Raw genomic sequence first — 227,934 nt, forward strand, 5'->3', positions numbered from 1 at the left:
CTCCATCCTGCTTATTGGTGACGGCAATGCCCGTGCGGAAGCGGGGAAGCGTCTCGGCGCTGGCGGCATCGGCAAGTTTGAAGAAGAAATCCCGGTCGGGCAGCATGCGAAACCTCATCGCCTGGAATGGTGCTCTGAATTCTGTGGGCAATGCATAAACTGGAATCACATCCGCCGTCCACTCATACGGATGACGGAGTCATGGTTTCCAAATTTTCAGCATAAGCCTAAAAAATATGCAAATAATAAAGTGATTGACAATTGTGCAATTACTGCGTAGCGTGACCCTGCAGTCTTTGACTGTAAATACCCTCCTTGGGTGTTTCCTCCCTAGACTTGACCGCGCTCAGGCGCGGTTTTTTTTGTCCCGCACGCGGCGGGACGATTCAGGGAAAATATTGAAATGGCGGATAATGGGGTGTTATTCGGCAGCGAGAGAAGTCTCGATCGCGTATTCGGAAACGAAGACGCCAAGCTGACGCATGAAGATTTCCAGCGATGCCTGAATGGCGGGAAAATCGGCCTTTTTCAAAAGCGTCTTTTCATCCACGTAAAGCGCGCGGTTGACCTCGATCTGGAGCGCATGCAGGGAGCGGATCGGCCGGCCATAATGTTCGGTAATGAAGCCGCCGGCGTAGGGTTTGTTGCAGACTGCGACGAAACCCAGTTCCTCCAGAAAATGCAGGGCGGCGCGGGATACTTCCTGGGAGGCGCTGGTCCCGTAACGATCGCCTATGATCACGTCTGGTCTGAGATTGGAGCCGGCGACACGGATATTGCCCGGCATGGAATGGCAATCGATCAATACCGCCATTCCGAAATTGGCGTGGGTGCGTGAGAGCAGGCGGCGCAGGCAGGCATGATAGGGCTTGTAGATCGTCTCGATCCGCGAGAGCGCCTCGTCGACGGGCAGGCGGTGGGCATAGATATCCATATTCTCGGCGACGATGCGCGGCACGGTTCCGAGACCGCCTGCGACCCGCATAGAGCCGATATTCGCGTAAGGCGGAAGCGTGCCTTCGAACATGCGAGGATCGAGCTCGTAAGGTTCGCGATTGACGTCCAGATAGGCACGCGGGAAATTCGCCTTCAGCAGCGGCGCGCCGATCTCGGGTGCGGCGGCGAACAGCTCGTCGACGAAGTGATCTTCGGAACGGCGGATCTCATGCGAATCGAGACGTGCCGATTCCAGAAAGGATATGGGATAGCAGCGGCCGCTATGCGGAGAATTATAGACAAATGGCAGGGTCTGAACGGCAGGTTCCGTTACTTCGAACAGCTCATATTCACCCGTTACCCAGTCCATTCAGTGCCATTTACCATGTCGCAAACAATCGGGATGTTCATGTTGCCAGTTACGGTGCGGCAAGTCCATACTATCGCCCAAGCAGCGCTATACCGATTCACGTGTTCACAGGATATTTACCGTGAAAATCCTATAATCGGGCTAGGGTATTCCAAACATTGAGCAGTTACGGTCACTTATGATGAATCAGAAAATTCTTCTCGCTGAAGACGACAACGATATGCGCCGCTTTCTCGTCAAGGCGCTGGAAAAAGCCGGTTATAAGGTTTCTTCCTTCGACAATGGCGCCAGCGCCTATGACCGGCTTCGCGAAGAGCCTTTTTCGCTTCTGCTGACCGATATCGTCATGCCCGAAATGGACGGCATCGAGCTTGCGCGGCGCGCGACCGAACTCGATCCGGACCTCAAGGTCATGTTCATCACCGGCTTCGCAGCCGTTGCGCTCAACGCCGATTCGAAGGCTCCGAAGGATGCCAAGGTGCTTTCCAAGCCGTTCCATCTGCGCGATCTGGTGGATGAGGTCAACAAACTCCTTGTGGCGTAAGGCCTCTCAAAAAACCTTCACAAAACCGAAAAAAAGCAGTTGACGCATGAACCGGTTTTGTGGTCTATCCGCCGCCACGGAGGGCGTGTAGCTCAGCGGGAGAGCACTACGTTGACATCGTAGGGGTCACAGGTTCAATCCCTGTCACGCCCACCATCCGATTACCTGATTTATCAGGCGTTTGCGAGGTTGACGACATAACCCGCACTTCCTTCCTTATCGATTGCCCAAACTGTGCCCACGAAATCGCCTCTTGGCGTTCGGCATGGCGTCGGGGTGATGATGTCCATACACGTCACGAATCGTTTTCTCTGACGTGCCAGTGAAGCCCGCGACTTCCCAGATCGGAATGCCGCGCTGCATCGCCCAGGTGATGTATGTGTGCTTGAGGACGTGGGGCGTAACATCGTCGTCGAGGCCAGCCAGAACCCGCGCCCGCTCGAAACCCTTGCGCTCTTTCTGGATCAGTCGCCCGTGATACTCGACAGGGCCATTCACCGTGAGTCCGCGCCACCGCTCAAGATGAGGCGCGAGGTTTTCCGCGATAGGAACGGCGGGGCGGCGCTTATTGGTTTCCTTCTGGCCTTGACCGCGCCGATACATCACGCCGCCGGCGAGATCGAACCAGCCGCCCTTTGTGTTCGCTCTCCAGCGCATGGCAAGGATGGCCTCATGTCTGGTGGCCGTGTAGAGGCCGATCAGGATGAAGCGGGCGACATGATAGGAAGGGCGGAACATTCGCCCCCATTTGACCGGCTTGCGTGTTTTTACGTCACAGGCGGTCACCGTGAAGCCGAGAGCGCCGCCGATCAATGCTGCCACCTCCGAGCGAGTTAGCCAGCGCTGGCGCGCCTCGGCCTTCTCAGGGAATGTCAGATCGATGTCGACGGAGAGTTTTTTCTCTCTGCGGCAAAAGCGCAGCGCCGCTTGCAATGTCTCCAGCTCGCGACGGGCAGTCGTCGGTTGAACCTTTCGGCGGCCGATCTTCCCAGAAGCGCGGCCAGCCACGTACTGGCGGCATGCGGAGGCGTCCAGCCAATCACACATGCGATTCCCGAAGAATTCGAGAAGCGGCGTCATGTGATAACCGACAAGCTCCGGATGCGCGTGCGTGACAGCTTTTTCGGCTCCGTAATAGGCCAGTACGTCCGCGACTGCTACTTCATGAGGTTCGCCAGTCCGCCATTCCGGCTTGTGCTTGTCGGCTAAGTAGTTGGCGAGGGCTTTTTCAGCGCCTGGGCGATCAAGTTCGCCGCAGCCTGTGCTGATTTCAGGCTGTCCGCTGTCGAGGATGACCCAGATTGACGGCCTGCCCTTGCGGCGGCGGAGGTAGAGCCGTGGCCCCTTGGATTTTCGCGGCATCTTGCCCTCATATCTGCAATGTCGTTCAGTGTGACGTAGATTTTCCCGGCGATGATTTCACGCGCGAGATTGCCGCGCCGAATTTCCCGGCGCAGGCTGTTTTCCGTTATTGACCCATCAGGAAAAGCTATCTTGGCGGCCTCAGCCAGCCGCAATGGATCATTTGGCGCCGGGCTGATTGTCATCGAGGTATCCCGCTTGCTTCATCTGGTCGCGAAAGTCGAACAGCTTCGACGACAGATTGTTGGCTAATGTCTCAAGTGCTCGACAGCGTCGAGCGGTGTCTTCAACTTGAAATGTCAGATAGCGGCGTTCATCGGCAGAGATGAGGAAGTTTCCGTCGAAACGCTCATCGTTCAGAAGCTTCCCAGCCTCACATCCTCGAAAGGCTTGTTCGACAGAATTTTCCAAGATCGTTGCCGACGTGGCGGCATTGTAGGCGTCGCCCTCTAGGAATTCACTGTCGGTGATGATCTGCCAAAAGCGGTCCACGGCGACACTTGCGCCGCCAGCAATTTTCTGATTAACCTTTATACGCATTGAATGACCTTTACGGGTTAGGAAAAGCCCACGCTGGTTCTCAGGCCGTAGCGTGGGCTTTTCGCATTTCAGATTGCGCATAAGCGCGGCTCAGTTGGAAAACAATTTCAGCGTTCATTGACCGATTATTGCTGTCGGCCTCGCACCGAATTTTGTCACGCATACCTTCAGGCAGACGGAGTGGAAATTGATCGCTATCGCGGCCAGTCTTCATTTTTGCGACTCCAATAGGACTACGGTGATATTACTATTACGGTAGTCCTATTGACGTCAAGCGGATAATATCACAGTGGTCCTATGGAGGTGAGAACATGAAACAATCGACCGGTAGAGGATCTGACCAATTCAATCTGCGCTTCCCCGACGGGATGCGTGATCGCATCGCCCATGAGGCAGATAAAGCTGGTCGTTCAATGAATGCGGAAATCATCGCGCGCTTAAGTTTCACTCTCGACGGAAACCTTGGCGACAGGGAGAAACTGAACGCTGAAATCGATCGTTACCAAAAGATGATTCGTGAATACATTCACCAAATCATCGGGCTGGTGACGACCAAGAATGCGCTAGCTCTTCTCAACGAGCACGGCGAAGTTGCCAGGAAACAGAACCTCATTTTCCTCGAAGCGCTCTGCCAAATGATCATCAGCGAACAACACGCACCTGAGAACTTGAAAGGCTTCGCTAGCAAAACGCTGGCATCGATTGAATACCACAATGAAACGGACGATTTGAAACAGGTTCTTCGGTCCGATATGCCCAGCACAGAAGACGAGGTTCAGGCTATAATCCGCGATGTGATGGAGAACGCTGAAGAGCACACTAAGGATGATGAATGGGCTCAGGCTGTCGGCAATAACGGGTTTTACACAACGGTCGATATTTCTCAGCGGGATCCGACGAAAATTCCTGACGCACCTGAGGATACAGCCGTTAAGAATAAAAAGCCGGGTCCCCATGAGTAGAGCCCGCATGTATACGAAATCCGAAATTGCTGACGCCGCGTCCGCTGCAGCAACGTACAACGTCCGCGTCATCATGCACCCCTCAGGAGAAATAGAGTTCTCGCCCAAAAGCTTTGCTGTTGTTGATCGTGAAGACGCCGGCGAAAAAGCATGGAGGGAGTGGGAGAACGGTAGAAAACCGAGTAAGCGAGGGCGATGACATCTAGTAGTGGAAACATTGGTCGTGACCGTCGCGACGCTCGGTGGAAGGCTTTTATTGAGGCAATCAATGAAGAGGCCAATGCCGGGACGGACCGAGGCCTAGTTCTGGTCTGTGGCTCTATGATCGACGAGGCACTGGGCGAGTTGCTGGAAACGTTCCTGATCGATCACAAGGACGCCAGAGAGCTATTGAATGGCGCCAATAAGCCGCTTAAAGGCCTATCAAATCGCATCAACATCGCATTTGCGTTGGGTCTACTTCGTACCGTAGATCGGACTGCGTTACATGTGATCCGTGACATCAGAAACGAAGCGGCGCATGAAATCACATTCCGCCTCTCAAATACAAAACACCTGTCACGCCTCGAGGCTGCCTACAAGGAAGCTAACATCCATGACCAAGATGACCATTTGAGAGCGCGGTTAATCCATGTTGTGTTGTGGTCGATCAGCGGCCTCGACGTTGCTGCTCAAATTTTTGAGAAAGAGCGGCGAGTTGTTCCCGGCATCTATCTCTTGCCGGGACAAGGGTGAACTGAGGGAAGAAGCAGATGGGAGATAAAGAGGGTCAAGGCGATAGTCCGGAAGCTATCTTCTACGACATGCTTTCTGACGCGAAATACCGAGATCGATTGAAAGCGCATAACGAAGCGCTTTACAGGCATTATCTCACTCAGGAAGAGTGGGCGCATAAGGGTCACACCGATTACGCAAAATGGCTTTTTGCGTCACTCCTAGCGGTGCATGGCGGCGCAATTTATGCCCTTAGCTCTCTGCGATCATCTGTTTCCGCGACAAAGAGCGAATTCCTTATACACGCCGCCTCGCAAAATCTTGCAGCGATTTTTCTCACGCTTGTCGCAGGCCTGTTTGCGTGGGTAAACCTGCAACTCCAAGAAAGCTACTGTAAGGAAGTGGCAGATCCTAAGCTCCTGTATCGTCACGACCCGTTTCCTGATCCCAGCAAATGGATTAACCGCACACTCTACCTGTCCGCAATATTTGGGATGATATCGGGGGTTCTGTTTGCCACGAGCGCAGCGACAGCAATTTTCGGACTTTATCGAATTAGACCGTTGCCTGTAGTTTGGTGAGATTGGCGGTTATGCTGGGGAAATTCCCCACCTAATCAGATCGCCAACTTGGCGACCTAAAATCAAGTTGCCAAGTTGGCGACTTGCGGTAATCGCAGCACATTGGACAGCCCGTCACCAGGCCGCCGCCTGACAAGCAAGTCGCTCGCCTTTTCCGCCTTAATGACCGCAGTGCGCACCGTTGACTTACCGACACCCGCCATTCGCGCCACTTCGCTGTGAGAAAGCTCGCAGCGCCGGTTCTCGCGTATCTGGGCGCGGATGACATCGAGGGCGCGGGTTTCGCCTTTTGTGTATTTCATGGCTTCACTTCTGTCCTCTACCAGCCGCTTCCACTCTGTTTACTTATCTCTAGTGGGAAGGTTCGACCAACAACTACTCCGGCCAAACGACCGACTCCACGGCGGAAATCGTATTGGCGGCGATGACGCTCGCAGTCAGCTCACCTAACAGTGTTTGGCACGCAACGATATGTGCCTTGCCGGCTCGCCCAACCTGCTGAATTTGAACGACGTCATGCATCTCCCACGCCCAGGTCCCGGATTGATCGCAAACCCAAAAAGGAGTAGCCCAGTCACTAGCGACGCCGGGCAGAATGCTGTCGGTCACAGAACCCATCAGGTTGATTTGAGCCTTCATGTCGCTTGGATATGTGTGTAAGGCTCCCAGCGCGTCGGACTTAAATCCACCTGTGATGGCCGCTTGGCAAGCGGATCGCAAAGCCTCAATACGGCCCTCTTTAAAGACGCTGATGTCAACCGGAATAGGCGATGAGAAGATCCACTTTCCGTCCTGTCCGCGCGTTCCAGTATCGCCAACTGACGGTTTTTTCTGGGGATCAACGGGGACGACAGTAAACACATCCGCGATTCGATCGCCTGTTTCCTTGAGGGCGCAAACCACCCCCGAATTGTTGAGTACTGCAAACATAATTATCCCCTAACTATGGTTTGAATAGCCATTGTGGCCGTCATGTTCCCTGTTCCGCCGGTTCGACCTGCATAGCTCAGGGTGCGCCACCCTTCGGCAGGTGTATAAGATCCGGTAGAAATGAGCGCCTGATTGTAGCCGGCGACCGAAGCCTGCATGCCACTATCGGATGCGAACCCTTGAATGCCGTCGAGTGTAAGTGAAATATTGGCGCCCCCGCCTACCGTATCGTTCCTCGCGTACCCGTTAACGATGCTGAAAAGCGCTTCGTCCCCCCACGCAAGAAAAGAGCATGATATTGGCCCACCCATATCAATGTATCCGGCTGAAGAGGTGCTATTTGTCCCTGAACCGCCGGTGACATTTAACTGCCGCCGATTGAACCAATTAATGCAGCCCCGATAACTGGTCGTATCAGCGAAATTGGATGTTGCATTGGTTCGGATTTTCCCCACAAGCGTTCTCGTCGGATCGCCGGACTTTATTTCGACGCCAGTCGAAACGTCAGCCGCATGCCCTACCGCAGACGCCTCAAGTGTTAGCGAAGCGCCAGCCAGAAATGCGTAGACATTATAGACCGTGTTTGCAGCCAAACCTGCATTGCTTAAGGTGACCCCAGCTGATGGAATTTTCACCGGCGTTCCGTTGATCACGAGAGAGTTGCCCGAGAAAGGCGAAAGCAGCAGAGACGTTGCCGATTGGACGGAAAGGCGGCACTGCCCGAAATTCACGGGTATCTCCGAAAGAGACAGATCAGCGAGCCGCCATGCCGCGGCATCAAAGATAAGAGTTGCTACCGCTCCGGCAGTCAATGCACCGCGAGCGAGAGGAGCCCCAAATTTGGTTTGAAGCGGGGCAGCGCCGAGGCCATTTACATCCAAGGTCGCAGCATCGGTGTTCGTCACGGTGACTACCAGACGGATCGACATACCTGTCGTCAGGGCCGATGGCGCTGGCGAAAGTGTTGCAGTGATGGCGTTAGCAGTTCCACCGGCCACAGCGAAACTAACCTTACCTGTCTGGACCGCCTGCGCCAGCTGGTTTGCGTCTGAAGGAACAAGGCTAGACTTGAGAAGGAAGTCAACAATCTCTCTCTGTGGCTTCTCGATCGCCTTTGCAGGGACGGCAGAACCGCGCACGGCACCTGGCACGTCTTTGTCAACATAAGGCGCATCCGGATCAGTCGATCCGTATGGAGGATAATACTTCATTGCAGGGTTTCCTTCCGGTTCTCTTGCTGTGTACGGATTTCGATTTCATAGTAGTAAGCCGTGGAAAAATAAGAGATAATTGAGCCTTGCGAGCCTTGACTCTGTAACGACCACCGGACGCGGCAGAGAGGTTCGCTTTTCGTTATCGGCCTGGCTCTTCAGCCTCTAGGAATCACCGCGCCCTGATTGCTTTCGCCTCCGGCTTGCCGGCGGCAATTGGGTCAAGCGACGCCCTTATTGAAATAAGTGGCGCGGAAGTCGAACGGGGCGCAACCGAAGTCCAGGATGCAGCGGAACTCCATACCGAGGACGTTCCAACCTTCACGGGTTGCAAGGCTTGGGCCATCCACTCCGTCTAGATAACCGTGCTGGAGCGCCGGGCGCTGTTGTGGATCCGCGAACAACCACCAGCCAACGCCGTCGTAACGGTTTTCGACGGCAACGCGGATTTTTCCGGAGAACGGGTTCACATCGTCGCTGGTCGTCGCCTTCAACTCGGCAGCAATCCTTTCCGCCACCGTTTCCAATTTCGGCCCGACCACGAGGACGGCAGGCACAACGCCTGCTGTTCCGGTCCCGTTGACATTCTTCTGCAAACGCATAGCGGCGCGGGCAGAGCTCAGTGTAGAAACGGATGGTTCGCCGTAATCGGTCGCAAGATTTCCGTGATCTGCGTGATAGAGCGTCTTCCCATCGGACATGACCGCACCACCGAAGTTGTTTGCCGCCAGCAACTGATAGAAGAGATCGCCTTCAGTCTCGGTAGAAGCCTCCGCGAAAGCGCGGACAAAATCGGCGAAAGCGCTGAGATCGTCATTGATGATCGCATTTCGGGAAAGTGCGAAGAGCTTTCCGTAGGTCGATATCTGGAGACCATGGGTATCCTCACTCAGCGTACCGTAAGTAATTTCTCCAGACTCGGTGACTTTTTCGAGCTTTGGAGCTTCGCCGGGGCGAATGAACGTCTGCTGGCGGAAGTCGGCAACGTTCCGTTTCACCGAAAGCGCCTTCAGCGGCGATGGCAAACTGTTGTAGCGATCCAGCAGATACCGCTGGCCCGCTCCGAGTAGCAAGCCCGGGAAATCCGAAGTCGTGTGCATGCCGGTGAGCATTGTCGCACGGGCAGCACCCCGAGCCGATGAATGCATTGTCATGCGCTCAGCCAAAGCGGTGTCGCTCATGTTGGATATGCGCTCGCCATAGGCCGAGAAGTAGCGACGGCCGATCTCCAGAAGAGAGCAATTCATGTACGGATTATTGCCCCCGCCATCGATTGGAGCGCCGAGGCGAGCCGCAAGCGCGTCTACAATCTGCTGGTTATCTTCGAGCTTGAGAGAATGCATGGCATCGTTGGGAAGGTGTCCGTGGATCGTCGGGCCAGCTTTCTCTGCCATCATGTTGATGATGATGTCGCGGGCTTTATTGCCGTCGCCATTGGCATCCATCATCACTTTTTCGGTTTCTTCCATCGTCAGCTTTGCGGCGCGGCAACGGGAGAAAATATCCTGCGTCGTCTCTTTGGCGCTGGTCGTCGTGCTCATAACGGGCTCCTTTGTAGCGGTTGCCAATATGTCGAGATTGCCGGGAGCCGCCACGGCGCGGTGTGCGAATAGGTTTGCGGGGGCATTCTTGAACAGGGAGTATTTGAAGGCGGGAGCGGCCATTTCCTCCCCGCTTTCCTCGGCTTCCTCAGCGAAACCGAGGGACCGCGCGACGGAGCCGCGCATCCATGTTTCGTCCGCCATCATCCGGAGAATTTCTCGCATCGGGCGCCCGGAACGTCTGGCGTAGATTTCTGCGGCAGAGGCGGCGATCTGGTCGAGTGTCAGAGCGGCCTTGCGATGATCTTCTGAGGTGCCGATAGTGATGGTCCCCGGATTGTGGATCATCATCATTGCGCCAGGTCGCATAACGACATAATCACCGGCCATGGCGATCAGCGAGGCCGCTGAGGCGGCGAGTGCGTCCACGAAAACCGAAACCTTGCCATCATGGGCCTTGAGCGCGTTGTAGATCGCGATCCCCTGAAACGCGATCCCGCCACCAGAGTTGAGGCGCACCACGATATCGCCGGACAAATCCGCGAGCGCTTCAATCACCTGCTCGTCAGTGAAGCCGGTGGAAACGATGCCATCCTCGTCCCACGTCCAGTCACCGCCGACCGTGCCGTAGAGGTGTAACTCTCCGTTTTTGATGAGGCGGTTCGTCATGGGCTTACTCCGCCTGCCAAAGACGTTCAGTTTTCCAATCGATACCCTCGTCCGCCGCACGCGCCTCGATGGCGACGGCGACAGAGGCCGGCGACGTGAGGAACACGTTGACAACCTCGTCCGGGTAATCGGTCGCTATTTTCAGGGCTATCTTGCCCATCGTGTCCGCGACGTTGAACCCGCCAGCGGTAAGAGACACGTAACCGATGAACTGCAGCTCCCGCCCCTCGCGCTTGAGCCGTACAGCGTCAGGAAGTAGACCGAGGACGGAACCAACGATCTTTGAGGCCACAAAAAAAGGCATAGCCCTATGAACCACGCCACCGCCAGCGGCGAGTTGCGCGGCACAAGCAACCGCCAGAACGTCAAGTTCATCGTAGCGGGCGTGTGAGGAGGGGCGTCCATCGTCACGGAGAGTGATCGGAAGATTATCAACCCCCGTTTCGGGATCGACGCGGGCAGCTTCCTTGAAATGCTCAAGCTGGATACCTGCCAGCAGACAAAGTGTTTTTCGGTTGTACAACATCATCATCTCCAATCGGGTGTTTCTACCCACAAAAATAAGCGAGTCGTTTTGTGTGTCAATACCCCCATTTTTCTGTTGCCGGAATCTCTTAATCAGGGTCCCGGACATCAACGTCGAACGGCCCATCCCCAACGGAGGCGGCCAGGTCGTAAAGCCGAGTTGCAACGCCCCTTCGAAGTTCGGCTGATTTCTCCCGCAGCGCCCGCCGCAGTGCGGCTTCGCCTTTGCCGCTGGCCTCCATCAAATCCGGAACCCAGTTCATCGGAGCGCCTAATTCGCGGATAATATCGCCAGAAATTTTAAGAAGCGCCGCTTCCAAGCCGTGCTCGCCTCGGATCGGAACAAGGTTTCCGAGGCGTTCAGCCAGGTCGAGTTCCTTCAGTCGCGCTTCGTAACCTGCCCTCTCCGCCTGCGCGTCCCTAAGCTTTTTGCTCCCCGCGCCGGCGGCGATGTCCGCTTTGGTTTCTGCCGCCTGTTCGCGGAAGACGTTCCCGGTTTCGCCAACGGCGCGGTCATACGAGACCAAATCAACCTCGCGGAATTTCCCGTTCTGGCGAACCACGATCAGGCCGGCGGCTTCCAGCTTTTGGACGCGCTGCGAGATAGCTTGTTTCGACACTCCCTTGCGCTCCGCCAGATCCTTGATCGAAATCCAGATGGCGCTTTCTTCGTTTTCCATTCTGCTAAGCTCCTGTTCAGTCAAGGCAATTGTCAATCGGTCAAGTTGGTCAAGTCGAGTTTTGGAGGTCGTAACTAGCGGACTTTCGGGGTCGTCCCGGCCCGCATGGGTAGGGGATCGAGGGAGGACCCGAGAGGGGGGAGGGGCGACGGGTGTCATCACGTCACCCGTCCGGCTTTCGCATCTGGGACACGCGCTCGACTACCACGGCGATGCCGCCGCCTTGGCGCTTCACTTCCGCAACGATGGCTTCCTGCTGGATCTCGGCTGTCATGCGCTCATCGATGACGCCGCGCATGGTCTCGCTCAATGCTGCTATCGCATCCTCAAGCCGATGCCTCGCAGCTTCCTGCGCTGCTACAACCGATGGTAGTTGAGGTTTCGGGCGATGGGCTTTCCTCAGACTGTCTCTCAGAAGCCCTTGAACTCTATCCGCTGACACAGGTCTGACGGGTCTTGGCGATGAAAGAGGCTCACCCCTTCCACTTGCTCCGTCGCTATCAGTTAGTTCCTTGATTGAGTTCCTTGATTTAGTTAGGGTGCACGGATTTGCACTATCTAAGTGCACGGATTTGCACTTAGTAGGTGCAGCATTTTGCACTATCTCGTCGCCTATTTCTTCTTCTTGGAATGCCTTGACGATCTCATTGAAGGCGTCCCATTTTGGCTGATATCGCGACCGGAAACCGTTCCCGCCATGCCTGACCTTTACAACCAAACCGAGCCTGTGAAGCTCGTTTGTGGCGTTGACAACGGTCCTCTTGCTGGCTCCTGATTTGCTCATCAATCGCTCTGTGCCGGGGTCGCACTGACCCGTTTTGATGTTGAAATGGCCTATGATGATCGCTGCGATCTTCTTGGCATCGCCAGACAAACCCGACGCCAAGCAAATGGCGCGGTACGCAATAGGCAGGTCGTTCTTGCCGGGAAGCTCAGGCTTATCGTTCATCGATACGTCAGTTTGTGCGCTGCGTGGGCAGCGTCCGTTGCTTCGATGATAGTGAGACTGAACTTTCGCCGTAGCGCGACCAGGACGTTACCTGCGACAGTCGAGCGATTGAGATACAGCCACATCGCCGCCTCTCTGACACGCGGCTGATACTCATCGAGTAGCCTTATCAGATCGTCCGAGGGGGTATTTTGCCCGCCCAAACTATGCCCACGATATACGTGATCAGAAAGAGAACATGCACCAGATTTGTCAAATCTCGTATCCTGCGCTACAAGGGTGTCCGCAGGTTTCAACATGGTTGACATCGTAGGGGTCACAGGTTCAATCCCTGTCACGCCCACCATCCGAATTTATAAAAAGGGTTTCTGAGCAATCAGAAACCCTTTTTTCATTCCTGATCCAGCCATAGCCTGGACTTCTGTCCACGAGTAATCCCCGTCACCGGTTGCACATTTTGCCATTCTCGTCGGCCAGAGTCCCACGGATGCGCCTCATTGCGTCTCGTGGTGATTCGCAATAAATTTCACAAGCGAAAATAAAATTCAAAGCCGTTGACGCGCCCGGTTTTTCCCGCTATCTCAAGTGACATGCAATAAATTACAGATCTCAAAATTTATTGCGGACTAGGTCATTGTCCTTGGGAGGGGAATATGTTGGCTTTTCTGAAATCGACCGCTGCCGCGGGTGTTCTGGCCGCCACGATGAGCGCTGCCGCAACATCACCGGCCACCGCTGCAGGGAAATTCGCCTGCGAGCCGGGTGAGACCTATGTGATGAACGTCATGGTTTCCAGCCACCCCTATTGGGTGCCGGTCTTCGAGGGGTTCAAGCAGGCTGCCAAGGCGCTTGGCTGCGAGGCCGTCTTCACCGGTACGCCGGAATATGACATTACCAAGCAGATCGCGTCCTTCGAACAGGAGTTGGTGAAGAAGCCGAAAGGCATTCTGCTGCATCCGATGCAGGCTGATCCCTTTATCGAGCCAATCAACAAGGCGATCGCCTCGGGTGTTTCCGTGACGACCTTTGCAGCGGATTCTCCGAAGTCAAAGCGCACCGCCTATATTACCTCGGACAATGTGGCCGAGGCGAAATTTGCAGCCGACGAAATCGTCAAGAAGCTCGGTGAAAAAGGTGAATATGCCGTTCTCGAAAATCCGGGCCAAAGCAACCACGATCTGCGGGTTAAAGCCCTCATCGACTATATGGGGCGCACCTATCCGCAAATGAAGCTCGTCGGCCGCCAGGCGACAAACCAAGATGCGAACGTCGCCTATCAGGCGACAGCCGCCCTGCTGCAAGCCAATCCAAATCTCGGTGCATTATGGATTCCCGAAGCCGGTTCCGCCGAAGGTGCGACAACTGCCGTTCTGGAAGCGAAAAAGAAGGTCCTGATCCTGCATGCGGATATCACGCCCGCGACGCTGGAGCATATCAAGCAGGGCAATATCTACATGTCCATCAATCCCAACCAGGGGGTTCAGGGCTTCATGGGTTTCATGAATACGTTCCTCGGCGCCCATTCGGACCTGATCGACCCGTTCAACGACTATAAGGTGTCCGGCTTCAACCCGATGCAGGTGCCTTCGATGGACAATGGCTTTGCGGTCATCACCAAGGCGAATGCCGCTTCCTTCGATCTCAACGAATACATGAAAGGGCGCTGACGCGTCGCTCGGGATCCGGCGAGGTTTGCGCCTCGCCGGCCATATGGGAAGAAGGTTTGGGAGGGCGTTATGAGTGAGGTCATCCTCAGCATGACGAATATTCACAAGGCATTCGGGCCTGTGAAGGCGTTGCGGAGTGCCGCGCTTGAACTGCGGCGCGGCGAAATTCACGCGCTCGCCGGTGAAAACGGTGCCGGAAAGTCGACGCTGATGCATATCATCGACGGCATTCTGCAGCCGGATGGTGGGGAAATCCTACTGGATGGCAAACCGGTTCGTATATCCTCGCCCAATGCGGCGAACCGGCTGGGCATCGGTTTTGTGCATCAGGAAATCGCGCTCTGCCCGGAGATTTCGGTCGCCGAAAACATGTACATGTCGGAAACCGGCCAAAGCCGCTCGTGGTTCGTGAATTATCGCGATCTGGAACGACGGGCGGCAACGGTGCTGCGGGAGATCGGTGACATCGATCCCGCCCGCCGGGCCGGTGACCTGTCGATTTCACAGCAGCAGATCGTTGAGATCGCCAAGGCGCTGACGCTCGATTGCCGTATCCTGATCCTCGACGAGCCGACGGCGGCGCTCACCGAGACCGAAGCCCAGACGCTGTTCAGGATCATGCACCGGCTGGCGGCGCGCGGCATCGCCATCATTTATATCTCCCACCGCATGGCGGAGATTTTCGAACATTGCGACCGTATAACTGTCATGCGCGACGGTTGCCATATCAGGACGGAGAATATTGCCGATATTTCGCCGGAAGAGGTGGTCAACAGCATGGTGGGGCGGGTGCTCGACAAGCTGTATCCGCCGAAACTGACGGACGATGAAAAATCGGAGGAGGTCATTCTTTCGGTCCGGGGATTGAACGAAGGAAAGCGTGTTTTCGATGTCGATTTCGACCTGCGCCGCGGCGAAATCTTAGGCTTTGCCGGACTGATCGGTGCGGGCCGCAGCGAGATTGCGCGCGCGGTCTGCCGGCTGGAAGGAAAGCCGAAAGGCGACGTCGCGCTGCGCGGTCGGCCGCTGAAGCTTAGGGATTATCGCGACAGCATCCGCGAGGGGATTGTCTATCTCTCGGAGGATCGCAAGGGCGACGGATTGTTCCTGAACATGTCCATCGCTTCCAATATCTCGGCGCTCGATATCGGCAGAATATCGAACGGCATGGGCCTCATCGAACGGCGCAGGGAGATGAAGCGCGCCGATGAGCTGGGACGCCGGCTGAAACTACGGGCAAACAGCGTCGGTGATGCCGTCTCAACCTTGAGCGGCGGCAACCAGCAAAAGGTGGCGCTGGCGAAGATGCTGTCGGTGGAACCCGAAGTCATCTTTCTGGATGAGCCGACTCGCGGGGTAGATGTGGGCGCGAAGGCGGAAATCCACCGCCAGATCCGGGAACTGGCGCGTGAAGGAGTTGGCGTCGTCGTCATCTCCTCTGAACTGCCTGAGCTCATCGGCGTCAGCGATCGTGTGCTTGTCGTGCGCGAGGGCCGCATCACCGGCGAGGTCGAGGGGGACGACATGACGGAGGAAAAGATCATGCAACTCGGATCGATCAATATCACGCAAAATGCGGCGGAAGCCTGAGGGAGCGGGAAAATGGCAACATCGGAAACACCTTCAAGCCTTGCCCAGACGGCGGTTCGCCGCACGGTGTGGTGGGAGCCGGCGATCAAGGCCCGCGAAACCGGGCTGATCGTCATCATTCTCGCGCTTTTTGCCGTGATGTCCTTCATATCGCCCTACTTCCTGACGGTGGACAATCTGCGGGCCATGGCCATGGTCTTCGCCATCGAAAGCATCGTCGTGGTCGGCATGACGATCCTGCTGATCTCTGGTGGCATCGATCTTTCCGTGGGTTCCGTCACCGCGCTTGCGATGGTGGCTGCCGGCTGGCTCTTCCTCAATGGTGTCGATCCCTGGGTCGCGGCGGGTCTCGCTATCTGCCTCACGACACTGGTCGGCATGGTCATGGGATTTCTGACCACGGTCGTCGGTCTGCATCATTTCATCGTGTCGCTGGGTGTCATGGTCATTGCGCGCGGTGTTTGCCTGCTCGCAACCGGCGGGCGGCCGCTCGGGCTCTATTCCCTGCCGCCGGAATTCAAGTTCATCGGCCAGGGCGCGCTGGGCGGTATTCCGCTGGTCCTCATCATCTTCGCGGTTGTAGTCGTCGCCTTCGACCTGCTGCTACGGCGCACGACAGCCTTCCGCAAGGTGTTCTATACCGGCAGCAATCCCAAGGCCGCGGCCTATTCCGGTATTCGCGTCGGCCGGGTCGTGTTTGCCACCACCACGCTTTGCTCGATGCTGTGCGGTGTGGCGGGCGTTATCTACATGGCCCGTTTCGGGTCCGCCCAGCCGAGCTTTGGCGTCGGCATGGAGCTCAATGTCATTGCAGCGGCGGTGATCGGCGGCGCGAGCCTGTCCGGCGGCTCGGGCACTATTCTGGGTGCAATCCTCGGTGCGATCCTTTTGTCTGTCGTTTCCAGTTCGCTTGCCTTGCTTAACGTGTCTGTCTACTGGCAGGACATCATCAGGGGAAGCATATTGCTGGCTGCGGTCCTGTTCGACCACTATCTGGTCAGGCGCCGCCGTTGAGCGTCCTTCGCTCGCCCGAGGGTAACTGGAGAAAGACGATCATGCTGGATATCAAGGACGATTTCGATCAACAGAGACAGATGTATTCCGTCCTGGTGCTGCATTTCATCGAGGGGGTGAAGCAGTCGGAGATCGCCGAGCGGCTCAATCTTTCCCATACCAAAGTGAACCGCATGATTGCGGCCGGCCGCAAGGCGGGCATGGTGAAGATCACCATTGCCAGTCCCTATCAGCGGCTGGTGGATCTCGAAACCGAGATCAGCCGCCGTTTTGGCCTCACGCAGGCGGTGGTGACGCCGACGGTCTCCGACAATCCGGAAACGGTGCTGCAGATGGTCGGTCGGGTAGCTGCCAACCATTTGCTGGAGACAATCCGGGATGGTGACGTGATCGCGATTACCGGCGGCAAGGCGGTCAGCGCCGTCGTCGATAATCTGGAGGCGGAGCGGCGCTTCGATGTGCGGGTGGTGCCGCTGACCGGTGGCGTACAGGGCAAGCACTATACAGACGTCAATCATCTCGCCACGCAGCTTGCGGAAAAGCTTGGTGGCAGTGCCTCGCTTCTGCATGCGCCGTTATTCGCGGAGGACGAGGAACAGCGCGATCTGCTGATGAATGTCGCGTCGATCCGCGAAGTCTTCGATCTGGCACGGCAGGCGCAGGTCGCGCTGGTCGGCATCGGTTCCGTGGAGGCTCCGGGCTCCGGTTATTACGATCTTCTGCCGGATGCCGCCCGTGGCGGGCAGGCGCTGGTGGATGTTGGCATTGCCGGTGAATTTCTCGCGCATCTCACCATGGCGGATGGGCAGCTGGCACGGATCGATCTCAATTCGCGCGTGGTGGCGTTGGACCCCGGGCAGCTCGCTCGGTGCCCGAATATCATCGGCGTGGCGGCCGGTGCCATCAAGGCCGGGCCGGTGGCGGCCACGCTTGCCGGCCGTTATCTGACCTCGCTTGTCGTGGATGAGGCGATCGCCGGTTATTTATTGAATCAAGAGGAAGGGGAAACGTCGTGACGGAGAACGCAATATTGACCCGGACGATCGGCGGCAGCGGCATCAGCGCATCCGCCGTGGGGTTGGGCACCTGGGCCATTGGCGGCTGGATGTGGGGCGGCACCGATGAGCGGCAATCCATCGCCGCCATCCATGCCTCCATCGATGCAGGCATTTCTCTGATCGATACTGCGCCAGCCTATGGAATGGGGCTTGCGGAAACCATCGTCGGCAAGGCGATTGCGGGGAAGCGCGATAAGGTGGTGCTGGTCACCAAATGCGGGCTGGTCTGGCATGTGAACGAGGGCGCCTATTTCTTCCATCAGGATGGCAAACCCGTTCACCGTTATCTCGGCGCTGCTTCGATCCGTTACGAGGTCGAAGAAAGCCTGAAGCGGCTCGGGACCGACTATATCGATCAGTATGTCACCCACTGGCAGGACGCCACGACGCCGATTGCCGAGACGGTTGAGGCTTTGGTGCGGCTGAAGGAGGAGGGGAAAATCCGTTCCATCGGCGCAAGCAACGTCTCGCCCGCCGATCTCGAGGCCTATATCGCCACCGGCGCGCTGGATGCCATTCAGGAAGAATATTCCATGGTGAAGCGTGATATCGAGGGGACGCTTCTGCCGCTTTGCCGGAAGAATTCTGTCTCCGTCCTCAGCTATTCGTCACTGGCACTCGGTCTGCTGTCGGGCAAGGTCGGGCCGGAACGGGTGTTTGCAGAGGATGATCAGCGCCATGGCAATCCCCGTTTCAGCCAGGCGAACCGCCAGAAGATCGCGCGATTGATGGCGGTACTGGAGCCGGTGGCGGCCACGCATGGAGCTTCGGTCGCGCAGGTGGTGATTGCCTGGACGATTGCCCAGCCGGGCATAACGTTCTCGCTGTGCGGCGCGCGCGATCCGGCACAGGCGGTGGAAAACGCCGCGGCCGCCCGCCTGCGGCTGACAGAGAGTGAACTGGCCCTCATCAGTGCCGGTGTCAGCGAGCATCTCGTCGGACTCGATAGCTAAAACAACGAGGTAAGGCGGGGTTGTCGGCGAATAGCACATAATTTTCGCCTCCCGTCTTTCCCGTCGCTCAAACGATCAACACCATTGGGACGCTGGTCATTAGCCAGCGAACGGTATTCCTATGCCCAGTTTTCGCGAGGACGCTCTCAGCCGCATCCGTCAAGACGGTGATTTCGACGCCGTCGTCATCGGTGGCGGCATCAACGGCATCGCGGCCTATCGCGATCTCGCCTTGCAGGGGCTGCGGGTGCTCCTGGTCGAGCGTAATGATTTTTCCTCCGGCTGCAGTGCAGCGCCTTCGCGCATGATCCATGGTGGCCTGCGTTATCTCGAGAATGGCGAATTCGGCCTCGTCGCAGAATCCTTGCGTGAGCGCGATGCTCTTTTGACACTTGCGCCACATATGGTGCAGCCGCTGCCGACGACGATCCCGATTTTTTCGCTGTTCAGCGGCCTGTTCAATGCGGCGGCGACATTTTTCGGTTCCGGCGGCAAGCCCGCCAGCCGTGGAGCGATCGCCATCAAAGCGGGCCTCACCCTCTATGACTTCGTCACCCGGAAGAACCGCATCCTGCCGCGCCATGAGTTTCGCGGTGCCGGCAAGACGCTGAAGCGCTGGCCGGGCCTCACACCTGAGATCAGATATTCCGCCACCTATTACGATGCATGGATAAGCCAGCCGGAGCGACTTGCCCTGGAACTGCTGATCGATACCTCCGCCGATGCGCCGCAAAGCATCGCGCTCAACTATGCGGAGCTTATTCGCAATGGTGATGAATATCGTCTCCGGGCAGAGGAAACGGACGATGCGCTGCCCATCCGGCCGCGCATCATCGTCAATGCCACGGGGGCATGGATAGACGAAACGATCGGCACGCTTTCCGCCGCGCCGGCCACGGAAAAGCAAAAACCAACCGTTTCCGGCACCAAGGGGTCACATCTGATCATCGCCAATGATGCGCTCCTCAAAGCGCTTGATGGCCACATGATTTTCTTTGAAAATGCGGATAACCGCGTCTGCATCCTCTTTCCTTATCTCGGCCGGGTTCTCGCGGGGTCAACCGATATCAAGGTGGATCGTCCCGAGCGGGTGCGATGCGAGCCCGAGGAGCGGGATTATATTCTCGAGGCGATCGCGCAGGTGTTTCCGGACATTACCATCGATCGCTCGGATATTGTCTTCAGTTTCAGCGGTATACGCCCGCTGCCGCGCAGCGACGCCGCTTTTACCGGGAGAATTTCCCGCAGCCATTTCATTCACCGTGTCGCCGGCGATCCGCCGCAGCTTTGCATGATCGGTGGCAAGTGGACGACCTTCAGGGCTTTCGGCGAACAGGTAAGCGATGAGGTCCTGACGTACCTCGGGCGCAAGCGGCTGACCGGAACTATGGATCGTCCGATCGGCGGCGGCAGGAATTTCCCCGCCGGTGCCGGACGTCTCTCGGCTTTGCTGGCGGAACAGTTTTCAATCGGCCGGCGCCGGGCGGAGCATCTGGCCTTGGCTTATGGCTCCCGCGCCTTCCAAGCGATGGGTTTTTGCCGAGGGCGAGCGGATGACGCGCCGCTTTCGGAAAAATCGCCGATGACGGCCGCGGAAATCCTTTGGCTGATCCGCTGCGAACATGTGCGACACCTGACGGACCTCATTTTGCGACGCACGACGCTCGCTATCACCGGCCTCATCGACGCGGACTTGATCGAGGGCATTCTCGGTGTTGCCGCGCGCGAAATGGGCTGGTCATCCACCCAGGCCGTATTGGAGCGGCAGCGGCTCATCCATGAGCTGGAGACTTTTTACGGGGTCACCCCGGCAATGCTTCAAAACAGATGTAAGGAGAATGCATGATGATGCGGATTTCAAAAAAGGCACGCATGAACCGGCTGTTCCGCAATGGTGGTTGCCTCGATGTGGCCATCGATCACGGAGTTTGCAACGAGCCGAGCTTTCTTGTCGGGCTGGAGGATATGGCGCAGACGGTCGACAAGCTGGTGGAAGCCCGTCCCGATGCGATCCAGATGACCTATGGGCAGGCGGATCTGCTGCAGCAGAGGCCGGAGCGCGACAAGCCGGCCCTCGTCATGCGTATCGATATGGGTAATCCCTATAATTCCACCCGTCACAAAACCATGTGGTCGCAGCTTCAGAATTATCATGATCCGATCATCGGTGCACTGGAAATGGACGCCGCCTGTGTCGTCGTGAACCTTTTCATGCTGCCGGAGGAACCGGAACTGTTTCGCCAATGTGTCGAGAATATCAGCCGGGTGCGGGCCGACTGCCATCGTTTCGGTATGCCGCTGATGATCGAGCCACTGGTGATGCTGCCCAACGATATCAGGGGCGGATATCAGGTGGATGGCGACGCCGAGAAGATCGTCACGCTGGTACGCCTTGCCTCGGAAATGGGAGCCGATATCATCAAGGCCGATCCGACCAGCAATCCGCAGGATTTCCATAGGGTGATCGAGGCGGCACGCTGCCCGGTGCTGGTGCGGGGCGGAGGGCGTGAGGACTTGCGCAATGTGCTGGCAAAATCGGCGGCCTTGATGGCCGAAGGTGCGAACGGGATGGTCTATGGCCGCAACATTTACCAGCACGACAATCCCAAGGCCGTGGTGGCGGCTTTGATGGCCATCATCCATCAGGGTGCGAGCGGCGAAGAGGCATGGGGCATCTATAATCGTGGCTGAGAAAAATCTTATATTGGGTCTCGATGTCGGCAACACGGTCATCAAGGCTGTGTTGTTCGACACGGCGGGACGGCAGATCGCCCATCACGCCATCGACGGGCATTCGACATACCCGCAGCCCGGCTATGTCGAGCGCGATCTAGAGGAATTGTGGCGCAACGGCTGTGAGGCGATCCGCCAGCTTCTGGAAAAATCAGCGGTCGATCCAGCCAGCATCGCCGGTGTGGGCTGCGCCGGCCATGGCAATGGTCTCTACCTTCTGGATAAAGAACGGCAACCGCTGCTAGGCATCCAGTCGCTCGATAGCCGCGCCGCCGATATGGCGGCCGAGCTTGACCGGAAAAGCGGAGGCCTGTTGCAGGCGCGTTGCCTGCAGCGGCCGTGGCCCGCGCAGACGCCCACCCTTCTCGCCTGGGTGAAACGCCATGCGCCCGATCTCTACGAGCAGACCGGCACGGTGCTGTTCTGCAAGGACTTCGTCAATTTCCGCCTGACGGGCTGCCTTGCCAATGATATTTCCGACCTCAGCGGTGCGGGGCTGCTTGCCCTGCCGGACGTTCTGCTCGACCGCGAACTTCTGTCACTCTACGGCCTCGAAGATGCTTTCGCGTTCTTTCCGCGTCTCGTGGAATCGGCCGATATTGTCGGCCAGGTAACGCGGGAGGCTGCTGGTCTGACCGGGCTTTCCGAAGGCACGCCTGTCATTGGCGGTTTTTTCGATGTCGTTTCCAGCGCCATGGGTTCGGGCGTCATCAATGCAGGCGAGGCCTCCGTCATCGCAGGCACCTGGAGCATCAACCAGGTATTTGCAGACAAACCGGTCATCAGCCCGGATGTTTTCATGGTCACTACGTTTGGCCGCGACCGTTATGTGAATATTGAATCCAGCGCCACTTCCGCCGCCAATCTGGAATGGTATGTGCATCGCCTCCGCGCCGACCATGGCGACCATGCTTTCGAGCGCTGCAACGAGCTGGTCGGTTCCGTGACGCCACGGGCTGATGACCCGTTCTTTCACCCCTTCATCTTTGGCTCACGGCTCGGACCGGAGTTTCGTGGCGGGTTTTATGGTATCGCCGGCTGGCATGGCGAAGGTCACATGGTGCGTGCCCTGTTCGAGGGTGTGTGTTTCGAGCATCGCCGCCACATCGGGGTTCTGCGAGACGCGGGGCTTCCGGTGGAAAGCGCCGTCATGTCCGGCGGAGGCTCCCGCAGCCGGCACTGGCCGCAGATCATGGCGGATGTGCTGGAGATTCCCCTCCGCGTCGCCGAGGCGCGGGAAACGGGCGCGCTCGGTGCGGCGATTGGCGCCGCCGTAGCGACGGGGCTCTACTCGAATTACGAGGAGGCCGTTGCCGCGATGACGCGGGTTCAAAATGCCTATCAGCCCGATGCTGAACGAGTATCGCACTACAGGCGGCGCTACGGTCTCTATCAGGAATTGACCGGACAGTTGCGGAGCTTCTGGAGCGCTTTGCGGTCGCCGCAGTGATGCTTGGGGCAGATCATTCGGGGCGTGTCCGGACAAAGCGTTGTTCCAGAACCTCGCTTCCCCATTGGCTGCCCGGATATTCCTCGGTGCAGGTGAAACCATGGCTTTCGTAAAGATGCCGTGCGGCAAGAAGGCCGTTGAATGTCCATAGATGGGTTTCGGTAAAACCCGCCTGGTCGGCGAAGGCGAGGGCGGTTGCGAGTAGCCTGCGTCCGACACCGCCGCCGCGTATGCCGTCAGCAACGATGAACCAGCGCAGATGCGCAATGTTCTCTCCAAGATCTTCGCCGTCGATGGCGATCGAGCCGATGATCTCTTGTCCGCGCATCGCGACCCAGATCGCATTTTTCGGGTTTTCAAGCCGGTTGCAGAAAGCGGCGAGGCCTTCGGCCACGACGGATTCGAAACGCTGGCCAAAGCCGGATGTCCGGGCGTAATAAAGTGCATGCATCTGGGTGATGCGGGCAATGATGCCAAGCCTGTATCCTTGGGTGATGTCGATGGTGGAAGCCGGCGTGCCGGCCCTTGCTCCCAGCGCTCCGGCGTAAAGACGAAGCCCTTCGAGAATGGTGTGAGCATCCGCAGACGTCAGTTGGGCCAAAGCCCCCGATACCTGACGGTTCGCAAAGCCATTGATGGCGCTGACCTTCTCCTCGCCCTGTCCCGTGAGACTTAATCGCTTTATGCGGCTGTCTAAATCGTCCGTCTGCTCGACGATGTCGCCCGACACAATGAGCTTGCGCAGCATGCGGCTGACGCTCGATTTCTCGAGCTGCAACAGCTTTCCGATATCCTTTGCCGTGATGCCGGGGCATGCCTCGATCTCGATCAAGGCATGAACTGCCGAGGGCGGCAAATCGGTGCCGGCAAAATCACCCCCCATGAAACCAAGCTCGCGGACAAGCTGGCGCGAGGTGGAGCGGATGTCGTTTATGGAGGGAAATTGTTCGGGCACGGTCGATCCATTACAGTTGCATCATGCAACTATAATCACATTTCCCTTGGCTTGCCAAGCTAGCGGCTGTCGCAAAAAGTTGGCTTTCTGCCTGGAAGTGGGCAATCTGCTACCCAGGGCACCGACGATGGTGAGGGAACCGCCCTTGTCCGTAATTGTATATCGTGCGGTGGAATTCACCCGCGGCGTTTGCGGGTATTGATTATCCGGCTATGGAGCACGCATGCCTGATACGCCTCGATTTTTCCGCTATGCGGTTTTGGCCGCCATGTTTCCGGTCGCGGTTCTGGGCCTCTTGGCAACACCGAACGAATATCGGGACATCGGTATTGAGGCCATCGATTGCGATGGGCCGATATCCGTTCTGATTGCTGCCGTGCCGGCACTTGTGGTCTATGCGATCATCGGCTGGATGTTCGTTTCCGGGGTCAGGCGTCATCGCTCGCTCGTCGCGGCCGTTTTCTGCGGGCTTGTCTGCCTGGCGCTGGCCTGGAATATAGGCATCGCGCTGTGGGAGAATCACAGGAACGCCGTGGAAACGGTGTGCGGTTCCAGCGCTGGATTATGACAGAACACCGCCCGTTGCCGTTAGGTGTGCTTAGCGGAAGCGAAGATTTCGCCGCGTGAGCTGATCGACGGTGGTGCAGCCCATCAGCTTCATGCCGCGCTCGATTTCGATGCGCATTGTTTCGAGCGCACGTTCCACACCCGGCTGCCCGGCGGCGGCAAGCGGGAAAAGGTAATAGCGACCGAGGCCCACGGCTTTTGCACCCAGGGATAGCGCCTTCAGAACGTGGGTGCCGCGTTGCACGCCGCCATCCATCATCACGTCGATCCGGTCGCCGACGGCATCGACGATTTCAGCCAGCTGGTCGAAGGCGCTGCGGGAGCCATCGAGCTGGCGGCCGCCGTGATTGGAAAGCACAATGCCGCTGCAGCCGATCTCGGCCGCACGGCGGGCGTCGTCCACGGACATGATCCCCTTCAGGCAGAATGGCCCGCCCCATTCGCGCACCATCTGCTCCACATCGTCCCAGTTCATCGAAGGGTCGAGCATCTCGGTGAAGTAACGGCTGATGGACAGGGCGCCGCCATCAATTTTGATATGGTCGTCAAGCTGCGGCAGGCTGAAGCGTTCATGTGTCAGGTAATTGATGCCCCAGGCGGGCTTCATGGCAAATTGCGCGATGCCGGAAAGATTGAGCTTGAAGGGAATGGCAAAACCGGTGCGCTTGTCACGTTCGCGGTTCCCGCCGGTGATGCTGTCCACCGTCAGCATCATCGTCTCGACACCGGCGCTTTTCGCCCGGGCCATCATATCGCGGTTGAGGCCTCGATCTTTGTGGAAGTAGAATTGATAGACCTGCGGGCCGCCGCTGATGCGGCGCGCTTCTTCGAGACTAGTGGTACCAAGCGATGAGACGCCGAACATGGTGCCGAATTTTCCGGCGGCAGCCGCGACCGCCTTCTCGCCCTGATGGTGAAAGAGACGTTGCAGAGCGGTTGGGGAGCAATAGACCGGCATCGCCAGCTTCTGCCCCATGACGGTGACCGACATATCCACATCGGCCACACCCTGCAGCACATCGGGAACCAGATCGCAGTTTTCGAACGCGGCCGTGTTTCGACGATAGGTCACCTCGTCATCGGCAGCGCCGTCTATGTAGTTGAAGATCGGTCCGGGAAGGCGCTGTTTGGCCATGCGGCGGAAATCGTGGAAATTATAACAGTCTTTGAGTTGCATCTGTCGCTCGGCCGCTCAGTTTGAAAGCTCGGAAAAGTTGGATTGAAACCTATACCGGGCATCGGGGCCCGGCAATTCTATCACCAGCGATTTTACCACTCTCAGATGCGAAACTGCGCCAGCTGGCTACCCCGTGGAGACGGCGTGCAGGGCTTTGCCGGTAGCGGCAAAACTCTCGATATTGCCGATCGTCGTGTCCGCGATGTTCTTGAGCGCTTCCTGTGTGAAGAAACCCTGATGGCCGGTGACAAGAACATTGGGAAAAGTCAGCAGTCGCGCGAAGACATCGTCGCGCAGCACGTCATTGGAAAGATCCTCGAAAAAGAGATCGGCTTCCTCTTCATAGACATCGATGCCAAGAGAGCCGATCGTACCGTCCTTCAAACCTGTAATCGCCGCCCGGGCGTCGATGATGGCGCCGCGGCTGGTATTGATGAGCATCACGCCCTTTTTCAACAGGGGCAGAGTCTCCCTGCGAATGAGGTGCCGGGTTTCTGGCGTCAGCGGGCACATCAGCGCGACAATATCAGATGTCCGGAACAACTCCTCCCGCGTCCCGTAGATCATCCCCAAAGTCTCGCAATCGGGATTGGGACGGAGATCGTGGCCGATGAGACGGCAGCCGAAGCCGGCCGCAATGCGTGCGAAAATCGTACCGATCTTGCCCGTGCCGACGATGCCCACCGTCTTGCCATGGAGATCGAAGCCGAGCAGGCCATCGAGGGCGAAGTTTCCTTCGCGGACGCGGTTATAGGCCCGGTGGATCTTGCGGTTAAGCGACAGGATGAGCGCCATCGTATGTTCGGCGACTGCATAGGGAGAATAGGCCGGCACGCGGGCAATGGTGAGACCAAGCTTGTCGGCAGCGGCGAGATCGACCTGATTGAACCCGGCGCAACGCAGAGCAACCAGCCGCACGCCCATCCCCGCAAGTTTCTCAAGAACCGGCCGTGACAGATCGTCATTAACGAAGGCGCAGACGGCCATCGCCTCTTCGGCCAAAGCGACAGTTTCAGGTGACAGTCGGGCCTCGCAATAGTGTATCCGCATGCCCGGCCCGGCGGCTTCGTCAAGAAACTGCCTGTCATAGGGCTTGGCGCTGTAGACCACGATCCGCATCTGTCTCTCCAGTTTCGAAACGAAAGCTGCCGTTACAGGCCGATGTGTCCGGCAGGAACCTCAGCTGCGAAGGCCTGGCGCCTCCTGCCCGGTGCTTTCGACATATTCGGTATATCCGCCGCCATATTGATGGATACCATCAGGTGTCAATTCCAGTACGCGGTTTGAAAGCGCGGCCAGGAAATGGCGATCATGCGAAACGAACAGCATCGTGCCTTCATATTCCGACAGGGCCTTGATCAGCATTTCCTTGGTGTCGAGATCGAGATGGTTGGTAGGCTCGTCCAGCACGAGGAAATTCGGCGGATCGAACAGCATGGCCGCCATGACGAGACGGGCTTTTTCACCGCCGGAAAGAACGCGGCAGCGTTTCTCCACGTCGTCACCCGAAAAACCGAAACATCCGGAAAGAGCGCGCAGCGGCGCTTGGCCCGCCTTCGGAAAACGCTCCTCCAGCCATTCCAGAATGGTGCTGTCACCATCAAGAACATCCATCGCGTGCTGGGCGAAATAACCGAGCTTGACGCTGGCGCCGAGGGTAACATTGCCGGAATCCGGCTCGGTCGCGCCGGTCACCAGTTTCAGCAAGGTCGATTTTCCCGCACCATTGACGCCCATGATGCACCAGCGCTCCTTGCGGCGCACCATGAAGTCCAGTTCGCCGTAGATCGTGCGGCTGCCATAGGCCTTGTTGACCTTCTTCAACGCCACGACATCCTCGCCTGAGCGAGGAGCGGGTGCGAATTCGAAAGCCACCGTCTGCCGCCGTTTGGGTGGCTCGACGCGATCGATCTTCTCAAGTTTCTTGACGCGGCTCTGGACCTGTGAGGCGTGTGAGGCCCGCGCCTTGAAGCGCTCGATGAACTTGATTTCCTTGGCGAGCATGGCCTGCTGGCGCTCGAACTGTGCCTGCTGCTGCTTTTCGTTCTGCGCGCGCTGCTGTTCGTAAAAGCCGTAATCACCGGAATAGGTGGTGAGGTTGCCAGCATCGATCTCGATGATCTTGGTGACGATACGGTTCATGAATTCGCGGTCGTGCGAGGTCATGAGCAGGGCGCCGTCATAATTCTTCAGGAAGTCTTCAAGCCAAATCAGGCTTTCAAGATCGAGATGGTTCGACGGTTCGTCGAGCAGCATCACATCCGGCCGCATCAGAAGAATGCGGGCAAGCGCCACGCGCATCTTCCAGCCGCCGGACAGTTTCGAAACATCGCCGTCCATCATTTCCTGGCTGAAGCTCAAGCCATCCAGCACCTCGCGGGCGCGGCCTTCCAGCGCGTAACCATCGAGCTCCTCGTACCGTGCCTGCACTTCGCCGTAACGCTCGATGATCGCGTCCATCTCGTCCATCCGGTCGGGATCTGACATGGCGGCTTCCAGTTCACGAAGTTCCGCTGCCACCTCGCTGACCGGGCCTGCACCCTCCATGACTTCGGCGACGGCGGAGCGGCCGGACATTTCACCGACATCCTGATTGAAATAACCGACCGTCATGCCCTTTTCGACGACGACCTGTCCCTCATCGGGCTGGTCTTCGCCTGTTATCATCCGGAACAGCGTGGTCTTGCCGGCGCCGTTCGGCCCGACAAGGCCGATCTTTTCACCACGATTGAGCGCGGCAGAGGCCTCGATATAGAGAATGCGGTGACTGTTCGACTTGCTGATATTTTCGATGCGGATCATGACAGGGCCTTGGGAATGGGAGCGGCCCTCCTATGCCACGAGCCGCTGCCGCTGTCACCTGCCGTGCTTGTCCTGCCAGCCATGCAGGGAGGGCAACCTTCGCTTCGACGCCAGACAGTCGAGATGAAGGTCTACTCCAGCGTTTACCGTCAGTTGGTGAGTGTGGCTATGCTGCCGGCGGCCTTGCGGGCGATTTCACCAAAGGCGGTCACGATCTGCTCCATATTCTCGGGCGCGTAATAATTATCGACGCTGGAAGCGCAATATTGCAGCAGCGACTTGCCCTTGTCCGGCGCCATGAAGGCAACGGTGAAAATCTTGATACCGTCTTTCTTGGCGGTCTCACAGGTGGTGCGCACGGACTGGTCGATGCTGGAATTCCACGCGGCGCTGTTCCCCGTCATTTCACCATCGGTCATGAGAACGATGTAGCGCTCGAAGGATTCATTGCCCTTGTCTTTGTGTGCTTTCGCTTCATCGGAATTGGATTTTTTAAGCGCGTTATATGCGGCGGTCAGGCTGCTACGAGCATCCGTACCGCCGGTGGGGAATTCCGGAATCTGTTTGTCGACATAGCTGACAACACTGCTCGTCCCCCAGCTAATAGACTGAGCCGCATAGGTCTCATGTGTGTAGACCGAGGCGCCCGTGCGAACGAGTTCGGAGCCGCCGTTGGCAGTATAAGTCGGATCAGCCTTGTTCAAGGTTGCGACGAGGAAGCCGACGGCGGTCTTGAGCGATGTGGCCTTATTGACATAGCAGGGCGACGTCTTGGCTAGGTTGGGATACTTGCCCCAATTATCAGCGATATAGTTCTGGCAAGAGGTCTTGGTCTTATCAACCGTATCCGTCTTGAAGGACATCGAACCGGAACGATCAAGAGCCAGATACATGGAGATCGGTGCGCCTTTGTTGACGGTGCTCTTTGCGGTGCCCGTTACGGAAAGATCGAGTGTTTTTGCGCCAATGAACCCGAGCAGCGGATTGAGCTGTATGCGGTGGTTGATCGTAGTTTCAACAGTATAGGTCTTGCCGCGGGCATTTTCCGTCTTCGTGATATTGGTCGGAGAATTCTGCTCCAGGACCTTTTTCTCTTCCTCGGTCAGGTTCTTTTCCATCTGGGCTGCGATGAAGTTCTTGGCGATTTCCTTGATCTGCTCATCCGTCAGATCGCCCATTTTCAAACGGGCCTCGGTCGCTGCCGCCAGCGCCGCGGAATCCGCCGTATTCTGCATATCCGCTTTCACCTGCATGACACTTGCAAGCTCCATGCCGGCACCCGCGACGCCCAACAATACCGGCAGCAGAATGGCTGTCATCATTCCGAAATTGCCGCTGGTATCGGCAAGAAAACGGTACTTCTTTTTTTGATCTGCGGACGCGGTCATGGCGGGCTCTCGGATTAGAATATTCTACTGAGTGCAAGAAACCCGTAAGCGATGTAAAATCCGCTAACGCAATCGGTTAAATTTTATACAGTATTCAAATTGACGCAGTTTTCGAAGTATTTTCAAGAAATGTATTGCAGGGTCGTCGTAACAATACACATCGTGCCGTTATTGGACGGGGATGACGTCGACGGCCTGTTTTATCTGCTGGTTACCGTAACTCTTCAAGACGCCGATGACAGGAGCGACATCGGAATAATCCCGGCCATAACCGACGACGATGTGGTCGCTTCCTGCAACAATATCGTTGGTAGGATCGAGTTCCAGATAACCGGTTGCCTCGCCGCACCAGATACGGACCCAGGCATGCATGGCGTCCGCACCTTCCAGCCGCTCCTTGCCCGGTGGGGGGATGGTGCGCAGGAAGCCGCTCACATAACCAGCGGGAATGCCGAGGCTGCGTAGCGCCGTGATCATGATGTGCGAAAAGTCCTGACACACGCCGCGCTTCAGCTTGAAGGCTTCGGATGGCGTCGTATCCACGGTCGTCGCTTCGCCATCATAGGTGAAGTCCCTGTGGATGCGTCTGCACGTCGCCAGTGCGATTTCGCGAATGGTCATTCCCGGCTTCAGCAAGTCCCGGGCGTATGCAGAAATTGCCGCGTCCGTGCCTATTCTGGGGCTGGCGCCCATGAAATGATGCGGAGACTGGAAATCAAGCGACCAGACATCGGCAAGTTCCTGCGGCAAGCGGGAGAGCTCTGGCGAAAAATCGGCCGTCAGCGCTTGCGCTTCCACCATCACGCGGGCCTGCATGCGGATGTCGAGCTTTTCATGCGGCGCGCGCAGATGCACGGAGGTGGCCGATTGGTGGAAGAAATCCTCGAAGGCGACACGTTCTTCCGGCGCGGGCGAAACATCGATGGAACCGGCAACAAGCCGCTGCCGGCCGGGAATGGAGAGCGGCAGAACGCGGATGATGTGCCGCGCGCCGTGGGCCGGCGTGTCGTAAGTGTAACCCATATGCAGGGAAAGATCATAGAGCATAGGATTATCCAAGATACGTCCGGGCCAGAACATCGGAGAGATGTTCCATGTCGGTTTCGAGCTGGCGATAGATCGCGCCGTTCATGTTTTCCGGTGTCATCACGGCGAGCCCGGAATGCAGACGCATCGCCTCGCGATAGAAAGGCGACATCTGGCCGTTGACGAAAGCATTCGGAAGCTGCTCCACCTCGGTGCGGATCTCGTTCAGCTGAAACAGGATCGAGCGAGGATTGAGGGGATCGAGCGCCAGGAGATCGGTCACGGTCAGGCCCGCCGTATTGACGTTATAGCGGCGGCGATGGGTCATGACGCTGTCGCCGATTTCGAGCAGCATGTCATAGGAACCGTCAGGGGCCTCCGGCCCGGTCATATGGCCGAGAAGCCGCGTCATATGCAGGCCGCGTTCGAGATAACGGCCGATTGACAGAAAACGCCAGCCGGTGAAGCGATACATATTTTCGTGGACGAGGCCGGCAAAGCCCGCAAGCTTGCGTAAAAGGATCGTCATGGCGTGGGTGGCATCATCGCCCGGCGCCACCTTGGCGTGGAAACGGCGGGCGGTCTTGGCAAGATCGTTCAGCGCCAGCCATCCGTCAGGGGAAAAGCGGTCGCGAATGTTGCTGGCGGAATAAAGCGCGCTGTTGATGTTGTTCAGCAGGCTCTCCGGCACGGCATCGTTCATCTCCACGTCAAGCGCTTCGAGATAACCCGTCACATGGGCAAGCAGCGGCTGGCGTGGATCGGCGGATTCCGCATACCGTCCGTGCCAAGCACGCAGAATGCGCAGCGCGCCTTCCGAACGTTCGATGTAACGCCCGAGCCAGAAGAGATTGTCGGCAGCCCTGCTTGGCAGACTGCCCGGCATGTTACGGATGAAACTTTCTTCGGCTGGCAGAAGCGTGGTGCGCTCAACCGGTTTGTCGCTGACGATCCAGACATCGGCCGCGCTGCCGCCCGATTGCATGGCGATCGCCGATACGTCGTCGCCGCTGCCGATTCGGGCGAAGCCGCCCGGCATGATCTGCCAACCGTCCTGGGTACGGGCGGCAAACACGCGAAGGCTCATCGGACGCGGCACGAGCTTGTTGTCAATATAGGCCGGCGTGGTTGAAAGCTTCACTACTTCCTGGCCCACCAGCCTGTGACCATCGGAAGCAAGCCAGTCGCTGATCGATTCCTTTGCAGTTTCTCTCAGGGAAGAGCCGAGCACGGACTGGCCGTTGTCGTCGAAGAAGGGAAGCCTGGAATAGGCAGGGCCGATGACCATGCCTTCAATATTGCCGGCAACGTGGCGGCGTTCGCTTTCCTGCCCGCACCACCAGGTGGCGATGGAGGGCAGCTTCAGTTCTTCGCCTAAAATGTGGCGGCAGATGCGTGGCATGAAGGCGAGCAACGCCCGCGTTTCAAGAATGCCGCTGCCGAGCGCATTGACGATGGTGAGCGCCTCATTGCGCAGCGCCTGCACCATGCCCGGCGTGCCGATGTGGGAGTGCTGGTTGAGTTCCAGAGGGTCGGAATAGGAGGCGTCGAGACGTCGCCACAGCACGCCGATCGGTTTCAGTCCGGCTACCGTTCTGACCATGACGCGGCCGTTGACGACGGTGAGATCCTCGCCCTCCAGCAACATGAAGCCGAGATAACGGGCGATATAGGCGTGTTCGAAATAGGTCTCGTTGGCCGGACCGGGCGTCAGCACGGCGATCCGGTCGTCGGGATGTTTCCTGTGCGCCTGCAATGCGTCGCGGAAAGCGCCGAAAAACGAGGCGAGGCGGTGGACATGGGTTTCCGCATAGATATCGGACAGCGCGCGAGTGGTCGCCACCCGGTTTTCAAGCGCGAAGCCCGCGCCCGACGGTGCCTGTGTTCGGTCGGCCAGCACCCACCAGTTGCCGTCAGGTCCTCGGCCGATTTCAAACGAGCAGAAATGCAGATAATGGCCGCTTGCCGGCTTCACGCCGACCATTGGCCTCAGATATTCGGGATTGGAGGCGATCAGTGCCGGCGGCACGTAACCTTCCTTCACCAGCCGGTTCTCGCCGTAAAAATCGGCGACCATGGCTTCGAGAAGATCAGCGCGCTGTTTCAGTCCTTCGGAAAGAACCGCCCACTCCCGGTCGTCGATCAGGACGGGGATATGGGAGATCGGCCAGTTTCTTTCGCTGCTGCCCTTGCCGTAATCGCGATAGAACACGCCCGCATCGCGCAGATAACGGTCGGTTCGGGCAAAACGCTCATGCAGTTCCCGCTCCGACATACGCGACAGGGCATCGAGCAAGGTCTTCCAGACCGGTCTCACCTTGCCATTGGTATCGAGCATTTCGTCGGCAACACCCGGCAGCGGGGAATATTCAAGCCCGTGCGGTGACGCACTTGTTTCCGTCTTGCGATCCGTTGCCGGGGCTTTGGACAATTTACACTCCGTAAGGCCGGCGCAGATCGAGCGTCAGCGGAAATTCTGGCGACACGGTTTCCGCCTGCAGCGGATATTGCCCTGCCCTGTGCCCCCATGGTTCGAAACGGGCGAGGCGGCGTGCCTCGGCCTCATTGCCGTTGACGGGAAACGTCTCGTAATTGCGCCCGCCCGGATGAGCAACATGATAGATGCATCCGCCGATCGATCGCCTCGACCATGTATCATAAATGTCAAAGGTCAAGGGTGAATTGACGGGCAGGACGGGATGCAGGCCAGAAGAGGGCTGCCACGCCTTGAAGCGCACGCCGGCCACCGAGACACTGCGGTTTTCCGTCGGCGTGAGCGGCACGGCACGACCGTTGCAAGCGACGGTGTAACGGGAAGGGTTGGAGGTTTCCAACCGCACCTGCAGGCGCTCGACGGAGCTGTCGACATAACGCACGGTGCCGCCGATGGCGCCCTGCTCGCCCATCACATGCCAGGGCTCAAGCGCCTGGCGCAGTTCCAGTTTCGCACCCTCATATTCCACCTCACCGAAGAAGGGGAACCGGAATTCCTGCTGGGCGGTGAACCATTCCGGTCTCACGTCAAAGCCGTTTTCCCTGAGGTCGGCAAGCACATCCAGGAAATCCGCCCAGATATAATGGGGCAGCATGAAACGGTCCGCGAGTGCGGTTCCCCAGCGCACGAATTTGCCGGCGGCCGGATTTTTCCAGAAGCGGGCGATAAGTGCGCGCACCAGCAATTGCTGGGCGAGCGACATGCGCGCATTTGGCGGCATTTCAAAGCCCCGGAACTCCACCAGCCCGAGGCGGCCGGTCGGCCCGTCAGGGGAAAACAGCTTGTCGATGCAGATTTCAGCGCGGTGGGTGTTACCCGTCACATCCGTCAGCAGGTTGCGGAACAGGCGGTCGACCAGCCATGGCAAAGGCGGAACGCCGTCACCGGGCGCCGGTACCTGCGCCAGCGCGATTTCCAGCTCGTAGAGGCTGTCGTGACGCGCTTCGTCGATGCGCGGCGCCTGACTCGTCGGGCCGATGAACAGGCCGGAGAAGAGATATGAGAGCGACGGATGCCGCTGCCAATGCAGCACGAGGCTTTTCAGAAGATCGGGCCGACGCAGGAAGGGGCTGTCATTGGGGCTTGCCCCGCCAACCACGACATGGTTGCCGCCGCCGGTGCCGGTATGGCGGCCGTCGATCATGAATTTGTCGGCGCCGAGACGCGACTGGCGCGCCTCCTCATAGACTGCGGTGGTGATGTCGACACAATCCTTCCAGCTCGAAGCGGGGTGGATGTTGACCTCGATGACACCGGGATCTGGCGCGACGCGGATGACATTGATACGCTCGTCATGCGGCGGCGCATAACCTTCGATATGGACCGGCAGTCCAAGCTCGGCGGCAGCCGCCTCCGCTGCCGCGATCAGTTCAAGATAATCCTCGATGCGCTCGACCGGCGGCATGAAAACGCAGAGCCGGCCATCGCGCGGTTCAACGGAGAGTGCAGTGCGCACCGCGCCGCCGATTTCACCGAGCGTCTGTTCGATGCGCTCTTGCGCGGACCCTTCGCTCGCATGAAAGGAGGCTTCGGGCATGGCGCGACCCGACGGTGTGAAGACATCGGGAAGCGGCCCCCTCGGAATTGAAGGGTCTGCCTCGTGAATATAGGGATAGGCGGAAGGCGACACATAGGGCAGGGTGCCGAGCGGTAGGCGGTAACCGACCGGGCTGTCGCCCGGAACAAGAAAAATCTTGCCCCGCCGCGTTTTCCATTTCTCGCTGATCCAGCGGTTGCCCGCGGCGCGCGCATTCCACGCCTGTACCGGCAGAATGTAGCCGGTGGGCGTCGTCAAACCGCGTTCGAACACGCGGGCAATGCGGTTGCGCTCTTCCGGATCCTTCAGTCTGGAATTGGATGGATCGACATTGTCGGGCAGGCTGCCTTCCTTGATGATCCATTCGGCGGGATCCTCATAGGCCGGCAGCACCAGATCCGCATCTATGCCGAGCTGCGTGGCAATACCGCCCAACAGCTTTTGCGCATCCTCGGCCTGGACGCTGGTATTCGCACCTTCCTCGGCAATCAGCGCAGGGTTCCGCCAGATCGGCAGGCCGTCCTTTCGCCAATAAAGCGAGAAGGTCCAGCGCGGTAGGCTTTCGCCCGGATACCATTTGCCCTGTCCGTAATGCAGAAAACCGCCGGGGGCGAAACGCTCGCGCAGGCGACGGATCAATGTATCCGCCTTTTCGCGTTTCGTCGGTCCGACCGCGCCGGTGTTCCATTCATCGGATTCGAAATCATCGATGGAAACGAAAGTCGGTTCGCCGCCCATGGTCAGGCGGACGTCCTGAGCGTTCAGAACGCCGTCGACCGCTTCACCGAGGGCGTTGAGCTCCTCCCAGCTTTCATCCGAAAAGGGTTTGGTGATACGCGGTGTCTCGGCAACACGCCGGACCTGCATGTCGAAGGCGAATTCGGTATTGGCATGGCCGAAATAACCGCCGGAAATCGGTGCGGCATTGCGATAATGCGGCGTCGCGGCCAGCGGAATATGGCTTTCACCTGTCAGAAGCCCGGAGGTCGGATCAAGTCCGATCCAGCCGGCACCGGGCATATAGACCTCGGCCCAGGCGTGCAGATCGGTAAAATCAACCTCGGTGCCCGAGGGGCCGTCGAGCGCCTTGAGGTCAGGCGTCAGCTGAATCAGGTATCCGGACACGAAACGGGCGGCAAGACCGAGATGCCGCAGCACTTGCACCAGCAGCCAGCTGGTATCGCGGCAGGAACCCTTGCCGGAAGCAAGCGTCTCCTCCGGTGTCTGGACGCCCGGTTCCATGCGTATGACGTAACCGATTTCCTGCTGCAGACGGGCATTGAGACCAACAACCATATCCACCGTCGGCTGCTCCGGCGTCCGGTCGACCGTGGCCATGAAGGCGGCGAGCAGAGGGCCGGTCGGCTCCGGTTTCATGTATATGGAGAGATCATCGCGCAATTCCTGCGGATAATCGAAGGGCCATTTTGTCGCCTCTTCCTCCACGAAGAAGTCGAATGGATTATAAACCGTCATATCGGCGACAAGATCGACCTCGATCTTAAATTCCGTTGCGGGCTCGGGAAAAACGAACCGGGCGAGGTAATTGCCGTAGGGATCCTGCTGAAGGTTCACGAAGTGATTGGAGGGTGAAACCTTGAGCGAATGGCTGATGACGCGGGTTCTGGAGTGAGAGGCGGGCTTTAATCTGATGATTTGCGGTCCAAGGCGAACCGGATTGTCATATTTATAATGCGTCAGATGATAGATGCTCGCTTTGATCGCCATTAATCTGCCTTGCCCGGTTTTTCCGGTTTATGCGGTTGTCCGCCCCTCTGAAATTATCGGGATTTTGTGCAATGCAGGAAAAGAAAGCAAGGATCATTTCCGGCAGTAATTGCATTGTGGGCCGAGGCCGTAATGTCTGCCGCAGGAATAATGCCCCGGCCTTCTCAATCGTCGCCGCGGAGATTTCACCGGGATTGTGGACAAGGTCGAACGGCGTGTTATTGCTTGGCATCGCAAGGCGCAGAATCGCGACCCGCTTTCTTTGCCGATTGACTTTCGGAATGGAATGAATGGCAACAACGGTGACCGACGACCAGCGCAAGAGCGCGGCGAACCTTTCGGGTTTCGATCTCGATTTTCCCGCACAGTTGCGGATGATGGGGCGTGCCTTCTGGACGTCGCCGGTGCGTACCCGGCTGATCCTGCTGTCGATCGCGCTGCTTACGGTGATATTGCTCACGGCCTATGGGCAAATCAGGCTCAACGAGTGGAATGCGCCGTTTTACAACGCGCTGGAGCGGCGCGATCTCGATGCCTTCATTCATCAGCTCGAAGTTTTCGCCATCATCGCCGGGCTGCTGCTTCTCCTTAATGTCATCCAGACATGGCTCAACCAGATGACGGCGCTGAACATGCGCGAGGGTCTTGCCAAGGATATGGTCGATCAATGGCTGAAACCGGGTCGCGCCGCGCGTCTTGCCGGTTTTGGCGCGATTTCGATCAATCCCGATCAGCGCCTGCATGACGACGTCCGCAATCTCGCGGAAAGCAGTACGGCGCTTTCGATCGGCCTCGTCAATGCAACGATCCTGCTTGTCAGCTTCATCGGCGTCCTCTGGTCGCTCTCGGCCGGTTTTACCATCACCATCAGCGGCGACACATACGCGATCCCCGGCTATATGGTCTGGGCGGCGATCCTTTACGCCGGGTCCGCCTCGCTACTCAGCAACCTCGTTGGTTACCGGCTGGTCGGACTGAATGCGGAGCGTTATTCCAAAGAGGCAGAGCTGCGCTTTTCCCTGATGCGGGCCAGCGAAAATCTCGCCGCGATTGCACTTGCGCGGGGCGAAAAGAATGAAAGGCGGCGGATCGGCATCGATATCGATGCGGTGCTCGGCGTCATTCGCGGGCTCGCCATGGCGTTGACGCATCTCACATGGGTATCGGCGGGTTATGGCTGGCTGGCGGTGGTGGCACCGATCCTGATTGCGGCGCCGGTCTATTTTTCCGGCAACCTCACCTTCGGCGGGCTGATGATGGCTGTCGGTGCCTTCAATCAGGTCAATACGGCGTTACGCTGGTATATCGATAATTTTGGCCCTATCGCCAGCTGGAAGGCGACATTGCAGCGCGTTTCAGTGTTCCGTAACGCACTTATCCAGATGGACAGCGTGGAGCAGCACGGCCTCACGATCGACCTGCAGCGCAGTGCGGCGAATGAAAAGATCCGCCTGCAATCGGTCATCATCTGCCGCGATGCGGGCGGGCAGGATGTGGAGCGCGGATTCCGGCTGCGGGAAAACGAGGTCGGGATCGGGGCGGGCGAACGGCTGATGATCAACGGCGAACAGGGCGTAAACCGGCGGCTGCTATTTGCCGCCATGGCGGGTCTATGGCCGTGGGGGCAGGGCAGAATCGAAATGCCGGAACAATCCGATACCCTTTTCATTGCCCAGCACGGCTATCTGCCGGCGGGTTCGCTGCGGGAAATCCTAGCCTATCCGCGTGGGCCCCAGCGGTTCACCGATGCCGATTATCTCGCGGCGCTCACCGCATGCGGGCTGGAAGAAATGACCTCCCGTCTCGACGAAAGCATCCGCTGGGACAAGAAACTGGATTCGGACGAGCAGGCGAGCATCCGCATTGCTAATGCCCTGCTTCTGAAGCCGAAATTCGTCGTGATCGACGATTTGCTGGAAGGTCTGGAAAAACAGACGCAGGATAATTTGGCGGAGGTACTAAACCGGATGGAAGGCGTTGGGATCATCTATATCGGCCGGTCGGAGACTTTTCTTTCAGTCCTTGCTCCAGCTGTGGCCCATCTTGACCACGCCTTACCGAAGGAAACTGGCCCGAAGCAAGAGAGCACGTCGCAATAGGTCTGAGGCCACGGGCTTCGCTCGGCTCATGGCTGTGGATCAGAGCCGCAAATGCCATTTTTCAGAGTTCAGGCGTGGCTGTTTGGCGAGGCTTATCGCGGTTGTCGGTTCCATCTGCGGCCGTAGCGCAAGGGTGCCGGTCGCCAGGCTGATGGCGACGATGCCGGCGACCACCAGGACAATTCGGTCGTAGCGCTGCTCTATCGCGTTATTTCCACTCCAGTCATAGGCCATTTGCACGCCCCCGCGTTTTTTGGAATCGTGCCCCATCATGGTTAACCGAAGCTTACGATTGCTCTGTTATTCCTTGCTGTTTTGGAAGGGCAGCCGCGACAAATCGGCTATTGGCTGATAAGGCCGGGTTGTTTAAGTCCGGCAGCGGGAGGTTTGTGAAAGGAATTCGAGAGATGGACCAGCAACCGCCCGCCGATATGGAACTCACGCTTAGAACGCTTGCCATGCCCGCCGATGCCAATCCGGCCGGCGATATTTTCGGCGGCTGGGTCATGTCGCAGATGGACCTTGCGGCCTTCGTCCGCGCCAATGATGTGGCCGGCGGCCGCACTGTCACCGTGGCGGTCCATGAAATCGTCTTCAAGAAGCCGGTCAAGATCGGCGATACGCTCTGTGTCTACACGCGGATCGAAAAGATCGGCCGTACATCCATCACGCTCAAGATCGAGGCCTGGACCCGTAGGCATTATCAGGATTCTCGCGACAAGGTCACGGAGGCCGTCTTCATCATGGTTGCCGTGGATGAGAATGGCGAGCCACGCCCGGTGGGCAAGGAGGCGTGAGCCGCACGCCGGGTTGTCTCAAGGCAAAGTCCCAAGCGCCTGCTAAAAGACTAAATAGCATGGCGCTTTGGCCTTCTCGTCATTCGATAATCGCCGGCCCAATACTTTAGAAATATCCAATTTATTTATCAATTTTTGCGATCAAGATATGGAGTAGGACGGGGATCAGGCTTTGACCATTCCAGGTGTAGTTATTGTCGGTGGCGCTCATGGCACGCTTGCCCTTGCCCGCAGCCTCGGTGCCCTGAATGTGCCCGTCTATTATCTTACCCATGATTCCCCGCTGGCGGGCTGGTCGCGCTTCGTGCGGGAAACAATCCGCTGGGCTGGCCCGCATGATGACGGGGCGATGGCGTTTCTGCGTGAAACCGCTGATAAACGGGGCTTGAAGGGTTGCCTGCTGGTGCCTTCGGGCGATGGTGAGGTTCAGCTTGTTTCGCAGCACCGCGAGGAGCTTTCGGCGTTTTACAAAATCATTCTGCCTGAGTGGACAAGCTTGCAATGGCTGTGTGAAAAACCGCTGCTTTATAGACGTGCGGCAGAACTCGGCGTCAGCTTCCCCCGAACCTACGCGCTGACGTCGGCAACCGATATTGACGGGCTGGATGTGATGTTTCCCGTCATTCTCAAGCCGAATATGGGTGGCGGCAATACTTCGATCGCCCGGGCGAAAGTTATCCGTGCTGACGACAGAGAGGGGCTGAAAACCGCTTTCGCCGATGCGAGTGGAGAGATCGGTCCCGACAATGTCGTCGTGCAGGAACTCATTCCGGGCGGAGGAGAGAGCCAGTTTTCCTATGCGGCCCTGTGGCTGAACGGGGAACCTGTCGCCGAATTTACCGCGAGGCGCGCAAGGCAATATCCCGTCGATTTCGGTTATACCAGCACCTGTGTTGAGGTCGTCGATAACCGGCAAGCGATTGAGGCTGCCCGGAAAATATTGAAGTCGGCCGGCCACAGCGGACTGGTCGAGGTGGAGTTCAAACTCGACGGCCGGGATGGAGAGCTGAAACTTCTCGATGTCAATCCACGCCCGTGGTCGTGGTTCGGCCTCTGCTCGGCCGCCGGCATCGATCTTGGCGGGCTGCTGTGGCGGGTGGCCAATGACATGCCCAACGGGCCGGCGGTCACTGCACGGCAGGGCGCTTCCTGGTCCTATCTTGTCCGCGATGCCGTTGCCGCTTTCACGTTGGCACGAAGAGGGCAGACGAGCCTTCGCGATTATCTCATGTCTCTCGGCAAAATACGCAGCTGGGCCGCTTTTGCACCGAACGATCCCCTGCCGGGCCTGATCGATCTGCCGCTGACGGCCTTGCGGGTGCTGAAAAAACGTATCCTTCCGGGTCTGGCATCAGGGCAATCGGCAAGTGCGATCTTTCCGCCGGTCAAACGCCTGATGAAATATGGGGTCATAAGGGCGGGGCTGGAGGTGAGTTCTCTTCCGGCTCTCCGCTCGGCATTTCCTTCCCTTGCCGGGCGGGGTGTGATTTTCACGCTTCACCATGTGCGTCCGGGGCATGCGGCTTCTGCCTTTGCGCCCAATGTGCAATTGACCGTGACGCCGGAATTTCTGGAAGAGGCGATACAGGCCGCGCTCGAATCCGGCCTCGTGCCAGTCCATCTGCATGATCTGCCGGCTCTGCTTGCCGACAGCAGCGAAGGCCGGTCGTTTTGTGCCTTCACGCTCGATGACGGCTATCGCAACAATGCCGAACATGCCGCGCCGATCTTCCGAAAATACGCCGTTCCCTACACGATTTTCATCACGCCGGGTTTTGTCGAACGGAGCCGAAGCCTGTGGTGGGAAACCGCGGCGGCTCTGACGCAGAAAGCCGCGTCGTTCGAGTTCGATTTCGGCGCAGGGCCGGAGCAGGTGGAATGCGCTACGCCATCGCAGAAGGTGGAGGCGTTCGCCCGGCTCGAAAACTTCGTCCAGGAATCCGCGGAAGATGAAGCGGTGGAAAAGATCGATCGCCTCGCGAGACAGCACGGCATCGATCCCATCGCGATCGTGGACGACCTCGTCATGGATGCTGCCGAACTCAGGAGGCTTTCGGACGATCCGCTGGTGCATTTTGGCGCACATACCATGACGCATGTGAATATGCGCAAGATCGATGCGGCACGCCTTGCCCATGAGATCGAGGAATCGACGCGTGTGGTGGAAGCCTATGTCGGCCAGCGGCCGCAATCCTTCTCTTATCCCTATGGCTGGGTCAGGGCCGTCGGAGAGCGCGAAGCGAAAGCAGTATCGGAGGCGGGTTTCTCCGTGGCGGTCACCACACAGGCCGGTGTTCTCGGTCCTCAAAGCCTCGAAAAACCGGCACAGCTGCCGCGCGTTTCGTTGAATGGGCGCTTTCAAAAAAAGCGCTTCGTCAAGGCGCTCATCTCGGGCCTGCCTTTCCGGTTCATCTAACGGCGATCTCTGCTTTTCTTCTCTCGACCGTCCCGCGGCAGTGCGAGATTGTGGTCAAGCTTTGCCATGTGGGCAGCTGGCGACATCGCTGAAGCCGAACGCCAGCAGGCGACCTATGCCAATTTCCGCACCGATCTCTACGCTCTCGGCTTCGCACCCGCCATGGTCAAGCGCGCGCTCTACCTGCAAGACCCCTCCGTCGGCGCCAGCCGCAAGCCGGCCCTTCTGCCGGATCAGGAACAGGATGAAAAGATCATCGAAATCCTGCGGCGCTATAAGCGGCTGTGAAAGCGACGCGAGAACACGGCGCCACCCGAAAAATGTTCACTAAACAGCCAGACGCCCAAGCCTTCTTTCGGACCTCGTGCATGACGAATAATTTGTGACACAAACACGAAATTCCGCTTGTCAGTCCGGCCTTTGATGTTTAAGAGGAGCGCGCAACGCAAGCGTTCGCGCATGCGGAGAGGTGGCAGAGTGGTCGAATGCACCGCACTCGAAATGCGGCATACCTGCAAGGGTATCGTGGGTTCGAATCCCACCCTCTCCGCCATTGAGCCCAAGCTCCTTTAGATTGTCATGCATTATCATAGAATTGACTAGGCGTTATGATTTGCCGGCGTGGCAATAAGCCGTACGCGGCTTGACCTCTGTGGCATCGCCGATGCTTTCCCGAACACGGCCGCTGTCATTCGTGTGCGGTCATAAACTTCAATATTCCATCTAACGGCGAGCCGGTTTGAGTCCTCGGGAGGCGCGGTGATGGGATGGTCAGCGGCAGCGCGGTCACGACAACCGGTATGATCAGCGCTGACCAAGCCGCGCCATAGCCAAAACGGTCGACCAGGAGCCCGAAAAGATAGGGTCCAATTGCCATGACGGCCAAACAGATCGTGGACGCGAAGGCGATTGTCGATGCGATCGAACCTTTTGGTGCGCTCTCGGCGATCTGCAGGAGGTAGAGCGGAAACCAGCCGATCCCGAATATCCCCAAGATGACAAGCACGAGGAGGATAACCGCTGGTGGCGTGCCGATCGGGAGAAGCGCGAGGAGCGTGGCGGCGCCGGCAGCAATGACGGACACCAGTCCGAACGATTGACCACGAAGACCGGGTCGGTAACGATCGCTGAGCCAGGGGAGGAGAATGCGGCCGGGAATTCCCGCAAGCTGTGTTGCTGCAAACATGGACGATGCGACAAAGAGACCAAGCCCCAGTCCGTCCGCCATGAAGCCGATGACGTGTGCGGTTAGGGTGAACTGAAATGCCGACATGGCAATACCAAGCCGCAATACGGGCCAGAAGCTGCGATCCTGTCCCACGATGCGGGCAAGTTTTAACAAGGGAAGCGGACGCTCTGTTTTTGCCGCTACATCGCCTCCTTCACGATACAGCCCCCAGAAGAGCGCAGCGCCGGCGATGGAGACTCCAGCGCACAGCCATGCCGCCGCATGCCACCCGTAACGAACTGCCATGAACGGCAGGAGGGCTGCTGCAATCATCGTTCCGAAGGGAACCGCGGCCTGCCGAAACCCGGTGGCTATTCCACGTTTGGCGGGAGGGAACCAGCGCATGATCGCCCGCGTGCCGCCCGGTTGGACAGCAGCGTAGGTGCCCCCCAGAAATGCCATGCAAACGAGCAGCGCGGGCAGGCTGTTTGCCAATGTCGCCGCGCAGGCCATGGCGATTGCCATGCCCAGCATGGCAATGCCGACGATACGACGCTCGCCGTGAATGTCGATGGCACGGCCGAGCGTGAACATCGTCGCAATCTGGACGCCGTTCATGACCGTGACGGCAAGCGACGCGGATGCGAGGGAAACGCCAAATGCTTCTCGCCAGAAGGGTACGAGAATGTAAATTCCCTGCGATACGAATGAGCCTGCGGTCTGCGTTCCGACCGCCACAGCAAGCACTGCCCATATGCGGGGATCGGCGACAGGGGCAGCGCTAGGCGAGGACGAAGAAATCTGTGACACGAAAAGCTCCTACTAAGAGTGTCGTGCAATATCCGTCCTGAAGCGTCGATAGAATTAGGGGCTTGCAAGTTTCAGCGATAACAGTTTGTTATGAATGCCATGCGCTCATTGGATCCCGAGGCCGTCGAGGCTTTTCTTCTCGTTGCCGAACTGCAATCGTTCACACAGGTGGCAGGCGTGATGAATACGTCGCAAGCGGCGATATCATTGCGCCTACGCCGCCTCGAAGACATGCTGGGACATCGTCTGGTCGAACGGACACCGCGCCGCGTGCGGTTGACGGCGGCAGGCGAACGCTTTCTGGAACCCGCGCGCGCCTATGTCTCTGCTGGCCGCCGTGCACTTGATGTCTTCGGTCAGGAGCCGACGCGGCTGGCGATCGGTGTCACACATCATCTGATCGGGGCCGACCTGCCGCGGATACTTCGGATGGTCAGTGAGCGCGTGACAAGCGTTACACTTCATCTTCGCACCGCCGGCACGAGAAACCTGCTTGAACTGTATGATGCCGGAGAGCTCGATGCGATCGTCGTATTGCGGCATGATGATATCCGCAGGGATGGAGAAACGCTGTTTCAGGAAAGCTTTGGCTGGTATTGCGCTGCGGATTTCGATCTTCGTTCAGACGTTCCCGTGCCCCTCGTGCTTCAACCCGAGCCCTGCAATTTACGAGCCATGGCTCTTCGGGCGCTGGAGAGCGCGGATAGCGCCTGGCGCGAAGTGTTCGTCGGGACCGGGGCAACGGCGGTGGGAGCCGCTGTCGAAGCAGGGATTGGTATCGGGCTTCTGGCGCAAAGCGCTGCTCCCGCCGGTGTAAGGCAGGTCAGGAACCATGCGCTCCCGGAGCTTCCGAAACTGGATGTCGTGATGATTTCCACGGTCACTGGCGACCATGCGAACGCCGTGCTTCGACGGATTACAGGGGCATTTCGCCCCTCCTGAAGCGGCGGGCGTTTTAAGGCCCGAATCGCAAGGATCAGTCGAAACGGCTCCGATTGAAACACAAAGACATCTTCGTGTTCTCATTCAAAATCGCCATGCAGAGACTTCTCGAAGTCCACACTGCTATCCGTTCCGCTTGGTGACGGATAGGAGAACCGACCGAACTCGTTGTATCTCTGGCTCCTCCAGAAACGAAGCGTGTCGGGTGTTTTTGCGTCGGCGTGAAGATAGGAGGTGATGTAGCCCAGTTCGCGTGCCCTGGTCTCCAGAGCTGAGACTACCGACGACCCCAGTCCCTTCCGCCGGGCGCCTGGCTCCAGATAGACCCGGACGATCTGACACACCCTTTCCGCGTCGCGGTAGCGATCTCGCAGGCGTTCTCTCGTGGGTGGCTTTTTTCCCAGACCGTAGAGACCTCCAGCAGCGATGATGCGTCCTGCATCATCCCGGACGAGAAGGAAACCTCCGCGCTCCCCGTTCGAAAACCAGTTTTCGGGTGTGGCACTCAACAGCGAGTCCAGATCGGAGTGCCAGGCGGGCGTGTAACCGATGCCGTAGAATTCATTGATCATCCGTAGACAGAAAGCTCGGGCTTCCGCTTTTACTGTATGTGCGGCGTCATCTGCGAGCCAGCCCGACGATGAGTTATCAATATGCATACAGGTGCTTCCTCCGGCTAGGGCCGCGAACCGATCAAAATCGGCAAGCCCGGTTATAGCAATGCCGATAAGGCACCGACTCGTCAGGCCAATGTTTTTCGCGAGGTCTCGAGAAACCCGGCGATAAAATCAACAGTGTCGTCACCATCTCTTAAACCGAGATGGATGCTTTTCTGGATGCCGCTTTGACCGATGCGGACGGAGCGGACCCCCAGTGCTGCCGCTTCCCGTCGCACCAGCCAATCGGGAATGGCACTGACCCCGCGGCCTGCCGCTACAAGCTGCAGCATCATTTCCGTCGTCTCGATATTTCGGTGATGGCGCAAGCGGCAATTGACCGGCACCAGGAATTGCGTGAACACATCCAGCCGCTCCGGCGGTACCGGATAGGTAAACAGCGTCTCATCCAGCAGATCCGCAGGTTGGGCATGGCGTTTCAGCGCCAGCGGATGATCGACTGGCACCGCAAGCACGAGTTCGTAATCGAACACCGGCAAATAGTGAATCCCGGGCATCTCGATAGGATCCGGTGTGATCAGTATATCGATCTCATATCCAGTCAGCGCCGCCACGCCGCCGAAAGCGAACGAGGTCGTTAGTTCCAAGCCTACATCTGGCCATTCCATGAGATAGGGTTTTGTGACGCTCATCAGCCACTGGTGGCATGGATGGCATTCCATGCCGATCTTGAGCGAACCTCGTTGTCCGTGGCGATAATCCGACAGAACATTCTCAGCTCTCTCGATCTGGGGCAGAACGCGTTGCGCTAGTGTCAGGATATAGCGGCCCGCATCGGTGAGACGAAGGTTGCGGCCATCCTTTTCCCACATCGCCACGCCGTACCGATCTTCCAGCTTGCGGATCGTGTGACTGAGAGCAGACTGGGAGACATTCAGCCGCTCCGCCGCGGCCGTGAGGCTGCCCATGCGGTCGACTTCTCGCAGGATCGAAAGATGTTGCCTGTCCAACATGGTTATGCCCCTTCCTTCTCAGGGGAAATGATTTCGGCCGGGTCGTAAACGGGAACCGGCCGGTGGTCCTTGTCGACCGCCAGGGAACGGCGTCCGGCCTTGAGTGGTCTCGCCGCGGTTTCGATGATGTGCCCGATGTGTGCGGGTTGCCTGAAATCGATGCGTTCCCAGGACGCGGTTACGAAAAATGTTCGCCAGAAGCAAGTTGCCGCAATGAAGGCGACGCGATCCATAAGAGCGAGGCCCGTTCCCCCAAAGAGAGTGCCGTGATGGTTGGTATCTCCGGGAAAGACGATATCGATGAGACTGGTTATCGAGCCGCGCTGGGCAGGCTTTTTTATCGTTGCGGTCTCTGTCATCGGCGCTGCCATCAGGTTGTGGCAGGGCGGGACATGACGCAGAGGCAAAGGCACGGGAATGCCTGTCGCGAAAGCGGCACTCCGGGACACCCCGCCCGTGGACGTTATCGATCGCGGCAGGTCTCCTGGCTCGCGGGTCATAGCTTTGGTCCGTCTTCCCGAGGCAGGCCTCAGTGACGTGATGGACTTTCGCTCGTCGCTTACAGTTGCGGGGGCAGCTTCGGATTCAGGCTGTGTTTAAAGCCTTTACCGAATTCCCTCTTAGCTCCGGACCTTCGTCCGCAGAACCACGATGGCTAATCAATGTCGCATGTCGTTGAACTGGTCAAGACATCTATCACTCGAATGTAATCGAAGAGCTGAGGGGTGCGAAACAGATGACATCCAGTCCAGCGACACGTCCAACCATGAACATGGCTCATGCTTCAATGAAATAAAACCATTTTTACTAGCTCAAATTCTCGGGCACATATCACATACTTCTCAATTATGGTCAGCATAAACGGTGACTATCTGAGGATATGGAAAGCAATATTCGATGTATCCTGAAATATAGTTCAAAAAATTCGATGGTTATATCGGTGACTAGGGAGTCGGGTCGCGATGAGCAGAGATTTTAATTTTGATCTCAAGAGAGTTTATTTCAACGAGGATTATCATCCTTCAGAAAATACGCGCATTACGACCAATTTTGCCAATCTCGCTCGAGGGAAGAACCGGAAAGAGAACCTGCGCAACGCCCTGAGGATGATCGACAATCGTTTCAACGCTCTGGCGTATTGGGATAATCCTGAAGGCGATCGTTATTCTGTGGAGCTCGAAATCATATCCGTCGAAATGAATATTGGTGCTGAAGGCAAGAATGATGCTTTCCCACTGATTGAAATCCTGAAAACGAACGTCTTCGATCGAAAAACCAACGAGCGCATTGACGGCATTGTCGGCAATAATTTCTCCTCTTATATCCGGGATTACGACTTCAGCGTGGTGCTGCCGGAGCACAACAGAAACCGGGCCCAATTCAGCACGCCAGAAAAATTTGGCGATCTGCACGGAAACCTGTTCAAGTGTTTCCTGGAGTCGGCCGCTTACAAGGAGAATTTCAGCAAGCCGCCAGTCATATGCCTGAGCGCATCAAGCAGCAGAACCTATCATCGGACTGACAACCGGCATCCCGTGTTGGGTGTCGAATACCAGCAGAATGAATTCTCTTCGACTGACCAATACTTCAAAAAAATGGGGTTGCGGGTCCGCTACTTCATGCCTCTGAATAGCGTCGCTCCACTGGCTTTTTATTTTGTCAGTGATTTGCTCGGTGATTACACCAATCTCGAGCTTATCAGCACCGTCAGCACGATGGAGACTTTTCAAAAAATCTACCGGCCCGAGATTTATAACGCCAATTCTGTGGCGGGCGCGCGTTATCAGCCAGACCTGAACCACCAGGATTATTCACTCACTCGAATTGTCTATGATCGGGAAGAACGTAGCCGGCTAGCTATCGAGCAGGGCAGGTTTGCCGAGCAGCATTTCATCAGGCCGTACAAGACCATTCTCGAGAAATGGTCTGCCGATTGCGTCCATTGACAAACAAAACACAAGGTAATCTATCATGAAAACACTGTTGCCCACATCAACCGCCGGCAGCCTGCCGAAACCCTCCTGGCTTGCACAACCTGAAAAGCTCTGGTCACCCTGGAAATTGCAGGATGAGGAACTGATTGAGGGCAAACGTGATGCCCTGCGGTTGTCCCTCAATGATCAACAACAGGCAGGCATCGATATCGTCAGTGACGGTGAACAGACACGACAACATTTTGTCACGACGTTTATCGAGCATCTCAGTGGCGTCGATTTTGAGAAACGTGAGACCGTCAGAATTCGCAATCGCTACGATGCCAGTGTGCCGACGGTCGTTGGCGCAGTGTCTCGCGAAAAGCCTGTTTTTGTCGAGGACGCCAAATTTTTGCGTCAGCAAACCAAACAGCCAATCAAATGGGCCCTGCCAGGTCCCATGACCATGATCGATACGCTCTATGATAGCCATTATAGAAGTCGCGAAAAACTGGCCTGGGAATTCGCCAAGATCCTAAATCAGGAAGCAAGAGAACTGGAAGCTGCTGGTGTCGACATCATCCAGTTCGACGAACCGGCATTTAATGTCTTCTTTGACGAGGTGAATGACTGGGGCGTTGCGACGCTTGAAAAGGCAATCGAAGGGCTCAAGTGCGAGACCGCCGTCCATATTTGCTATGGATACGGCATCAAGGCCAATACGGACTGGAAAAAGACTCTGGGGTCGGAGTGGCGACAATATGAAGAAGCTTTCCCAAAACTGCAGAAGTCCAACATCGATCTGATCTCGCTGGAGTGCCACAACTCCCGTGTTCCGATGGATCTCATTGAGCTCATTCGCGGTAAAAAGGTGATGGTTGGCGCCATTGACGTGGCAACCAATACTGTCGAGACCCCGGAGGAAGTCGCGAATACCTTGCGAAAAGCGCTTCAGTTTGTAGATGCCGACAAGCTCTATCCTTGCACCAATTGCGGCATGGCGCCCCTCTCGCGTCAGGTAGCAAGAGGCAAGCTCAATGCCCTGGGTGCAGGGGCGGAAATCATCCGAAGGGAGCTTTCGGCCTGATACTGATAATGTGACGCGAGGAAGAGTGACCTCGATCGCAGGTCTCCGATGGTTTTGAGATTTATCGACATGGTCTAACGGTCCCGCAGTCGAGGAGAACTGGCCGATATGAACATGGTGCTCCACCGCTTTGACATCGTGGACAACGCCAGCCATCATGCCGGTCCCCTTCTATGGAATGAGTAACAAGTCGGAAGACTGGGAATGCCGGCGAGTACGGGGTCATATCCGCCATTGCCTCCCGCGGCGGAGGCGCTATCATGGCCGTGTTGTAAGATGGTAAGCTTTGGGAGGAGCGATACGTGAGACGGATGTGGCCAGACGAATTTGCCTTTCTGCTGGACGATGCGGAAGAGGTTGACCTTCATATTCCACCGGTAGCACATGACGATGGTTCGCCAGGAAAAGCGATATCCAGAAGGGCTTTGAAAGCCCGTATCAGTCAGCAGGATTTTGAGAAGATCTGGCCTCTCGCAGAGGTTCGTTATCGGTTGAACGGCAGGCTTGCCGGCAGGGCGATTACGCTGATCGCCAACAACCCCCATTACCAGAAATGGCATCCCTCGGATGGCGGCAGTGTCGAGAGCGTGTCCGATAGCGGTCAGAAACACACGACGCCCTATGTGATCGTGCACTTTCTTCTTGATGATGTTCGCGAACCTGCCGAAGCCTGAAATCCGCAGAGCCGTTTCTTGCCGATGATGATGGAACATGCCGCGCAGCCCAGATAGTTGCGCGGCGTGTTCTATATAAGGCCCTCGCCGACGTCGGATGCCGCATCGTTCGGAAGTCTGTTTTTTCCTTCTTTCCCGCCGTTAGGCTCGGAGCATCGCGGGATTGATGCCGACTGCGTATTTTAAACGGGCGCCGGAGCTCTGGGGTGCAGCTGCTTGCTGCCAACGCTGGTTGCGACGTCAGATGCGGCGCGCCTTGATCGTGTTCATCACGAAGCTTGTCTCAATGGTGTCGACGCATTTCAGCTTCGCGATCTTTTCCTTGATGAAACGCTCGTAATCATCCAGCCCGCCGCACATGATCTTGAGCATGTAGTCCCTCGAACCCGTGACCAGATGACATTCGAGAACCTCCGTCCAGTCAAGAACGGCCGTCTCAAACATCCGGATCTCGTCATCGTGCTGGCGGCTAAGGCGGACGGATGCGAGGGCCGTCATGGTCCACCCCTCAAATGCCGGGTCGATGATTGCGGCGTACCCTTTGATAATGCCCATTTCCTCCAGGCGTCGAAGCCGCCGCAAACATGCCGATGCAGACAGCCCCACTCGCTCGGCGAGTTCGTTATTTGTGATTCTCGCGTCAGCTGACAATTCCTTGAGTATCCGCCTGTCGATCGGATCTGCAATTTTCTGCGACATAAACGTTCATTCCCCGCAATATCTTGCTTCAAGAGACATTTTCACGCTTCACAATGCAAGATATTTTGGTTCAATCGTGTGTAATCTGCAAATAGTTCAACGCCAGCTGAGGGATCATCGGAAATGACCGCGCCGCATCCGTCCAAAACCCATATCGGCAATCACGCCCTCCATCCTGAAACCCAGATGCTCAATTACGGTTATGATCCGGAATTGTCGGAGGGGGCCGTGAAGCCCCCGGTTTTCCTGACGTCCACCTTCGTCTTCAAATCGGCAGAAGACGGCCGTGACTTCTTCGACTATGTTTCCGGCCGCAAGGAGCCACCCGAGGGCAAGGGCGCAGGTCTCGTCTACTCCCGTTTCAACCATCCCAATAGTGAGATCGTCGAGGATCGCCTTGCCGTTTACGAACGCACGGAGAGTTGTGCGCTTTTTTCATCCGGCATGTCCGCCATTTCCACAACGCTTTTCGCCTTCGTCCGGCCCGGCGACACCGTGCTCCATTCCCAGCCGCTGTATGGCGGCACCGAGACGCTGCTGGCAAAGACCTTCCATAATTTTGGCGTGTCGGCGGTGGGGTTTGCTGACGGTGTCAGCGAGACATCGGTGATGGCTGCGGCAGAGACCGCGATGGCGAAGGGCCGGGTGTCAGTCATCCTCATCGAAACGCCGGCTAACCCGACAAACAGCATTGTCGATGTGGCGATGATGAGCCGTGTCGCTGATCTGATCGGCGAAAAGCAAGGGCAAAGGCCAATCATCGCCTGCGACAACACCCTCCTCGGTCCGGTTTTCCAGCAACCCATCGAGCATGGCGCCGATATTTCGCTTTATTCGCTCACGAAATACGTTGGTGGGCACTCCGACCTTATCGCCGGGGCAGCGCTTGGGCGGAAGGACGTCATGAAACAGGTAAAGGCGCTGCGCGGAGCGATCGGCACGCAGCTCGATCCGCACTCCTGCTGGATGCTCGGGCGTTCTCTGGAGACGCTGCAAATCCGGATGGAACGGGCAAACAGCAACGCAAAAGTCGTGGCGGAATTTCTGAAAGCGCATCCAAAGGTGGAGAAAATTCACTACCTGCCGTTCAGTGATCCGGCATCGGCGGTTGGCAAAGTGTTTGCCGCTCAATGCTCCGGTGCGGGATCGACGTTCTCATTTGACATTGTTGGCGGGCAGCCGGCGTCTTTCAAATTCCTCAATGCGTTGAACATATTCAAACTCGCCGTAAGCCTCGGCGGCACGGAATCTCTTGCGTCTCACCCAGCAACGATGACCCACTCGGGCGTTCCGGCCGATGTCCGCCAGCGCATTGGTGTCCTTGATTCAACGATCAGGCTGTCAATCGGCATCGAACATCCCGATGATCTTATTGCCGACCTGACCCTTGCTCTGGACATGTCCTGACGGCGGCATTGAGCGCGCCGGTCATGGCCGTCTGGAAACGGTTGCCATCCGCCTGAAAAATCGGACGGCAACCGTTTAGCTTGCGCAAGATGTCATTGCTTTGCCGCTGTCGTCTGCGCAGAGGATTGGGCCTCTTTCAGCGCCAGTTTCGCCATGGCCAAAATTGCGTCGCGGGTTTTAGCTGCGGCGATAAAGCGGCCGTTGTGGCAGAAGCTCGCACCTTCGACGCCACAAACGTCTTCCAGCTCTTTGCCCGTCAGGCCGGCCCACGCCGCCGGCAGGTCGGCTCGCAGTTCAAAGCCTTCATCCGCGCGGCGGATGCCGGTGATGCACCAGTCATTGTCCCGTGGATGGACGACAAAGAGCAGGTGGTCGGCGCCGGCCTTTACGATGGCAGGCCTGAATGGCATTCCCATCGGCAGTTCGAGGATATGCCCTTCGCCAGCATCCGCGATGGCCTTCCGCACCAGCCCCTCGGCTCGCAACTTGGCAGCGCTGGTGCCCAGTTGCGCCTCTACGACGCTGCGGGCAATCGCCAGTGCCGCCATAAAACTGCGATCGTCCGCTTCGGGGTCTGTGTCGTCAAAGACAGGCTTCAACGTCTCCAGCAGGACGGGTAGGGTGAGTCCGGCAAGGGGGCCGGCAACGGAGGGGCTGAGGGCGCCGTTGTCGACCAGATCGACCGGCAATACAAATCCGGCATCAAAAGACGCGTGCAGAGTTTCGACATGGTCCTCAGGAATGCCCGACGCCGCAAGGTAATCCCGCCCAAAATGCTTCCAGATCAGGCCGAACGAACTGTAGGGCTGACCGTCTTCGCGCAGCGGCGCGCCACGCTGATGGTGATCAAAAATGCCTTTTGCCGCGTCATAAGCGCCGCCCACATCGTAGATGATGCGGTCTGCACCAGGTGTTAGCCATTCAGCTGCTCTGCTGCGGACGAGCCGGGCCCGCGGAAAGAGCCGTGTCAACACGACGCTGGACAGCAGTTCGTCGGCGTGGAAGCCGCCGGAATGGGTGACGAGGAAATCGGGGGTCATGTCAGGGTATACCTTGTTGCGTGCCGAAGGTCCGGCGGGGACCGGACACCTGATACCCTCTGGTGGATAGCATCTCAAGCGGGCCGTGCCGCCTTGGCATGCTTGCGGTAGAAAAAGCGGCATTTTTGGGTGAGAGAACGCAGTTTGCCCGCCGTGACCGCGAGAAATCTGAATTTCTCGCAGGATCACAGGCAGGCATTCGATGTTGTCATTGCATGGGCGATAATCGGCTGAGGGAACGGCTTTCGTAGGAAGAGCCGACGATCAGCGGCGCGGCTGCACCAATACCAGGGCAAGCGTGGCAGCAGCCAGAACCGCGGTTAGAGACAACGGGGCGGTGGCGCCATAATAATCAACAATGTAACCACCAAAGACTGCACCGATACTGATGGCGACCTGAAAAGACACCACCATCAGGCTGCCGGCCGCTTCGAGAGCATCGGGCGCGCTGCGCGACAGGTTCGTCGGCAGGACCACCGGCGCCATGCCAAAGGCAAAACCCCACAGCGCGACGAGAGCAAAGGCGGCACTCATATGTGCGCCCCAGAAAACCAGAAAGAGTGCCGCAAATCCCATCAGGGCGGCAGTGACCGCGAGTGCCAGACGGATGCTGTTGTCAGCCATCCGACCGCCGGCGACATTGCCGAGCACCGAGGCAACGCCGAACCCGAGCAAGGCGAGTGCGATCGGCTTGGTATCGAGATGCGTGACCTGTTCGAGGAAAGGACGGACATAGACGGAACCGGCGAAATGACCCGTCATCAGCAGCAGGATGGCAAGCATCCCCAGCTGAATGCTACGCCGCCGCGTCAGCCGGAAAACATCGGCAAGACTGTTGCTTGTGCTCGCCGGCAGCGTCGGCAGGCTCAGGATCTGCAGCAGCATGGCAATGGCGGCGAGTCCCGCCGTCATCGACATGGCGAAACGCCATCCAAGCCAGTCGCTGATCAACGCCCCCATGGAGGGCGCCGCTATCGTAGCGAGCGAGACGCCAAGGGTGACGATTGCCATCCCGCGACCGGTGGCGTTCGCGCCAACGAGCCGCGCCACAACCGCGACCGAGAGCGCCCAGAAACCGCTCAGCGCGATGCCAAGTCCTGCTCGGCCCACCAGCAACAGCCAGAAATCGGTTGCAAATGATGCAAGGATATTGGAGCCGATTGCCAGAGCACTAAGACCGACAAGCACGGTTTTGCGGTTGAGTTTGCCGATGAGAACGTTGCTGAAAAGGGCCGTCACGGCGCCCACGGAGGCGGTGGCCGTGACGACCTGCCCCGCGGTGCCCTCGGTAATTCCCAGATCGCGCGCCATGGGCGTCAACAGGCCCGCAGGCAGGAATTCCGCCGATACGAGCGCAAAGCTGGTGGCCGCCATCGAAAGAACCGCGAACCATGTCGCTGCGGTCCATGCCGGCTGCTCGGCGGCCTCCAGCGCGATCTCTGTCTCGTCGAACTGTGATGTTGTGTCCGTCATGGTGTCTCTCCTTGAATTGGGAGAGTTTTAGACGAATTTATCTGGATGATATGTATCTAAAAGTCCGAATTTCATGTCTATTTCTCCGAAATTTGTGCGCTGCACATTTTTCGTCAGGCGCCATGGACATTTTCGTGGCGTGAAGACTGTTTTTGGCACTCCCATGGCGCGCCGCTTGCCGGGACGCCTCGAAAAGAAGTCGGGAAGATCTGGTGGAGTATTCAGCGAAAGATAGAGGATGCGGTGGTCGCTTTCAGTGAGGGCTTTCCATCGCATCCGATCTCCGCAGCATCTCCTGCACTTCCGCCACCATGTCGTTCAGTGGACGGTCGTCGCGGTAAAACGGCGTCGTTGTCCGTACACGGTGGTAGAGCGCATCGGTGCCGGGTGCACGGCCATGGTCGTCGGTCTGCATATCGTAAGCCTGTGCCGCACACATGATCTCGACCGCCAGAATGGTTTCCAGATTGTCGATAATCGAAAGCGCCTTGTCGGCTGCGGCGGTGGCATGTGTCAATATATCCTCCTGCAATGCGGAGGTGATGCCGCCATCGAGGCTGGCGGGGGCGGCGAGGCGGCGGTTTTCCGCGGTAAGCGCTGTCGCCGTATATTGCATGATCATGAAGCCAGAGCAGACGCCGTCACCATCCGCGAGAAAAGCGGGCAGGTTGCTGACAAGCGGATTAACGAGCCGGTCGATGCGACGCTCGGAAATCGCCGCAAGTTCGGCTACGGCCGTCGCCAGCCCATCCATGGCAAGCCCAAGTGCCGCGCCGACGGCATGGGCCTGGGAATGGACCTCGGGCGCCTGCGGTGTCCCGGCGACGACCGGGTTGTCGGTGACGCTTGCGAGCTCGCGGTTCACGACGTCAGCACTCTGCGCCACGCTGTCGCGCACGGCGCCATGCACCTGCGGCACAGCGCGCAGGCTGAGCGGATCCTGTGTACGGGAACCGGCCGACCGGGCGAGAAGCGGGCTTGCCGCCAAAAGCTGGCGCAGGTTTTCGCCGACGGTCTGGATGCCGGGCGAGACGCGCAGCGCCAGCGGCCCCGCGGCGAAGGAATCTGCCTGCGCGCCAAGGTTTTCATAGCTCATGGCCGCTGCCACATCTGCCCAGTCAAGGAGACGGGTGGTGCGGGCAAGCGCGAGGCTGGCAAGGCCGGTGGCGCAGGGTGTGCCGTTGACGAGGCTGAGGCCCTCTTTCGCCCGCAGAACCATGGGTTCCAGGCCGAGTGCTTTGAGTCCCTGACGGCTGCTTATCAATTCGCCCCGGTGGCGGACCCGACCCTCGCCGATCAGCACAAGACCTATGGCCGCAGCATGGGTGAGGTAACCCACCGAACCCTTCGAGGGAATGACGGGGAGAATATCGCCATTCAGTAGGGCCAGCAGGGTTTTCACCGTCTCCACCTGCACGCCGGAATAACCATGTGCGAAGTTGTTGATCTGGGCGGCCATGATGGCGCGTGTTTCTTCGCGTCCCAGCGGTTCGCCGACGCCGCAGGAATGGCTGAGCAGGATGTTGCGGGAGAGGGCCTGCTGCTGGGGAATATCCACGATCACGTCGCAGAGCGCACCCACACCGGTATTGATGCCATAACCGCGCACGCGTTTTTCGACGAGCGCATCGACGATGGCGCGCGCCTGTTCAATGCGTTGCCAGGCATCGTCTGACAGCGAAAGCGTCGCGCCCTTTGCGACAGCGGCGATCTGCTGCCAGGTGAGGGGGCGATCGATGGTGACCGCATCAGCCATGCTGGCTTTCTCCCACCGCACCCGCGCGGCGCTCCACGAAACGGGCGACGTAGTCGTTTGCGGGGCTATTGAGGATTTGATCCGGGGTCCCGACCTGAACCAGCTTGCCATCCTTCAGGATCGCGATCTGCGCACCGATGCGAAGCGCCTCGTCGAGATCGTGGGTAATGAAAACGATGGTCTTGTGCAGGTTTTTTTCAAGCTGCAGCAACTGATCCTGCATGTCGGCGCGGATCAACGGGTCGAGTGCCGAAAAGGCCTCATCCATCAAGATGACGTCGGTATCGGCCGCGAGTGCCCGCGCAAGACCGACACGTTGTTTCATACCGCCCGAAAGCTGGTGCGGAAATTTGTCCTCATAGCCGGAAAGTCCAACGGTCTCGATCCATTTCATGCCGATGGGCCGCGCCTCCGCCTTGGTCAGCCCGCGCACGCGCTGGCCATAAACGACGTTCTGCAAGACGGTGCGATGCGGCATCAGGCCGAAATTCTGGAACACCATGCTGACCCGACGATTGCGGAAATCCCTCAGCTCCTTCGCCTTGAGGGCGAGGACATTGTCTCCGCCGACGAGAATTTCGCCGCTTGTCGGTTCGATCAGACGGTTGATGTGGCGCACCAGTGTCGACTTGCCGGAGCCGGAAAGACCCATGATAACGAAAATACGGCCGGCTTCGATGTCGAGGCTGACATTGTCGAGGCCGACACTGCATCCCGTCTTCGCCAGGATTTCGCTTTTTTCCGCGCCCTGCTGGGCCATGGCCAGCGCAGGTTTCCAGTTGCCGCCGAATATCTTGGACACGTTGCGGATATGAATATCAGTCATTGCCCATTTCCTTCCGGCGTGATCGGCCAAAACCCTGGGTGATGCGATCGAGCACGATTGCGAGAATAACGATTCCGAGACCCGCTTCGAGGCCCTTGCCGACATCCAGCGTCTGGATACCGTTCAACACCTGCTCGCCGAGGCCGCGCGCGCCGATCATCGAGGCGACGACGACCATGGAAAGCGCCATCATGATCGTCTGGTTGAGACCTGCCATGATGGTCGGCGTGGCAAGCGGCAATTCGACACCGAAAAGGATCTGTTTCGGGCTGCCACCGAAGGCGGTCGCCGCTTCCACCACTTCCCGGTCCACTTGCCGGATACCGAGATCGGTCAGGCGGATCAGCGGCGGCACGGCGTAAATGATGGTGGCAAGCACGGCGGGAACCTTGCCGAGGCCGAACAGCATGATGGCGGGGATGAGATAGACGAAGCTCGGCATGGTCTGCATGACATCGAGAATGGGCAGCGTGATGCGTCGCGCCCATTCGCTTTTCGCAAGCAGGATGCCCATGGGTACACCGATAACGATGGAGATGAGGCTCGCAATCAGCATCAGCGCCAGTGTCTGCATCGTCAGGTCCCAAAGACCGAGCGCGCCGACGATGAACAGCATGACGGCGACCATGATGACCAGCGAAATCTTTTTCGCGGCAAACCAGGCGAGCACCAGAAAGACCAGAAAAATGACCCACCACGGCAGCCCGCGCAGAGCCCATTCCACGAAGAGGATCGCCTGCAGAATCGTCTGCGAGATCGCCTTGAAAACGTAGCCGTAGTTCACCACCAGCGAGCGCACGATCTCATTGATCGGGCCGCGGATGGAAATATGGAAAACTTCAGGAAACATCGGTGTAGTCCTTGCGCATGCCGGTCCCGGCTCTCGGAACTGGCCCCTGTCCTGACGGGAAAATGCGCGCCGGAAGCCCGGCGCGCCTGTCATCCTTACTTGACGGCGGCTTCGATACGCGCCTTGGCGTCAGCAGAAACCCAGCTGCTCCAGATATCGGCCTTGGTCTGGAGGAAGGTCTTGGCGGCGGCTGTGGCGTCGACCTGCTTGTCCGTCATATAGGCGAGGCTGGCGTTGATTTCCGTCAGCGGGAAAGTCGCCTTTTCAAGGATCGTGATGATTTCCGGCGCGTCCTTCGCAAAGGTGCTGTTCACGCCATAGGCCACCTCGACGGAGGGGAAGGCGCAGCCGGTGTCGCGTTTTCCATCAGCGCTTGTCAGCTCTTTCCAGCAGGACTCGGTATAGGCGGGCTCCTGCAGCTGGATGAGCTTGTATTTGCCCATGATCGCCGTCGGGCTCCAATAATAGAAAAGCATCGGCTCACCCTGGAGGTAGCCGGCGGCGATTGCGGCATCGAGCGCGGTTCCGGTGCCGGGGCGGAAGTTCACATAATTGCCATCGAGCTTGTAGGCCTGAAGCTTGGCAGTGTTGACCCCTTCACAGGTCCAGCCCGACGGGCAGTTGAGGAAGCGGCCCTTGGTCGGCTCTTCCGGATCCCTAAACAATTCGACGATCTTCGGATCGGAAAGCTGGTCGACACTCTTCAAATCCGGGGCCTTCGCTGCAATACCTTTGGCGGGGTCGCCCTTGACCAGATATTCCGGCACGAACCAGCCTTCGGCCGCACCAACGAAGGTCTTGCCGACCGACTTCACCTGGCCAGCTTCGGCGGCCTTGTTCCAGACATCGGAGCGGCCGATCCATTCTTCGGCGAAGATCTGGACGTCGTTATTGGCGGTCGCCTGTTCCAGCGTCACCGAATTGCCAGGAATGGAATCGACCTTGCAATCATAGCCCTTGGACAGGATCTCTTTCATGACCTCGGTTATGAAGGCACCGCTTTCCCAGTCGATACCCGCGAAGGTGATGGTCTTTCCGGCGCTGCAATAGCCTTCCGCCCTGGCGGCGCCGACGTATGCTCCCATGACGAGCGCGGTCGTGGCCAGCGCGATTTTCAGTTTTGAATTCAGCATTGCATTCCCCTTTTGGTTTGATGATTGGCAATTTGCTGGCATGCGTTTTTTAAGGTTTAGCCGGGCGCTCCGACCTGACGATTGTCGCGGAGGCCGGTCAGCATCGAATCAATGGGAAATTCGACGCTTGCATTGAGGTGACTTGTTGAAAGTTCACTATACAACTTTGCGGTATTCGCGTGATGTAGGCGTTTTTGAAAATGTCGCATCTGCCCTGCATGCGGCTGGCCTGCTTTGGAAACAACGATCTTTCGGCCGGATCGGCCCCGCTCAGCCTTCTGTGCCGCGCTGGCTTTTCCAGTATGGCTCGTGCAAAGGCGTTGGATGGGCGCGCGGCTATCCTCCGGGCCGTCAGTGGCTGACTTGTGGCTGCTAGAGATCGAGTCTTCGCTCGCCATTATCTTCCTCTCAAGTTGTATATGTAACTTCACACATTTGCGAAAGACAAGCAAGATAGGATGTGATAATTTTGTGCTTGTGGGGATTCTGGCTGCGTTTTGTGCAACCGCCCGATTTTTAGGAGTTTTAATGCTGCCCGTCATCGAAAGCGAGTTTCTTGTCTCGGGCGATCGCTCCTCCCTGCCGCTGTACGAGCGTGTGAAAGAACAGATCAAAGAAAAGATCGCCAGCGGTGAATGGGTGACGAACCACAGGATACCTTCGGAAAACGAGATGGTCGACATGCTGGGTGTCAGCCGCATGACGGCAAACCGTGCTTTGCGGGAGCTGGCAACCGAGGGGGTAATTGTTCGCGTCCAGGGGCGTGGATCCTTCGTCGCCCCGAAAAAGCGAAGCGCCGGCATGATGGGTGTGCGCAACATCGCCGACGAGATCAAGGAGCGCGGGTCGACACATCGGCCGAGCCTGATACTCGCCCAGACGGAAGTTTGCGGCCCCGATCTCGCAACGGCGCTGGAGATCGGTGTGGGAACGAAGGTCTTTCATTCCATCATCGTCCACCACGAGGACGACGTGCCGATCCAATTGGAAGACCGCTTCGTCAATGCCGAGATTGCGCCGGATTATCTGATGCAGGATTTCACGACGCTCACGCCCAATGCCTATCTGACGGCGGCGGCACCCATTTCCCGGACGGAGCAATTCATCGAGGCCGCATCACCCCAGCCCTGGGAATGCAAATTGATGGCCATCAGCCGAAATGAGCCTTGCCTTCTCGTGCGCCGTCGAACCTGGTCGTCAAGCCGCGCGGTGACGTCGGTCCGGTTGCTTTATCCCGGTTCGCGATACCGGCTCGAAAGCCAGGAATAGTCTCCGGTCTTCCGCGATGCTTTAGTCAGTTTCGACCATCAGACCAGCAGCCCGCGCATGATCAGCTCCAGATGGATGGTCAGCACGGCGCTTTTGTCCAGGCTGCGTCTGTCGTCGAAGATCAGCCGGAACACCAATGTTCCGACCATGGGCGACATGACCACCTTGGCGAGTTCAGGGGGATTGGCCCTGAATCGTTTCTTCGCCACGCCCTCATCCAGGATTGTTTCGATGCGTGCGAAGACCGGCGCCATCAGCGTGTCGTGATGCTGGTCGATGAGTTCAGGGAATTTCGCGCCTTCGGCGACGATCAGGCGGAACAGTTCACGCATTTTCCGGTTATCGACCAAGGCGTCGAACAGGAATTCGAGCAGCGAGCGAAGTTCCTCCACGGGGTCATCGGATTGATGCGTATAGGCCTTGAAGGCCTCCTGAAACGGCAACGAGGCATGTCTGACCATCGCCTCGAACAGCGCCTCCTTGGTCTCGAAATAGACGTAGACCGTGCCTTTCGTAACCCCCACTCGTTCCGCAATGTCCTCCACCCGCGTCGCTGTGAAACCTCTTTTGGTGAATTCTTCGAATGCGGCGTCGAGAATTTGCAGCGGACGTTGTATCTTCTGTTCAGCGCGTGTCAGTTTTGTTTTCGCCATGGCCCCCGGGTCCTTCTTTATTTTTCGGCGCGTGCCCTTCTGTCCGTCGCGAGTGGCAGAAATGAGTGTTGATTGCCTATAGCACCGGCGCGAAAACCGGAACGGATTTTGTGAAGGCGCATGCATACTTCAAGATGCCGGAACATTGCCGATGCGCCCGCAGGGATGTGCCGGACGAACGAGGGAACGATCATACAGGGAGCTGGCCAGATATCCCGGACAGATTCCCGATCAGCGGCACGAGAATTTCATTGACTATTCGGTTAGTCAAATATTATAGAGCGAGGCGAAGATCAAGAGGTCACCATGAAAACCATCCTTATCGCGGCGGCGCTCGGCGGCATTTTCGCCCTGTCGTCCTGCAGTAATGAAGAACCGCCCGCCGAAAAGCCGCTGCGCACCGTCGATGTAGTGGCGGCTGAGAAAAAGCCAGTCGATCGTGGTAGCGTCATAACCGGCGAAGTGCGCGCAAGGGTCCAGACGGACCTGTCGTTCCGGGTCAGCGGCAAGATCGTCGAGCGGCTGGTGGATGTGGGTGCGCGGGTGAAAACCGGCCAATTGCTCGCCCGTATCGACCCCGAAGAGCAGAAGGCCGACATTGATGTCGCCCTGGCCAATCTGCAATCCGCCGAAGCGCAGCAGACACAGGCGCAGCTGACGTTCGACCGCCAGCAGAACCTTTTCAAGACGCAGGTGACTTCGCGCTCTGCTGTCGACAAGGCTCAGGAAACGCTGCTTACCACGCAAGGGGCGGTGAGATCGGCGCAGGCGCAACTCGATACGGCGCGGGATGCGCTGTCCTACACCGAGCTCAAAGCCGATGCGGATGGTGTTATCACCGCGCGCAATGTCGAAGTTGGCCAGGTGGCGCAGGCCGCCCAGCTTGTTTTTACGCTCGCGCATGACGGGCCGCGTGACGCGGTCTTTGATGTCTACGAATCCCTCTTTCTCGAGCGCGACATCGACAATCTCGTCAATGTCAGCCTCCTGTCGAATCCTGCCCAAACCCTCGCGGCGCCCGTGCGTGAGATTTCCCCGACGATCGATCCGGATAATGGAACGATCCGGGTCAAGGTCGGTCTGAACGGCGACATGACAATGCCGCTTGGCGCGCCCGTATCCGGCCATTTCCGCTTCCGGCAGGTGGATGCGATCGAGCTTCCGTGGTCGGCGATGACCTCTAAGGATGGCGTCCCCGCTGTCTGGCTTGTCGATCCGCGATCGTCGGAAGTCGCCATGCGCCCGGTTCAGGTCGCCGATTACGAGACCGGTCAATTCGTCGTCACGGAAGGGCTCAATCCGGGTGATCTCGTCGTCACCGTCGGGACCAAATTTCTCCGCACCGGTGAAAAGGTCGCCTATGAAAAGGGGCAGGCACAATAATGTTCAGGATAAACAGAAGCTTGTTTTTGTTGCTGCCCGCAGTCGCGCTCTCATCCTGTCAGGAAAAGCAGGAAGCGGCCGCTGAAGCGCCGCGTCCGGTCCTGTCAGTTGTCGTTGAAGAAAAGTCGGCCGACGCATTGCGGCTGACGGGCACGGTGGAATCCCGCATTCAGACCAATCTCGGCTTTCGCGTCCTCGGCCGCATCATCGCCCGTAACGTCGATGTGGCTGATCTGGTCAAGAAAGGCGATGTGGTGGCCTCGATCGATCCGCTGGCGCTGGAACTGTCGGTGAAAAGCGCCCAGTCCGATCTTTCCAATGCCGAGGCGCAACTCGCCAATGCGGTGACGACCGAACAGCGCCAGCGTGTGCTGGCCGAAGCCCGCAGTGGCACGGAAGCGGCACTGGAAGAGGCCGAGCAGGCTACACGCACGGCCAATGCCTCCGTTGCCAAGGCCCGCGCCAATCTTGACAAGGCCGAGGAGCAACTGGGTTATGCGCAACTGCGCGCCGAATTCGACGGCGTGGTAACGGCGACGTCCGGCGAAATCGGCCAGGTCGTTTCCGCTGGTCAGACGGTGGTGACCATCGCCCGACCGGAAGTGCGCGACGTGGTGGTGGATGTTCCGCAATTTGCGGCGCAGCGGCTTGAAATCGGCTCGACCTTCGAGATTGCCCTGCAACTCGATCCAAAAATCCATACGACAGGCGTCGTGCGCGAGATCGCGCCGGAAGCCGAAACAGCAACGCGCACACGCCGCACGAAGATCAGTCTGCAGGATGCGCCGCCAGCATTCAGACTGGGGTCCGTCGTCACGGCTTCGGCACTTGCGGCATCCGAACCGCAGATCATGCTTCCTTCATCAGCGCTGCTGAAAACCGACAATGGCTGGGGTGTCTGGATCGTCAATACCGATACCGCAACGGTGACGTTCCGCCCGGTCACGATAGAAGGCGAGCCCGCCGAGGGCGGCAGCGTGCGCATGACCAGCGGCGTCAAGCCCGGCGAGCGCGTTGCCAGCGCCGGTGTGCACAAGCTTAAGGATGGACAAGCCATCAGGATCGATCAGGAGGTCCGTCAGTGAAGAAATTCAATCTTTCCGACTGGGCGCTCGAACACCGTTCGCTCGTCTGGTACTTCATGCTGGTCTTCGTTCTCGCCGGCGTTTTCTCCTATCTCAACCTCGGTCGCGAGGAAGATCCGAATTTCACCATCAAGACCATGGTGATCAGCGCGCAATGGCCGGGTGCTTCCGCCGAGGAAGTGGCCCGCCAGGTAACCGACAGGATCGAGAAAAAGCTCGAGGAACTCGACAATCTCGATCATCTGCGCAGCCAGACGGTGGCTGGCCGCACAACGATTTTCGTGGAACTGGTGCCGGAAACCAAGGCGCGCAATGTCGAGCCCACCTGGGTGCGGGTGCGCAACATGATCGGTGACATCAAGGGAGAGTTTCCCTCTGGTGTCGTCGGCCCCTTCTTCAATGACCGCTTCGGCGATGTCTATGGCAATATCTATGCCTTCACCAGTGACGGTCTCAGCCAGCGGCAATTGCGCGATCTGGTGGAGGATGCCCGTGCGAAGGTGCTGACCGTTGACGATATCGGCAAGGTCGATGTCATCGGCGCGCAGGATGAGGCAATCTATCTGGAGTTTTCCACGCGCCAGATCGCGGCTCTCGGCATCGACCAGCAGTCGATCATCAAGACGCTGCAATCCCAGAACGCCGTCACGCAATCCGGTTTCGTCAATGCCGGGCCGGAGCGGGTGGCTCTGCGCGTCAGTGGTCAGTTCACGTCGGAAGACAGCCTGCGGTCCATCAATCTGCGGGTCAACAACCGCTTCTTCCCGCTGACGGAAGTGGCGACGATCCGGCGCGGTTATGTCGATCCGCCATCCTCGCTGTTCCGGTTTAACGGCCAGCCGGCCATCGGCCTTGCGATCGGCATGAAAACCGGTGCGAACCTGCTGCATTTTGGCGAGGCGCTGGATGCGCAGATGAAGCGCGTGGTGGCAGACCTGCCGGTTGGTGTGGATGTTCACCGCGTGTCTGATCAGCCAGCCGTGGTCGACGAAGCGGTCTCGGGCTTTACCTCGGCGCTTTTCGAGGCCATCGCTATCGTTCTCGTCATCAGCTTCATCAGCCTTGGCCTCAGGGCCGGCATGGTGGTTGCCGTCTCCATTCCGCTCGTGCTGGCAATTACCTTTGTCTACATGGAATATACCGGCATTTCGCTGCAGCGCATCTCTTTGGGTGCGCTCATCATCGCGCTCGGACTTCTCGTTGATGATGCGATGATCGCGGTCGAGATGATGGTCGCGCGGCTGGAGGTCGGAGATGATCTCAGGAAAGCGGCGACCTATGTTTACACGTCCACCGCTTTTCCGATGCTCACCGGTACGCTGGTCACCGTCGCCGGTTTCATTCCCGTTGGTCTCAATAACAGTGCCGCCGGGGAGTTCACCTTCACGCTGTTTGTGGTGATCGCCGTTTCGCTGATCGTGTCATGGATCGTCGCGGTGCTGTTTACGCCATTGCTCGGGGTGACGATCCTGCCGAAGACGATGAAGTCTCATCATGAAAAGAAGGGCCGATTTGCCTCCGCCTTTTCCTGGCTTCTCGGCCGGGCGCTGCGCTGGCGCTGGGTGACGATAGTTGCCACGGTTGCGTTGTTTGCCCTGTCCATTGGCGGCATGAGCCTGGTGCAGCAACAGTTCTTCCCCTCATCCGACCGCGTCGAGCTTATCGTCGACTGGAACCTGCCGCAGAACAGCTCGATTGCCGAAACCAACCGACAGATGGCCAAGTTCGAACAGGATATGCTGGCCAAGAATCCGGATGTCGATCACTGGACAAGCTATGTGGGTGAGGGCGCGCCGCGTTTCATCTTGTCCTTCGATGTGCAGACGCCCGATGTCACCTTCGGCCAGACGGTCATCGTCACCAAGGGGCTGGATGTTCGCGACAAGGTGCGCGCCGAGTTGCAGGACTATCTGAACAAAACTTTTATCGGCACCGACGCCTTCGTGAAATTGCTCGATATCGGCCCTCCCGTCGGGAAACCGGTTCAATATCGCCTGAGCGGTCCCGATATCCAGAAGGTCCGCGAACTCGGACAGGAATTGTCGGGCATCGTTGGCGAACATCAGCTGTTGTCCAACCTGGTTATGGACTGGAACGAGCCGACGCGGGTGGTCAAGGTCGACGTTCTCCAGGACAAGGCCCGCCAGCTCGGTGTTTCCTCGGAAGATATTGCCAATGCCATGAACAGCATTGTCGAGGGCTCCACCGTTACCCAGGTTCGGGATGACATCTATCTCGTCAATGTGGTGGCGCGGGCGCAGCTGGCGGAGCGCGGTTCCATTGAGACATTGCAGAACCTGCAACTGCCGGCGACGAACGGCAAAGCCGTGCCCCTCTCTGCGATTGCCAATTTCCGCTACGAGTTGGAGCAGCCGACCATCTGGCGTCGGGACCGGATTCCGACTGTCACCGTCAAGGCCGCTATTACCGGCCCCACGCAGCCTGCGACGATTGTGGAGCAGCTGAAGCCGAAACTCGAGGCTTTCGAAAAAATGCTGCCCGTGGGTTACAAGCTGGAAACGGGTGGCTCGGTCGAATCCAGCGCGGATTCACAAGCGCCGATCGTTGCGGTGGTGCCTTTGATGCTGTTTGCAATGGCGACGATCCTGATGGTTCAGCTCCAAAGTTTCAGCCGTCTGTTCCTGGTCTTCGCCGTGGCGCCGACGGCTTTGATCGGCGTCGTTGTGGCGCTGCTTTTCTCCAATGCGCCGATGGGCTTTGTCGCCATTCTTGGCGTGCTGGCGTTGATCGGCATCCTCATCCGCAACTCGGTGATCCTCGTGGTGCAAATCGAGCATCTGAGAAGCGAAGGCATCTCGGCCTGGCGGGCCGTCATCGAGGCGACCGAGCACCGCATGCGGCCGATCATGCTGACGGCGGCGGCAGCCACACTTGCCCTCATCCCCATCTCCCGGGAGATTTTCTGGGGGCCGATGGCTTATGCCATGATGGGCGGTATCGTGGTGGGCACTGCGCTGACACTGCTTTTCCTGCCGGCCCTCTATGTCGCGTGGTTCCGTATTCCGCGTGAGGATGACAAGCCGGAAGGACACGACGTCACGGCCTGATATTCGAAACGGGGTGAGGGCGTCGTTTCCTCATCCCATAAAAATATTCGCCCTCGTTGTTCCCATGGGCAGGATAGTGTTAGGAAGGTCGGCTTAGCCGCGAGAGCGGCGGCCGTCCTTTCGATTCCGGACGGTCGTATCTCGCGTATCGAATCCGTATGTCGCCGATATTGCGGATCATGTTGGGGTGCCGGAGGGTTGGAAGATGGGCGGGTTGTCGGATTGGCTAACGGAAGCACAGCCGATCAATCGCAAGAATGCCGCGGAAGCGGTGTTCGAAGATATCCGGTCCGCCATCACCTCGGGGCAGCTTGAGGTCGGTACCCGGCTTCCTGCCGAGTCCCACCTGGCGGTGCGATATGGCGTCAGCCGGCCCATCATTCGTGAGGCGTTGCGCTCGCTTCAGACCCTGGGCCTGACGCAGACCCGCACCGGCAGCGGCACCTATGTGATGACGCTGACGCCGCCTTCCGAATTGAGTTACGGCGCCTATTCCGCCCGCGATCTGATCGAGGCCCGGCCTTTCATCGAGGTTCCGGCCGCCGGCTGGGCGGCATTGAGGCGCACGGATGCGCAATTGGCCGCCCTGCTGGAACTCTGCGATCGCATGGACGCCGAAGAGAGGCCGCATCCCTGGGTTTTGCTCGACGGACAATTTCACTGCGCCATCGCCGAAGCTTCGGCCAATGGACTATTCGCCAAGGTCGTGGCTGATGCCCGCGAGGCGCTTTCCCAGCAGTCCGAGATGGTCAATCTGATGGCGGGCCGCCGTGTAGCCTCGAATTTCGAGCACCGCCGGATCGTCGAGGCAATCCGGCGGAATTCCGCACCCGAGGCGCGTGAGGCGATGGAGATTCACCTCGGCCAGGTGAAGCAGGTGGTGACGACCATCATCGGCGAAGATCGGCTTCGCCAGCCGTAACGGCGGGCAGGTTGGCAAGATGCCGTGGGCTCAGCGCCTGCTGCAGTTGCGCATCCGTGAGATAGCCGCGTTCCAGAACCACCTGCGGCACGGTGCGGCCGCTGGCAAGCGCCTCCTTCGCCACTTCCGTCGCTGCATAATAACCGATCAGCGGATTGAGCGCGGTGGCGAGACCGATCGATTCTTCCACACGCTGCGCCATGATGGCGGGATTTGCGACGATGCCGTCAACGCAGCGTTCCGCCAGTGTGCGGCAGGCGGCGCTGAGCTGGCTGATGCTCTGCGACAATGCCCGCACGATGATAGGTTCAAAAGCGTTCAATTGCAGCTGCCCGGCTTCGGCCGCCATGGTGATGGTGATGTCGTTGCCGATCACCGCATAGGCGACCTGGTTTACCACTTCGGGAATGACCGGGTTGATCTTGCCAGGCATGATGCTGGAACCCGCCTGGACGGAGGGCAGGGTGATCTCGCCGATCCCGGCGCGGGGGCCGGAGGAGAGCAGGCGAAGGTCGTTGCAGGTCTTCGACAGCTTGACGGCAACGCGTTTCAGCACACCGGAAAGGTGCACGAAGGCGCCGGGATCCTGTGTGGCTTCGATCAGGTCTGCTGCCGTGACGAGCGGTCGCCCCGTCAGCTGCGCCAAGTGCCGGCAGGCAAGTTCGGCGTAACCGCGCGGTGCATTAAGGCCGGTGCCGATGGCGGTAGCGCCGAGATTGATCTCGTGCAGCAATGCGGCGGATTCGATCAGGCGGGCCTGATCTTCGCCGAGCATCACCACAAAAGTGCGGAATTCCTGACCGAGCGTCATCGGTACGGCGTCCTGCAGCTGGGTACGGCCGATCTTGATGAAGCCGGCAAACTCCTGCGCCTTGCGGTCGAAGGCATCTTTCAGCACGCCCATTGATGCCGCGAGATCGTCGATTGATTCAATCAGGCCGACATTGACGGCCGTCGGATAGGCATCGTTGGTTGACTGGCTGAGATTGACATGATCATTCGGGTGAAGACGGGTATAATCGCCTTTTTCGTGGCCAAGCAGTTCAAGCGCCCGGTTAGCGATGACCTCATTGGCATTCATGTTGGTTGAAGTGCCGGCCCCGCCCTGAATTTCATCCACCACGAATTGCTCGTGGAGCGCGCCGGCGCGGATTTCACGGCAGGCCTCAGCGATGGCCTCCATCCGCTCCTGATCGAGCAGGCCGAGTTCGTGATTTGCACGCGCGGCCGCCTCCTTCACATAGGCTAAACCCCTGATGAGATAAGGATTATGGCCAATGGTCACCCCGGTAATCTTGAAGTTTTCCACCGCACGCGCGGTGTGCACCCCCCAATAGACATTTCCCGGAATTTCCTTCGACCCGAGCAAATCATGCTCCCTGCGCGTCACGCCCACTGTGTCCTCCACTGGCTTTAAGCGTTGCAAAATCTGTAAAGCTGTCTTACAGATTTTGTGACCATATTCCCAAGGAGGGGGAAGGTCAATATTGCCCTCTGGCTCTTGACGAAAGCCAGTCTCTGCAATTAAGAGGGCAAAAATCTGTCATGCAGCTTTACAAGATGCACGCATTCGCTGGCCATATTTCCAGCCCTTGGGACGACGCCAGTTCCACTTTGATTTCCGGCTTATTGCCGATTACAAGCGTTTTATCGGGAGGATAAATCCATGCATTCTGGAAAAACGGCACCCGCCGAACGTGAGGTCTTCGTTGAAGAGGATCTCGGTTACCATAAAGCCCTGAAGCCGCGCCAGATTCAGATGATCGCCATTGGCGGCGCCATCGGCACGGGCCTCTTTCTGGGTGCGGGTGGGCGTCTCGCGCAGGCTGGTCCGGCGTTGGTTTTCGTTTATGCGCTCTGCGGCTTCTTCGCGTTTCTGGTGCTGCGCGCGCTCGGCGAGCTTATCATGCATCGCCCGAGCTCAGGCTCCTTCGTGTCCTACGCCCGCGAGTTCTATGGCGAGAAGATGGCCTTTGCGGCCGGATGGATGTATTGGCTGAACTGGGCCATGACCTCGGTGGCCGATGTCACCGCCGTTGCGCTTTATATGAATTTCTTCAAGCAATACGTACCGTGGCTTGCGGGCATCGATCAGTGGGTATTCGCGATGACGGCGCTAGTGGTCGTGCTGGCGATGAACATGCTGTCGGTGAAGGTGTTCGGCGAACTGGAGTTCTGGTTCAGCCTGATCAAGGTGCTGGCGCTCGCGATCTTCCTCGTCGTCGGCGTTTATTTCGTCATTTTCGGTACGCCTATCGAAGGCCACGTTACCGGCTTCAGCATCATTACTGACAATGGCGGCTTCTTCCCGAATGGCATTCTTCCAGCCTTCGTCATTATCCAGGGTGTGGTCTTTGCCTATGCGTCGATCGAGTTGATCGGCACGGCAGCAGGCGAAACCGAAGACCCGCGCAAGGTCATGCCGCGCGCCATCCGCGCCGTCGTCCTGCGTCTCGTTGTGTTTTATGTCGGCTCGGTGCTGTTGTTCACGCTGCTCCTGCCCTACACGGCCTACAAGGCCGGTGAGAGCCCGTTCGTGACCTTCTTCGGTTCCATCGGCGTGCAGGGTGCGGACGTCATCATGAACCTTGTTGTTCTGACCGCAGTCTTGTCCTCGCTCAATGCCGGGCTCTATTCCACAGGTCGCATCCTTCACTCCATGGCTGTCTCCGGCTCGGCCCCGGCAGCGCTGGCGAAGATGAACAAGAATGGCGTGCCTTATGGTGGCATCGCGGTTACTGCCGTCGTTACCGTGTTCGGCGTCGCGCTCAACGCCGTTGTCCCCGCCGCCGCGTTCGAAATTGCGCTCAACCTGTCAGCGCTCGGCATTATCTGCGCCTGGGCCGTCATCGTGCTTTGCCAGCTCAAACTCTGGCAGCTTTCTCAGCGTGGCGAGCTTGCACGTCCGGATTTCCGCATGTTCGGCGCGCCCTATACCGGCATCCTCACGCTCATCTTCTTGTTCGGTGTCCTTGTGCTGATGGCGTTTGACTATCCTGTCGGCTCCTGGACCATCGCCTCGCTGATTGTCATCATTCCTGCACTGGTGATCGGCTGGTACCTCCTGCGTGATCGTATCCACCGTCTTGCAGGCGATCAGGCAGGCACAGGAGCGTCGCATTGATCGGGCACGGATCAATTCCACTGGTGGCGGTGATCGCCACCGGTGGTACCATTGCGAGCAGGCGCGGCGCCGATGGCGCCAGCACCCCCAGCCTTTCCGGCGAGGACCTGCTGGCGCTGGTTCCCCACGTCAATGCACGACTGAAGCCTGTCGACCTGATGTCGAAGGATTCCTCCAGCCTGACGCTCGCCGACATGCAACACATCAGCAATGCCGTTGGCATCGAACTTAGCGACCCCGCCGTGGCGGGCGTCGTTGTTCTGCATGGAACCGATGCGATGGAAGAATCGTCGCTGCTGGTCCATGTGCAGCACACCCTTGCCAAGCCCGTTGTCTTCACCGGCGCGCAATTTACGGCAGACCACGGGCAAGCGGATGGACCGGCCAACCTGGCCCGGGCCATAGAAACAGCGCTCGATCAACGGAATGCCGAAAAGGGCGTGCTCCTTTCCTTCGGTGGTCGCTGTCTGCCGGCCTGGGGGCTTTACAAGCTGAGTGCGGATGCGGCGGATGCCTTCCGTTCCGCACGACCGCTAGTCCAGGCCGCAGCACCAAAGCTTGCCGCTCCCGTCGCGGATATCAGGGTCGATGTCGTCGCCATCCATCCCGGCTGTGACGCGACCCATATCGATGCCAGCCTGCAGGCGGGCGCAAAGGGTATCGTGCTTGCTGCACTCGGTTCCGGCAACGCCAATCCGCTTATTGCTGAAGCGGTGAAGCGCTGCGCAGATCGCGGTGTTCCGGTCGTGGTTTCCAGCCGTGTACCTGAAGGCCTGCTGGTTGCAAGTTATGGCGGCGGCGGCGGCGGCCACGATCTCGTCGCGGCGGGTGCCGTGCATTCCTCTACGCTTCGTCCCGGCCAGGCCCGCATTCTGCTGGCCGCGCTGCTGGCCAGCGAAAGTGCGCCCGAAGGTATTGTTTCTGCTTTCGCCTAACCGCTCTTTCATGAAGACGTGGCTCGTTGCCCGCTGCGGTCGGCTTCGAAAATTCCTATAGGATTCCTATTTTATTCCCTATGCGGCCGTCTCGAACCTTTATGCGGTTCGGGTGCATCTTCTGTGCGGGAAGGGATGGTGTTCCCTTTCCAGCCAGAAAGATTGAAAAGCGACGTCCCACATGGCGGCGCTTTTCTTCCTGTCCGGCTCCTCAGAAAAAAAGGGAGTCCCATCAATGATGGATCTTGTTCTTATCGGCGCAGCCACGGTGTTTTTCGCCATCTGCTTTGCCTATACGCGCGCCTGTGACCGGCTTTAGGCGGAGGCTGCGATGACATTCGACTATATCTTCAGCGGCGCCGTCACGGTCTTTATCGCCGCTTACCTCACCTACGCTCTCATTCGCCCCGAACGCTTCTGATCGAAGCGGCGGCTATTGAAAGTTAAAGTACCATGACCCTCAATGGATGGTTTCAGGTCCTGCTTTTCTGCGGGATCATTTTTGCACTTGTGAAGCCGCTCGGCTTTTACATGGCGCGTGTCTTTAATGGCGAGCGGACGCTTCTGTCACCGGTTCTCGCGCCCGTCGAGCGCGGCCTTTATGCTGTTGCTGGAACAAGCGAGCGTGAGGAGCAGCACTGGACGACCTACGCATTCTCCATGCTTCTCTTCAACCTTCTCGGTTTTGCCCTGCTTTATGCGCTGATGCGCTTTCAGGCGGTGCTACCCTATAATCCGCAGGCGATGCCGGCCGTGGGGCCGGAACTGTCCTTCAACACGGCAGTCAGCTTCGTCACCAACACGAACTGGCAGAACTATGGTGGCGAAAGCACCATGTCCTATCTGACCCAGATGGCCGGTTTTACAGTGCAGAACTTCGTTTCCGCCGCAACCGGCATGGCAATCGCCATCGGCCTGATCCGCGCTTTTTCGCGGGCATCCGGCAAGGCGATCGGTAATTTCTGGGTGGATATGGTCCGCTCCACGCTTTACGTGCTGCTGCCGCTCTGCATCGTGCTGACGCTGGTTTACGTCTGGCTTGGCGTGCCGCAAACGCTCGGCGCCTATGTCACGGCGCAGACGCTGGAAGGCGCGCAGCAGACGATTGCCGTTGGCCCCGTGGCGTCGCAGCTGGCGATCAAGATGCTGGGCACCAATGGCGGCGGTTTTTTCAACGCCAATTCCGCGCATCCCTTCGAGAACCCAGACGCCATTTCCAACATGATCCAGATGGTGTCGATATTCGCGATCGGCGCAGCCTTTACCAATGTTTTCGGTCGCATGGTCGGCAATCAGCGCCAGGGCTGGGCAATCCTCGCCGCCATGGGTGTGCTGTTCATCGCCGGCGTTGCCGTCACCTATTGGGCGGAAGCGGCCGGAAACCCGCTGATGCACGGCTTTGGTCTTGCCGGCGGTAACATGGAGGGCAAGGAGGTACGCTTCGGCGTGGCGCTCTCGTCGCTCTTTGCGGTGATTACCACCGCGGCATCCTGTGGCGCGGTCAATGCCATGCATGGCAGCTTCACGGCGCTGGGTGGTCTTATCCCGCTTATCAATATGCAGCTGGGCGAAGTGATCATCGGTGGCGTGGGCGCGGGTTTCTACGGCATTCTGCTCTTCATCGTCATTGCCATCTTCGTGGCGGGGCTGATGGTCGGACGGACGCCGGAATATCTCGGCAAGAAGATCGAGGCCAAGGAAATGAAGATGGCGGTTCTGGCCATTCTCTGCCTGCCGCTCGCCATGCTCATTTTTACGGCCATTGCCACCGTCCTGCCTTCGGCCGTGGCGTCGATAGGAACGGCAGGTCCGCACGGCTTTTCTGAAATCCTCTACGCCTATACGTCGGCGGCCGCCAATAATGGCTCGGCTTTCGGGGGGCTTAGCGGCAATACCAGCTGGTACAATATTACGCTTGGCTTTGGCATGTTGATGGGCCGCTTTCTGGTGATCATTCCAGCTCTGGCCATTGCCGGCTCATTGGTTGCGAAGAAGACGGTTCCGGCCTCGGCCGGCACCTTCCCCACGGATGGACCGCTCTTCGTTGGCCTGCTTGTTGGTACCATCCTGGTTGTCGGCGGCCTTACCTTCCTGCCAGCACTCGCCCTTGGCCCCGTTGCCGAACATCTGGTGATGGCGGCAGGCCAGCTCTTCTGAGGTGATGCCATGACTGACGACATGTCCCGACGCGACCGCGTCCCCGCTCGCAACGGCGCTCCCGTTAAAGGGAGCGCCACGCCCGGCGGCTGGTGCGCCTCCAATCTCATTCTTGCGATGATGGCGGCTCTGTTCGCCGCCGTTGTCGCGCTCGAAGTTATCACGGGCTGATCGACCCTCATCGGTCGCCCTGTTTCAAACACTGGAGCCTCTTCATGAGCCAGTCCAAACAAGCGAGCATCCTTGATTCTCGCATTCTCGTGCCGGCCATTGCCGACGCATTCAAAAAGCTCAACCCGCGCACGCTTGCGCGTAATCCGGTCATGTTCGTGGTGGCGACGGTGTCGGTGCTGACGACGGTGCTGTTTATCCGCGATCTCGTCGCCGGCGGCGCTAATCTCGCCTTTTCCTTCCAGATCAATCTCTGGCTCTGGTTCACGGTGCTATTTGCCAATTTCGCCGAAGCCGTCGCCGAAGGGCGCGGAAAGGCGCAGGCGGATTCGCTGCGCCGGACGCGTACCGAAACCCAGGCGAAGCTGCTGAGCGGTGACGACCGCAGTCAATATAAGATGGTGGCCGGCACCAGTCTGAAGGTTAACGATGTCGTTCTCGTCGAGGCAGGCGATATCATTCCCTCTGACGGCGAGGTTATTGAAGGCGTTGCCTCCGTCAATGAGGCCGCCATCACGGGCGAATCCGCGCCCGTGATCCGCGAATCCGGCGGTGATCGTTCAGCCGTTACCGGCGGCACGCAGGTGTTGTCGGACTGGATCCGCGTTCGCATCACCGCTGCTGCCGGCTCTACCTTCCTTGACCGGATGATTTCGCTGGTCGAAGGCGCCGAGCGCCAGAAGACACCGAACGAGATCGCGCTCAACATCCTGCTTGCGGGCATGACGCTGATCTTCGTTCTGGCCACCGCGACCATTCCAAGTTTCGCGGCCTATGCCGGCGGTTCCATCCCGATCATCGTGCTGGTGGCTCTGTTCGTGACACTCATCCCGACCACCATCGGTGCGCTTCTCTCCGCCATCGGCATTGCCGGCATGGATAGACTGGTGCGTTTCAACGTTCTCGCCATGTCCGGCCGTGCCGTCGAGGCGGCGGGTGACGTCGATACGCTGCTGCTGGACAAGACCGGCACCATCACGCTTGGCAACCGGCAGGCGACCGAATTCCGCCCTATCCCCGGCGTTTCCGAACAGGAGCTTGCCGATGCCGCGCAGCTCGCCTCGCTCGCCGACGAAACCCCGGAAGGCCGCTCCATCGTGGTGCTGGCCAAGGAAAAATACGGTATCCGTGCCCGCGACATGCAGAAGCTGCACGCGAGCTTCGTGCCCTTCACCGCCCAGACCCGCATGAGCGGCGTGGATTTCGAAGGCGCCTCCATTCGCAAGGGCGCGGTTGATGCGGTTCTTGCTTATGTCGATGGCGGCACTCTGCAACATGGCAATTCGGCGCTAGCCCTCAAAACCGAAACGGATGCCACGCGGGCAATCCGCACGATAGCGGAAGATATCGCCAAGGCTGGCGGCACGCCGCTTGCCGTGGTGCGCGACGGCAAGCTGCTCGGCGTCGTGCAACTGAAGGATATCGTCAAGGGTGGCATTCGCGAGCGTTTCGCGGAGCTTCGCCGCATGGGCATCCGTACTGTCATGATCACTGGCGACAATCCGATGACGGCTGCCGCCATCGCAGCGGAAGCCGGTGTCGACGATTTCCTCGCCCAGGCGACGCCGGAAAACAAGTTGGAGCTCATTCGCGAGGAGCAAGCCAAGGGCAAGCTCGTTGCCATGTGCGGTGATGGCACGAACGATGCGCCGGCGCTGGCGCAGGCCGATGTCGGCGTCGCCATGAACACCGGCACGGTGGCAGCGCGCGAGGCCGGCAACATGGTCGATCTCGACAGCGACCCGACCAAGCTCATCGAGATCGTCGAAATCGGCAAGCAATTGCTGATGACGCGCGGTGCGTTGACCACCTTCTCCATTGCCAACGATATCGCCAAATATTTCGCCATCATCCCGGCGATGTTTCTGGCGCTCTATCCGCAGCTTGGCGTTCTCAACGTGATGGGGCTTGCGACGCCGCAGAGCGCCATCTTGTCGGCGATCATCTTCAACGCGCTCATCATCATCGCGCTCATCCCGCTCTCGCTGAAGGGCGTCAAATATCGGCCGATCGGCGCGGGCGCGCTGCTGTCGCGCAATCTGGTCATTTATGGGCTCGGCGGCATCATCGTTCCCTTCATCGGCATCAAGCTCATCGACCTTACCATTACGGCGCTCGGTCTCGCCTGAGGAGTAAAGACAATGTTCAGACAGTTTCGCCCCGCACTGGTGCTGATCCTCGCCACCACGGCCATTACCGGCCTTGCCTATCCGCTGGGCATGACAGGTCTGGCGCAGGCGCTCTTTCCCGTTCAGGCCAATGGCAGCTTGATCGAGAAGGACGGCAAGGTGGTCGGCTCGCAATTGATCGGTCAAGCCTTCACCGGCGAGACCTATTTTCATGGACGGCCCTCCGCTGCCGGTGACGGATATAATGCGGCCTCATCCTCCGGTTCCAATCTCGGCCCGACGAGCGCCAAGCTCATCGACCGGGTGAAGAAGGATTATGAGGTTGCAAAAGCCGAAAACCCGTCGGCGGAAGTTCCCGCCGATCTGGTGACGGCATCGGGCAGCGGCCTTGATCCGCACGTTTCGCCAGAGGCCGCCTATTTCCAGGTGCCGCGCGTCGCCAAGGCAAGGGGAATGGAGGAGGCCACGTTGCGTGCCCTCGTCGAGCATCATGTCGAAGCGCCGGAACTCGGCTTCATGGGTGAGCCCGTTGTAAATATACTGGAGCTCAATATGGCACTTGACGCAGCCGGCTCATAAACTGAAATGGCTATGGCTTCTCCGGAAGCCATAGCCTCGACCACTGGTGGTTAAATGCCTGACGATATCAGCGATATGCCGAGCCGACCGTCGCCCGATGCGCTGCTGGAAAATGCCCGGCGCGAGGCAAGAGGCCGGCTGAAGATTTTTTTAGGGGCCGCACCCGGCGTCGGCAAGACCTATGAGATGCTGATGTCCGGCCGGGCGAAGCTCGCGGATGGTGTCGATACCCTTATCGGCGTCGTGGAAACCCACGGACGCAAGGAAACCGAGGCGCTGGTCGAAGGGCTGGATGTGATCCCCCGCAAGCGCATCGACTACCGCGGTCAGGTGCTGGAAGAGATGGATATCGACGCCATTCTCGCCCGTCGCCCCGCTCTGGTGCTGGTCGATGAACTTGCCCATACCAATGCAGCCGGCAGCCGCCATCCCAAGCGCTACATGGACGTTCAGGAAATCCTTGCGCAGGGCATCGACGTCTATACCACGCTCAACATCCAGCATGTCGAAAGCCTGAATGATGTGGTGGCGCAGATCACCCGCATCCGTGTGCGCGAAACCGTGCCGGACAGCATCATCGACCGTGCCGACGATGTCGAAATCATCGATATTACCCCCGATGACCTGATCAAGCGGCTGCAGGACGGTAAGGTCTACCTGCCGCGTACGGCCCGACGCGCCATCGAAAACTATTTCTCCCGCGGCAACCTGACGGCGCTGCGCGAACTCGCACTTCGACGTACGGCACAGCGGGTGGACGAGCAATTGCTCAACCATATGCAGTCCCATGCCATTTCCGGACCCTGGGCGGCGGGAGACCGGGTTCTGGTCTGCCTCGACCATGGCGGCAATGGCCCGGGTCTCGTGCGTTATGCCCGAAGGCAGGCGGACCGATTGCGCGCGCCCTGGACCGCGCTACATCTCGACACGCCGCGTTCGCAGCAATTGTCGGAGGCGGAGAAGGACCGGCTGGCGGGCACCATGCGGCTTGCGCAGCAGCTTGGCGGCGAAACGGTGACCCTGCCGGCGCTTGACCTCACACGTGAGATCATCGCTTACGCCAATGCCAATAATTTTACCCACATCATCATCGGTCGTCCGCGAAAATCGTGGTGGCAACGGATTTTTCAGCGCTCGCTGACGCATGATTTGATCGACCACGCCGGCGATATCAGCGTGCACGTCATTTCCGGCGACAAGAACGAAGAAAAGCCGGGTCAGGCCGTAAAGCTCGCACCGGCGCGATCCCGCCAATCTTTCCGGTCGTATCTCAACAGTACCCTGTTCGTCGGACTGGCGATCGTGGTCGGCATCGTGCTCGACCAGACGCTCGATCTTCAAAATCTTGCGCTTGTTTTCCTGATGGCCGTTCTGGCTGCTGCGGTGCGCGGCGGTCTGGGGCCAGCGCTTTATGCCTCCCTGCTCGGTGCGGTCGCGTTCAACTTCTTCTTTCTGGAGCCGCGTTATACGCTGACGGTGAGTTCCCCTGATAGCCTCGTCGCCCTGCTGTTTTATTTCGGCGTGGCGCTCGTCGCGTCCAATCTCACCGTCGCGGTGCAGCGGCAGGCGGCGTCTGCGCGCTCTAGAGCGCGGACCACCGAAGATCTCTATCTGTTTGCGAAAAAACTGGCCGGCACGGGAACGCTCGACGATGTCTTGTGGGCAACCGCATATCAGATGGCGTCGATGCTGAAGGTAAGGGTCGTCCTGCTCATGCCGGAAAACGGCGCCATTGCCGTCAAGGCGGGTTATCCGCCTGACGATACATTGGTGGATGCCGATATCGCCGCCGCGCAATGGGCCTGGGAACACAACAAGGCGGCGGGTCGTGGTGCAGATACTTTGCCGGGTGCCAAAAGGCTCTATCTTCCGCTTCGTACCGGCAGCGGTGCGGTAGGTGTCGTGGGCCTGGATGATGACCGAAGCGGACCGCTGTTGACGCCGGAACAGCAGCGGCTTTTTGACGCGCTGGCCGATCAGGCCGCGCTCGCGATAGAACGTCTTCAGCTCGCCTCGGATGTCGACCGGGCAAGGCTGGCGGCTGAAACCGACCGCCTGCGCACCGCACTTCTGACCTCCATCTCCCACGACCTTAAAACTCCACTTGCTGCCATTCTGGGCTCGGCCGGAACGCTCAAGGATTTTGCCGATGACATTCCGCCCGATGCGCGCGGCGAACTGCTGTCAACGATTGTCGAGGAATCCGAACGGCTTAACCGTTTCATCTCCAATCTTCTCGATATGACTAGGATCGGATCGGGGGCGATGGAGCCGAATTACGGGCTGCATTTCCTCGGCGACATGGTCGGAACGGCGCTGTCGCGCGCGGCGAAGATCGTCGCCCGGCATGAGGTCGTTCTCGATATCCCCTCCGACCTGCCGATGCTGAAGGTCGATCCCGTGCTTTTCGAACAGGTGCTGTTCAACCTCATCGACAATGCGGCCAAATACGCTTCCGAACACACCACCATTGCGATACGCGGCTGGCGGCAGGGAAAGAATATCTTCCTGTCGGTCACTGATGAGGGGCCGGGCATTCCGCCCGATGATATCGAGCGGGTCTTCGACAGTTTTTACCGGGTACGCAAGATTGACCATGTGCAGGCGGGAACGGGGCTCGGTCTGTCCATCTGCAAGGGGTTTATCGAGGCGATGGGTGGCACGATCCGGGCGGAAAACAGATCGGGCCGCAGTGGCGCACAATTTACCATAGGCCTGCCCGTTGCCGTCGATACGCCTGTGCTGGATCATGATTAAGGTGCTATTGCCGGTAAGAGATGGTCGAGCATCCTGCCATGCCGCTGAAGGAGATTCGGAATGACCAATTCCGCCGTTCGTATTCTGATCGTCGATGACGAGCCGCCGATCCGAAAGCTCCTGCGAGTGGGCCTCTCGACGCAGGGATATGCGGTGAGCGAGGCAATGAATGCGAAAGTGGCGATGGAATTGGTCCGGGAAGATAAGCCGGATCTCGTCGTGCTTGATCTCGGACTGCCGGATTTGTCGGGGCATGACCTTCTGGAGAAATGGCGCAGCGAAGGTCTGGCGCTGCCGGTCATCATCCTCTCCAGCCGAACGGATGAGGCAGGTATCGTCAGGGCGCTGGAACTGGGGGCGGACGATTACATCAGCAAGCCTTTCGGCATGAACGAACTTGTCGCCCGCATCCGCGTCGCGCTGCGCCATCGCCTGCAGAGCCAGGGCGAAAGGCCGGTGTTTCAGACCGGTGATCTGTCTGTCGATCTTGTCCGGCGCATCGTCAGGGTGGAGGGTCGCGAGGTGAAACTCTCTCCCAAGGAGTACGATATTCTGCGGGTCCTGGTGCAGCACGCTGGCAAGGTGCTGACACACCGTTTTCTGCTGGAGCATGTGTGGGACGAACTGACCGACGTGCAATATTTGCGGGTCTATGTGCGCCAGCTGCGCCAGAAGATCGAAAAAATCCCGGATCAGCCGCGATATATCCTGACGGAAACCGGGGTCGGTTACCGGTTGCAGGAGGTTTGAGGGCGCCCAGAAGCGACGCCCTCCGATCGTTGTCAGACGGCGGCGCAGATTGACAGGAACTCGTCCACATCGGCTTCGGTCGTCGCAAAGCTGGTGACCATGCGGATCAGAACTTCGTCCTTGCCAACTTTTTCCGGCATGTCGCGCGGTTCCAGCCAGTCATAGAATTTCGCGCCTTTTTCCGTCGCCGCTTCCGCGGCTGCCTTCGTCAAAATGGCGAAAACTTCGTTGGCTTGTGTCGGCCAGGCAAGGCGCGCGCTGTTGAGCGAGCCGAACCCGGTGCGCAGCCGATTGGCCATGGCGTTGGCGTGGCCGGCGAGACCGAGCCACAGATCGTCCTGCAGATAGGCTTCGAATTGCGCGGCGATGAAACGCGACTTCGAGAAAAGCTGGGCGGTGCGCTTGCGCAGGAAGGAGAAATCCCGGGAGAGCGAAGGATCGAAAAACACGATCGCTTCCGCGCACCAGCAGCCATTTTTTGTGCCGCCGAAAGACAGGACGTCGACGCCACGTTTCCAGGTCATTTCGGCCGGCGTGGTGCCGAGCGCGGCAAGCGCGTTGGCAAAGCGCGCGCCATCCATATGCAGCGGCAGGCCGTTTTCCTTGGCGATCTTCGATATCGCGTCAATTTCGTCAAGCGTGTAGACGGTGCCGGCCTCGGTCGCCTGCGTCATGGTGATGGCCGCGGCGCGCCCATGGTGCACGGCATCCTGCGGATAACGCGCGATACGCTCGATCAGGTTTTCCGGCAGCATCTTGCCGTTCGGCCCCTCGACGGCGACCATGCGCATGCCGGAAAAGAAATCCGGGGCGCCGCATTCATCCTCGATCACATGCGCTTCCGAATGACAGAAGGTCAGGCCGCCGGCACGGGCGATGCTGGCCAGCGAAAGCGAATTGGCCGCAGTACCGGTGGCGACGAAAAACACCGCGACCTCGCGTTCGAAGATTTCGTTGAAGCGTTTTTCGATGGAGAGATCGAGTTCGCTCGTGCCGTAAGCGGCGGCAAAGCGTGTGGATTCCCGAGACAGCCGTTCATTGACGGCCGGATGGGCGCCAGCCCAATTGTCTGAAGCAAAAAACATCTCTGAAGGCTTTCCGATGGCTGGGGGTCTGTATTGGGCTGCGTTAAGCGATGATGATGGCAAAGTTCTAGGACCTAAGATCGCGATTGGCAAATCGGGCAATGAAAGCAATGGTAAGGCGGCTCTTTCGATAAGAAAGTTTCGCACAATAGGTCAGTATCGAAACTTCGCTGCAAACAGGGGTGCTCACTAATTGGATTCGGACCCTTGCTAAATTCCCTCGTTTCTGCCAAAATCAGCGGGAATTGAGACAGTCTTGCTGTCCTAAATTTGATCCAGCCGGCCTGAATGTGGATTTTGCGGAAGCAGCAATCCGTATCGAGCCGGATCTTCGCATGAAACCGTGCAAGTAATTTTGCAGGAGGGACAAAAATGACGAACAAGCCGCAGGCGGATATCGCTGCCGCAACCCTGACCACTGACTGTCCCACCGCGGCTGCGGCCGCACCCGTTTCTGCGAAAGCGCGTTTCGCGGGCGGCTTGCCGGAAAAGCAGGGTCTTTACGATCCCGCCAATGAACATGACGCCTGCGGCGTTGGCTTCGTCGCCCATATGAAGGGCGTCAAGTCGCACCAGATCGTCAGCGATGGCCTGTTCATTCTCGAAAACCTCACGCATCGCGGTGCTGTCGGCGCAGACCCGTTGATGGGCGATGGCGCGGGTATTCTGGTGCAGATTCCCGATCGTTTCTTCCGCGAGGAAATGGCGGCACAGGGCGTGACCTTGCCGAAGGCTGGCGAATACGCCGTTGGCCACATCTTCATGCCGCGCGATCCTTCGCGCATCGAGCATTACAAGCAGGTCATCGTCGACGTCATCGGCGAAGAGGGGCAGCAGTTCCTCGGCTTCCGCGACGTGCCCGTCGACAATTCCTCGCTGTCGAAGGCGCCCGATATTGCTGCCACCGAACCGCACCATGTTCAGGTCTTCATCGGCGCTGGTCGCGATGCTGCGACCAATCATGACTTCGAGCGCAAGCTGTTCCTGATCCGCAAGGTGCTGTCCAACCGCATCTATGATGAAGGCGGCGGCAAGGAAACCCAGGATTTCTACCCGGTTTCGCTGTCATCCTCGACCATTGTCTATAAGGGCATGTTCCTCGCCTATCAGGTTGGCGCTTATTACAAGGACCTTTCGGATCCGCGTTTCGAATCCGCCGTTGCCCTCGTGCATCAGCGTTTCTCGACCAACACTTTCCCGTCCTGGAAGCTGGCGCACCCTTACCGCATGGTTGCCCATAACGGCGAAATCAACACGCTGCGCGGCAACGTCAACTGGATGGCGGCGCGTCAGGCGTCCGTTTCGTCCGCGCTGTTCGGCGACGACATTTCCAAGCTCTGGCCGATTTCCTATGAAGGCCAGTCGGATACCGCCTGTTTCGACAACGCACTCGAATTCCTCGTGCGCGGCGGTTACTCCATGGCCCATGCCGTGATGATGCTGATCCCCGAAGCCTGGTCGGGCAACCTGTCTATGTCGGCGGAGCGCAAGGCGTTTTACGAATATCATGCCGCGCTGATGGAGCCCTGGGATGGCCCCGCTGCCGTCGCCTTCACCGATGGCAAGCAGATCGGCGCGACACTCGACCGCAACGGCCTGCGTCCGGCGCGTTATCTCGTCACCGATGACGACCGCGTCATCATGGCGTCGGAAGCCGGCACGTTGCCGGTGCCGGAAGAGCGCATCATCAAGAAATGGCGTTTGCAGCCGGGCAAGATGCTGCTGATCGATATGGAAAAGGGCGCGATCATTTCCGACGAGGATGTGAAGCACGAGCTTGCCGCCAAGCATCCCTATCGCACCTGGCTCGACCGCACCCAGCTCATTCTTGAGGATCTGAAGCCCGTGGAGCCGCGCGCGCTGCGCCGCGACGTGTCCCTGCTCGACCGTCAGCAGGCCTTCGGTTACACCAGCGAAGATACGAAGCTCCTGATGTCACCGATGGCGACGACCGGTCAGGAAGCTATCGGCTCGATGGGCACCGATACGCCGATTTCGGCCATGTCGGACAAGTCGAAGCTGCTTTACACCTATTTCAAGCAGAACTTCGCGCAGGTCACCAACCCGCCGATCGATCCGATCCGCGAGGAACTCGTCATGAGCCTCGTGTCCTTCATCGGTCCGCGCCCCAACCTTCTCGATCACGAAGGAGCGGCCCGCGCCAAGCGTCTGGAAGTGCGCCAGCCGATCCTGACGAATGGCGATCTGGAAAAGATCCGCTCCATCGGTCACACGGAAGACCGTTTTGACACCAAGACGCTGGACTTTACCTATGATGTGGAGCGTGGCGCGGAAGGCATGCCCGAGATGCTCGACCGCCTGTGCGAGCGGGCGGAATCCGCCGTGCGCGGCGGTTACAACATCATCGTTCTGTCCGACCGCCAGCTTGGCCCGGATCGCATCGCGATCCCCGCACTTCTGGCGACGGCCGCCGTGCACCATCACCTGATCCGTAAGGGTCTTCGCACCTCGGTCGGTCTCGTCGTGGAAACCGGCGAGCCGCGCGAAGTTCACCATTTCTGCCTGCTTGCCGGTTATGGTGCTGAGGCGATCAACCCCTATCTCGCCTTCGATACGTTGCTCGACATGCACAAGCACGGCGCCTTCCCGAAGGAAGTATCGGATGACGAAGTCGTCTATCGCTACATCAAGGCGGTGGGTAAGGGCATTCTCAAGGTCATGTCCAAGATGGGCATTTCCACCTATCAGTCCTATTGCGGCGCGCAGATTTTTGACGCCGTTGGCCTGTCTTCGGAATTCGTCGAGAAATATTTCTTTGGCACTGCCACCTCGATCGAAGGTGTTGGTCTCACCGAGATCGCCGAAGAAACCGTTACGCGACACACGGCGGCATTCGGCAAGGACCCGATCCTTGCCAACACGCTCGATATCGGCGGTGAATATGCCTATCGCATGCGCGGTGAAAGCCACGCCTGGACACCGGATGCCGTCGCCTCGCTGCAGCATGCCGTCCGTGGCAACAGCCAGGATCGCTACCGCGAATTCGCCGGCATGGTGAATGAGACGGCGCTGCGGATGAACACCATCAGAGGCCTGTTCAACATCAAGTCGGCGGAAGCGCTTGGTCGCAAGCCGGTTTCCATCGATGAAGTGGAATCGGCAGCCGATATCGTGAAGCGCTTCTCAACGGGCGCCATGTCCTTCGGTTCGATCAGCCGCGAAGCGCATACGACGCTTGCGATTGCCATGAACCAGATCGGTGGCAAGTCCAACACCGGTGAGGGCGGCGAAGAATCCGACCGTTATCTGCCGCTGCTCAATGGCAAGCCGAACCCGGAACGCTCGGCCATCAAGCAGATTGCCTCAGGCCGTTTCGGTGTGACGACGGAATATCTCGTCAATGCCGATATGCTGCAAATCAAGGTAGCGCAGGGTGCAAAGCCCGGCGAAGGCGGACAGCTGCCCGGCCACAAGGTGGATGCGACCGTTGCCAAGACCCGTCACTCTACGCCGGGCGTCGGCCTCATTTCGCCGCCGCCGCATCATGATATCTACTCGATCGAAGATCTGGCGCAGCTGATCTACGACCTGAAGAACGTTAACCCGGAAGCTGATGTTTCGGTGAAGCTGGTGTCGGAAGTCGGCGTCGGCACGGTTGCGGCGGGTGTTGCCAAGGCACGTGCCGACCATATCACCGTCTCTGGTTTTGATGGCGGCACGGGTGCATCGCCGCTGACGTCGCTCAAGCATGCGGGTTCGCCATGGGAAATCGGCCTTGCCGAAACCCAGCAAACACTGGTGCTGAACGGTCTTCGCTCACGCGTTGCACTGCAAGTGGATGGCGGTCTGAAGACCGGCCGTGACGTCATCATTGGCGCGCTGCTTGGTGCGGACGAATTCGGTTTTGCCACTGCGCCGTTGATTGCGGCGGGCTGCATCATGATGCGCAAGTGTCACCTCAACACTTGTCCCGTGGGCGTTGCCACGCAGGACCCGGTTCTGCGCAAGCGCTTCAAGGGTACGCCGGAACACGTCATCAACTATTTCTTCTTCGTCGCCGAAGAAGTGCGCGAAATCCTCGCCTCGCTTGGCGTTACCAAGCTGGACGAGATCATCGGTGCTTCCGAACTGCTTGAAAAGGATGAGATGCTGGCGCACTGGAAGGCCAAGGGGCTGGATTTCAGCCGCATCTTCCACAAGGTCGAAGCTCCGAAGGAAGCGACCTTCTGGACCGAACGCCAGAAGCATCCGATCGACGATATTCTCGACCGCAAGCTGATCGAGAAGTCGCTGCCGTCGCTGGAAAACCGCGAACCCGTGGTTTTCGAAGTACCTATCAAGAACGTCGACCGTTCCGCCGGTGCCATGCTTTCGGGCGCGCTTGCCAAGCGCTGGGGTCACAAGGGTCTGAAGGACGATACGATCCACGTGACGCTGCGCGGCACGGCGGGCCAGTCCTTCGGCGCGTTCCTGGCTCGAGGCATCACCTTCGATCTGGTGGGAGACGGTAACGACTATGTCGGCAAGGGTCTTTCAGGTGGCCGCATCATCGTGCGCCCGCCGGAAAACACCCGCATTGTCGCGGAAAACTCGATCATCGTCGGAAACACGGTTCTCTATGGTGCGATTACCGGCGAGTGCTATTTCCGCGGTGTTGCGGGTGAGCGCTTTGCAGTGCGCAATTCCGGCGCGGTCGCGGTTGTCGAAGGCGTGGGCGATCACGGTTGTGAATACATGACCGGCGGCATTGTCGTGGTTCTCGGCGAGACGGGCCGCAACTTTGCGGCCGGCATGTCCGGTGGCGTGGCTTATGTTCTCGACGAGAAGGGTGATTTTGCCACCCGCTGCAACATGGCCATGGTCGAGCTGGAACCGGTTCCAGAAGAAGACGACATGCTGGAAAAGCTGCACCATCACGGCGGCGACCTCATGCACAAGGGACGTGTGGACGTTTCCGAGGACATGACGCGCCACGACGAGGAGCGCCTTTACCAGCTGATCTCGAACCACTTCCACTACACGAATTCGTCGCGCGCCAAGGATATACTCGACCGCTGGAGCGAGTTCCGTCCGAAATTCCGCAAGGTCATGCCGGTCGAATACCGTCGTGCGCTGGAGGATATGGAACGGATGAAAATGGGCGTTGCGGCGGAATAATCCGCCGCGTGAGAACACTACACCAACTGGTCTCGCTGATAACAGCGATCGCCGTTCCCACGGTGATCTACTGGACGAGCGGCGAGACCGGATTTGAGTTCATCGTATTGGGAGCGGTTATTGGTTTCGCTTACTGGTACTGGGGCCCGACAGGCGCTCCGCTTTGATGTGAGGACATAAACGTGGGCAAGGTAACAGGCTTTCTGGAAATCGACCGGCAGGTGGGCAAGTATCAGCCCGCATCGGATCGTATCCGCCATTTCCGCGAATTCACCATTCCGATGTCGGATGCCGAGGTGCAGAAGCAGGCGGCGCGCTGCATGGATTGCGGCATTCCCTACTGCCATGGCCCGACCGGCTGTCCCGTGCACAACCAGATCCCGGACTGGAACGATCTGGTTTATAACAACAATTGGGAAGAGGCGATCCGCAACCTCCATTCCACCAACAACTTCCCGGAGTTCACCGGCCGCGTCTGTCCCGCACCTTGCGAGGAGGCGTGCACGCTGAATCTCGAAGATACGCCGGTCGCCATCAAGACGGTCGAGCAGGCCATCGCCGACAAGGCCTATGAACTGGGCTTCATCGTGCCGAAGCCGGCGACGATCCATACCGGCAAAAAGGTCGCCATCATCGGCTCCGGCCCTTCGGGCATGGCGGCGGCACAGCAGCTTGGCCGCGCCGGTCACGAGGTGCATGTCTATGAGCGGGAATCCAAGCCTGGCGGCCTGCTGCGTTACGGTATCCCTGATTTCAAGATGGAAAAGAACTTCATTGATCGGCGTGTCGAGCAGATCAAGGGCGAAGGCGTTACCTTCCATTGCGGCGTTAATGTCGGCGTCGACGTGACCGTTGAATCGCTGCTGGCCGACCACGACGCGGTTCTCTACTGCGGTGGCTCGGAAACCCCGCGTCCAGCCGGCATTGGTGGGGCGGACCTGCATGGTGTGCATGATGCCATGCCATATCTCGTGCAGCAGAACCGTCGCGTTGGCCGTGAAAACATCGATAGCATCGGCTGGCCGGCCGATCCGATCCTCGCTGGCGGCAAGCATGTTGTCGTCGTCGGCGGCGGTGATACGGCATCGGACTGCGTGGGTACGGCGTTCCGCCAGGGCGCGGTGAAGGTCACACAGCTCGACATCCGCCCGATGCCGCCGGAAAAGGAAGACAAGCTTGCCGTCTGGCCCTTCTGGGCGACCAAGATGCGCACGTCCTCCTCCCAGGCGGAAGGCGCGGTACGCGAGTTCCAGGTCGCCACGCTTGAATTCGTTGGCGAAGACGGTGTGCTGACCGGCGTGAAGTGCTGCCAGGTGGATGAACGCCGCAAGCCGATCGCCGGCACCGAGTTCATCATCAAGGCCGACCTCGCCTTCATTGCAATTGGTTTCTCCGGTCCCTTCACCGATAGCGTGCTGAAGGAAATGGACGGCAAGTTGACGCTCAATACGGATCGTCGTGGTTCCACCAATGTTGTCGCCGACGAGACGGACTACAGGACCTCGGTCGACAAGCTCTGGGCCGCCGGCGACGTCCGCCGCGGTCAGTCGCTGGTAGTCTGGGCCATTCGCGAAGGCCGCCAGGCGGCGCGGGCGATCGATGAGGCGCTAATGGGCGCTACCGTTCTGCCACGCTGAACTGGCTCCTATGAAATCGAAGAGGCCTGTCGCCGCTGCGGCAGGCCTTTTCTTTGGCGATAGAATGGGCGCGTCTTATCAGCAGTGAGGCAGCGTGATCCGGAAGCAGGCGCCGCCGCTTCCGGAGTCGGCGCTGGTGATTTCTCCATCGCGATAGCGCACGATTTCCTGGACAAGATTAAGCCCAAGGCCGGTGCCCCTGTCTTTTGGCTGCAAACGATGGAAGGCGTCAAAGACAAGCTCGACGATAATATGGAGCCCATGGAGTGCGGCAAAAAGTATGATCGCAAGTAACACGCGATCACCCCGCATTCCTGCAAAGCTCGGTCGATACTGTCATTGATGGGCTGCCTCTACATTACAGCCGGGAGGGCTCGGCTTGGTGTGATGGCGCTTACTGTTTCGCCGGTGTGGTGTCCGTGACCACGCGATAGTCATCGATGCGGCCTGCAGGCGCATCGGCCATCTCGCCGCGTTTGGTCAGCCTCTCGCGTGGCGATTCCACGACGGAAACGCGAGCCGGCGCGGCAGAGGGAAGGACATCGCCAAGCAATTTGTCGCCGCCATCAAGAGCGGGATCGGTGAGGCTGATCGGCTGGGTGCGCACTTGGCCGGCGTCGATGCCGAGTGCGGGCAGGGAGGTCAGGGCAGGCAGATTGCTGCCATCGAGCTTGACGAGATCCGGCCCTGCGCCATCAAGGTGACGGCGCACGAACTTTTCGACGTAAAAGGCGAGCTTGCGTTTGCCAGCCTGTGTCATGCCGATGCCATCGGCTTCACGAAGGCGGGCCTGCTGGCCGTTCATGTCATAGCCGGTGACGACGAATTTTCCGGCCTCATCCACGAAGCCATCCCAGACATCCACGAATTCGCCGCCATATTTTTCGACATGGTTACGATAAAGCCGGTTGAAGCCGACCAGATCAGTCGAGAGCGATGGCGACTGGAAGGCGGGCAGGCCGACCCAGAGTACAGGAACCTTTGGGCGTCCTGCGAGCGTCAGTAGCTCGTCGATGCGTCGTTCATATTCCTTGAACCAGACGTCGGTGCCGAATTTTTCCTTGATATCGCCGATCTGCATCTGCTGGCGATCGTTCGAACCCATCATGATGACGATGGTTGCCGGATTTGTCTCGGTAATGAATTGCGGCAGGGTCTTGAACCAGTCGTAATAATCGGTGCGTACAAGACCTGAAGAGCCGTTGGCGCGGACATCGACGGCGATTGCCGGCGAGCTGGCAAAAGCATTGACCAGCTCTTCGCCCATGCCACCGGCAAGGAAGTCGCCGATGACCAGAACGCGTCTCGCATTTTCAAGCTTGGCAGCAGGTTCCGGTTTTGCGGTTCGCATCTGAACCACCGAGGGCGCTTTCCGTGCCGGCTGCGGACGGGTGACAGATCTTTCCCGCGGAGCCGCCGGAAAATCCCGGCGGTTGCGGGGCTGATAGTCGCGGTCGAAGCTGCCATCGCGGCCCACAGGCTTGCCGAACAGCATTTCGAAAAGGGTACGCCGCTGTTCCTGTGCGAAAGTCTCGGAAGGAACGAGCGGCACACAGAGGACAGCGGAAAAAACGATGGCGCAGAAACGCCAACCCGTCTTTCCGTTTCTCGCCGCAGAGTTCCTACTCATAACATCAACCTTTCCGGATGCATCGGCGGCGTCCGTGACGTCGCCGAATGCCGCCGGCACATTATCAATTGCGCAGGGCTCTCAGCAATCGCTGCGACGGCTCGCCGTCATTTTGCATGCCCATGCGGGACTGGATGGCGCTAATGGCGGCTTTCGAGCCGGAACCGAAATTGCCGTCGATCTCGCCATCGTAATAACCGAGTTCCTTCATGCGGGTCTGAAGTTCGAATTTTTCCCGGATATCCAGCGTGCCGTCCGGGCGCGGCCATTTCTGCTGCATGCCGCCGTAACCGGCGATCTCATCCGCGAGCAGGCCAACGGCCAAGGCATAACTATCGGAGGCGTTGTATTTCTTGATGGTGAAGAAGTTCTTCATCATCAGGAAGCCGGGGCCATTTGCACCGCCTTGCAATTTCAGCATGGCGCGATCGGAACCGCGGGTGAAGGTCTTGCCGTTGGGGCGGGTGAAGCCGAGCTTCGACCATTCCGCAATGGACTTTGTCTGCCCTTCATAGCGGGCGCCACCACGCGGCACGGCGGTTTCGTAACCCCAGGTCCGGCCGGGCTCCCAGCCGTTCTTGGCCAGAAGATTGGCCGCCGTCGCCAGTGCGTCCGGAACGGAATGCCAGATGTCGCGCTTGCCATTACCATCCGCATCGACCGCATAGAGCAGGTAGCTCGTGGGAATGAACTGCGTGTGGCCCATCGCGCCTGCCCAGGAGCCCGTCAGCTGCTTGGGCGTGACATCGCCGGCCTGCAGAATCTTGAGTGCTGCGATCAGCTGCGTGCGCGCGAATTTGGCGCGTTTGGGATCGGAATAGGCGAGTGTCGCAAGAGCCTGCGGGATGTTGTGCAGCCGCTCCGGCTTTTCGAGAACCGCGCCGTAATTGGATTCCATCGACCAGATGGCGAGAATGATGTGCTTGTCGACGTCGAAGTTGCGCTCGATCCAGTTGAGCGTCGTCGCATGTTTCATCTTCATTTCGCGGCCGATCCGTACCGTGTACGGATTGACGCGGGAATCGAGATAATCCCAAATCTGGGTGGTGAATTCGGGCTGGAAGGTCGCCTTGCGCAACGCGTCCGGGTCCGGCTCGCTGACGCCGGCAAAGGCCTTCTGGTAGGTCGCCTTGCTAATGCCTTCTTTGGCGGCTGTTGCGTAGAATTGGTTGATCCACTGCTTGAACCCTTGATCGGCCCGGGCCGAGACGGGGGAAAGCGAGATCGCCAGTCCTGCAAACATCATGCAACCGAATTTGCGGACATTTGAAAGGGTCTTTGTCATCGTCAGTCTTTCGTTCTCTCGAATATCATTTCGATTGCGAAAACGCATCGGGCGTCGTCATGGATAACAAAAGAATGTCAACAAATTCTTTACCATTAATAGATGGTAGCGTCACCCTTTACAAAACGTTGTTATTTTTGAAATAACAACAGTGTGCGGGGATTGTGATCAAGTTTTATCTCTCAGGAGGGATATGTGGTAGAACATAAGAAAATTCGGAAGGCCGTATTTCCGGTCGCGGGTCTCGGTACACGTTTCCTGCCCGCCACCAAGGCAGTTCCGAAAGAAATGCTCACCGTCGTCGACAAGCCGGTCATTCAGTACGTCGTTGATGAGGCGGCGGAAGCAGGCATCGAGCATTTTGTATTTGTTACCGGCCGCGGCAAGGCGGTGATCGAAGATTATTTTGATATTCAATTTGAACTTGAACAGATGCTGCGCGAGCGGAACAAGAATGCCGAGCTGACATTGCTGGCTGGCCTTCTGCCCAAGGCGGGCACGGCAAGCTTCACGCGCCAGCAGGTGCCGCTCGGTCTTGGCCATGCGGTTTGGTGTGCGCGTGATATCGTGGGCGACGAGCCCTTTGCCGTGCTTTTGCCTGACATGATCATGCATTCGCAGAAAAGCTGCCTGAAGGGCATGGTCGAACTTTATGACCAGACCCAGGGCAACGTCATCGCGGTGCAGGAATGCGCTCCCGACCAGACGCATAAATACGGCATCGTCGGCGTGGGTGAAACCGTGGGCGAAGGTTTCAAGATCACTGAAATGGTCGAGAAGCCCGCCAAGGGAACGGCACCGTCGAATTTCTATATTAACGGTCGCTATATCCTCCAGCCCGAGATTTTCGATATTCTCGAAAATCAGGAGCGTGGCGCCGGCAATGAAATCCAGTTGACGGACGGCATGCTGACGCTTGCCAAGTCGCAGGAGTTTGCAGGTTATCATTTCCGCGGCCAGACTTTTGATTGCGGCGCCAAGGATGGTTTCATCCTGGCGAACGTCGCCTTCGCTTTGGAACGCGGTGATATCCGTCCGGCAATCGAGGGGCCGATCAAGTCTCTGATCGGCGGTCTGAAATAATTGACCGAAATACACCAGAAAATCCCGGCCTTCCCGCCGGGATTTTTCTTTTGGGGCTCATTATCGTTTCAGGACAAGTCCCGCGCCGACACGAAATTCATTGCTGTCGTAAACCGGGGTCCACTGGTAGCTGACGTCTGCGGTCAGGTCGAGATAGCGGTTCAGCCCCCAGGTCAGGCCGGCACCTGCAGTATATTCCACAGCATTCTCGGTGTTAGAGGAGGGAAATGTGCGATGCACGACCTGCCCCGTCAAACGCGCGACCAGGTTGTTTCGCAACTCATGGGTCAGGCCTGCATCCAGCCGATAGGAAATCCAGCCACCCTGCGGACCGCCGGCAAAGTCCTCTATCGTCGTGCGCAGTCCGAGATTAACATTCGTGCCGCGCTGCGGAGACCAGTTGAGTTTGCCATCCAGCGTCAAGGCGCCGATCGCAGCCAGGCGATCATCGTCATATTGCTTGCGCAGATAGCCGATCGCTGCCTCGCCACGGGTCTTTTCGCCGAGATCGACTTCTGCGCCGATTTTCGCTCCATAGGCATTGGAGGAGCGGGCATAGCCTGAATTGTCGAGGTGGCGGTCATATTTGGTCGTCCCCACATTCAGTTCGAGGAAGGGGATCAAGGCTGGGGACAGTTCATAACCGATGCGCCCACGCAGGTTCGCGCCCATTTGGTCGCGGTCACTAAGGCTGATCGGCTGGCCGTCAAGGCCCTTTGCATCCGTATAGACGGTACGTGAGAGATCGAGCGCGGCAAGCCCGCGCAGCTTTCCGAAATCCCGCTCTATCGATGCCCCGGCGGTAAATCGATGCTCGCCGCCCTGCACGGCAGCGCCTGTCAGGGCATTGGGGTCCGTGGTGCTTTCACGGCTGAATTCATAACCCGCCTTGAGATTGGCGGTTGTTTCGCCACTGAGATCGAGGCGCAGATTGGCCTCGATATTGGCTCGGGGTTCTTCGCCATTCTTGTCGCCGCCGAAGTTTCTCTCCCAGGCGCCATCGCCCGTCACCGTCAGCGCGTGCCGGGACCAGTCGCTGGTGAGTGTGCCGCGTATGCCCGTCGTCAAATAGTTACGTCTGGAAGGGCCGCCCGTATTTGTCTGCTTTTCCGTATTCACGGTCTGGCTGATCGACGGCCGGAGCACGAATGTACCGAGCCGGATGCCGGGCGTCTGTCCTGGTTCGGTTGCTATCCGCGGGTTTTCCCCGCCATCCATTGTCGGTGCATAGGGGTTCTCGGCCTCGGCATAGGGTTGGCCGGCTTCGTCCGGTTGTTCGTAGATGGGGTCGCCTGGATTGCTGGACGGGCGCCACAGTTGCGGTGGAGGCGCAGGTGTGGCCTGAGTTGTGCCTGTGCCTGTGCCTGTGCCTGTGCCTGCCGCGTCGCCCGTCGCCGGCGTGGTTGAAGCGGTGCCGTCGGCAGCGGAAGCGGCGCCCGGCACCATTGGTGTGGCTGTCGCTGCGTTCTGCGCGAAGGCGCTTCCCTGCGGGTAGAAAATCGTACAGGCAAGCAGCAGGGATGCTGCTTTCCGCGACGTCGACAGACGTATGGCGGTGCCCTTCACATTCATTCCTTTTCACCCGGCGAGTTTGGCCGATGCCGGATCGAAAGCCCACCAAGGCATCTCTTCAGGCCCGATGATCGGCAGGCTGACGAAATGACGTGAAGAAACCAGGGACCAGACAGGCGACGCAAGTTTTAACATCGGTTTAACAATAGGTTTTTTATGGTTAACAGTTGATAAAGATCGGCGGGGATTTCGGCGTCTCGGCGTGGATGGGAATCGGCAGCGCCTGTCGAGCGAACGGCAACCCGATTACGCCGATCCGGACTGCTGCGCGGGATCGCGCAACTTCAAAATATTTCTAATATGTGAAGATTAAAACGTTTCAATTTGGCACGTAATTGTCCTATAATTACGCAGGGCGATCATAAATCGTTCAACAATTATATCGAATTTCATTTTATGTGACAGCATCGTTTCATGAATCGTGTTTTGAACATCCGGCAAGTCGGTTTTTATTGTTGGGATATTACCAATGACCGTTTCTATTTAGATGAAGTATGTGCTGAACTCTTCGGAATTCCATTAAGACAGGCGATGCAGGGCATCAGCATTTTTCAGATGCTCGAAAAGGTGGATCTGGATCATCGAAATCGCGTGATCGAAACGGCGTTAATTACCCTGAAGGCTGCGAGTTTTTATGATCAGGAATATGCCGTGCGCCGCAGCGACGGCTCGGTTTCATGGGTAAGGACGCTGGGGCGATATCTAGTCGATGAGGAAAACATCCCGTTCAAGCGACTTGGAACGATTGAGGAGATTTCTCCGCCGGATAGACGTCATTGACGATATGTCTTCTTGCCGAAACCTCCAAGAGTGGACTTATTCCGGCTGAGAGAGTAACAGTCGGCCATGATTACGCGCGCCGTCAAATTGGTCGAAGACAATGCCATCGAATCCGCTCTGCGGACTATTTCGATGGAGCGGGCTGGCCTTGCCGCCCTTGAGGATGCTCTCAGAAATGGTCTTTCCGACCCATTCTGCAAGGCAATCGAGACCATCGGCCAGTCGAATGGCCGTCTCATCATCACTGGGGTCGGTAAAAGCGGCCACATAGGCGCAAAGCTTGCCGCTACTTTCGCGTCCACGGGAACGCCTGCCTTTTTCGTGCATGCGGCGGAGGCCAACCACGGCGATCTGGGCATGATTGGCGGCGATGATGTGGTGCTGGCGATTTCCAAGGGTGGTGAAAGCGCGGAATTGCGCAGCATCATCAATTATTCCCGCCGTTTCTCCATTCCGCTGATCGCACTCACCTGTTCGGAAAAATCATCGCTGGCGCAAGCCTCCGATATCGTGTTGCTGGTGCCCAATGAGCAGGAGGCCTGTCCGCTTGGGCTAGCACCCACCACCTCCACCTTGATGCAACTCGCACTTGGTGATGCCCTTGCCGTTGCGCTGCTGGAAGCGCGTAATTTCACCGCGGGTGACTTCAAGGTTTTCCATCCCGGCGGCAAGCTGGGGGCGAGCCTGACGCTGGTCAGCGACATCATGCATACGGGCGATCGTGTGCCACTGGTCAACAAGGGAACGGCAATGCCCGAAGCGGTGGGCGTTCTGTCCCGCAAGCATTTCGGTTGTGTTGGTGTTCTTGACGAGGATGGCCGTCTGTGCGGCATCGTCACCGAGGGCGACTTGGCGCGCAACCTGTCGCGCAACCTCGCCGAACTGGTGGTCGACGACATCATGACCCGCAGCCCGAAAACAGTCAAAAAGTCGGTGCTGGCGACCAGTGCCTTAGCGACGCTGGAGAAATTCCATATCGGCGCGCTGATCGTTGTCGATGACAACAACCGGCCGATAGGATTAGTGCATTTCCACGATCTCCTGAGGATCGGCGTCGCCTGAGGCCTTCCGCGGAATTGGATGGCGTCTGGAAGCGCGCCGTCAACGCCGCCGACCAGCGCAGAGCTTACGGGTCTATCGGCTCGATTGTCAGCGTGCGACCGCGCGCTGACGCAATCCTGACACGGGTTCCGGCCGGCAGGTCCTCGCCATTAACCGGCCACCATGTATCATCAAGTCTTATCCGCCCGCGTCCCTCGACGATCGGTTCCTGCAGGGTTGCTGTGCGGCCGACAAGGCTGGCCTCCCGCTGGTTCAGGAATGGTTCGTCGCTCACCGCACGGTTTCGGCCGAAATATCTCCGTCCAAGCAGGGCAAACACCACGGAAAGCGCGGCAAACAGCACCAGTTGCAATTGCCATGCCCAGAATGCCGTCTCCCAGAAAAACAGCGAAAAAGCCCCGATGACCAGCGCGGCAAGGCCGATCCAGATCAGGAACACGCCGGGTGCGATGAGTTCGGCGGCGAGCAGCACGAAGCCGACGATCCACCAGCTCCAGGGGCCCAGCTCAGTGGCAAGCCGTTGCAACATCGTCACTTCTCCGATGAAGAGCCGAAGGGATTACCAGGAATGGAAACATTGATGCTCTGACCGGGAGACCGGGTCGGCGGCACGGAGCGGGATGATGCCGGGGCGGCAGGCGCGCTCGGTGCGTCACCCTTGTCGCCGAACACTTCTCTCGCAATCGTGCCGATGCCGCCGAGAGAGCCGATCAACGCCGAGGCTTCCATCGGCATCAGCACGATCTTGGAATTCTTGGCGGTGCCGATCTCTGCAAGCGCTTCGGTGTATTTCTGGGCGACGAAATAGTTGATGGCGTGGACATTGCCGGCGGCGATGGCTTCCGAGACCATGCGGGTGGCGTTGGCTTCGGCCTCCGCCAAACGTTCGCGGGCTTCGGCATCGCGGAATGCCGCTTCGCGCTGACCTTCCGCCTCCAGAATGGCGGATTGTTTTGCACCTTCCGCGCGCAAAATCTGTGCGTTGCGGGCACCCTCTGCCTCAAGCACCTGCGCGCGTTTTTCGCGCTCCGCCTTCATCTGTCGCGCCATGGAATCGACGAGGTCCTTCGGCGGCGCGATGTCCTTGATCTCGATGCGGGTGACCTTGATACCCCATGGTCCCACCGCCTCGTCCACCACGCGCAGCAGGCGATCATTGATGGCATCGCGGTTCGACAGCAGCTCGTCGAGGTCCATCGAGCCCATCACCGAGCGTATGTTGGTCATGGTGAGATTTTCGATCGCCATTTGCAGATTGGAGATCTGATAAGCTGCCTGGGCGGCATTGAGTACCTGATAAAAGGTGACGGCATCGGCTGAGACGCTGGCATTGTCGCGGGTAATGACTTCCTGCGTCGGTATGTGGAGCACCTGCTCCATCACATTCATTTTCGAGCCGATGCTTTCAAAGAACGGCACAATGAGGTTCAGGCCGGGCTCAAGCGTGCGGGTGTAACGCCCGAAGCGTTCAACGGTGTAACGATGCCCCTGCGGCACGGTCTTGATGCCGGCAAACAGCACCAGAATAACCAGAACAACCGCCGCTATGACGACGATGTCGAAACCGCCCAATGCAATCATCACTTTCCTCCTGAGATCAGAACCGTCCGGGGTTTACCATGTCATCGTTATGGCAAGATTACACCCAGCCTTGCAACTCCCGTCTTACAACTTTTTCGAGAACATTCATGCCCTCGGCGCTGTCATTGAGACACGGAATATGGGTGAATTTCTCACCGCCATTATGCAGGAATATCTCACCGGCCTCACCGGCAATTTCTTCCAGCGTCTCGAGACAATCCGATACGAAGCCGGGATTCATGACGGCGATACGTTTCACGCCTTCGGAGGCCAGCTTCTCCACGGTCTTGTCGGTATAGGGCTGCAACCATTCCTCCGGCCCGAAGCGCGACTGGAAGGTAATCATGAAGTTCTTTTCGGTCCGCCCCAGTGCCTCCCGCAGCAGCCGTGCGGTTTTCTGGCAATGACAATAATAGGGATCACCCTTTTTGAAATAGGATTGCGGAATGCCATGGAAGGAGGTGATCAGCATCTCCGGCTCCCAGTCCAGCGTCGCCAGATGGTTTTTGACCGAGGCCGCGAGCGCTTCGATATAAGCGGGATCGTCATGATAGGGCGGCACGGTGCGGATCGCGGGTTGCCAGCGCAGCTTCATAAGATGCTCGAAAGCCTTGTCGTTCACGGTTGCGGTGGTCGACGCGGCATATTGCGGATAAAGCGGGAAAAGCAGGATTTTTTCGCAGCCCTGCGCCTTCAGGGCATCGATCTTGGATGCGATCGAAGGCTGGCCGTAACGCATGGCCCAGTCGACCACGACATTAGGCAAATCTTTCAGCGCCTCGGCCATCAACTCGCCCTGGCTGCGTGTATAGGTGCGCAGATAGCTTTCATTGCGCTCGCGGTTCCAGATTTCCTCATAGGCCTTACCCACCTTCTGCGGGCGCTTGTTGAGGACAATGCCGTAAAGGATCGGATACCAGTAGAGACGGGACCATTCGATAACGCGCTTGTCGCTCAAAAACTCCGCAAGATAACGGCGCATCGGCCAATAATCCGTGCCGTCAGGCGTGCCGAGATTGACGAGCAGGACGCCCACCTTGCCAAAAGTCACGCGGGGATGGTTTGCGGGGAGTGGGGATAGTTCTGTCGCCATGAATGATACCCTGAAACTCTGACTGGTTATGTGAGGAGCGGCCCCGCCTCGAATAAAGGCCTGAACACTCCATCTTCTGTTTATCTACCCGAACGCAAACCGTGACGAGGTTTGGTCGGAAATGCCCGAGCTATACGCTCGCACCATCATTTTGTTCATCGTGTTCTAGACGAAATTCTTCAGGATTAAACCATCGACGGAGGCAATTTCGGGGGCAGGCGCAGCCACAGGCCGACTTTTGACAAACCGTGATCTGCAGGTATCTGTTTTAAAAGGAAAAATAAGAAACCGGCCCCGTTGTCCGGAGCCGGCATCGCATATGCGGCAAATTGCCCTGTTCCTTGCCGTCCGCCTTATTGAGCCGGCAGTTCCAGCTCTTCGCCGATCTCGATGTGGTTCGGACGCTTCAACGTGTTTGCCTTGGCAATTCTGCTCCAGAGAGCGCCGTCACCATATTTCTCCGCTGCGATCTTCCAAAGGGAGTCGCCTTTTTCAACGACGTATTTGCTGGCGGCGGCTGCAGTTGCAGGTGCTGCCGGTGCTGTAGCCGCGGGTGCCGGTGCGGCGCCGGTTGCCGCGGCGGGCGCGGGCGCAGTGGGGGCAGGTGCTGCTGGGGGTGCGGGCTGTTTTGCGGGCGCCACGTAATCCGCAGGGGTTACGTCGATGATGCGGCCGTCCGTATGGGGCTTGTAGGGGCTGTTGGCGCTGATATAGGCAGCAACAGCGTCTTCAAGGCTCGGGCCGAAGTCATAGGGATTAATCGCCTTGGTTGCAAAGACCTTGTAGCCGTCTCCGCCCGAGCGCATGTAATTGTTGGAGACGACACCATAGGTCTTGTTCGGGTCCAGCGGCACGAAGCTGTCGCCTTCCCTGACTTCGACGGAAACAACTCGGCTACCAGGCGCTTTGGACCGATCGAACGAATATTTGAGGCCGGCAACCTGCGCAAAACGTCCAGCGCCTTCTTCGATCTGGCCCGCGCCATTCTCAAGCGCTGCGACCAGATCCGAACCCTTTAGCTGAAAAGTAGCAATGGAATTCTGGAACGGCAGAACCGTCAGGACTTCACCCATCGTTACGGTTCCCGCGTCGATGGAAGCGCGCAAGCCACCGCCGTTCTGGATGGCGATGGTAATGCCCTGATCCTTGACGCGATCCAGCAGCGCGTCAGAGACGAGATTACCCATCGTGCATTCCTTGGCGCGGCAAACTTCACGCGAACCATCGATGGCGCTTTCTGACGAGCCAATTTCCTTTTTCTTCATCTCCTCGAGTGGACCGGCGAGTTCCGTGACGCGTTTGCTGAATGCATCGTCGGGCGTGACTGAAGCATCCAGGAGCTTAGGTGCGCCTTCAGCCGACTTGACGACACCGTTGTCGTCAAAGGTCACGGTAAGGTCACCAAGATATTTCGAGTATGCGTAAGCCGTAACGATTGGAACATCGACGCCGGACGGGTTCTTGACAAGCGTGGGATAGGGACCGGCGGCCTTGGGGTCGGTGCTGGAAAGCAGTGTGTGGCTATGACCGCCCACGATGACGTCGATGCCGTCCACCGCCTGTGCTATTTCCTGATCTCGGACGTAACCGACGTGCGAAAGCAGCACGATCTTGTTGATACCCTGGTCCTGAATTTCCTTCACGGCGCCTTTCAGGTAGGCGACCTCGTCTTCAAAGCTGATCTTGTCGCCCGGCGACGAGGTTTCGTTGGTGTCGGTTGCAAGCACCGAAACCACGGCGACCTTCTGGCCGCCCAGATCCTTGATGACGTAACCTTTATACTTATCGGCCAGAATGGAATCGGCGGCCGCCTTGGTGTTTCCGGAAATGATGGGGAACTTCAGCGCATTGATAAATTTCAGCAGCTCTTCTGGACCGTCATCGAATTCATGATTACCGATTGCCATGGCATCGAAGCCGATGCCATTCATGAATTCGGCAACGGGTCCGCTCTTGTAGCGCGTATAGAATAGCGAGCCCTGGAACTGATCACCGGCATCGAGAACGAGGAGGTTGGCGCTGCTCCCGAGTTCTCCACGGCGCGCATCGATCGCGCTCTTTACACGGGCGATACCGCCAAAGCATTCCTTCTTTTCCGTTTCGGCAGGTGAGCAGGTCGAATCGAATTTGTTGATTGCCTCGATACGGGAGTGAAGGTCGTTGATGTGAAGAATATTAAGTTTGTAGTCTGCCAGAGCCGCTCCAGCTGAAAGCGTTATTGCGGAAACGCTCAGCATGCACAGTCCCAAAATTTTCTTCATGGTCCTTCTCTCCTGTTCCAAACGGAAGTCCGGGCCGGCTGATCATTCTCCGACCCTGCTCATTCTTTAATCCGAAAACATGTCAGTCATTCGAAAACCGGATGTTTTCATTTAGCTGCAGCCGCCGCAAGCGAAATTATGACAGGTGCGCAATAAACAAAAACGCACGCCGGAGGCGTGCGTTTCAGAGGGTTATACCGTTGAAAAGGCAGTATTATCAGCCCTGCCGTGTCAGTGAGAACTGGCTGTTGCTGTCCGTCGTGCAGTTCAATTGTGACGGGGAGACGAGCGCGCAGTTGACGCGCGACTGGGTGTTGCGCACCAGCGACGTCATGTTGATTTCATAGAGCGTCGGCGAAATCGTGACATAGGTGCCGGAGGCCAGAAGCGTGTTGGTGTCGGTCGAACGGGTGGAGAAGGCGCCGTTCTGGAACGTCGATACGATGCCGTTGCGGTCGATCCAGCGGCCGTCGACAGCCGGGCCGCGGGAAAGCGAAGGCGCCATCGAGGTCTGCTGCGAGGGTCCCGGTGCGACGCATGAAGACACCGCGATGGCGGCCGAAAGCAAAGCAGCGCTTGTCTTGAAGTTCATGAGCCTGTTCTCCTGCGATTCGATGAAACTTTCTGTGCTTCGACCATGCCGTGAAGCGTCCTTTATTTCAAGGCAACGTTGTTCGCTCTCCCGGGTTCCCAACGCGGTTCAGGAAAGCCTTGGCGTGGCAAATATGAGACTCTGCCGCATCAGCGCACGAGGATGTTGCGGAACTGCCAGGGATCGGACGTATCGATATTGTCGGGGAACAGTCCCGGGCGGCCGTCGATGGGCGTCCAGTCGGTATAATGTCCCTCGACGGGACCGAGATAGGGTCGCTGCACTTCAAGGCAACGGCGATAGTCCATCTCATCCGCCTCAACGATGCCGGCCTCAGGGTTTTCGATCGCCCAGACCATGCCGGAAAGAACCGCCGAACTGACCTGCAATCCAGTAGCATTCTGGCTGGGGGCAAGCGAGCGCGCCTCCTGAAGGGTAAGCCGCGAACCATACCAGTAGGCGTTCCTGTCGTGGCCATAGAGTAGGACGCCCAATTCGTCCGCGCCGTCAACGAGTTCGTCTTCGCCAAGCACATGCTGGATCGGCTGAGGGTTGCCGCCATTGCCAAAAAGTTCGTGCAAGGACAGGATGGCGTCGTTGCATGGGTGATAAGCGTAGTGACAGGTCGGCCGATAGGTCACGTCACCATCCTCGTTGCGGACCGTGAAATAATCCGAAATCGAGATCGCCTCATTGTGGGTGACGAGAAACCCATATTGTGCTCCGAGCCCGGGGCACCATGTGCGCACGCGCGTATTCGCGCCGGGCTGATCGAGATAGATCGCCGCCTTGCTTCCCTTCTTCTGCTTTTTTGCGTTTTTCGGCATCCAGTTTTCGTGCGTTCCCCAGCCGAGTTCGGCCGGCTGAAAACCTTCAGAAATAAAACCTTCCACCGACCATGTGTTCCAGAAAGCGCCGAAGGGTTTAGGCTCTTTTGCCCGCTGGGTATCGCGCTCCGCCACATGCACTCCCTTGACGCCCAGCTGCTTCATCAGCTTCGCCCATCCTTCCCGGTCTTGCGGTTGTGGCTCTTCGATGTCGAGGCCGGTATCCTTCGCAAGATTGATGAGAGCCTGCTTTACGAACCAGGACACCATGCCGGGGTTGGCGCCGCAGGTGGACACCGCGGTCGTGCCGCCGGGCCTGCGCGCCCGTTCCTTGAGCATGGTCTCGCGCAGCGAATAATTGGTTCTGGCGCCGTTGTCGGCATCGGCGTCGAAATAGAAGCCGGGCCATGGCTCCACCACGGTGTCGATATATAGCATGCCGTGTTTGCGGCAGATCCGCATCAGATCGACAGAGGCGGCATCGACCGAAAGATTGACGCAGAAGCCCTGCCCTTGCACGCCCTTCAGAAGCGGCTTGAGAACTTCCTTGTAGTTCGCCTTGGTCAGATGCGTCTTGATATGACGGATATTTTTCTCCGCCAGAAACGCAGCGATGTCCTCGCGCGGATCGATGACGACGAGCCGGGTCCTGTCGAAATTGAAATGACGCTCGATCAACGGAAGAGTGCCGCGCCCAATGGAGCCGAAGCCGATCATGATGATGGGGCCGTCAATATCACCGTAAATCGGGTAGTTTGCGTCCGTCATTCGTCAATTTTCCTTTTTCAGCCAATAAGTAAGCTAGATCATAAAAGCGTGCCACAATAAAGGGCAGGTGGATGACGGACATATGACGATAACGATGGTGCGACGAGCGAATGCGTTGTTTCCACCATTTCTGCTTCTTCGCATTTTAGAGAGTGTGTTTATAATTAAGTTCTTCTTTTCGTTTGTGCGCAGAAAGGTTTGGGGGGCCTTGGGCGGATGACGAAACGGGAATTTTTCGCCATCGCAGGAGAGTTGCCTGTTGAATGATCTTTTAGAGCGTGTCGCAGCTCTTCAGAGTGCCACTCCCGTTCTCATTGCCCTTTACGATTCCGAAGACCGGTTGCGCCATGCCAATCCATCGTTTCGGGAAAGTTTTCAGCTTGCCGCCGGTGATTTGCCAACATGGGCCGATATCATGCGGCTGAACCACCGGCTGCGCACCGGTGTCGTCATCCGCAACAATGATTTTGAAGCATGGCTGCTCTCGGCACAGTCCCGGCGCGGCAAGCTGCCCTATCGCGCCTTTGAAATGGACCTCTACGATGGCCGCTGGTTCTGGATGACGGAGACGGTGCAGCAGGATGGCTGGATGCTGTGCGTCGCAAGCGACGTTACCGAATTGCGTCAGGGTTACAGGACGCTGCGACAGGACAGGGATTTGGCGGTGCGCGCCTCGCAGACGGATGAATTGACCGGGACTGCAAACCGCCGCTTCGTTTTCGCCAAGCTGGCTCTGCAGGTGGAGCAGGTAACCAAGGGGTTTGAGGCGCCCTTTTGCCTGTGCACGCTCGACATCGACTTTTTCAAGCAGATCAATGATCGCTTCGGCCATAAATGTGGTGATGCGGTATTGCGTGATTTTGTCGCCATCGCTCACTCCGTCATCCGGCGGGTGGATTGCTTCGGCAGGATCGGGGGTGAGGAATTCATGCTCATCCTGCCGCGCAGTTCAATTGCCGAGGGCCAGGAGATTGTTGAGCGGCTGCTGCAGAAGGTGCGCCTTTCCAGACCGCTTTTGGAGTTCCCGGATTTTTCCTATAGCTGTTCGGCGGGAATGACGGCTTTTCGGATGATGGAAAGCGCCGACGATGTTTTCATGCGCGCCGATCAGGCTCTTTATGCAGCCAAGGAAAAAGGCCGCGACCGGCTTCTGGCGGTGACGGTCTAAACCAGCTCCGCTGCAATCAACCCATGCAGCGAATTGCCGACGAAGAGCTTACGGCCGACAATATCATCCGGTATCAACGCCTGTCCGCGCGCCTTGCGTTCGCGGATCAGATCAGCGCGCAGCACACCCGGCAGAATGCCACTGTCGAGCGGCGGCGTCAGCAGGTGCCCGTCGGGTGTTTCGACGAAAATGCTGGTCGATGATCCCTCGCACAACTCGCCGCGCTCGTTGAGCAGCAACACCTCATCTGCCTCCTCCGCTGAAAATTCGGCGCGGGCGGCATCATAGGGCTCGCGTCGCGACGACTTGTGGCGATAGAAGGTATCGGAGGAATCGAGCGTGGTGTTGCTGGCAATGCGGACGCGCCAAACGGCACTTTCCCGCAGCGGATGGAATTCCGTCGTCTGGATATCCAGTTCGCCCTTGTAGTTCATGACCAGCCTGACGCAGAGCGGCTTTTCACCGCCCACCTGCTTTTCCAGCATCTGAACCGCGTTGACGGGCGCGCGAAAACCCAGCGCATCGGCGGAGCGCAATAGACGGCGCATATGCTGATCGATGCGCTGAAAGCCCGTTTGCGGTTCCCAGCGCAGGGTTTCCTTCAAGGTCAGATCAGCGGGTTTGCGTTTCATGGCCTGTGCTCTTCGCCTGGATTGTTCACCGATTAATATCAACCGGCAAGCTTGTCCGAAATAGGATAGCTTTGCCGGCGGAAGATATTAAGCCTGTTTCCGGTCCAGCTCTTCCAGCTCGTCGATCAGTCCTTCGATCATCGAAAGCCCCTTATCCCAGAATGAAGGATCGGTTGCATCGAGGCCGAAGGGTTTCAGAAGCTCCGAATGATGCTTGGTGCCGCCTGCTTTCAGAAGCTCGAAATATTTTTCCTGAAAACCCGTCTCGGCCTTCTGGTAAACCGCGTAGAGCGAATTCACCAGGCAATCGCCGAAGGCATAAGCATAAACATAGAAGGGCGAGTGGATGAAATGGGGGATGTAGGTCCACCATGTCTCGTAACCTTCGGAAATCCGGATGGCCGGACCGAGGCTTTCGGCCTGGACCGAGAGCCACAATTCGCCAATCTGTTCCGAGGTCAGCTCGCCTTCTTTGCGGGCGGTGTGCAGCTTGCGCTCGAATTCGTAAAAGGCGATCTGGCGCACGACCGTATTGATCATGTCCTCGACCTTGCGGGCGAGCATGGCCTTGCGCTCCCGGACATCTTTTGTGTCATCGAGCAGCTTGCGGAAGGTCAGCATTTCCCCGAAGACGGAAGCGGTTTCGGCAAGCGTCAGCGGCGTTGAGCACATCAGTGCGCCCTGCTGGCCCGCCAGAACCTGGTGCACGCCATGGCCAAGCTCATGGGCGAGCGTCATCACGTCGCGCGGTTTGCCGAGATAGTTGACGAGCACGTAAGGATGCGCTGAGGGCACTGTCGGATGGGCGAAAGCGCCGGGCGCCTTGCCGGGGCGGGCAGGGGCGTCGATCCACTCTTCATCGAAGAATCGGCGCGCGATATCGGCCATTTCAGGGGCGAAATTGCCATAGGCAGAAAGCACGGTATCCTTGGCCTCATCCCAGGGGATGATCGTATTCGACGTATCTGGAAGCGGCGCATTGCGATCCCAATAATTCATCTGTTCCATGCCGAGCCATTTCGCCTTCATGGCGTAATAACGGTGCGAAAGGCGCGGATAGGCGTTCTTGACCGCTGCCGCCAGGGCATCGACCACCTCCCGCTCGACACGGTTTGCGAGATGACGGCTATCTGCAATATCTTCGAACTTGCGCCAGCGGTCGGAAATATCCTTGTCCTTGGCAAGCGTGTTGGTGATGAGGGTGAAGACCCGCAGATTGTCCTTGAAGGTGGCGCTCAAGGCTTTCGCCGCCTTCCTGCGGGTTTCCGGCTCTGGTTCCTGCAGCATGTTCAGCGTCACTTCCAGCGGAAGGCTCGCACCATCAATGTCAAAACGCAGGTCGGCCATCGTTTCGTCGAACAGGCGGTTGAAGGCTGCCGCGCTGGTCATCGATTTTTCAAGGAAGAGCTGCTCCAGCTGATCGTCGAGCTGATGCGGCTTGTCCTTGCGCAAATCCACGAGCCACGGGCGATAGTGGCCCGCCGCGGCGTCGTTCGCCATGCAGGCGTCCATCGTGGCGTCGTCGATGCGGTTGAGTTCAAGCGTGAAAAACAGGAGATGTGCGGAAATATCCGTCAGTTTTGCCTGAGCGTCGCCGTAAAGCTTGCCGTTCGCCGGGTTCGAGGTGTCGGAAAAATAAGTAAGCCCGGCAAAGGAGCCGATACGGCCGATAAGATCGTCCAGCGCCTCATAGTCCTTCAGCGCAGCGCCGATGCCCTCTTCGCCCGTCGCCTTTGCGGCTGCTTCGAGCTTGCCCTTCCATTTCCCCTCGAAAGCCGCCGCCATCGACGCCGCCTTCTCGAGATCGCCCTTATATTCCGCCGATTCCCCTGATGGATAGAGATCCGACAATTTCCAGCCGGGCAGATCGCCAAGTGCTGGGCCGGAGGTTTCGGCAAGGGAGAACAGGGATTGTGGGGTAGCGCGGTTGAGGGTCATCCGACGTGTCCTTCTGATTATGCGTGCGAAGCATATGGGGACCTTGTTTCCCGCGGCAATGGATAAAATGCAAGCAATTCTCAAAACTGGATGTTCAAATCTCCCGTGCCAGAGTGCGGCATAAGGGACCGCATGAAGCAGGTCCATAAACCGGAAACCGGAGCTAAAAATGACCGCGCATGTTCTCGTGATAGACGATGATCCTGTCCAGCGCCGCCTGCTCAAAAATGCGGTGGAACGTTATGGGCATCTGGCCTTGCTTGCCGAAAACGGCAAGGCGGGGCTGGAACTGCTCAAGCAATATAGTGGCGAGATCAACGTCATTGTCCTCGATCTGATGATGCCGGAAATGGACGGGCTTGCCTTTCTAAAGGCAGTCGGCGAACTCGGCACGGATGTCCCGGTCATCGTACAGACGGGGCAGGGTGGCATCGATACTGTCGTGCAGGCCATGCGCGCCGGCGCTTTCGATTTCGTCGTGAAGCCGGTTTCGCCGGAAAGAATCGGCGCCGCCATCTCCAATGCGCTCAAGCTCGACAGGAGAGAGGCCAAGGCCCGCACGGGCAGGCGCGGACGGAGCAATGCAGTGAATTTTACCGATATCGTTTCCGCAAGCCCCGCCATGCTGAGGGTCATCGAACTCGCGCAGCGCGCCGCTCAGTCCAGCATTCCCGTGGTGCTGGAAGGCGAATCCGGCGTCGGCAAGGAAATGGTCGCCCGTGCCATCCAGTCGGCCGGCGACCGGGCGAACAAGCCGTTCATCACTGTCAATTGCGGTGCTATCCCCCATAATCTCGTGGAAAGCATTCTTTTCGGCCACGAGAAGGGCGCCTTCACCGGCGCTACGGAAAAACACGTCGGCAAGTTCATGGAGGCGGATGGCGGCACGCTGTTCCTCGATGAAATCGGCGATCTGCCGCTCGACGTGCAGGTGAAGCTGCTGCGCGCCGTCCAGCAGGGTGAAATCGAAACGGTCGGCTCGGCGCGCGTGCAGAAGGTCAATGTGCGGCTGATTTCCGCCACCAACAAGAACCTCATCGAAGAGGTGAAGGAAGGCCGCTTCCGCGAGGACCTTTATTATCGCCTCAACGTCTTTCCGATCACCATTCCGGCGCTGCGTCGCCGCAAGGAAGATATTCCCCATCTGGCGCGGGTTTTTGCCGAGCGCTTTTCTGCCGAACAGAAGTTGACCAACCCCGTCGGTCTCGATGCCAGCGCGCTGGCGCTGCTGACGGCCTATGACTGGCCGGGCAATATCCGCCAGTTGGAAAATGCCGTTTTCCGCGCCGTGGTTCTGTCGCAGGGTGAGGAATTGTCGGATTCCGATTTTCCGCAGATCGCATTGCAACTGCCGGAGTTTTCGAACGGCGATAATGAGGACGATATCATCCGCTCGCCATCCGGGTCGTCTTTGAAGCTGGCGGCCTATTCGCCGCCGCCTGCTGCCGAGAGCCACGCCGTGATCGAGGAGCCGTCGGATATTTCCACCACGATTTATCGGGGTGGAAACCTGATCTCCAGCATGGACGATTCGGGTAATATCCGGAAACTGGCCGAGATCGAAGAGGAACTCATCCGTTTCGCCCTTCGTTTTTATCGCGGTCAGATGAGCCAGGTCGCCAGAAAACTCGGCATTGGCCGCTCCACACTTTATCGCAAGCTGAAGGATTATGGCATCGATCCGGATGATCCGCTTCGAGACGCCGCGTGAGGTCGCAAACCGCTTATTCCAGGGTAGATAGCAAAATTCGTTAACTTCTGAGCAAGGATATCCGCTTACCGTCTATAAACCTCTTGTTAGTGGCTGATTCACTATATAGAGGAAGGTTGCATGTGTGTGGCAATTTTGCCATCGTGTCACCGTATTTGACGTTCATTTGAGGCAATGTGACAGAAATTGTCTTCCAGGCGGGGATCGAATTGCCATATCTGCATCGGAATAACGCGCTTTCGACCAGGATCGCGCGCGGCTTGATCAAGGATATATGCACGAAGCTGTCGGCGCGCGCTGTCACCTTTGCCTGCCTGATGCTCGCCGCTATGCCTTTCGTAGGTGTTTCGGCGACGGAAGCCGCCGCCGAGACGCGCAGCCTCAAGCTGTATTATATCCACACACGCGAGAAGGCGGTCATCACCTTCAAGCGCAATGGAAAATACGACCAGAAGGGCCTGCAGGAGCTGAACCGATTCCTGCGCGACTGGCGTCGCAACCAGCCGACGCGCATGGACCCTCGCCTTTTCGATCTCGTATGGGAAGTTTATCGCCGCAGTGGCGCAACCGATTACATCAACGTCGTGTCGGCCTTCCGCTCGCCTGAGACCAATGGCCTGCTGCGCACGCGCACCAAGGGTGTTGCGGAAAAAAGCCAGCATATGCTCGGCAAGGCCATGGATTTTTACATTCCCGGCGTGAAGCTTTCCACCCTGCGCGAAATCGGCATGCAGATGCAGATCGGTGGCGTTGGCTTCTATCCAACCTCCGGCTCTCCTTTCGTGCACATGGATGTCGGCGGTGTTCGCGCTTGGCCGCGCATGAGCCGCCAGGAACTCGTGCGCATCTTCCCGAAGGGCAATACGTTGCATCTTCCTGCCGATGGCAAGCCGCTTCCCGGTTACGAGCAGGCGCTTGCTGACTACAAGAAGCGCGTCAATTCCTCTTCCATTCAGGTTGCTTCCAGCGCCGGTGCCGGCCCTGCCTCTTCAGGCGGCGGCAAGCGCAAGACCCTGTTGCAAGCTCTCTTTGGCGGCGGCGACGAGGATGAAGATCCCGATAGCATCGCAACGCCGGAGCCCGCAGAACGCCCGGCTGTTGCTCGCCCGGCTCCGCAACAGGCGGCTCCCGAGCCTGAACCCACCATCGCCGTTGCTTCGGCGCAGCCCCTTCCCGGTGTGAACGACGCACCATTGCCGACGGCGCGGCCGGCATTCGGTAACCAGCCGCCTGCCAATGCAGGGCTTGCGACCGCGCTTTATTCTCCGGCCCGCAATGCCGCGCAGGATGCCCTGCAGGCTGCCACCACGCCGACGCCGACCTCTGCTCCGGCAGAGCGCCAGCAATTTGCGGATCTGGCTGAAGTTTCCATTCCTGTGCCAACACTTCTCGGCCCGCGCGGCATGAAGGGTGATGCGGAAGGTTCGATCCTCACGGCTTCCGCTGATGGGGCTACACCAGCCGCAACCGGCGAACTCGCCTCTGTTCCAGTTCCAGCCAATCGCCCGGCCGTGGCTGAAGCCCTACTTGCGGCTGCCAATGCCGATGCTGAAGGTGAAGACGATATGGCCGAGGCGCAACAGGATACGCTTTCGCCGACCGTGGTTGCCGCTCTAGAACAGAGCGGCCAGGCTGCCCGGTCACAGGTCCAGTCGGCCTCCATGCCGACGGCAGCTCCCTTCCCGGCCGCCGTGAACCACAAGGTTACCGTTGCGCCCGCCGAAACGGCCAAGGCCGCGCCGCAGCCCGGTTTTGGGGATGCTTTTGACCTGAAGCCTGCCGTCAATGGTGGCCTCAGCGCCGGTCTTCCCACCAAGGGTTCGCGCCCGAGCAAGCAGGATGCAGCCGTTTCCGAGCAGGCCATGGTCGGCGGCGGACGCCTGACGCAGGATCTTATTTCGGATTGGGCGCTGAACCAGAACAAGGGCACGACCGGGCGCTCGGTGAAGGCGCCGCGCGTTATCGCCAATCGTATGCTCAGCAACGAGATGTCGGCTTCCGCCACCTCGGCGAGCTTCAAGCCGGGTGCGGTGGCCATCGAATCCAGCCGTTTCAGCACGCCGGTGAAGATGCACTGAGCCAGTTTTATCTGACGGCCGAAAGGCCAATAAAAAACCCGCCGGAGACGGCGGGTTTTTTTCATGCGTATGTCGCGAGGCGTCAGACGCCGCTCTGGCCGTCAGAGCCGATATAGGCGATGCGCACCATGTTGGTTGCGCCGGGGGTGCCGAGCGGCACGCCAGCGGAAATGATGATGCGATCGCCTGGCTTACCGAAACCTTCGGAAACAACGATGCGACAAGCGCGGTTCACCATGTCGTCCAGGTCGCTGGCATCGCCGGTGACGACGCAGTGCAGGCCCCAGACGACCGAGAGGCGGCGTGCGGTCTGGATGATCGGCGACAGCGCAATAATCGGAACCTGCGGCCGTTCACGCGCGGCGCGCAAGCCGGTCGTGCCCGAGGACGTGTAGGTGACGATTGCCGCAAGCTTCAGCGTTTCGGCGATCTGGCGGGCGGCAAGCGAAATGGCGTCGGCGCCAGTTGCCTCCGGCTGGGGACGCTGTGCGTAGATGATGTTGGAGTAATAGGGGTCCTGTTCCACGGTGCTGGCAATGGAGGCCATGGTCGATACGGCTTCGATCGGATAATCGCCCGAAGCGGATTCAGCCGAGAGCATGATGGCATCGGCGCCTTCAAAGACGGCCGTTGCAACGTCCGACACTTCCGCACGGGTAGGAACCGGAGCCGTGATCATCGATTCCAGCATCTGGGTCGCGACGACAACGGGCTTGCCGGCGCGGCGGCAGGCGCGGGTCAGCTGCTTCTGGATGCCCGGAACAGATTCCAACGGCATTTCTACACCAAGATCGCCGCGCGCGACCATCAATGCATCAGAAAGCTCAATGATTTCTTCGATGCGCTCGATAGCCTGGGGCTTTTCGATCTTGGACATCAGGCCAACACGGCCACGCGAAATCTTGCGGACTTCGGCCAGGTCTTCCGGACGCTGAACGAAGGAAAGGGCGACCCAGTCCACTTCGTTGGTCTCGAGAACGGCATCGAGATCGACGCGGTCCTTGTCGGTGAGAACGCCGACACCCAGCAGCGTGTCGGGCAGGCTGATGCCCTTGCGATCGGAAATGCGGGTGCCGGAAACAACCGTGGTGACGATGCTCTTGCCGTCGCTCTTTTCAGCGCGCAGATGCAGTTTGCCGTCATCGATCAGCAGGCGGTGGCCGGGCTTGACCGCTTCGAGAATTTCAGGATGTGGCAGGAAAACGCGGGTGTTGTCGCCGGGGGTGTCGTTGTTATCAAGCGTAAAGGTCTGACCCGGCACCAGATCGACCTTGGTCTCGGCGAATTTTCCGACGCGCAGCTTGGGACCCTGCAGGTCGGCCAGAATGCCGATGGGACGGCCATTGCGGCTTTCGACGGAGCGAATACGCTGAATAAGCGTCCGCATCACGTCGTGGCTCGCATGGCTCATGTTAATGCGGAAGAGATCGGCGCCGGCCAGATGCAGCTTTTCGATCATGGCCTCTTCGGAAGAGGCCGGCCCGAGAGTTGCAAGAATTTTGACTTTGCGGTTACGCTTCATCAGTTTTGATTTCCCTGTGTGCCTGGCGTGTCGGAAAGCTGGACCATCCAGCTGCCCTGTCTGCCCGTGTCATATTCCTTGAAACCCATTCTCTGGAAGCTGCGGGCATAACAATCGTCCACGCCGTTGATCTTAAACTCGTTTTCCGCCACGCACATGTTGACGTCACCGGTCCAGCGGCCGCCGTGAGCGGCATCTTCGGCATAGAGATAATAATAACGTGACTGCAGCTCACCCTCGATCAGCGTTGCGCAGGTCGAGGAGGGGACCTGCCACCAGCCTTCGCTGACCCAGCCATCCTTTGCGCGGTAGCCGATGGCGACCCCTACAAGGTTCTGCGTGCTGTTACACACGCGGAAATCCGCATGTGCAGGCGCTGCTATCATGAACGGGGTCAGAAACAATGCCGCTGCGGAAAAAAGACGGGCGATATGCCTGAAGTGGCGAGGAAGAGCGAGAGATGACTGAGTCACGGCTTCCATCCGGATTCCATGGTTATAATGAACACACTTCTTGGCGTGGCCGCCAAAGAAAGTCAACGCGAGTTTAATCGATTATATTGTTCGTGGGATCGTGAGTGCGGTAAGGTTGATGGCTGTTCTGCCGCCTGAACTTGCGCCCGGCCTCAAGCCATGCCATCAAGTTTCTCTCCTCAATCCTGCCCCAGAAAATCATCGATGAACGACTTCATACCCTATGAAATCATAGAAGGCGATTATGACAAAGGCATGGTTCTTCTGGCGGACCATGCCATGAACCTCCTGCCGGCACACTACGGCAATCTTGGCCTTCCGCAAACCGCTTTTCATCGTCACATCGCATTTGATATCGGTATAGAGGGACTTACGCGCTCACTCGCCGCCCGCCTTGGCGTGCCGGCCGTGCTCGGGCGGTTCTCTCGCCTGCTGATCGACCCGAATCGCGGTGAGGACGATCCCACTCTCATCATGAAGATTTCGGACGGGGCGATCATTCCTGGCAACCATCCCATTTCCGACGAGGAGTGGCAGAGACGGATCGAGGTCTTCCATAGGCCCTATCACAATGCCGTTGACCGTGTGTTGACCGGTGTGGCGAAAGCGTCTGAAGAGGCGCCGCTCGTGCTGTCGCTGCATTCTTACACGCCGTTCTGGAAGGAAACACCCCGCCCATGGCATGCGGCAGTTCTGTGGGACACGGATCACCGTGCTGTCGATCCGCTTCTGGCGCATCTGCGCGCCACGGGCGATATCCTCGTTGGCGATAACGAACCCTACGACGGGGCGCTCAAAGGCGACACCATGTATCGCCATTGCATGATGAAGGGCATCCCGCATGCACTTCTCGAGGTTCGGCAGGATCTGATCGGGAATGAAGAGGGGATCGCCGAATGGTCGGACCGGCTCGCTCCCATTTTCGCCGCAATGAACGACGATCCCGTTTTGCATGAATATCAGCTGTTCGCCTCTCGCACCGGCCCCTATTGAGCCTGGAGTTTTGCCATGACGACTGAGAACGACAATGCGCAGATCGAGTTTGAGGCCGCTGCCTTCCGGCGTCTCGTCCAGCACCTGCGTGAGCGCCACGATGTGCAGAATATCGACCTGATGAATCTCGCGGGCTTCTGCCGCAACTGCCTTTCCAACTGGTACCGTGAAGCGGCCGAAGAAGCAGGTGTTCCGCTCAGCAAGGATCAATCACGGGAAATCGTCTACGGCATGCCTTATGAAGATTGGAAAGAGAAATACCAGGGCGAAGCGAGTGGCGACCAGAAAGCCGCTTTCGAGCAGAACCGGCCCAAGGAATAAGTCCTCACCGACGGAATCGACTTGACGGAACGCCTTTCAATGGGCAGTTCACAGGACTGAATTTTGCTGCCCGCTGGCAGCGACCGGCGAGGGCCCTCGTCCGGATCAATGAACAGGGCTCGCATGCGAGCCGCCAATAAAGGATGATGTAATGGACGAAACGAGCACCACCGAAACTGTCGCCGCCGCTGAACTGCGCCAGTTCATTGAGCGCGTTGAGCGCCTTGAAGAAGAAAAAGCCGCCATTCAAGGGGACATCAAGGATGTCATGGGTGAGGCGAAGGGCCGTGGCTACGACACCAAGGCGATCCGCACGATCATCCGCCTGCGCAAGAAGGATGCCAATGAGCGCATCGAAGAAGAAACCATTCTTCAGACCTATATGGCTGCGCTTGGCATGGAATGATCGGCTGAAAACGTCTCAATGAAAAATCGCCGCTTCTGCGGCGATTTTTGTTTGACCTGCCGTCTACATCAGCCGCGCGTTCCAGCCAGCTTTTCTGAAAGGTCGATGGATTCTTTGCGGGCGTCCTTGTCCGCAGGATAAAGCGCCAGATAACGCTCCCAGGCTTTTAGCGCCAGCTCGTCGCGGCCGGAGGCTTCGAGGATGTTGGCGAGGCTTGCGAGGGCCGGGAAATAGCGCGGCTCTTTTTCCAGCGTCAGGTTGATATCCGCCATCGCCTTGCGGGTATCGCCATCGGCGAAATGGACCATGGCGCGGCGATAGGGCGCCTGCACATAGTCAGGATCGAGCAAAACGACCTGGTCGAGAAAATCATAAGCGGCGGCGTTGCGCTTTTCGTCCGCGGCTTCGCCTGCCCATTGCATCAGCAGATTGATGGTCGCGCTGCCGGAATCATTCCATTCGGCGGCGATCTGGTTAGCGATGCTGCGCGCCTTCACTGCATTTCGCTCTTTTTTCAGCGATGCGAAAAGAGTGTCGATGGTCTTGGCCGGTGACGGCGCGGGTTCCGCGAGAGCAGGCGGTTTTCCGTCTGCCGCATAAGCAAACACAGCCATTCCCGGAAATGGGAGGCTTGAAAACAGGAAGCCCTGAGCGAGAATGAGAGCTGTGCAAAAACGATTTGGGCGCATGGGTTAAAGCTTAACCCGGCTGCGCCCAATATCAAATGCAAACTTCTGCACTGTCAACAAAGTGATCCGCGAAACATCGCGAACCGCAGTCGCGGTTAATCAGCCCTGACGAGCCTTGAAGCGCGGGTTCTGCTTGTTGATGATGTAGACGCGGCCCTTGCGGCGAACCAGGCGGTTATCGCGATGACGGGCCTTAAGCGCTTTAAGCGAATTCTTGATCTTCATTTTACTGGTCCGCAGTTTTGCACGGATTTTGCCGTGCTATTCAAACAATCAAAAGCGCGCAACGGGGCGCGCTCTTTTCGGTTGGCAGGCAGATACCTGTTTGAGCCCTGCCTGTCAACACTTGCCCGTGTCTTTGCCTTAAAAGACTAGGCTTTTCCTGTGTGCAGAAGCTGCGTCACATGGCCCATCTTGCGGCCCGGCCTTGCTTCCGTCTTGCCGTAGAGATGCACGAGACAGTCTTTTTTCGACAGCCATTCCGGCACATCGTTGATGTCATCGCCGATCAGGTTGGTCATCACGCAATCCGAATGGCGAGCCGTCCTGCCGGGGGTGAGGCCCGATACCGCCCGGATATGCTGCTCGAACTGCGAGATTACGCAGGCGGCCTCCGTCCAATGGCCGGTATTATGGACGCGCGGCGCCATTTCATTCGCAACCAGCGATCCGTCCGGCAGGACGAAGAATTCGATGCCGATAACGCCGACGTAATCGAGCGCTGCGAGAAGCTTCTCAGCCGATTGTACCGCAACAGCCTTTGCGGCATCCGAGAGTGCTGCCGGAACGGTCGATGTGTGCAGGATGCCGTTCAGATGGACGTTCTCGGCCGGATCGTAACAGGTGACGGTGCCGTCCTGAAAACGGGCGGCAATAACGGAAATCTCCCGCTCGAAGGCGACAAAGCTTTCGAGGATTAGTGGCACGCCGCCGAGCGCCGCAAAGGCGCCTGCGAGGTCTTCGCCACCCCGGAAGAGACGCTGGCCCTTGCCGTCATAACCCATGCGACGGGTTTTCAGCACACCTTTGCCGCCGAAGGCGGCCAACGCGGCTTCCAGCCCTTCCTGGCTGTCCACGGCGCGGAAATCGGCAGTTGGAATACCGCAATCGTTGAGAAAGCGCTTTTCCGTCAAGCGATCCTGCGATGCGCTTAGCGCCTGTGCGGGCGGGTAGACGGGCACGGAGACGCTAAGTTTTTCGGCCGCCGCGACAGGCACGTTTTCGAATTCGTAGGTCACGACATCACAGCGGCTTGCGAGTTCCGCAAGCGCCTTTTCGTCATCGTAAGCCGCAACGATCTGGTCATTGCAGGCTTGCGCCGCCGGACAATCGGCCTGCGGCTCCAGCACGATGGTACGGTGGTTGAGACGGGCGGCGGCCATCGCCAGCATGCGCCCGAGCTGCCCGCCACCGATGATGCCGATGGTCAGGTTGGTCGTCTTTGCCATCACTTTTTTCGTCACTGGGCGCTGTCCATGGGATATTCCGCGACGGCAGCCGACTGGCGCGCGCGCCAGGCATCCAGCCGGTCGGCCAGATCCTCATCGCTGAGCGCGAGGACGGCAGCGGCCAGAAGAGCGGCGTTGATGGCGCCAGCCTTGCCGATGGCGAGCGTGCCGACGGGAATGCCGGCGGGCATCTGCACGATGGAATAGAGACTGTCCTGACCGGACATGGTCTTGGACTGAACCGGAACGCCAAAGACAGGAAGCGGCGTCATTGAGGCTGTCATGCCTGGCAGGTGGGCAGCACCGCCCGCACCGGCGATGATGACCTTGAAGCCTTCGTCCTTCGCGCCATTGGCGAAGTCATAAAGCCGGTCCGGGGTGCGGTGGGCGGAAATGATACGGGCTTCGTATTCGATATCGAGCGCATCCAGCGTATCGGCGGCGTTCTTCATGGTCTCCCAGTCGGACTGGCTGCCCATGATGATGGCGACGGGGGGCGTTTCTGCTGTCACGTAATCTCTCCGGCTCAGGCGATGATATCGGGAATGACCTGGTCTTCAAGCTGGGTCATCTTGTCCTTGACGGCCAGCTTCTTCTTTTTCATGCGCTGTATTCTCAGCGCATCACAGCTGGTCTGGATCATCGCGTTGATCGCCGCGTCATAATCCTCATGCTCCTGGCGCAGCCGCGCCAGCGTGAGCCTGATGTCCGCCTGGTCCTGATCGGGCATCTCGTCATCCCCATTTTATGCCAGCCGGATCGGCTCCGGCGCGTATCTGATCGTTCACGAGCCTCTATCATCAAATCGCGGTAACGGGAAGTTATCCCTTGCGACCAAATTGCCCACTTATTGCCTTCATTTCGCCTTCGACAAGCGGCGCGATCCGTGTCACATTGCCGTCGTAAACCTGAAACTCCAGCGATGGAGAGCTGGAGGTAGGTTCAAAAAGGAAGGACGTGCCGCATGACCATTCAGGCTCATATTGCATCGCTCGAAAAGAAACACGGTGCTCTGGAGGAGGAGCTCGAAAGTATTCTTGCTTCCCCGTCGTCTGACGATAGAGAGATCGCGGACCTTAAACGTCGAAAACTGCGCCTGAAGGATGAACTACAGAGGCTCAAGGCCTCCACAAGACATTAATTCATGCCGGATCACCGGCCCTCGATGAATGAAGGGTCGGTGGTCTGAGCCTTTAAGCTCTGGCAGCGAAAACCTGTTGCCAGAGCTTTTTATTGCCCGGTTTTAGAATGGCAGCCCGTCCCAAAGCAGTTTCAGCGCCGCTATCAGCGCCATCGCATACATCAGCGGATAAAACACAGCGGGTTTCAGATATTTCACCACCCTGGCGCCAGCAAGTGTCGCCAGCATCGCCACTGGCAGCAAGCTCGCCGATGTTTTGAGGTTGGTGGCGTCCAGCGCGCCGAGCGCAAAATAAGGAATGAGCTTGATCGCATTCATGATGGCGAAGAAGCGCACGCTCATGCCGGTATAGGTCTTCGGATCGAGCTTCAGCGGCAGAACATAAATCTGGAAAGGCGGGCCGCCCGCGTGGGCGACGAAGCTTGCATAACCCGAGAGGCTGGACCAGAGCGTGGCGGCAGCCGGTCTTTGCGGTTTGGCCGGGATCTCCTGGCCATTGCGGCTTTTGTAGCTCTCATAGAAGTAGCGCAGCACGAACAGGATCGTGACCGAGGCGACGACAAGACGCATGGCATCAGCGGAGATGAGACTTGAGGTGGCCCAGCCGAGCGCGATGCCCGCGATGGCGCCGGGCAGCATGATGAGCAGCGTTTCCCGATGATTGTGATGCCGCCAAGCCCAGAGCGCCACAAGATCCATAACGATCAGGATCGGCAGGAAGATCGCTGCCGCCTGCACGGGTGAAACGGCAAGCGCCATCAGCGGCACACCCATCAGCGCCAGCGCGCCGCCAAGCCCCCCCTTCGAAAGGCCAACAAGCACGACTGCGGGAATGGCGACGAGATAAAAATGAAAATCGGTCAGCATGGATGTATGGTTGATCCTTTCGCCGGTCCGGTTTATCGGATTTGTCATATGAAAACGAGTGCAGATCGCGTCATAAGCGTTCTCTGCCTGAAATGGACGAAACGATGAGCATTGTTGAAGACCGTTGCCGCCTTGTCCTGATCGTTCCGCAAGCGGACGATGCGCAAAAGCAGGCGACAGAGGTGGAAGAAGCATTGCGGGGCGGCGATGTCGCTTCGGTCATCATTCCACAATACGGCCTGGATGACGCCGCCTTTCAAAAACGCGCGGAACTGATTGTACCCGTCGTCCAGAAGGCGGGGGCGGCAGCGCTTGTCGCCGGTGACAGCCGGGTCGCCGGTCGGGTAAAGGCGGATGGTCTGCATGTGGTGGGTAATGCAGAGGCGCTTGCCGAGGCGGTGGAAAAATTCACGCCGAAGCTGATTGTTGGCGGCGGCAATGCGGACGACCGCCACAAGGCGCTGGAGCAGGGTGAGTGTAATCCGGACTATGTGTTCTTTGGAAAGCTGGAAGGCGATATCAAGCCGGAGGCGCATCCCAAAAATCTGGCGCTTGGCGAGTGGTGGGCATCGATGATCGAAATTCCGGCCATCGTCATGGGCGGCACGGATCCGTCTTCGGTGATTGCCGTGGCCGAAACCGGTGTGGAGTTCGTGGCAATGCGCAGCGGCGTTTTCGACAATGCATCCGGCGCTGCCCAGGCGGTTTCTGAAATCAACGCTTTGCTTGACGAAAAAGCGCCACGGTTTGGCGGTTGATACAGGCGATGTTCATGCGCTCGGTTCCTCTCTGTTTTTCCGTTTCGCTGCTGACGCTCGCTTTTGGCGCGCCCGTGGGTATAGCCCTTGCCCAGTCGGGACCGCAGGGCGAAAACAACGCCCTGTCCCGCCAACTGGAGAATGAGGCCCAACCTGCCCGCCAGGGTAGGGTGCAATCGGAAGAACAGAAGGATCTCGAGCCGTCTTCCGGCGTCAACGTCTATCAGCGCATGGGCGCAGATTTGCCGGCCCTGCCGCCGGAAAAGGAATTCAAGGGTCGGGTGGACGAAGCCTATGGCCATTTTCAGCGCGGTGAATATGTGCAGGCGCTCGACAAGGCGCTGAGCCGCGCGCAGAACGGCGATGCGTCCGCGCAGACGCTGGTGGCCGAAATGATGTCGCGTGGTCTGGGCATTGCCCGCGATGAGAAGACCGCCGCTTTCTGGTATCAGCAGGCGGCTGAAGGCGGCGATCCCGTCGCCATGTTCAAATTTGCGCTGATCCTGATGGAAGGCAAATTCGTTACCCGCGACAAGACGAAAGCTGACGATTTCATGCGCCGTGCTGCGGAAGCCGGCAACGCCTCCGCGCAATTCAACTGGGGCCAGATTCTGGTTTCGGAAAATCCCGGCGCCAAGGGGCTTTTGATGGCCCTGCCGTTCTATGAAAAATCCGCCGAACAAGGCATTGCGGACGCCCAATATGCGGTGTCGCAGATTTATTGGTCGGTGAAAGATGTCCCCGCTGAAAAGAAAGCCAAGGCGCGGGACTGGCTGATGCGGGCGGCAAAGGCTGGATATGACACTGCCCAGGTCGATCTCGGCATCTGGCTGGTCAATGGTTTTGGCGGTGAGCGCAATCTGGATGAGGGTTTCCGCTGGCTTTATGGCGCTGCACAACGCGGCAACGTCGTGGCCCAGAACAAGGTGGCGCATCTCTACGTCCAAGCGCTCGGCACCCGCCCGGATCCGGTGGAGGCGGCCAAGTGGTATGTGCTTTCCCGCCGCGCCGGTTTGAAGGATCCGAGGCTGGAGGATTTCTATCTCGGCATCACCGATGAGCAGCAGAAAAAGGCGATCGATGCGGCAAATCGTTTCCGCCCGACGTGATGCGGCCGTCTTTCCTCCGCTGCTGACATCCTCATTCGGGCTTTTTGCCTTGAATTTCCGCGCGTTTTGTGGTCTTGAACCGCAAACTTTCAATTCAAGAAAATAATGACGTGCCTGCCTGACAAGCTTCGGGCGGTTCGCAAGCTTTCCAGGAAACAACATCGATGGCCCGTTCAGCCCTTCTCAATGTCATGGTTCAGGCCGCCATCAAGGCGGGTAAGTCTTTGTCGCGTGACTTCGGTGAAGTGCAGAACCTTCAGGTTTCGGTCAAGGGGCCGAGCGACTTCGTCTCGCAGGCGGACCTCAAGGCCGAGAAGATCGTGCGGGATGAGCTTATGAAAGCCCGCCCGACCTATGACTTTCTGGGCGAGGAAGGCGGCGAGGAAAAGGGTAGCGACGGCGCGCATCGCTGGATTGTCGATCCGCTTGATGGCACCACCAACTTCCTGCACGGCATTCCGCATTTTGCAGTTTCCATCGCGCTGGAGCGTAACGGCGAAGTTGTCGCCGGCGTGATCTTCAATCCGGCCACCGACGAACTCTACACCGCCGAGCGCGGCGGCGGCGCGTTTCTCAACGATCGCCGCATCCGCGTTGCCGCGCGCAAGGCGCTGACGGATTGCGTCATCGGCTGCGGCGTGCCGCATCTTGGCCGTGGCAATCACGGCAAATTCCTGGTTGAGCTTCGTCACGTCATGGGTGAGGCGGCAGGCATTCGTCGTATGGGTGCGGCATCGCTCGATCTCGCCTATGTCGCCGCCGGTCGTCTCGACGGTTATTGGGAAGCCGATCTTTCGCCATGGGACATGGCAGCCGGTTTGGTGCTGATTCGTGAAGCCGGCGGCTTTGCATCCGACGCAACAGGCGGCACGGATATCTTCGGCAGCGGCAGCGTTGCTGCCGGTAACGAATATATCCACAAGGCACTTGTCGAGGTCGCCAACCGGCCGGTACCGGGTCGCTGATGCGTTTTTCGGCTGATACCTGCCGTTTTCAGCAAGTTTTAGACGCCTGGTGAATACTCGCCGGGCGTTTCTGTTTTCAGATGCCGGCTTCTCATTCGGTTTCCTGAAATGCCTGTGACAAAAGACCGGCTTTTCGCTTCAAATCGTCGCAATTTTCAAATAGCTTCCGCTTGATACGTGACCAGAGGGAATGCGAACGTTATGGCGGATTCGGAGCTGCTCGATCTTGGTGTCGAGAAACCGGTGACCACGCGGCAATACAGCAACAAGCTGTCCAGCCCTACACCTTTTCTCTGGACGATGGTTCTGTTTCTGATCCTCGTCGGTTTTCTGGCGGCCATTCTCTATCGGCAGGCACACACCGCCTTCATGACCAATCCGGGGCTTAACGGCTTCATTCTCGGCGTGCTCGTCATCGGCATCATTCTGGTGTTTACCCAGACCATGAGCCTGCGTTCGGAAGTCCGTTGGTTCAACGCCTTTCGCGCCGCCGGCAGCGTCGAAAAGGTCGGCCGTGCGCCAAAACTGCTGGCGCCGATGAGCACGCTTATCGGCAAGCGCGGCGAAGTCCGGCTTTCCGCTGTCACCCAGCGTACCATCCTCGATTCCATCGCAACGCGCCTTGATGAAACACGCGATACGTCGCGTTATCTCGTCGGCCTTCTGGTTTTTCTCGGCCTGCTTGGCACATTCTGGGGCCTGATCGGCACCATCGGCGCAATCAGCAACGTCATCCAGTCGCTCGATCCGAGCGCAGGCGACAGCAACGATATTCTGAGTTCGCTCAAAGCCGGTCTCACCGCGCCGCTGGCGGGCATGGGAACGGCGTTCTCCTCCTCGCTGCTCGGTCTTTCAGGCTCGCTGATTCTCGGTTTCCTCGACCTGCAGGCCGGCCGCGCCCAGAACCGCTTTTATACCCAACTCGAAAACTGGCTGTCCTCAGTAACCGACACCTCGGAGGAGGGGCCTCGGGAGCTCAAGGCCGTTGAGCCGGGCGCCGTGGTCAGCACCGAACGTTCGTTGGCGGCCATGACCAGCCTTGCCGAAGGCATTCAGGGTCTCGTCAAGAACATGCGCAGCGAACAGCAGATGCTGCGTGACTGGATCGAGGCGCAGCAGGAGGAATCGAAATCGCTCCGCCGCACGCTTGACCGGCTGTCGGCGCGGATCGACGGCGACACGAAATCCCCCGGACGAACCCGCCACGATAACGGGAGCGAGTAGCCATGGCGCTTGCGCGCAACCGCCGCCGCGACAGGGGTGTGGATTATTGGCCGGGTTTCGTCGATGCGCTGTCGACGCTGCTGATGGCCATCATGTTTTTGCTGACGGTTTTCGTGCTCGCGCAATTCGTGCTGTCACGGGAAATTACCGGCAAGGACGAGGTGTTGACGCGCCTCAACAGCCAGATCGCCGAATTGACCGAGCTCCTGGCGATGGAAAAGGGCAACAAGCAGGATATTGAGGACGCGCTGGCGAGCCTGCAATCCACACTTGCCGCATCTGAAAACGAGCGTTCGCGCCTGCAGTCACTTCTCGATGCGGGTTCGGGCAACAATGCCAGCGCCAATGCCCGGATCGGCAGCCTGACCGGAGAGCTGGACGAGCAGCGGCAGGCCAACTCCCGCGCCTCCGCGCAAATCGAATTGCTGAACCAGCAGATCGCGGCGCTGCGGGCGCAGATCGCTTCGGTCGAAGCCGCCCTGCAGGCATCGGAGGCGAAGGATGCCTCTTCTCAAGTCAAGATCGCCGATCTCGGCCGTCGCCTCAATGTTGCGCTGGCGCAGCGGGTGCAGGAGTTGAACCGCTATCGCTCCGATTTCTTTGGTCGGCTGCGTGAAATTCTGTCCGACCGTGAAAACATCCGCATCGTCGGCGACCGTTTCGTCTTCCAGTCGGAGGTGCTGTTTCCATCAGGCGGCAACGACCTCAACCCGGAAGGGCAGGCGGAAATGGCGAAGCTCGCAACCGCACTGCTCGATCTCGCCAGAGAAATTCCAGCCGAGATCAACTGGGTGCTGCGCGTCGACGGCCACACGGATAATGTCCAGCTTTCCGGTTCCGGCCGCTACCGCGACAACTGGGAGCTTTCCTCCGCCCGCGCGACATCGGTGGTGAAATTCCTGATTTCCAAGGGCGTACCGGCAAACCGGCTGGTTGCGGCCGGTTTCGGCGAGTACCAGCCGATTGCCGAAGGCGACTCACCGGAAGCGCGCCAGCAGAACCGTCGTATCGAACTTAAGCTGACCGAGCGCTGAATCTCGGTCCTCATCATGGACGTTGCCTTCTGGCGAAAGTAAATTTACGTTCGCGTAAAAGTAATTCCGTCATATCTGGGAGGGGCTGATGGAACGCTATGATGTGATTGTCGTCGGCGCGGGTCTTGCAGGGCTGGTCGCGGCCACGGAGGCGGCCGAGCGCGGTTTCAGCGTCTGTGTTGTGGATCAGGAAGGGGAGCAAAATCTCGGCGGCCAGGCCTTCTGGTCGCTGGGCGGGCTATTTTTCGTCGATAGTCCCGAGCAGCGTCGGATGCGGGTGCGCGACAGTCTCGATCTTGCCCGGCAGGATTGGTTCGGTTCGGCCGGTTTCGATCGCCCCGAGGATCATTGGCCGCGCCGCTGGGCGGAGGCCTATCTCGATTTCGCCGTCGGTGAAAAACGCGAATGGTTGCACCGCATGGGCATGCGCTGGTTTCCCGTGGTCGGCTGGGCCGAGCGCGGCGGCGCTTTGGCGGATGGTCACGGCAATTCCGTTCCGCGTTTTCATGTCACATGGGGCACCGGTCCCGGAGTGCTGGCGCCCTTCGTCAGGAAAGCGCAGGACATGGCGGCGAACGGTCGATTGACCTTCCGCTTTCGCCATCAGGTCGACCGCCTGGAAAAGACCGACGGCCGCATCACTGGCATTTCCGGCGTCGTGCTTACCGCTGATCCAGTTCTTCGTGGTCAAAAAAGCAGCCGCAATACCGAGGGCGACTTCCACTTTTCGGCCTCCGCGGTCGTCGTCAGTTCCGGCGGCATCGGCGGCAATCAGGAACTGGTACGGCGCAACTGGTCGGTGGAACGGTTGGGCGCGCCGCCGGAAAATATGGTCTGTGGTGTGCCTGCCCATGTGGATGGCCGCATGATCGGTATTACCGAGATGGCGGGTGGAACCGTCATCAATCGGGACCGCATGTGGCACTATACCGAGGGCGTGAAGAATCACGATCCCATCTGGCCGAACCACGGTATCCGTATTCTGCCAGGCCCCTCATCCTTCTGGTGCGATGCGGATGGCAACCGGCTTGATGCTCCCGCCATGCCGGGCTTCGATACGCTCGGCACGCTGAAGATGCTGGGCGAACGTGGCAGCAGCCACAGCTGGTTCATTCTGACCAAGGCGATCATCAAGAAGGAATTCGCGCTCTCAGGCTCCGAGCAAAATCCTGATCTGACGGGCAAGGATGTACGGCTGCTGCTGAAGCGGTTGGGCAAGGAGCCGCCCGGCCCGGTACGGGCGTTCATGGAGCGCGGCGAAGACTTTGTCGTTCGCGACACGCTGGAGGAGCTGGTGGCGGGAATGAATGCTATCGGCGGCAATCGCCTCAACATCGATCATATACGCCGGCAGATAGAAGCGCGTGACCGCGAAATCGAAAACGGCTTCAGCAAGGATGCGCAGGTAACGGCAATCCACGGCGCGCGCCGTTATCTTGGTGACCGGCTGATGCGGACGGCGAAACCGCACCGTCTGCTCGATCGGGCGATGGGGCCGTTGATTGCCGTGCGACTGCATGTGCTGACGCGCAAGACGCTGGGCGGCCTGCATACCGATCTAGAGGCGCGGGTGCTGGATGCCGTTGGCCAACCGGTGCCGGGCCTCTATGCCGCCGGTGAGGTCGCCGGTTTCGGTGGTGGCGGCATGCATGGTTATAATGCGCTGGAGGGCACATTCCTTGGCGGCTGCCTGTTTTCAGGCCGCGTTGCGGGGCGCAAGGTGTTGGCCTAGATCAGGCCTGGGCGCGCAATTCATCCGGCCCGGTCTGGAATTGCAGCCGGGCGAGGCGGGCATAAAGGCCGTTCTGGCGAATGAGGCTCTGATGCGTGCCTTCCTCGATGATACGGCCTTCATCCATCACCAGAATGCGGTCGGCCTTCAGCACGGTGGCGAGACGATGGGCGATAACGATGGTGGTGCGGGTCTTCATCAGCTCATCAAGCGCCTTCTGCACCAGCGTTTCACTCTCCGCATCGAGTGCCGAGGTCGCTTCATCAAGCAACAGGATCGGTGCATCACGTAGAATGGCGCGGGCTATGGCGATGCGCTGACGCTGGCCGCCGGAAAGCGTCACACCGCGCTCGCCCACCTGCGTATCGTAACCATCGCCCAGCCGCTCGATGAAACCGTCCGCCTGTGCGGCTATGGCAGCGGCGCGGACCTCCTCGCGTGTCGCTTCGGGGCGGCCAAAGGCAATATTGTCGTGGATGGAGGAGGCGAAAATAGCGACATCCTGTGGCACGATCGAGAGCCGCGCGCGTAGATCCGCAAGGCTGACGTTGCGAATATCCACGCCATCGATGGTGATACGGCCCTGCTGCGGATCGTAAAACCGCATCAGCAGCGAAAAGACCGTGCTTTTGCCGGCACCTGAAGGGCCGACGATGGCGACGGTCTCGCCGGCGGCGATCTTGAAGGAAAGACCGGAGACAATCGGCCGCCCTGTCGCGAGCGGATAGACGAAATCGACATTGTCGAATTCCGCTTCGCCTCGCGGCGGTTGCGGCATGGCAACGGGCGCTGCGGGCTCTGCGACGGGTGAGCGTTCGTTCAGTAGCTCGGAAAGCCTTTCGGCCGCTCCACCCGCCTGCGAGAGTTCACCCCAGACTTCGGAAAGCTGTCCGAGACCGCTTGCTGCAATGACCGAATAGAGAACGAACTGGCCAAGCGTACCCGCGGTCATGCTGCCGGACAGAACGTTCTGCGCGCCATACCAGAGAATGCCGACAACGCTGCCGAAGACGAGGGCGATGGCGACCGCGGTCAGGATGGAACGGGCACCGATTGCCGCGCGCGCGCCTTGATAAGCTGCTTCAACGGAGGCGCCGTAACGGTCATTTGCCAGCGTTTCGGCATTGAAGGATTGCACGGTGCGGCTTGCCGCGATCGTTTCCGAAGCATAGGCCGCCGAATTGGCCAATGTATCCTGCGTGGTGCGGGAGCGGGCGCGAACCGAGCGCCCGAAGGCGATCAAAGGAAAAACGATGAAGGGAATGGCAAGCAGGGCAAGGCCGGAAAGACCGGGGCTGGTATAGATCATCATCGCGACCGCGCCACAACACATGATGATGTTGCGCAGCGCGACAGACGCAGAGGAACCGAAGGCGGAACGGATCTGCACCGTATCGGCAGTCAGCCGCGAGGTCAGTTCGCCGGATCGATTGCTATCGAAAAACTGCTGCGACAGGGTGGTGAGGTGAGCGAAGACATCGCGGCGCAGATCGGCAACGACCCTTTCGCCAATTATCATCACGTAATAATAACGCATGGCGCTGGCGAGCGCGAGGACAACGGCAATCGCCAGAAGCATGGCAAAATAGCTGTTGATCATGCCTCCATCCGGCGTCTGGAATCCGTGATCGATGATGCGGCGAACGGCGAGCGGCAGGGCGAGTGTCATGGCGGAGGAAAGCACGAGCGCAAAAAGGGCGGCTGCCATCATGCCGCGATAGCGCCGGAGATAGGGAAACAGGCCAAGAAGCGGCTTCAGGCTTCTTTGTTTCGCCGCTTTCTGCTCGTCAATGTCTGCCACGTCCTCTATGCTCCTCATTCCCTGCCGTTTTTGGGCCTTTTGCGGGTGAATTTCCGGTGTGCGGTAAAATTCCCGCCCCTTTAGCCATATCCTTTCACAGGGGAATAGCAGGCTCTTGTTATCTGGGCGACCTTCATGTATAGGCTCCGCATCGAATTGGGAAGCCATAGCCCATCTGGTTTATGGCTTCATTTATTGAAATGGCTCAGTTGACGCAATTGCGGCAAATGGACCGCACGTCACTTAACCAGGAAGATTGTCATGAAGGCTGATATCCATCCCGCTTATCACACGATCAAGGTCGTCATGACCGATGGCACCGAATACGAAACCCGTTCTACCTGGGGTTCGGAAGGCGCAGTCATGAACCTTGAAATCGACCCCAAGTCCCATCCAGCGTGGACGGGCGGCAACCAGCAGCTTATGGACCGCGGCGGTCGCGTTTCCAAGTTCAACAAGCGTTTCGGCGGCCTCGGCCTCTGATCCTTTGTGGACGGATAGTTTTAAAAAGCCCGGTTCTACCGGGCTTTTTTGTTGCCCGCTTTTAGCGTCGGTACTTGTGGTGACAGAGGCAAAAACAAAAAAGCAGGCCGATAAGCCTGCTTTTCAAACTGTCTTGACACCGTCGTCTTTTCTCAGTTGATCGAGAAAGCCGTGCGCAGAAGGTTCAGTTGCGCCTGCACGCTGTTTTCATTGTCCGGCACCTTGGTGGCTTCTGCCGGGCGATAGATTTCGCGGTCGAGCAGGGCAACGCGGTTCTGGAGGCGCAGCGACCGTTCGATGAGGTCGCGGAAGGATTCCGGCAGGTCGTTCCAGCCGGGCGCGTTCCGGTCGACATTGAAGCTGTCGAGCCTCACCTTGTTCTTTTCGCTCAGAACCTGATCACGGGTCATCTCGCCATTGTTGACGGCCCGTTGCAGCAGCAGCCAGGATGCCATCTGCATCAGGCGGGTGGTGAGGCGCATCGATTCCGCTGCGTAAAGGACGGAGGCCATGCGTGGCAGAACCTTCGAAGCGGTGCGGCCGGCGCCATCGAGATAGCTTGCCGTTTCCTCGACCAAGGTCATGCCTTCGGTATAGAGGGTCTTGAACTGGTTGGACGCAGCCGCGCGACCCGCAAAGCTTATGGTATTTAAAACCTGTTCGGACATTTTCTTAAATCCCTGCTCACGCACCACACTGTCAGGCAACGACGACCGGGAATATTTTGTTCCGGCCTTTAGTGTTTTCAGGATGGTATCTTTACCTGAAATGCGCAAGGCAATTATTAAAGAAGGGTTAATACCCACAGTTTTACGAATTGCGGGGACCAGCAAAAAAAGAGCCGCGAAAGCGGCTCTCAAGGTAAAACAGGGAGAAAAATCAGACCAATTCGCCGTATGGAGAAGATGCCTGAGGTCCAGAAGAACTGGACATGTATAGTAATCTCTCAGAAAGCTTAATTTTTGGTTAATGGTAAACGAAAGACTGCGCCAGAATCGTTAATCTGGTTAGCTTTTGTGCCCGAAGTCTGTCAGTTGGGATATTGCTGCATGTTCTTTTAGGTCGTCCGTCAGGAGCGAAACAGGTTCTCCGCCGCCAGCCTGCCGGCGGACTTCCTTTTTTTCTCCTCTTCAAGCCGGCCGATTTCTGCCTGCAGGAGTTCAATGCGGTTGCTTAACTCGTCCACCGAAAGAAGGCTGAGGTCGCTGCCGATCTCGTGTGCCACGGGCTTTTGCGGGCGATCATCATCAAAGAGACTCATATGCCTGCTCCTTTTTCCACATAGTCGCCGTCCTCGCCTGGATATTGCGGCGCGCGCGGATCAAGCGCAATACTTTCCGGCGTCACGAGCGGCGAGGGCGTTGTTGGCATCATCGTCGAGAAATTGTCCTTTTCGTCCGTCGACAGGGCGGCACGCTGCCGGCTTCTGATGATCGCATAGGCCGTTATCAGCAGATGGGCGACGGCCGTTACGAAGAAGAGCGCATAGGGGCCGGAATAGGTCATGACCGCGCCGCCAAGCGTCGGGCCGATGATGGTGCCGATGCCGTAAAGCAGCAGCAGACCACCGGAGACCTTGACGAAGTCCTCCGATGCCGCGAAGTCGTTGGCATGGGCCACGGCGATGGGATAAAGCGCGTTGGCGGCCGCGCCATAAACGGCGATCATGGGAATGAGCACATAGACATTGTGCGGCTGCACGGTCGCGACGGCCAAGCCGGCAACGGCACCAAGACCGGCCAGTCCGGCAAGCACGTAACGGCGGTCTATCCGGTCCGAAAGTCGGCCCGACGGAAATTGTGCGAGCGCACCAACGAAGATCGTGACAGAGACCATGATGGCGATCATCGTCGGGTCGAGGCCCGCTCGGGCGCCGAAGACGGCGCCAAGGGTGCCGTAAGCGCCGTTGGCGATGCCGATCATCAGGATGCCGACGAAAGAGACCGGTGAATTGCGGTAGAGCGCGGGTAGATCCAGTTTTACCTTCTGTAACGGCTGAGGACTGGCCGCCTTGGAAAGCGTGGCCGGCAGAATGGCGATGCAATAGATAATGCCGCAGATCATGAACAGCGAGGTATTGCTGATGTCGCCCATCGGCACGATCATCTGCCCCGCCACGACGCCGAGCAGAGTGATAGCGATATAGAGCGAAAAGATCATGCCGCGACTCTCATTGGTGGCGCGCTCGTTCAGCCAGCTCTCGATGATCATCGAGGTGCCGGCCGTGCAGAAGCCGGTCAATGCACGCAGGGCAATCCACCAGACATCATCGACAATGAGGCCGGTCATCAGCACCGTCAGGCAGATCAATGCGACGAAGGAGCCAAAAGCCCGCACGTGCCCTGCACGACGCACAATGGCGGGCGCAACAAAACAGCCGATGACGAAGCCGGCTGCCCAGGAGGTGCCAAGAAGGCCCAGGGTTTCGTTGGAGTAACCTTCGGCCGAACCGCGTACTGGCAATACTAGGCCCTGAAGACCGTTACCAAGAAAAAGAAACAGAGTGCTGGATAAAAGAGCGAATACGGGTAGAAGATTTCTGCTCATGAAGTCACTCTCATGCGTTCGGACGGACGGTCGGACAGGCCAGTGAACGGGGTTACCCGAATGAGTTGCACTCTTCTGGTGAACGGTAAAAATGTCCAGCCTGTGACGATGCAGAAATAAAGAAAAGGCTCAATAAATGACAAAGGCAATCGGCCTTTTTTTACTGCTGGCGATGGTGGTGCAAATCATCCGGCCTCTGGGCCTGCCGGGCCTCAAGAAAAGAGGCGATTGCTGGAAGATTGCGGTTGCCGCCTTTGTCATCTGGTCAGTGACGCTGCTTCTGCGCCCGTAACGAAAAAGCCGCCCCACAGGGCGGCTTTATTTGACTAATGCCGTAGCGAAAGCCTTAGGCTGCCTTTTCGAGTTCCTGTTTCCAGTTGCCCTTGGCGGCAAGGCTGTTCATGGCGGCGCGGTGCGTGAAGGCACGCTGGCCAGCGGCGACATTCTCCTGCTTGCCGCCCCAGGTCTTGAGAGCGGTATCCTGGAGGGCGCGGCCATACGAATAGGTCAGCGACCACGGCAGGTCGTAACCGGAGTTCATGGCGGAGAGATGCGCCGTTGCCTCTTCGGAGGACTGGCCGCCGGAAAGGAAGGCAATGCCCGGAACGGCGGAAGGCACGGTTGCCTTCAGAACCTTCACGGTCTTTTCCGCAACTTCCTCGACCGAAGCCTTGCGGGCCTTCTTGCCATCGATGATCATGTTCGGCTTGAGGATCATGCCTTCGAGGTTCACGCGGGCGTCGAACAGATCCGCGAAGACGGTCTGCAGAACCCATTGCGTGACTTCCGCGCAGCGGTCGATGTCATGCGTGCCCGGCTCGCCGTCCATCAGTACTTCAGGCTCCACGATCGGTACGATATCCGCCTGCTGGCAGAGAGCGGCATAACGGGCGAGCGACTGGGAGTTTGCCTTGATCGAACCCCAGCTCGGACGTTGTTCACCGATGGTGATGACGCCGCGCCACTTGGCGAAACGGGCGCCGGCCTCGTGATATTTGCGCAGACGCTCGTACAGGCCGTCGAGGCCTTCGGTGATGAATTCATGCGGGTGGAAAGCCATCGGCTTCGCACCGATATCCACCTTGATGCCTGGCAGGCTGCCGGCAGCCTTGATGATGTCAACGAAAGGCGTGCCGTCGGCGGCCTTCTGGAACAGGGTCTCTTCGTAAAGGATGACGCCGGAGATGTATTTCTTCATGGCGTCGTCGGAGCGGAACAGCATTTCGCGATAGTCGCGGCGGGCGGTCTCGGTGGACTCCAGATTGATGCTGTCGAAACGCTTTTTGATCGTTCCCGTGGATTCGTCGGCGGCGAGCAGGCCCTTGCCGTCGGCGACCATTTTGATTGCGATGTCTTCGAGACGTTCGGTCATTTGCTATTCTCCCAAGGCACAATAAATTTCCGATAACAGAAGTTCCAGGGCAGGGAAATGGCACGCTAACTCATTGAAACGATTGAAATGGTTTCAATCGTTTGAAACTTTTCCTCCCGCGTGCACTTACCAAAATACAAGGCCGGACAAGCATGGCTTGTCCGGCCTTGTGTCAGGCAAGTAGGGTAAGTTTACTTGGCGGCGGCAAGGATGGCAACGCCCGGCAATTCCTTGCCTTCCATCCATTCGAGGAAGGCGCCGCCTGCCGTCGAGATATAGGTGAAATCATCAGAGACACCGGCATGGTTGAGCGCCGCGACGGTATCGCCGCCGCCGGCGACGGAGACGAGTTTACCGGATTTCGTGCATTCGGCGGCGTGTTTTGCCGCAGCCACGGTTGCCGCATCGAAGGGCTCGATTTCGAACGCGCCGAGCGGGCCGTTCCAGACCAGCGTTTCCGCCCGCGAAATCCAGGCCTTGATGCTTTCAACCGACTTCGGTCCGACATCGAGAACCATGGCATCGGCGGGAATGGCGTTGATATCGACGGTTTCGTTGGCGGCGCCCGCCTTGAATTCGCGTGCAACGACGCCATCCTCCGGCAGCACTATGGCGCATCCGGATGTCGCCGCTTCGATCATGATCTGCTTTGCGGTCTCGGCAAGATCATGCTCGCAGAGCGATTTTCCAACATTTGTACCGCGGGCGGCCAGGAAGGTGTTGGCCATGCCGCCGCCGATGACAAGGGCATCGACTTTCTTCACCAGGTTCATAAGGAGATCGATCTTGCTCGATACCTTGGCGCCGCCGACGATGGCGACCACAGGGCGAACTGGCTGACCCAAGCCTTTTTCCAGCGCCTCAAGTTCGGCCTGCATGGTGCGCCCGGCATAGGCGGGCAGGTGGCGTGCGAGACCTTCGGTGGAGGCATGGGCGCGGTGGGCGGCGGAGAAGGCGTCGTTGACATAGATGTCGCCGTTAGCTGCCAGTGCCTCGACGAAAGCGGGATCGTTCTTTTCTTCGCCCTTGTGGAAGCGCGTGTTTTCCAGAAGCAGGATATCGCCGTCATTCAGTTTCGCAACGGCATCCGCCGCCGGCGCACCGATGCAGTCGGTGGCGAAGGAAACGGCGTGATCCAGCACTTCCTCGACGGCCGGGACAATCTGGGAAAGCGACATCTCAGCGACAGGTTCGCCCTTCGGGCGGCCGAAATGAGCCAGCAGAATGACTTTTGCGCCTTTTGCGGCGAGTTCCAGGATGGTCGGTGCAACGCGTTCGATACGGGTTGCGTCCGTCACCTTGCCATCCGCGACCGGCACGTTGAGATCAACGCGGACGAGAACGCGCTTTCCGGCAATGTCTTTAAGGTCGTCGATGGTCTTGAAAGCGGGCATGGGTCAATCCTGATTGGTTGCGAGTTCGGGAGGGACCATACTATGCCTGATTGACGACGCAAGCGGGTCACGCCTCATTTTCTGCCACCGCCTTCGCAGGTGCGGAAACGGTCTCGTCGGCAGCGGCGGAACGCAATTGACGCCGTTGTGCCAGATGCGCGCGCGCCCGGCGGAGGATTTCCGAAAAGCTGATGAAGATCGGCAGGCCGATGGCCGGTTCGACAGGTTCTAGCGAGATGCCGACGCCTGTGATTGCCTCATGTTCGTCCAGTGCCCGAACGATGAGGACGATGGAGCCCAGACGTACGCGATCGGCATAATCCGCCTTGCCTGAAAGACGCGCCTCGATGAGTTCGGCAATGGTCATGGCGTGTTCAGCCGGGGAAATGATACCGGGGCCATAGGCAGCGTCGAGTTCCGTTGCCCGACGGGCGGGCGAGATTGCGAAGGTGCCGAAGAAATCGGCGTCGTCATCCGCGACCGGCAGCGCGCTGGCAAACAGCCGGTCGATCAGCCTGATATAGCCGGGTGCGATAAACAGATAGACGAGATCGTTTTCGCGCAGGCGTCCGGCATATTGATAACGGATCGACTTGCCGTCGCGCACCACCAGCGACGGCATCGCCCAGCGGGGAATGCGCTCGCCCTGCATGATGGCGCTGCCTTTGGCGACCCGGTAGGAGATCAATTCGTGATTGGCGGTGCCGGGAAGATCGACCTCCAGCTTGTCCACCTCGCCCATGCGCGGCGGCACAATCAACCCAAGCCTTGTCGCCACCGGCTTGATTGTCCAGCCCTGCAGCAGGAGCGACACGAGCACGATGATGAAGGCGGCGTTGAAGTAGATCTGCGCATCGTCCAGCCCGCCAAGAATGGGCATGATGGCAAGCAGGATGGAAACCGCACCACGCAGGCCGACCCACGCCACGAAGGAGGTTTCCTGCTGGGTGTAGTTGAAGGGCATCAGGCTTAGCCACACCGCAAGCGGCCGGGCGACGAAGATAAGGAAAAGTGCAAGCAGCACGGCCGGAATGGCGATTGCCGGAAATTGCGATGGCGTCGCGAGCAGGCCGAGCATCAGGAACATGATGATCTGGGCGAGCCAGGTAAGTCCTTCGTGGAAACGGCGAATGGTTTCTTTGGCGAAGATTTTGCGGTTGCCGGCAACGATGCCCGCCACATAAACCGCGAGAAAACCGCTGCCGCCAATTGCGCCGGTGAAGGAGAAGACGAGCAGGGCCAGCGCCAGCACGAAGATCGGCGCCAGCCCGCGATCGGCGGCGAAGCGATTGACGACGGTGGCGATCATGACACCGCCCAGCAGGCCGAAGATCAGGCCAAGTCCCATTTCTTCAACGAAGAGCAACAGGAAGCCACTGTCGATCCCGGCCAGGCCCTGACCCTTGGCGATGATCTCCACCAGCGCGACGGTGAGGAAAATGGCCATCGGATCGTTGGTGCCGGATTCCACCTCCAGTGTCGAACGCACCTGATCGCGGATATGGATGCCGCCAATGCGCAGCAGGAAGAACACCGCTGCCGCATCCGTGGAGGCGACGATGGCGCCAAGCAGCAGGCCCTCCAGCCAGGAAAGCCCAAGCAGCAAGGCGGCCGCCCCGGCGAAGAACACGGAAGTGAGAATGACGCCGACGGTGGCGAGTGCGACAGCGGGTGCCGCTGAAAGCCGGAAAGATTGTAGCGAAGTGCCAAAACCGGAATCGAAAAGGATAATGGCAAGCACAAGCGAGCCAAGCATATAGGCGAGGGGGTTGTTGGTGAATTCAATGCCGAGTCCGTCCACACCGGCAGCAAGACCAATCACAAGGAAGAGCAGCAGCAGCGGTGCGCCGAAGCGGTAAGCGATGAGGCTTGAGAAAGCGGCGACGAGGACAAGAACAGTTCCCACCAGCAACAGCAGATAAAATGATTCCACGTCCACCGCCTCTTTCACGCCGCGCTGGCCGCCGCAATGATTGCTCTGCACGTTCGCAGTCAATGCGCCACGGGTTGCGGTCAGTCAGCGCTTGATCGGCGGCGTTGAAAGGTGACGCAAGGCGGGGTGTATCGAATGATACGGCAGGGCCGAAGTGCATTGCGCACGACCGTTATCCCTGTGCTTCTTGTCCGTTTCAAAATGGACCACACAAAGGCAGGAAATTGAAAACTTGGCTGCACTTGATAGGAAAATCGAAAATAAAAAATCCGGCGAGATTGCTCCCGCCGGACCTGCATCCATTAATGCGTCTTCGTTAGATGGTCTTCGCGAAAGCGACGGCCGTGTCCGACATGCGGTTGGAGAAGCCCCACTCGTTGTCGTACCAGGACAGAACGCGTACGAAATTGCCTTCCATGACCTTGGTCTGGTCGTTGGCGAAGATCGACGAATGGCTGTCGTGGTTGAAGTCGCGGGAAACCAGCGGCTCGTCCGTGTAGCCGAGGATGCCCTTCAGCTTGCCGTCGGCAGCGGATTTGATCGCTTCGTTGATTTCCGCAACCGTGGTGGCGCGCTTGGCAATGAACTTGAAGTCCACGACCGAAACGTTCGGGGTCGGAACGCGGATCGACGTGCCGTCCAGCTTGCCCTTGAGGTGCGGCAGAACGAGGCCAACGGCCTTGGCAGCGCCGGTCGACGTCGGGATCATGGAAAGGGCTGCGGCGCGGGCGCGGTACAGATCCTTGTGCATGGTGTCCAGCGTCGGCTGGTCGCCCGTGTAGGAGTGGATCGTGGTCATGAAGCCATGATCGATGCCAACGACGTCATCGAGAACCTTTACGACCGGCACGAGGCAGTTGGTGGTGCAGGAGGCGTTGGAAATGACCAGGTGATCCTTGGTCAGCTGGTCGTCGTTGACGCCGAAGACGACCGTGAGGTCAGCGCCGTCAGCAGGTGCCGAGACGATGACGCGCTTGGCGCCGGCCGTCAGGTGGGCAGCGGCCTTGTCGCGGGCGGTGAAGATACCGGTGCATTCAAGCGCGATGTCGACGCCGAGTTCCTTGTGCGGCAGCGTTGCCGGATCGCGAACGGCCGTGACCTTGATCGGCTTGCCGCCGCCAACGATGATCGTGTCGCCTTCGACCTTTACCTCGGCAGGGAACTTGCCGTGGATCGAATCGTAGCGCAGCAGGTGGGCGTTGGTTTCAACCGGGCCGAGGTCGTTGATGGCAACAACTTCGATATCGGTGCGGCCGGATTCGACGATGGCGCGCAGAACATTGCGGCCGATGCGGCCGAAGCCGTTAATGGCAACTTTAACAGTCATTTACAGTCTCCCGAACAAAAATGGGCGTGGTCTTTGCTGAGTGGTAAGGGCTTTTGAAGCCCTTACGCAAGTTTTGCCTCGACTGCGGCGACAACGGCTTCCGCCGTGATGCCGAAGTGCTTGAAGAGATCCTTTGCCGGGGCCGACGCGCCGAAGGAATGCATGCCGACGAATGCGCCATCGTTACCGATGAAGTAATCCCAGCCCTGGCGAATGGCGGCTTCGACCGCGATCTTCACCGGAGCCTTGCCGATGATGGCGTTGCGATAGGTCTCCGGCTGTTCCTTGAAGAGTTCGAAGCAGGGAACGGAAACGACGCGGGCGGACACGCCCTTGTCCTTCAGCGTTGCGGCGGCCTTCAGGGCCACTTCGACTTCTGAACCGGAAGCGAAGATCGAAACCTTGGCGTCGCTGGCGGATACGAGTTCGTAGGCACCGTAAGCAGAGAGGTTCTTTTCTTCATATTCCTTGCGCGAAGGAGCGAGGTTTTGGCGGGTGAGGGCCAGGGCAGACGGACGATGCTTCTGTTCCAGCGCCAGCTGCCAGCATTCCGCCGTCTCGGTTTCATCCGCCGGGCGGAAGACGAGCAGGTTCGGAATGGCGCGAAGCGCAGCGATCTGCTCGACCGGCTGGTGGGTCGGGCCGTCTTCGCCAACGCCGATGGAGTCATGCGTCAGAACGTGGACGACGCGGATGCCCATGAGGGCAGCCAGACGGATCGATGGACGGCAATAATCCGAGAAGATCAGGAAGCCGCCGGCATAGGGAATGAGACCGCCATGGAGTGCGATACCGTTCATGGCTGCTGCCATGCCGTGTTCGCGGATGCCGTAGTGCAGGTAACGGCCGGAAAAATCCGTCGGGGTGATGGACTTCATCTGGCTGGTCTTGGTGTTGTTGGACGGCGTCAGGTCGGCAGAGCCGCCAATCATTTCCGGCAGGATGCCGTTGATGACTTCAAGCGAGTCTTCCGAGGCCTTGCGGGTCGCAACGGTCGGGTTGTTTTCGATGATCTTCTTCTTGAAGGCGTCAATGGAGCTGTCGAAGTTGCCGGGCAGGTCGCCGGCGAAACGGCGCTTGAACTCGGCCTTTTTGCCAGCTTCAGCGGCTTCGAGACGGGCTTCCCAGTCCTGGCGGGTCTTGGTGGAGCGCAGGCCGGCCAGACGCCATGCGTCGAGCACGTCTTCCGGGATGACGAAGGCTTCGGCTTCCCAGTTCAGGCTCTTGCGCGCAGCGGCGATTTCTTCCGCGCCGAGCGGGTTGCCGTGCACCTTGTGGGTGCCCTGCTTGTTCGGCGCGCCGAAACCGATGACGGTCTTGCAGGCGATGAAGGTCGGGCGGTCGGACTTGTGTGCGGCCTCGATTGCGGCGGCAATCGCATCCGGATCATGGCCATCGACGCGAATGGTGTTCCAGTGAACGGCCTGGAAGCGGGCGATCTGGTCGGTGCTGTCGGAAAGACCAACTTCACCGTCGATGGTGATGTTGTTGTCATCCCAGAACAGAACGAGCTTGTTGAGCTTCAGATGGCCGGCAAGCGCGATGGCTTCGTGGCTGATGCCTTCCATGAGGCAGCCGTCGCCGCACAGCACATAGGTAAAGTGGCTCTGCAGGTCGGAACCGAACTCTTCTTCCAGCTTGCGTTCGGCGATCGCCATGCCGACGGCGTTGGCGATGCCCTGGCCGAGCGGACCGGTGGTGGTTTCAATGCCGGTGGCATGACCGTATTCGGGATGGCCGGCGGTCTTGGAGCCGAACTGACGGAAACGCTTGATCTCGTCGATCGTCATGTCCTCGTAGCCCGTCAAATACAGCAGCGAGTAAAGCAGCATCGAACCGTGACCTGCCGACAGCACGAAGCGGTCGCGGTCCGCCCAGAGCGGCGCCTTCGGGTCGAATTTCAGGTAACGGGTGAAGAGAACGGTGGCGACATCGGCGGCGCCCATCGGCAGTCCGGGATGGCCGGAATTGGCCTTCTCCACTGCATCCATGGCAAGAAAGCGGATCGCATTGGCCATCCGGTTGTGTTTGTCGCGAGAAATCATGGCTTTTCCGTCTGTTCCGGGTGAAAGGAGATAGTTTTACGCAACTATCCAAAAAGCGGGTTGATCCATAGCAGGTGAGGCAGGCAAGTCAATAAATCCACGGGCAATTGCGGTTCGCCGAGGGATAAAAATCGTTTAGAAAATCGGCTGTCCCGATAAAATTCGTGCGATGGAGGCCGGTGCTTCTTCGTTCATCCACAGAGCAAAACGCCTCAATGCACTGGTTTGATTGACGGGATGGTAAATCGGGTAATAACCTCGTGATTGTTGGAATGGCCTGAAACCGGACGATTCGGCCGGTGGCGTGCGAGTTGGAAAAAACGATGTCGGCTGACAAGACCGTACAATCTGCGCTGACGGAGCTGAATGCTGCCATCACAAATCTCGAAAATGCCATCGATATGCGTATCGAACGGCAAAGGGAGACGGGCGAGATCGATAACGAGGTCAAGCGGGTCCATGTCGACCGCGCCAGGCTCGCACACGAGCTTGATCAGGCCGAGTTTCGCGCCAACCGTCTTGAAGAAGTCAATCGCGAGGTTTCCCGCCGGCTGGTAACGGCCATGGAGACGATCCGCGCGGTGCTGGATCGATAGGAGCGGTTTCATGGCGCAAGTCACTGTTATGATCGACGGCAAGGCCTATCGCATGGCATGCGAGGCGGGGCAGGAAGACCACCTGACCGATCTTGCCACCCGTTTCGATCGTTATGTCGGGCATCTCAAGAGCCAGTTCGGAGAAATCGGCGACCTGAGACTGACCGTCATGGCCGGCATCATGGTGATGGACGAGCTTTCCGAACTCAACCGCAAGATCGAGCGGATGGAGGGCGAGGTTGCGTCCCTTTCCCGCAACCGTGACGGCATGGCCGAACACAAGGCGAAATCGGATGAAATGGTGGCTGTCGCCATCGGTGATCTGGCCGACAGGCTGAACGGCATTACCGAAAAACTGCTAGCGCGCCCCAAACCTGCGACCCATTGATCGGGCGAACTTTCCACGCCGGCAAAATTCGCTATCCGCCCTCTGGCGGTTTCGTCCAATCCGTCCTATATCTTACATGCGTTCTGCGCTTCCCGACAGGAACCACAATCCCTGGGGCCATACTCGATCCAAAGGGAGCTGTCCCTGGCCAGTCCCGTGGGGCTGGACACACGGTGCCCACCTACTTTTGTAGGCACCCAGGATCGTAAATCTCCATCGGTCGCCGTGGATCGCGCTTGAAGTTTTGGGTTAACCCCGGTTCTTCACCTAGTTATTTTATCGTCGACAGTTATTTTTCACTACTGCCGGGCATGGCTTTTTTATAGCGCTGTCATTGCAATGGCGGAACAATTGCCTATTATTCGAATTGGTATGTCTGTCATGCCCTTTTATACGAGGGGTCCTGCGGTCAAAACCGCGACGTGCCGTTCAACAGCCCAAAGAGCTAAACTTGTTTACTGAAATTATGATCGTGGTCCTGCTCACCGTATTGAACGGTGTGCTTGCCATGTCCGAGCTTGCCGTTGTCTCCTCCAGACCGGCGAGGCTCAAGGTGCTTGCCGCGCAGGGCAGCAGGGGCGCCACCATGGCGCTTGGCCTTTCCGAAAATCCCGGACGGTTCCTTTCCACGGTGCAGATCGGCATCACGCTGGTCGGCGTTCTGTCCGGTGCGTTTTCCGGCGCCACGCTCGGTGCCCGGTTCACCGCATGGCTTATGGAGCAGGGCGTTCACGACCGTGCCGCAGATGCAATCGGTGTCGGCTCGGTCGTCATTGCCATCACTTATCTCTCGCTGATTGTCGGCGAGCTGGTGCCCAAGCAGATCGCTCTGCGCGATCCTGAAAAGATTGCCGCCCGTGTCGCGCCAACCATGGTGATGCTTTCGCGGGTCGGCGCGCCGCTGGTGTGGCTGCTGGATAAATCCGGTAAGGTCGTTCTCGCCCTCCTTGGCCATAGCGGTGAGTCCAACGCCTCGGTGACGGACGATGAAATCCGCACTGTTCTCGCCGAGGCCCATAGTGCCGGCGTCATCGAAACCGAGGAATCGGCGATGATCACCAGCGTCATGCGTCTTGCCGACCGCAATGCCCGTGGCCTGATGACTCCGCGTCGCGATGTGGAAGTTGTCGATATCGAAGACAGCGCCGAGGAAATCCGTGAGCAGCTCCGCCAGACACAGCGCTCGCGCCTGCCGGTGCGCAACGGTGCTTCGGATGAAATTCTGGGCGTGCTTTTCGCCAAGGACGCCTTCGATGCTCTGGCCTCCGGCAAGGAGCTGGATGTCCGTGAGCTTCTGCGCGAGGTTCCCGTTGTCTCGGATCTGACGAGCGCGGTGGATGTCATCCAGTCGCTACGACGTTCCACCGTGCACATGGTGCTGGTCTATGACGAATACGGTCATTTCGAAGGTATCGTCAGCTCCGGCGACGTTCTTGAGGCCATCACCGGCGCCTTCCAGGAAGACAATGACGAAGAACCTGCTATGGTCGAGCGCGACGACGGTTCGTTCCTCGTCGCCGGCTGGATGCCGGCCGATGAATTCGCCTATCGCATGGGATTCCAGATCGACGAGGATGCCGAGTTCGAGACCGTTGCCGGTCTGGTGCTCGACGAATTCCGCCGCCTGCCGGAGCTGGGTGAACATGTCACCCGTAATGGCTGGCGTTTCGAAGTCATCGACCTCGATGGCCACCGTATCGACAAGGTGCTTGTGAGCCGGGCCGCCTGATGCAGGGCGATGCGGCGGAAAAAGCAAGGTTGCGCGGTGAAAGGCTCGCCGCGCGCGATGCCCTGACGCAAGCCGAGCGGCAGCAGAAGAGCTTGTCAATGACGATGTACGGTGCCTCCGGCATTCCCTTTCCGCCAGGCACCGTCATTTCCGGTTTCATGCCCATCCGTTCAGAGGCTGATACAAGGCCGCTGATGGAGGCATTGCGTGCACGGGGCGGGCGTCTCGCCCTTCCCGTGGTGCTGGACCGGGAAACCATCGTTTTTCGGGCCTTCGAAGCGGATACGCCACTGGTGAAGACCGGTTTCGGCACGACCGGCCCGGGCGAGGATGCGGACGTTGTTGATCCGGACATTCTGCTTGTGCCCCTTTCCGTCTTTGATGGCGCGGGGCAGCGCGTCGGTTATGGTGCGGGTCACTATGACCGCGCCATTGCGAGATTACACGCCAAGGGCCGTCAGCCCGTCCTCATAGGCGTCGCCTTTGATTGTCAGGAAGTGCCATCCGTCCCGGCGGAGCCGCATGATGTGCCGCTCCACGCCATTCTGACGGAAAGCGGTCTACGCTGGTTTTCTGCCCCGTCATCGATCTCCGATGGTGGGCAAAAGGCGCTTTAGCACTTTTTAAAAGATGGATTACCCGCTAGAGGGGACGGAATTTTTAAAACATGCGCAAGATCGGGGCGGGTGAATGAGGCTTCTTTTTCTCGGAGACATGGTTGGCAAGACCGGACGCACGGCTGTCTGGGAGCGATTGCCTGGGCTGATTTCCGATCTGAAGCTCGATTTCGTCATCGTCAACGGTGAAAACGCCGCTGGCGGTTTCGGTATTACAGAGGATATCTATCTCGAAACCATCAATGCCGGTGCCGATGTGGTGACGACAGGCAACCATGTCTGGGATCAGAAGGAGGCTGTCTCCTTCTGCGAGCGCCACGACCAGTTCCTGCGGCCGGCGAATTATCCCGAGGGTACGCCCGGTAAGGGCTCGGGCATGTTCTATGCCCGCAATGGTGCACGTATCCTCGTCGCCAACATCATGGGCCGGGTGTTTATGCATCCGGAATTGGACGATCCCTTCAAGTCGGCGGAAACAATTCTTGCCGCCTGCCCGCTGAAGGAACAGGCCGACGCCATCATCTTCGATTTCCATGCCGAGGCGACCAGCGAAAAGCAGTGTTTCGGCCATTTCGTCGATGGCCGTGCGAGCTTTGTCGTCGGCACCCACACCCATGTCCCGACGGCCGACGCGCAGATATTGAATGGCGGCACGGCCTATATGTCTGACGCTGGCATGTGCGGGGACTATGACAGTTCGCTTGGCATGGAGAAGGAAGAGCCGATCAACCGCTTCATTTCCAAAATGCCGAAAGGCCGCTTCGAGGCAGCGAGCGGGCCCGCGACGATCTGCGGCGTTGGCGTTGAAATTTCCGACCGTACCGGGCTTGCCGAAAAGATTGCGCCGCTGCGTATCGGCCCGCGGCTTTCGGAAACGCTGCCTTCCTTCTGGGCGTAACTTCTGCGGTAAGCGTTCACAATGACGAGAGTCTGAGCTTTCCGACCTTCTTGTAACTGGACGCCTCGCAAAACCTGCCTCATCCTCTCAACCTTCGCAAGTTCAGGGGAGTGGCATGATGCTGCGCGTGCTAATGCTTGCAATGACAGGGCTGATCGCCTGTGCGGGAGCCGCCTTTTCCCAGTCGGCAAGCCGGCCACCCGTCAGCCAGTGCCAGGCGATTGCCCGAAATATTCCCGGGGTCATGTTCGCGAGCTTCAATACGCCTGGCGTCCAGCTGGCGCAGGCGGCGGCTAAGAAGGAAGAGGTGAAGATCAGCTTCATCGGCCATTCCACCTACCTCATCGAAAGTCCTGATGGCGTGACGATCGCCACCGACTATAACGGCGTCTACCGTCCGACCGTCACGCCGACCGTCGTAACGATGAACCGGGCGCATTCCACCCATTTCACCCTCAGTCCCGACCCGGCGATTCAATATGTGCTGCATGGCTGGAGTGACACGCCAGGGGAAAAGGCCGAGCACAGGGTGCTGGTAGGCGATGTCTATATTCGCAATGTTGCGACCGATATCCGCAACCGCTGGGGCGATTACGAATCCTTCCAGGAAAACGGCAATTCCATCTTCATCTTCGAAGTGGCGGGGCTTTGCATCGGCCACCTCGGTCATCTGCACCATGAGTTGACGGACACGCATTATGCCGAAATAGGCCGCCTGGATGTGTTGATGGTGCCGGTGGATGGCGGTCTGACCATGGGGGTAGACAGCATGAGCAGGGTGGTAAAACGCCTGCGCTCCGCGCTGATCCTGCCGATGCATCGGACCGGGCCGCCGCTTGAGCAGTTTCTGACGATGTTCGGGAAGAGTTTTCAGATCGCCTATGCTACGGAGCCGGTGATCCGTGTCTCGATGAGAAACCTTCCCCGCCAGCCGCAGATACTGGTGCCGAAAGGCATGTAGCTTGTGGCGGGCGGGGAAGGCCGGGGGAGCTGTTAATCAGGCAAAGGTGAGGTGCTGTCGCACGCCGACATCAGGCGTCTTGTCATCCGACATATTCGCCTTGGCGATTTCCCAGCCGAATTTCAGCGTGCTGTCGGTCGAGGCCCAGATGTCGGCATCATCGACGTGAAGCGCCAGCATGGTCAGCTGCGGATCGCTTTTGCCGTGCTCGTACCAGGCGGCGGTGACGGAATTCCAGTATTCGTCGATCTTCGCCCGGTCATCACGCGCCTCCAGAATGCCGGAGAGGCAGGCGTGATAATCATGGTCCTTGCCGACGAGGCAGAAGTGCGCCCGTGAGCCTGACTTCAGCGACTTTACGAGATCGGTATCCTTTTTGGAAAAAAACCAGATGGTGTTGGTCTTCGGGTCAGCATGGGGTGCCATGGGCTGCATGTGGTTATGCAGGCCTTCCAGACCGAGCATGCCGGCATGGACGGAATTGATCTCGTCCCAGAGCTGGCGGGCTGGGGCTTCTCTTGCTTCAGTCAGGCTGACCATATGTTTTCTCCTTCCGGTTTCTTTTGCTGCGACGGAGAGAAATCCATGCCCTCATTTGCCGCGTTCATGGTCAAAACGAGGAGCGGTTAAATCAGTTCCTTCTGTTGTTGCGGCAATAGAAAGTGCTTGCGGGCTTGAATGGCGCGCCTATCGCACTTATAAGGCCCGCAATCTCCAAATTAAGACAATCGGGTTTTCCATGGCTGGTCATTCACAGTTCAAGAACATCATGCACCGCAAGGGCAAGCAGGACTCCGTTCGGTCCAAAATGTTTTCCAAGCTTGCGCGTGAAATCACCGTTGCGGCGAAGGCGGGCATGCCCGACCCGGCCATGAACGCGCGCCTGCGTTTGGCAATCCAGAACGCCAAGGCTCAGTCCATGCCGAAGGACAATATCGAGCGCGCCATCAAAAAGGCTTCCGGTGCAGACAGCGAAAACTACGATGAGGTCCGTTATGAGGGTTACGGTCCGGGCGGCGTTGCTGTCGTTGTCGAAGCCCTGACCGACAACCGCAACCGCACAGCTTCTAACGTGCGCTCCATCTTCACCAAGGCTGGCGGCGCACTCGGCGAAACCGGTTCAGTGTCCTTCTCCTTCGATCGCGTTGGCGAAATCACCTATAAGGCCGAAGTCGGCGATGCCGATAAGGTTATGGAAGCGGCCATTGAAGCGGGTGCTGACGATGTCGAATCGTCCGAAGACGGCCACACCATCATCTGCGGTTTCGAAGCGATGAATGAAGTTTCCAAGGCGCTGGAAGGCGTGCTCGGCGAAGCTGAAAGCGTCAAGGCCATCTGGAAGCCGCAGAACACGGTGCCGGTGGATGAAGAAAAGGCGCAGTCGCTGATGAAGCTCATCGACAATCTCGAAGACGATGACGACGTGCAGAGCGTCTATTCCAACTTCGAGTTTTCCGAGGAGATTCTCGCCAAGCTTTCCGCCTGACGTTTCATGTTTCAAAAAAGCCCCGGCAGCAATCCGCTCCGGGGCTTTTTGTTTAGGCGGCCTTCTTTATGGAGGTTCGCACATCGGCAAAAATTTCCACGGAACGAAGCCGCTTTTCGATGTCGTGGATCGGCATCGAGACGATCAGCTCATCCGCCTGGGTTTCCGCAAGGAACCCGTCAAGGTGGCGCTCGATCGTTTGGGGTGAACCAACGGCGGCGAAACGTAGCGTGTGTTCGACCGAGAAACGTTCCATCTCGTTCCAGTAATCGTCCATGCTGTGCACCGGTTTCGGAAACGGCGTGCGCACATTGCGGCGCAAATTGACGAATTGCTGCTGCGATGAGGTGAAGAGATGCTGCGCCTCCTCATCCGTCTCAGCGCCGACACCCATGACGCCGACCATCACATAGGGCTTATCCAGCACCTCGGAAGGCTGGAAACGCTCGCGATAGATATGGATTGCCTCCATCAGCATGTCAGGAGCGAAATGCGAGGCGAAGGAATAGGGCAGGCCGAGCGCTGCGGCGAGGTGCGCACTGTAGGTGCTTGAGCCGAGCAGCCAGATCGGCACGTTTGAATTCATGCCCGGCACGGCGAGGATCGCCTGATCCGGCTGTGGTTGGCCAAGGTAACGCTGGAGTTCGACGATGTCGTGCGGGAAGTTTTCCGCGCCGGCATCCAGGTTGCGGCGAAGCGCCCGCGCCGTGCGCATGTCGGTTCCGGGGGCCCGGCCAAGACCGAGATCAACGCGGCCGGGCAGAAGGGCTGCGAGCGTGCCGAACTGCTCGGCAATGACCAGCGGCGAGTGGTTGGGCAGCATGATGCCGCCCGAACCGACGCGGATATGTTTCGTGGCGGCACCCACATGGGCGATGACAAGCGAGGTTGCGGCGCTGGCAATGCCAGGCATACCGTGATGTTCCGCCAGCCAGATGCGGTTATAGCCGTGTTCTTCAGCCTTGATCGCCATGCGGCGGGAATTTTCAAGCGCCGCGCTGACGCTCTCGCCTTCGCCGATCGGCGAAAGGTCGAGAATGGAAAAGGGGATCATCGGACGCTCCTGCGGAAATTAAGTCGTTTCTGCGGATGTAAGACAGATGTCTCGATTTACCAGAGAAGTCGCGTAGAATTGAAGGATGGTTCAAAAAAATTGGGGCCTCCGAAGAGGCCCCGATTTTTGCCAGGCTGCTTGCAGCTTAACTGGCGCGCCTGAATTGGCTGCCGCCGCGAGACGTTGCCGCCTCATTCGCTGAGGCCAGTGCGAATTGTCCAAGCCTGCCGTCCATCTCACCAGCCTCGGAAGCGAGGTTATGAATGGCCGCCGTCGTTTCTTCCACCATCGCTGCGTTCTGCTGGGTCATCGTATCAAGGCTGGCCACGGTGCTGTTGATTTCAGAAAGCGTGTGCGCTTCCTCGCGGGTCGATTCCATGATCTCTTCAATGCGCGTGCTGATGGTCTGCACGTGCTTGCCGATGCCGGTGAGCGAAGCGCCTGCCTTTTCCACCAGCGCCACGCCGGCGGAAACCTCGTCAGTGGAGCGTTTCAGCAGGCTGGTGATTTCCTTTGCGGCGGCGGCTGAACGCTGAGCCAGTTCGCGTACCTCCTGCGCCACGACGGCAAAACCCTTGCCCGCGTCGCCGGCCCGCGCGGCTTCCACACCGGCGTTCAAGGCAAGGAGGTTGGTCTGGAAGGCGATTTCGTCGATAACGCCGATAATCTGGTTGATCTGGCGCGATGAGGTCTGGATCGCCTCCATGGCGGCGATTGTCTGTTCCATCACGCGGCTGGATGCGGTTGCTTCCGTGCTCGCGTCACGGGCGATCCGCGTTGCCTGCTCGGCGCGCTCGATCTGGTCGCGAACGGCCTCGGTAATCGCCTTGATGGCGCTGGCCGTTTCGGTAATGGAAGCCGCCTGCCGTTCGGTGCGTTCCGCCAGCTGATCGGCCCCCACCCGCATTTCCTCGGAGCCGCCACGAACGGCAGCGGAGTTGCCGCCAATCGCCTGCATTGTCTCGCTGAGCCGGGCAAGTGCCGTATTGAAGTTATGGCGCAGGCTTTCCAGATCTTCGGGGAAGACGGTGTTTATGCGATAGGCGAGATTGCCATTTGCCAGCCGGTCGAGCCCTTCATCCAGAGATCGCACGACCATCTGCAAGGTGCCGGCCTCGGCCTCTCGCTCGGCAAGATGCGCTCGCCGCGCCATTTCGGCTTCTTCCCGTGTGCGTGAAGCAGTCTCTTCCATTTCCCGTTGAAGGATCAGTTTTTCTCGGAAACTACCGAGCGCCCGTGCCATTCGGCCGATCTCGTCCTTCCGGTCCTGATTGCCGATTTCGGCATCGAGACGGCCCGCTGCCACTTCGCCGGTCAGCCCGGCAAGTTTTTCCAGCGGAGCAAAAAGGCGCCGCGCAAAGAAGGCCGTTGCCAAGCACATGGCGGCAAGAACGCAGAGGCCGATCACGGCAAGCGTGCCGGCGATCGAGATGGAGCCGGCATTCAACTCGCTGCGCAACATGCTTTCCACCGCAAGATATTTTTCGCCGGCGAAAGAGAAGGGGCGGGCATAGGCATTGGCCTCCCCATCGGCGCGGTCGATCGTGGCGACGGTCATGCCTGTCGCGTTCAGCGCCTGCCCCTGGAAATCATAAATTGCCGGATCGAGGCTGACGAGTTTGGTACCATCCACGCCGAGAACCTTGCCATCGGCGGAAATGATCGCGGACTGTTCGGAACTGCCCGCCGAGACACCCTTCGTCAAAATCTGGCTGAAGACTTCTTCCTTCACGCGGAAGAGGACGATGCCCTTGAATGCGCCGAACTTGACGACCGGGACGCCGAAATAGATGCCGGCTTCTTTTGTGGCGGCATCGATGCGCAGGCCGGAAAAACTGGTCTGTGCCACATCGTTGACCGCTTTTTCAGCATTCGCTGCGCCGCGCGCGAAGGCCGAGCCAAGGCCGCTTTCCGTCCAGACGCCAGACGTTACCGTTTCCCCGAAAGCCGGGCCCTTGAGATAGGAATAATAGACCGCCCCGGCGGGATCGATGAAGAGGACGTCGCTGAACGGGGTTCCCTTCAGATAACCGGCTATATCCGTCTGGGTCTTTTCATGGGTGGAATAATAAAAGCCGCTTGGATTTTCCGGCTTGATTAGCTTTTCCTTTTCGCCGAAGGGATTTTCCTTGACGAAGACGCGTTGTAGTTCCGCCTTTGCGTCGCCGGAATTCTTCTGCACGGTGCCCCAGCCGCTGCGCATGGAGACAACCGCCATCTGCAGGGATTCGATCTTGGCGATGGAATCCGCCTGTGTCTTCAGCTGCTCGAGGCGCTCCTGAAGCATGTCGCCGCGGAAGACGAGGATGCTTTCCATGGATTTCGACGCCTGCTCTTCAAGAACGCGGCTGCTGCTCTGATAGCCGAGAAGTGTCAGTGCCCCGGTTGAGATTGCCATCAGCGCCAGGAAAATGACGAGCACCTTGGTGGATATCGAATGAAAACGGTTCAGCATGGCTGATGCAGCCCCCAATGCCGGATCAGTTCCTGCGCCATGCATGAATGGCGCCATTGGACGGCTGATGTGGCGAACATATTGTGCTGCGGCTCATCATGTCCGCAGCTCCCCATTTTGTTTTTGTGCGCGAACAATGCGGTACGCGGTTTAAGCAGAGGTAAATGCTGCACTGCAAATTTGATGAATGTTGTCGTTTTGTTCACTTATCGCTGGCAGGGTCGCAACCGGAAAGATAAGGTAGCTCATGCAAAAGACGATTCGAATCATCGGCATCGACCCCGGGTTGCGGCGCACCGGCTGGGGTGTCATCGACACCCTCGGCAACAGCCTCAGGTTCGTTGCTTCCGGCACGGTGACCTCGGATGGCGATATGGACCTCGCCTCCCGGCTTTGCCAGCTGCATGACGGGCTGGCGGAAATCGTACACAGCCATCAGCCCGACGAGGCGGCCGTGGAGCAGACTTTCGTCAACAAGGATGCGGTTGCGACCCTGAAACTTGGCCAGGCACGCGGCATCGCCATGCTGGTGCCGGCACGCGCTGGGTTGCCGGTTTTCGAATATGCGCCGAATGCGGTCAAGAAGGCCGTCATCGGTGTTGGACACGGTGAAAAGCAGCAAATTCACATGATGTTGAAAATCCTGATGCCGAAGGCCGAATTCAAGGGTAACGATGCAGCGGACGCGCTCGCCATCGCCATCTGCCACGCCCATAATCGCGGCGGTGACAGGATGCGGCGGCTCCTGGCGGCCGGTTGAATATAATGTCTCATTGAGCAGGCGGCATCATGATCGGAAAACTCAAAGGCAGCATCGAGGAAATCGGCACGGATTACGTGCTGGTGGACGTGCATGGCGTCTGTTACGTCGCCTATTGTTCGGCGCGCACCCTGTCGAAAATCGGCTCCGTGGGCGAGGCGGTGGTGCTTTTCATCGAGACCTATGTGCGTGAAGATCAGCTGAAGCTCTTCGGCTTTCTTTCGGCGCTGGAGCGGGAGTGGTTCAATCTTCTGCAGAGCGTGCAGGGGGTCGGCTCCAAAGTGGCGCTTGCCGTCCTGTCGACGCTCTCGCCTTCGGAACTCGCCAACGCCATTGCACTACAGGACAAGGTAATGATTTCGCGTGCGCCCGGCGTAGGGCCGAAAGTGGCAGTGCGCCTTGTGACCGAGCTTCGTAACAAGGCGCCCGCCTTTGCCGGAGATGCCTCTGCCTCCATCGGCCTCAAGCAGGAACTTGGGGAGGGTGTCGCCTCCGCGCCGGTGGCCGATGCCGTTTCCGCGCTCACGAATCTCGGCTATTCGCGCGATCAGGCAGCCAATGCGGTTGCCGCCGCGCTGAAGAATGGCGGAGAGGGGGGTGACAGCGCCAAGCTCATCCGGCTCGGGCTGAAGGAGCTTTCGCGGTAAGGTTTGCCTGTCAATCGGGCGAGGCACCATACCCATGCTGAATTTCGTGAAGCGCGTCGTTGCGATAGTCATGATATAGCGGCGGTCACCTGATGAATTCGACTAGAACAATGGAATGCCCTGAATGAGCGATGCGGACAGATTGATTACTCCGGAAAAGCGCGGCGAGGATATCGACACCACGCTGCGCCCGCAGTCGCTGGATGATTTCACAGGCCAGGCCGAAGCTCGCGCCAATCTCAAGGTGTTTATCGAGGCCGCCAAGAATCGTGGCGAGGCGCTTGATCATGTGCTGTTCGTTGGCCCGCCCGGCCTTGGCAAGACGACACTGGCACAGATCATGGCCAAGGAACTCGGCGTGAACTTCAAGTCCACGTCCGGGCCCGTCATTGCCAAAGCGGGTGATCTCGCAGCCCTTCTCACCAATCTTGAGGAGCGCGACGTGCTCTTCATCGATGAAATCCACCGGCTCAACCCGGCGGTGGAGGAAATCCTCTATCCGGCCATGGAGGATTTCCAGCTCGATCTGATCATCGGTGATGGACCGGCAGCGCGCTCGGTGAAGATCGATCTCTCCAAATTCACGCTTGTGGCCGCCACCACCCGTCTCGGCCTGCTGACGACGCCGCTTCGCGACCGTTTCGGCATTCCCGTTCGGTTGGCTTTCTACACCGTCGACGAACTTGAGCTGATCGTGCGGCGCGGCGCGCGGCTGATGGGTCTCAACATGACGGACGAGGGTGCACGCGAGGTGGCGCGGCGCGCGCGCGGCACACCGCGCATTGCCGGGAGGCTTCTGCGCCGCGTGCGGGATTTCGCCGAAGTGGCACGGGCGCCAGCCGTCACCCGCGAGATCGCCGACGAGGCTTTGACGCGGCTTCTGGTCGACAATATGGGCCTCGATCAGCTGGACATGCGGTATCTCACCATGATCGCCGTCAATTTCGGCGGCGGTCCTGTCGGCATCGAAACCATTGCAGCTGGCCTTTCGGAGCCGCGCGATGCCATCGAGGACATTATCGAGCCCTATATGATCCAGCAGGGCTTCATCCAGCGCACGCCGCGCGGGCGTATCCTGACCGCGACAGCTTGGAAGCATTTGGGCATGCAACCGCCGAAGGATCTCGAAGCGGCGCAGTTTCGGCTGACGCTGGAGGATGATTGAGGGAACAAAGCAGACTTGCCGGCTTTGACTGTCTTTGAGACGGAGATGATCATGTCGGCATATCGCAAGGGTACAAAGGTTCGCTGGAAATGGGGCAATGGAACCGGCGAAGGAAAAATCATCGAGACCTTCACGGAAGATGTGGAGAAGACGATTTCCGGCTCCAAGATAAAACGCAAGGCAAGCAACGACGAACCCGCCTATCTCATCGAACAGAGCGATGGTGCGAGGGTTCTGAAGAGCAGATCCGAGCTTGAACACGCCGATTGAAAGGCGTCCATAAAAGGGAAGCCCATGCCTTACGATCCGTTGCGGGTTTTCCGCAAACTCGCTCGCAATAACCGGCTGGCTAATTTCAGGCTGCATAAGGCCTGTCTTGAGCTTTCGCAGGATGATCTCGTCGCGCACCGAGTGAGTTTCTTCCCCACGCTCAGGGCAACGCTCAATCATATCTACATTGTCGACCGGTTTTATATCGATGCCCTTCAGGGCGGCACGCTTGGTTATGCCGCTTTTGTTGATGACGAACCCTTTGCCACAATGGCGGGGCTGCACGAGGCGCAGGTGGCGCTTGATGAGGTGTTGATTGCCTTTGTCGATGGGCTTGATGAAGACGGTCTTGCTGCGATCGTTGATATCCATCGTGGCACGCGTATTCAGCAGGACCGCTGCGACGATGTCCTGTCACATCTCTTCCAGCATCAGACACACCATCGCGGGCAAGCGCATGCGATGTTGTCGGGAACACCTGTCAAGCCGCCGCAACTGGATGAATTCATTGTGGGAGATGATGCAAAAGCGAGAAAAGACGACATGGATGCGTTAGGGTGGATGGAAAACGATTTGATGTTCCCAGCCCGCAGGCCAGTACCATGACGCACGATAGCAAGCAGGACACCCGCATCCGCATGAAATTCAAGCCGAAGCGCATCTTCCAGATGCGTGTTGCAGGGCTGGCGTTTCGCGATGGCCATGTGCTGGTGCACCGGGCAACGCATGAAAAATTCTGGACCTTTCCGGGTGGCCGCGCCGAGATGGGCGAACGTTCCGACGAAACGCTGGCGCGTGAAATGGTCGAGGAACTTGGCGTCGAGGCTAAGGTCGGACGGCTCCTCTGGGCAGTGGAGAATTTTTTCCACTACGAGGGCAAGGACTGGCACGAACTCGGATTTTATTACCTGATGGATTTGCCGGACACACTCGCATTTCATCCCTGTGACATCATCCACCGCGTTCAGGACGGCGATAACGAGCTTGAGTTCCGCTGGGTCGCGGCAACTCGGCAGGCATTGACGGAGCTCGATATTCCGCCCTATTTCATCGCCGACGAAATTGAGAACCTGCCGAAGGCCACAAGACATCTCGTCTGGCATGATGGCGATCTGGACGATAAATGACCTCTGCGCCTGAACGCCACATGATCCGGCTGGACCGGAAACCGCAGCTTTTCAGCATGCGGGTTGCGGCGCTGATTTTCCAGAATGATCATCTTCTCGTTCACCAAGGTCGTTCCCCGGCGACCGAAATTCTCAAGGAGACACTATGAGCGGGCTCGTGGTTTCGCTTTCAGGCGATCTCATCGAACATGGCCACCGCCTGACCCAGCGGGTCTATTATGAGGATACGGATTTTTCCGGTCTCGTTTATCATGCGCGTTATCTGCATTTTCTCGAGCGTGGCCGCACCGATTACCTGCGTTGCCTCGGCTGCGAACAAAGCGCGCTTCTGACCGCCGATGAGGAGGGTCTGGTCTTCGTTGTTCACCGCATGGAGATCGATTTCAAGAGCCCGGCGCGGATGGATGACGTCTTGACCATCACCACCGTCACCGAAAAGGCGGGCGGCGCGAAAATGGTGCTCAATCAGGAAATCCGGCGCGGTGAAACGCTGCTAGTCGCCGCCAAGGTCATCATCGCCGTCATCAATGCCAATGGTCGGCCAAGGCGCCTTCCGGAGACGGTGGCGGAAAAATTCCTGAAGTAATTGACGGGCCCATTCAGTAAATCCAACCGGCGTGGCCCAGCTGTAACACTCCTTTAACCATAATGGTGTCTTACTTTAGCAACTGGCATTTGTGCGGCGCACGCCTTCCTTTCACCAAATTTATTGGCAAGTAAGGCTTACTGGCAAGTATCGGGGTATGGCAAAGGGGTTAACGGCTGCGGCCGCATAGCTTCGAGCGTTAACACGCGTTTGAATCGCCCGGTCCCGTACCGGGCGTTTGGATTCGGGGATTGGATATTTATGGAACAGGCAGGTTTGGCAGCGGCGACGCACGATGTAAGTCTCTGGGCGCTGTTTATGCAGGCGGGCTTCATCGTGAAGTTCGTGATGATCGGACTTATCGCCGCCTCGGTCTGGACGTGGGCGATCGTCTTCGACAAATATGTGAGCTTCGGCAAGGCAAAGCGCCAGTTCGATCAGTTCGAACAGGTGTTCTGGTCCGGCCAGTCGCTTGAGGAGCTTTATCGCACGCTCGCGGAACGCCAGAATGGTGGTCTTGCAGCGATTTTTGTTTCCGCCATGCGGGAATGGAAAAAATCCTTCGAACGCGGCGCGCGTTCGCCCATCGGTCTGCAGATGCGTATCGACCGGGCAATGGATGTGACGATCGCGCGCGAAGGCGAACAATATGAGGCGCGTCTCGGTTCGCTGGCGACGATCGGCTCTGCCGGTCCCTTCATCGGCCTTTTCGGCACGGTCGTTGGTATCATGACCTCGTTCCAGGCGATTGCCGGTTCGAAGTCGACCAACCTTGCCGTCGTGGCGCCGGGTATCGCCGAAGCGCTTCTGGCGACGGCTATCGGCCTCGTCGCGGCTATTCCGGCGGTTATCGCCTACAACAAGTTTACGGCCGACGCGCACAAGCTTTCCGCCCGTATGGAAGGTTTCGCCGACGAGTTCTCTGCGATCCTGTCGCGCCAGATCGATGAAAAACTTCAGACACGGCAGGCCGCCCAGTAAGCGGCCACGACTGAAATGCCGTTGAGTGATTTGCCGCAAGGCAAAATGGAGTAGATGATATGGGTATGTCAGCAGGTGGCAGCGGCGGCGGGTCCGGTGGACGCCGGGGTGGGCGCGGCGGACGACGCAGAGGCGGCGCGATCAGCGAGATCAACGTCACGCCGCTGGTCGACGTCATGCTCGTGCTGCTCATCATCTTCATGGTGGCCGCACCGATGATGACGGTCGGCGTGCCGATCGATCTGCCGCAGACATCCGCCAATGCGCTGAACTCGGACACGCAGCCGATCACGATTTCCGTCAACGCCAATGGCCAGATCCATTTGCAGGAAACGGAAATCCAGGCGGCCGAAGTGGCGGACAAGCTGCAGGCGATTGCCACGACAGGCTATAACGAACGCATCTTCGTGCGGGCGGATTCCGTTGCTGCCTATGGCGTCGTTGCGGACGTGATGGCGCGTATTCAGGCGGCAGGCTTCAAGAATATCGGCCTTGTGACCCAGCAGAAACAGGACAATTGACGTAAAGCGATGAAGGGCAGCCTTACCACATCCGCGATCGTGCACGCGTCGCTTCTGGCTTTCGCCCTTGTTTCCCTGGGCTCGCCGGAGCCTCTGGACGTGTCGCAGGCCGAGGCACTGCCGGTGGAGCTGGTGCCGATTGAGGAAATGACCCAGATACAGCAGGGCGACAAGAAGGCGCCGAAGGCCGAGAAGTCCGCCCCTGTTCCCACCACGCGGCCTGATATCATCGAGAATGCGCAGAATACCGGCAACAACACCGCCGATATCGAAGCGCCGCCGACGCCGACCACGAAGCCCAACGACAATATCGCAGCTGCCGCCCCGCCCAAACAGGAGAAGCCGCAGCCGGTTGTCGATACCAAGGCGAACGAGGTGAAGGAAATCGTCAAGGAAGAAACCTCGGCTCCCAAGCCGCAGGAAATGGCCGCCTTGCCGCAGACCAAACCCGAAATAACGCCGCAGCCGAAGACGGAACCACCGCCGCAGGAAACCAAGGCGGAAGAGCCGCCGCCGGCGACGCAGGAGCCGGCCGAAATTCCCGTGCCGCAGAACGTTCCACGCCCGAATTCCAGGCCCGAGCCGCCGAAGCCGGAAGAGCCGAAACAGGCTGAGACCAAGCCCGCCGAGCAAAAGCCGGCCGAAAAACCGGCCGAGAAGAAGCCCGATCAGGCAAAGTCCACGGACAAGCCTTCCGACAAGAAACCCGGCGAGAAGAAGCAGGAGACGGCAAAATCCGCTTCCTCGAAGGAAAGCGACTTCAATGCCGACGACGTTGCCGCGCTATTGAACAAGCAGGCGCCCTCCGGTGGCGGCGCGAAGCGCTCCACGCAGACGGCAGCCCTGGGTGGCAAGAAATCGACCGGCGGCTCGACGCTTAGCCAGACGGAAATGGATGCGCTCCGCGGTGCAATCCAGAAGAACTGGCAGATCATTCCCGGCATGGCGGATGCCTCGGACGTTCGCGTCCGGGTTACCATGAAGCTTGACCGTGATGGGTCCATCATCGGCAGGCCCGAGATCGAAGCAACGGGTGGTTCCGAGGGAACACGCCGTGCGCTTTCCGGCGGAGCCTATCGTGCCATCATGCGTTCTGCTCCGTTCACGAACCTTCCTGCCGACAAATATGATGCATGGAACGAAGTCGTCGTGAACTTCGATCCCAGTGAATTGCTATGAATGCTGAAAGGCCTGGCAACATGAAGATATTTTCGCCGATCCGGCTGGTGCTCGCTGTCGCGGCCCTCATGTCGGTTTTCTCCGCACCGGCTTTTGCGCGGGTGGAAATCAACATCAACAAGGGCAATGTCGAGCCGCTGCCCATCGCCATCACCGACTTCATGTCGAGCGACGGCATTGGCGCGCAGGTTTCGGCGGTCATCGCCGCCGACCTGCAGCGTTCCGGCCTCTTCGCGCCGGTCAACAAGAACGCCTTCATCGAAAAGATCAGCAATCCGGATCAGCAGCCGCGTTTTGAGGACTGGAAGGTCATCAATGCGCAGGCGCTGGTAACTGGCCGTGTAACGCGTGAAAGCGATGGCCGTCTGCGCGCCGAGTTCCGCTTGTGGGATACTTTTGCCGGCCAGCAGATGACCGGCCAGCAGTTCTTCACTCAGCCGGAAAACTGGCGTCGTGTTGCCCATATCATCGCTGACGCCATCTACGAACGCATCACCGGTGAAAAGGGCTACTTCGACACCCGTGTCGTTTTCGTCTCCGAAAGCGGCCCGAAGACGGCGCGCAAGCGTCAGCTGTCGATCATGGACCAGGACGGTTTCAACGTCCGCAACCTTACCAATTCGAACGACATCGTTCTGACGCCGCGTTTCTCGCCGAACCGTCAGGAAGTGACCTACATGTCGTTCGAAGGCCAGCAGCCGCGCGTTTACCTGTTACAGCTGGAAACCGGACAGCGTGAAGTTGTCGGTAACTTCCCCGGCATGACGTTCTCGCCGCGCTTCTCACCGGATGGACAGAAGGTCATCATGAGCCTGCAGCAGGATGGCAACGCCAATATCTACACCATGGACCTGCGCTCGCGTACCACGACGCGCCTGACGAATACGGCGGCGATCGATACCGCGCCTTCCTATTCGCCTGATGGTCAGCGTGTCGCCTTTGAAAGCGACCGTGGCGGCCGCCAGCAGATTTACGTCATGAATGCCGATGGTTCCGGCCAGCAGCGTGTGTCCTTCGGCGATGGTTCCTATTCCACACCGGTCTGGTCTCCGCGCGGCGATCTTATCGCCTTCACCAAGCAGTCGGGCGGCAAGTTCTCGATTGGCGTGATGAAGACCGACGGTTCGGGAGAACGCATCCTGACCAGCGGCTTCCACAATGAAGGCCCTACCTGGGCGCCCAATGGCCGCGTGCTGATGTTCTTCCGCCAGAATGCCGGCGCGGGCGGCCCGCAGCTCTATTCGATCGACCTGACGGGCTATAACGAACAGCTCATCAAGACGCCGACCTTCGCTTCGGACCCGGCATGGTCGCCGCTTCTGGACTGATATGACTGCCATGACGGCGCCGGACCCATCCGGCGCCGTCATGTTTTACGCATGCCATACGGGAAACCGCCTCTTTCTTGCCGCAAAGTGTTGTGAGGGAGCAAAAAAGTGGGACGTTTCCTTTCTGTTAACCATAAGCGTTTGCCGGCTATTAACCGCGATCAGTTAGTGTCTGGCAACGTTATTGAAATCCCAAGGAGAGACCGGCGATGAGCCGTACAAACATTTCGGCACTCAGCCCCATGCAGAAACTGGCCCGTAACCCCGCTGTCATCGCCATGACGCTCGCGCTTGCTCTCGCAGGCTGCGCGAAGAAGAATATGCCGAACAGCGCCGGTGAACTCGGCCTCGGCGGCGCGGGCTCCGCAAAGCCGGGCTCCCAGCAGGACTTCACGGTCAATGTCGGCGACCGCATCTTCTTCGACACCGACTCTACCTCGATCCGCGCCGACGCCCAGCAGACCCTGCAGCGCCAGGCTCAGTGGCTGGCGCGTTATCCGAACTACGCCATCACCGTTGAAGGCCACGCCGACGAGCGCGGTACACGCGAGTACAACTTGGCGCTTGGCGCCCGTCGCGCCGCCGCAACCCGTGACTTCCTGGCCTCCCAAGGCGTTCCGGCGAGCCGCATGAAGACGATCTCCTACGGCAAGGAAAAGCCGGTCGCGGTTTGCGACGACATTTCCTGCTGGTCGCAGAACCGCCGCGCCGTGACGGTTCTCGGTGGCGCGGGCATGTAATTGCCTGACGCGATTGTGATCTTGAATGGAAGGCGGTCTTCGGGCCGCCTTTTGTTTTTTTCATAGTTTGGCCGAAGTTAAGTTGCTTTTTCGGTTGATATGGAAAAAATCCGGGTGGCATCATCCCGATGCAAATCAGTTAAGGCAGGACGAATGAGATGAAGAAACTTGTCGTGGCGGGAATGCTGGGGCTTGCAGCCTGCACCGGCTTGAGCGGCACTGCCGTTTCGGGTCCGCTGTTCGGTGCGGGGGGTAGCTTCGGCACGTTCAATTCTCAGCAGGCCCCGGTTATCCGGGTTCAGGCCAATGAAGCCTATAAGGTTCAGCAGCTTGAAGAACAGATCCGGCAGCTCAACGGCCGTATCGAAGAAATGAGCTTCCAGCTTCTGCAGATGCAGGAAACGATCCGCAAGGCGCAGGAAGACAACGAGTTCCGCTTCCAGGAACTGGAGGGCGGCAATGCCGGCGGCAAGGGTGCAAGCCCGACCGCTGCACCGAAAAAGAAGGCGGAAGCCAGTCCGGTCAATCCGGCCACGCCGCCGACCGACGACGTTGCAACGATCATCGAAACGCCACCCCAGGGTGGCGCTTCCGTTTCCCCGTCTGCTCCTTCCACTGCCCAGACGGGCGCGCCGGGTGAGACGACGCTTGGCTCCATCGAGCTCGATTCCCGCGGCATGCCTGTCGGCGGTACGCTCAATTCTGGCGCCAACAATTCTTCCGGCAGCCTTCCGGGCGTGACGACCGGCAACGGCACGCGCAAGACCGATCCGGTCAATACGGCGGCGCTGACCAGCGAGGGCGATATCTATCAGGCCGCCTATGGCCATGTGCTTTCCGGGGACTACAAGCTGGCGGAACAGGGTTTCCAGCAGTATCTGCAGGGTTACCCCAAGGGCACGAAAGCCGCGGATGCGAGTTTCTGGCTGGGCGAAGCGCAATATTCGCAGGGCAAGTTCAACGAGGCGGCGAAGACCTTCCTCAACGGCCATCAGACCTATGGCAAGTCTCCGAAGGCGCCGGAAATGCTGATGAAGCTCGGCATGTCGCTTGCCGCTCTGGACAATACTGAAACCGCCTGCGCCACGCTGCGTGAGGTGCCGAAGCGTTATCCCAATGCCTCGAAGACCGTGCTGGGCAAGGTTGCCAGCGAACAGAAGCGGTTGAGCTGCTGATTTTTCCTGCGTCGCGGGTGTTCCATGTCGGTTGATACCCGCACTCCCAATGAAGAGACAATTGCGCCGCTTGCGGCGGCGAGGTCTTTTGTCGGACGCTTCCGCAAACCCACCCATATTCTCGTTGCAATCTCAGGCGGCAGCGACTCCACCGGCCTGTTACTGGCGTTACAAGAAGCAAAAGCGGTTGGTGGTGACGATTTGCGATTTTCCGCCGTTACCGTGGATCATGCGCTGAGACCCGAATCGGGCGATGAGGCGCGCACGGTTGCCATGCTTTGCGCCGAACTCGGAATTCCCCACACCATACGCCGATGGGATGGCGTCAAACCGGCCTCCGGCCTTTCCGCGGCGTCCCGACTTGCGCGTTATCGCCTGATTGCCGATGTTGCCCGCGAGATCGGCGCCGATCTTGTTGTGACGGGACATACGATCGGGGATCAGCGCGAAACCGTGGCGATGCGCGCCGCCCGCAGCGCCGGCAGCGACAATCTCGGCCTTTCCGGCATGGCGGATGCGGTCTTATATGATGCACATCTCTGGATCATGCGGCCATTCCTCGCCTGTGAGAGGCAGGCGATCCGCGATTACGTGTCGTCACGCTCACGGCATTGGCTGGATGACCCGAGCAACGAAAATACGAGATATGAGCGTGTTCGTGTGCGCCAGACGCTGCCTCACGCTCCAATGTTGCTTGACGAATGCGCCGCCGTCAGACGGCGGTCGCTTTCCGAAAGAACGGCCGTTTTCCTGCGCGAACATGCGCAGGTTTTTCATGCCGCCCTCGCCAGACTGGCGAGCGATTGTGTCAATCCCGATCTTCCAGAGTTTCGGCATGGGCTGGCGGCATTGATCGCCACACTGGGTGGCAGAGCTTATTTTCCGGCGGCAAGCAGCATGGAGCGCGTTCTGCATTTTCTCAAGACAGGTGAAAACGGGCGGATGACGGTCGGTCGGGTTCTGCTCGACCGCAGGCGGGACGGGCTTTATATTTTCCGCGAGCAGCGAAACTTGCCGCAGCTTCGCATCGAGCCTCACGGCCAGTCCGTTTGGGATGATCGTTTCCTGGTGAAAAACGGAACGGACTTTCCAATCGATGTCCTGGCGGACAGGGCGGGTGACGCTGCTCGGGTCGTAGAACTCTTTCATTCGACACCTGCCGGGGTGGCGAAACCGGTAATGGCGGGTCTGCCGCAAATTGCCGGAGCGGGCGAAGGGCGAGTCTCGATGCCAGAGGTCACCATCACGCCTAGGTTTGCGCCTTTCGATCTTTTTCTTCCGCGTTTCGACCTTGAGTTGGCGAATGCAATTGCCAATTTATTCGGTCGCCCGGCTTATCCACAGCCCCCGGTTTAAATCCGGCCTCTTTTTCGTGAATTGCCTTGGAATAGTTTTTACACCAAAACGCATCAGAAAATGCGCTTTGCCTTGGCAACGGCATATGTCGTCCTTATGTTAGGGGCACATAATGGCGGGCAGCAGATATGTCCGTGTGAGTTCGGGGAGTTCGATGAACCCAAATTTCAGAAATTTCGCCTTGTGGGCCGTGATCGCCCTCTTGCTGATCGCGCTGTTCAGCATGTTCCAGACGTCGCCGACGCAAACGGGTTCGCGGGAGATTCCGTATTCCCAGTTTATTCGCGACGTGGATTCCGGGCGAGTTCGCGACGTGACCGTCACCGGTAACCGGGTTCTTGGAACCTATACCGAAAACGGCACGGCCTTTCAGACCTATTCCCCCGTTATCGACGACAGCCTGATGGAGCGCTTGCAGAGCAAGAACGTCACCATCGTGGCGCGTCCCGAAAGCGATGGATCCTCCGGTTTCCTGAGCTATCTCGGCACGCTTCTGCCAATGTTCCTCATTCTCGGTGTCTGGCTGTTCTTCATGCGTCAGATGCAGGGTGGTTCGCGCGGCGCGATGGGCTTTGGCAAGTCCAAGGCCAAGCTTCTGACGGAAGCGCATGGTCGCGTAACGTTTGACGACGTTGCCGGTGTGGACGAAGCCAAGCAGGATCTTGAGGAAATCGTTGAATTCCTGCGTGACCCGCAGAAGTTCCAGCGCCTCGGCGGCAAGATTCCGCGCGGCGTGCTGCTTGTTGGTCCTCCGGGTACCGGTAAGACGCTTCTCGCGCGCTCCGTAGCAGGCGAAGCCAATGTGCCGTTCTTCACGATTTCCGGTTCGGACTTCGTGGAAATGTTCGTCGGCGTCGGCGCAAGCCGCGTGCGTGACATGTTCGAGCAGGCCAAGAAGAATGCGCCTTGCATCATCTTCATCGACGAAATCGACGCCGTCGGTCGCCATCGCGGTGCCGGTCTCGGCGGCGGTAACGACGAGCGCGAACAGACGCTGAACCAGCTGCTGGTCGAAATGGACGGTTTCGAGGCGAATGAAGGCATCATCCTCATCGCCGCCACCAACCGTCCCGACGTTCTCGACCCGGCACTTCTGCGTCCCGGCCGTTTTGACCGTCAGGTCGTTGTGCCCAACCCGGACATCGTCGGCCGTGAGCGTATCCTCAAGGTGCATATCCGCAACGTGCCGCTCGCTCCGAATGTCGATCTCAAGGTTCTGGCTCGCGGTACCCCCGGTTTCTCGGGTGCCGATCTGATGAACCTCGTCAACGAAGCTGCCCTCATGGCCGCCCGCCGCAACAAGCGCGTGGTCACCATGCAGGAATTCGAAGACGCCAAGGACAAGATCATGATGGGTGCGGAGCGCCGCTCTTCCGCCATGACCGAGGCCGAAAAGAAGCTGACCGCCTATCACGAAGCCGGTCATGCCATCACCGCACTGAAGGTTGCCGTGGCCGATCCGTTGCACAAGGCAACGATCATCCCGCGCGGCCGTGCACTCGGCATGGTGATGCAGCTGCCGGAAGGCGACCGCTATTCCATGAGCTACAAGTGGATGGTGTCGCGCCTTGTGATCATGATGGGTGGCCGCGTTGCCGAGGAACTGACCTTCGGTAAGGAAAACATTACCTCGGGTGCGTCGTCTGATATCGAGCAGGCCACCAAGCTTGCCCGCGCCATGGTCACGCAATGGGGCTTTTCCGATGCGCTCGGCCAGGTCTCCTATGGTGAAAACCAGCAGGAAGTTTTCCTCGGCCATTCGGTCTCGCAGTCGAAGAATGTTTCCGAGGCGACGGCGCAGACCATCGATACGGAAGTTCGCCGCCTGATCGACGAGGCCTACAGCGAGGCGCGCCGCATTCTGACGGAAAACCACGATGGTTTCGTTGCGATTGCCGAGGGTCTGCTTGAATATGAGACCCTGACGGGTGACGAGATCAAGGCCCTGCTGAGGGGTGAGAAGCCCGCCCGCGATCTAGGCGACGATTCTCCGGGCAGTCGTGGTTCGGCGGTGCCGAAAGCCGGCGCCAAGAAGGACGGTCCCAGTGAAGTGAAGGGTGACGGCGAAGCAAAGGGCGACGGCGAGGCCGAGGGCGGCATGGAGCCGCAGCCGCATTGATCGACCGCGCATGTTAGAAATTGTAAAAGGCCATCCGAGTTTCCGGGTGGCCTTTTCATTTTGGTAACAAGATATAAGCCATTTTTGCGGTAATTTACGTGCTGTTTATCGTGGTTTGTGGCATCTAGCCAAAAACGCTTCCGGCTGTTTTCAGCTTATGCCGGAATGCCCGAGAGATTTGGAGTTCAAATGGCACGCCGTTATTTCGGAACCGATGGTATCCGCGGACAATCGAACGTCTTCCCCATGACGCCTGATCTGGCGATGCGGGTGGGCATTGCCGTCGGGACGATTTTCCGCCGCGGCCATCACCGCCATCGCGTCGTCATCGGCAAGGATACGCGGCTTTCCGGCTATATGCTGGAAAACGCCTTGGTTGCCGGCTTCACCGCAGCCGGCCTTGATGTCTTCCTGCTTGGCCCCATCCCGACGCCAGCCGTTGCCATGCTGACCCGCTCGCTGCGCGCCGATATCGGCGTCATGATCTCGGCCTCGCACAACCCATTTTCCGATAACGGCATCAAGCTTTTTGGCCCCGATGGCTACAAGCTCTCTGACGAGCTGGAACTGGAGATCGAGGATCTTCTCGACAAGGATATTTATGCCCAGCTGGCCAAGCCGGCCGAAATCGGCCGCGCCAAACGCGTTGATGGCGACATCTACCGTTATATCGAATTCGTCAAACGCACCCTGCCGCGCGACGTGACGCTGAGCGGGCTCAGGATCGCCATCGACTGTGCCAATGGTGCCGCCTACAAGGTGGCGCCCGCGGCGCTCTGGGAACTGGGTGCGGAAGTCGTCACCATCGGCAATGAGCCGAACGGCATCAACATCAACCTCGAATGTGGTTCCACCCACCCGGAAGCCCTGCAGAAAAAAGTACATGAAGTAAGGGCCGATATCGGCATCGCACTCGATGGCGATGCGGATCGTGTCATCATCGTTGATGAGCGCGGTGAGATCGTTGACGGTGACCAGCTGATGGCTGTCATCGCCGATAGCTGGGCCGATGACAACACGCTGCGCGGCGGCGGCATCGTCGCGACCATTATGTCCAACCTTGGCCTGGAGCGGTTCCTTGGCGACAAGGGTCTCACCCTTGCCCGCACCAAGGTTGGTGACCGTTATGTGGTCGAGCATATGCGTAACCACAATTTCAACGTCGGCGGCGAGCAGTCCGGCCATATCGTGCTCTCGGATTACGGCACGACGGGCGATGGCCTCGTTGCGGCTTTGCAGGTTCTCGCCAAGGTCAAGCGCTCCGGCCTTACGGTCAGCGAAGTCTGCCGCAAGTTCGAGCCCGTGCCGCAGCTTCTGAAGAATGTGCGTATCTCCGGCGGCAAGCCGCTGGAAAACCCGGTCGTGTTGCAAGCAATCGCCGATGCGGAAAGCGCGCTGGCCAACAATGGTCGCCTCGTCATCCGCCCTTCCGGCACGGAGCCGTTGATCCGCGTCATGGCGGAGGGCGACGACAGCGCGAAGGTGGAAAAGATCGTCAACGATCTGGTCGGCGTCATCTCCAGCGCTCGCTCGGCCGCGTGAATTATCGCGACAGTAACGAAAGACAAAAGCCGGCCTTCAGCCGGCTTTTTCTTTGAGTGTTTGCTAATAAATATAGTGAATGAGCGTGGTTAATCGGGACTTAACCATTTTACGTCAATCTTCACGACTGAACAGTTCACTGGCATCTGCTGCCGAAAACGCACGTGCCTCTTCTGGAGTGGAAGTCATGAAAAACGCCCTGGCCGGATTTCTGGCCGTCCTGCTGACCGGCACCAGCGCGATCGCTGCCGATCTTTATCAAGCCGAGCCCGCACCGGCGTATGTCGATCCACCCGAGGTTACTGTTACCCAGGCGAGCGGCTGGTATCTGCGCGGCGACGTCGGTTATTCCTTCAACAAGCTGCGCGGTGCTCACTATTATCAAGGTGGCCCGGGTGGTTATTTGCAGGATTTCGAGACTGCAAAAATCAAGGATAGCTATAACATTGGCGCTGGCGTCGGTTATCAGTTCAATAATTATTTCCGCAGTGATCTGACCTTCGACTACATGGGAAAATCCGATTTCCGTGGCTCCACCCGTGGATTCTGTGGCAATGGCGCGCCCTGCGTTTCCACCGATCTGGCCGCGTTGCGCGCCTACACACTGATGGCGAATGCTTATGTCGATCTCGGCACCTATGGTCGCGTCACGCCTTATGTCGGTGGCGGCGTTGGTGCGTCCTACGTGAAGTGGGACAAGCTTCGTAACACCTCCTGCGCAACGGACGGCTCCGGCTATTGCGATGAGACGACCGAACACGGCGGTCGTGGTAAGTGGCGCTTCGCTTACGCCCTGATGGCCGGCGCCTCCATTGACGTTACCTGTAACCTCAAGGCTGATATCGGTTACCGCTTCCGCCACATCAACAAGGGCGACATGTTCGCTTACGAGAACAACGGTGGCCCCGGTCGTGATAAGGGCCTCTATTCGCACGAAGTACGTCTCGGCGGCCGTTATGTCTTCAACGGTTGTGATACCGCGCAATACATGCCGCCTGCCGATATTCCGCTGCAGCCTGCCGTTTATAAATAAACGTCACGCACCGCTGGTAGTTTCAGACCGTTCGCATCCTTCGGGTTGCGGGCGGTTTTGTTTTACCGGCATCTGACGCCGCGCATGACGCATATGGACCAAGATTCTTCTGCGCAGCGACATATTCCGCTTGACTGGGATCGGCGAGAGGAATAGCAACGGCGTCAGGACACTCCACCCTAACGTGGAGCGCCTATCTGGAAGGGTAGTCAAATGACAGATATAGTGAAGCCGGACCTCCGTCCGGGCAATACGCATTTTTCTTCTGGTCCCTGCTCGAAGCGTCCCGGTTGGTCGCTAGATGCTCTCTCCGATGCACCGCTCGGTCGCTCGCATCGCGCCAAGGTTGGCAAAGCCAAGCTGAAGCAGGCCATCGATCTCACCCGTGAAATCCTGAATGTTCCCGCCGATTATCGCATCGGCATCGTTCCCGCATCCGACACCGGCGCCGTTGAAATGGCGCTTTGGTCGCTGCTCGGCGAACGTGGCGTCGATATGCTCGCCTGGGAAAGCTTCGGCGCCGGCTGGGTTACAGACGTCGTAAAGCAGCTGAAGCTGAAGGACGTCCGCAAGTTCGAGGCCGATTACGGCTTGCTGCCGAACCTTGCCGAAGTCGATTTTGACCGCGACGTCGTTTTCACCTGGAATGGCACGACCTCGGGCGTCCGTGTTCCCAACGCCGATTTCATTCCCGCCGACCGCAAGGGCCTGACCATCTGCGACGCCACCTCGGCTGCTTTCGCACAGGACATGGACTTTGCGAAACTCGACGTTGTCACCTTCTCCTGGCAGAAGGTTCTGGGCGGCGAGGGCGGCCATGGCGTCATCATCCTGTCGCCGCGCGCCGTTGAGCGTCTGCTCAGCTACGCACCGGCATGGCCGCTGCCGAAAATCTTCCGTATGGTTTCCGGCGGCAAGCTGATCGAAGGCATCTTCACCGGCGAGACCATCAACACGCCGTCCATGCTTTGCGTTGAGGACTATATCGACGCGCTGCTTTGGGCGAAGAACCTCGGTGGCCTGAAGGCGCTGATCGGCCGTGCCGATGCCAACGCCAAGGTTATCTACGACTTCATCGAGAAGAACGACTGGATCGCCAATCTGGCCGTGAAGCCGGAAACCCGCTCCAACACCTCCGTCTGCCTGAAGATCGTCGATCCCGAGGTGCAGGCGCTGGATGCAGCCGCGCAGGCTGATTTCGCCAAGGGCCTTGTCGCCCTGCTCGAAAAGGAAAATGTCGCCCTCGATATCGGAGCTTACCGTGACGCACCCTCCGGTCTGCGCATCTGGGCCGGCGCGACCATCGAGACGGCGGATATGGAAGCCGTCATGCCATGGCTCGCCTGGGCGTATGAGACGCAGAAGGCAACGCTTTCCAAGGCCGCGGCCTGATTTTGATACCGGCCCTGCCATCATGCAGGGCCGCGCATTCCCCATTCGCACATTTCCATCCCTTCCTCCAAGGAGCCCGTGAACCATGGCACCTCGCGTACTCGTATCCGACGAACTGTCGGAAACCGCCGTCCAGATTTTCCGTGATCGTGGCGTTGAAGTTGATTTCCAGCCGAAGCTCGGCAAGGACAAGGACAAGCTGGCCGAAATCATTGGCAATTACGATGGCTTGGCCATCCGCTCTGCCACCAAGGCAACCGAAAAGCTGATCGAAGCAGCGACCAATCTGAAGGTCATCGGCCGCGCCGGCATCGGCGTCGACAATGTTGACATCCCGGCTGCCTCGCGCCGCGGTATCATCGTCATGAACACGCCTTTCGGCAACTCCATCACAACGGCAGAACACGCGATTGCGCTGATGTTCGCAGTTGCCCGCCAGCTTCCGGCAGCCGACAGCTCCACGCAGGCCGGCAAGTGGGAAAAGTCGAAATTCATGGGTGTCGAAATCACCGGCAAGACGCTCGGCGTCATCGGTGCGGGTAACATCGGTTCCATCGTCTGCTCGCGTGCACTTGGTCTCAAGATGCATGTTCTTGCCTATGACCCCTTCCTCTCGCCGGAGCGAGCGCAGGAAATGGGCGTCACCAAGGTTGAGCTGGACGAATTGCTGGCCCAGGCCGATTTCATCACCCTGCATGTTCCGATGACCGACAAGACACGCGGCATCCTGAATGCCGAGAATCTGGCCAAGACCAAGAAAGGCGTGCGTATCGTCAACTGCGCCCGTGGTGGTCTGGTGGATGAGGCAGCCCTTGCCGAAGCCATCAAGTCCGGCCATGTCGCCGGCGCCGGTTTTGACGTTTTCGAAGTCGAGCCCGCCACCGAGAGCCCGCTTTTCGGCCTTCCGAACGTTGTCTGCACGCCGCATCTTGGCGCTTCGACCACGGAAGCACAGGAAAACGTTGCCCTGCAGGTTGCCGAGCAGATGTCGGATTATCTCGTCAAGGGTGCCGTCTCCAACGCCATCAACATGCCGTCGATCACGGCTGAAGAAGCGCCGCGTCTGAAGCCGTTCATCCGTCTCGCGGATGTTCTTGGGTCTTTCGTTGGCCAGGTGCAGGAAAGCGCCACCAAGGAAATCGAAATCCTTTATGACGGTGCAACCGCCAACATGAACACGAAGGCGTTGACCAGTGCATTGCTGGCCGGCCTCATCCGCAGCCAGGTTGCCGATGTGAACATGGTTTCGGCCCCGGTCATGATCAAGGAGAAAGGCATCATCCTTTCCGAGGTGAAGCGTGACAAGACCGGCGTTTACGACGGCTACATCAAGCTGACGGTGAAGACGGAAAACCAGATCCGCTCGGTTGCCGGCACGGTGTTCTCGGATGGCAAGCCGCGCTTCATCCAGATCAAGAACATCAATATGGATGCCGATGTCGGATCGCACATGATCTACATCACCAATACGGACGTTCCCGGCATGATCGGCTTCATGGGTACCACGCTCGGCGAGGCTGGCGTCAACATCGCCAACTTCCAGCTCGGACGTGAAAAGGAAGCTGGCGACGCCATCGCGCTGCTTTATGTTGACGGCCCGGTTTCCGAAGAGGTGCTGGACAAGCTGCGCGCCAACCCGGCCATCCGCCAGGTCAAGCCGCTGACGTTTAACGTCGACTGATCTATCGTTCCTCCCAAGGGGACAATAGGAACCGGTGCAGGGGAAACCCTGTGCCGGTTTTTGCTTTCCAGTTGTCATTGTTGCGGCTTTTGCTATCTGGATCGCGCTTTGGTTGCATATCACAAAAAATTTAAGCCGAGTGGTCTAAAAATGATGATCGTGAGTTGCTATATCGGCTTGCGAGATGCCGCTCATGGGAGGGTGGCCAACAGGAGATAACGATGTTTGCTGCCTTTCGGCGCTTCAAGGGTTTGTTCGCAGTCGCCGCGCTTGGTATCGCGGTGTCTTTTGTGGCGGTTGATATGGCAGAGGCACGTCGCGCCAGCGGCGGTTTCGGAAGCCGTGGCACGCGGACCTATTCCGCTCCGCCTTCGACCAGCACTGCGCCCGGCCAGACTGCGCCGATCAACCGCAGCATGACACCCAATACCAATCAGGCGGCACCGAGCGCTGCTCAGCCGGCACGTCCCGGCGCACAGGCGCCGCAGCAAAATCGTGGCCTTTTCGGCGGCATGATGGGTGGTTTGATGGGCGGCCTGCTGATGGGCGGTCTGTTCGGCATGTTGCTGGGTGGCGGTTTTGGTGGCATGGCCGGTTTCTTCGGCATGCTGCTGCAGGTGGCCCTTATCGGTCTTCTTGTCATGTTCGCGATGCGCTTCTTCGCTTCGCGCCGTCAGGGGCAACCGGCCTATGGCTCGGCAGGCGGCTCGCAGCGCACGGACAATTCCGGTTCCTCCTTTAACGGTGGCTCACAGGCGGGTCCTCCCGCATCCTCATTCAAGATTCCGAAGATCGGCGCGCTTGCGGGTGCTGCGGGCGGCGCAGCTGCGGCCACGGCCAAGCCGGTGACGCATGCCAATGCCGTGTCCGAAGGCGATGAAATCGGTATTACCCAGGGTGACCTCGAAACCTTCCAGAAAATGCTGGAAGACGTCCAGTCTGCCTATGCCGCCGAGGACTACGGCACGTTGCGCAAGCTGACGACGCCCGAAGCCATGTCTTACCTCGCCGAAGAACTAAGCGACAATGCCACCAGTGGCGTGAAAAACGACGTCCGTGATGTGACGCTGTTGCAGGGCGATGTCGCCGAAGCCTGGCACGAAGAGGGCCAGGACTATGCAACGGTGGCCATGCGTTACTCCGCCATCGACATCATGCGCGATCGTACCTCGGGCAAGGTTATCGAGGGTGACGAGCACAAGCCTTCCGAAGCGGTGGAAATGTGGACCTTCGTGCGCCGTGGCGGCAACGACAATTGGCAGGTAGCCGCCATTCAGGCCGCCGCCTGAGGAATCACCCGCTTTGTTAGAGTTTGAGCAGCCCGGAGCTTGATTGCTTCGGGCTTTTTCCTGCCGGGCCGGTTCCCTCGATCGACAAGAACGCTCGACAAAATTTTACCAATGACATCTCGGCTCGCGATTGCCCCGGCTTTTCGCTTCGCACTGCTATGCAAGGCTTTACAGCCTCCAAGCTGAGGCATATCACCCACGCATGGCTGATTCCTTCACGGAATCGCCTTTTTTCATTCATCGGGCATTCAGTCCCCGCGTCCTAACCACGGTCTGTACACGTCAATGTGACTTTTTGCGCCGGTTCTAAACCGCTTTGGAAAGGGAACCTCAGGCGCAAAACAGCGTTGACAATCCAATTCCCGGCCCGCCTCCCGCAAGCCGGGCTGGGTGGCTGGGCAATGCTGGCCCTGCGAGAACGGAGAGCTATCGAGATGAAACGCTTTGACCTGATCGACGGGATGCGTGGTTACTTCCTCGTTTTCATGCTGATCAACCATCTGGTGTTTGCCGGCGGCTTCTGGCTGGTGGAAATCAATCACCGGCAGTTTGCCTTTGTCGAGGACGCGCAGGGCTTTGTGTTCCTATCCGGTCTTCTGATCGGCATGGTCTATGCGCGCAAGATGATGAAATATGGCTATGACGCCGGCAAGCAGATGATCTGGAACAGGGCGATGGAGCTCTATCGTTATGCGATGGGCCTCGTTATTGCCGTGCTCTTCTTCCGCATGGTCATCCCGCATGCACCCTATATCTGGTACAACTGGCTTGGCATGACGTCGTTTGACGACCCGCTGCGTCTCGCAGCTATTGCGACATTCCTCTTCCAGCCGACCTTCATGGATATTCTGCCGCAATATATCGTCTACATGCTGTTTGCGCCGATCCTTGTTAAGCTCTGCCTCGACGGCAAGTGGGCCTATGTCATGGCAGGTTCCCTGCTGGTCTGGATGGCCGGTCAGCTCGGCCTGCAGCAGATAGTCACCACCCCGCTCAACGAGCTCGTCAAGGGTGCGGACGAGCAGGGCATCCGTGTCAGCTTTAACCTGCTTGGCTGGCAGCTGGTGTTTTATTCAGCGCTGGTGATGGGCGCGATGACGGCGCAGAACCGCATTCCGTGGAAGGCGATCTTCTCGCCGCAACGTACGTGGCTGCCAAAGGCCGCGCTGCTTATCTGCCTGTTCTTCATGCCGCTGCGCATCGCCACGGCGTGGGGCCTGATGCCTGAATTCATGATGGGCAAGTTCTCCACCATGGAAATCCGCGCCGATTTCGGCCCGGTCTACCTCATCAACTTCCTTGCTGTCGGTGTCGGCCTGACCTGGCTGGTGATCGCCGGTCCGATGCATCACCGTCCGATCGTGCGCTCGATCGCAGAAGGCGTGATCTGGGTGCTGTCGCTGAAGTTCCTGCAATTGCTTGGCCGCCATTCGCTCCAGGTCTATGTCTGGCATGTGGCTATCGTCTATGCCGTCTATTATCTGGATGGCCGCACGGCGGAACTTTCGCAGCTGAACAAGACATTGATCGCCTTCACGGCTATCGGTCTATTGGCTTTGCCAGCCCTGTGGCGGGAACGCGACAAGTGGTTCGGCAGCAGCGGCCAGAAGACGGCCGGTGCCTGAAGGCCTGCCATAATCCGAATCTGGTGGCTTTACGGGGCGGTTTTCCGCCCCGTACTTGCGCGCGCGGCCATTCCTTTCTATATGCAGCCCTTAAATCCGCAGGATGGCGAGGCAAGACGGCCTGATTGATGGCCAGTGTCCCCGCGTGGCGGATGACCGACAGGCGGCGGGGCCTTTACCCCCGTTATGACTGACGATGGGAAAAAACGTGAATACGCTCGATTTTGACAAGAGGCCGGAAGATACCCGGATCGTTGTCGCCATGTCCGGTGGCGTCGATTCTTCAGTGGTGGCCGGTATCCTCAAGCGCGAGGGCTATGATGTCCTCGGCATTACGCTTCAGCTTTACGACCATGGTGCTGCCGTGCACCGCGCCGGCTCCTGCTGCGCTGGGCAGGATATCGACGATGCGCGCAGGGTCTGTGAAACGCTCGGCATTCCGCATTATGTGCTGGATTACGAAGCGCGGTTCCGCGAAACCGTCATCAACCCCTTTGCCGAAGCCTATGCGATGGGCGAAACGCCGATCCCCTGTGTTGCCTGTAACCAGACCGTAAAATTCGCCGATCTGCTCGCCACCGCCCAGGAACTGGGTGCCGATGCACTGGCGACCGGTCATTACATCCGATCGCGCCCCAATCCCGTTGCCGGCCAGCCGGGGCGGCGTGCGCTTTACCGCCCGATCGACAGTGATCGTGACCAGAGCTGGTTCCTGTTCGCCACGACGCAGGAGCAGATCGACTACCTGCGCTTCCCGCTCGGTGGCCTCTCCAAGGCCGAAACGCGGGCGCTGGCGGAAGAGATGGGGCTGGTGGTCGCCAAGAAGGCCGACAGCCAGGACATCTGTTTCGTGCCGCAGGGCAAATATACCGATATCATCAACAAGCTGAAGCCGAATGCGGCTCTGGCAGGTGATATCGTGCATCTCGATGGCCGCGTGCTCGGCCGCCACGATGGCATCGTACATTATACCATCGGCCAGCGCCGCGGCATCGGCGTTGCGACAGGCGAGCCGCTTTACGTCGTACATCTCGATGCGCGCGGCCGCCGGGTCATTGTTGGCCCACGTGAGGCGCTGGAAACCCGCCGCGTCTATCTGCGTGACATGAACTGGCTGGGTGACGGCGAACTGGCCGTCGACGCCGGGCAGGGCTTCGCCTGTTTCGCAAAGGTACGCTCCACCCGTCCGCCGACGGAAGCTGTGCTGCATGCGGATGAAAACGGCATCTATGTGGATCTGATGACCGGTGAGGCGGGCGTCGCCCCCGGCCAGGCCTGCGTGCTCTATTCTGCGCCGGGAGCGGACGCCCGCGTCTACGGCGGTGGCTTCATCGACCGCTCGGAACGCTCGGCTGATGCCGAGGCATCGCTGAAGGCGCTTCTGGAAAAGCCGGTTGCCGCCTGAAACAATTCGCTTTTTGCAGCGATGCGGAAAGCGAATTTTTTGCGCATCTTGCGCTTGACACTTTGGGGAGCGGCACCTTATAAGCCGCTCATCCTGATGGAGCGAGCCAGTCACATGACTGTCACGTTTCCCCTGTGGCGGGGTAGCTCAGGTGGTTAGAGCAGCGGAATCATAATCCGCGTGTCGGGGGTTCAAGTCCCTCTCCCGCTACCACAACACAGCCGACGACTTTGGCTGTATGATTTGACTCTCCGTACTTTGTCACCACTGACTGGAACCTCTGTGAACATGTGGGAACGGTCGATCAAGGCTTGTAAATCGTGGGCTTTCGGAAACGTTACGTCCGCACAGCCTTTAAATTCCGACCGCTGATCCGCAAAGGTTTTGCTATTCTCGAAGTCGCAAGCAGCCTAAAAAAGACCGCTTGCCCCAGATTTCACAGCCTGTTCCGCCTGCGGCGACGCGTCTGGATGTTGTTCCTGCATCGTCTCTTCGCTGTCTCCGATGATGTGTAAGCCGTCGGAGGGGCCAGTGCCCGGTTTGAACGCTTCGGTGATGGCATCCGGATCATCCGGCTGCGCCTTCATGCCGGTTTTGCGGTTGACGGCGACGAAGGTCATACCTTGGGGAACATGGAATTGCTCTGCAGGCATCAACTTCGATGCGGGCTCCATGAATTTTGCAAAAATTGGTGCTGCAAGCGTCCCACCCGTCACGGTACGACCGAGCGAGGCTGGAGTGTCGAAACCGATGTAAACGCCTGCTACCAGGTTCGGTGTGAAGCCCACGAACCAGACATCCTTGGAGTCGTTGGAGGTCCCTGTTTTGCCGGCAACCGGCCGATCGGAGATGTGGATTGTTCCCGCTGCGGTACCCCGTTGGACCACGCCTTCCATCATCGTCGTTATCTGGTAGGCCGTCATTGGATCGAGAACTTGCTCGCGGTTGTCAACCAGCGTCGGCTCTTTCTGATGTTCCCATTTGCCTGCATTGCATTCGTTGCAGACGCGATCATCGTGGCGGAAGATTGTCTTGCCATATCTGTCCTGAACCCGGTCGATTAGCGTCGGCTTGATCTGTTTACCGCCATCCGCAATCACGGCGTAAGCCGAAACGAGACGCATGACGGTGGTTTCTCCGGCACCGAGGGCCATGGGAAGATAAGTGGGCATCTTGTCATAGATGCCGAAGCGTTCCGCATATTGCGCGACCAGATCCATGCCCATGTCCTGGGCCAGACGCACGGTCATTTGGTTTCGCGAATGCTCGATCCCGAAGCGCAAAGTCGATGGTCCGTTGCTGCCCTCATTGCCGTAGTTGTCGGGAGACCAGACCTCTCCGCCATTGGCAATTGAGATCGGGGCGTCAAGGATGACAGAAGCTGGAGTATAGCCGCTGTCGAGAGCCGCGGCATAAACGAACGGCTTGAAGGACGAGCCGGGCTGCCGCATGGCCTGAGTTGCACGGTTAAACTTTGAAAGCGCGTGAGAAAATCCGCCCGTCAGCGCCAGAACGCGTCCTGTCTTAGGATCCATAGCAACGAAACCGCCTTGCAACCTCGGCGCCTGGCGCAACAGGAAATTATGCGAGTTCGTGGAAACGCGTTCAACATAGACGACGTCGCCGCGCTTCAGAACCGCATTTGGCGATTTTGCGGTTTTGTTGTTGTCGGCGTCATGAAAGGCCCACTTCATATCGGCGGCGGAAATTGTTCCGGTCTGGCGATCGCCGGAGGGCGGACCCGTTCTGTCCGTTTCTGGGCGAAGGCCTATTTCGACAGATTGGGGTGAAACATCGAGAACGACTGCCAGCGTCCACTCAGGAACGTCATTCAAATCGGGGACCTTGCCAGTTGAAACGAGTTTCAGGAGGCTGGAGCCCCAATCACCCGAGACATCAACTGTGGCCAGTATCCCGTGAAACCCTCTGCGCTGGTCAAATTCGACGAGCCCTTTCTGCAAGGCCTTGCGCGCAAGGTTCTGCAGGTCCGGGACTATCGATGTACGGACAGAAAGGCCGCCTTCATAAAGCTCCTTTTCTCCAAACTGGTCTATTAGCTGCCGGCGAACTTCGTCAGAAAAATAATCTGCAGCGATAATGTCATGGTCGCCGCCGCCCGTCTTCACATCGAGAGGCTTGGCTTTTTCGACCTCGGCCTCGTCGTTGGTGATGTAGCCGTTTTCGGCCATGCGATCGATAACCCAGTTGCGGCGAACCAGCGCGGCTTGAGTGTGTCGGTAAGGGTCGTAATTGTAAGGCGCCTTGGGAAGCGCGGCGAGGTAAGCCGCCTCCGCCACCGTCAGCTCGGTGACGGGCTTGCCGTAATAGGCGAGCGCCGCACTTGCCACGCCGAAGGCGCGCATGCCGAAGGGAATCTGATTGAGGTAAAGCTCGAGAATTTTATCCTTCGAATAAGTCTGCTCGATACGAAGGGTTAGAATTGCTTCCCTCACTTTCCGGTTGAAAGTCTGGTCTTTGGAAAGGAAAAAGTTCTTGGCGACCTGCTGTGTAATGGTCGATGCGCCTCTTAGCGGACGACCGGAGCCGAAATTTTCCACGTCTTTCAGAATGGCTCGACCTATTCCTGCAACGTCGATGCCGGCGTGACTGTAGAAATTCTTGTCCTCCGCGGAGATGAAGGCCTCCTTGACGCGATCCGGAATCGATTGGATCGGTAGGAAAAGTCGTCTTTCATGCGCAAACTCCGTGAGCAGGGATCCATCGTCAGCGTGGACCCGAGACTCGACGGGAGGTTCATACGAACTCAAGACTTCGTGGTTTGGAAGATCCTGGTTCAACGCAACAAGATAAATCCCACCCGCGATAGCGACGGTGAAAAACAGCAGACAGCTCAGCGACAACAAATGTTTAATCAAGCTGATCATATTGGATTGGCCATATTAACAACCTGGAAGACGAACGAGTGAAAACCAGATCGATCAGAGAAACATAAAGGCGACCAAGATGTGGCAGGGTATCAAGCCCTTGCAATTGAGTTTGGTCACCGTTCGAAAATGCGCGTAAGGGCTGCCCTGCCAACGCTGTGGTGGTGACGTCCCGGTGCCTGGCGAAGTGTCACAAGGTGCCCATGCCACCATCGATCATGATCTCGCTGCCGACCGTGTAGGCGGCTTCGTCGGATGCCAGGAATACCACTGCCTTCGCAATTTCGGACGGTTCACCAAAGCGGCCGGCCGGGACAAGATTTTGAATGCTTTCGGCGACGTTCTTCAGGTCAGTTTCGGTGAAACCAAGCTTGCCATAAAGCGGCGTAGAAATGGGGCCTGGGCTCACTGCATTCAGCCGGATGCCGCGCGCGATCAGTTCGCCGGACAATGTGCGGATGAATGACTGCAGCGCCGCTTTCGAGGCGGCGTAGACACTCGAGTTAGGCATGCCGATATGGGCATTGACCGAGGTGTTCAGTACGATCGAAGCCGGATTGGCCAGTATCGGCAGCAGTGCCTGCAGCAAAAAATACGGGCCTTTCACATTGATGTCGAAGACCCTGTCAAAGCCTTCTTCGTCCCATGCTTCCAAAGGCTTGAGAAGGGCAATGCCTGCGTTGATGAAGACGACGTCCAGGCCCCCGAATGCCTCCCTGATCGTTTCAGCGACGACCTTCTGGCCATCCACGTCGGCAGCGTCTGCCTTGATGACCAATACATTGGGGCCGAGCTCCCGCCGTGCAGCGTCCAGCGTCTCGGGGTTTGTTCCCGTGACTGCTACCCGTGCACCCTCACTGATAAATTGACGTGCTGTCTCAAGTCCGATGCCGCTGGTGCCACCGGTGATGAGCGCCCGCTTGTTTTTCAGCCTATCCATGATCCGAATTCCTTCTTGTTGTGTGGGTTTTCGTAAGTGCGAATGTGGCGCAAGCAAGCTGTTCGTACTACTGTGCCAATGGCGGACGTACCTTTCGGAAAGACCGAACAATGAAACTGGATGGCATTGCGAGTTTCGTGGCTGTCGCCGAAGAGGGCTCGATCAGCGGTGCGGCACGCACGCTCGGACTTTCAAAATCGGTCGTGAGCGAACGACTTGCGGAATTGGAACGAAGCCTCGGCGCTACTCTACTCCACCGTACGACACGCCGCGTTTCGGTGACGGAAGATGGCACTGCCTTTCTCGAACGCGCCAAGCGCATCCTGCGAGAGGTCTCTGAGGCAGCGGCGGACTTGTCCGAGCGGCGTGGAACGCTGGGCGGTCCAATGCGAATTGCTGCGCCTGTCACATTCGGCCGGATGCACCTCGGACCGGCTCTGTATCCGTTCATTGCTGCCAATCCCGATATCGAGATGTCGCTAGAACTCGACGATCGGCGCGTCGATGTTGCATCAGACGTTTACGATGGCGTCGTGCGCCATGGGGCGATTGACGATTCGAGACTGATGGTCTGGCGTTTGGCACCAAGCCGCCGTGTCTTGGTGGCCTCCGAAGCCTATCTGGCGGTCAACGGGATACCTGCAACAACGACGGAACTCGCCGCCCATAAGGGTTTGTTCTACACGAACCGAGGTGTTGCGGATTGGCGTTTCCTTACGCCTGGAGGCATTGAAATCGTTCGTGCTCGCATTGGATTGAGAGTGAACAACGGTGACATGCTGAGAGATGCGGCAATCGCCGGTCTCGGTATTGCACTCCTTCCGCTCTTTATCGCAGGACCGGACATTCGCGATGGGAAGCTCACGATCGTTGATGTCGGCGTTCGGCCGGACGCGGAATTCGTCTTTCTCGCGCACCCCGAGGGCCGCCGTCCTTCGGCAAAATTGCGCGCACTTGCGGCACACCTGAAAGCGTCGTTTGGCGACCCGCCCTATTGGGAGGACGGCGTGGGTTGAGGGGCCGCACCATGATGGCCCTGTGCGCCTCTGTGGCGACCGCTGCCTCAGTCCGCCTCTCTCGTCACCCGAGGACGCTCGATAAGGATCAAGCTAACCACCAAGCCTGGCCGTAGACTTGCGTGGGATCAACGTTGGAGCAGACACGAGGATCTGGTTGTCCCGTTGGGCGGTCGTATGTGTGAGCAAGTCGATGGCGTTGGCGGCAATCTGATCAAAAGGGACGCGCAGGGTCGTCAGTGGTGTTGGCAGATGGCTGACGATGGGAATATCGTTGTAGCCGACCAGAGAGACGTCATCGGGCACCGAAATTCCCATCTTGCTCAATGCAGAGAGAGCGCCAATCGCCGTATTGTCGTTGACTGCAAAAATTGCGGTCGGCCGCGATCCAAGTCCCATTAGCTTTTCGACGGCTTCCGCACCGGACTGAATACCGAATGTCGATGGGACGATCAGTTGCGGATCAATCGCGATGGCTGCCTCCTTAAGGGCGTGTCGGTATCCATCAACGCGTCCGGTTGCGCTGGATGCATAATCTGGTCCGGCAATCACGCCTATCCGCTTGTGTCCCAAATCCAGCAGATGGCGGGTCGCGAGATAGCCACCGAGGCGATCATCGCCGACCGCCGACAGGCTGTGACCATCCGTCCTGAGCGCCAGAACATAGGGCACGCCACGTTCTCGCAACTCGTCTGGAAAATCATCGTCGCCCCGTGCCGTGGACAGAATCAACCCGTCGACGCCGCGATTGAGCAGCGACTCTGCAGCCAGCCGATCAGCTTGGGGTTTGTCCTCGGTCGTTGCAACGATCGCGAACCGTCCCGAGCGCGCGCAGGCTTTGGCGATCGCCTCGTAGAGCATCGCCATGACAGTATCCGTCAAACGCGGAACGATGACCCCTATCGTCATCGTGCTCCCTCGGCGCAAACTGGCGGCTGAGACGTCTCGAACGTAACCCAGTTCCGCTGCAATTTTGCGAACTCGCTGGGCAGTTTCACTATCCGACCGCGGCAGTCGCTCATCAAGAATGCGCGAAACGGTTGATTTAGACACGCCCGCAGCGGCGGCAACGCTATGTACCGTCACGCGCGGTTGTCGCAGGCGCTCCTTTGATTCCATTGGTTTTCTTCCATTCCAAGTCTGTTGTCTGACGCTTTCAACTTACTTTGCACGAAAAATGCGGTTGACTCCAGAACAATTCAGATCGATAACGGGAACGTTCCCATTAACGATCCCGTCTGCTGATCGATTAAGGACAGCAGCTGATAGGAGGAGAAATCAGATGCAACCCATGGATCTTTGCGGCTTGAGCCCGGCACCCGTCACCGCTTTCACGCGGGATGGCGAGGTCGATTATGCAGCCAACGCCAAAATCGCCAGATGGCTCGCCTCGATGGAGGGCGTAAAGAGCCTGGTCATTCTCGGCCACGCCGGCGAGGGCACGTTCCTAACCGAGGACGAACGCCTTGAACTCATCCGCGTTTATGTCGATGCCGTTGGCGGTTCTCTCCCCATCATCGCCGGTATTACCGGTGAAGGAACCCGCGTGGCTGCCGCAGAGGCCAAGAAATGCAAGGCTGCCGGCGCCACCGGTGCGCTTGTTTATCCAAACCACGGCTGGCTCCGTTTCGGTTTCCAGAAAGGTGCTCCACAGGACCGCTACAAGGCGATCTGGGAAGAATCCGGTCTGCAGGAAATCCTGTTCCAGTATCCTGACGTGACCAAGGCGTCCTATGACCTTGACACGCAGCTGGCCATCGCAACCCAGCCCGGTGTCGTTGCGACGAAGAACGGCGTGCGCAACATGAAGCGCTGGTATGTGGAAATCCCGGAGCTGAAGAAGGCCAATCCGAACCTGCAGGTCCTCAGTTGCCATGATGAGTGGCTGCTGCCGACGATGTTTGACGTCGACGGCCTGCTCGTTGGCTATGGTAACATCGCGCCGGAACTTCTGATCGATCTGATCAAGGCGGGCAAGGCGCAGGATTATCCGCAAGCACGCAAGATCTTCGAACAGCTGCTGCCCGTGACCCGTGCGGTCTACCACCGCGGCTCACATATGGAAGGCACTGTCGCTCTGAAACTCGGCCTGGTCCACCGCGGCGTCCTTGATCATGCGACGATCCGCGAGCCGCTGAAAAACCTCGGCGAAAAGGCAGAACAGGAAATCTTCGCAGCCTTCGATGCCGCAGGCATTCGCCGTGTCGAGCAGCTGCTGGCCGCCGAGTGATCTCTTGCCGCCCCGCGCGAGCGCGCCGGGCGGCAAGCACCATGACCGGGTGACGAAGCGCAAAGCCGGTGATGCCGATGCAATTTATCTCTGACAGGAAACCAGAAACACCGTAGCAACGACGACGAAGCAAATCCGTAGCCGGGAGAGAGATTGGCGGCGGGTGGAGGAGGAAATCATGAATATCATGCAGCCGTTAAGGGCTGACGCGACGGCTGTTGCCGATCCGCAGGCCGACATCAGCGCCCGCCTGGAGCGCCTTCCTATCACAAGAGAAGTATTCTGGGCCCGTAACATCGTTGGAGCAGCGACGTTCTTCGACGGTTATACGGTGATCGCCATCGCCTATGCGATGCCTGTTCTCGTACGCGAGTGGGGGCTCACTCCATCCCAGACAGGCATGATTCTGTCGATGGGATATCTCGGACAGCTTATCGGCGCCATCCTTTTCGGCTGGCTTGCGGAAAAGGTTGGTCGCCTCAAGGTCCTGCTATTCACCATTCTCCTGTTCGTCAGCATGGATGTTGCCTGCCTCTTCGCTGCCGGCGCAGGCACGATGATGGCGTTCCGCTTCGTTCAAGGGATAGGCACCGGCGGCGAAGTGCCCGTGGCCAGCGCCTACATCAACGAGCTGATCGGCTCGAAAGGTCGCGGACGCTTTTTCCTGCTCTATGAAGTCATGTTCCTGCTCGGCCTCGTCGGCGCCGGTCTGATCGGCTACTTCATGGTTCCGGTCTACGGTTGGAAAGCCATGTTCGTCGTGGGTCTGGTACCCGCGATTCTGATGATCCCGCTACGGTGGTTTCTGAAAGAATCCCCGCGCTGGCTGGCGGCAACCGGCCGGTATGATGAGGCGAATGCCATCGTGACGCGGATGGAAGAAAGCGCTCGCGCCTCCGGGAAGGAGCTTCCCGCGCCACGGATCATTGCAACGCCCGTCAAACGCTCGTCCGACTGGAAAGAACTGTTCCAGGGGATCTATCTGAAGCGCACCCTGTCGATCTGGGCGATGTGGTTCTGCGCCTACATGGTGGCGAACGGAACGATCACCTGGCTGCCGACACTCTATCGCCAGACCTTCAATCTGCCGCTCGAAACAAGCATTCTCTATGGCTTCATGACGTCTGCGGCAGGCGTGGTCGCTGCCGTCATCTGCGCGCTGCTGATCGACAAGGTCGGTCGCAAACGCTGGTACGCAGGAGCGCTGCTTCTGGCTCCCGTGCCGCTCGCCATTCTGGCATGGCTCGGCGCGACATCGCCCATGCAGGTCCTGATCCTCGCGGGCCTTGCCTATGCCATCGTGCAGACCGTGACCTTCTCACTGTATCTCTATTCGGCGGAAATCTACCCGACCCGCATGCGTGCCATCGGCACGGGTGCAGGCAGCGCCTGGCTACGTCTCGGCTCATCCGCCGGTCCGATGCTTGTAGGCTTCGTGATGTCTTCCATGGGCATCCAGTATGTCTTCGCGGCATTTGCCATCATTCTGGTCATTGGTGCTGTCGTGACGATGCTGTTCGCGGTCGAGACCAAGGGTAAAGCTCTCGAAGAATTGTCGCCGTAAGTCGAGACGCGTGAATCAGTTCACATCTCCGCCCGTCGGATTGAAGAGCGGAGATGTGCCCCAATGCAAGAATGAGAGCCACTGAGCAACGAGCCAGACGACGCGCCTGAGCATCTAGGCAAGACAAAAATCCTGATCGGATAAGACGTATCGAAACGGTTGGATGTCACACCGGGTTCGGTGTCATCGCCGCGCGTCATCCCAAATACGTTTTCAAGAACGAGACGGCGTTATTCCGGCTGCGGCCCCGACACATATCATCGAGGCGTGCATACCAGCCGACGGGCTTCTGGCGCAATCTCCCTCTCTAAAAACCTCGATGGATTACGATTCTATCGGCACGATGTCAGGCCGCTGAATGGCGAGAAATATTATACGCTGGCTCGGTCTATGTAAACTTGATCACGCTCGGAGCCGTGGATGGCGATGGCGTACCGGTTGCTGCGCTTGAGCACCAGTTTCAGGCATCAGGTCGCCAATGATGCCAAACGATATCCGGCACGACTGGAAAATCAAGGAATTGAGGGCTTTTAGGGAGAATTGGCTGGGGAACCTGGATTCGAACCAAGATCGACGGAGTCAGAGTCCGCTGTTCTACCATTGAACTATTCCCCAAAAGCTGCAAGTGCGTTGCCGCGTTCGCTTTGGTGGGTCGTCATATAGATGATTTATTCTGGGGCGCAAGTCGAAAAAATCGAAAAATGCGTTTTATCCCGCTTTTGCGCTGTCTCTTCGGGTCAGAGCCTTGCGCGGGTGGAGCGGGGTGTGGAGAGCAACAGGCTGGTCTCGCTGCCGGTGATGCCGGGCACGAGGCGGATGCGGCGGAGCACGGCGTCGAAATCGCTGAGTGTGGCGGCATTCAGTTCGACGATCAGGTCCCAGCGGCCATTGGTGGTATGAATTTCGGAGATTTCCGGAAAACCGCCGAGTGTGCGGATGACGCGGTCCGTCACATGGCCTTCAATCTCGATCATCATGATGCCGCGGATTGCGGCCTCCCCGGCGTCGGCGCGCAGGATGACGGTATAGCCGATGATGGCGCCGTCATTTTCCATTCTTTCGATACGTGCGCGCACCGTCGCGCGCGAGGTTTGGGTTTCCACGGCCAGATCGGAAATGCTGCGCCGGCCATTATGCCGCAAAAGGGTGATGAGGCGTTCGTCGAGATTGTCCATCTATGCCATTTCGATAAAAAGATTTTACCAAAATGGTAGCTCATTTCGATAATATTGCCAATATTTCATGTTCATTCTGCCATGTCTCCATGGTCTAGTGAAATATCGGTTGGGAAAGCGAGGACGGGAATGGATATCAGGCTTGTTGGTGCGCCGTTGCAAATCGGGGCCGGGCAGCTGGGCTGCGAAATGGGGCCGAGCGCCTATCGTGTCGCGGGGCTTGCCCATGCTCTCGAAGAACTGGGGCATCGGGTGGTCGATACCGGCAATGTGACGCCGGCGCCGCTGCGGGAATTTTGCCACCCTAACCCGGCCGTGCATCATCTGTCCGAAACCGTTGCCTGGACCGAGGCGCTGACGCAAGCCGCCTATCGCGAAAGTGTCGATGCCGTGCCGATTTTCCTCGGCGGTGACCACGCGATTTCGGCTGGAACCGTGGCGGGCATGGCGCGCCGGGTGGCTGAAAAGGGCCGTCCGTTTTTCGTGCTCTGGCTCGATGCCCATACTGATTATCACACGCTGGAGACCACCCGCAGCGGCAATCTGCACGGAACGCCGGTCGCCTATTTCAGTGGACGTGATGGTTTTTCCGGTTACTTCCCGCCGCTTTCCCATGCCGTTCCGGAAGAGAATATCGGCATGATCGGCATTCGCAGCGTTGATCCGGCCGAGAGGGCCGCTCTGGAAAAGAGCGACATCACCGTTCACGACATGCGCTCGATTGACGAGCACGGTGTTGCCGTTCTGCTGCGCGAATTCCTGGCGCGGGTTCATGCGGCGAACGGGCTTTTGCATGTCAGTCTGGATGTCGATTTTCTCGAGCCCTCCATTGCGCCGGCCGTCGGCACCACCGTTCCGGGCGGCGCGACATTCCGCGAAGCGCATCTGGTCATGGAAATGCTGCATGATAGCGGGGTGGTCTGCAGTCTCGATCTCGTGGAGCTCAATCCGTTTCTCGACGAGCGCGGCAGGACGGCAACCCTGATGGTGGATCTCGCCACCAGCCTGATGGGCAAGCGGGTCATGGACCGCCCGACGCGGGCCGGTTGAAAGGGGTGATGCGATGACCGTGATACCAAACCTCAATATCGTGCCCTTCGTCAGTGTCGATCACATGATGAAGCTGGTGCTCAAGGTGGGGATCGACACATTCCTGCGCGAGCTCGCCGATGTGGTCGAAGAGGATTTCCGCCGCTGGCATAGCTTCGACAAGACCCCGCGCATCGCCTCGCATTCGAAGGAAGGTGTCATCGAGCTCATGCCGACCAGCGACGGCACGCTTTATGGCTTCAAATATGTCAACGGCCACCCGAAGAACATGAGGGAAGGCCGCCAGACCGTGACGGCTTTCGGCGTGCTTTCCGATGTCGGTAATGGCTATCCGCTGCTTCTGACCGAAATGACGATCCTGACGGCGCTGCGCACCGCCGCCACCTCAGCCGTTGCGGCGAAATATCTCGCTCGCCAGAATGCACGCTCCATGGCCATCATCGGCAATGGCGCGCAGAGCGAGTTTCAGGCGCGCGCCTTTAGGGCCATTCTTGGCATCGATACGCTGCGACTATATGATATCGACCCTTCCGCGAGTGAAAAATGCGCCCGAAATCTTGCCGGACAGGGGTTTGCCATCAAGATCTGCGGCTCTGCCGAAGAGGCGGTCGAAGGGGCTGACATCATCACGACAGTCACCGCCGACAAGCAATATGCGACGATCCTGACGGACAACATGGTCGGTCCCGGTATCCACATCAATGCCGTCGGCGGCGACTGCCCCGGCAAGACGGAGCTGCACCGCGATATCCTGCTACGATCGGATATCTTCGTTGAATATCCGCCGCAGACGCGCATCGAAGGCGAAATCCAGCAATTGCCGGCGGATTATCCAGTCACCGAACTCTGGCAGGTCATGTCAGGGGAAAAGCAAGGGCGCACGGGCGACAGGCAAATCACGCTGTTCGACAGCGTCGGTTTTGCGACAGAGGATTTTTCGGCGCTGCGTTATGTGCGCTCGAAACTGGCTGCCACCGGACTTTATACCGAGCTTGACCTCTTGGCCGATCCGGATGAGCCACGCGATCTCTTCGGCATGCTGCTGCGCTGTGAGGCGGCTCTCGACAAAACCGGTGATCGCCAGCAGGCCTAATTCGCCTCCCGGCGGTTCCTGCGGGCAACCACATGCTCCCGCCAGATGGTGAAGAGGCCGGCGGCAATAACGATCGCTGCGCCGATGACCATATTGGACGTTACCACCTCGCCGTAGATGGTGACGCCGATAATGGAGACGAGCACCAGTTGGTAATAGGAAAAGGGCTGCACGGAGGCTGCGTCCGCCAGTTCGAACGCCTTTATCAGGCAATAATGGCCGCTCATGCCGGTAATGCACAGCGCCAGCATCCATCCCCAATCCTGCGGCGCAAGGGGCACCCAATAAAACGGGCCGACCAGCGTCAGTGCTGCTGCCCCAGCCACGCCGGTGTAGAAGAAGCTGGTCATGGCTGAATCGCTCTTGCTGCCGAGGCGTGTCAGGACGCTGTAGAGCGCAAGCATGAAGGCGGCCACGAAGGTGATGATCAGCTTGTTGTCAAATCCGTCGCCCTCAGGCTTGAGGATGACGAGAACGCCGATGAAGCCGACGAAAATGGCGCACCAGCGCCGCCAGCCCACATGTTCGCCCAGCAGAGGCATGGACAGCGCCGCAACGATCAGCGGCGCGGAGGCGAGGATGGAATGGCTATGCGCCAACCCGACGACGGCGAAGGAGAAGATGGAAAAGACGATCTGCACGGCCAGCAATACGCCGCGGCTGATCTGCAGCCAGGGGCGGTTGGCCATGACGGCGCCGCGAATGCCGCCAGCCGATCTTGCAGCCATCAACAAAACGAAGACGGCAAAAGCCCAGTATCGCAGCATGGCGACGAAGACGGGCGGATAGGCGCTGCCCAGATGTTTCGATATGCCATCCTGCGCCGCAAAGATCGTGAAAGCGACAAGCGCATAAAGAAAACCGGTCTTGGCTGATGGCATAAGAAAACCGCTATCCGGCAATTGCCAGTAAAGGAGGATCAGGCATGAGTGAGGTGGGTAGTGACCATATGAAATGGCCGCACCTTGTCAGACAACCTTATTTTTCGAATGGCAGCCATGCAAGTCCGGGCGCCGGCTTTTTAGAAGGGCAAATGAGCGGGCCGGTGGCCGATGCTATGCGGGCAATACGGACGAACGCTTACTTTCCGTCATTCCAGCCCAAGCCGGATGAGGGATATTATGTCCCGCGAAATCTCCGCGGGACAAATTAGCGGGTGATGATGAGAGTGGCCTCAGCCGATCTTCACGGCCGCCTTGGAAGCGGTGGATTTCAGCGCGGCGTCGGCGAGTTTCAGCGCGATCAACCCGTCCTTGATGGAAGGTGAAGGCGCAACATTGTTTTCGATGCTGTCGATGAAAGCGGTGATTTCCGCGGCATAGGCGGCGGTGTAACGCGTCATGAAGAAATCATGCAGCGGCGGGCGGGTATAACCATCCGCATTGGCGATCTCGATGGAAACCGGACGCTGGTTTTCGGCCGCTGCCGAGCCCTGCGAACCATGCACCTCGATGCGCTGGTCGTAACCATAGGTCGCGCGGCGTGAGTTCGAGATGATTGCCTGCCTGCCGCTCTTGGTCGTCAGGATAATGCTGGCACTGTCGAAATCGCCAAGCGCGCCGATCTCCGGATTGACGAGAACGGAACCGGTTGCGAACACGCTTTCCACTTCCTCGCCGAGCAGGAAGCGCGCCATGTCGAAATCATGAATGGTCATGTCGCGGAAAATGCCGCCGGAAACTTTGATATATTCGGCTGGCGGCGGGCCGGGGTCGCGGCTGGTGATGGTAACCATCTCCACGTTGCCGATGCGTCCGTCTTCGATTGCCTTGTGAACGGCCTGGAAATGCGGGTCGAAACGGCGGTTGAAACCGAGCATCACCTTAGCACCGGTCTCTTCGACGACCTTGGCGCAGGCTTCCGCGCGGGCGACATCGAGATCGACCGGTTTTTCGCAGAAAATAGCCTTGCCGGCGCGGGCGAAACGCTCGATCAGGTCGGCATGGGTATTGGTCGGCGTGCAGATGATGACGGCGTCGATCGTCTTGTCGGCCAGAACCTCGTCGATCGTGCTGACCTTGCACTGCGCCTCGCGGGCGATGGCTTCCGCAGCACCGGCCATGGCGTCGACAACGGCCACCAGCTGCGCACGGCTGTCGGTAGTGATCGCCTTGGCGTGGACCTTGCCGATCCGTCCAGCGCCGAGCAGTGCCAATTTCGTAACCATCTTTCCTCCGGTTTCTCACATCCGTCCCTCACTCCTGAAGAGACAGAATATGAATGCATGCAATGTTTCGATATGGAATATATGTTCTATTTTGCTAGATCGACATCGCAGAAGTGTCAAGCGTTTTGACGGAGGCGAGCGGCGGGCGGCACGTCGAAAAAAAGAAATCCCCCGCATTGCCAAAAGGCCCTGCGCGGGATTGCGGGAAGAGAGGTCTTGGTGGTCGGTTCAGGCTGAGATCGTGTCGGTCTCTGGTGGAAGCGCATAAACTTCGACGGGGGTTTCGAGGCCGCGAAGAAGCCATGGCCCCAGGCTTTCCAGCGCGTCGCGATTCCCGGCCATGCGGACGAATTCCTCGGAGAAAAGCACGTTGCGGCCGGTCTCCTTGGTCAGCGTTTCCAGCCGTGAGGCGATATTCACGGCGGGGCCGATGACGGTGAAATCGAGGCGGGTTTTCGAGCCGATATTGCCATACATGACATCACCGACATGCACGCCGATGCCGTAACCCAGGGGATCATGGCCCTTCCGGCGATTGAATTCGTTGAGCGCGACGAGGCCCTTCTGCGCGCTGGCGATGGCCTTCAGCAGGTTTTCGCAGGCCTTGGGATCGCTGAGGGGGAAAATCGCGAGCAATCCGTCACCCATGAATTTCAGGATTTCGCCGCCAAATTCCTCGATGGGATCGCACATGGCGTCGAAATAACCGTTCAGAAGCTCGATGACATCGTCGCGTGGCCAGAGGTCGGATATATGCGTGAAATTGCGCAGGTCGCAGATCAGGATCGCCGCACCCACCGTGATGCCGCTGCCGCGGGTCGTTGCGCCATTGAGGATCTTTTCACCCGCATGCGGTCCCACATAGGTCTCGAGAAGGGTGCGGGTCATGCGGTTTTTCAGACGAATCTCGCTCACCAGCGCCAGGGCAGGCAGAAGATTTTTCAACGCAAGGACTTCCGTTTCGGTGAAGCCACCGGGCCGGTCGCTGGAGAAGGTGGCGACATGGCGCTTGCCGAAGGTGTGTTCGATCGGCCAGGCGCAATAATCCGTCAGCCCTTCGGCCCGCAACTCTTCATAGATGGTATAGCCAGGCTCGTCGATCTCCTCGCCGGTGAGCCGGTGGCGGACTTCGGTGGCGCCTTGATGGATGTCGTTGATGGGGCTGTTGAGATATTCGGGGGAGTTTTCCATGCCGTAGCCATAGGTGGCGATATCGGCAGTGGGCAGGCCGGCTTTCCACAAAATACGCGCGCCAAGCCATTGCGGATGGCGAATGCGGAAAGCAAGCACGCCCCTTGCGACGGAAATTCCGCTTGCCCGCAGCCTGTTGCAAAGCTCCACGAATATCTCGTCGATAAAGCGTTCGTCCTTGGTGCCCGTCACGAGCCAGTCAAGGATTTCGGTCCTCTCCACGGGCCACAATTCATCCACGGCGGAAGAAACCTGTTCTTCGGTGTCAAGGCTTAGTGTCATGGCAGGATTCCGGAGGTTGTTGCCGCTCTCACACGGGCGCAGTCATGCCGAACATGGTCGCTCGTGAACCCCATGTGGTGCCGGATAACGAAAATGTTAAGAGAGCGCTGCGGAAAATGTTCCGGAAAAGACTGGCGGCCCCAAGGCCATGCGCGCCGCCCGGATGTCCTAGCGAACATCGTCCCCGGCGGCGCTTCCGAGTTTCAGTAACCGCTCGCGGCGGGGTCAGATAACGGTTTCGACAGGAATATGCAGGGCGGCGGCAACACGGCGGATGCGCAGCGGATCGCTGTCTGTGCCCTCTTCCAGCGCACGGATTTCGCTGGTGGTCAGGCCGCAGGTAACGGCGAGCTGCTCGACCGTGTAGCCGGCAAGCATACGCGCTGCCAGAACCTTTTTGGCAAAAGGAGCATCGGTTTCGTGATCGGAATCAGGTTGTGTGACTGAAATTGTCATTATTGCATCTCCCTCATGATGGACACTTAAATGCGGGCGGCACAGAAAAGTTGCCGGGCCGAATGCGACCGCGTTGCCGGAGAAGAAATCGTGCTGCAACGCAGCGAGGAACATAGACGCTTCACCCACCTACGCAATAGTTAAATTTTGTTAAGATTCGTGATCGCCGCATTCCTGCGGCGGTATTCAAGGAAAAGAAGCCGGCGAAACCGCGGGTTTCCGGGCCTCAGTAGAAGTCGGTGACGGTTAAAGCATGCCCCAGGCGCGAAAACGGCCGCGACCGGTGACTTCCCGCAATTCCAGCTGTTTGGCAAGGCCGATGGCCCCCTGTGGCGTGGTGCCAAGTTCCTTGACGATCATCGCCGCCGAGACTACCGGCCGGGAGACCACGAGCTCCACCAGTTCGGGCAGCCGCGAGGAGGAACGCCGGCCGGCCAGCCTGCGCATCATGCGCTCCCTTGCGTGGCTCAGCCGGTCATGTTCCTTCAGGCCGGCCTGTGCCGCTTCGTAAAAACTGTCGAGCAGGGCGGAGAGGCGCTGTGTCTGGTTTCTCGCGTGCCGGCGCTCCCGCGGTATGGCACGAAGACCGACGCTCAGCGCCGGCAGATGATCCGGCGTAACATTGCCTTCGCGCAGGAAGGCGGAGGCCAGAAGCCTCCCGAGCCAGGGGCTGCGCTGCAGCACCTCGATCACGTTCCAGGCATCGAGCAGAATGGCGGTGCGCAGAATTGCCGGCAATTCCTGCGTACGCGCATGCACATCCCACCATTCTTTCAGCCGTTCATCCTCGTCCCAATCAGGTTCGTTGATGATGTCATGGCTTTCTTCCCTGCGTATCGTCGGAAGTGGGTTGCCGGTGGTGATTGCATCAAGGGTGGCGGAGCTTCGCGCCAGCAGCGCATCGAGCTCGGAAAAGGCGCCATCCAGCGCTGTCTCCCCTACGGCGTCGGCATCTTCCTCTGGTGATCGATCCATGGCCTCCCCTGGTGGTACGGTGGTCTCCGCACCGGTGGGGGTGAGCTTGCCCCTTAGCCTGGCAAGGCCGGGTGCAGTGAAGGCCCAGCCGGCCGCATTGGAAAAGATCAGCCGTCTCGACCGCAAAATCCGGTGTGCTGCCGTCATTTCATGGCTCGGCGCCCGCACATCCATATGGGCATCATGCAACACCAGATCTTCCATATGAACGAGTTCACCATCCACCCACATGGAGGAAATGGCATCGGTGAAATCCTGTCTTTCGATGAACCCCTGTTTCATCGGCGAGCGGCCGATCCGCTCATCCAGCCGCGCCAGCGCTTCGCCCGCACGGGTGGCGGCGATGAAGAGCTTTTCGATCTGGACGTCCGATATGTCGTAAATCATTGATATTTTTTAGTTTGGGCGCGGGCGGCTTACAAGGCGGATCGCAATGGCGTCGCTTTATTTTTCCCGCTATCATGGTCCCGTCCTGTTGTGCAGACCCCGCGTGGAGGGCCGGGAAGCTCGATGACATGCACTACCATTGCCTTTCCCGTCCTTTTGCTGCGATGCGGCATAAGCTTGCGCATTGCAGCATGGCGGGTATATACCCCCACCGAGAGCGACAAATTATCACACCTTCCGTTCGCCCTTCCATCTCCCAGACGAAGATGAATTGGAGTTTACCCGTGAATATTATGGCAAATGGTCCCGCCACCGCGCCGGATCAGAAAACCCGTTTGAAATCGATTATCGGCGGTTCGGCGGGCAACCTCGTCGAATGGTATGACTGGTATGTCTATTCGGCCTTCACCCTTTATTTCGCGCCGGTCTTCTTTCCCTCCGGCAACCAGACCGCCGAACTGCTGAGCGCGGCTGCCGTCTTCGCCGTCGGATTTCTGATGCGGCCCATCGGGGCCTGGTTCATGGGTACTTATGCCGACCGCAAGGGCCGCAAGGCGGGCCTGACACTCTCCGTCACCCTGATGTGTCTGGGTTCGCTTCTGATCGCGATCACACCCGGCCATGACACGATCGGCATTGCGGCACCCGCCATCCTGGTTTTCGCCCGCCTCCTGCAAGGCATCAGTGTCGGCGGTGAATATGGCGCCAGCGCCACCTATCTCAGCGAGATGGCCGGCAAGAGCCGCCGTGGTTTCTTCTCCAGTTTCCAGTATGTAACGCTGATTTCCGGCCAGCTTCTGGCGCTGGCGGTGCTTCTGGTATTGCAGCGGGTTCTGACGCCGGAACAGCTCGGTGCCTGGGGATGGCGCATTCCGTTCTTCATCGGCGGCATGCTGGCGATTGCGGTGTTTTATATCCGCCGGGGACTCGTCGAAACCCAGTCCTTCGAAAACGCCAAAACCGGAGCCGCCGACAAGCCGAAATCCAGCGGCTGGGCGCTGTTCAAACACTATCCGCGCGAAGCGTTGATGGTCATGGCGCTGACATCAGGCGGCACGCTCGCCTTTTACGCCTACACGACTTATCTGCAGAAGTTCCTCGTTAATACCTCGGGCTTCAGCAAGGAAAGCGCCACGGAAATCACCACGGCGGCGCTCTTCGTTTTCATGCTGTGCCAGCCGCTTGCCGGCGCGCTCTCGGACAGGGTGGGCCGTAAACCGCTGATGGTGGGCTTCGGCATTCTCGGAACGTTGTTTACCTATCTCATCTTCAGCACGCTGGCGACGACGACGGATCCGATCATGGCGTTCGTTCTGGTACTGGTCGGCCTGTTGATCGTTACCGGTTACACCTCGATCAACGCGGTGGTGAAGGCGGAAATGTTCCCTGCCCATATCCGCGCGCTCGGCGTGGCGCTGCCCTATGCGCTGGCGAACACCATATTCGGTGGAACGGCGGAATTCGTGGCCCTGAAATTTAAGCAGATCGGCCATGAAAACTGGTTCTTCTGGTATGTGACGATCATGATCGCGCTGTCGCTGGTGGTCTATGTAAAGATGCGCGATACGCGCGATCACAGCCATATCCACGAGGATTAAGCCTCAACCGTACCGATCCACTAAAGCCCCGCCCGCCCGGCGGGGCTTTTGTTTGCAGCTCGTCAGGCCGTTTGGACCGGAAGGATCACGCGGGCCTCGAAGCCATCCTGCCGGCCGGAGACAGGAGAGGAAAGCACCAGCTCTCCGCCTGCCTGTTCCACCAGGCTTTTGACGATGGCGAGGCCAAGCCCGGTTCCATCAGCCGTGGTCGGGCCTCGGGTGAAACGTGTGGTCAGCTTGGGCAACAATGCCGGGTCGACAGCCGGCCCGGAATTGACGATGCGGATCGTGCCGTCCGTTTCAGCGATGGCCTGCACCGGGCTTTCCGGCGGGCTGTGGATCAGCGCGTTTTCAAGAAGATTGCGGATGATGATGCCGAAGGCATCCGCGCCGATCTGGCAGGGCAGGCCGCCTTCACAGCGATTGGTAAAGCGGATGCGGGACGTTCCGATCGCCGTTCTGCTCATGTCGTCAATGACGAGCTCAAGCACGGGGATGAGATCGCTTGTTTTGTCGGTGACCCCGATCTTCGCTTCCGCCCGCGACATCTGAAGCAGTTTTTCGGCGAGATGAGCGAGATGCTGCAGGGATTTTTCAATATTCTCAACGCGTGGCGCCAGCTCCGGCGGAATATCGACGAGCAGCCTCTGCGCCTGCGCTAGTGCGCCGGCAATCGGCGTGCGCAATTCATGGGCGCTGTTGGCGGTAAACTCCCGTTCGGCCTCGATCGTCGATCGCAGCCGTCCGAGCAGCAGGTTGACCGAACGGGCGATGGGGTGCAGTTCGGCGGGGAACGGCTGTGTCGCAAGCGGCGCAAGATTGCCGCCGTCTTTTTTCCCGATTTCGTCACGCAATGTCTGCACGGGTTGAAGGGCTCGGCGCACGACGACGATGACGGCGATGATGCTGGCCGGAATGAGAATGAGAACGGGCAACATCAAGGCGCTGCCCGCCTCTATGATCGCCTCGCGGCGATTGGCGAAGGCATCGGCGACCTGCAGAAAATAATTGCCATCGGGTGAGGCCACCGTGAAGATGCGCTGCGACGACGTCTCGGAAAAACCGGGGTCGAGCGAGACTTCAAAAGGCTCCGTCGAGCTGTCATGCGAATGCAGCACGACCTGGCCTTCGCGGTCACGAACCTGATAGGTCAGATATTCCGCTCCCTCCGCCGACTGGTTGAGTTTCTGCGAGGCTGGCCCGGTATTGTTCTCGCGCAGGTCGTCGAGCAGAAGCGGCAGCAGCCTTTCCGCCGTCTCCTCAAGGCCGGCATCGAAAATCTCCGCAAATTCGTCCTGCATCGCCATGACGCCCAGCCCGCAGGCGAGAAGCCAGGATATGGCGACAACGCTCGTCAGCGCCGTCACGAGTTTGCGGGTCATGCTGGTGGGTCTGGCCATCTTCGCCTGCCTGCGGTTCGTCTACTTGATGGTGTAGCCGACGCCGCGCACGGTTTCGACGCGGTCATGGCCGATTTTCTTGCGCAGCCGGCTGATATAGACCTCGACCGTGTTGCTCTCTATTTCCGCGCCGAATTCATAGAGCGTGTCGTGCAACTGCGCTTTGGAGACGACCGCTCCGGGATGCTCGACCAGCTTTTCCAGCACGGCCCATTCCCGGGCACTCAGTGTCTGCGCCGTCCCGTCGACCGTAATGTTGCGCGCCACCTGGTTGATCTCGATGCCGGGCAGGCGGATGACGGGTGCCGAGCGACCCTCGTAACGGCGCGAGACCGCCAGCATGCGCGCAGAAAGCTCGTTGAGATCGAATGGCTTGACTACATAGTCGTCGGCCCCGGAATTCAGCCCGGCAATCCGGTCGGAAACCTGGTCATGCGCTGTCAGGATGATAACAGGCGTCGCGTCGTCGCGCTTGCGCAGGGCTTGCAGCAGGGTGATGCCTTCGCCGTCAGGCAGTCGCATGTCGAGCAGGATGAGGCCATAACCCATGGTCAGAGTTGCCGCTGTGGCGTCACCCAGCGTCTTGAACCAGTCAACAGCATGGCCAGCCGCCGCGACATGGTCGCGCAGCGCCTCTCCCAGCACATAATCGTCTTCAACAAGCAGAACCCGCAAGACAGCTCCCTTTATCGCGTCGTCTTGCGTATCTCTTTGTCCGGATAAGCGTCAAGCACTGTCTGTTCAGCTCGTCTGCCGCTTGGTGCAGCCACTGAAGACGTCAAGAGAGGGATCGTAGACCGAAGTCGAGACGCTCATCATGCCAAGAATGCTGTGGAAATAATTGTCGTGCGAGCGTCCACCCTCTGCGGCGCTCTTTGCGAGACAGGCTTTGTCGAGCCCCATGGACCTGGCAAAATCGTCATCCAGCCAGACGAGAAACGGCACATGCGTCTGCTGTTCCGGAGCGAGCAGATAGGGCGCGCCATGCAGGTAAACGCCGTTCTCACCGAGCGATTCACCGTGGTCCGAGGCATAGATCATGCCCGTCGCCAGCTTGTCGGAGCGTGCCTTGAGCTTGTCGATCACGGTCGAGAGGAAATGGTCGGTATAGAGAAGCGTATTGTCGTAGGAATTGACGATCTCTGCGTCGGTGCAATTACCTAGTTCGGCTGTGCGGCAATCCGGGGTGAATTTTCGGAAATCATCGGTGTAGCGCAGATAATAGGTCGGTCCGTGGCTGCCCATCTGGTGCAGCACGATCACGCTGTCCTTCTTGACGTTATCGAGCCAGGCGTCGAGCTTGTCGAAGAAGATATCGTCTCGGCATTCGCCACCAGTGCAGAAGCGGCTGTCGTTGGTGGAGGGCAAATCGAAATAGGGGATGCGGTCGGCGACGTTCTTGCTGCCGGTATTGTTGTCCAGCCATGTGGCGCCGACACCGGCATGGACGAGGACATCCATAAGGTTTTCATTGGCGAGCGCCTTGCTGTGGCTATATTGCGAGCGCGTGAATTTCGAGAACATGCAGGGAATGGAGATCGCCGTTGCCGTGCCGCAGCTGGTGGTGTTGGGAAAATAGATCACGTCGCGTTTGGCAAGTTCCGGATTGGTGTCGCGCCCATAACCGTTCAGGGAAAAATTCGCGGCGCGCGCGGTCTCGCCTGCTACGATGACGGTGATGCGCGGTTTGTGAACACCGCCCAGCGCCGGCAGGAGTTTCGCATCCTTGCCGATAGGGCTTACCTGTATCTCTGCTTCCTGGCCGGCCTGCGTGAAATAATGGATGGTGGACATCATTGGCGACAAGGGGTTGACGCTTTTGACAATATCCTTGTGCTGGCGGATGGCCGTGGTGAAGGTCTTGGAATTCGCAAAGCTGATGATGCCCGCAATGGTGAGGCAGATCAGGACGCTGATGGTATTCCACAGCAGCTTGTGGAGGATCGGTCGATGCCGGACGCGCACGGCAGCGATGAGGATGGACGGAACCAGCCCGTAAACGGCCATATGCCAGAGGAAGCCCGGGGTGATCAGATTGCCCGCTTCCGCCTGTGTCGTTTCCATGGCGTTCCGGATCATGTCGCTGTCTATGACGATGCCGTAGCGATCCATGAACCAGGAGGCCGCCGCCGCCGCAAACACCAGCAAGATCAAGAACGGCTTGATGAGATATTTGGCGGAAAAAATGATGATGAGGGCGCCGAAAAACGCGGCCATGGCAACATAAAGCGCCGCGATGGCAACGGGATAGGCGGAAAGATAGGTATGGACCTTCGACCAGAAGGTGCGGTTCGTAAACAGCAGCAGATAGGCTCCCGTCAGTAGGCTGAGCGCCACGCTGCCGATTTCCGGCCGAAATGTTGTTGTTCCCGTCGCTTTCGAGGTTAAAAGAGCCACTATCAGATCCACCAGATTTCCGCACGACCGATGGCAGCGAAGAATGTACGGAAACGCCGCCATCCAAGTCGCTGCATGGCCCGATTGATGGCGGATGACCGATTTTGCTGACATCAACCTGAATGCTTGTCACGAAACTGTCATAGAGCATCGAATTTCCCGAAAAGGTTGTGTTTCAGCTGATGGAGGGTGACGATAGGCCGAGGACTTAGTTGAGCCCCACGATGCCCGTGGCCGTGGTGCGCGTTGATAATACACGCGTGGCCCTCACCGGCAGCAGGCTGCCCGCTGGCAGATTCTGGAAGGTTACTGTCGCGCCTGAACGCAGGATCAGGCAGAGATGGCCGGCATTGCCCACATAGATGGCGCGCGTGGGGGAAGGCAGCGGGTTCACATCGTCTGGAACGACATCGAAAGCGTGGGATGCCGGGGATTCGAGGCCTGCCGCATGGTAGTCGTAAGTCTCAGCCATTTTTGTCTCCCGTAGGTCTAAATCTGCCCGTGATTATGCGGCGCGACGGAGCGACGGGGAAAAGCGGGGATGAGAAATATTCCAGCGAGATTCCAGTCTCGTTATCTGCCTCTCGAGAAGGGCGGCATTTTTCCCGCAATCTCATGCGGTTGTGCCGTATCGGCCTTTTGCCATCGATGCGCTGCAAAGCATCAGGGCAGATTTTTCGTCCACGGGATCGGCAGGCGCATGGCTTCCCGATAACGCCGCATCTAGCCAGGGGTGTGGAGAATGAAGGTCCTGACGGCGGAAGAAGCCTCGCCTCTGCCGTAAAACTTGACTGACAAAGAATATATTTCTAGTTGCTCCACTTTCGGATGCTATTACGGTGACGGCAGAACCTTTATGGGCAAGCCGACCCGTCGTTGGTGACGCCATATCAAAGTGAAGCAGCAGGGGCATGACGCGCAAGGATCGATGGATGTCCTCCTTTTGGGGGCGGCGGGAATTTTTGGGCCTGCTCGCTGCTTCGGCCTTTGCCGGCAATGTGCGGGCACAGGCAACCCCGCGCATTGCCGCTATCGACTGGGCGATGCTCGAAACTGCCGTGGCGCTCGGTGTCATGCCGGTAGCGGCGACCGAGCTCATTCAGTTCCGGATCGGCGCCGTGGAGCCGGAAATCCCGGAGAATGTTGCCGATCTCGGTCTGCGCGGCGCGCCGAATTTCGAGCTTCTGCAACTCATCCGACCGGATCTCATCCTGATTTCGCCTTTCTACACGCGTTATACCGGCAGGCTGGAAGCGATCGCCCCGGTGTTTTCGCTGCCCTTTTACGTGAAGGGCGAACCGCCTTTCGAAAAGGCGCTGGCGGCGGTCACCGCGCTTGGTGAAAAGCTCGGTCGGACAGGCGGTGCGCGTCAGGTTTTGGGCGAAACGGAAGCGGCGCTGCAAGCCATGCGGACCCGTATCGCCAGTTTTTCCGCACGGCCGACCTATGTGATCAACATTGGCGACGCCCGGCATTTTCGCGCTTTTGGTGCCGATAGCATGTTCGGCGATGTCCTTGGCAGGCTGGGGCTTGCCAATGCCTGGGTGGACCGGTCGCAATTCACCTTCGCGGCGCCGGTGCCGCTCGAAAATCTCGCGGCGACGCCCGAGGCACGTATCGTCATCGTTTCCGATGTTCCGGTGGAGGCCCGGGAAAGCCTGCGCAACAGCGCCATCTGGCGCGCCCTTCCGGCGGTTCGCGAAGGCCGGGTGGTGACGCTCGGCAACGTCAGCCCCTATGGCGGTATCACCGCCGGCATGCGGTTTGCGCGGCTTCTGACCGAGGCTCTTGCATCACAGGGAGAAACCCTGTGACGGTGCGGTCCCTCCAGCTCCTCTTCGGGCTTCTGTTTGTTTCTGCCTGTGGCCTTTCCCTGCATGCCGGCCTGCAGCGGCTGCCCTTCGGAACATGGCCGGGCCTGCCGTTTGATACCGCATCCATGTCCATGGATCAGATCATCTTCACCTTCAGCCTGCTGCCGCGCGTGGCAGTTGCCATCCTTGCGGGCGCGATGCTGGGCCTGTCCGGGGCACTTTTCCAGCAATTGCTGCGCAATCCGATTGCCGATCCCTCGACGCTTGGCATTTCCGCCGGTGCGCAGCTCGCCATCGTCATCGCCACCCTGTTTTTTCCTTCGGTGCTGGATGGCAACCGCGCATCGGTGGCGCTCGCCGGTGCGGCGGCGGCGGCCGGCATCGTCTTCCTTCTCGGCTGGCGGCGTTCTTTCGAACCGGTGACCATGGTGGTGTCAGGACTTTTGGTCGGTATCACTGCCGCCTCCGTTTCTGCGGCGCTGACGCTGGCGCAGGGCGAATATCTGATGTCTCTCGTCGTCTGGAATGGCGGCTCGCTCAGCCAGCAGGACTGGTCGAATGCTGTTGTGCTCGCTCTCCAGCTTCTCGCAGGGCTTGCCCTGACCGGCCTGCTGATAAGACCGCTCACGGTTCTCGGTCTTGGCGATGCCGGCGCACGTTCCCTTGGGGTCTCGCTGTTTTCGATCAGGTTCGCCGTTGCAGCCGTCGCGGTCATGCTCGCCGCTTTCGTTGCGGCAGCTGTCGGCCTTGTCAGTTTCATCGGTCTTGCCGCACCGGCGCTCACCCGGGCGCTCGGCGTGCGCCGCTCGTCTTCCGTGCTGTTCGTGTCGCCCCTTCTGGGTGGTTTGCTCCTCTGGTTCTGTGATGGCCTCGTGCAGCTTCTGGCGAGCACGACGGCGGAAGTTTTCCCGACGGGTGCGGTGACCGCCCTGATCGGCGGGCCGCTGCTTTTATGGCTGCTGCCGAAAATCCGGCCGACCGACGTTCATCGTGGCGAGAGTGTCGATCTCGCCCCAAGACGCTCGCTTGTGGCCCTGCTGCCGGTACTCATCATCATGACGGTGCTGGTGTTTGCCGCACTCGCTGTCGGCAAGGGGCCCCAGGGCTGGACAATGCTGGGGGCGAGTGACCTGCAAAGCCTTCTGCCCTTCCGCTGGCCGCGGCTGGCGGCCGCCATAGCTGCCGGCGGTCTTCTCGCCATGGCGGGTGCGCTTTTGCAGCGGCTCACCGGCAACCCCATGGCAAGCCCGGAGGTCATCGGCGTCAGCGGTGGTGCAGGTCTCGGTTTTGCCGCCGCCATCACGGTTTTTCCGGCGGCAGGCCTGTTTGAACTGTTTTGTGGCGCCGGCATCGGCTCGGCCGCCGTCATGATCCTTGTGCTGTTCTTCGCGGTGCGCCGGCACCTCGCGCCGGAAAAGATTTTGCTCGCGGGCATTGCCGTCAGCTCGCTCTGCTCGGCGGTGCTGTCGGCGCTGCTTGCCATTGGCGACCAGCGGGCATGGCAGATTCTTGCCTGGCTCAGCGGTTCGGGTTCGACGGCGACTCCGGCTTCGGCAATCTTTCTCGCCATCCTCTCCGTTGTGCTTCTGGTCGCAGCGCTGTCGGTGACGCGCTGGCTGACGATCCTGCCGCTTGGCCGGGATGTGCCGCTCTCCCTCGGCCTGCCGCTCAGCGCCGCGCGCATCGCCGTTATCGCGTTGGCCGGCATTGCCACCGGTGCCGCTTCGCTGCTCGTTGGGCCCTTGAGTTTCGTCGGGCTGATGGCGCCGCATATTGCGCTGCGCGCCGGGTTCACCACGCCGCGTGACCATCTGCTCGCCTCTTTCCTGTTCGGCGCGGTGCTGATGGCGCTTTCCGATCTCGGTGCGCGAACGGTCACCTTTCCCTATGAACTGCCGCTCGGCCTTTTTGCGGCCCTGGCCGGTGCGCCCTATCTAATCTGGCTGTCGGGCAGGCGATCATGATGTTTCAGTCTATCTACGGGAGATACGAACCATGGGTAAGGCAATGCTGGCCGTCGACAACGATGACGCCCCGCTTTTTTCTCTTGAAGACGTCACCATGGCAGTGCCGGGCAGGACATTGCTGCAACCGCTGACGGCAAGTTTCGCGACCGGCAAGACCATTGGCCTGATCGGCCATAACGGTTCGGGAAAATCGACGCTGCTCAAGATCCTGGCGCGGATGCAGGAGCCGACGGCGGGCCGGGTTTCGTTCGAGGGTAAGCCATTAAATGCCTGGGGCAACCGCGAATTCGCGCGCAAGCTCGCCTATCTGCCGCAATATACGCCGGCCGCCTCCGGCATGCTCGCGAGCGAACTGGTGGCGCTCGGCCGTTATCCCTGGCATGGCGCGCTCGGACAATTCAGCAAGGCGGATCAGGAGAAGGTGGACGAAGCGATCGAGCTCACAGATACCGTCGCCTTCCGCGACCGGCTGGTGGACACGCTTTCCGGTGGTGAGCGCCAGCGCGTATGGCTTGCTATGCTGGTGGCCCAGAATGCGGAAAGCCTGCTTCTCGATGAGCCCATCTCCGCACTCGACATGGCGCATCAGCTCGAGGTGCTGTCACTGGTGCAGAGACTGTCGCGTGAAAAAGGCCTCGGCGTTATCGTCGTGCTGCACGACGTCAACATGGCGGCTCGCTTCTGCGACGAGATCGTCGCGCTTCATTCCGGCCAGCTGATTGCCCGGGGAACGCCGCGGGAGATCATGACGCCGGAGACCTTGCAGCGCATCTACGGCGTGCGCATGGATGTCATGACCCATGCCGCCACCGGCCTTCCCGTCGCCTTGCCGGTTTGAGATGTTGCAGCAAAACAACGGCCGCAAACGCTTGTTGTTGATGGTGATTCCGCGCACATTTCCCGCCCTAACAATGTCTTAATGCCAGCCTACCGCCATCAGACATTGTTAACTGTTCTGCTTTCATAGCCTCCAATTAAGTTGTTTTGGATCGATTTTTCGGAACAAACGTTAACAGTGCGGAATTCAATATCCGGAGAGGGCAAGAAGGGCTGCTGCGGGTAGGATAAAACAGGAGAAAACAAGATGAAAAAGGCTGTTGCCGTAACTTTTGCCGCATTGACGATGGGCCTTGGCGGAACTGCATCCGCACTCGCTGCCGACCTTGCAAGATATGAGCCGGCTCCGCAGGAGCAGGACGATCGCAACGGCGTCAAGATCGGTTACCTCACCTGCGATATCGGCGGCGGCGTCGGTTACGTGATCGGCTCGGCCAAGGAACTGGATTGCACCTTCCAGTCCACCATGGGCGCCCGTCGCACGGACCATTACACCGGCGCCATCCGCAAGATGGGTGTTGACCTCGGCTTCACCACGCAGGGCCGCCTCGTGTGGGCCGTTTTCGCCCCGACTGCCGGTTACCACCGCGGCTCGCTGGGCGGCCTCTATCAGGGCGCAACGGCTGAAGTCACCGTCGGTCTCGGCGTCGGCACCAACGTTCTCGTTGGCGGCACCTCCGGCTCCATCCAGCTGCAGACGGTCAGCGTGACCGGCCAGGTTGGCCTCAACCTTGCAGCGACCGGTACGTCCGTAACGCTGACGGCCATGAACTGATCGACGAATCGCCCGGTGTTTTGACCGGGCATTCTGTCGCATCTTAAAAAGCGCCCTCTTCGTTGTCAGACGGAGAGGGCGCTGTATTATCCGAGGCATGATTTCCGTATCCAAACAAGCTGCGGCGGTAGCTGCGTTTTTCCTCCTGCTTGCGGCGAGCGCTCTTGCCGACGGAGATGCGGCGCATGGCGAGAAGGTTTTCAGCCGCTGTTCTACCTGCCACAGCGTCGATACACCGCGCACCCGCATGGGGCCGCATCTGATGGGTGTGGTCGGCAGGCCTATGGCTTCCGTTGCCGATTACGGTCATTATTCGCAGGCGCTCAAAGATGCCGGCGCGGCTGGCCGGGTATGGTCGGAAGAGGAACTGCAGAAATTCCTTTCAAGCCCGAAGAAGGCGATCCCAGGCAATGCGATGCGCTTTTTCGGTCTCTGGAGCGAAACCGATATTGCGGACCTGATCGCCTATCTGAAAACGCATCCCCTGCCGCAATAGCTGTCAGAGCGGTGCTTCGGCGACGATCTCTTCCGCCTCGTCTGACGTCATGGCCATGACCTTTGCGCCGATCTCGAAGCTGAAACCGTTGCGGGCGAAAGCGGAAAATTCCTTGGCTTTTCGTTTTTCATCCAGTTCAACACGGCGAAACGGGCCGAAAGCGCGCTTGCGTGCGAAGATGATGGCCGCCACCAGATCGTTTGTTTCCTCCAGCGCGATGGCCGCCGTTTCACGCGCTATACCCTTGATCTGAAGCTTTTGCGCGAGCCCGCGTTTCGACTTGCCGCTGCGCTGACCGCTCCGCACGGCAATCTCAGCGTAAGCCGTATCATCGAGCGCCTTGATGCCATAAGCGAAGGTGACGGCAAAGTCGCCGAGCGCCTTTACCTGCGCCGGGCCGATATCCTCGAATTTTTCCCGCGCCTTGCGCATGATGGCGTCACGCAGCTGCTTTTCCGTCATCATGCGCTGTTCCAGCCGGTAGAGCGCGGAATTGCGCGCCCAGGACAGCATGCGGCTGATGGGTTCAACGGCTGGCGTGTCGCCGTTCTCAGCCATGTCATCGGTCAGAAAGGGGCTGGAATCATCATTCATTCCGCATTTATAGCGCGGGAAAGCCGTCTTTCCAGTTCCCTACCAACCCATGTCCTCCGGTTTTCAGCACCTCAAGGCGTCTGTGCGCCGGTCGCGGCCACGTAAACCGAATAAAGCGATTTCGTCGCGGTGATGAACAGGCGGTTCTTTTTCGGGCCACCGAAGGTCAGGTTTGCGACCGTCTGCGGCACCTTGATCTTACCCAGTAGGGTGCCTTCCGGTGAAAAACAATGAACGCCATCACCGGCGCTGGTCCACAAATTGCCTGCCGTATCCAGCCGGAATCCGTCCGGCAGGCCGTTGTCGAGATTGCAGAATTCCCGGCCGTTGGTCAGTTTCACGCCGTCTATCACGTCGAAAACGCGAATGTGACGTGGGCGGGAGACATCGTGGCTGTAGGAACTATCGGCGATATAGAGCTTCGTTTCATCGGGCGAAAATGCGAGGCCGTTCGGCTGCACGAAGTCGTCGATGGCGATGCTGGTCTTTCCGGTTACGGGATCGACCCTGTAGACATTGCGCGTCTTCTGCTCCGGTTCGGCCTTGTAGCCCTCGTAGTCGGAGAGAATGCCGTAGGTCGGGTCGGTGAACCAGACGCTGCCATCGGATTTCACCACCACATCATTGGGAGAGTTCAGCCGCTTGCCGTCGTAGCTGTCGGCGAGAACGGTGATGGAGCCGTCGACTTCGGTGCGGGTGACACGCCGGCCACCATGTTCGCAGGAAACAAGTCGCCCCTGACGGTCGCGCGTATTGCCGTTGGCGAAGTTGGAGGGCTGACGGAACACCGAAATTCCGCCATCCGGCACCCAGCGCAACATGCGCTCATTGGGAATATCGCTGAACAGCAGGCAGTTGAGATCGGCAAACCAAACCGGTCCTTCGGCCCATCGGCAGCCGGAATAAAGCTCTTCCAGTTCCGCATTGCCGACGATCAGATGGCGAAAGCGGTCATCGTGGATTTCGTAAGGGGAGGTCTTGTCTGTGGTCATGAGCGTGGTCCGCTTTTAGGCTTTTCGTTCGGGGTTCAGCGCGCGGCCTTGCGGCCGCTCGCCAGAAGAATGACGGAGATGATGATGAGGCCGGTGAGGATGAGGCGGATGCCGGCGCCGAAACCATAGGTATTCAGCATCGAAACCACCAGGAACATGAAGAGCGAAGCGCCCCAGATGCCGGGAACATTGGAGTCGCCGCCCGCCACCGCCGTGCCGCCGATGACGACGACGGCGATGGACATCAGCAGATATTCCGATCCCATGTTAAGCGCCGCGCCTCCGGAGAAGCTGGCGAGCAGGTAACCGGCAATTGCTGCCAGCACCGCGCAGAGCACATAGGTGACGAAGCGTGCGCCATCCACGGGAATGCCGGTCATACGGGCAGCAAAGGTGCTCTGGCCAATGGCGGAAATCCAGCGCCCGTAAAATGTACGGTCGAGCAGCAGCCAGGCGACGACCGACAGCAGCAATGCGACGAGTGCGACGTTGGGAATGCCGAAAGAGCTTGATATCGCGAATGTCGCCAATGTTTCCGGGGGCTTGATGCGCAGGCCGCGGTTTGACCAGATGGCGATGGATTGCACGATAAAGCTCATCGACAGCGTCGCGATGATTGGCGGGATGCGCAGGAGCTTGATCAGCGCATAATTGCCGATGCCGATGGCAATGCCGATCAGAATGGCGATCAGCAGTCCGGGCAGGATGAGACTGTCCGACACATCCATGAATTTCAGGGCCAGAGTTCCTGAAAGCGTCATCGTCGCGGGAACGCAAAGGTCGATATTCCCGGGCCCGAGCGTGATAACGAACATCTGGCCGATGCCGACGATGACCGAAAAGGCTGCGAATGTGAGAGCGGCATGCGAGAGCCCGAAGGAGCTTGCGCCGCCGGTGAAGAGCACGGTAACGATCCACACCGCAATGGTTGCGGCAAACGACCAGATCCACGGTTTTCTGGTGAGGGAAGAGAGCCCGTTCATTGGTTTTTCTCCCGCTTTTCAATACGGTTGAGCAGGATGCGCAGCGCCAGCACGATGATGAGGATCGCCCCTTGTGCACCGATCTGCCAGTCCGGTGAAATGCGCATGAAGGAGAGGAAGGAGCCCGCAAGCGTTAGCGTCAGCGCACCGATAACGGCACCGATGGGCGATACCCTGCCGCCGACGAATTCGCCGCCGCCGAGGATGACGCCGGCAATCGACAGCAGCGTGTAGCGCAGGGCGATATTGGCGTCGGCCGATGTCGTCAGGCCGACAAGGGCGATACCGGACAGCACCGCGAAGAAACCGGCCAGCGCAAAGGTGGCGGCGCGGATGCCGATGACTGACCAGCCGGAGCGCTCGACAGAGCGGAAATTTCCGCCGACGCCGCGCATCAACACGCCGAACGAGGAGCGCATGACGATGTAGTGGGCGATGACCGCAATCATGATACTGGCGACGATCGCGATCGGCACGAAAGGCGGTTTTGCCGTCATCAGTGTGCGGATGAAGGCTGGCGCCTGGCCACCCGGCGAAGGCAGAATAAGAACGGCGAGGCCGCCCCAGACGAAACTCATGCCGAGCGTGACGACGATGGAAGGCAGGGCGCGGATATGGATGATGGCCCCAAGCAAAGCGTAGACTGTAATCGCACCGGCAAAGATCGCAATTCCAAGGACGGGTGTGGTTTGCAGGAAGGTAGCGGTGACGCAGGCACAGAAACTGACAAAGGTGCCCATCGACAGGTCGAGATCATTGACGGACATGATCAGCATCTGCGCAATGGTGGCGAGTGCGATCGGCACTGCCAGATTGAACAGCAGGTTGAGGCCATTATAGCTCATGGCGCGCGGCTGCATGTAAAAGACGGCGGCGAGCAGGAAGGCGAGCGAGGCGGCGGGAATGATGAGACGAAGGGCACTGGCGGAGAGTTTCATGCGTGGTCTTCTCCCGCGAAGGAAGCGGCCAGCACATTCTGTTCGGTGATCTCCTCGCCCACCAGTTCGGCCTGAATGGCGCCGTCGCGGAAAACATAGACCCGGTCACAAAGGCGAATTTCGTCCATTTCGGTGGAGTACCAGATGAAGGTGCGGCCGTGAGAGGCTTCGGTTCTCAAGATATCGTAGACCTCCTGTTTGGTGCCGATATCAACGCCGCGCATCGGGTCGTCCATCAAGACGGTGCTGGCGGTGGTGGCGAGCGCCCGGGCGAAAAGCACCTTCTGCTGGTTGCCGCCGGAGAGGGAGAGAATCTTGTTGCCCATGTCAGGCGTACGAATTTCGATGCGCTTCTTCCATTGCGCGCCGAGTTCGTTCTCCTTGCTCCTGTCCACCATGCCCGCGGATGAAATATCCCGCAGCGACGCGATGGAGAGGTTCTTCAGGATGCTCCACAGCGGGAAGGTGCCGTTCAGGCTGCGGTCGCCCGCGACGAAGGCGATATCAGTCTTGCGCGCAGGCAACCAGCTGCTGTTGCGGGCCAGGTAAAGGTCGAGAAGCGCCTCCGTCTGTCCATGACCGCCAAGACCGGCAAGGCCAATGATCTCGCCGCGGAAAGCCTCGAAGGCAAGGCCTTCGCCTCGGCGCGCCGGCATGGAAAGCACCTTTTCGCCCGCTTTGCGGTTTTCGCTTTTCTGACGGTCCTGTTGCTTGACGACGCTACCCATGGCTTCCACCAGTGTTCGTGTCGTGAAGTCGCCCGCTGCCCGGTCGGCCACCACCCGGCCATCTTTCATCACCACGATGCGGGTGGCGGTTGATAGAATCTCGCCGAGAATATGCGAGATCAGCAGAACGGAACCGCCGGTGCGGATGAAGCTGCGGACATAGTCCATCAACTGCTCTGCGAGACCGGCATCGAGCGAGGAGGTTGGCTCATCGAGAATAACGAGCCTCGGGGCCTCAGGTGTGCGGCAGAAGTTAATGGCGATTTCCACCATCTGTCGCTCAGCGATGGAGAGTTCGGCAATCGTCAGCTCGCAATCGATGCCGTGGCCGGGAAAAATCTCGTCGAGCGTTTGCCGGATCATGGTGAGCGCGCGCCCGCGCCAGTTCCGCCCACTGATGGCGGCATGCATGATACGGACGTTTTCGCTGATCGTCAGGTTGGGGCAGAGCGAGAGTTCCTGAAAGACGCAGCGCACACCGCTGGCACGGGCAACCGCTATGCCGTAGCGGCCATGCTCGCCGCGATAGGAAATGGAGCCTTCATGCGGCGTCAGCCCACCATTGATGACGTTGACGATGGTGGATTTTCCCGCGCCATTATGACCGACAAGCCCGAGGCATTCGCCGGATCGGATGACGAGATCAGCCCCGTCCAGCGCCTTGACCGCGCCGAACACGACCTTCACGCCGCGTGCGGCGACGACTTCTTCGGCCTCGATGATGTCATTCATGAGCAATTACGCCAGTGATCTGAAAATGGGATAATGTCGGCGATATCTGCGGTGCCCGTTTTCAGAACGCCGCAGATATCGATTGTGAACTGGCTCGGCTTACTTGGCGGCGATGGCCTTCTGGGCGTCCGCCTGCGAATATTCCACATTCGCGACGCCGCCCTTCTGGGTGGTCTTGAGGTTCTCTTCAAGATTGGCCTGGTCGATGCGCAGGAACGGAACCGTTAGGTCCTTCTTCACATCCTTGCCGTCGAGGATCTGCTGCGCCACCCAGAATGCCAGCGTCGAGACGCCGGGAGCGATGGAGACGGACATGGTCTCGTAGCCGCTGGCATCCTTCTGCTGTTTCCACCATTGCAACTCGTCTTCGCGGTTGCCCATGACGATGGTCGGCGTCGGGCGCTTGGCGGCGGCAAAAGCCTGTGCCGCACCGTAACCGTCACCCCCCTGCGTTACCACGGCAGCGACTTCGGGAAGGCTCGGCAGAATGCCGGCAACGGCACGTTGTGCGACATCCTGCGCCCAGTCGCCATTGACCGAACCAACGATCTTGAACTGCGGGTTCTTGGCGACGGCGTCGACAATACCGGCATGGATTTCGTCATCCACGGAAACACCGGCCAGGCCGCGAATTTCGAGCAGATTGCCGCCCTTCGGCATGGCCTTGGCGAGGTAGTCGATCTGGCTTGCGCCCATGGCCTTGAAATCGACCGCAATGCGCCATGCGCAAGGCTCGGTGACGATGCCGTCGAAAGACACGACGATGATGCCGGCATCACAGGCTTCCTTCACCGCGCCGTTCAGTGCGGTGGGGGAGGCGGCATTGATGACGATGGCATCGTAACCCTGCAGGATGAGGTTCTGAATCTGCGCCGCCTGTTCGGTCGCCTGGTTTTCGGCTGTTGTGAAGGCGTCAGCGGCAGCCACCTGCTTGTCGGCAACCGCCTGCTTGGTGATCTTGTCCCAGCTGGTCAGCATCGCCTGACGCCAGGAATTGCCTGCGTAATTGTTTGAAAGCGCAATCTTTTTTGCCGACGTATCGGCGTGAGCGGTGATCGGCAGCGCTGCACATGCGACAGCGGCCGATGCCATAAGCATCTTCCTGAAAGCCATTTGATTTCCTCCCTCGTGGCTTGCTCTTTTCGAGCCCGGAATTCTCGCACGCCGCAAATCTCCTCGGCGGCGGGTGGAATTCCTTTGCACTGGAGCTCCTTTCCCCAGTAGAAGCGAGAATGACCAAGAAGATTTCGCTTGTATAGGCGGATCGCGGCAATCTTCCTGCGGATTTCCGCAGAAAGCTTGCGGGAACCCGCAGGACGAAACGCCACCGCCGGGCGCAGAATGGATGACGCGGCATTCCGATTGGTCGAAACTGCGCCGCCAGATATGGCAGACGCTTGGGAGGGCGTCGGCAAATGTTGGATACGCCAAAAAGCGCGCTTTTTCATCACTATATGGGTATTTCACGGCTGCTGGCCGGGCAGCTGGAATTCAACGCCATTATTCAGGCGGTCGCGACCGAGATCAGCCATATCATCCCGCATGACCACATGGATGTCTGCATCAAGCAGCTGGATGACAAATACCACATCGCCTATGAGAGCGGGCTTGTCAGCGCCTGGAGCAAACATCCGCCTGCACTTTTGACCGGAAGTCCTATCCGCTCCCTGCTGTCGGGCGAAGTCGAACATCTTCTGAGCGGCGATGCATGCGCCGATCCGCGATTTCATTTCAAAGGCGCCTTTTCCAGTCCCATCCATGAGCTCGACCTGCATAGCCGTCTGCATGTCCCGATGAAGGTCCACGGCGATATTATCGGCGCGCTTAGCTGTTCCTGTCATCGGGCCGATGCCTATACGATGGAGGATGTCGCCAATGCCCGCGCGGTTGCGGATCTACTGGCGCCCTATTTCTATGCCATTCGTGCTGCAGAACAGGCGAAACGTTCGGCCATCGAGGAGGCGCGTGCCAATGCTCGTGAAGAAGGTCTGCGCCTTGGCGCGCTGCAATTGACCGAGGCGCTGGAGGCCGAGCGGCAGCGCATCGGCATGGATCTGCACGACCAGACGCTGGCGGATCTCACCCGGTTGGCCCGGCGTATCGAGCGCATGAGCCATACCCCGGACGTGTCGGGGGAGATGCTGGAACCGGTGGTGCGCAGCCTGCAGCACTGCATGCAGGATTTGCGCGAAATCATCGAGGAAGCAAAACCCTCGATCCTGCAATTGTTCGGCGTGGTTGAGGCGATCGAGACTTATGTGGATCGCTCCGTGCGTGACAGCGGCTGCGCGATCGACTGGTCGGTGACGGATGAGACGGACGGGCTGGTGGAAAGGCTGGACAAAACGGTGGCCATTTCGCTGTTTCGCATCGTGCAGGAAGCCATCAACAATGCCATTCGCCATGCCCAGCCGGAAACCATTGCCGTAACGCTGTCGTCGGTGGATGGCGGCTTGCGGGTGACGGTCAGCGATGATGGCAGCGGCGGCGGCGAAGGCGGCGCATCCGGTGGCCTCGGCATCGGCAACATGAAAACGCGGGCGCGGCTGATTTCAGCCAGGTTCGATATTGGCGGCAACGGCATGGGGGCGGGAACCCGCATCACCGTGACCTTGCCGGAAGATGCCTTCGACCGGCGGGAGGAGTTGTGACATGGACGTGCTGATCGTTGAGGACGATGCGCTGCACCGCGCTTATCTGAACGAGGCCGTGCGTGCCGCCCTGCCGGAATGCGACAAGGTTCTGGAGGCGGCAAACGGCAGGACGGGCGAGAAGCTCGCGCGGGAAAATCGCGCCGCCCATATCGTCATGGATTTGCAGATGAACGAGCGCAACGGTATCGAGGCGGCGCGCACCATCTGGAAGGAAAGGCCGGATACGCGCATCCTGTTCTGGTCAAATTATTCCGACGAAGCCTATGTGCGTGGTGTTTCCCGCATCGTGCCGGAAGGGGCTGCCTATGGCTATGTGCTGAAATCCGCCTCCGATGACCGCCTGCGGCTGGCGCTCAGGAGCATCTTCATCGAGGCGCAATGCGTGATCGACCGGGAAGTGCGTGGCTTGCAGGAAAAGAGCCTCGGCAAGGTACATGGTTTTACCGATTCCGAATATGAAATTCTTGTCGATGTCGCACTGGGGCTCACCGACAAGGCGATTGCGCGCCGTCGTAACCTGTCGCTGCGCAGCGTGCAGAACCGGTTGCAAAGCCTCTACGAAAAGCTGAACGTGCATCAGGCGGCCGGCGATGACGAGGCGGAGGGGCGATACAATTTGCGAACGCGTGCCGTCACCGTGGCGTTCCTGCGCAAGCTGTTGAACTACAGCGCTCTCGAAAAAGCCGAGCGGGAACTGGCGGAATGGGCGGGAAACCGATGATCATCAGGGTAAGAAGGCTAGCAGGCGCCTTTCATCCGCTCTGAGGCCGGAGACCGGTTTCGCCCCGACTTTCAAAATACGGCCAAGTTTTTTCTGCGCTTTTTCCTCTGTGGCGATGTCGAGGACGGCGGGGTGCACATAGCTCTTGCGGCAGATGGCGGGCGTGTTGGAAAGCTCCGCCGCCGCCGCCTGGCACATGCCCTTGATGCTCGGTTTTTCACCCGCGGCCACATGTTCCATCGCGTTGCAGAAGGCTGCAAGCGTTCCGCCCCAGGTACGGAAGGTCTTGGCGGAGATGCCTTGTCCGCCAATACGGGAGAGGTAAGCGTTTAGGTCGCTGGAATCGACGGAATGCACCCGGTTTTCACTGTCCTGCCAGACGAACAGTTCCTTGCCGGGCAGATCGGCGATCTCTTCCAGAATTTTCTGGAGGCGAGGGTGGCGCAATTGCCGTTTCACCTTCTGCCCGCCCTTGGCGGCAAAGCGTAATTCGATGGTTTCACCGAAGGAAATGTGCCGCTTGAGCAATGTCGTCGCGCCATAGGTGCCATTGGTTTCGAGATAGGAACGGTTGCCGACACGCAGATAGGCTGCATCAAGAAGCAGCGTCAGGGCCGCCAGCGTCATTTCCTGTCCGTGATCCTGCTTGGCAATATCTGCCATGGCGCGGCGGCGAATGGCGGGCAGCGCCTTGCCGAAGCTTTTCAGCTGAAAGAACTTTGTCTCGCCCCTCAGTGCGTGCCAGTCGGGATGATAGCGATATTGTTTTCGGCCGCGCGCATCAAACCCGGTGGCCTGCAGATGGCCCGACGGGTCGATGCAGATCCACACATCCCTGTAGGCGGGCGGCACGCCGAGCGATTTGATGCGCCTGAGTTCCTCATTGTCGGAGAGAATCTCGCCGCCCGGTAGCCGGTAACAGAAGCCGCGGCCGCGTTTCTCGCGGGCAATACCCGGCTCCTGGTCGTTGACATAGGCAAGTCCGATTTTGGCGAGAAGACGGGTGGGCGGCTGTGGCATGGTTGTTTCCGGCACGTTTAAGGTTGCAGGAAACGACAAACAGGCCGCCTTCGTTCCGGCGGCCTGCTGTCGCGGTCACGACTTTTCTCAGCTGGCTTTGGCGATCCGCAAAATTTGCGAGTTGCCGCCGCCGCGCTCTTCGGTCACGGCATAGAGGGCGCCATCCGGACCCACTTTTACATCACGAATGCGCGCTTCCAGCGGCAATCGGCTTTCCGTCGCAACCTTGTCGCCGTCAATGTGCAGGATGACGAGGCCTTGGCTCACCAGACCTCCTACGATGAAGGCTCCCTTCCACTCGGGAATCTGGTCGCCGTCGTAAAAGGCCATGCCGGACGGGCCGATGACGGGATCCCAATAATAAACCGGCTGTTCCATGCCTTCCTTGGCGGTGACACCTTCGCCAACGGACCGGCCGCTATATTCGACACCGTAGGTGATGACCGGCCAGCCATAATTGAGGCCCGCCTTCGGCAGGTTCAGCTCATCGCCGCCTTTCGGGCCATGTTCCACGGTCCAGAGCCTGCCCTGTCCATCCAGCGCTGCCGACTGGAGGTTACGGTGGCCATAGCTCCATATCTCGGGAAGGGCGTTCTGCTGGCCGGCGAAGGGGTTGCCCTCGAAGGCCTTGCCTTCGGCATCAATGCGGAAGACCTTGCCGAGCCCGCTCGACAGGTCCTGCGCCTGCACACGCGGCGTTGCGTCTGAACGTTCACCGACAGTGACGTAGAGCTCATTGTTCTGGCCGAAGACCAGGCGGGAGCCGAAATGCTTGTCGCCATCATAGGTCGGCATCTGGCGGAAGATCACCGAGACGTCTTGCAGTTTTGCTGCTCCACCCTCTTCGGTCAGTTTGGCCGATGCGACGGACGTGCCGTTGCCGCCATCCCGTGGCTCGGAAAAAGAGAAGAAGATTTTACGGGAGGTTTCGAAATCGGGAGCTAGCGCGATGTCGAGCAGACCGCCCTGTCCGTCAGACGCCACCTCCGGCACGCCTTCTATCGCCGGGCCAGCCTTGCCGTCAGCAACAATATGCATGGCGCCCTCCTTGGCGGCGACGATCATGCGGCCATCAGGCAGGAATTCCATGGACCACAGGTGCGGCAGACCCTCGGCGACGATGGTTTTTTCGACGCTCGGCTGGGCAGCAGCCTGCGGCGCGCGTGTCTGACCCTCAAAAGCCGGTTTCTGATCCGGTGCATTCGGTCGTTTCGTTTCGGCAGCCGGGGCGGTCTGGGCATGGGCAGCGCCGGCAAAGGGAATAGCAAGCAGCGCGCACAGGATTGTCGAACTCAGAAATCGGTTGTTGTGGAACATGGGTCTCCCTTCCATCGTTTACGTCACGTCGAGAACCATTTGGGGAGCATTTCGTTTCCTGCGTTAGTTTCAAGAAAACTTGATCATTGCGTGTGCAGGCGGCACGCTCTTTTCTCATCCATGCGAATTCATAAGGAACCGCAAGCCTGCGGCCGCGTTTTCCCCTTTTGTTACACGGAGGGCGACATGCAGATCATCGACAACAAAACCATCGACGCGGACAGAACCAAACCGATCCTCAACGTTGCGGAATTCTGCCGGCGCTACCGGCTGGACAAGGCGGAGGAGACCCGGCTCAGAAAGCTGTTCGGCGAGTTCGCCTCGCGGCATGAGCTTCTAATGAATGCGCAGCGCAAGCCGAGCTTTCGCTGATCATTCATTCCCATCGAGAGATTTTCCAAAGATCATGAAGACATCATAGCGGGTGTTCTTGCCCATTATCTGGTGAGAGGGTTTGCGAATTCCCGGCATCGGATCGGCGCGGAGCGGCCATTTCAGAACCACCCGCTTCGTCGCATTTTCCAACGCAGCCTGCATCAGCTCAACCTGGTCGGGGTCGGCTCCAACCAATTCTCTCAGTACCCTCATCTCTTTTTTCACCAGCGCCGTGTTGTGGCGCGGCGGATGCATGGGGTCAACAATCACCACTTCCGGTGAAAGCTCTTTCAGCAATTGGCGTGAATCCCCGTGAAGCAGGGTCATGCGCGCCGCCGCCTCGGCATAAGAGCCGCCCGCTTCCAGGGCGCGGCGAATGCCGTCAGCGAGATGGGCGTGCATTTCCGGCGAGCGTTCAACGAGGGTGACGTCAGCCCCCAGGGATGCGAGCAGAAAGGCGTCCCGCCCGAGGCCAGCCGTGGCATCGAGGATTTTTGGCGTGCGGCCTTTGGTGAAACCTGCCGCCTTGGGCAGCGCCTGTCCGCGCCCTTCGCCAGAACGAAAACGGTGCCCCACCGCGCCGCCGACGAAATCCACCACGAAACTTTCGTTCTGTTCCTTCATTTCGGACCTCAGAAGGGGCAGGGCACGAAATAGGCGACGTCGCGCCCATCCGGATGGCGGAATGCGACTTCCTGCGCATGCAGCATCAGACGCTGCGCGGCGGAAAATGCCTCGCCTTCTGCATAAAATTCATCGCCAAGAATGGGGTGGCCCAGCGCTTTCATATGCACCCGCAATTGGTGGGTGCGGCCGGTGAGCGGAGTGAGCGCCAGCCGCGTTGCGGGAAGCGGTAAGCGTTCCAGCACCTGCCATAGGCTTTGCGCGGACTTGCCGTTTTCGTGGTCGACCCGGTGGCGCGGCTTGTTTTCGGGATCGATGGCGAGCGGCAGGTCCACTTCTCCCGCCTCTCCGGCAACCTCTCCCCAGACAATGGCCAAATAGGATTTGCGCGTCTGGCGGTTTTCAAACTGCGACGCAATCGCCGCATGCGCCTTGCGGTTAAGCGACATCAGCACGATGCCCGATGTGTCCTTGTCCAGCCGGTTGATCATCAGTGCTTTCGGGAACTGCTTCTGCACACGCGTCATCAGGCTGTCGGAAAGCGCCGGATCGCGCCCCGGCACCGATAACAGCCCGCTCGGCTTATCAAGCACCAGCAGATCGTCGTCGCGGTGCACGATGGTGAGCCAAGGGTCGAGTGGCGGATTATAGACGGGGTTGGAAAGCTCGGATGACATTTCGCTTCCTTAGCACGAATTGCGCATTCGGACAGGCGCTAGAGCATTTCCAGGAAAAGTGGACCGCAGTTTTCCGACCGGAAATGTAACAAAATAAAGAGTTAGAGTGTTTTTGCGATTTGAAGAAAAACGAAAAAACTCTAGTCGGGAATATGGAGATTGACGCGTCCGCTGGTCAGGTCGCTGAGGAGCCGGGTTAGACGTTCGGCTTCCACGGCCGGAACCGAGAGCAACATATTCGCGCCAGTGCCGGTAAAGTCCTCTCTTTCAAGCCGCAGGTTCGGCGTCGCGGAAAGGCGTGATTTCACCAGCGCCAGGTCTGAGAAGGGGCAACTCAGCGTGGCGCTGACATAAGCGATGACCGGTGACGTCTCGCCGAGGCGAAGACAGGCCGCCGCCGTACCGCCATAGGCGCGCATCAATCCGCCGCTGCCGAGCAGGATGCCGCCGAACCAGCGGATTACGAGAACCGCGACATTGTCGAGTGTCTGGCCGTCGATGGCCTGAAGGATAGGTTTTCCGGCCGTTCCCGAGGGTTCGCCGTGATCGCTGAAACGATAGGTCTGACCGCTTCGCCAGGCCCAGCAATTATGGTTTGCATCGGGATCGGAATGGGCCGCGAGGAATGTTTTCGCATCCTCTTCACCCGTCACCGGCGCGGCAAAGGCGATGAAGCGGCTTTTCTTTATATCCTGCGAAAAGGTGACGGGGCGGTCGAGCGTGAACATGGGCGCTTCAATATCGCATATATTCGCCTGCGGAAATCGCTATAAGGCTTTCAACGGCGAAGATGGCAATGGAGAGGGTTTTGAGCGAGGCGAGGCAGGTCGCGATTATCGGCGGCGGACCGGCGGGGCTGATGGCGGCGGAGATGCTCTCGGCTGCAGGCCATACCGTGACGGTGTTCGAGGCTATGCCGACCGTGGCGCGCAAATTGCTGATGGCGGGAAAATCCGGTCTCAACATCACCCACGCCGAAGACTATGACAGCTTCTGTCACCGGTTTGGTAATGCGGAACCACGCGTGCGCGCCGCTCTCAATGATTTTACGCCTGATATGCTGCGCAACTGGGCTGAGCGTCTGGGGCAGGATACCTTTGTCGGCAGCTCTGGCCGGGTATTTCCAACGGTCATGAAAGCCTCGCCGCTGCTGCGGGCATGGCTCGCCCGACTGGAGGCACAAGGCGTCACCATCAGGACGCGGCACCGCTGGACGGGTTTTTCCGGCGAGCAGCTGGTTTTCGCGACACCGGAGGGCGAGATTGCCGTCAAGGCCGATGCCACTCTTTTGGCACTTGGCGGCGCAAGCTGGCCGCGTCTGGGCTCCGATGCCGCATGGGTTCCGACGCTTGCGGCAAGGGGCGTGGAGCTTGCTCCGTTCCGTCCGGCCAATTGCGGTTTCGACGTTGATTGGAGCGATGCCTTCCGTGAGCGTTTTGCGGGTGAAGCGGTTAAATCCACGATCACCATTTCGCCGGCCGGGGCCTTTCAGGGTGAATTCGTGATCACGAAGCATGGCATTGAGGGCAGCGTGATCTACGCTCATTCCGCCGCCCTGCGAGACCGGTTGGAAGAAGCAGGCAGAGCGTCGCTGGCGATTGATCTTGCGCCCGGACGTACGGTGGAACGACTCAGCCGTGATCTGGGAGGGCTCATCCGGAAGGAAAGTTTCGCAAACCGCATGCGTAAGGCGGCTGGCCTGTCTGCCGTGAAGGTCGGCCTTCTGCGGGAAATCTTTCCCGGCATCGCCGCCATGCCGGACGAGTTCGTCGCCGCGAGAATAAAGCATGCAGAGATACCGCTTTTACGGACGAGACCGATTGCCGAGGCAATCTCGTCCGCCGGTGGTATCGTGTGGAGCGGCCTTGATCAAAACTACATGCTGGAAAAGCTCCCCGGCATGTTTGCTGCCGGGGAAATGCTGGATTGGGAAGCACCGACGGGCGGTTATCTGCTGACCGCCTGTTTCGCCACCGGCAAGGCGGCGGCGAAGGGCATGGCCAGATGGCTTGAAGGTTCAGCCTGACAGCCGTTCCGCCAAGCCGCCTTCCTCGCCATGTGCGGTTCTGACGAGGCAGCGCATGATGGCGTCGGTGGTGATGGCGCCAAGCGTCTTGCCGTTTTCCCCGACGACCGTGGCGCTGCTGACATTTTCCCGGACCAGCGCGCGCAGGCCCTCTTCAACCGTCATATCCGCATCGAGCTGAAGGCGGGACTGGCCGGCAAATTCCGGCTGGACGACGGCTCCGAGGCGAATGACCCTGCCGCGATTGACCTCTTCCACGAAGGCTTCGATATAGCTGTCGGCGGGCGACATGACGATTTCGGCTGCCGTTCCCTGCTGGATAATTTCGCCGTCACGCAGAATGGCAATCTTGTCGCCGAGCCGCAGCGCCTCATCGAGATCGTGGGTGATAAAGACGACGGTCTTCTTTAGCTCCTTCTGCAATTCCAGCAGCACCGTCTGCATATCGACACGGATGAGTGGATCGAGCGCCGAATAGGCTTCGTCCATCAAAAGGATTTCGGCATTGTTGGTCAGCGCGCGAGCGAGGCCGACGCGCTGCTGCATGCCACCGGAAAGCTGATTGGGGTAATGGTTGGAAAAGCCTTCCAGTCCCACGCGCCTGATCCAGACTTCGGCCCTTTCCTCCCGCTCGCGCTTGTCGACTCCCTGCACTTCAAGGCCATAGACGACATTCTGCAGCACGTTGCGATGGGGCAAGAGACCGAATTTCTGGAAAACCATCGCCGTCTTGTGGCGGCGGAATTCCAGAAGGTCGGCTTCGTTGAGGCGACAGACATCGGTGCCGCCATAGAGGATTTCGCCCGCCGTCGGGTCGATCAGCCGGTTGACGTGGCGGATGAGCGTCGATTTCCCTGAGCCGGAAAGACCCATGATGACGGTGATCTGCCCGCCCGGCATGGTGATGTTGATATCACGCAGGCCGAGCACATGACCATGTTTGGCGTTGAGATCTGTTTTGGACATGCCGGCCTTGACGGGTTCGACATAATCGCCCGCTTTCGGACCGAAGATCTTGTAGAGGCTGCGAATTTCGATCGATTGACTAGCCATGCGCTACTTCCCTGTGTTTTTGCAGGCGAAGGCCATAGGCCTGGCTGATGCGGTCAAAGATGATGGCGATACCGACGATGGCAAGCCCGTTGAACACGCCGAGCGTGAAGTACTGGTTGGCGATGGCCTTCAGCACCGGCTGGCCAAGACCCTGAACGCCGATCATGGAGGCGATAACGACCATGGCAAGTGCCATCATGATGGTCTGGTTGATGCCGGCCATGATGGTGGGAAGAGCGAGCGGCAGCTGCACCTTGAAAAGTTTCTGACGATTGGAAGAGCCGAAGGCGTCGGCCGCTTCCAGCACGTCGCGGTCGACCATGCGTATACCAAGATTGGTGAGCCGTATCATCGGCGGAATGGCGTAAATGACGACAGCGATGACGCCGGGCACACGGCCGATGCCGAGCAGCATGACGACGGGAATGAGATAAACGAAGCTCGGCATCGTCTGCATCACATCGAGAACGGGGTTTATTACGTTCTGAAGGCGGTTGGAGCGGGCCATGGCAATGCCGATCGGCAAGCCCACGACGATGGAAAGCACCGCGCAGACGAAGATCATGGAAACCGTCTTCATCGTGTCTTCCCACATGCCGAACCAGCCGATGGCGAAGAGAATGCCGCAACAGAGCGAAACAATGGTGGCGCTGCGGCTGCCAAACCAGGCCAGCGCGCCGACAATAAGAATAACGACCGGCCAGGGCGCACCGATCAAAAGCCTTTCCGCCCAGATGAGAAAACTCTGGAGAGGCGTGAACAGCCCCTCAATTGCGCCGCCATAGGTTCGGGTGAAACCCCGGAACCCTTCGTCGATGACCTTTTTCAGCGCGCGCAGAGAATCGTCATTCATGGTCGGAAATTTGAAAAGCCATTCCATATCCTGTTCTCCATGACGAACCGGAGGCGGGGACCGATATCCTCCGCACTCCGGGAGTAAAATCGCCAGAGCGCCCCGCATCCTTCACGACGCAGGTGGAACGCTCTGCTGAACCGGCGCATCGCCCCTCGAAAGCCAAAGGCATTTCGGGGCCGATACTGGCGCGGCGTCGCCGCTGGCGGACGCCGGTTGCCGGGCAGATATGCGAGGACGCGCCTTTTAAAGGGCGGCCTTGACCTTTTCTGCAACCTCAGGCGAGACCCAGCCCTTCCAAAGGGCTTCGTTTTCCTTCAGGAACTGCTTGGCGCCGTCTTCACCGGTCGCCTGATTGTCCGTCATCCAGGCGATCACCTTGTTGACCGTGGCATTGGTCCAGGCGCGCTTGTTAAGGTAATCCATGGCAGGGCCGGCACGATCGGCAAAAGTCTTGCTCACCAGTGTCTGCACGTCATCGATCGGCCAGGCGTTCGGCTTCGGATCGGCGCAATCGGCAACGGATGTGCAGCGCTTCCATTCGGCCGCGTCATATTCGGTGCCGAATCCGAGCTTTACCATCTCGTATTTGCCGAGCAGCGAGGTTGGAGCCCAGTAATAACCGACCCAAGGCTGCTTGGCTTCGTAAGCCTTGGCAATGGAGCCATCGAGGCCGGCAGCGGAGCCGGTGTCGACGAGGGTGAAGCCAGCCTTTTCACCGCCGAAAGCCTTGTACAGCTGCGCGGTGACGACGGTGCCGCCCCAGCCCTGCGGCCCGTTGAATACGGCGCCCTTGGACTTGTCTTCAGGCGACGGGAAGAGCTCGGGATGCTTGAAAAGATCAGGAATTGTTTTGAGATCGGGGTTGGCTTCAGCGACGTATTTCGGAATCCACCAGCCCTGAACAGCGCCATCGGAAAGGATTTTTGCGGCCGCGACCACTTTGCCGCCTTCCAGGCCCTGCTTGACGATCTCCGGCTGCAGGCTGACCCAGGCCTCAGGCGCGATATCCGGCTGGCCCTTTTCGGCCATGGAGGTCAGTGTCGGCACGGTATCGCCGGTGACGATTTCGGCGGAGCAGCCATATCCTTTTTCGAGAATGAACTTGTCGAGATTGGCGGCAACTTCGGCGGACTGCCAGTTCATGCTGGCGATTGTTACGTTTCCACAGTCGGCGGCATAGGCTGCGCCGCCTGAAAAGGCGAAGCCGGCGGAAAGAATTGTGGCACCCAAAAGTATTTTCATTGTTGTTCCCTCTGGTCGCGGTGTGGCGAAGACCCGGGCGCTGACGGCACCGCGACCGCCAGCACCCTTATTGAGGCTTAATAATTCCTTTGTGGCCATCCCGTTTGCGGCAATTTCTGGCGTATTGAGGATGCCAATCGTCAGGTGAAGGTGCGGTTACAGGAATATATTAGCGAAATTTCTGGCGCGAAGGTGTTGAAATATCGGGGAGTTTAGCCATTGCTATGCAATATTTCAGCGGCGATGGAACTTTTTCATTTTTTTGAAAAGCGTGGGAACTATTAGGCGAAGTTTCTGTTCTCTTGGACTTTTATCCTGTTCTGTATTACGGGAGATTTCCTCTCGGTTTTTGTGGTGATGTTGAATGACCAATCTTCGTGCTGCCCCGGTATGGCCGATCGGTGGCGGTGAAACGGGTGAGCTTGTGCGCCGCTTCGACTGGTCGAAGACATCGCTGGGTCCTATTTGCGATTGGCCGCAAAATCTAAGGCAAAAAGCCAATTCCGTCGTCAACTCCCCCATTCCGCAGGTGCTGATGTGGGGCAGGGATCATGTGATGATCTACAATGACGGCTATGCCGAGATCGCCGGCAATTATCATCCGCATGCACTGGGCGGGACGGTGCCCGGCATCTGGCCCGAAATCTGGGACTGGAACAGCCGCATCCTCGAAGCCGGTTTTCGCGGTGAGGTCCTGGCCTATCGCGACCAGCCTATGACGCTGATGCGACATGGCGTGCCGGAAGAGGTGATCTTCGATCTGTTCTACACGCCGATCTATAATGAAGGCGGCACGGTGGACGGCGTTTTATGCACCGTGCTTGAAAACACCGACAAGGTGAAGGCTGTGGAAGCGCTGGAGCAGAGCCGGAAGGAACTAAGCCGGCTTACCAATGCCCTGCCCATTCTGGTCGGATATGTCGATCGCGATTATGTTTATAAATTCGCCAATGACGGCTATCTGGAGTGGTTCGGTCGCCGTGCCGAGGAAGTGATCGGCCACAGCGTTCCAGAGATTGTCGGCGAAGCGTTTTTCGAAGCGCGCAAGGCCTATCTGGATCGTGCGCTTGCCGGTGAGAAGATCGTCTCCGACACCGTGATCAGGAGGCCCGATGGCACTGTGCGCGCCGCCGAGATCCGCTATGTTCCGCGCCATGTCGCCGATGGCTCCATCGACGGTATCTATGTGCTGATCATCGATATCGAGGACCGCAAGCGCGCGGAACAGGAAATTCTCATCAGCAATAACCGGTTCCGTGCGGCGGTGGATGCGGTGCACGGTGTGCTGTGGACGAACAGTGCCGATGGCAGGATGCTGGGCGAACAGCCTGCCTGGGCGGCGCTCACGGGCCAGAAGCTCGAAGAATATCAGGGTTTTGGCTGGGCGGATGCCGTTCACCCGGAAGACAGGCAGGGTTCTGTAGACAGCTGGAACCAGGCGGTTGCGGAAAAGTCGACCTATATATGGGAGCACCGCGTGCGCCGTCATGACGGCGTCTACCGCACGTTTGCGATCCGCGGCGTGCCGATTTTCGATAAGTCTGGCGCCATTGCCGAATGGGTCGGCGTCCACACCGACATAACCGAGCAGCGGCAGGCGGAAGACACTCTCAAGGAACATGCCAGCAATCTTGAGCGTGAAATTCGCCATCGCATCCGGGCGGAAGAGCAACTTAGGCAACTGAATGAAGGCCTTGAAGTCCGTGTCGAGGCGGAAATGGCCGAGCGACGCCAGGCCGAAAAGGCATTGCAGCAGGCGCAGAAAATGGAATCCATCGGCCAGCTGACGGGCGGCGTTGCGCATGATTTCAACAATCTTCTGCAGGTGATCGCGGGCAATCTGCAATTGCTCTCCAAGGATGTGAGCGGCAATGAACGCGCCGAAAGGCGGCTGGAAAATGCGCTGGCCGGCGTCCATCGTGGTGCAAAGCTCGCCAGCCAGCTTCTGGCCTTCGGCCGCCGCCAGGCGCTGGAACCGCGCGTCATCAACATTTCCCGTTTCGTGACCGGCATGGACGATCTGCTGCGCCGTTCGCTGGGCGAGGCGATAGAGGTGGAGATTATCACCTCTGGCGGTCTCTGGAACACCTATGCCGATCCCAACCAGGTCGAGAACGCACTTCTCAACCTTGCCATCAACGCGCGCGACGCGATGCAAGGCCACGGCAAGCTGACCATTGAGGTCGGCAACGCGGTTCTTGACCGCGATTATGCCCGCAAGCATTCGGAAGTTTCGGCGGGGCAATACGTCATGCTCGCCGTCAGCGATACGGGTTCCGGCATGCCGCCGGAGATTCTCGAAAAGGTCTTCGAGCCGTTCTTCTCGACAAAGCCGGAAGGCAAGGGCACCGGTCTCGGCCTTTCAATGGTCTATGGATTTGCGAAACAATCGAGCGGCCACGTCAACATCTATAGCGAGGTGGGGCAGGGCACGACGGTGAAAATGTATCTGCCGCGCTCCGCTGCCGATGAGGACAGGGAAGTGGTGATGCCGACCGGCCCGGTCGAGGGCGGAACGGAAACCATTCTCGTGGTGGAAGATGACGAGGAAGTGCGCAACACCGTCGTCGAGACGCTTGGTGACCTCGGTTACCGGGTGCTCACCGCCCGTGATGCGCAGGCCGGATTGACGGTGGTGGAAAGCGGCATTCCGATCGATGTCATCTTCACCGACGTGGTGATGCCGGGGCCTTTGAAAAGCCGGGAAATGGCCCGCCGCGCGCAGGAGCGGCTGCCGAACCTCGCCGTTCTCTTCACGTCCGGTTACACGGAAAACTCCATCGTGCACGGCGGCAAGCTGGATGCCGGGGTGGAACTTCTTTCCAAACCCTATACGCGCGAAGCGCTGGCACGGCGCATTCGCCATGTGATCGCCAATCGCAAGCAGGTCTCCCTGTCGAGGGCACGGCCGACTGCTACGCCCGGTTATTCCAGACCTTCCGAACCGGTCACGACGGCCGAAAGCGAAAACCGGTCCATACGCGTCCTTCTGGTCGAGGATGACGAGCTGATCCGGATGAATTCGATGGAGATGCTGTCGGACAGCGGCTTTGCGGTTATCGAAGCCGGAACTGCGGCGCAGGCGCTGAATGTGATCGAGGCGGACCGCATAGACGTTCTCGTCACTGATCTCGGTCTGCCGGACATGAATGGCGGCGAGCTGGCGGTGGAGGCTCTGCGCCGCAAGCCCGGACTTGCCATCGTATTTGCGACGGGCGACAGCCATCTGCCGGAAGGCGCGCCCGAAAGCGCGGTGCTGCTCACCAAGCCTTATGACGAACAGCAGATCGTCTCAGCGGTCGAGCAGGCCCATACGGCAAAGGGCGCGGGGGCGGAATAGTCCGTCCGCTGCTTTATCGGCTTAATAACCTCGCGTCATATCGACGGTTTCCGGCAGCCTGCCGGTCTCCCGCCAGGCCCGGACATTGCCCGCGACGATGCGGGCCGAACTCTCGCGGCTCGTCGGCGCGGAAATATGCGGCAGGACGGTGACTTTCGGGTGCTGCCAGAATGGCGAAGCCGTGGGAAGCGGCTCCTGTTGGAAGACATCGAGGACGGCATGCGAAAGGCGTCCGGAATCGAGCGCAGCGATCAGGTCGTCGGCAACGACGACCGGGCCACGGGCGAAATTGATAAGTGCAGCCCCCTCTTTCATCAAGGCAAGGCGGCTGGCATTCAGAAGGCCACGCGTCGCATCGGTGAGCGGGACGAGACAGACGAGAATGTCGCTTTTTTCGAGCAATGTCTGCAGCCCGTCATCTCCCTTCAGTGTTTCCACACCAGCGATTACCTTCTCCGAGCGACTCCAGCCAGCGACGTTGAATCCGGCATGGAGGAGGCGCTCCGCGGCAGCCGTGCCGAGTGCCCCGAGGCCGAGCAGGCCGATTGTCATCTCGCCGGGGTGACGGTAGTCCAGCTCCTGCCAGATCGCCTTTTGCTGGTTTTCACGATAGGACGGCATGTCGCGCTGCAGATAATAGGTCCACGCCAACACCGCTTCAGCCATGACGCGGGAAAGCTCCGGGTCTTTCAGCCGGACTATGGATGGAGCCTTTTCTCCCAGTTCCAGCACCAGCCGCTCCACACCTGCCCATAGGCTGTGAATCCATGTGAGGCCGGGAAGTGCGGCGATGTCAGCCGGGTCAGGATTGGCGACAATGGCAAAATCCACTACCCGCCGTTGCTCGTTCGTCAATTCGGAGAAGGACAGGATGTCCTCCTGCGGCATGGCGGCGCGCAGTGCCTGTTTCCAGACAGCTTCGGCTTCCGCGTTCATCCGTGAAACAAAGGCGATGGGTGATGGCATGGCATTGGTCCTGCTTGCGATTTTAGCTTTACGCCATCAATGCGCAATTTCGGCAGGCAATACCATGGGTTTGTCAGTGGAATTTTCGGCAGAGCAAAACGGCCCGGTTTTCACCGGGCCGTTTCACGATTACGCGTCTTCTTTTACCGGGGCCTTTGCATCGCCATAATAGGCCGAGAATTTTTCGTGATAATGCTCCGAACCACCGGGGCCGGCATAACGCTGCAACTCCGTCATGTCGGTCTTGTTGAGCACAATACCAAGCGTCTTGTTGGCGATCTGCGGTTCGTTGGCCATCAGGTTCTGCACCATCTGGATCGGCGTTTTGCCCCATTCGGTCACGAACACGAAACCGTCCACCTGCGGTGCAAAGGCCTTGGCGTCGATGACGGGCACAACGGGTGCAAGGTCGACGATGATGTAGTCGCATGCCTCGCGCGCCGAATCGATGAACTTGCGCATACCCGAGGAGGACAGCAATTCGCTCGAATGGGCGAACTGGTTGCTGGTGGAAACCGGCAGGATGCCCATTTTCGTGCGCGTATCCACCTTCACCGCCTGCGTCCATGGAACTTCATCGAGCACCACTTCGACGAGGCCGGCGGATTGCCGTGTGGTCAGCATGCGGCTGAGGCCGGGATTGCGGATATCGGCATCCACGACAAGCGTGCGCTTGCCGGTGGAGGCGATGAGGCCGGCGAGATTGAGCGCTACGACCGACTTGCCTTCGTTCGGCAGGCAGGAAATGACGCCGATAACCCGGCACTGACGCTCCTGAATGACGACATCGGCCGTCAGCTTCACGTTGCGCAGGGTTTCCGCGAAGCTGGAGCGTGGGCTGTCGACGGCAAGGCGCAGCATTTTCTGGAACGAGACCTGCCCGCTTTCGTCAAGTGTCGCATTTTCTCCGCCCGGGGTGGCGGCGCTATTGCCGGTTTTGGCATTTTCGACGCCGCGTTCCCCGATGAAGGGAAGATAACCCAGGAAGCGCATGCGCAGATTGTCACGCACGTCATTGCCGGTGTGGAAGAAGCGATCCCGGAACTCCAGAAGCGCGGCAATACCTCCACCCAGCATTAGGCCGAGGATGACCGAAAGCGCCATGGTCATGGTCTTTTTCGGGCTGGAAGGCGAAGTCGGCAGTCCTGCCTCGGAGATGATGCGGGCCTTGGCGATTGGCAGGGACTGCTTCTGCGAAGCCTCTTCGAAACGACCGAGATAGGACTGATAGAGGGTGCGCAGTGCCGTTGACCGCTGTTCGAGTTCGCGTAGCTGCACCATGGTGATGTTGGCCTGCGAATTGCGGCCGGCGACCTTGTCGATACTGTCGCGCAACGACTGAACGCGGGAATTGGCGACATCAAACTCGTTCTTGAAGCTGCCGGTCAGCTGCTGCAATTCCTGAAAGATTTGCTGCGAAATCTCTTTTTTCTCGGCGTCGAGCGCGGCCGCCTGCGGATGGTCGGCGCCGAATTGCTGGATGATGCCGCGCTGACGGTCCGAAATGGTGATGTAGCGCTTGCGCAAATCCTGAATGACCGAGTTGTCGGTGTCGCGGGCTGAAACAACTGCATTGTCGACAGCCGTCTCCGGCCCGCGGTCGATAATCGACTTGTACTGGCTGTAGCGGGCAGAGGCAGTAGCCGCATCCGCCTGCGCGGCAATCAGCTGGCCGTTGAGATCGGCAAGCTGGCTTTCCGACATCAGTTCGCCGCGTGACGATACGATATTGTTGTCGGACCGGAATTTCTGAACCGCAAGTTCCGCCGCCTGGGCGCGCTGGTTAAGGTCGGTCAGACGTTCCTGCAACCAGACAGAAGCACGTTCACTGGCATCAAAATTGGCATTCAGCTGTTCGGTGAGATAAGCCTGCGCATAGGTCTTGGCGATCTGTGCCGCCAGCTGGCGGTCGGTCGAACGGGTGGAAATGGCGATGACCGAGCTGCGGCCGACACGCTCGACCGTCAGCGACTGCTGCAGCACCGCGGCGGCTTTTTCCCGTCGTCCGGCACGGATCGCAGCCTCGGAGACTGGCGGGTCGCCCGGCAGCACGAGGTCGAGGATGCCCCGCACGGAAGATTTGACGAGTTCGACCGGAGACATCGCCGGATTGACGATGGTGTCGTTCTCGTCAAGCTTGGCCTTGTCGACCACGGTCAGCGCCATTTCCTTGGATTTGAGGATTTCAACGGCGCTCGCGATACGGTTATCGACAATCTGCGCGGCCGGCACCGGCGATTCCTCTTCGGCGTAACGCGAGAGGCTTTCGTCCAGTAGCACCTGCGTCATCGCGGTATAAACGGGGGTCGCGAACACCAGGTAGAGGCCGGCGAGGACCACGGCGGCAATGACGGAGGCGGCAATGACATTGGCGCGGCGCACCACGGCGGCCCATAGGCGGTCGAGGTCGATGAACGTGTCGGAATCCTTGCCGGATTCCGGAAAACCAATATTGGATTTAAAGGTCTTGTGGTGCATGGACCTACCTTGTGAATTAAAAATGGTACGCGGGAAGCCGAGCAACACTCGCCTTCCCGCCTCCCGTTATTGGTGCGCCGGCCGCCTCCCCGGCGGCGCGATTAAAGTCAGGCCGCCTGTACGCGGCTTTCGTGGTTCGCCACCAGTTCCTTCACCGAAGCGAGAACCTGTGCTTCCATGTCCGCCCGCATCAGCGAAAAGGCGACGTTAGCGGCAATGAAGCCCTGCTTGCTGCCGCAATCAAAGGTGCGGCCAGAATATTTCTGCGCGTGGAACGGCTGTTTTTCCGCGAGACGTTTCATGCCATCGGTCAACTGAATTTCATTGCCAGCACCACGCTCCTGCTTGGCGAGGATATCGAATATTTCCGGCTGCAGAATATAGCGGCCATTCAGGTAATAATTCGACGGCGCCTTGGATGGTTCCGGCTTTTCGACCATTTCGGTGACGGCAAAGCCGTGGTTGACCTTCTGGCCGACGCCGACGACGCCATAGGAAGAGACTTCTTCCGGCAGGCATTCCTCGACGCCAAGAATATTGCCCCCGACTTCGTCATAAAGCTCCATCAGACCGGCAATGCAGCCGCGTGCGCCATAGGAGACCATGTCAGGCAGCAGCAGGGCAAAAGGTTCCTTGCCCACCAGTTCACGCGCACACCAGACCGCGTGGCCGAGACCGAGCGGAACCTGCTGGCGGGTGTAGCTGACAGTACCGGCAACGGGCAGCATCTTTTCCAGCTGCAACACCTGCACGGTCTTGCCGGAGCGGGTCAGCGTATTGATGAGTTCCGGCGCGCTGTCGAAATAGTCTTCGATGGCGGTCTTGTTGCGGCTCGTGACGAAAATAATGTGCTCGATACCGGCCTGCATGGCTTCATCGACAGCATATTGCACGACCGGACGATCAACGATCGTCAGCATTTCCTTCGGCATCGCCTTGGTGGCGGGCAAAAACCGCGTGCCGTTGCCAGCTACGGGAATGACGGCTTTTCTGACAGTTTTGTTCAGGTCCATCGCGTTCTCCTTCATCAAGGTTTGATCTGTCCCCAGTCCCCGCGCAGACAGGGTCCGCGCGCAAATTTCACGAAATCTGCCTTTTCACCCCTGTATTCGCCGCGGGCGCAAATATCGCGTCCCGCAGCCTCCTTAGCCGCACCGCAATGGGCATTCGCAAATGCCCCAATACGGCGGGATCCCTGATCGTGGTCTTCAAGACGCCAACTACGGAGCGGCGCTTGATATTGTCCACCAATGTCAAAAAATTGTGCGCCAGTTGCAGGCTGCGGCTTCTCGCCTGCTGCGCATCCATAGCGGCGGGCAGAAGCGTGTAGTGGCTCAAAAATTCCTCGTCAGCCCTGATCATCGCTTCAACATGAGGAATTTCGAGGACGCGCGAAATCGAGCCTTCGCGAATGTTGTATATATAGCCCGGTTTCGGCTCGATGACGCAGAGCCCGCCGGCCGCGAGTGCCGAGGCGAGCAGGATATAATCCTCGCCAATGCGTATATCCTCGCGGAAGCGTAGCGCTTGGTTATTGAGGAAATCGCGCCGGAACATCGGTTTCATGTAGCCGAAATTGAAGGTGGAGCGGAACAGGATGTTGGAGGAAATAAAGTCCTCCAATGTGAGAACAGGCCGTTCCTCCAGAAACTCTTCGGGAAACATCGTCTCCATCGGTCGGCCATCGGTGTAGACCACGTCGAGATTATCGACAGCGATGTCAGCGTTGGCGGCCTCTGCCCGGCACATCATGCAGGCGGAGCGCTCCGGGCGGATGACATCGTCGGAGTCGAGCACGGCGATCCAGCGGCCGGTCGCGGCCTCAATGCCGGCATTGCGCGCGCCGCCCGGACCCCGGTTTTGTTCGAGCGCAAGCAGCCGCACGCGCGGATCGATTGCGGCGATCGCTTCAACGACGGAAATGGTATCGTCGGCGGACCGGTCGTCGACGACGATCACTTCCAATGTCACGCCCTGCTGATCGAGCGCGCTTTGAACTGCGGCCTCGATCGTATCGGCGGCATTATAGGCGGCGATGACGAAGCTGATGTCTGGCGAAGAGTTGAGGTTTTCCATCAGGTCGCCTCCACCGCACCATATTGGCGGATTTCACGCACGCCGAAGGCGCCGCTCATCGAACCCATATGCAGCGCGCCACGCAACGCATAACGGTTGCGGCGCACGGCGTTGAAGCCGGTCAGGGCAGCGAAGACGCCACAGTAGATAACCTTCGAGCCTGCCTTCACCACCTGCAGGACGCGGCGAGCACCGGGCTTCTTTTCAGCCAGCACCCGGCCGTGGGTCTGGCCGGAACGGAAGCGGCGCTTGGCAAGCCATAGGAAGCTCGCCCGGTTTTCCGGCACCGGTTCAGACAGCACTGCATCTTCCGCAAACACGATACGACCGCCAGCGGCGTGAAGATGCGAGAAGAAATGCGTATCTTCGCCGCCGCTCTGGCCGAGCGCCAGCGCAAAGCGCCGGCCTTTGACAGAGGGCGCTTCCATCTTGAGCAGCGTGTTGCAGGTATAGCCGGTAATGATCTCGCCATTCACCCAGACCGGAAGCGTCGAGTGGAAATCGCCGCGTTTCATCCAGCCAGGCGCATTCTCGCGATAGACGGCCGTGACGGGGCCGAGGACCGCTTCAGCGCCGGTCTCGTCCGCCTTCTTCAGAAGGGCGTTGAGCCATTGCGGCGGGGCGGTTTCGTCATCATCGATGAAGGCGAGATAATCCGCCTTGCATTCCGAAAGGCAGGCGTTACGGGCAATCGAAATATTGGATTTCGGGCAATGCACGTAAGTGATTTCAAAGGGTGAGGTTTCGCGTAGGCGATCGACACTCGCCTTGGCGCTCGGCTCTTCGTCATTGTCAGCGACAATCAGCCGAACTTTCACGCCTTCCGGCACCTCCAGCTCGAAGAGTGACAGAAGTGTGGCGACAAGCGCTGGGCGTCTGTAGGTGCAGATGCCGATATCGAC

The 227,934-nt window shown here is 58.8% G+C and carries 201 protein-coding genes, 4 tRNA genes, 1 other RNA gene, 3 pseudogenes and 1 riboswitch (2 of these 210 running past the window's edge); of the genes and pseudogenes, 107 read left to right on the forward strand and 102 right to left on the reverse strand.

Annotated features, from left to right (window positions below; all coding sequences use genetic code 11):
* Both hisN and ACFVTJ_RS13430 read right to left on the reverse strand, forming a co-directional pair.
* Positions 1 to 106 carry the start of a histidinol-phosphatase gene (gene hisN, locus ACFVTJ_RS13425; protein WP_386908126.1) on the reverse strand. Its footprint begins 671 nt before the window's first position, so only the first 106 of its 777 coding nucleotides appear in the window; the start codon lies at positions 104 to 106; the stop codon falls past the left edge of the window.
* A 315-nt stretch (positions 107 to 421) separates the two neighbouring features.
* A complete protein-coding gene (locus ACFVTJ_RS13430; RefSeq protein WP_003505913.1) occupies positions 422 to 1,306 on the reverse strand; it encodes an N-formylglutamate amidohydrolase in 885 nt (294 codons plus the stop codon).
* Positions 1,307 to 1,487: 181 nt separating this feature from the next.
* On the opposite strand from ACFVTJ_RS13430, the gene cpdR reads away from it, so the two are divergent.
* Positions 1,488 to 1,850 carry a cell cycle two-component system response regulator CpdR gene (cpdR, locus tag ACFVTJ_RS13435; protein WP_003497910.1) on the forward strand — a complete coding sequence of 121 codons (363 nt, stop codon included), beginning with the start codon at positions 1,488 to 1,490 and terminating at the stop codon, positions 1,848 to 1,850.
* A gap of 81 nt (positions 1,851 to 1,931) precedes the next feature.
* A tRNA-Val gene (locus ACFVTJ_RS13440) sits at positions 1,932 to 2,006 on the forward strand.
* 60 nt (positions 2,007 to 2,066) lie between these two features.
* On the opposite strand, the gene ACFVTJ_RS13445 is transcribed toward ACFVTJ_RS13440, so the two are convergent.
* The 3 genes from ACFVTJ_RS13445 to ACFVTJ_RS13455 all read right to left on the reverse strand — a co-directional run bounded on the left by ACFVTJ_RS13445 (position 2,067) and on the right by ACFVTJ_RS13455 (position 3,966).
* Positions 2,067 to 3,212: a tyrosine-type recombinase/integrase gene (locus ACFVTJ_RS13445; protein ID WP_386908129.1), complete on the reverse strand. Its 1,146-nt coding sequence runs from the start codon at positions 3,210 to 3,212 to the stop codon at positions 2,067 to 2,069.
* 159 nt (positions 3,213 to 3,371) lie between these two features.
* Positions 3,372 to 3,833, reverse strand: coding sequence for a hypothetical protein (locus ACFVTJ_RS13450; protein ID WP_386908670.1), 462 nt, complete (start codon positions 3,831 to 3,833; stop codon positions 3,372 to 3,374).
* The gene (locus ACFVTJ_RS13455) at positions 3,793 to 3,966 is read right to left on the reverse strand and encodes an Arc family DNA-binding protein (RefSeq protein WP_386908131.1); all 174 of its coding nucleotides are present in this window, start codon (positions 3,964 to 3,966) and stop codon (positions 3,793 to 3,795) included. Before ACFVTJ_RS13455 ends, ACFVTJ_RS13450 begins: the two co-directional genes overlap by 41 nt.
* A gap of 97 nt (positions 3,967 to 4,063) precedes the next feature.
* Between ACFVTJ_RS13455 and ACFVTJ_RS13460 the strand changes: the two genes are divergently transcribed.
* The 3 genes from ACFVTJ_RS13460 to ACFVTJ_RS13470 all read left to right on the forward strand — a co-directional run bounded on the left by ACFVTJ_RS13460 (position 4,064) and on the right by ACFVTJ_RS13470 (position 6,009).
* Positions 4,064 to 4,714 (forward strand): Arc family DNA-binding protein, encoded by a 651-nt coding sequence (locus tag ACFVTJ_RS13460; protein ID WP_386908133.1) that lies wholly within the window; start codon positions 4,064 to 4,066, stop codon positions 4,712 to 4,714.
* 195 nt (positions 4,715 to 4,909) lie between these two features.
* Positions 4,910 to 5,449 carry a hypothetical protein gene (locus tag ACFVTJ_RS13465; RefSeq protein ID WP_386908135.1) on the forward strand — a complete coding sequence of 180 codons (540 nt, stop codon included), beginning with the start codon at positions 4,910 to 4,912 and terminating at the stop codon, positions 5,447 to 5,449.
* A 17-nt stretch (positions 5,450 to 5,466) separates the two neighbouring features.
* Positions 5,467 to 6,009, forward strand: a complete 543-nt coding sequence (locus ACFVTJ_RS13470; RefSeq protein WP_386908136.1) for a hypothetical protein — start codon at positions 5,467 to 5,469, stop codon at positions 6,007 to 6,009.
* Between the two features lie 62 nt (positions 6,010 to 6,071).
* On the opposite strand, the gene ACFVTJ_RS13475 is transcribed toward ACFVTJ_RS13470, so the two are convergent.
* The 7 genes from ACFVTJ_RS13475 to ACFVTJ_RS13505 form a co-directional block, all read right to left on the reverse strand.
* The gene (locus tag ACFVTJ_RS13475; protein ID WP_386908138.1) at positions 6,072 to 6,311 is read right to left on the reverse strand and encodes a hypothetical protein; all 240 of its coding nucleotides are present in this window, start codon (positions 6,309 to 6,311) and stop codon (positions 6,072 to 6,074) included.
* 73 nt (positions 6,312 to 6,384) lie between these two features.
* The gene (locus ACFVTJ_RS13480; protein WP_386908140.1) at positions 6,385 to 6,939 is read right to left on the reverse strand and encodes a hypothetical protein; all 555 of its coding nucleotides are present in this window, start codon (positions 6,937 to 6,939) and stop codon (positions 6,385 to 6,387) included.
* 2 nt (positions 6,940 to 6,941) lie between these two features.
* A complete protein-coding gene (locus ACFVTJ_RS13485) occupies positions 6,942 to 8,150 on the reverse strand; it encodes a hypothetical protein (protein WP_386908142.1) in 1,209 nt (402 codons plus the stop codon).
* Positions 8,151 to 8,371: 221 nt separating this feature from the next.
* Positions 8,372 to 10,360 carry a head maturation protease, ClpP-related gene (locus ACFVTJ_RS13490; RefSeq protein ID WP_386908144.1) on the reverse strand — a complete coding sequence of 663 codons (1,989 nt, stop codon included), beginning with the start codon at positions 10,358 to 10,360 and terminating at the stop codon, positions 8,372 to 8,374.
* A gap of 4 nt (positions 10,361 to 10,364) precedes the next feature.
* Positions 10,365 to 10,886, reverse strand: coding sequence for a hypothetical protein (locus ACFVTJ_RS13495; RefSeq protein ID WP_386908146.1), 522 nt, complete (start codon positions 10,884 to 10,886; stop codon positions 10,365 to 10,367).
* An 88-nt stretch (positions 10,887 to 10,974) separates the two neighbouring features.
* Positions 10,975 to 11,565, reverse strand: a complete 591-nt coding sequence (locus ACFVTJ_RS13500) for a MarR family transcriptional regulator (RefSeq protein ID WP_386908148.1) — start codon at positions 11,563 to 11,565, stop codon at positions 10,975 to 10,977.
* A 163-nt stretch (positions 11,566 to 11,728) separates the two neighbouring features.
* Positions 11,729 to 12,514 (reverse strand): helix-turn-helix domain-containing protein, encoded by a 786-nt coding sequence (locus ACFVTJ_RS13505; protein WP_386908150.1) that lies wholly within the window; start codon positions 12,512 to 12,514, stop codon positions 11,729 to 11,731.
* Positions 12,515 to 13,167: 653 nt separating this feature from the next.
* Between ACFVTJ_RS13505 and ACFVTJ_RS13510 the strand changes: the two genes are divergently transcribed.
* The 8 genes from ACFVTJ_RS13510 to ACFVTJ_RS13545 all read left to right on the forward strand — a co-directional run bounded on the left by ACFVTJ_RS13510 (position 13,168) and on the right by ACFVTJ_RS13545 (position 22,979).
* Positions 13,168 to 14,181, forward strand: a complete 1,014-nt coding sequence (locus ACFVTJ_RS13510; RefSeq protein ID WP_386908152.1) for a substrate-binding domain-containing protein — start codon at positions 13,168 to 13,170, stop codon at positions 14,179 to 14,181.
* 69 nt (positions 14,182 to 14,250) lie between these two features.
* Positions 14,251 to 15,771 carry a sugar ABC transporter ATP-binding protein gene (locus ACFVTJ_RS13515; RefSeq protein ID WP_386908154.1) on the forward strand — a complete coding sequence of 507 codons (1,521 nt, stop codon included), beginning with the start codon at positions 14,251 to 14,253 and terminating at the stop codon, positions 15,769 to 15,771.
* A gap of 12 nt (positions 15,772 to 15,783) precedes the next feature.
* Positions 15,784 to 16,785: an ABC transporter permease gene (locus ACFVTJ_RS13520; RefSeq protein WP_386908156.1), complete on the forward strand. Its 1,002-nt coding sequence runs from the start codon at positions 15,784 to 15,786 to the stop codon at positions 16,783 to 16,785.
* Between the two features lie 41 nt (positions 16,786 to 16,826).
* Positions 16,827 to 17,801 carry a sugar-binding transcriptional regulator gene (locus tag ACFVTJ_RS13525; protein ID WP_386908158.1) on the forward strand — a complete coding sequence of 325 codons (975 nt, stop codon included), beginning with the start codon at positions 16,827 to 16,829 and terminating at the stop codon, positions 17,799 to 17,801.
* Positions 17,798 to 18,796 (forward strand): aldo/keto reductase, encoded by a 999-nt coding sequence (locus ACFVTJ_RS13530; RefSeq protein WP_386908160.1) that lies wholly within the window; start codon positions 17,798 to 17,800, stop codon positions 18,794 to 18,796. Before ACFVTJ_RS13525 ends, ACFVTJ_RS13530 begins: the two co-directional genes overlap by 4 nt.
* A gap of 121 nt (positions 18,797 to 18,917) precedes the next feature.
* Positions 18,918 to 20,642: an FAD-dependent oxidoreductase gene (locus ACFVTJ_RS13535; RefSeq protein WP_386908162.1), complete on the forward strand. Its 1,725-nt coding sequence runs from the start codon at positions 18,918 to 18,920 to the stop codon at positions 20,640 to 20,642.
* 2 nt (positions 20,643 to 20,644) lie between these two features.
* Entirely contained in the window at positions 20,645 to 21,487 is an 843-nt protein-coding gene (locus tag ACFVTJ_RS13540; protein ID WP_386908164.1) for a class I fructose-bisphosphate aldolase, read from the forward strand.
* Positions 21,480 to 22,979 carry an FGGY-family carbohydrate kinase gene (locus tag ACFVTJ_RS13545; RefSeq protein WP_386908166.1) on the forward strand — a complete coding sequence of 500 codons (1,500 nt, stop codon included), beginning with the start codon at positions 21,480 to 21,482 and terminating at the stop codon, positions 22,977 to 22,979. The genes ACFVTJ_RS13540 and ACFVTJ_RS13545 overlap by 8 nt, the downstream gene beginning before the upstream one ends.
* A 13-nt stretch (positions 22,980 to 22,992) precedes the next feature.
* Here the strand turns inward: ACFVTJ_RS13545 and ACFVTJ_RS13550 are convergent, their stop codons facing one another.
* Entirely contained in the window at positions 22,993 to 23,862 is an 870-nt protein-coding gene (locus tag ACFVTJ_RS13550) for a GNAT family N-acetyltransferase (RefSeq protein WP_386908655.1), read from the reverse strand.
* 295 nt (positions 23,863 to 24,157) lie between these two features.
* Here ACFVTJ_RS13550 and ACFVTJ_RS13555 point away from each other — a divergent pair, with 295 nt between their 5' ends.
* Positions 24,158 to 24,502: a hypothetical protein gene (locus tag ACFVTJ_RS13555; protein WP_386908168.1), complete on the forward strand. Its 345-nt coding sequence runs from the start codon at positions 24,158 to 24,160 to the stop codon at positions 24,500 to 24,502.
* Positions 24,503 to 24,532: 30 nt separating this feature from the next.
* Here ACFVTJ_RS13555 and ACFVTJ_RS13560 read toward each other — a convergent pair whose 3' ends face one another.
* The 8 genes from ACFVTJ_RS13560 to ACFVTJ_RS13595 form a co-directional block, all read right to left on the reverse strand.
* Positions 24,533 to 25,678 (reverse strand): alpha-hydroxy acid oxidase, encoded by a 1,146-nt coding sequence (locus ACFVTJ_RS13560; protein WP_386908170.1) that lies wholly within the window; start codon positions 25,676 to 25,678, stop codon positions 24,533 to 24,535.
* Between the two features lie 126 nt (positions 25,679 to 25,804).
* Positions 25,805 to 26,797, reverse strand: a complete 993-nt coding sequence (locus ACFVTJ_RS13565; protein WP_386908172.1) for a 2-hydroxyacid dehydrogenase — start codon at positions 26,795 to 26,797, stop codon at positions 25,805 to 25,807.
* Between the two features lie 60 nt (positions 26,798 to 26,857).
* The gene (locus ACFVTJ_RS13570) at positions 26,858 to 28,480 is read right to left on the reverse strand and encodes an ABC-F family ATP-binding cassette domain-containing protein (RefSeq protein WP_386908174.1); all 1,623 of its coding nucleotides are present in this window, start codon (positions 28,478 to 28,480) and stop codon (positions 26,858 to 26,860) included.
* Positions 28,481 to 28,629: 149 nt separating this feature from the next.
* On the reverse strand, positions 28,630 to 29,868 hold the full coding sequence (locus tag ACFVTJ_RS13575) for a pilus assembly protein TadG-related protein (RefSeq protein WP_386908176.1): 1,239 nt from the start codon (positions 29,866 to 29,868) through the stop codon (positions 28,630 to 28,632).
* Between the two features lie 168 nt (positions 29,869 to 30,036).
* Positions 30,037 to 30,915: a transglutaminase domain-containing protein gene (locus tag ACFVTJ_RS13580; RefSeq protein ID WP_386908178.1), complete on the reverse strand. Its 879-nt coding sequence runs from the start codon at positions 30,913 to 30,915 to the stop codon at positions 30,037 to 30,039.
* 4 nt (positions 30,916 to 30,919) lie between these two features.
* Positions 30,920 to 33,325 carry a circularly permuted type 2 ATP-grasp protein gene (locus ACFVTJ_RS13585; RefSeq protein WP_386908180.1) on the reverse strand — a complete coding sequence of 802 codons (2,406 nt, stop codon included), beginning with the start codon at positions 33,323 to 33,325 and terminating at the stop codon, positions 30,920 to 30,922.
* A gap of 1 nt (position 33,326) precedes the next feature.
* Positions 33,327 to 36,653, reverse strand: a complete 3,327-nt coding sequence (locus ACFVTJ_RS13590; protein WP_386908182.1) for a DUF2126 domain-containing protein — start codon at positions 36,651 to 36,653, stop codon at positions 33,327 to 33,329.
* The gene (locus tag ACFVTJ_RS13595) at positions 36,613 to 36,975 is read right to left on the reverse strand and encodes a hypothetical protein (protein WP_386908184.1); all 363 of its coding nucleotides are present in this window, start codon (positions 36,973 to 36,975) and stop codon (positions 36,613 to 36,615) included. The genes ACFVTJ_RS13590 and ACFVTJ_RS13595 overlap by 41 nt, the downstream gene beginning before the upstream one ends.
* On the opposite strand from ACFVTJ_RS13595, the gene ACFVTJ_RS13600 reads away from it, so the two are divergent.
* Positions 36,944 to 38,752 (forward strand): ABC transporter ATP-binding protein/permease, encoded by a 1,809-nt coding sequence (locus ACFVTJ_RS13600; RefSeq protein WP_386908186.1) that lies wholly within the window; start codon positions 36,944 to 36,946, stop codon positions 38,750 to 38,752. The two genes, ACFVTJ_RS13595 and ACFVTJ_RS13600, sit on opposite strands and share 32 nt — an antisense overlap.
* Before the next feature lie 39 nt (positions 38,753 to 38,791).
* On the opposite strand, the gene ACFVTJ_RS13605 is transcribed toward ACFVTJ_RS13600, so the two are convergent.
* Positions 38,792 to 38,986, reverse strand: coding sequence for a hypothetical protein (locus ACFVTJ_RS13605; RefSeq protein ID WP_386908188.1), 195 nt, complete (start codon positions 38,984 to 38,986; stop codon positions 38,792 to 38,794).
* 173 nt (positions 38,987 to 39,159) lie between these two features.
* Between ACFVTJ_RS13605 and ACFVTJ_RS13610 the strand changes: the two genes are divergently transcribed.
* The 4 genes and pseudogenes from ACFVTJ_RS13610 to ACFVTJ_RS13625 all read left to right on the forward strand — a co-directional run bounded on the left by ACFVTJ_RS13610 (position 39,160) and on the right by ACFVTJ_RS13625 (position 42,518).
* Positions 39,160 to 39,549 (forward strand): acyl-CoA thioesterase, encoded by a 390-nt coding sequence (locus ACFVTJ_RS13610; RefSeq protein WP_386908190.1) that lies wholly within the window; start codon positions 39,160 to 39,162, stop codon positions 39,547 to 39,549.
* Positions 39,550 to 39,721: 172 nt separating this feature from the next.
* Positions 39,722 to 41,965 carry a polysaccharide deacetylase family protein gene (locus ACFVTJ_RS13615; RefSeq protein WP_386908191.1) on the forward strand — a complete coding sequence of 748 codons (2,244 nt, stop codon included), beginning with the start codon at positions 39,722 to 39,724 and terminating at the stop codon, positions 41,963 to 41,965.
* Between the two features lie 75 nt (positions 41,966 to 42,040).
* Positions 42,041 to 42,253 (forward strand): annotated as a pseudogene (locus ACFVTJ_RS13620) (dihydrodipicolinate synthase family protein); the annotation flags it as partial.
* A 175-nt stretch (positions 42,254 to 42,428) separates the two neighbouring features.
* A tRNA-Ser gene (locus ACFVTJ_RS13625) sits at positions 42,429 to 42,518 on the forward strand.
* A 135-nt stretch (positions 42,519 to 42,653) separates the two neighbouring features.
* Here ACFVTJ_RS13625 and ACFVTJ_RS13630 read toward each other — a convergent pair.
* Positions 42,654 to 43,943 (reverse strand): MFS transporter, encoded by a 1,290-nt coding sequence (locus ACFVTJ_RS13630; protein WP_386908193.1) that lies wholly within the window; start codon positions 43,941 to 43,943, stop codon positions 42,654 to 42,656.
* Between the two features lie 90 nt (positions 43,944 to 44,033).
* On the opposite strand from ACFVTJ_RS13630, the gene ACFVTJ_RS13635 reads away from it, so the two are divergent.
* Positions 44,034 to 44,885, forward strand: a complete 852-nt coding sequence (locus ACFVTJ_RS13635; RefSeq protein ID WP_386908195.1) for a LysR family transcriptional regulator — start codon at positions 44,034 to 44,036, stop codon at positions 44,883 to 44,885.
* An 80-nt stretch (positions 44,886 to 44,965) separates the two neighbouring features.
* Here ACFVTJ_RS13635 and ACFVTJ_RS13640 read toward each other — a convergent pair whose 3' ends face one another.
* The 3 genes from ACFVTJ_RS13640 to ACFVTJ_RS13650 all read right to left on the reverse strand — a co-directional run bounded on the left by ACFVTJ_RS13640 (position 44,966) and on the right by ACFVTJ_RS13650 (position 46,874).
* Positions 44,966 to 45,544: a GNAT family N-acetyltransferase gene (locus ACFVTJ_RS13640; protein ID WP_386908196.1), complete on the reverse strand. Its 579-nt coding sequence runs from the start codon at positions 45,542 to 45,544 to the stop codon at positions 44,966 to 44,968.
* Between the two features lie 83 nt (positions 45,545 to 45,627).
* The gene (locus tag ACFVTJ_RS13645) at positions 45,628 to 46,515 is read right to left on the reverse strand and encodes a LysR family transcriptional regulator (protein ID WP_386908198.1); all 888 of its coding nucleotides are present in this window, start codon (positions 46,513 to 46,515) and stop codon (positions 45,628 to 45,630) included.
* Positions 46,516 to 46,517: 2 nt separating this feature from the next.
* Entirely contained in the window at positions 46,518 to 46,874 is a 357-nt protein-coding gene (locus tag ACFVTJ_RS13650) for an acyl-CoA thioesterase (protein WP_386908199.1), read from the reverse strand.
* A 97-nt stretch (positions 46,875 to 46,971) separates the two neighbouring features.
* Positions 46,972 to 47,181: riboswitch (cobalamin riboswitch) on the reverse strand.
* 296 nt (positions 47,182 to 47,477) lie between these two features.
* Between ACFVTJ_RS13650 and ACFVTJ_RS13655 the strand changes: the two genes are divergently transcribed.
* The 3 genes from ACFVTJ_RS13655 (at position 47,478) to ACFVTJ_RS13665 (ending at position 50,189) form a co-directional block, all read left to right on the forward strand.
* Positions 47,478 to 48,461: a DUF1852 domain-containing protein gene (locus ACFVTJ_RS13655; RefSeq protein ID WP_386908201.1), complete on the forward strand. Its 984-nt coding sequence runs from the start codon at positions 47,478 to 47,480 to the stop codon at positions 48,459 to 48,461.
* 25 nt (positions 48,462 to 48,486) lie between these two features.
* Positions 48,487 to 49,515, forward strand: a complete 1,029-nt coding sequence (locus ACFVTJ_RS13660; protein ID WP_386908203.1) for a methionine synthase — start codon at positions 48,487 to 48,489, stop codon at positions 49,513 to 49,515.
* Between the two features lie 311 nt (positions 49,516 to 49,826).
* A complete protein-coding gene (locus tag ACFVTJ_RS13665; RefSeq protein WP_386908657.1) occupies positions 49,827 to 50,189 on the forward strand; it encodes a hypothetical protein in 363 nt (120 codons plus the stop codon).
* Between the two features lie 240 nt (positions 50,190 to 50,429).
* Here the strand turns inward: ACFVTJ_RS13665 and ACFVTJ_RS13670 are convergent, their stop codons facing one another.
* Entirely contained in the window at positions 50,430 to 50,888 is a 459-nt protein-coding gene (locus ACFVTJ_RS13670; RefSeq protein ID WP_386908204.1) for an Lrp/AsnC family transcriptional regulator, read from the reverse strand.
* A gap of 123 nt (positions 50,889 to 51,011) precedes the next feature.
* On the opposite strand from ACFVTJ_RS13670, the gene ACFVTJ_RS13675 reads away from it, so the two are divergent.
* Positions 51,012 to 52,295, forward strand: a complete 1,284-nt coding sequence (locus tag ACFVTJ_RS13675) for a cystathionine gamma-synthase family protein (RefSeq protein ID WP_386908206.1) — start codon at positions 51,012 to 51,014, stop codon at positions 52,293 to 52,295.
* 92 nt (positions 52,296 to 52,387) lie between these two features.
* Here the strand turns inward: ACFVTJ_RS13675 and ACFVTJ_RS13680 are convergent, their stop codons facing one another.
* From ACFVTJ_RS13680 to ACFVTJ_RS13710, 7 genes are all read right to left on the reverse strand, one after another.
* The gene (locus ACFVTJ_RS13680; protein ID WP_386908208.1) at positions 52,388 to 53,335 is read right to left on the reverse strand and encodes an MYG1 family protein; all 948 of its coding nucleotides are present in this window, start codon (positions 53,333 to 53,335) and stop codon (positions 52,388 to 52,390) included.
* A 264-nt stretch (positions 53,336 to 53,599) separates the two neighbouring features.
* A complete protein-coding gene (locus tag ACFVTJ_RS13685; RefSeq protein ID WP_386908210.1) occupies positions 53,600 to 54,808 on the reverse strand; it encodes an MFS transporter in 1,209 nt (402 codons plus the stop codon).
* Positions 54,809 to 54,835: 27 nt separating this feature from the next.
* Positions 54,836 to 55,084 carry a hypothetical protein gene (locus ACFVTJ_RS13690; RefSeq protein WP_386908212.1) on the reverse strand — a complete coding sequence of 83 codons (249 nt, stop codon included), beginning with the start codon at positions 55,082 to 55,084 and terminating at the stop codon, positions 54,836 to 54,838.
* Positions 55,062 to 56,564 (reverse strand): histidine ammonia-lyase, encoded by a 1,503-nt coding sequence (gene hutH, locus ACFVTJ_RS13695; protein ID WP_386908214.1) that lies wholly within the window; start codon positions 56,562 to 56,564, stop codon positions 55,062 to 55,064. The genes ACFVTJ_RS13690 and hutH overlap by 23 nt, the downstream gene beginning before the upstream one ends.
* Entirely contained in the window at positions 56,557 to 57,390 is an 834-nt protein-coding gene (locus tag ACFVTJ_RS13700; protein WP_386908216.1) for a glycine betaine/L-proline ABC transporter ATP-binding protein, read from the reverse strand. The genes hutH and ACFVTJ_RS13700 overlap by 8 nt, the downstream gene beginning before the upstream one ends.
* A complete protein-coding gene (locus tag ACFVTJ_RS13705; protein WP_386908218.1) occupies positions 57,383 to 58,240 on the reverse strand; it encodes an ABC transporter permease in 858 nt (285 codons plus the stop codon). The genes ACFVTJ_RS13700 and ACFVTJ_RS13705 overlap by 8 nt, the downstream gene beginning before the upstream one ends.
* Before the next feature lie 95 nt (positions 58,241 to 58,335).
* Positions 58,336 to 59,373: an ABC transporter substrate-binding protein gene (locus tag ACFVTJ_RS13710; protein WP_386908220.1), complete on the reverse strand. Its 1,038-nt coding sequence runs from the start codon at positions 59,371 to 59,373 to the stop codon at positions 58,336 to 58,338.
* A gap of 528 nt (positions 59,374 to 59,901) precedes the next feature.
* Here ACFVTJ_RS13710 and hutC point away from each other — a divergent pair.
* Positions 59,902 to 60,642: a histidine utilization repressor gene (gene hutC, locus ACFVTJ_RS13715; RefSeq protein ID WP_386908222.1), complete on the forward strand. Its 741-nt coding sequence runs from the start codon at positions 59,902 to 59,904 to the stop codon at positions 60,640 to 60,642.
* Between the two features lie 38 nt (positions 60,643 to 60,680).
* On the opposite strand, the gene ACFVTJ_RS13720 is transcribed toward hutC, so the two are convergent.
* Positions 60,681 to 61,295, reverse strand: a complete 615-nt coding sequence (locus tag ACFVTJ_RS13720) for a TetR/AcrR family transcriptional regulator (protein WP_386908224.1) — start codon at positions 61,293 to 61,295, stop codon at positions 60,681 to 60,683.
* A gap of 306 nt (positions 61,296 to 61,601) precedes the next feature.
* Here ACFVTJ_RS13720 and ACFVTJ_RS13725 point away from each other — a divergent pair, with 306 nt between their 5' ends.
* The 4 genes from ACFVTJ_RS13725 (at position 61,602) to ACFVTJ_RS13740 (ending at position 67,753) form a co-directional block, all read left to right on the forward strand.
* The gene (locus tag ACFVTJ_RS13725; protein ID WP_386908225.1) at positions 61,602 to 62,678 is read left to right on the forward strand and encodes an efflux RND transporter periplasmic adaptor subunit; all 1,077 of its coding nucleotides are present in this window, start codon (positions 61,602 to 61,604) and stop codon (positions 62,676 to 62,678) included.
* A complete protein-coding gene (locus ACFVTJ_RS13730) occupies positions 62,678 to 63,763 on the forward strand; it encodes an efflux RND transporter periplasmic adaptor subunit (RefSeq protein WP_386908227.1) in 1,086 nt (361 codons plus the stop codon). The genes ACFVTJ_RS13725 and ACFVTJ_RS13730 overlap by 1 nt, the downstream gene beginning before the upstream one ends.
* A complete protein-coding gene (locus ACFVTJ_RS13735) occupies positions 63,760 to 66,831 on the forward strand; it encodes an efflux RND transporter permease subunit (protein WP_386908229.1) in 3,072 nt (1,023 codons plus the stop codon). Before ACFVTJ_RS13730 ends, ACFVTJ_RS13735 begins: the two co-directional genes overlap by 4 nt.
* A 205-nt stretch (positions 66,832 to 67,036) precedes the next feature.
* Entirely contained in the window at positions 67,037 to 67,753 is a 717-nt protein-coding gene (locus tag ACFVTJ_RS13740) for a FadR/GntR family transcriptional regulator (RefSeq protein ID WP_386908231.1), read from the forward strand.
* Here ACFVTJ_RS13740 and ACFVTJ_RS13745 read toward each other — a convergent pair.
* Entirely contained in the window at positions 67,722 to 69,149 is a 1,428-nt protein-coding gene (locus tag ACFVTJ_RS13745; protein ID WP_386908233.1) for an aspartate ammonia-lyase, read from the reverse strand. The two genes, ACFVTJ_RS13740 and ACFVTJ_RS13745, sit on opposite strands and share 32 nt — an antisense overlap.
* 270 nt (positions 69,150 to 69,419) lie before the next feature.
* Here ACFVTJ_RS13745 and ACFVTJ_RS13750 point away from each other — a divergent pair, with 270 nt between their 5' ends.
* From ACFVTJ_RS13750 to ACFVTJ_RS13790, 9 genes are all read left to right on the forward strand, one after another.
* On the forward strand, positions 69,420 to 70,877 hold the full coding sequence (locus ACFVTJ_RS13750; protein WP_386908235.1) for an amino acid permease: 1,458 nt from the start codon (positions 69,420 to 69,422) through the stop codon (positions 70,875 to 70,877).
* The gene (locus tag ACFVTJ_RS13755; protein WP_386908236.1) at positions 70,874 to 71,812 is read left to right on the forward strand and encodes an asparaginase; all 939 of its coding nucleotides are present in this window, start codon (positions 70,874 to 70,876) and stop codon (positions 71,810 to 71,812) included. The genes ACFVTJ_RS13750 and ACFVTJ_RS13755 overlap by 4 nt, the downstream gene beginning before the upstream one ends.
* A 331-nt stretch (positions 71,813 to 72,143) precedes the next feature.
* Complete coding sequence (gene kdpF / locus ACFVTJ_RS13760; RefSeq protein WP_386908238.1) at positions 72,144 to 72,233, forward strand: K(+)-transporting ATPase subunit F; 90 nt, start codon at positions 72,144 to 72,146, stop codon at positions 72,231 to 72,233.
* A gap of 32 nt (positions 72,234 to 72,265) precedes the next feature.
* Positions 72,266 to 73,969, forward strand: a complete 1,704-nt coding sequence (gene kdpA, locus ACFVTJ_RS13765; RefSeq protein ID WP_386908240.1) for a potassium-transporting ATPase subunit KdpA — start codon at positions 72,266 to 72,268, stop codon at positions 73,967 to 73,969.
* Positions 73,970 to 73,978: 9 nt separating this feature from the next.
* On the forward strand, positions 73,979 to 74,140 hold the full coding sequence (locus tag ACFVTJ_RS13770; RefSeq protein ID WP_386908242.1) for a hypothetical protein: 162 nt from the start codon (positions 73,979 to 73,981) through the stop codon (positions 74,138 to 74,140).
* 44 nt (positions 74,141 to 74,184) lie between these two features.
* Complete coding sequence (gene kdpB, locus ACFVTJ_RS13775) at positions 74,185 to 76,269, forward strand: potassium-transporting ATPase subunit KdpB (RefSeq protein WP_386908244.1); 2,085 nt, start codon at positions 74,185 to 74,187, stop codon at positions 76,267 to 76,269.
* 12 nt (positions 76,270 to 76,281) lie between these two features.
* Positions 76,282 to 76,848, forward strand: coding sequence for a potassium-transporting ATPase subunit KdpC (gene kdpC, locus ACFVTJ_RS13780; protein ID WP_386908246.1), 567 nt, complete (start codon positions 76,282 to 76,284; stop codon positions 76,846 to 76,848).
* A gap of 54 nt (positions 76,849 to 76,902) precedes the next feature.
* Positions 76,903 to 79,605, forward strand: coding sequence for a DUF4118 domain-containing protein (locus ACFVTJ_RS13785; RefSeq protein WP_386908248.1), 2,703 nt, complete (start codon positions 76,903 to 76,905; stop codon positions 79,603 to 79,605).
* Positions 79,606 to 79,665: 60 nt separating this feature from the next.
* Positions 79,666 to 80,355, forward strand: coding sequence for a response regulator transcription factor (locus ACFVTJ_RS13790; RefSeq protein ID WP_386908250.1), 690 nt, complete (start codon positions 79,666 to 79,668; stop codon positions 80,353 to 80,355).
* Positions 80,356 to 80,387: 32 nt separating this feature from the next.
* Here the strand turns inward: ACFVTJ_RS13790 and ACFVTJ_RS13795 are convergent, their stop codons facing one another.
* The gene (locus ACFVTJ_RS13795; RefSeq protein ID WP_386908252.1) at positions 80,388 to 81,440 is read right to left on the reverse strand and encodes a low specificity L-threonine aldolase; all 1,053 of its coding nucleotides are present in this window, start codon (positions 81,438 to 81,440) and stop codon (positions 80,388 to 80,390) included.
* Positions 81,441 to 81,812: 372 nt separating this feature from the next.
* Between ACFVTJ_RS13795 and gltB the strand changes: the two genes are divergently transcribed.
* The 3 genes from gltB to ACFVTJ_RS13810 are packed head-to-tail and all read left to right on the forward strand — an operon-like array spanning position 81,813 to position 88,195.
* Positions 81,813 to 86,558: a glutamate synthase large subunit gene (gene gltB / locus ACFVTJ_RS13800; protein WP_386908254.1), complete on the forward strand. Its 4,746-nt coding sequence runs from the start codon at positions 81,813 to 81,815 to the stop codon at positions 86,556 to 86,558.
* Positions 86,559 to 86,566: 8 nt separating this feature from the next.
* Positions 86,567 to 86,725 (forward strand): hypothetical protein, encoded by a 159-nt coding sequence (locus ACFVTJ_RS13805; RefSeq protein WP_386908255.1) that lies wholly within the window; start codon positions 86,567 to 86,569, stop codon positions 86,723 to 86,725.
* 15 nt (positions 86,726 to 86,740) lie between these two features.
* Positions 86,741 to 88,195: a glutamate synthase subunit beta gene (locus ACFVTJ_RS13810; protein ID WP_386908257.1), complete on the forward strand. Its 1,455-nt coding sequence runs from the start codon at positions 86,741 to 86,743 to the stop codon at positions 88,193 to 88,195.
* 78 nt (positions 88,196 to 88,273) lie between these two features.
* On the opposite strand, the pseudogene ACFVTJ_RS13815 reads toward ACFVTJ_RS13810, so the two are convergent.
* The 3 genes and pseudogenes from ACFVTJ_RS13815 to ACFVTJ_RS13825 form a co-directional block, all read right to left on the reverse strand.
* A pseudogene (locus ACFVTJ_RS13815) lies at positions 88,274 to 88,438 on the reverse strand (ATP-binding protein); the annotation flags it as partial.
* Positions 88,439 to 88,589: 151 nt separating this feature from the next.
* On the reverse strand, positions 88,590 to 89,825 hold the full coding sequence (locus ACFVTJ_RS13820; RefSeq protein WP_386908259.1) for an SGNH family hydrolase: 1,236 nt from the start codon (positions 89,823 to 89,825) through the stop codon (positions 88,590 to 88,592).
* Positions 89,826 to 89,889: 64 nt separating this feature from the next.
* Complete coding sequence (locus ACFVTJ_RS13825) at positions 89,890 to 91,110, reverse strand: lytic murein transglycosylase (RefSeq protein WP_386908261.1); 1,221 nt, start codon at positions 91,108 to 91,110, stop codon at positions 89,890 to 89,892.
* A 195-nt stretch (positions 91,111 to 91,305) separates the two neighbouring features.
* On the opposite strand from ACFVTJ_RS13825, the gene galU reads away from it, so the two are divergent.
* Entirely contained in the window at positions 91,306 to 92,193 is an 888-nt protein-coding gene (galU, locus tag ACFVTJ_RS13830) for a UTP--glucose-1-phosphate uridylyltransferase GalU (protein ID WP_386908263.1), read from the forward strand.
* Between the two features lie 60 nt (positions 92,194 to 92,253).
* Here galU and uppP read toward each other — a convergent pair whose 3' ends face one another.
* Positions 92,254 to 93,765 (reverse strand): polysaccharide biosynthesis protein UppP, encoded by a 1,512-nt coding sequence (gene uppP, locus ACFVTJ_RS13835; protein WP_386908265.1) that lies wholly within the window; start codon positions 93,763 to 93,765, stop codon positions 92,254 to 92,256.
* Positions 93,766 to 94,179: 414 nt separating this feature from the next.
* On the opposite strand from uppP, the gene ACFVTJ_RS13840 reads away from it, so the two are divergent.
* Positions 94,180 to 94,545 carry a PAS domain-containing protein gene (locus ACFVTJ_RS13840; RefSeq protein WP_386908267.1) on the forward strand — a complete coding sequence of 122 codons (366 nt, stop codon included), beginning with the start codon at positions 94,180 to 94,182 and terminating at the stop codon, positions 94,543 to 94,545.
* A gap of 66 nt (positions 94,546 to 94,611) precedes the next feature.
* Entirely contained in the window at positions 94,612 to 95,607 is a 996-nt protein-coding gene (locus ACFVTJ_RS13845) for an SIS domain-containing protein (protein ID WP_386908269.1), read from the forward strand.
* A 64-nt stretch (positions 95,608 to 95,671) separates the two neighbouring features.
* Here ACFVTJ_RS13845 and ACFVTJ_RS13850 read toward each other — a convergent pair whose 3' ends face one another.
* The 6 genes from ACFVTJ_RS13850 to ACFVTJ_RS13875 all read right to left on the reverse strand — a co-directional run bounded on the left by ACFVTJ_RS13850 (position 95,672) and on the right by ACFVTJ_RS13875 (position 102,729).
* The gene (locus ACFVTJ_RS13850; protein ID WP_386908271.1) at positions 95,672 to 96,136 is read right to left on the reverse strand and encodes an NfeD family protein; all 465 of its coding nucleotides are present in this window, start codon (positions 96,134 to 96,136) and stop codon (positions 95,672 to 95,674) included.
* 2 nt (positions 96,137 to 96,138) lie between these two features.
* A complete protein-coding gene (locus tag ACFVTJ_RS13855; RefSeq protein ID WP_386908273.1) occupies positions 96,139 to 97,188 on the reverse strand; it encodes an SPFH domain-containing protein in 1,050 nt (349 codons plus the stop codon).
* Between the two features lie 58 nt (positions 97,189 to 97,246).
* Positions 97,247 to 98,281 (reverse strand): ferrochelatase, encoded by a 1,035-nt coding sequence (hemH, locus tag ACFVTJ_RS13860; protein WP_386908275.1) that lies wholly within the window; start codon positions 98,279 to 98,281, stop codon positions 97,247 to 97,249.
* A 353-nt stretch (positions 98,282 to 98,634) separates the two neighbouring features.
* Positions 98,635 to 100,542, reverse strand: coding sequence for a 5'-nucleotidase C-terminal domain-containing protein (locus tag ACFVTJ_RS13865; RefSeq protein WP_386908277.1), 1,908 nt, complete (start codon positions 100,540 to 100,542; stop codon positions 98,635 to 98,637).
* Between the two features lie 217 nt (positions 100,543 to 100,759).
* The gene (omp10, locus tag ACFVTJ_RS13870) at positions 100,760 to 101,134 is read right to left on the reverse strand and encodes an outer membrane lipoprotein Omp10 (protein ID WP_386908279.1); all 375 of its coding nucleotides are present in this window, start codon (positions 101,132 to 101,134) and stop codon (positions 100,760 to 100,762) included.
* A 149-nt stretch (positions 101,135 to 101,283) separates the two neighbouring features.
* Complete coding sequence (locus ACFVTJ_RS13875) at positions 101,284 to 102,729, reverse strand: homospermidine synthase (RefSeq protein WP_386908281.1); 1,446 nt, start codon at positions 102,727 to 102,729, stop codon at positions 101,284 to 101,286.
* A gap of 259 nt (positions 102,730 to 102,988) precedes the next feature.
* Between ACFVTJ_RS13875 and ACFVTJ_RS13880 the strand changes: the two genes are divergently transcribed.
* On the forward strand, positions 102,989 to 103,897 hold the full coding sequence (locus ACFVTJ_RS13880; RefSeq protein WP_386908283.1) for a diguanylate cyclase: 909 nt from the start codon (positions 102,989 to 102,991) through the stop codon (positions 103,895 to 103,897).
* On the opposite strand, the gene ACFVTJ_RS13885 is transcribed toward ACFVTJ_RS13880, so the two are convergent.
* Both ACFVTJ_RS13885 and ACFVTJ_RS13890 read right to left on the reverse strand, forming a co-directional pair.
* A complete protein-coding gene (locus ACFVTJ_RS13885; protein ID WP_386908285.1) occupies positions 103,894 to 104,529 on the reverse strand; it encodes an aminotransferase class IV family protein in 636 nt (211 codons plus the stop codon). The two genes, ACFVTJ_RS13880 and ACFVTJ_RS13885, sit on opposite strands and share 4 nt — an antisense overlap.
* A gap of 87 nt (positions 104,530 to 104,616) precedes the next feature.
* Positions 104,617 to 106,467: a M3 family oligoendopeptidase gene (locus ACFVTJ_RS13890; protein ID WP_386908287.1), complete on the reverse strand. Its 1,851-nt coding sequence runs from the start codon at positions 106,465 to 106,467 to the stop codon at positions 104,617 to 104,619.
* 169 nt (positions 106,468 to 106,636) lie between these two features.
* On the opposite strand from ACFVTJ_RS13890, the gene ACFVTJ_RS13895 reads away from it, so the two are divergent.
* A complete protein-coding gene (locus ACFVTJ_RS13895; protein ID WP_386908289.1) occupies positions 106,637 to 108,178 on the forward strand; it encodes a sigma-54-dependent transcriptional regulator in 1,542 nt (513 codons plus the stop codon).
* A gap of 176 nt (positions 108,179 to 108,354) precedes the next feature.
* The gene (locus ACFVTJ_RS13900) at positions 108,355 to 110,256 is read left to right on the forward strand and encodes a DUF882 domain-containing protein (protein ID WP_386908291.1); all 1,902 of its coding nucleotides are present in this window, start codon (positions 108,355 to 108,357) and stop codon (positions 110,254 to 110,256) included.
* 82 nt (positions 110,257 to 110,338) lie between these two features.
* Here ACFVTJ_RS13900 and pyk read toward each other — a convergent pair whose 3' ends face one another.
* Both pyk and ACFVTJ_RS13910 read right to left on the reverse strand, forming a co-directional pair.
* On the reverse strand, positions 110,339 to 111,778 hold the full coding sequence (gene pyk, locus ACFVTJ_RS13905) for a pyruvate kinase (RefSeq protein ID WP_386908293.1): 1,440 nt from the start codon (positions 111,776 to 111,778) through the stop codon (positions 110,339 to 110,341).
* The gene (locus ACFVTJ_RS13910) at positions 111,778 to 112,164 is read right to left on the reverse strand and encodes a DUF1036 domain-containing protein (RefSeq protein ID WP_386908659.1); all 387 of its coding nucleotides are present in this window, start codon (positions 112,162 to 112,164) and stop codon (positions 111,778 to 111,780) included. The genes pyk and ACFVTJ_RS13910 overlap by 1 nt, the downstream gene beginning before the upstream one ends.
* A gap of 291 nt (positions 112,165 to 112,455) precedes the next feature.
* Here ACFVTJ_RS13910 and ACFVTJ_RS13915 point away from each other — a divergent pair, with 291 nt between their 5' ends.
* The 3 genes from ACFVTJ_RS13915 to ACFVTJ_RS13925 all read left to right on the forward strand — a co-directional run bounded on the left by ACFVTJ_RS13915 (position 112,456) and on the right by ACFVTJ_RS13925 (position 113,971).
* The gene (locus ACFVTJ_RS13915) at positions 112,456 to 113,244 is read left to right on the forward strand and encodes an N-formylglutamate amidohydrolase (protein ID WP_386908295.1); all 789 of its coding nucleotides are present in this window, start codon (positions 112,456 to 112,458) and stop codon (positions 113,242 to 113,244) included.
* A gap of 15 nt (positions 113,245 to 113,259) precedes the next feature.
* Complete coding sequence (locus ACFVTJ_RS13920) at positions 113,260 to 113,565, forward strand: DUF1244 domain-containing protein (RefSeq protein ID WP_386908297.1); 306 nt, start codon at positions 113,260 to 113,262, stop codon at positions 113,563 to 113,565.
* A gap of 151 nt (positions 113,566 to 113,716) precedes the next feature.
* Entirely contained in the window at positions 113,717 to 113,971 is a 255-nt protein-coding gene (locus tag ACFVTJ_RS13925; protein WP_004445809.1) for a DUF2312 domain-containing protein, read from the forward strand.
* A 68-nt stretch (positions 113,972 to 114,039) separates the two neighbouring features.
* Here the strand turns inward: ACFVTJ_RS13925 and ACFVTJ_RS13930 are convergent, their stop codons facing one another.
* The 5 genes from ACFVTJ_RS13930 to ACFVTJ_RS13950 all read right to left on the reverse strand — a co-directional run bounded on the left by ACFVTJ_RS13930 (position 114,040) and on the right by ACFVTJ_RS13950 (position 116,838).
* Entirely contained in the window at positions 114,040 to 114,660 is a 621-nt protein-coding gene (locus ACFVTJ_RS13930) for a hypothetical protein (protein ID WP_386908299.1), read from the reverse strand.
* Between the two features lie 99 nt (positions 114,661 to 114,759).
* Positions 114,760 to 114,885, reverse strand: a complete 126-nt coding sequence (gene ykgO / locus ACFVTJ_RS13935) for a type B 50S ribosomal protein L36 (RefSeq protein WP_003497670.1) — start codon at positions 114,883 to 114,885, stop codon at positions 114,760 to 114,762.
* Positions 114,886 to 115,031: 146 nt separating this feature from the next.
* A complete protein-coding gene (locus ACFVTJ_RS13940) occupies positions 115,032 to 116,108 on the reverse strand; it encodes a 5-(carboxyamino)imidazole ribonucleotide synthase (protein ID WP_386908303.1) in 1,077 nt (358 codons plus the stop codon).
* An 11-nt stretch (positions 116,109 to 116,119) separates the two neighbouring features.
* Entirely contained in the window at positions 116,120 to 116,587 is a 468-nt protein-coding gene (gene purE / locus ACFVTJ_RS13945; RefSeq protein WP_035212960.1) for a 5-(carboxyamino)imidazole ribonucleotide mutase, read from the reverse strand.
* 47 nt (positions 116,588 to 116,634) lie between these two features.
* A complete protein-coding gene (locus ACFVTJ_RS13950) occupies positions 116,635 to 116,838 on the reverse strand; it encodes a YdcH family protein (protein ID WP_003497661.1) in 204 nt (67 codons plus the stop codon).
* 234 nt (positions 116,839 to 117,072) lie between these two features.
* Here ACFVTJ_RS13950 and ACFVTJ_RS13955 point away from each other — a divergent pair, with 234 nt between their 5' ends.
* Positions 117,073 to 117,249, forward strand: a complete 177-nt coding sequence (locus tag ACFVTJ_RS13955; protein ID WP_003506164.1) for a YdcH family protein — start codon at positions 117,073 to 117,075, stop codon at positions 117,247 to 117,249.
* A 102-nt stretch (positions 117,250 to 117,351) separates the two neighbouring features.
* On the opposite strand, the gene ACFVTJ_RS13960 is transcribed toward ACFVTJ_RS13955, so the two are convergent.
* Positions 117,352 to 118,116, reverse strand: coding sequence for a sulfite exporter TauE/SafE family protein (locus ACFVTJ_RS13960; RefSeq protein ID WP_386908306.1), 765 nt, complete (start codon positions 118,114 to 118,116; stop codon positions 117,352 to 117,354).
* A 104-nt stretch (positions 118,117 to 118,220) separates the two neighbouring features.
* Between ACFVTJ_RS13960 and ACFVTJ_RS13965 the strand changes: the two genes are divergently transcribed.
* From ACFVTJ_RS13965 to ACFVTJ_RS13990, 6 genes are all read left to right on the forward strand, one after another.
* The gene (locus tag ACFVTJ_RS13965) at positions 118,221 to 118,874 is read left to right on the forward strand and encodes a thiamine phosphate synthase (RefSeq protein WP_386908308.1); all 654 of its coding nucleotides are present in this window, start codon (positions 118,221 to 118,223) and stop codon (positions 118,872 to 118,874) included.
* A gap of 8 nt (positions 118,875 to 118,882) precedes the next feature.
* Positions 118,883 to 119,983, forward strand: a complete 1,101-nt coding sequence (locus ACFVTJ_RS13970; RefSeq protein ID WP_386908310.1) for a tetratricopeptide repeat protein — start codon at positions 118,883 to 118,885, stop codon at positions 119,981 to 119,983.
* Between the two features lie 164 nt (positions 119,984 to 120,147).
* Positions 120,148 to 120,948, forward strand: coding sequence for an inositol monophosphatase family protein (locus ACFVTJ_RS13975; RefSeq protein WP_386908312.1), 801 nt, complete (start codon positions 120,148 to 120,150; stop codon positions 120,946 to 120,948).
* Positions 120,949 to 121,149: 201 nt separating this feature from the next.
* Entirely contained in the window at positions 121,150 to 122,172 is a 1,023-nt protein-coding gene (locus tag ACFVTJ_RS13980) for a flagellar motor protein MotA (RefSeq protein ID WP_386908314.1), read from the forward strand.
* A 2-nt stretch (positions 122,173 to 122,174) separates the two neighbouring features.
* Positions 122,175 to 123,206 carry a peptidoglycan -binding protein gene (locus ACFVTJ_RS13985; protein WP_386908316.1) on the forward strand — a complete coding sequence of 344 codons (1,032 nt, stop codon included), beginning with the start codon at positions 122,175 to 122,177 and terminating at the stop codon, positions 123,204 to 123,206.
* 88 nt (positions 123,207 to 123,294) lie between these two features.
* A complete protein-coding gene (locus tag ACFVTJ_RS13990; RefSeq protein WP_386908317.1) occupies positions 123,295 to 124,938 on the forward strand; it encodes an FAD-binding dehydrogenase in 1,644 nt (547 codons plus the stop codon).
* 1 nt (position 124,939) lies between these two features.
* Here ACFVTJ_RS13990 and ACFVTJ_RS13995 read toward each other — a convergent pair whose 3' ends face one another.
* Positions 124,940 to 126,739 carry an ABC transporter transmembrane domain-containing protein gene (locus ACFVTJ_RS13995; protein ID WP_386908319.1) on the reverse strand — a complete coding sequence of 600 codons (1,800 nt, stop codon included), beginning with the start codon at positions 126,737 to 126,739 and terminating at the stop codon, positions 124,940 to 124,942.
* Between the two features lie 261 nt (positions 126,740 to 127,000).
* Here ACFVTJ_RS13995 and rpmE point away from each other — a divergent pair, with 261 nt between their 5' ends.
* Positions 127,001 to 127,222, forward strand: coding sequence for a 50S ribosomal protein L31 (gene rpmE, locus ACFVTJ_RS14000; RefSeq protein ID WP_003506183.1), 222 nt, complete (start codon positions 127,001 to 127,003; stop codon positions 127,220 to 127,222).
* Between the two features lie 152 nt (positions 127,223 to 127,374).
* Here rpmE and ACFVTJ_RS14005 read toward each other — a convergent pair whose 3' ends face one another.
* The 3 genes from ACFVTJ_RS14005 to ACFVTJ_RS14015 form a co-directional block, all read right to left on the reverse strand.
* Entirely contained in the window at positions 127,375 to 127,890 is a 516-nt protein-coding gene (locus tag ACFVTJ_RS14005; protein ID WP_006314720.1) for a DUF1465 family protein, read from the reverse strand.
* Positions 127,891 to 128,291: 401 nt separating this feature from the next.
* Entirely contained in the window at positions 128,292 to 128,483 is a 192-nt protein-coding gene (locus tag ACFVTJ_RS14010) for a DUF1192 domain-containing protein (protein WP_386908321.1), read from the reverse strand.
* The gene (locus tag ACFVTJ_RS14015; protein ID WP_386908323.1) at positions 128,480 to 129,769 is read right to left on the reverse strand and encodes an MFS transporter; all 1,290 of its coding nucleotides are present in this window, start codon (positions 129,767 to 129,769) and stop codon (positions 128,480 to 128,482) included. The genes ACFVTJ_RS14010 and ACFVTJ_RS14015 overlap by 4 nt, the downstream gene beginning before the upstream one ends.
* A 136-nt stretch (positions 129,770 to 129,905) precedes the next feature.
* Here ACFVTJ_RS14015 and ACFVTJ_RS14020 point away from each other — a divergent pair, with 136 nt between their 5' ends.
* The gene (locus ACFVTJ_RS14020) at positions 129,906 to 130,061 is read left to right on the forward strand and encodes a hypothetical protein (protein ID WP_003520354.1); all 156 of its coding nucleotides are present in this window, start codon (positions 129,906 to 129,908) and stop codon (positions 130,059 to 130,061) included.
* Between the two features lie 54 nt (positions 130,062 to 130,115).
* Here ACFVTJ_RS14020 and ACFVTJ_RS14025 read toward each other — a convergent pair whose 3' ends face one another.
* The 5 genes from ACFVTJ_RS14025 to tkt all read right to left on the reverse strand — a co-directional run bounded on the left by ACFVTJ_RS14025 (position 130,116) and on the right by tkt (position 137,840).
* The gene (locus ACFVTJ_RS14025; RefSeq protein ID WP_004445772.1) at positions 130,116 to 131,141 is read right to left on the reverse strand and encodes a class I fructose-bisphosphate aldolase; all 1,026 of its coding nucleotides are present in this window, start codon (positions 131,139 to 131,141) and stop codon (positions 130,116 to 130,118) included.
* A gap of 191 nt (positions 131,142 to 131,332) precedes the next feature.
* On the reverse strand, positions 131,333 to 132,535 hold the full coding sequence (locus tag ACFVTJ_RS14030; protein WP_386908325.1) for a phosphoglycerate kinase: 1,203 nt from the start codon (positions 132,533 to 132,535) through the stop codon (positions 131,333 to 131,335).
* 67 nt (positions 132,536 to 132,602) lie between these two features.
* Positions 132,603 to 134,468 carry a potassium/proton antiporter gene (locus ACFVTJ_RS14035; protein ID WP_386908327.1) on the reverse strand — a complete coding sequence of 622 codons (1,866 nt, stop codon included), beginning with the start codon at positions 134,466 to 134,468 and terminating at the stop codon, positions 132,603 to 132,605.
* A 316-nt stretch (positions 134,469 to 134,784) separates the two neighbouring features.
* Positions 134,785 to 135,795 carry a type I glyceraldehyde-3-phosphate dehydrogenase gene (gap, locus tag ACFVTJ_RS14040; RefSeq protein WP_269710747.1) on the reverse strand — a complete coding sequence of 337 codons (1,011 nt, stop codon included), beginning with the start codon at positions 135,793 to 135,795 and terminating at the stop codon, positions 134,785 to 134,787.
* Positions 135,796 to 135,857: 62 nt separating this feature from the next.
* A complete protein-coding gene (tkt, locus tag ACFVTJ_RS14045; protein WP_386908330.1) occupies positions 135,858 to 137,840 on the reverse strand; it encodes a transketolase in 1,983 nt (660 codons plus the stop codon).
* 323 nt (positions 137,841 to 138,163) lie between these two features.
* On the opposite strand from tkt, the gene ACFVTJ_RS14050 reads away from it, so the two are divergent.
* The 7 genes from ACFVTJ_RS14050 (at position 138,164) to ACFVTJ_RS14080 (ending at position 143,029) form a co-directional block, all read left to right on the forward strand.
* Positions 138,164 to 138,436 (forward strand): DUF4164 domain-containing protein, encoded by a 273-nt coding sequence (locus ACFVTJ_RS14050; protein ID WP_035263131.1) that lies wholly within the window; start codon positions 138,164 to 138,166, stop codon positions 138,434 to 138,436.
* 10 nt (positions 138,437 to 138,446) lie between these two features.
* Positions 138,447 to 138,824 (forward strand): cell division protein ZapA, encoded by a 378-nt coding sequence (locus ACFVTJ_RS14055; RefSeq protein ID WP_386908332.1) that lies wholly within the window; start codon positions 138,447 to 138,449, stop codon positions 138,822 to 138,824.
* Between the two features lie 77 nt (positions 138,825 to 138,901).
* Positions 138,902 to 139,060, forward strand: a non-coding RNA gene (gene ssrS / locus ACFVTJ_RS14060) — 6S RNA.
* A gap of 230 nt (positions 139,061 to 139,290) precedes the next feature.
* Complete coding sequence (locus ACFVTJ_RS14065) at positions 139,291 to 140,553, forward strand: hemolysin family protein (RefSeq protein WP_386908661.1); 1,263 nt, start codon at positions 139,291 to 139,293, stop codon at positions 140,551 to 140,553.
* A complete protein-coding gene (locus ACFVTJ_RS14070) occupies positions 140,553 to 141,170 on the forward strand; it encodes a 5-formyltetrahydrofolate cyclo-ligase (protein WP_386908334.1) in 618 nt (205 codons plus the stop codon). Before ACFVTJ_RS14065 ends, ACFVTJ_RS14070 begins: the two co-directional genes overlap by 1 nt.
* A 73-nt stretch (positions 141,171 to 141,243) precedes the next feature.
* A complete protein-coding gene (locus ACFVTJ_RS14075; protein ID WP_386908335.1) occupies positions 141,244 to 142,068 on the forward strand; it encodes a TIGR00282 family metallophosphoesterase in 825 nt (274 codons plus the stop codon).
* A 115-nt stretch (positions 142,069 to 142,183) separates the two neighbouring features.
* Entirely contained in the window at positions 142,184 to 143,029 is an 846-nt protein-coding gene (locus ACFVTJ_RS14080) for an MBL fold metallo-hydrolase (protein WP_386908338.1), read from the forward strand.
* Positions 143,030 to 143,065: 36 nt separating this feature from the next.
* Here ACFVTJ_RS14080 and ACFVTJ_RS14085 read toward each other — a convergent pair whose 3' ends face one another.
* Positions 143,066 to 143,569, reverse strand: a complete 504-nt coding sequence (locus ACFVTJ_RS14085; RefSeq protein ID WP_386908340.1) for a pyridoxamine 5'-phosphate oxidase family protein — start codon at positions 143,567 to 143,569, stop codon at positions 143,066 to 143,068.
* A gap of 199 nt (positions 143,570 to 143,768) precedes the next feature.
* Between ACFVTJ_RS14085 and ACFVTJ_RS14090 the strand changes: the two genes are divergently transcribed.
* Positions 143,769 to 144,515 (forward strand): YebC/PmpR family DNA-binding transcriptional regulator, encoded by a 747-nt coding sequence (locus tag ACFVTJ_RS14090; protein ID WP_386908342.1) that lies wholly within the window; start codon positions 143,769 to 143,771, stop codon positions 144,513 to 144,515.
* Between the two features lie 52 nt (positions 144,516 to 144,567).
* Here the strand turns inward: ACFVTJ_RS14090 and ACFVTJ_RS14095 are convergent, their stop codons facing one another.
* Both ACFVTJ_RS14095 and ACFVTJ_RS14100 read right to left on the reverse strand, forming a co-directional pair.
* Positions 144,568 to 145,569: an LLM class flavin-dependent oxidoreductase gene (locus ACFVTJ_RS14095; RefSeq protein WP_386908344.1), complete on the reverse strand. Its 1,002-nt coding sequence runs from the start codon at positions 145,567 to 145,569 to the stop codon at positions 144,568 to 144,570.
* A gap of 145 nt (positions 145,570 to 145,714) precedes the next feature.
* Positions 145,715 to 148,024, reverse strand: a complete 2,310-nt coding sequence (locus ACFVTJ_RS14100) for a methyl-accepting chemotaxis protein (protein ID WP_386908346.1) — start codon at positions 148,022 to 148,024, stop codon at positions 145,715 to 145,717.
* Between the two features lie 247 nt (positions 148,025 to 148,271).
* Between ACFVTJ_RS14100 and ruvC the strand changes: the two genes are divergently transcribed.
* The 24 genes and pseudogenes from ruvC (at position 148,272) to ACFVTJ_RS14220 (ending at position 172,158) form a co-directional block, all read left to right on the forward strand.
* Positions 148,272 to 148,784, forward strand: coding sequence for a crossover junction endodeoxyribonuclease RuvC (ruvC, locus tag ACFVTJ_RS14105; protein ID WP_004445748.1), 513 nt, complete (start codon positions 148,272 to 148,274; stop codon positions 148,782 to 148,784).
* A gap of 29 nt (positions 148,785 to 148,813) precedes the next feature.
* Positions 148,814 to 149,431 carry a Holliday junction branch migration protein RuvA gene (gene ruvA, locus ACFVTJ_RS14110; RefSeq protein WP_386908349.1) on the forward strand — a complete coding sequence of 206 codons (618 nt, stop codon included), beginning with the start codon at positions 148,814 to 148,816 and terminating at the stop codon, positions 149,429 to 149,431.
* A 124-nt stretch (positions 149,432 to 149,555) separates the two neighbouring features.
* On the forward strand, positions 149,556 to 150,596 hold the full coding sequence (gene ruvB / locus ACFVTJ_RS14115) for a Holliday junction branch migration DNA helicase RuvB (RefSeq protein WP_386908350.1): 1,041 nt from the start codon (positions 149,556 to 149,558) through the stop codon (positions 150,594 to 150,596).
* Positions 150,597 to 150,647: 51 nt separating this feature from the next.
* A complete protein-coding gene (locus ACFVTJ_RS14120; RefSeq protein WP_386908352.1) occupies positions 150,648 to 150,866 on the forward strand; it encodes a DUF2945 domain-containing protein in 219 nt (72 codons plus the stop codon).
* Positions 150,867 to 150,890: 24 nt separating this feature from the next.
* Positions 150,891 to 151,472, forward strand: coding sequence for a DinB family protein (locus ACFVTJ_RS14125; protein ID WP_386908354.1), 582 nt, complete (start codon positions 150,891 to 150,893; stop codon positions 151,470 to 151,472).
* Positions 151,469 to 151,993: an NUDIX hydrolase gene (locus ACFVTJ_RS14130; RefSeq protein WP_386908355.1), complete on the forward strand. Its 525-nt coding sequence runs from the start codon at positions 151,469 to 151,471 to the stop codon at positions 151,991 to 151,993. The genes ACFVTJ_RS14125 and ACFVTJ_RS14130 overlap by 4 nt, the downstream gene beginning before the upstream one ends.
* Positions 151,990 to 152,103, forward strand: a pseudogene (locus ACFVTJ_RS14135) (DNA mismatch repair protein MutT); the annotation flags it as partial. The gene ACFVTJ_RS14130 and the pseudogene ACFVTJ_RS14135, both read left to right, overlap by 4 nt.
* Positions 152,104 to 152,138: 35 nt before the next feature.
* Positions 152,139 to 152,579, forward strand: coding sequence for a tol-pal system-associated acyl-CoA thioesterase (gene ybgC, locus ACFVTJ_RS14140; RefSeq protein ID WP_386908357.1), 441 nt, complete (start codon positions 152,139 to 152,141; stop codon positions 152,577 to 152,579).
* 261 nt (positions 152,580 to 152,840) lie between these two features.
* Positions 152,841 to 153,560: a protein TolQ gene (gene tolQ, locus ACFVTJ_RS14145; RefSeq protein WP_386908358.1), complete on the forward strand. Its 720-nt coding sequence runs from the start codon at positions 152,841 to 152,843 to the stop codon at positions 153,558 to 153,560.
* 59 nt (positions 153,561 to 153,619) lie between these two features.
* On the forward strand, positions 153,620 to 154,081 hold the full coding sequence (gene tolR / locus ACFVTJ_RS14150) for a protein TolR (RefSeq protein WP_004445732.1): 462 nt from the start codon (positions 153,620 to 153,622) through the stop codon (positions 154,079 to 154,081).
* A 9-nt stretch (positions 154,082 to 154,090) separates the two neighbouring features.
* Positions 154,091 to 155,260 carry a hypothetical protein gene (locus ACFVTJ_RS14155; protein WP_386908361.1) on the forward strand — a complete coding sequence of 390 codons (1,170 nt, stop codon included), beginning with the start codon at positions 154,091 to 154,093 and terminating at the stop codon, positions 155,258 to 155,260.
* Positions 155,261 to 155,280: 20 nt separating this feature from the next.
* Positions 155,281 to 156,588 carry a Tol-Pal system beta propeller repeat protein TolB gene (gene tolB / locus ACFVTJ_RS14160; protein ID WP_269710730.1) on the forward strand — a complete coding sequence of 436 codons (1,308 nt, stop codon included), beginning with the start codon at positions 155,281 to 155,283 and terminating at the stop codon, positions 156,586 to 156,588.
* Positions 156,589 to 156,797: 209 nt separating this feature from the next.
* Complete coding sequence (pal, locus tag ACFVTJ_RS14165) at positions 156,798 to 157,328, forward strand: peptidoglycan-associated lipoprotein Pal (protein ID WP_386908362.1); 531 nt, start codon at positions 156,798 to 156,800, stop codon at positions 157,326 to 157,328.
* A 158-nt stretch (positions 157,329 to 157,486) separates the two neighbouring features.
* Positions 157,487 to 158,503, forward strand: coding sequence for a tol-pal system protein YbgF (gene ybgF, locus ACFVTJ_RS14170; protein WP_386908364.1), 1,017 nt, complete (start codon positions 157,487 to 157,489; stop codon positions 158,501 to 158,503).
* A gap of 24 nt (positions 158,504 to 158,527) precedes the next feature.
* A complete protein-coding gene (gene tilS / locus ACFVTJ_RS14175) occupies positions 158,528 to 159,859 on the forward strand; it encodes a tRNA lysidine(34) synthetase TilS (RefSeq protein ID WP_386908366.1) in 1,332 nt (443 codons plus the stop codon).
* 154 nt (positions 159,860 to 160,013) lie between these two features.
* Entirely contained in the window at positions 160,014 to 161,978 is a 1,965-nt protein-coding gene (gene ftsH / locus ACFVTJ_RS14180; RefSeq protein ID WP_386908367.1) for an ATP-dependent zinc metalloprotease FtsH, read from the forward strand.
* 189 nt (positions 161,979 to 162,167) lie between these two features.
* On the forward strand, positions 162,168 to 163,520 hold the full coding sequence (gene glmM / locus ACFVTJ_RS14185; protein ID WP_386908369.1) for a phosphoglucosamine mutase: 1,353 nt from the start codon (positions 162,168 to 162,170) through the stop codon (positions 163,518 to 163,520).
* A gap of 187 nt (positions 163,521 to 163,707) precedes the next feature.
* Positions 163,708 to 164,553 carry an outer membrane beta-barrel protein gene (locus ACFVTJ_RS14190; RefSeq protein ID WP_386908371.1) on the forward strand — a complete coding sequence of 282 codons (846 nt, stop codon included), beginning with the start codon at positions 163,708 to 163,710 and terminating at the stop codon, positions 164,551 to 164,553.
* A gap of 213 nt (positions 164,554 to 164,766) precedes the next feature.
* Positions 164,767 to 165,945 carry a phosphoserine transaminase gene (locus ACFVTJ_RS14195; protein WP_386908373.1) on the forward strand — a complete coding sequence of 393 codons (1,179 nt, stop codon included), beginning with the start codon at positions 164,767 to 164,769 and terminating at the stop codon, positions 165,943 to 165,945.
* A gap of 85 nt (positions 165,946 to 166,030) precedes the next feature.
* On the forward strand, positions 166,031 to 167,626 hold the full coding sequence (gene serA, locus ACFVTJ_RS14200; protein ID WP_174036991.1) for a phosphoglycerate dehydrogenase: 1,596 nt from the start codon (positions 166,031 to 166,033) through the stop codon (positions 167,624 to 167,626).
* Between the two features lie 221 nt (positions 167,627 to 167,847).
* Positions 167,848 to 168,915 carry a Tim44 domain-containing protein gene (locus ACFVTJ_RS14205; protein ID WP_386908375.1) on the forward strand — a complete coding sequence of 356 codons (1,068 nt, stop codon included), beginning with the start codon at positions 167,848 to 167,850 and terminating at the stop codon, positions 168,913 to 168,915.
* Between the two features lie 434 nt (positions 168,916 to 169,349).
* A complete protein-coding gene (locus tag ACFVTJ_RS14210; RefSeq protein WP_386908377.1) occupies positions 169,350 to 170,540 on the forward strand; it encodes an OpgC family protein in 1,191 nt (396 codons plus the stop codon).
* A gap of 208 nt (positions 170,541 to 170,748) precedes the next feature.
* Positions 170,749 to 171,945 (forward strand): tRNA 2-thiouridine(34) synthase MnmA, encoded by a 1,197-nt coding sequence (gene mnmA / locus ACFVTJ_RS14215; RefSeq protein ID WP_386908378.1) that lies wholly within the window; start codon positions 170,749 to 170,751, stop codon positions 171,943 to 171,945.
* 136 nt (positions 171,946 to 172,081) lie between these two features.
* A tRNA-Met gene (locus ACFVTJ_RS14220) sits at positions 172,082 to 172,158 on the forward strand.
* 197 nt (positions 172,159 to 172,355) lie between these two features.
* Here the strand turns inward: ACFVTJ_RS14220 and ACFVTJ_RS14225 are convergent.
* The gene (locus tag ACFVTJ_RS14225; RefSeq protein WP_386908379.1) at positions 172,356 to 174,830 is read right to left on the reverse strand and encodes a penicillin-binding protein 1A; all 2,475 of its coding nucleotides are present in this window, start codon (positions 174,828 to 174,830) and stop codon (positions 172,356 to 172,358) included.
* A gap of 190 nt (positions 174,831 to 175,020) precedes the next feature.
* Positions 175,021 to 175,770: an SDR family oxidoreductase gene (locus ACFVTJ_RS14230; protein WP_386908380.1), complete on the reverse strand. Its 750-nt coding sequence runs from the start codon at positions 175,768 to 175,770 to the stop codon at positions 175,021 to 175,023.
* 110 nt (positions 175,771 to 175,880) lie between these two features.
* Here ACFVTJ_RS14230 and ACFVTJ_RS14235 point away from each other — a divergent pair, with 110 nt between their 5' ends.
* The gene (locus tag ACFVTJ_RS14235; RefSeq protein WP_386908382.1) at positions 175,881 to 176,786 is read left to right on the forward strand and encodes a LysR family transcriptional regulator; all 906 of its coding nucleotides are present in this window, start codon (positions 175,881 to 175,883) and stop codon (positions 176,784 to 176,786) included.
* Positions 176,787 to 176,879: 93 nt separating this feature from the next.
* Here ACFVTJ_RS14235 and ACFVTJ_RS14240 read toward each other — a convergent pair whose 3' ends face one another.
* Complete coding sequence (locus tag ACFVTJ_RS14240) at positions 176,880 to 177,905, reverse strand: LacI family DNA-binding transcriptional regulator (RefSeq protein ID WP_386908384.1); 1,026 nt, start codon at positions 177,903 to 177,905, stop codon at positions 176,880 to 176,882.
* 163 nt (positions 177,906 to 178,068) lie between these two features.
* Between ACFVTJ_RS14240 and ACFVTJ_RS14245 the strand changes: the two genes are divergently transcribed.
* Both ACFVTJ_RS14245 and ACFVTJ_RS14250 read left to right on the forward strand, forming a co-directional pair.
* Complete coding sequence (locus tag ACFVTJ_RS14245) at positions 178,069 to 179,016, forward strand: dihydrodipicolinate synthase family protein (RefSeq protein ID WP_386908385.1); 948 nt, start codon at positions 178,069 to 178,071, stop codon at positions 179,014 to 179,016.
* 178 nt (positions 179,017 to 179,194) lie between these two features.
* Complete coding sequence (locus tag ACFVTJ_RS14250) at positions 179,195 to 180,580, forward strand: MFS transporter (RefSeq protein ID WP_386908387.1); 1,386 nt, start codon at positions 179,195 to 179,197, stop codon at positions 180,578 to 180,580.
* Positions 180,581 to 181,121: 541 nt separating this feature from the next.
* Here the strand turns inward: ACFVTJ_RS14250 and ACFVTJ_RS14255 are convergent.
* Positions 181,122 to 181,195, reverse strand: a tRNA-Gln gene (locus ACFVTJ_RS14255).
* A gap of 122 nt (positions 181,196 to 181,317) precedes the next feature.
* Positions 181,318 to 181,755 carry an Lrp/AsnC family transcriptional regulator gene (locus ACFVTJ_RS14260; RefSeq protein WP_386908389.1) on the reverse strand — a complete coding sequence of 146 codons (438 nt, stop codon included), beginning with the start codon at positions 181,753 to 181,755 and terminating at the stop codon, positions 181,318 to 181,320.
* 129 nt (positions 181,756 to 181,884) lie between these two features.
* On the opposite strand from ACFVTJ_RS14260, the gene rocF reads away from it, so the two are divergent.
* Both rocF and ACFVTJ_RS14270 read left to right on the forward strand, forming a co-directional pair.
* Positions 181,885 to 182,805, forward strand: a complete 921-nt coding sequence (gene rocF, locus ACFVTJ_RS14265; protein ID WP_386908391.1) for an arginase — start codon at positions 181,885 to 181,887, stop codon at positions 182,803 to 182,805.
* A gap of 13 nt (positions 182,806 to 182,818) precedes the next feature.
* Positions 182,819 to 183,898: an ornithine cyclodeaminase gene (locus ACFVTJ_RS14270; protein WP_386908393.1), complete on the forward strand. Its 1,080-nt coding sequence runs from the start codon at positions 182,819 to 182,821 to the stop codon at positions 183,896 to 183,898.
* Here ACFVTJ_RS14270 and ACFVTJ_RS14275 read toward each other — a convergent pair.
* The 5 genes from ACFVTJ_RS14275 to ACFVTJ_RS14295 form a co-directional block, all read right to left on the reverse strand.
* On the reverse strand, positions 183,895 to 184,779 hold the full coding sequence (locus ACFVTJ_RS14275) for a DMT family transporter (RefSeq protein ID WP_386908395.1): 885 nt from the start codon (positions 184,777 to 184,779) through the stop codon (positions 183,895 to 183,897). The genes ACFVTJ_RS14270 and ACFVTJ_RS14275 overlap by 4 nt on opposite strands.
* Positions 184,780 to 185,072: 293 nt before the next feature.
* The gene (gene iolG, locus ACFVTJ_RS14280; protein WP_386908397.1) at positions 185,073 to 186,065 is read right to left on the reverse strand and encodes an inositol 2-dehydrogenase; all 993 of its coding nucleotides are present in this window, start codon (positions 186,063 to 186,065) and stop codon (positions 185,073 to 185,075) included.
* A 228-nt stretch (positions 186,066 to 186,293) separates the two neighbouring features.
* The gene (locus tag ACFVTJ_RS14285) at positions 186,294 to 187,538 is read right to left on the reverse strand and encodes an adenylate/guanylate cyclase domain-containing protein (protein ID WP_386908399.1); all 1,245 of its coding nucleotides are present in this window, start codon (positions 187,536 to 187,538) and stop codon (positions 186,294 to 186,296) included.
* 225 nt (positions 187,539 to 187,763) lie between these two features.
* Complete coding sequence (locus ACFVTJ_RS14290) at positions 187,764 to 187,994, reverse strand: multiprotein-bridging factor 1 family protein (protein ID WP_386908401.1); 231 nt, start codon at positions 187,992 to 187,994, stop codon at positions 187,764 to 187,766.
* 246 nt (positions 187,995 to 188,240) lie between these two features.
* On the reverse strand, positions 188,241 to 189,356 hold the full coding sequence (locus tag ACFVTJ_RS14295; protein WP_386908403.1) for an RHE_PE00001 family protein: 1,116 nt from the start codon (positions 189,354 to 189,356) through the stop codon (positions 188,241 to 188,243).
* 293 nt (positions 189,357 to 189,649) lie between these two features.
* On the opposite strand from ACFVTJ_RS14295, the gene ACFVTJ_RS14300 reads away from it, so the two are divergent.
* Positions 189,650 to 190,954, forward strand: a complete 1,305-nt coding sequence (locus ACFVTJ_RS14300; protein WP_386908663.1) for an MFS transporter — start codon at positions 189,650 to 189,652, stop codon at positions 190,952 to 190,954.
* 62 nt (positions 190,955 to 191,016) lie between these two features.
* Here the strand turns inward: ACFVTJ_RS14300 and ACFVTJ_RS14305 are convergent, their stop codons facing one another.
* The 4 genes from ACFVTJ_RS14305 to ACFVTJ_RS14320 form a co-directional block, all read right to left on the reverse strand.
* Entirely contained in the window at positions 191,017 to 192,354 is a 1,338-nt protein-coding gene (locus ACFVTJ_RS14305) for a sensor histidine kinase (RefSeq protein WP_386908404.1), read from the reverse strand.
* Positions 192,355 to 192,375: 21 nt separating this feature from the next.
* Positions 192,376 to 193,029 (reverse strand): response regulator, encoded by a 654-nt coding sequence (locus ACFVTJ_RS14310; RefSeq protein ID WP_386908406.1) that lies wholly within the window; start codon positions 193,027 to 193,029, stop codon positions 192,376 to 192,378.
* Positions 193,030 to 193,095: 66 nt separating this feature from the next.
* Entirely contained in the window at positions 193,096 to 194,763 is a 1,668-nt protein-coding gene (locus tag ACFVTJ_RS14315) for a phosphoethanolamine transferase (protein WP_386908408.1), read from the reverse strand.
* 196 nt (positions 194,764 to 194,959) lie between these two features.
* Positions 194,960 to 195,223, reverse strand: a complete 264-nt coding sequence (locus ACFVTJ_RS14320; protein WP_386908410.1) for a hypothetical protein — start codon at positions 195,221 to 195,223, stop codon at positions 194,960 to 194,962.
* Positions 195,224 to 195,662: 439 nt separating this feature from the next.
* Here ACFVTJ_RS14320 and ACFVTJ_RS14325 point away from each other — a divergent pair, with 439 nt between their 5' ends.
* The 5 genes from ACFVTJ_RS14325 (at position 195,663) to ACFVTJ_RS14345 (ending at position 200,640) form a co-directional block, all read left to right on the forward strand.
* Positions 195,663 to 196,565: an iron-siderophore ABC transporter substrate-binding protein gene (locus ACFVTJ_RS14325; protein WP_386908412.1), complete on the forward strand. Its 903-nt coding sequence runs from the start codon at positions 195,663 to 195,665 to the stop codon at positions 196,563 to 196,565.
* Positions 196,562 to 198,529 carry a Fe(3+)-hydroxamate ABC transporter permease FhuB gene (gene fhuB / locus ACFVTJ_RS14330; RefSeq protein ID WP_386908414.1) on the forward strand — a complete coding sequence of 656 codons (1,968 nt, stop codon included), beginning with the start codon at positions 196,562 to 196,564 and terminating at the stop codon, positions 198,527 to 198,529. The genes ACFVTJ_RS14325 and fhuB overlap by 4 nt, the downstream gene beginning before the upstream one ends.
* Positions 198,530 to 198,560: 31 nt before the next feature.
* Entirely contained in the window at positions 198,561 to 199,370 is an 810-nt protein-coding gene (locus ACFVTJ_RS14335; RefSeq protein WP_386908416.1) for an ATP-binding cassette domain-containing protein, read from the forward strand.
* Positions 199,371 to 199,616: 246 nt separating this feature from the next.
* Positions 199,617 to 200,144, forward strand: a complete 528-nt coding sequence (locus ACFVTJ_RS14340) for a DUF992 domain-containing protein (RefSeq protein WP_080794490.1) — start codon at positions 199,617 to 199,619, stop codon at positions 200,142 to 200,144.
* A gap of 97 nt (positions 200,145 to 200,241) precedes the next feature.
* A complete protein-coding gene (locus ACFVTJ_RS14345) occupies positions 200,242 to 200,640 on the forward strand; it encodes a c-type cytochrome (RefSeq protein WP_386908418.1) in 399 nt (132 codons plus the stop codon).
* A 3-nt stretch (positions 200,641 to 200,643) separates the two neighbouring features.
* On the opposite strand, the gene recX is transcribed toward ACFVTJ_RS14345, so the two are convergent.
* The 6 genes from recX to ACFVTJ_RS14375 all read right to left on the reverse strand — a co-directional run bounded on the left by recX (position 200,644) and on the right by ACFVTJ_RS14375 (position 206,720).
* Complete coding sequence (recX, locus tag ACFVTJ_RS14350) at positions 200,644 to 201,234, reverse strand: recombination regulator RecX (RefSeq protein ID WP_386908420.1); 591 nt, start codon at positions 201,232 to 201,234, stop codon at positions 200,644 to 200,646.
* A gap of 71 nt (positions 201,235 to 201,305) precedes the next feature.
* Positions 201,306 to 202,226 carry an SMP-30/gluconolactonase/LRE family protein gene (locus ACFVTJ_RS14355; RefSeq protein WP_386908422.1) on the reverse strand — a complete coding sequence of 307 codons (921 nt, stop codon included), beginning with the start codon at positions 202,224 to 202,226 and terminating at the stop codon, positions 201,306 to 201,308.
* A 35-nt stretch (positions 202,227 to 202,261) separates the two neighbouring features.
* Positions 202,262 to 203,209, reverse strand: coding sequence for an ABC transporter permease (locus tag ACFVTJ_RS14360; protein ID WP_386908424.1), 948 nt, complete (start codon positions 203,207 to 203,209; stop codon positions 202,262 to 202,264).
* Complete coding sequence (locus ACFVTJ_RS14365; RefSeq protein ID WP_386908426.1) at positions 203,206 to 204,147, reverse strand: ABC transporter permease; 942 nt, start codon at positions 204,145 to 204,147, stop codon at positions 203,206 to 203,208. The genes ACFVTJ_RS14360 and ACFVTJ_RS14365 overlap by 4 nt, the downstream gene beginning before the upstream one ends.
* On the reverse strand, positions 204,144 to 205,607 hold the full coding sequence (locus tag ACFVTJ_RS14370) for an ATP-binding cassette domain-containing protein (protein WP_386908428.1): 1,464 nt from the start codon (positions 205,605 to 205,607) through the stop codon (positions 204,144 to 204,146). Before ACFVTJ_RS14370 ends, ACFVTJ_RS14365 begins: the two co-directional genes overlap by 4 nt.
* A gap of 99 nt (positions 205,608 to 205,706) precedes the next feature.
* Positions 205,707 to 206,720 carry an ABC transporter substrate-binding protein gene (locus tag ACFVTJ_RS14375; RefSeq protein ID WP_386908429.1) on the reverse strand — a complete coding sequence of 338 codons (1,014 nt, stop codon included), beginning with the start codon at positions 206,718 to 206,720 and terminating at the stop codon, positions 205,707 to 205,709.
* A gap of 302 nt (positions 206,721 to 207,022) precedes the next feature.
* Between ACFVTJ_RS14375 and ACFVTJ_RS14380 the strand changes: the two genes are divergently transcribed.
* Together ACFVTJ_RS14380 and ACFVTJ_RS14385 are read left to right on the forward strand one after the other, a co-directional pair.
* A complete protein-coding gene (locus tag ACFVTJ_RS14380; RefSeq protein ID WP_386908431.1) occupies positions 207,023 to 208,258 on the forward strand; it encodes a GAF domain-containing sensor histidine kinase in 1,236 nt (411 codons plus the stop codon).
* Between the two features lies 1 nt (position 208,259).
* Positions 208,260 to 208,982, forward strand: coding sequence for a response regulator (locus ACFVTJ_RS14385; protein ID WP_386908433.1), 723 nt, complete (start codon positions 208,260 to 208,262; stop codon positions 208,980 to 208,982).
* 3 nt (positions 208,983 to 208,985) lie between these two features.
* Here the strand turns inward: ACFVTJ_RS14385 and ACFVTJ_RS14390 are convergent, their stop codons facing one another.
* Together ACFVTJ_RS14390 and ACFVTJ_RS14395 are read right to left on the reverse strand one after the other, a co-directional pair.
* Entirely contained in the window at positions 208,986 to 210,002 is a 1,017-nt protein-coding gene (locus tag ACFVTJ_RS14390; protein ID WP_386908435.1) for a DNA topoisomerase IB, read from the reverse strand.
* A gap of 87 nt (positions 210,003 to 210,089) precedes the next feature.
* Positions 210,090 to 211,319, reverse strand: coding sequence for a PQQ-dependent sugar dehydrogenase (locus ACFVTJ_RS14395; RefSeq protein ID WP_386908437.1), 1,230 nt, complete (start codon positions 211,317 to 211,319; stop codon positions 210,090 to 210,092).
* 186 nt (positions 211,320 to 211,505) lie between these two features.
* Between ACFVTJ_RS14395 and ACFVTJ_RS14400 the strand changes: the two genes are divergently transcribed.
* Positions 211,506 to 211,691, forward strand: a complete 186-nt coding sequence (locus ACFVTJ_RS14400) for a hypothetical protein (protein ID WP_386908439.1) — start codon at positions 211,506 to 211,508, stop codon at positions 211,689 to 211,691.
* Here the strand turns inward: ACFVTJ_RS14400 and ACFVTJ_RS14405 are convergent, their stop codons facing one another.
* The 3 genes from ACFVTJ_RS14405 to ACFVTJ_RS14415 form a co-directional block, all read right to left on the reverse strand.
* Entirely contained in the window at positions 211,692 to 212,318 is a 627-nt protein-coding gene (locus tag ACFVTJ_RS14405; RefSeq protein ID WP_386908441.1) for a class I SAM-dependent methyltransferase, read from the reverse strand. It lies immediately after the preceding gene.
* 8 nt (positions 212,319 to 212,326) lie between these two features.
* Positions 212,327 to 212,995, reverse strand: coding sequence for a pseudouridine synthase (locus tag ACFVTJ_RS14410; RefSeq protein ID WP_386908442.1), 669 nt, complete (start codon positions 212,993 to 212,995; stop codon positions 212,327 to 212,329).
* Positions 212,996 to 213,135: 140 nt separating this feature from the next.
* The gene (locus ACFVTJ_RS14415) at positions 213,136 to 213,723 is read right to left on the reverse strand and encodes an IMPACT family protein (protein ID WP_386908444.1); all 588 of its coding nucleotides are present in this window, start codon (positions 213,721 to 213,723) and stop codon (positions 213,136 to 213,138) included.
* A 68-nt stretch (positions 213,724 to 213,791) separates the two neighbouring features.
* Between ACFVTJ_RS14415 and ACFVTJ_RS14420 the strand changes: the two genes are divergently transcribed.
* Complete coding sequence (locus tag ACFVTJ_RS14420) at positions 213,792 to 215,021, forward strand: TIGR03862 family flavoprotein (protein WP_386908445.1); 1,230 nt, start codon at positions 213,792 to 213,794, stop codon at positions 215,019 to 215,021.
* Here ACFVTJ_RS14420 and ACFVTJ_RS14425 read toward each other — a convergent pair.
* The 3 genes from ACFVTJ_RS14425 to ACFVTJ_RS14435 all read right to left on the reverse strand — a co-directional run bounded on the left by ACFVTJ_RS14425 (position 215,013) and on the right by ACFVTJ_RS14435 (position 218,172).
* Positions 215,013 to 216,074, reverse strand: coding sequence for a glycine betaine/L-proline ABC transporter ATP-binding protein (locus tag ACFVTJ_RS14425; RefSeq protein WP_386908447.1), 1,062 nt, complete (start codon positions 216,072 to 216,074; stop codon positions 215,013 to 215,015). The two genes, ACFVTJ_RS14420 and ACFVTJ_RS14425, sit on opposite strands and share 9 nt — an antisense overlap.
* Positions 216,067 to 216,954 carry an ABC transporter permease gene (locus ACFVTJ_RS14430; protein WP_386908449.1) on the reverse strand — a complete coding sequence of 296 codons (888 nt, stop codon included), beginning with the start codon at positions 216,952 to 216,954 and terminating at the stop codon, positions 216,067 to 216,069. Before ACFVTJ_RS14430 ends, ACFVTJ_RS14425 begins: the two co-directional genes overlap by 8 nt.
* Positions 216,955 to 217,173: 219 nt before the next feature.
* Positions 217,174 to 218,172 (reverse strand): ABC transporter substrate-binding protein, encoded by a 999-nt coding sequence (locus tag ACFVTJ_RS14435; protein ID WP_386908450.1) that lies wholly within the window; start codon positions 218,170 to 218,172, stop codon positions 217,174 to 217,176.
* A gap of 364 nt (positions 218,173 to 218,536) precedes the next feature.
* Between ACFVTJ_RS14435 and ACFVTJ_RS14440 the strand changes: the two genes are divergently transcribed.
* The gene (locus tag ACFVTJ_RS14440; RefSeq protein ID WP_386908452.1) at positions 218,537 to 221,512 is read left to right on the forward strand and encodes a PAS domain-containing protein; all 2,976 of its coding nucleotides are present in this window, start codon (positions 218,537 to 218,539) and stop codon (positions 221,510 to 221,512) included.
* A 21-nt stretch (positions 221,513 to 221,533) separates the two neighbouring features.
* On the opposite strand, the gene ACFVTJ_RS14445 is transcribed toward ACFVTJ_RS14440, so the two are convergent.
* From ACFVTJ_RS14445 to ACFVTJ_RS14465, 5 genes are all read right to left on the reverse strand, one after another.
* On the reverse strand, positions 221,534 to 222,478 hold the full coding sequence (locus tag ACFVTJ_RS14445) for a 2-hydroxyacid dehydrogenase (RefSeq protein WP_386908454.1): 945 nt from the start codon (positions 222,476 to 222,478) through the stop codon (positions 221,534 to 221,536).
* A gap of 129 nt (positions 222,479 to 222,607) precedes the next feature.
* On the reverse strand, positions 222,608 to 224,956 hold the full coding sequence (locus ACFVTJ_RS14450) for a polysaccharide biosynthesis tyrosine autokinase (RefSeq protein WP_386908456.1): 2,349 nt from the start codon (positions 224,954 to 224,956) through the stop codon (positions 222,608 to 222,610).
* 107 nt (positions 224,957 to 225,063) lie between these two features.
* Positions 225,064 to 225,969 carry a UTP--glucose-1-phosphate uridylyltransferase gene (locus tag ACFVTJ_RS14455; RefSeq protein WP_035223752.1) on the reverse strand — a complete coding sequence of 302 codons (906 nt, stop codon included), beginning with the start codon at positions 225,967 to 225,969 and terminating at the stop codon, positions 225,064 to 225,066.
* 67 nt (positions 225,970 to 226,036) lie between these two features.
* The gene (locus tag ACFVTJ_RS14460; RefSeq protein WP_386908457.1) at positions 226,037 to 227,032 is read right to left on the reverse strand and encodes a glycosyltransferase family 2 protein; all 996 of its coding nucleotides are present in this window, start codon (positions 227,030 to 227,032) and stop codon (positions 226,037 to 226,039) included.
* Positions 227,032 to 227,934 carry the 3' portion of a glycosyltransferase gene (locus tag ACFVTJ_RS14465; RefSeq protein ID WP_386908459.1) on the reverse strand. It continues 42 nt past the right edge of the window, so 903 of the gene's 945 nt are visible here — the last part of the coding sequence; its start codon lies off the right edge, out of view; the stop codon is at positions 227,032 to 227,034. The genes ACFVTJ_RS14460 and ACFVTJ_RS14465 overlap by 1 nt, the downstream gene beginning before the upstream one ends.

Source organism: Agrobacterium sp. NPDC058088 (assembly GCF_042885035.1).
In the GTDB taxonomy this organism is placed as follows: Bacteria; Pseudomonadota; Alphaproteobacteria; order Rhizobiales; family Rhizobiaceae; genus Agrobacterium.

Coding starts and splice junctions, on each gene's coding strand:
- ACFVTJ_RS13430 (WP_003505913.1), bottom strand. CDS start 1,306: ATGGACTGGGTAACGGGTGAATATGAGCTGTTCGAAGTAACGGAACCT.
- cpdR (WP_003497910.1), top strand. CDS start 1,488: ATGAATCAGAAAATTCTTCTCGCTGAAGACGACAACGATATGCGCCGC.
- ACFVTJ_RS13445 (WP_386908129.1), bottom strand. CDS start 3,212: ATGCCGCGAAAATCCAAGGGGCCACGGCTCTACCTCCGCCGCCGCAAG.
- ACFVTJ_RS13450 (WP_386908670.1), bottom strand. CDS start 3,833: ATGCGCAATCTGAAATGCGAAAAGCCCACGCTACGGCCTGAGAACCAG.
- ACFVTJ_RS13455 (WP_386908131.1), bottom strand. CDS start 3,966: ATGAAGACTGGCCGCGATAGCGATCAATTTCCACTCCGTCTGCCTGAA.
- ACFVTJ_RS13460 (WP_386908133.1), top strand. CDS start 4,064: ATGAAACAATCGACCGGTAGAGGATCTGACCAATTCAATCTGCGCTTC.
- ACFVTJ_RS13465 (WP_386908135.1), top strand. CDS start 4,910: ATGACATCTAGTAGTGGAAACATTGGTCGTGACCGTCGCGACGCTCGG.
- ACFVTJ_RS13470 (WP_386908136.1), top strand. CDS start 5,467: ATGGGAGATAAAGAGGGTCAAGGCGATAGTCCGGAAGCTATCTTCTAC.
- ACFVTJ_RS13475 (WP_386908138.1), bottom strand. CDS start 6,311: ATGAAATACACAAAAGGCGAAACCCGCGCCCTCGATGTCATCCGCGCC.
- ACFVTJ_RS13480 (WP_386908140.1), bottom strand. CDS start 6,939: ATGTTTGCAGTACTCAACAATTCGGGGGTGGTTTGCGCCCTCAAGGAA.
- ACFVTJ_RS13485 (WP_386908142.1), bottom strand. CDS start 8,150: ATGAAGTATTATCCTCCATACGGATCGACTGATCCGGATGCGCCTTAT.
- ACFVTJ_RS13490 (WP_386908144.1), bottom strand. CDS start 10,360: ATGACGAACCGCCTCATCAAAAACGGAGAGTTACACCTCTACGGCACG.
- ACFVTJ_RS13495 (WP_386908146.1), bottom strand. CDS start 10,886: ATGTTGTACAACCGAAAAACACTTTGTCTGCTGGCAGGTATCCAGCTT.
- ACFVTJ_RS13500 (WP_386908148.1), bottom strand. CDS start 11,565: ATGGAAAACGAAGAAAGCGCCATCTGGATTTCGATCAAGGATCTGGCG.
- ACFVTJ_RS13505 (WP_386908150.1), bottom strand. CDS start 12,514: ATGAACGATAAGCCTGAGCTTCCCGGCAAGAACGACCTGCCTATTGCG.
- ACFVTJ_RS13510 (WP_386908152.1), top strand. CDS start 13,168: ATGTTGGCTTTTCTGAAATCGACCGCTGCCGCGGGTGTTCTGGCCGCC.
- ACFVTJ_RS13515 (WP_386908154.1), top strand. CDS start 14,251: ATGAGTGAGGTCATCCTCAGCATGACGAATATTCACAAGGCATTCGGG.
- ACFVTJ_RS13520 (WP_386908156.1), top strand. CDS start 15,784: ATGGCAACATCGGAAACACCTTCAAGCCTTGCCCAGACGGCGGTTCGC.
- ACFVTJ_RS13525 (WP_386908158.1), top strand. CDS start 16,827: ATGCTGGATATCAAGGACGATTTCGATCAACAGAGACAGATGTATTCC.
- ACFVTJ_RS13535 (WP_386908162.1), top strand. CDS start 18,918: ATGCCCAGTTTTCGCGAGGACGCTCTCAGCCGCATCCGTCAAGACGGT.
- ACFVTJ_RS13540 (WP_386908164.1), top strand. CDS start 20,645: ATGCGGATTTCAAAAAAGGCACGCATGAACCGGCTGTTCCGCAATGGT.
- ACFVTJ_RS13550 (WP_386908655.1), bottom strand. CDS start 23,862: ATGGGGGGTGATTTTGCCGGCACCGATTTGCCGCCCTCGGCAGTTCAT.
- ACFVTJ_RS13555 (WP_386908168.1), top strand. CDS start 24,158: ATGCCTGATACGCCTCGATTTTTCCGCTATGCGGTTTTGGCCGCCATG.
- ACFVTJ_RS13560 (WP_386908170.1), bottom strand. CDS start 25,678: ATGCAACTCAAAGACTGTTATAATTTCCACGATTTCCGCCGCATGGCC.
- ACFVTJ_RS13565 (WP_386908172.1), bottom strand. CDS start 26,797: ATGCGGATCGTGGTCTACAGCGCCAAGCCCTATGACAGGCAGTTTCTT.
- ACFVTJ_RS13570 (WP_386908174.1), bottom strand. CDS start 28,480: ATGATCCGCATCGAAAATATCAGCAAGTCGAACAGTCACCGCATTCTC.
- ACFVTJ_RS13575 (WP_386908176.1), bottom strand. CDS start 29,868: ATGACCGCGTCCGCAGATCAAAAAAAGAAGTACCGTTTTCTTGCCGAT.
- ACFVTJ_RS13580 (WP_386908178.1), bottom strand. CDS start 30,915: ATGCTCTATGATCTTTCCCTGCATATGGGTTACACTTACGACACGCCG.
- ACFVTJ_RS13590 (WP_386908182.1), bottom strand. CDS start 36,653: ATGGCGATCAAAGCGAGCATCTATCATCTGACGCATTATAAATATGAC.
- ACFVTJ_RS13600 (WP_386908186.1), top strand. CDS start 36,944: ATGGCAACAACGGTGACCGACGACCAGCGCAAGAGCGCGGCGAACCTT.
- ACFVTJ_RS13605 (WP_386908188.1), bottom strand. CDS start 38,986: ATGGCCTATGACTGGAGTGGAAATAACGCGATAGAGCAGCGCTACGAC.
- ACFVTJ_RS13610 (WP_386908190.1), top strand. CDS start 39,160: ATGGACCAGCAACCGCCCGCCGATATGGAACTCACGCTTAGAACGCTT.
- ACFVTJ_RS13635 (WP_386908195.1), top strand. CDS start 44,034: ATGAATGCCATGCGCTCATTGGATCCCGAGGCCGTCGAGGCTTTTCTT.
- ACFVTJ_RS13640 (WP_386908196.1), bottom strand. CDS start 45,544: ATGCATATTGATAACTCATCGTCGGGCTGGCTCGCAGATGACGCCGCA.
- ACFVTJ_RS13645 (WP_386908198.1), bottom strand. CDS start 46,515: ATGTTGGACAGGCAACATCTTTCGATCCTGCGAGAAGTCGACCGCATG.
- ACFVTJ_RS13650 (WP_386908199.1), bottom strand. CDS start 46,874: ATGACAGAGACCGCAACGATAAAAAAGCCTGCCCAGCGCGGCTCGATA.
- ACFVTJ_RS13655 (WP_386908201.1), top strand. CDS start 47,478: ATGAGCAGAGATTTTAATTTTGATCTCAAGAGAGTTTATTTCAACGAG.
- ACFVTJ_RS13660 (WP_386908203.1), top strand. CDS start 48,487: ATGAAAACACTGTTGCCCACATCAACCGCCGGCAGCCTGCCGAAACCC.
- ACFVTJ_RS13665 (WP_386908657.1), top strand. CDS start 49,827: ATGTGGCCAGACGAATTTGCCTTTCTGCTGGACGATGCGGAAGAGGTT.
- ACFVTJ_RS13670 (WP_386908204.1), bottom strand. CDS start 50,888: ATGTCGCAGAAAATTGCAGATCCGATCGACAGGCGGATACTCAAGGAA.
- ACFVTJ_RS13675 (WP_386908206.1), top strand. CDS start 51,012: ATGACCGCGCCGCATCCGTCCAAAACCCATATCGGCAATCACGCCCTC.
- ACFVTJ_RS13680 (WP_386908208.1), bottom strand. CDS start 53,335: ATGACCCCCGATTTCCTCGTCACCCATTCCGGCGGCTTCCACGCCGAC.
- ACFVTJ_RS13685 (WP_386908210.1), bottom strand. CDS start 54,808: ATGACGGACACAACATCACAGTTCGACGAGACAGAGATCGCGCTGGAG.
- ACFVTJ_RS13690 (WP_386908212.1), bottom strand. CDS start 55,084: ATGCGATGGAAAGCCCTCACTGAAAGCGACCACCGCATCCTCTATCTT.
- hutH (WP_386908214.1), bottom strand. CDS start 56,564: ATGGCTGATGCGGTCACCATCGATCGCCCCCTCACCTGGCAGCAGATC.
- ACFVTJ_RS13700 (WP_386908216.1), bottom strand. CDS start 57,390: ATGACTGATATTCATATCCGCAACGTGTCCAAGATATTCGGCGGCAAC.
- ACFVTJ_RS13705 (WP_386908218.1), bottom strand. CDS start 58,240: ATGTTTCCTGAAGTTTTCCATATTTCCATCCGCGGCCCGATCAATGAG.
- ACFVTJ_RS13710 (WP_386908220.1), bottom strand. CDS start 59,373: ATGCTGAATTCAAAACTGAAAATCGCGCTGGCCACGACCGCGCTCGTC.
- hutC (WP_386908222.1), top strand. CDS start 59,902: ATGCTGCCCGTCATCGAAAGCGAGTTTCTTGTCTCGGGCGATCGCTCC.
- ACFVTJ_RS13720 (WP_386908224.1), bottom strand. CDS start 61,295: ATGGCGAAAACAAAACTGACACGCGCTGAACAGAAGATACAACGTCCG.
- ACFVTJ_RS13725 (WP_386908225.1), top strand. CDS start 61,602: ATGAAAACCATCCTTATCGCGGCGGCGCTCGGCGGCATTTTCGCCCTG.
- ACFVTJ_RS13730 (WP_386908227.1), top strand. CDS start 62,678: ATGTTCAGGATAAACAGAAGCTTGTTTTTGTTGCTGCCCGCAGTCGCG.
- ACFVTJ_RS13740 (WP_386908231.1), top strand. CDS start 67,037: ATGGGCGGGTTGTCGGATTGGCTAACGGAAGCACAGCCGATCAATCGC.
- ACFVTJ_RS13750 (WP_386908235.1), top strand. CDS start 69,420: ATGCATTCTGGAAAAACGGCACCCGCCGAACGTGAGGTCTTCGTTGAA.
- kdpF (WP_386908238.1), top strand. CDS start 72,144: ATGACATTCGACTATATCTTCAGCGGCGCCGTCACGGTCTTTATCGCC.
- kdpA (WP_386908240.1), top strand. CDS start 72,266: ATGACCCTCAATGGATGGTTTCAGGTCCTGCTTTTCTGCGGGATCATT.
- ACFVTJ_RS13770 (WP_386908242.1), top strand. CDS start 73,979: ATGACTGACGACATGTCCCGACGCGACCGCGTCCCCGCTCGCAACGGC.
- kdpB (WP_386908244.1), top strand. CDS start 74,185: ATGAGCCAGTCCAAACAAGCGAGCATCCTTGATTCTCGCATTCTCGTG.
- kdpC (WP_386908246.1), top strand. CDS start 76,282: ATGTTCAGACAGTTTCGCCCCGCACTGGTGCTGATCCTCGCCACCACG.
- ACFVTJ_RS13785 (WP_386908248.1), top strand. CDS start 76,903: ATGCCTGACGATATCAGCGATATGCCGAGCCGACCGTCGCCCGATGCG.
- ACFVTJ_RS13790 (WP_386908250.1), top strand. CDS start 79,666: ATGACCAATTCCGCCGTTCGTATTCTGATCGTCGATGACGAGCCGCCG.
- ACFVTJ_RS13795 (WP_386908252.1), bottom strand. CDS start 81,440: ATGTTTTTTGCTTCAGACAATTGGGCTGGCGCCCATCCGGCCGTCAAT.
- gltB (WP_386908254.1), top strand. CDS start 81,813: ATGACGAACAAGCCGCAGGCGGATATCGCTGCCGCAACCCTGACCACT.
- ACFVTJ_RS13820 (WP_386908259.1), bottom strand. CDS start 89,825: ATGAGTAGGAACTCTGCGGCGAGAAACGGAAAGACGGGTTGGCGTTTC.
- ACFVTJ_RS13825 (WP_386908261.1), bottom strand. CDS start 91,110: ATGACAAAGACCCTTTCAAATGTCCGCAAATTCGGTTGCATGATGTTT.
- uppP (WP_386908265.1), bottom strand. CDS start 93,765: ATGAATGTGAAGGGCACCGCCATACGTCTGTCGACGTCGCGGAAAGCA.
- ACFVTJ_RS13840 (WP_386908267.1), top strand. CDS start 94,180: ATGAATCGTGTTTTGAACATCCGGCAAGTCGGTTTTTATTGTTGGGAT.
- ACFVTJ_RS13845 (WP_386908269.1), top strand. CDS start 94,612: ATGATTACGCGCGCCGTCAAATTGGTCGAAGACAATGCCATCGAATCC.
- ACFVTJ_RS13850 (WP_386908271.1), bottom strand. CDS start 96,136: ATGTTGCAACGGCTTGCCACTGAGCTGGGCCCCTGGAGCTGGTGGATC.
- ACFVTJ_RS13855 (WP_386908273.1), bottom strand. CDS start 97,188: ATGATTGCATTGGGCGGTTTCGACATCGTCGTCATAGCGGCGGTTGTT.
- hemH (WP_386908275.1), bottom strand. CDS start 98,281: ATGGCGACAGAACTATCCCCACTCCCCGCAAACCATCCCCGCGTGACT.
- ACFVTJ_RS13865 (WP_386908277.1), bottom strand. CDS start 100,542: ATGAAGAAAATTTTGGGACTGTGCATGCTGAGCGTTTCCGCAATAACG.
- omp10 (WP_386908279.1), bottom strand. CDS start 101,134: ATGAACTTCAAGACAAGCGCTGCTTTGCTTTCGGCCGCCATCGCGGTG.
- ACFVTJ_RS13875 (WP_386908281.1), bottom strand. CDS start 102,729: ATGACGGACGCAAACTACCCGATTTACGGTGATATTGACGGCCCCATC.
- ACFVTJ_RS13885 (WP_386908285.1), bottom strand. CDS start 104,529: ATGAAACGCAAACCCGCTGATCTGACCTTGAAGGAAACCCTGCGCTGG.
- ACFVTJ_RS13890 (WP_386908287.1), bottom strand. CDS start 106,467: ATGACCCTCAACCGCGCTACCCCACAATCCCTGTTCTCCCTTGCCGAA.
- ACFVTJ_RS13895 (WP_386908289.1), top strand. CDS start 106,637: ATGACCGCGCATGTTCTCGTGATAGACGATGATCCTGTCCAGCGCCGC.
- pyk (WP_386908293.1), bottom strand. CDS start 111,778: ATGAAGCGTAACCGCAAAGTCAAAATTCTTGCAACTCTCGGGCCGGCC.
- ACFVTJ_RS13910 (WP_386908659.1), bottom strand. CDS start 112,164: ATGATAGCAGCGCCTGCACATGCGGATTTCCGCGTGTGTAACAGCACG.
- ACFVTJ_RS13915 (WP_386908295.1), top strand. CDS start 112,456: ATGAACGACTTCATACCCTATGAAATCATAGAAGGCGATTATGACAAA.
- ACFVTJ_RS13920 (WP_386908297.1), top strand. CDS start 113,260: ATGACGACTGAGAACGACAATGCGCAGATCGAGTTTGAGGCCGCTGCC.
- ACFVTJ_RS13925 (WP_004445809.1), top strand. CDS start 113,717: ATGGACGAAACGAGCACCACCGAAACTGTCGCCGCCGCTGAACTGCGC.
- ACFVTJ_RS13930 (WP_386908299.1), bottom strand. CDS start 114,660: ATGCGCCCAAATCGTTTTTGCACAGCTCTCATTCTCGCTCAGGGCTTC.
- ykgO (WP_003497670.1), bottom strand. CDS start 114,885: ATGAAGATCAAGAATTCGCTTAAAGCGCTTAAGGCCCGTCATCGCGAT.
- ACFVTJ_RS13940 (WP_386908303.1), bottom strand. CDS start 116,108: ATGGCAAAGACGACCAACCTGACCATCGGCATCATCGGTGGCGGGCAG.
- purE (WP_035212960.1), bottom strand. CDS start 116,587: ATGGGCAGCCAGTCCGACTGGGAGACCATGAAGAACGCCGCCGATACG.
- ACFVTJ_RS13950 (WP_003497661.1), bottom strand. CDS start 116,838: ATGCCCGATCAGGACCAGGCGGACATCAGGCTCACGCTGGCGCGGCTG.
- ACFVTJ_RS13955 (WP_003506164.1), top strand. CDS start 117,073: ATGACCATTCAGGCTCATATTGCATCGCTCGAAAAGAAACACGGTGCT.
- ACFVTJ_RS13960 (WP_386908306.1), bottom strand. CDS start 118,116: ATGCTGACCGATTTTCATTTTTATCTCGTCGCCATTCCCGCAGTCGTG.
- ACFVTJ_RS13965 (WP_386908308.1), top strand. CDS start 118,221: ATGAGCATTGTTGAAGACCGTTGCCGCCTTGTCCTGATCGTTCCGCAA.
- ACFVTJ_RS13970 (WP_386908310.1), top strand. CDS start 118,883: ATGTTCATGCGCTCGGTTCCTCTCTGTTTTTCCGTTTCGCTGCTGACG.
- ACFVTJ_RS13975 (WP_386908312.1), top strand. CDS start 120,148: ATGGCCCGTTCAGCCCTTCTCAATGTCATGGTTCAGGCCGCCATCAAG.
- ACFVTJ_RS13980 (WP_386908314.1), top strand. CDS start 121,150: ATGGCGGATTCGGAGCTGCTCGATCTTGGTGTCGAGAAACCGGTGACC.
- ACFVTJ_RS13985 (WP_386908316.1), top strand. CDS start 122,175: ATGGCGCTTGCGCGCAACCGCCGCCGCGACAGGGGTGTGGATTATTGG.
- ACFVTJ_RS13990 (WP_386908317.1), top strand. CDS start 123,295: ATGGAACGCTATGATGTGATTGTCGTCGGCGCGGGTCTTGCAGGGCTG.
- rpmE (WP_003506183.1), top strand. CDS start 127,001: ATGAAGGCTGATATCCATCCCGCTTATCACACGATCAAGGTCGTCATG.
- ACFVTJ_RS14005 (WP_006314720.1), bottom strand. CDS start 127,890: ATGTCCGAACAGGTTTTAAATACCATAAGCTTTGCGGGTCGCGCGGCT.
- ACFVTJ_RS14010 (WP_386908321.1), bottom strand. CDS start 128,483: ATGAGTCTCTTTGATGATGATCGCCCGCAAAAGCCCGTGGCACACGAG.
- ACFVTJ_RS14015 (WP_386908323.1), bottom strand. CDS start 129,769: ATGAGCAGAAATCTTCTACCCGTATTCGCTCTTTTATCCAGCACTCTG.
- ACFVTJ_RS14020 (WP_003520354.1), top strand. CDS start 129,906: ATGACAAAGGCAATCGGCCTTTTTTTACTGCTGGCGATGGTGGTGCAA.
- ACFVTJ_RS14025 (WP_004445772.1), bottom strand. CDS start 131,141: ATGACCGAACGTCTCGAAGACATCGCAATCAAAATGGTCGCCGACGGC.
- ACFVTJ_RS14030 (WP_386908325.1), bottom strand. CDS start 132,535: ATGCCCGCTTTCAAGACCATCGACGACCTTAAAGACATTGCCGGAAAG.
- gap (WP_269710747.1), bottom strand. CDS start 135,795: ATGACTGTTAAAGTTGCCATTAACGGCTTCGGCCGCATCGGCCGCAAT.
- tkt (WP_386908330.1), bottom strand. CDS start 137,840: ATGATTTCTCGCGACAAACACAACCGGATGGCCAATGCGATCCGCTTT.
- ACFVTJ_RS14050 (WP_035263131.1), top strand. CDS start 138,164: ATGTCGGCTGACAAGACCGTACAATCTGCGCTGACGGAGCTGAATGCT.
- ACFVTJ_RS14055 (WP_386908332.1), top strand. CDS start 138,447: ATGGCGCAAGTCACTGTTATGATCGACGGCAAGGCCTATCGCATGGCA.
- ACFVTJ_RS14065 (WP_386908661.1), top strand. CDS start 139,291: ATGATCGTGGTCCTGCTCACCGTATTGAACGGTGTGCTTGCCATGTCC.
- ACFVTJ_RS14070 (WP_386908334.1), top strand. CDS start 140,553: ATGCAGGGCGATGCGGCGGAAAAAGCAAGGTTGCGCGGTGAAAGGCTC.
- ACFVTJ_RS14075 (WP_386908335.1), top strand. CDS start 141,244: ATGAGGCTTCTTTTTCTCGGAGACATGGTTGGCAAGACCGGACGCACG.
- ACFVTJ_RS14080 (WP_386908338.1), top strand. CDS start 142,184: ATGATGCTGCGCGTGCTAATGCTTGCAATGACAGGGCTGATCGCCTGT.
- ACFVTJ_RS14085 (WP_386908340.1), bottom strand. CDS start 143,569: ATGGTCAGCCTGACTGAAGCAAGAGAAGCCCCAGCCCGCCAGCTCTGG.
- ACFVTJ_RS14090 (WP_386908342.1), top strand. CDS start 143,769: ATGGCTGGTCATTCACAGTTCAAGAACATCATGCACCGCAAGGGCAAG.
- ACFVTJ_RS14095 (WP_386908344.1), bottom strand. CDS start 145,569: ATGATCCCCTTTTCCATTCTCGACCTTTCGCCGATCGGCGAAGGCGAG.
- ACFVTJ_RS14100 (WP_386908346.1), bottom strand. CDS start 148,024: ATGCTGAACCGTTTTCATTCGATATCCACCAAGGTGCTCGTCATTTTC.
- ruvC (WP_004445748.1), top strand. CDS start 148,272: ATGCAAAAGACGATTCGAATCATCGGCATCGACCCCGGGTTGCGGCGC.
- ruvA (WP_386908349.1), top strand. CDS start 148,814: ATGATCGGAAAACTCAAAGGCAGCATCGAGGAAATCGGCACGGATTAC.
- ruvB (WP_386908350.1), top strand. CDS start 149,556: ATGAGCGATGCGGACAGATTGATTACTCCGGAAAAGCGCGGCGAGGAT.
- ACFVTJ_RS14120 (WP_386908352.1), top strand. CDS start 150,648: ATGTCGGCATATCGCAAGGGTACAAAGGTTCGCTGGAAATGGGGCAAT.
- ACFVTJ_RS14125 (WP_386908354.1), top strand. CDS start 150,891: ATGCCTTACGATCCGTTGCGGGTTTTCCGCAAACTCGCTCGCAATAAC.
- ACFVTJ_RS14130 (WP_386908355.1), top strand. CDS start 151,469: ATGACGCACGATAGCAAGCAGGACACCCGCATCCGCATGAAATTCAAG.
- ybgC (WP_386908357.1), top strand. CDS start 152,139: ATGAGCGGGCTCGTGGTTTCGCTTTCAGGCGATCTCATCGAACATGGC.
- tolQ (WP_386908358.1), top strand. CDS start 152,841: ATGGAACAGGCAGGTTTGGCAGCGGCGACGCACGATGTAAGTCTCTGG.
- tolR (WP_004445732.1), top strand. CDS start 153,620: ATGGGTATGTCAGCAGGTGGCAGCGGCGGCGGGTCCGGTGGACGCCGG.
- ACFVTJ_RS14155 (WP_386908361.1), top strand. CDS start 154,091: ATGAAGGGCAGCCTTACCACATCCGCGATCGTGCACGCGTCGCTTCTG.
- tolB (WP_269710730.1), top strand. CDS start 155,281: ATGAAGATATTTTCGCCGATCCGGCTGGTGCTCGCTGTCGCGGCCCTC.
- pal (WP_386908362.1), top strand. CDS start 156,798: ATGAGCCGTACAAACATTTCGGCACTCAGCCCCATGCAGAAACTGGCC.
- ybgF (WP_386908364.1), top strand. CDS start 157,487: ATGAAGAAACTTGTCGTGGCGGGAATGCTGGGGCTTGCAGCCTGCACC.
- tilS (WP_386908366.1), top strand. CDS start 158,528: ATGTCGGTTGATACCCGCACTCCCAATGAAGAGACAATTGCGCCGCTT.
- ftsH (WP_386908367.1), top strand. CDS start 160,014: ATGAACCCAAATTTCAGAAATTTCGCCTTGTGGGCCGTGATCGCCCTC.
- glmM (WP_386908369.1), top strand. CDS start 162,168: ATGGCACGCCGTTATTTCGGAACCGATGGTATCCGCGGACAATCGAAC.
- ACFVTJ_RS14190 (WP_386908371.1), top strand. CDS start 163,708: ATGAAAAACGCCCTGGCCGGATTTCTGGCCGTCCTGCTGACCGGCACC.
- ACFVTJ_RS14195 (WP_386908373.1), top strand. CDS start 164,767: ATGACAGATATAGTGAAGCCGGACCTCCGTCCGGGCAATACGCATTTT.
- serA (WP_174036991.1), top strand. CDS start 166,031: ATGGCACCTCGCGTACTCGTATCCGACGAACTGTCGGAAACCGCCGTC.
- ACFVTJ_RS14205 (WP_386908375.1), top strand. CDS start 167,848: ATGTTTGCTGCCTTTCGGCGCTTCAAGGGTTTGTTCGCAGTCGCCGCG.
- ACFVTJ_RS14210 (WP_386908377.1), top strand. CDS start 169,350: ATGAAACGCTTTGACCTGATCGACGGGATGCGTGGTTACTTCCTCGTT.
- ACFVTJ_RS14225 (WP_386908379.1), bottom strand. CDS start 174,830: ATGATCAGCTTGATTAAACATTTGTTGTCGCTGAGCTGTCTGCTGTTT.
- ACFVTJ_RS14230 (WP_386908380.1), bottom strand. CDS start 175,770: ATGGATAGGCTGAAAAACAAGCGGGCGCTCATCACCGGTGGCACCAGC.
- ACFVTJ_RS14235 (WP_386908382.1), top strand. CDS start 175,881: ATGAAACTGGATGGCATTGCGAGTTTCGTGGCTGTCGCCGAAGAGGGC.
- ACFVTJ_RS14240 (WP_386908384.1), bottom strand. CDS start 177,905: ATGGAATCAAAGGAGCGCCTGCGACAACCGCGCGTGACGGTACATAGC.
- ACFVTJ_RS14245 (WP_386908385.1), top strand. CDS start 178,069: ATGCAACCCATGGATCTTTGCGGCTTGAGCCCGGCACCCGTCACCGCT.
- ACFVTJ_RS14250 (WP_386908387.1), top strand. CDS start 179,195: ATGAATATCATGCAGCCGTTAAGGGCTGACGCGACGGCTGTTGCCGAT.
- ACFVTJ_RS14260 (WP_386908389.1), bottom strand. CDS start 181,755: ATGGACAATCTCGACGAACGCCTCATCACCCTTTTGCGGCATAATGGC.
- rocF (WP_386908391.1), top strand. CDS start 181,885: ATGGATATCAGGCTTGTTGGTGCGCCGTTGCAAATCGGGGCCGGGCAG.
- ACFVTJ_RS14270 (WP_386908393.1), top strand. CDS start 182,819: ATGACCGTGATACCAAACCTCAATATCGTGCCCTTCGTCAGTGTCGAT.
- ACFVTJ_RS14275 (WP_386908395.1), bottom strand. CDS start 184,779: ATGCCATCAGCCAAGACCGGTTTTCTTTATGCGCTTGTCGCTTTCACG.
- iolG (WP_386908397.1), bottom strand. CDS start 186,065: ATGGTTACGAAATTGGCACTGCTCGGCGCTGGACGGATCGGCAAGGTC.
- ACFVTJ_RS14285 (WP_386908399.1), bottom strand. CDS start 187,538: ATGACACTAAGCCTTGACACCGAAGAACAGGTTTCTTCCGCCGTGGAT.
- ACFVTJ_RS14290 (WP_386908401.1), bottom strand. CDS start 187,994: ATGACAATTTCAGTCACACAACCTGATTCCGATCACGAAACCGATGCT.
- ACFVTJ_RS14295 (WP_386908403.1), bottom strand. CDS start 189,356: ATGATTTACGACATATCGGACGTCCAGATCGAAAAGCTCTTCATCGCC.
- ACFVTJ_RS14300 (WP_386908663.1), top strand. CDS start 189,650: ATGGCAAATGGTCCCGCCACCGCGCCGGATCAGAAAACCCGTTTGAAA.
- ACFVTJ_RS14305 (WP_386908404.1), bottom strand. CDS start 192,354: ATGGCCAGACCCACCAGCATGACCCGCAAACTCGTGACGGCGCTGACG.
- ACFVTJ_RS14320 (WP_386908410.1), bottom strand. CDS start 195,223: ATGGCTGAGACTTACGACTACCATGCGGCAGGCCTCGAATCCCCGGCA.
- ACFVTJ_RS14325 (WP_386908412.1), top strand. CDS start 195,663: ATGACGCGCAAGGATCGATGGATGTCCTCCTTTTGGGGGCGGCGGGAA.
- ACFVTJ_RS14335 (WP_386908416.1), top strand. CDS start 198,561: ATGGGTAAGGCAATGCTGGCCGTCGACAACGATGACGCCCCGCTTTTT.
- ACFVTJ_RS14340 (WP_080794490.1), top strand. CDS start 199,617: ATGAAAAAGGCTGTTGCCGTAACTTTTGCCGCATTGACGATGGGCCTT.
- ACFVTJ_RS14345 (WP_386908418.1), top strand. CDS start 200,242: ATGATTTCCGTATCCAAACAAGCTGCGGCGGTAGCTGCGTTTTTCCTC.
- recX (WP_386908420.1), bottom strand. CDS start 201,234: ATGAATGATGATTCCAGCCCCTTTCTGACCGATGACATGGCTGAGAAC.
- ACFVTJ_RS14355 (WP_386908422.1), bottom strand. CDS start 202,226: ATGACCACAGACAAGACCTCCCCTTACGAAATCCACGATGACCGCTTT.
- ACFVTJ_RS14360 (WP_386908424.1), bottom strand. CDS start 203,209: ATGAACGGGCTCTCTTCCCTCACCAGAAAACCGTGGATCTGGTCGTTT.
- ACFVTJ_RS14365 (WP_386908426.1), bottom strand. CDS start 204,147: ATGAAACTCTCCGCCAGTGCCCTTCGTCTCATCATTCCCGCCGCCTCG.
- ACFVTJ_RS14370 (WP_386908428.1), bottom strand. CDS start 205,607: ATGAATGACATCATCGAGGCCGAAGAAGTCGTCGCCGCACGCGGCGTG.
- ACFVTJ_RS14375 (WP_386908429.1), bottom strand. CDS start 206,720: ATGGCTTTCAGGAAGATGCTTATGGCATCGGCCGCTGTCGCATGTGCA.
- ACFVTJ_RS14380 (WP_386908431.1), top strand. CDS start 207,023: ATGTTGGATACGCCAAAAAGCGCGCTTTTTCATCACTATATGGGTATT.
- ACFVTJ_RS14385 (WP_386908433.1), top strand. CDS start 208,260: ATGGACGTGCTGATCGTTGAGGACGATGCGCTGCACCGCGCTTATCTG.
- ACFVTJ_RS14390 (WP_386908435.1), bottom strand. CDS start 210,002: ATGCCACAGCCGCCCACCCGTCTTCTCGCCAAAATCGGACTTGCCTAT.
- ACFVTJ_RS14395 (WP_386908437.1), bottom strand. CDS start 211,319: ATGTTCCACAACAACCGATTTCTGAGTTCGACAATCCTGTGCGCGCTG.
- ACFVTJ_RS14400 (WP_386908439.1), top strand. CDS start 211,506: ATGCAGATCATCGACAACAAAACCATCGACGCGGACAGAACCAAACCG.
- ACFVTJ_RS14405 (WP_386908441.1), bottom strand. CDS start 212,318: ATGAAGGAACAGAACGAAAGTTTCGTGGTGGATTTCGTCGGCGGCGCG.
- ACFVTJ_RS14410 (WP_386908442.1), bottom strand. CDS start 212,995: ATGTCATCCGAGCTTTCCAACCCCGTCTATAATCCGCCACTCGACCCT.
- ACFVTJ_RS14415 (WP_386908444.1), bottom strand. CDS start 213,723: ATGTTCACGCTCGACCGCCCCGTCACCTTTTCGCAGGATATAAAGAAA.
- ACFVTJ_RS14420 (WP_386908445.1), top strand. CDS start 213,792: ATGGAGAGGGTTTTGAGCGAGGCGAGGCAGGTCGCGATTATCGGCGGC.
- ACFVTJ_RS14425 (WP_386908447.1), bottom strand. CDS start 216,074: ATGGCTAGTCAATCGATCGAAATTCGCAGCCTCTACAAGATCTTCGGT.
- ACFVTJ_RS14430 (WP_386908449.1), bottom strand. CDS start 216,954: ATGGAATGGCTTTTCAAATTTCCGACCATGAATGACGATTCTCTGCGC.
- ACFVTJ_RS14435 (WP_386908450.1), bottom strand. CDS start 218,172: ATGAAAATACTTTTGGGTGCCACAATTCTTTCCGCCGGCTTCGCCTTT.
- ACFVTJ_RS14440 (WP_386908452.1), top strand. CDS start 218,537: ATGACCAATCTTCGTGCTGCCCCGGTATGGCCGATCGGTGGCGGTGAA.
- ACFVTJ_RS14445 (WP_386908454.1), bottom strand. CDS start 222,478: ATGCCATCACCCATCGCCTTTGTTTCACGGATGAACGCGGAAGCCGAA.
- ACFVTJ_RS14450 (WP_386908456.1), bottom strand. CDS start 224,956: ATGCACCACAAGACCTTTAAATCCAATATTGGTTTTCCGGAATCCGGC.
- ACFVTJ_RS14455 (WP_035223752.1), bottom strand. CDS start 225,969: ATGGACCTGAACAAAACTGTCAGAAAAGCCGTCATTCCCGTAGCTGGC.
- ACFVTJ_RS14460 (WP_386908457.1), bottom strand. CDS start 227,032: ATGGAAAACCTCAACTCTTCGCCAGACATCAGCTTCGTCATCGCCGCC.